This window comes from Arthrobacter sp. NEB 688 (genome assembly GCF_013201035.1).
Classification (GTDB): Bacteria; Actinomycetota; Actinomycetes; order Actinomycetales; family Dermatophilaceae; genus Phycicoccus.
Genome location: NZ_CP053707.1, coordinates 729,168 through 959,853, shown reverse-complemented (window position 1 = coordinate 959,853; position 230,686 = coordinate 729,168). Strand labels below are relative to the sequence as shown.

General features: G+C 73.8%; 199 protein-coding genes, 3 tRNA genes and 3 pseudogenes (2 of these 205 only partly in view). 97 read left to right on the top strand and 108 right to left on the bottom strand.

What is annotated here, in order from left to right; all coding sequences use genetic code 11:
- Positions 1-34, top strand: partial view of a Pr6Pr family membrane protein gene (locus HL663_RS04545; protein WP_173027256.1) — the 3' portion only. Its footprint begins 671 nt before the window's first position; 34 of the gene's 705 nt are visible here — the last part of the coding sequence; the start codon falls outside the window, past its left edge; the stop codon is at positions 32-34.
- Between the two features lie 3 nt (positions 35-37).
- Here HL663_RS04545 and HL663_RS04540 read toward each other — a convergent pair whose 3' ends face one another.
- Positions 38-505 carry an SRPBCC family protein gene (locus HL663_RS04540; protein WP_173027255.1) on the bottom strand — a complete coding sequence of 156 codons (468 nt, stop codon included), beginning with the start codon at positions 503-505 and terminating at the stop codon, positions 38-40.
- A gap of 326 nt (positions 506-831) precedes the next feature.
- Here HL663_RS04540 and HL663_RS04535 point away from each other — a divergent pair, with 326 nt between their 5' ends.
- The 8 genes from HL663_RS04535 to HL663_RS04500 all read left to right on the top strand — a co-directional run bounded on the left by HL663_RS04535 (position 832) and on the right by HL663_RS04500 (position 10,716).
- Positions 832-1,869, top strand: a complete 1,038-nt coding sequence (locus tag HL663_RS04535) for a LacI family DNA-binding transcriptional regulator (protein ID WP_173027254.1) — start codon at positions 832-834, stop codon at positions 1,867-1,869.
- A 43-nt stretch (positions 1,870-1,912) separates the two neighbouring features.
- Positions 1,913-3,187 carry a sugar ABC transporter substrate-binding protein gene (locus HL663_RS04530; RefSeq protein WP_173027253.1) on the top strand — a complete coding sequence of 425 codons (1,275 nt, stop codon included), beginning with the start codon at positions 1,913-1,915 and terminating at the stop codon, positions 3,185-3,187.
- 1 nt (position 3,188) lies between these two features.
- Entirely contained in the window at positions 3,189-4,139 is a 951-nt protein-coding gene (locus tag HL663_RS04525) for a carbohydrate ABC transporter permease (RefSeq protein ID WP_173027252.1), read from the top strand.
- Between the two features lie 4 nt (positions 4,140-4,143).
- Positions 4,144-4,968, top strand: a complete 825-nt coding sequence (locus HL663_RS04520) for a carbohydrate ABC transporter permease (RefSeq protein ID WP_173027251.1) — start codon at positions 4,144-4,146, stop codon at positions 4,966-4,968.
- Positions 4,969-5,016: 48 nt separating this feature from the next.
- A complete protein-coding gene (locus tag HL663_RS04515; protein WP_173027250.1) occupies positions 5,017-6,636 on the top strand; it encodes a glucoamylase family protein in 1,620 nt (539 codons plus the stop codon).
- Positions 6,633-8,522 carry a glycoside hydrolase family 3 protein gene (locus HL663_RS04510; protein WP_173027249.1) on the top strand — a complete coding sequence of 630 codons (1,890 nt, stop codon included), beginning with the start codon at positions 6,633-6,635 and terminating at the stop codon, positions 8,520-8,522. The genes HL663_RS04515 and HL663_RS04510 overlap by 4 nt, the downstream gene beginning before the upstream one ends.
- 144 nt (positions 8,523-8,666) lie before the next feature.
- Positions 8,667-9,845: an aggregation-promoting factor C-terminal-like domain-containing protein gene (locus tag HL663_RS04505; protein ID WP_173027248.1), complete on the top strand. Its 1,179-nt coding sequence runs from the start codon at positions 8,667-8,669 to the stop codon at positions 9,843-9,845.
- A gap of 76 nt (positions 9,846-9,921) precedes the next feature.
- Complete coding sequence (locus tag HL663_RS04500) at positions 9,922-10,716, top strand: class I SAM-dependent methyltransferase (protein WP_173027247.1); 795 nt, start codon at positions 9,922-9,924, stop codon at positions 10,714-10,716.
- Positions 10,717-10,934: 218 nt separating this feature from the next.
- On the opposite strand, the gene HL663_RS04495 is transcribed toward HL663_RS04500, so the two are convergent.
- Positions 10,935-11,780 (bottom strand): aldo/keto reductase, encoded by an 846-nt coding sequence (locus HL663_RS04495; RefSeq protein WP_173027246.1) that lies wholly within the window; start codon positions 11,778-11,780, stop codon positions 10,935-10,937.
- Between the two features lie 105 nt (positions 11,781-11,885).
- Here HL663_RS04495 and HL663_RS04490 point away from each other — a divergent pair, with 105 nt between their 5' ends.
- The 3 genes from HL663_RS04490 (at position 11,886) to HL663_RS04480 (ending at position 15,070) form a co-directional block, all read left to right on the top strand.
- Positions 11,886-13,004, top strand: a complete 1,119-nt coding sequence (locus HL663_RS04490) for an aminotransferase class V-fold PLP-dependent enzyme (protein WP_173027245.1) — start codon at positions 11,886-11,888, stop codon at positions 13,002-13,004.
- A gap of 80 nt (positions 13,005-13,084) precedes the next feature.
- On the top strand, positions 13,085-13,927 hold the full coding sequence (locus tag HL663_RS04485) for an alpha/beta fold hydrolase (RefSeq protein ID WP_173027244.1): 843 nt from the start codon (positions 13,085-13,087) through the stop codon (positions 13,925-13,927).
- 108 nt (positions 13,928-14,035) lie between these two features.
- Entirely contained in the window at positions 14,036-15,070 is a 1,035-nt protein-coding gene (locus HL663_RS04480; protein ID WP_173027243.1) for a YncE family protein, read from the top strand.
- Here HL663_RS04480 and HL663_RS04475 read toward each other — a convergent pair.
- The 3 genes from HL663_RS04475 to HL663_RS04465 all read right to left on the bottom strand — a co-directional run bounded on the left by HL663_RS04475 (position 15,060) and on the right by HL663_RS04465 (position 18,490).
- Positions 15,060-16,040 (bottom strand): GTP pyrophosphokinase, encoded by a 981-nt coding sequence (locus HL663_RS04475; protein WP_286175930.1) that lies wholly within the window; start codon positions 16,038-16,040, stop codon positions 15,060-15,062. The genes HL663_RS04480 and HL663_RS04475 overlap by 11 nt on opposite strands.
- A gap of 405 nt (positions 16,041-16,445) precedes the next feature.
- The gene (gene dnaB / locus HL663_RS04470; RefSeq protein WP_173027241.1) at positions 16,446-17,816 is read right to left on the bottom strand and encodes a replicative DNA helicase; all 1,371 of its coding nucleotides are present in this window, start codon (positions 17,814-17,816) and stop codon (positions 16,446-16,448) included.
- Positions 17,817-18,214: 398 nt separating this feature from the next.
- Complete coding sequence (locus HL663_RS04465) at positions 18,215-18,490, bottom strand: DUF2277 domain-containing protein (RefSeq protein ID WP_173027240.1); 276 nt, start codon at positions 18,488-18,490, stop codon at positions 18,215-18,217.
- Between the two features lie 96 nt (positions 18,491-18,586).
- On the opposite strand from HL663_RS04465, the gene HL663_RS04460 reads away from it, so the two are divergent.
- Positions 18,587-19,813 (top strand): acetyl-CoA hydrolase/transferase family protein, encoded by a 1,227-nt coding sequence (locus tag HL663_RS04460; RefSeq protein WP_173027239.1) that lies wholly within the window; start codon positions 18,587-18,589, stop codon positions 19,811-19,813.
- Positions 19,814-19,900: 87 nt separating this feature from the next.
- Here HL663_RS04460 and HL663_RS04455 read toward each other — a convergent pair whose 3' ends face one another.
- The 3 genes from HL663_RS04455 to HL663_RS04445 form a co-directional block, all read right to left on the bottom strand.
- On the bottom strand, positions 19,901-21,268 hold the full coding sequence (locus tag HL663_RS04455) for an MATE family efflux transporter (RefSeq protein WP_286175928.1): 1,368 nt from the start codon (positions 21,266-21,268) through the stop codon (positions 19,901-19,903).
- Between the two features lie 112 nt (positions 21,269-21,380).
- Complete coding sequence (locus HL663_RS04450; protein WP_173027238.1) at positions 21,381-24,704, bottom strand: S8 family serine peptidase; 3,324 nt, start codon at positions 24,702-24,704, stop codon at positions 21,381-21,383.
- A 161-nt stretch (positions 24,705-24,865) separates the two neighbouring features.
- Positions 24,866-26,398 carry a gamma-glutamyltransferase gene (locus HL663_RS04445; RefSeq protein WP_173027237.1) on the bottom strand — a complete coding sequence of 511 codons (1,533 nt, stop codon included), beginning with the start codon at positions 26,396-26,398 and terminating at the stop codon, positions 24,866-24,868.
- 73 nt (positions 26,399-26,471) lie between these two features.
- Between HL663_RS04445 and HL663_RS04440 the strand changes: the two genes are divergently transcribed.
- The 12 genes from HL663_RS04440 (at position 26,472) to HL663_RS04385 (ending at position 39,848) form a co-directional block, all read left to right on the top strand.
- Complete coding sequence (locus HL663_RS04440) at positions 26,472-27,254, top strand: S-methyl-5'-thioinosine phosphorylase (protein WP_173027236.1); 783 nt, start codon at positions 26,472-26,474, stop codon at positions 27,252-27,254.
- Complete coding sequence (locus HL663_RS04435) at positions 27,251-28,591, top strand: amidohydrolase family protein (RefSeq protein ID WP_173027235.1); 1,341 nt, start codon at positions 27,251-27,253, stop codon at positions 28,589-28,591. The genes HL663_RS04440 and HL663_RS04435 overlap by 4 nt, the downstream gene beginning before the upstream one ends.
- Positions 28,588-29,088 (top strand): cupin domain-containing protein, encoded by a 501-nt coding sequence (locus tag HL663_RS04430; protein ID WP_286175927.1) that lies wholly within the window; start codon positions 28,588-28,590, stop codon positions 29,086-29,088. The genes HL663_RS04435 and HL663_RS04430 overlap by 4 nt, the downstream gene beginning before the upstream one ends.
- Positions 29,085-29,837, top strand: coding sequence for an SDR family NAD(P)-dependent oxidoreductase (locus HL663_RS04425; protein WP_173027234.1), 753 nt, complete (start codon positions 29,085-29,087; stop codon positions 29,835-29,837). The genes HL663_RS04430 and HL663_RS04425 overlap by 4 nt, the downstream gene beginning before the upstream one ends.
- Positions 29,838-29,949: 112 nt before the next feature.
- Complete coding sequence (locus HL663_RS04420) at positions 29,950-31,038, top strand: BMP family ABC transporter substrate-binding protein (protein WP_173027233.1); 1,089 nt, start codon at positions 29,950-29,952, stop codon at positions 31,036-31,038.
- 206 nt (positions 31,039-31,244) lie between these two features.
- Positions 31,245-32,405, top strand: a complete 1,161-nt coding sequence (locus tag HL663_RS04415) for an ABC transporter permease (protein WP_173027232.1) — start codon at positions 31,245-31,247, stop codon at positions 32,403-32,405.
- Positions 32,406-32,407: 2 nt separating this feature from the next.
- Positions 32,408-33,445: an ABC transporter permease gene (locus HL663_RS04410; RefSeq protein WP_173027231.1), complete on the top strand. Its 1,038-nt coding sequence runs from the start codon at positions 32,408-32,410 to the stop codon at positions 33,443-33,445.
- Positions 33,445-35,094 (top strand): ABC transporter ATP-binding protein, encoded by a 1,650-nt coding sequence (locus HL663_RS04405; protein WP_173027230.1) that lies wholly within the window; start codon positions 33,445-33,447, stop codon positions 35,092-35,094. Before HL663_RS04410 ends, HL663_RS04405 begins: the two co-directional genes overlap by 1 nt.
- Before the next feature lie 823 nt (positions 35,095-35,917).
- Positions 35,918-37,072 (top strand): ferredoxin reductase, encoded by a 1,155-nt coding sequence (locus tag HL663_RS04400; RefSeq protein WP_286175926.1) that lies wholly within the window; start codon positions 35,918-35,920, stop codon positions 37,070-37,072.
- Between the two features lie 43 nt (positions 37,073-37,115).
- Positions 37,116-38,411 (top strand): fatty acid desaturase family protein, encoded by a 1,296-nt coding sequence (locus HL663_RS04395; protein ID WP_173027229.1) that lies wholly within the window; start codon positions 37,116-37,118, stop codon positions 38,409-38,411.
- A gap of 171 nt (positions 38,412-38,582) precedes the next feature.
- Positions 38,583-39,068: a CAP domain-containing protein gene (locus HL663_RS04390; protein WP_173027228.1), complete on the top strand. Its 486-nt coding sequence runs from the start codon at positions 38,583-38,585 to the stop codon at positions 39,066-39,068.
- Positions 39,069-39,098: 30 nt separating this feature from the next.
- Positions 39,099-39,848: a sulfite exporter TauE/SafE family protein gene (locus HL663_RS04385; protein ID WP_286175924.1), complete on the top strand. Its 750-nt coding sequence runs from the start codon at positions 39,099-39,101 to the stop codon at positions 39,846-39,848.
- Positions 39,849-39,869: 21 nt separating this feature from the next.
- Here the strand turns inward: HL663_RS04385 and HL663_RS04380 are convergent, their stop codons facing one another.
- The 9 genes from HL663_RS04380 to HL663_RS04340 form a co-directional block, all read right to left on the bottom strand.
- Positions 39,870-41,291 (bottom strand): L,D-transpeptidase family protein, encoded by a 1,422-nt coding sequence (locus tag HL663_RS04380; protein WP_173027227.1) that lies wholly within the window; start codon positions 41,289-41,291, stop codon positions 39,870-39,872.
- A gap of 326 nt (positions 41,292-41,617) precedes the next feature.
- The gene (locus tag HL663_RS04375; protein WP_173027226.1) at positions 41,618-43,123 is read right to left on the bottom strand and encodes a CoA-acylating methylmalonate-semialdehyde dehydrogenase; all 1,506 of its coding nucleotides are present in this window, start codon (positions 43,121-43,123) and stop codon (positions 41,618-41,620) included.
- Between the two features lie 77 nt (positions 43,124-43,200).
- Positions 43,201-44,262 carry a Gfo/Idh/MocA family protein gene (locus HL663_RS04370; RefSeq protein WP_173027225.1) on the bottom strand — a complete coding sequence of 354 codons (1,062 nt, stop codon included), beginning with the start codon at positions 44,260-44,262 and terminating at the stop codon, positions 43,201-43,203.
- On the bottom strand, positions 44,259-46,217 hold the full coding sequence (gene iolD, locus HL663_RS04365) for a 3D-(3,5/4)-trihydroxycyclohexane-1,2-dione acylhydrolase (decyclizing) (protein ID WP_173027224.1): 1,959 nt from the start codon (positions 46,215-46,217) through the stop codon (positions 44,259-44,261). The genes HL663_RS04370 and iolD overlap by 4 nt, the downstream gene beginning before the upstream one ends.
- On the bottom strand, positions 46,214-47,149 hold the full coding sequence (gene iolB, locus HL663_RS04360) for a 5-deoxy-glucuronate isomerase (protein WP_173027223.1): 936 nt from the start codon (positions 47,147-47,149) through the stop codon (positions 46,214-46,216). The genes iolD and iolB overlap by 4 nt, the downstream gene beginning before the upstream one ends.
- A complete protein-coding gene (locus HL663_RS04355) occupies positions 47,146-47,967 on the bottom strand; it encodes a class I fructose-bisphosphate aldolase (protein ID WP_286176043.1) in 822 nt (273 codons plus the stop codon). Before HL663_RS04355 ends, iolB begins: the two co-directional genes overlap by 4 nt.
- A gap of 86 nt (positions 47,968-48,053) precedes the next feature.
- Positions 48,054-49,007: a 5-dehydro-2-deoxygluconokinase gene (gene iolC, locus HL663_RS04350; RefSeq protein WP_173027221.1), complete on the bottom strand. Its 954-nt coding sequence runs from the start codon at positions 49,005-49,007 to the stop codon at positions 48,054-48,056.
- Positions 49,004-49,909, bottom strand: coding sequence for a TIM barrel protein (locus HL663_RS04345; RefSeq protein WP_173027220.1), 906 nt, complete (start codon positions 49,907-49,909; stop codon positions 49,004-49,006). Before HL663_RS04345 ends, iolC begins: the two co-directional genes overlap by 4 nt.
- Positions 49,910-49,920: 11 nt before the next feature.
- Complete coding sequence (locus HL663_RS04340; protein ID WP_173027219.1) at positions 49,921-50,925, bottom strand: Gfo/Idh/MocA family protein; 1,005 nt, start codon at positions 50,923-50,925, stop codon at positions 49,921-49,923.
- A 59-nt stretch (positions 50,926-50,984) separates the two neighbouring features.
- On the opposite strand from HL663_RS04340, the gene HL663_RS04335 reads away from it, so the two are divergent.
- A complete protein-coding gene (locus HL663_RS04335) occupies positions 50,985-51,725 on the top strand; it encodes a GntR family transcriptional regulator (protein WP_173027218.1) in 741 nt (246 codons plus the stop codon).
- 9 nt (positions 51,726-51,734) lie between these two features.
- Here the strand turns inward: HL663_RS04335 and HL663_RS04330 are convergent, their stop codons facing one another.
- Positions 51,735-52,490: an AAA family ATPase gene (locus HL663_RS04330; RefSeq protein WP_286175923.1), complete on the bottom strand. Its 756-nt coding sequence runs from the start codon at positions 52,488-52,490 to the stop codon at positions 51,735-51,737.
- Between the two features lie 158 nt (positions 52,491-52,648).
- Between HL663_RS04330 and lysS the strand changes: the two genes are divergently transcribed.
- The 5 genes from lysS to HL663_RS04305 all read left to right on the top strand — a co-directional run bounded on the left by lysS (position 52,649) and on the right by HL663_RS04305 (position 56,038).
- On the top strand, positions 52,649-54,100 hold the full coding sequence (gene lysS / locus HL663_RS04325; RefSeq protein ID WP_173029993.1) for a lysine--tRNA ligase: 1,452 nt from the start codon (positions 52,649-52,651) through the stop codon (positions 54,098-54,100).
- 5 nt (positions 54,101-54,105) lie between these two features.
- Entirely contained in the window at positions 54,106-54,315 is a 210-nt protein-coding gene (locus tag HL663_RS04320) for a hypothetical protein (RefSeq protein ID WP_173027216.1), read from the top strand.
- 123 nt (positions 54,316-54,438) lie between these two features.
- The gene (locus tag HL663_RS04315; protein ID WP_173027215.1) at positions 54,439-54,777 is read left to right on the top strand and encodes a histone-like nucleoid-structuring protein Lsr2; all 339 of its coding nucleotides are present in this window, start codon (positions 54,439-54,441) and stop codon (positions 54,775-54,777) included.
- Between the two features lie 56 nt (positions 54,778-54,833).
- On the top strand, positions 54,834-55,415 hold the full coding sequence (locus tag HL663_RS04310) for a (2Fe-2S)-binding protein (RefSeq protein WP_173027214.1): 582 nt from the start codon (positions 54,834-54,836) through the stop codon (positions 55,413-55,415).
- Positions 55,416-55,597: 182 nt separating this feature from the next.
- Positions 55,598-56,038 (top strand): hypothetical protein, encoded by a 441-nt coding sequence (locus tag HL663_RS04305; RefSeq protein WP_173027213.1) that lies wholly within the window; start codon positions 55,598-55,600, stop codon positions 56,036-56,038.
- Between the two features lie 88 nt (positions 56,039-56,126).
- Here the strand turns inward: HL663_RS04305 and HL663_RS04300 are convergent, their stop codons facing one another.
- The 3 genes from HL663_RS04300 to ligD (HL663_RS04290) form a co-directional block, all read right to left on the bottom strand.
- Positions 56,127-56,381, bottom strand: a complete 255-nt coding sequence (locus tag HL663_RS04300; RefSeq protein WP_173027212.1) for a hypothetical protein — start codon at positions 56,379-56,381, stop codon at positions 56,127-56,129.
- Positions 56,382-56,534: 153 nt separating this feature from the next.
- On the bottom strand, positions 56,535-57,419 hold the full coding sequence (ligD, locus tag HL663_RS04295) for a non-homologous end-joining DNA ligase (protein ID WP_173027211.1): 885 nt from the start codon (positions 57,417-57,419) through the stop codon (positions 56,535-56,537).
- A complete protein-coding gene (gene ligD / locus HL663_RS04290; protein ID WP_173027210.1) occupies positions 57,412-58,368 on the bottom strand; it encodes a non-homologous end-joining DNA ligase in 957 nt (318 codons plus the stop codon). The genes ligD (HL663_RS04295) and ligD (HL663_RS04290) overlap by 8 nt, the downstream gene beginning before the upstream one ends.
- Before the next feature lie 59 nt (positions 58,369-58,427).
- Between ligD (HL663_RS04290) and HL663_RS04285 the strand changes: the two genes are divergently transcribed.
- The 4 genes from HL663_RS04285 to HL663_RS04270 all read left to right on the top strand — a co-directional run bounded on the left by HL663_RS04285 (position 58,428) and on the right by HL663_RS04270 (position 64,294).
- The gene (locus HL663_RS04285; RefSeq protein ID WP_173027209.1) at positions 58,428-58,982 is read left to right on the top strand and encodes a hypothetical protein; all 555 of its coding nucleotides are present in this window, start codon (positions 58,428-58,430) and stop codon (positions 58,980-58,982) included.
- A 142-nt stretch (positions 58,983-59,124) separates the two neighbouring features.
- Positions 59,125-60,063, top strand: coding sequence for a non-homologous end joining protein Ku (ku, locus tag HL663_RS04280; RefSeq protein WP_173027208.1), 939 nt, complete (start codon positions 59,125-59,127; stop codon positions 60,061-60,063).
- Positions 60,064-60,080: 17 nt separating this feature from the next.
- Positions 60,081-62,186 carry a hypothetical protein gene (locus HL663_RS04275; RefSeq protein ID WP_173027207.1) on the top strand — a complete coding sequence of 702 codons (2,106 nt, stop codon included), beginning with the start codon at positions 60,081-60,083 and terminating at the stop codon, positions 62,184-62,186.
- A 101-nt stretch (positions 62,187-62,287) separates the two neighbouring features.
- Complete coding sequence (locus HL663_RS04270; protein ID WP_173027206.1) at positions 62,288-64,294, top strand: gluzincin family metallopeptidase; 2,007 nt, start codon at positions 62,288-62,290, stop codon at positions 64,292-64,294.
- Positions 64,295-64,315: 21 nt separating this feature from the next.
- On the opposite strand, the gene HL663_RS04265 is transcribed toward HL663_RS04270, so the two are convergent.
- The 3 genes from HL663_RS04265 to HL663_RS04255 all read right to left on the bottom strand — a co-directional run bounded on the left by HL663_RS04265 (position 64,316) and on the right by HL663_RS04255 (position 68,614).
- Entirely contained in the window at positions 64,316-64,864 is a 549-nt protein-coding gene (locus HL663_RS04265) for an amino-acid N-acetyltransferase (protein WP_173027205.1), read from the bottom strand.
- 299 nt (positions 64,865-65,163) lie between these two features.
- Positions 65,164-67,683, bottom strand: coding sequence for an ATP-dependent Clp protease ATP-binding subunit (locus HL663_RS04260; RefSeq protein ID WP_173027204.1), 2,520 nt, complete (start codon positions 67,681-67,683; stop codon positions 65,164-65,166).
- A gap of 313 nt (positions 67,684-67,996) precedes the next feature.
- Positions 67,997-68,614 carry a CGNR zinc finger domain-containing protein gene (locus HL663_RS04255; protein WP_173027203.1) on the bottom strand — a complete coding sequence of 206 codons (618 nt, stop codon included), beginning with the start codon at positions 68,612-68,614 and terminating at the stop codon, positions 67,997-67,999.
- Between the two features lie 71 nt (positions 68,615-68,685).
- Here HL663_RS04255 and HL663_RS04250 point away from each other — a divergent pair, with 71 nt between their 5' ends.
- Positions 68,686-69,258, top strand: a complete 573-nt coding sequence (locus HL663_RS04250) for a hypothetical protein (RefSeq protein WP_173027202.1) — start codon at positions 68,686-68,688, stop codon at positions 69,256-69,258.
- Positions 69,259-69,283: 25 nt separating this feature from the next.
- Here the strand turns inward: HL663_RS04250 and HL663_RS04245 are convergent, their stop codons facing one another.
- Together HL663_RS04245 and HL663_RS04240 are read right to left on the bottom strand one after the other, a co-directional pair.
- Positions 69,284-70,111 (bottom strand): Fpg/Nei family DNA glycosylase, encoded by an 828-nt coding sequence (locus HL663_RS04245; RefSeq protein ID WP_173027201.1) that lies wholly within the window; start codon positions 70,109-70,111, stop codon positions 69,284-69,286.
- A 30-nt stretch (positions 70,112-70,141) separates the two neighbouring features.
- A complete protein-coding gene (locus HL663_RS04240) occupies positions 70,142-70,843 on the bottom strand; it encodes a DUF305 domain-containing protein (RefSeq protein WP_173027200.1) in 702 nt (233 codons plus the stop codon).
- 184 nt (positions 70,844-71,027) lie between these two features.
- Between HL663_RS04240 and HL663_RS04235 the strand changes: the two genes are divergently transcribed.
- Positions 71,028-72,449 (top strand): LVIVD repeat-containing protein, encoded by a 1,422-nt coding sequence (locus HL663_RS04235; RefSeq protein ID WP_173027199.1) that lies wholly within the window; start codon positions 71,028-71,030, stop codon positions 72,447-72,449.
- A gap of 92 nt (positions 72,450-72,541) precedes the next feature.
- Here HL663_RS04235 and HL663_RS04230 read toward each other — a convergent pair whose 3' ends face one another.
- Positions 72,542-73,204 carry a DUF305 domain-containing protein gene (locus HL663_RS04230; RefSeq protein ID WP_173027198.1) on the bottom strand — a complete coding sequence of 221 codons (663 nt, stop codon included), beginning with the start codon at positions 73,202-73,204 and terminating at the stop codon, positions 72,542-72,544.
- A gap of 157 nt (positions 73,205-73,361) precedes the next feature.
- Between HL663_RS04230 and HL663_RS04225 the strand changes: the two genes are divergently transcribed.
- Positions 73,362-74,219: an HAD family acid phosphatase gene (locus HL663_RS04225; protein WP_173027197.1), complete on the top strand. Its 858-nt coding sequence runs from the start codon at positions 73,362-73,364 to the stop codon at positions 74,217-74,219.
- A gap of 101 nt (positions 74,220-74,320) precedes the next feature.
- Here HL663_RS04225 and HL663_RS04220 read toward each other — a convergent pair whose 3' ends face one another.
- From HL663_RS04220 to HL663_RS04180, 9 genes are all read right to left on the bottom strand, one after another.
- Positions 74,321-75,235 carry an HhH-GPD family protein gene (locus HL663_RS04220; RefSeq protein ID WP_286175922.1) on the bottom strand — a complete coding sequence of 305 codons (915 nt, stop codon included), beginning with the start codon at positions 75,233-75,235 and terminating at the stop codon, positions 74,321-74,323.
- 1 nt (position 75,236) lies between these two features.
- Positions 75,237-76,319, bottom strand: coding sequence for a DNA integrity scanning diadenylate cyclase DisA (disA, locus tag HL663_RS04215; protein ID WP_173027196.1), 1,083 nt, complete (start codon positions 76,317-76,319; stop codon positions 75,237-75,239).
- Between the two features lie 158 nt (positions 76,320-76,477).
- Positions 76,478-77,881 (bottom strand): DNA repair protein RadA, encoded by a 1,404-nt coding sequence (gene radA, locus HL663_RS04210; protein ID WP_173027195.1) that lies wholly within the window; start codon positions 77,879-77,881, stop codon positions 76,478-76,480.
- Positions 77,882-78,128: 247 nt separating this feature from the next.
- Positions 78,129-78,575: a 50S ribosomal protein L9 gene (gene rplI, locus HL663_RS04205; protein ID WP_030526146.1), complete on the bottom strand. Its 447-nt coding sequence runs from the start codon at positions 78,573-78,575 to the stop codon at positions 78,129-78,131.
- 21 nt (positions 78,576-78,596) lie between these two features.
- Positions 78,597-78,833, bottom strand: coding sequence for a 30S ribosomal protein S18 (rpsR, locus tag HL663_RS04200; RefSeq protein ID WP_030526145.1), 237 nt, complete (start codon positions 78,831-78,833; stop codon positions 78,597-78,599).
- Positions 78,834-78,943: 110 nt separating this feature from the next.
- Entirely contained in the window at positions 78,944-79,543 is a 600-nt protein-coding gene (locus HL663_RS04195) for a single-stranded DNA-binding protein (RefSeq protein WP_173027194.1), read from the bottom strand.
- A 46-nt stretch (positions 79,544-79,589) separates the two neighbouring features.
- The gene (rpsF, locus tag HL663_RS04190; RefSeq protein ID WP_030526143.1) at positions 79,590-79,877 is read right to left on the bottom strand and encodes a 30S ribosomal protein S6; all 288 of its coding nucleotides are present in this window, start codon (positions 79,875-79,877) and stop codon (positions 79,590-79,592) included.
- A gap of 31 nt (positions 79,878-79,908) precedes the next feature.
- Positions 79,909-81,246, bottom strand: a complete 1,338-nt coding sequence (locus HL663_RS04185) for a glycosyltransferase family protein (protein ID WP_173027193.1) — start codon at positions 81,244-81,246, stop codon at positions 79,909-79,911.
- A gap of 16 nt (positions 81,247-81,262) precedes the next feature.
- The gene (locus HL663_RS04180; RefSeq protein ID WP_173027192.1) at positions 81,263-83,467 is read right to left on the bottom strand and encodes a transglycosylase domain-containing protein; all 2,205 of its coding nucleotides are present in this window, start codon (positions 83,465-83,467) and stop codon (positions 81,263-81,265) included.
- A 274-nt stretch (positions 83,468-83,741) separates the two neighbouring features.
- Here HL663_RS04180 and HL663_RS04175 point away from each other — a divergent pair, with 274 nt between their 5' ends.
- The 3 genes from HL663_RS04175 (at position 83,742) to HL663_RS04165 (ending at position 86,446) form a co-directional block, all read left to right on the top strand.
- Positions 83,742-84,302, top strand: coding sequence for a PadR family transcriptional regulator (locus tag HL663_RS04175; protein WP_173029991.1), 561 nt, complete (start codon positions 83,742-83,744; stop codon positions 84,300-84,302).
- Positions 84,303-84,382: 80 nt separating this feature from the next.
- Complete coding sequence (locus HL663_RS04170) at positions 84,383-85,474, top strand: inositol-3-phosphate synthase (protein WP_173027191.1); 1,092 nt, start codon at positions 84,383-84,385, stop codon at positions 85,472-85,474.
- A 327-nt stretch (positions 85,475-85,801) separates the two neighbouring features.
- The gene (locus HL663_RS04165) at positions 85,802-86,446 is read left to right on the top strand and encodes a helix-turn-helix transcriptional regulator (RefSeq protein WP_173027190.1); all 645 of its coding nucleotides are present in this window, start codon (positions 85,802-85,804) and stop codon (positions 86,444-86,446) included.
- A 120-nt stretch (positions 86,447-86,566) separates the two neighbouring features.
- On the opposite strand, the gene HL663_RS04160 is transcribed toward HL663_RS04165, so the two are convergent.
- The 10 genes from HL663_RS04160 to HL663_RS04115 all read right to left on the bottom strand — a co-directional run bounded on the left by HL663_RS04160 (position 86,567) and on the right by HL663_RS04115 (position 105,318).
- Positions 86,567-89,095: a transglutaminase TgpA family protein gene (locus HL663_RS04160; RefSeq protein ID WP_173027189.1), complete on the bottom strand. Its 2,529-nt coding sequence runs from the start codon at positions 89,093-89,095 to the stop codon at positions 86,567-86,569.
- Positions 89,092-90,687, bottom strand: a complete 1,596-nt coding sequence (locus HL663_RS04155; RefSeq protein WP_173027188.1) for a DUF58 domain-containing protein — start codon at positions 90,685-90,687, stop codon at positions 89,092-89,094. The genes HL663_RS04160 and HL663_RS04155 overlap by 4 nt, the downstream gene beginning before the upstream one ends.
- Entirely contained in the window at positions 90,684-91,655 is a 972-nt protein-coding gene (locus tag HL663_RS04150) for an AAA family ATPase (RefSeq protein WP_173027187.1), read from the bottom strand. The genes HL663_RS04155 and HL663_RS04150 overlap by 4 nt, the downstream gene beginning before the upstream one ends.
- Positions 91,656-91,699: 44 nt before the next feature.
- The gene (locus tag HL663_RS04145) at positions 91,700-98,056 is read right to left on the bottom strand and encodes an Ig-like domain-containing protein (protein WP_173027186.1); all 6,357 of its coding nucleotides are present in this window, start codon (positions 98,054-98,056) and stop codon (positions 91,700-91,702) included.
- A gap of 667 nt (positions 98,057-98,723) precedes the next feature.
- Complete coding sequence (locus HL663_RS04140) at positions 98,724-99,440, bottom strand: FHA domain-containing protein (protein WP_173027185.1); 717 nt, start codon at positions 99,438-99,440, stop codon at positions 98,724-98,726.
- Positions 99,441-99,486: 46 nt separating this feature from the next.
- Positions 99,487-100,944 (bottom strand): serine/threonine-protein kinase, encoded by a 1,458-nt coding sequence (locus HL663_RS04135; RefSeq protein ID WP_173027184.1) that lies wholly within the window; start codon positions 100,942-100,944, stop codon positions 99,487-99,489.
- A complete protein-coding gene (locus HL663_RS04130; RefSeq protein ID WP_173027183.1) occupies positions 100,941-102,428 on the bottom strand; it encodes an FHA domain-containing protein in 1,488 nt (495 codons plus the stop codon). Before HL663_RS04130 ends, HL663_RS04135 begins: the two co-directional genes overlap by 4 nt.
- A gap of 11 nt (positions 102,429-102,439) precedes the next feature.
- A complete protein-coding gene (locus tag HL663_RS04125) occupies positions 102,440-103,246 on the bottom strand; it encodes a PP2C family protein-serine/threonine phosphatase (RefSeq protein ID WP_286175921.1) in 807 nt (268 codons plus the stop codon).
- The gene (locus HL663_RS04120; RefSeq protein ID WP_173027182.1) at positions 103,243-103,743 is read right to left on the bottom strand and encodes a hypothetical protein; all 501 of its coding nucleotides are present in this window, start codon (positions 103,741-103,743) and stop codon (positions 103,243-103,245) included. The genes HL663_RS04125 and HL663_RS04120 overlap by 4 nt, the downstream gene beginning before the upstream one ends.
- A 102-nt stretch (positions 103,744-103,845) precedes the next feature.
- Entirely contained in the window at positions 103,846-105,318 is a 1,473-nt protein-coding gene (locus HL663_RS04115) for a CCA tRNA nucleotidyltransferase (protein WP_216842676.1), read from the bottom strand.
- A 115-nt stretch (positions 105,319-105,433) separates the two neighbouring features.
- On the opposite strand from HL663_RS04115, the gene HL663_RS04110 reads away from it, so the two are divergent.
- The 7 genes from HL663_RS04110 to trxA all read left to right on the top strand — a co-directional run bounded on the left by HL663_RS04110 (position 105,434) and on the right by trxA (position 112,736).
- A complete protein-coding gene (locus tag HL663_RS04110) occupies positions 105,434-105,925 on the top strand; it encodes an NUDIX hydrolase (RefSeq protein ID WP_173027180.1) in 492 nt (163 codons plus the stop codon).
- Positions 105,922-107,580, top strand: coding sequence for a murein biosynthesis integral membrane protein MurJ (gene murJ / locus HL663_RS04105; RefSeq protein WP_216842675.1), 1,659 nt, complete (start codon positions 105,922-105,924; stop codon positions 107,578-107,580). Before HL663_RS04110 ends, murJ begins: the two co-directional genes overlap by 4 nt.
- 75 nt (positions 107,581-107,655) lie before the next feature.
- A complete protein-coding gene (locus tag HL663_RS04100; RefSeq protein ID WP_173027178.1) occupies positions 107,656-109,725 on the top strand; it encodes a protein kinase family protein in 2,070 nt (689 codons plus the stop codon).
- 11 nt (positions 109,726-109,736) lie between these two features.
- On the top strand, positions 109,737-110,327 hold the full coding sequence (sigM, locus tag HL663_RS04095; protein WP_173027177.1) for an RNA polymerase sigma factor SigM: 591 nt from the start codon (positions 109,737-109,739) through the stop codon (positions 110,325-110,327).
- A gap of 85 nt (positions 110,328-110,412) precedes the next feature.
- Positions 110,413-111,252 (top strand): RsmA family anti-sigma factor, encoded by an 840-nt coding sequence (locus HL663_RS04090; protein ID WP_173026453.1) that lies wholly within the window; start codon positions 110,413-110,415, stop codon positions 111,250-111,252.
- A gap of 120 nt (positions 111,253-111,372) precedes the next feature.
- Entirely contained in the window at positions 111,373-112,311 is a 939-nt protein-coding gene (gene trxB, locus HL663_RS04085) for a thioredoxin-disulfide reductase (protein ID WP_173029989.1), read from the top strand.
- 98 nt (positions 112,312-112,409) lie between these two features.
- Positions 112,410-112,736 carry a thioredoxin gene (trxA, locus tag HL663_RS04080; RefSeq protein WP_173027176.1) on the top strand — a complete coding sequence of 109 codons (327 nt, stop codon included), beginning with the start codon at positions 112,410-112,412 and terminating at the stop codon, positions 112,734-112,736.
- A gap of 91 nt (positions 112,737-112,827) precedes the next feature.
- Here trxA and HL663_RS04075 read toward each other — a convergent pair whose 3' ends face one another.
- From HL663_RS04075 to rpmH, 8 genes are all read right to left on the bottom strand, one after another.
- A complete protein-coding gene (locus HL663_RS04075; RefSeq protein ID WP_173027175.1) occupies positions 112,828-113,862 on the bottom strand; it encodes a ParB/RepB/Spo0J family partition protein in 1,035 nt (344 codons plus the stop codon).
- Entirely contained in the window at positions 113,859-114,833 is a 975-nt protein-coding gene (locus HL663_RS04070) for a ParA family protein (RefSeq protein ID WP_286175920.1), read from the bottom strand. Before HL663_RS04070 ends, HL663_RS04075 begins: the two co-directional genes overlap by 4 nt.
- A gap of 2,768 nt (positions 114,834-117,601) precedes the next feature.
- Complete coding sequence (rsmG, locus tag HL663_RS04065; protein WP_173027174.1) at positions 117,602-118,312, bottom strand: 16S rRNA (guanine(527)-N(7))-methyltransferase RsmG; 711 nt, start codon at positions 118,310-118,312, stop codon at positions 117,602-117,604.
- Between the two features lie 12 nt (positions 118,313-118,324).
- Positions 118,325-119,032 carry a Jag family protein gene (locus tag HL663_RS04060; RefSeq protein ID WP_286175919.1) on the bottom strand — a complete coding sequence of 236 codons (708 nt, stop codon included), beginning with the start codon at positions 119,030-119,032 and terminating at the stop codon, positions 118,325-118,327.
- A gap of 77 nt (positions 119,033-119,109) precedes the next feature.
- Positions 119,110-120,072, bottom strand: a complete 963-nt coding sequence (yidC, locus tag HL663_RS04055) for a membrane protein insertase YidC (protein ID WP_173027173.1) — start codon at positions 120,070-120,072, stop codon at positions 119,110-119,112.
- Between the two features lie 57 nt (positions 120,073-120,129).
- A complete protein-coding gene (gene yidD, locus HL663_RS19095; protein WP_286175918.1) occupies positions 120,130-120,450 on the bottom strand; it encodes a membrane protein insertion efficiency factor YidD in 321 nt (106 codons plus the stop codon).
- A complete protein-coding gene (gene rnpA / locus HL663_RS19090) occupies positions 120,447-120,812 on the bottom strand; it encodes a ribonuclease P protein component (RefSeq protein WP_216842674.1) in 366 nt (121 codons plus the stop codon). Before rnpA ends, yidD begins: the two co-directional genes overlap by 4 nt.
- Positions 120,813-120,821: 9 nt before the next feature.
- On the bottom strand, positions 120,822-120,959 hold the full coding sequence (rpmH, locus tag HL663_RS04045; RefSeq protein WP_013885212.1) for a 50S ribosomal protein L34: 138 nt from the start codon (positions 120,957-120,959) through the stop codon (positions 120,822-120,824).
- Between the two features lie 402 nt (positions 120,960-121,361).
- Between rpmH and dnaA the strand changes: the two genes are divergently transcribed.
- The 3 genes from dnaA to gnd all read left to right on the top strand — a co-directional run bounded on the left by dnaA (position 121,362) and on the right by gnd (position 126,022).
- The gene (gene dnaA, locus HL663_RS04040; protein ID WP_173029986.1) at positions 121,362-122,873 is read left to right on the top strand and encodes a chromosomal replication initiator protein DnaA; all 1,512 of its coding nucleotides are present in this window, start codon (positions 121,362-121,364) and stop codon (positions 122,871-122,873) included.
- A gap of 907 nt (positions 122,874-123,780) precedes the next feature.
- Positions 123,781-124,914, top strand: a complete 1,134-nt coding sequence (gene dnaN, locus HL663_RS04035) for a DNA polymerase III subunit beta (protein WP_173027171.1) — start codon at positions 123,781-123,783, stop codon at positions 124,912-124,914.
- Positions 124,915-124,999: 85 nt separating this feature from the next.
- Complete coding sequence (gene gnd / locus HL663_RS04030) at positions 125,000-126,022, top strand: phosphogluconate dehydrogenase (NAD(+)-dependent, decarboxylating) (RefSeq protein WP_173027170.1); 1,023 nt, start codon at positions 125,000-125,002, stop codon at positions 126,020-126,022.
- 34 nt (positions 126,023-126,056) lie between these two features.
- Here the strand turns inward: gnd and HL663_RS04025 are convergent, their stop codons facing one another.
- Entirely contained in the window at positions 126,057-126,668 is a 612-nt protein-coding gene (locus HL663_RS04025; RefSeq protein ID WP_173027169.1) for an Hcp family type VI secretion system effector, read from the bottom strand.
- 129 nt (positions 126,669-126,797) lie between these two features.
- Here HL663_RS04025 and recF point away from each other — a divergent pair, with 129 nt between their 5' ends.
- Positions 126,798-128,249: a DNA replication/repair protein RecF gene (gene recF / locus HL663_RS04020; protein ID WP_216842673.1), complete on the top strand. Its 1,452-nt coding sequence runs from the start codon at positions 126,798-126,800 to the stop codon at positions 128,247-128,249.
- Positions 128,233-128,913, top strand: a complete 681-nt coding sequence (locus HL663_RS04015; RefSeq protein ID WP_353654111.1) for a DciA family protein — start codon at positions 128,233-128,235, stop codon at positions 128,911-128,913. The genes recF and HL663_RS04015 overlap by 17 nt, the downstream gene beginning before the upstream one ends.
- A gap of 164 nt (positions 128,914-129,077) precedes the next feature.
- Here the strand turns inward: HL663_RS04015 and HL663_RS04010 are convergent, their stop codons facing one another.
- Positions 129,078-129,923: a TetR/AcrR family transcriptional regulator gene (locus HL663_RS04010; RefSeq protein ID WP_173027168.1), complete on the bottom strand. Its 846-nt coding sequence runs from the start codon at positions 129,921-129,923 to the stop codon at positions 129,078-129,080.
- A gap of 110 nt (positions 129,924-130,033) precedes the next feature.
- On the opposite strand from HL663_RS04010, the gene HL663_RS04005 reads away from it, so the two are divergent.
- The 10 genes from HL663_RS04005 to HL663_RS03965 all read left to right on the top strand — a co-directional run bounded on the left by HL663_RS04005 (position 130,034) and on the right by HL663_RS03965 (position 140,508).
- On the top strand, positions 130,034-130,501 hold the full coding sequence (locus HL663_RS04005; protein ID WP_173027167.1) for a nitroreductase/quinone reductase family protein: 468 nt from the start codon (positions 130,034-130,036) through the stop codon (positions 130,499-130,501).
- Between the two features lie 30 nt (positions 130,502-130,531).
- Positions 130,532-131,284, top strand: a complete 753-nt coding sequence (locus HL663_RS04000) for an enoyl-CoA hydratase-related protein (protein ID WP_286175916.1) — start codon at positions 130,532-130,534, stop codon at positions 131,282-131,284.
- A 140-nt stretch (positions 131,285-131,424) separates the two neighbouring features.
- The gene (locus HL663_RS03995) at positions 131,425-132,870 is read left to right on the top strand and encodes a protealysin inhibitor emfourin (RefSeq protein WP_173027166.1); all 1,446 of its coding nucleotides are present in this window, start codon (positions 131,425-131,427) and stop codon (positions 132,868-132,870) included.
- A gap of 179 nt (positions 132,871-133,049) precedes the next feature.
- Positions 133,050-134,348 carry an HSP90 family protein gene (locus HL663_RS03990; RefSeq protein ID WP_173027165.1) on the top strand — a complete coding sequence of 433 codons (1,299 nt, stop codon included), beginning with the start codon at positions 133,050-133,052 and terminating at the stop codon, positions 134,346-134,348.
- Positions 134,349-134,598: 250 nt separating this feature from the next.
- Complete coding sequence (gene gyrB / locus HL663_RS03985; RefSeq protein ID WP_502709040.1) at positions 134,599-136,716, top strand: DNA topoisomerase (ATP-hydrolyzing) subunit B; 2,118 nt, start codon at positions 134,599-134,601, stop codon at positions 136,714-136,716.
- A gap of 52 nt (positions 136,717-136,768) precedes the next feature.
- Positions 136,769-139,417, top strand: a complete 2,649-nt coding sequence (gene gyrA / locus HL663_RS03980) for a DNA gyrase subunit A (protein ID WP_173027164.1) — start codon at positions 136,769-136,771, stop codon at positions 139,415-139,417.
- Positions 139,414-139,974: a DUF3566 domain-containing protein gene (locus tag HL663_RS03975; RefSeq protein WP_173027163.1), complete on the top strand. Its 561-nt coding sequence runs from the start codon at positions 139,414-139,416 to the stop codon at positions 139,972-139,974. Before gyrA ends, HL663_RS03975 begins: the two co-directional genes overlap by 4 nt.
- 196 nt (positions 139,975-140,170) lie before the next feature.
- A tRNA-Ile gene (locus HL663_RS03970) sits at positions 140,171-140,247 on the top strand.
- A 31-nt stretch (positions 140,248-140,278) separates the two neighbouring features.
- The gene (locus HL663_RS19085; protein WP_216842672.1) at positions 140,279-140,401 is read left to right on the top strand and encodes a DLW-39 family protein; all 123 of its coding nucleotides are present in this window, start codon (positions 140,279-140,281) and stop codon (positions 140,399-140,401) included.
- A gap of 31 nt (positions 140,402-140,432) precedes the next feature.
- Positions 140,433-140,508, top strand: a tRNA-Ala gene (locus HL663_RS03965).
- Positions 140,509-140,731: 223 nt separating this feature from the next.
- Here the strand turns inward: HL663_RS03965 and HL663_RS03960 are convergent.
- Positions 140,732-141,885 (bottom strand): annotated as a pseudogene (locus tag HL663_RS03960) (IS3 family transposase).
- A gap of 140 nt (positions 141,886-142,025) precedes the next feature.
- On the opposite strand from HL663_RS03960, the pseudogene HL663_RS03955 reads away from it, so the two are divergent.
- Positions 142,026-143,212 (top strand): annotated as a pseudogene (locus tag HL663_RS03955) (IS3 family transposase); the annotation flags it as partial.
- A 157-nt stretch (positions 143,213-143,369) separates the two neighbouring features.
- Here the strand turns inward: HL663_RS03955 and HL663_RS03950 are convergent.
- The 3 genes from HL663_RS03950 to HL663_RS03940 form a co-directional block, all read right to left on the bottom strand.
- Entirely contained in the window at positions 143,370-144,275 is a 906-nt protein-coding gene (locus HL663_RS03950) for a PD-(D/E)XK motif protein (protein ID WP_173027162.1), read from the bottom strand.
- A 161-nt stretch (positions 144,276-144,436) separates the two neighbouring features.
- Positions 144,437-147,124: a Z1 domain-containing protein gene (locus tag HL663_RS03945; protein WP_173027161.1), complete on the bottom strand. Its 2,688-nt coding sequence runs from the start codon at positions 147,122-147,124 to the stop codon at positions 144,437-144,439.
- A gap of 115 nt (positions 147,125-147,239) precedes the next feature.
- On the bottom strand, positions 147,240-149,078 hold the full coding sequence (locus tag HL663_RS03940; protein ID WP_173027160.1) for a DUF262 domain-containing protein: 1,839 nt from the start codon (positions 149,076-149,078) through the stop codon (positions 147,240-147,242).
- Between the two features lie 573 nt (positions 149,079-149,651).
- Between HL663_RS03940 and dcm the strand changes: the two genes are divergently transcribed.
- From dcm to HL663_RS03925, 3 genes are all read left to right on the top strand, one after another.
- Positions 149,652-151,130: a DNA (cytosine-5-)-methyltransferase gene (dcm, locus tag HL663_RS03935; protein WP_286175915.1), complete on the top strand. Its 1,479-nt coding sequence runs from the start codon at positions 149,652-149,654 to the stop codon at positions 151,128-151,130.
- Positions 151,131-151,221: 91 nt separating this feature from the next.
- Positions 151,222-151,605, top strand: a complete 384-nt coding sequence (locus HL663_RS03930) for a very short patch repair endonuclease (protein ID WP_173027159.1) — start codon at positions 151,222-151,224, stop codon at positions 151,603-151,605.
- Between the two features lie 20 nt (positions 151,606-151,625).
- Positions 151,626-152,507: a nuclease-related domain-containing protein gene (locus tag HL663_RS03925; RefSeq protein WP_173027158.1), complete on the top strand. Its 882-nt coding sequence runs from the start codon at positions 151,626-151,628 to the stop codon at positions 152,505-152,507.
- Positions 152,508-152,926: 419 nt separating this feature from the next.
- Here HL663_RS03925 and HL663_RS03920 read toward each other — a convergent pair whose 3' ends face one another.
- Positions 152,927-153,988, bottom strand: coding sequence for a hypothetical protein (locus HL663_RS03920; protein ID WP_173027157.1), 1,062 nt, complete (start codon positions 153,986-153,988; stop codon positions 152,927-152,929).
- Positions 153,989-154,122: 134 nt separating this feature from the next.
- Between HL663_RS03920 and HL663_RS03915 the strand changes: the two genes are divergently transcribed.
- Both HL663_RS03915 and HL663_RS03910 read left to right on the top strand, forming a co-directional pair.
- Positions 154,123-154,641: a peptidylprolyl isomerase gene (locus HL663_RS03915; protein WP_173027156.1), complete on the top strand. Its 519-nt coding sequence runs from the start codon at positions 154,123-154,125 to the stop codon at positions 154,639-154,641.
- Between the two features lie 58 nt (positions 154,642-154,699).
- Positions 154,700-155,578 (top strand): rhomboid family intramembrane serine protease, encoded by an 879-nt coding sequence (locus HL663_RS03910; RefSeq protein WP_353654110.1) that lies wholly within the window; start codon positions 154,700-154,702, stop codon positions 155,576-155,578.
- 337 nt (positions 155,579-155,915) lie between these two features.
- Here the strand turns inward: HL663_RS03910 and HL663_RS03905 are convergent, their stop codons facing one another.
- Positions 155,916-156,170, bottom strand: coding sequence for a cell division protein CrgA (locus HL663_RS03905; RefSeq protein WP_173027155.1), 255 nt, complete (start codon positions 156,168-156,170; stop codon positions 155,916-155,918).
- A gap of 125 nt (positions 156,171-156,295) precedes the next feature.
- On the opposite strand from HL663_RS03905, the gene HL663_RS19325 reads away from it, so the two are divergent.
- The 4 genes from HL663_RS19325 (at position 156,296) to HL663_RS03890 (ending at position 158,595) form a co-directional block, all read left to right on the top strand.
- Positions 156,296-157,024 carry a DUF881 domain-containing protein gene (locus tag HL663_RS19325; protein ID WP_286175914.1) on the top strand — a complete coding sequence of 243 codons (729 nt, stop codon included), beginning with the start codon at positions 156,296-156,298 and terminating at the stop codon, positions 157,022-157,024.
- Positions 157,021-157,698: a class E sortase gene (locus HL663_RS03900; protein WP_286175913.1), complete on the top strand. Its 678-nt coding sequence runs from the start codon at positions 157,021-157,023 to the stop codon at positions 157,696-157,698. Before HL663_RS19325 ends, HL663_RS03900 begins: the two co-directional genes overlap by 4 nt.
- 4 nt (positions 157,699-157,702) lie before the next feature.
- On the top strand, positions 157,703-157,858 hold the full coding sequence (locus HL663_RS03895; RefSeq protein ID WP_173027154.1) for a hypothetical protein: 156 nt from the start codon (positions 157,703-157,705) through the stop codon (positions 157,856-157,858).
- An 80-nt stretch (positions 157,859-157,938) separates the two neighbouring features.
- Entirely contained in the window at positions 157,939-158,595 is a 657-nt protein-coding gene (locus HL663_RS03890) for an aminodeoxychorismate/anthranilate synthase component II (RefSeq protein ID WP_173027153.1), read from the top strand.
- Between the two features lie 349 nt (positions 158,596-158,944).
- On the opposite strand, the gene pknB is transcribed toward HL663_RS03890, so the two are convergent.
- From pknB to HL663_RS03850, 8 genes are all read right to left on the bottom strand, one after another.
- Positions 158,945-160,792: a Stk1 family PASTA domain-containing Ser/Thr kinase gene (pknB, locus tag HL663_RS03885; protein WP_173027152.1), complete on the bottom strand. Its 1,848-nt coding sequence runs from the start codon at positions 160,790-160,792 to the stop codon at positions 158,945-158,947.
- Positions 160,793-160,804: 12 nt separating this feature from the next.
- Complete coding sequence (locus HL663_RS03880) at positions 160,805-162,259, bottom strand: peptidoglycan D,D-transpeptidase FtsI family protein (protein ID WP_173027151.1); 1,455 nt, start codon at positions 162,257-162,259, stop codon at positions 160,805-160,807.
- Complete coding sequence (locus HL663_RS03875; RefSeq protein ID WP_173029979.1) at positions 162,256-163,638, bottom strand: FtsW/RodA/SpoVE family cell cycle protein; 1,383 nt, start codon at positions 163,636-163,638, stop codon at positions 162,256-162,258. Before HL663_RS03875 ends, HL663_RS03880 begins: the two co-directional genes overlap by 4 nt.
- Positions 163,635-165,041 carry a PP2C family protein-serine/threonine phosphatase gene (locus HL663_RS03870; RefSeq protein WP_173027150.1) on the bottom strand — a complete coding sequence of 469 codons (1,407 nt, stop codon included), beginning with the start codon at positions 165,039-165,041 and terminating at the stop codon, positions 163,635-163,637. The genes HL663_RS03875 and HL663_RS03870 overlap by 4 nt, the downstream gene beginning before the upstream one ends.
- Positions 165,042-165,044: 3 nt before the next feature.
- A complete protein-coding gene (locus tag HL663_RS03865; RefSeq protein ID WP_173029978.1) occupies positions 165,045-165,542 on the bottom strand; it encodes an FHA domain-containing protein FhaB/FipA in 498 nt (165 codons plus the stop codon).
- 10 nt (positions 165,543-165,552) lie between these two features.
- Entirely contained in the window at positions 165,553-166,392 is an 840-nt protein-coding gene (locus HL663_RS03860; protein ID WP_173027149.1) for an FHA domain-containing protein, read from the bottom strand.
- A 120-nt stretch (positions 166,393-166,512) separates the two neighbouring features.
- On the bottom strand, positions 166,513-167,676 hold the full coding sequence (locus tag HL663_RS03855; protein ID WP_173027148.1) for a bifunctional glycosyltransferase family 2/GtrA family protein: 1,164 nt from the start codon (positions 167,674-167,676) through the stop codon (positions 166,513-166,515).
- Entirely contained in the window at positions 167,673-169,406 is a 1,734-nt protein-coding gene (locus tag HL663_RS03850) for a hypothetical protein (RefSeq protein ID WP_173027147.1), read from the bottom strand. The genes HL663_RS03855 and HL663_RS03850 overlap by 4 nt, the downstream gene beginning before the upstream one ends.
- A 201-nt stretch (positions 169,407-169,607) precedes the next feature.
- On the opposite strand from HL663_RS03850, the gene HL663_RS03845 reads away from it, so the two are divergent.
- Positions 169,608-170,618, top strand: coding sequence for a pirin family protein (locus tag HL663_RS03845; protein WP_173027146.1), 1,011 nt, complete (start codon positions 169,608-169,610; stop codon positions 170,616-170,618).
- Positions 170,619-170,716: 98 nt separating this feature from the next.
- A tRNA-Leu gene (locus tag HL663_RS03840) sits at positions 170,717-170,799 on the top strand.
- A 137-nt stretch (positions 170,800-170,936) separates the two neighbouring features.
- On the opposite strand, the gene HL663_RS03835 is transcribed toward HL663_RS03840, so the two are convergent.
- Positions 170,937-171,578 (bottom strand): response regulator transcription factor, encoded by a 642-nt coding sequence (locus tag HL663_RS03835; protein ID WP_286175912.1) that lies wholly within the window; start codon positions 171,576-171,578, stop codon positions 170,937-170,939.
- 8 nt (positions 171,579-171,586) lie between these two features.
- Positions 171,587-172,732 (bottom strand): sensor histidine kinase, encoded by a 1,146-nt coding sequence (locus tag HL663_RS03830; RefSeq protein WP_173027144.1) that lies wholly within the window; start codon positions 172,730-172,732, stop codon positions 171,587-171,589.
- A gap of 108 nt (positions 172,733-172,840) precedes the next feature.
- Between HL663_RS03830 and HL663_RS03825 the strand changes: the two genes are divergently transcribed.
- Both HL663_RS03825 and HL663_RS19445 read left to right on the top strand, forming a co-directional pair.
- Positions 172,841-173,551: a class I SAM-dependent methyltransferase gene (locus HL663_RS03825; protein WP_173027143.1), complete on the top strand. Its 711-nt coding sequence runs from the start codon at positions 172,841-172,843 to the stop codon at positions 173,549-173,551.
- Positions 173,449-173,973, top strand: a pseudogene (locus tag HL663_RS19445) (DedA family protein); the annotation flags it as partial. The gene HL663_RS03825 and the pseudogene HL663_RS19445, both read left to right, overlap by 103 nt.
- Positions 173,974-174,165: 192 nt before the next feature.
- Here HL663_RS19445 and HL663_RS19320 read toward each other — a convergent pair.
- From HL663_RS19320 to HL663_RS03805, 4 genes are all read right to left on the bottom strand, one after another.
- Positions 174,166-174,417: a hypothetical protein gene (locus HL663_RS19320; RefSeq protein ID WP_286175911.1), complete on the bottom strand. Its 252-nt coding sequence runs from the start codon at positions 174,415-174,417 to the stop codon at positions 174,166-174,168.
- A gap of 265 nt (positions 174,418-174,682) precedes the next feature.
- Entirely contained in the window at positions 174,683-176,191 is a 1,509-nt protein-coding gene (locus tag HL663_RS03815; protein ID WP_173027141.1) for a SulP family inorganic anion transporter, read from the bottom strand.
- Between the two features lie 108 nt (positions 176,192-176,299).
- The gene (locus HL663_RS03810) at positions 176,300-176,698 is read right to left on the bottom strand and encodes a MerR family transcriptional regulator (protein WP_286175910.1); all 399 of its coding nucleotides are present in this window, start codon (positions 176,696-176,698) and stop codon (positions 176,300-176,302) included.
- A gap of 500 nt (positions 176,699-177,198) precedes the next feature.
- Complete coding sequence (locus HL663_RS03805; RefSeq protein WP_173027140.1) at positions 177,199-177,702, bottom strand: MarR family winged helix-turn-helix transcriptional regulator; 504 nt, start codon at positions 177,700-177,702, stop codon at positions 177,199-177,201.
- A gap of 108 nt (positions 177,703-177,810) precedes the next feature.
- Here HL663_RS03805 and HL663_RS03800 point away from each other — a divergent pair, with 108 nt between their 5' ends.
- Positions 177,811-178,185, top strand: coding sequence for a DoxX family protein (locus HL663_RS03800; RefSeq protein WP_173027139.1), 375 nt, complete (start codon positions 177,811-177,813; stop codon positions 178,183-178,185).
- 30 nt (positions 178,186-178,215) lie between these two features.
- On the opposite strand, the gene HL663_RS03795 is transcribed toward HL663_RS03800, so the two are convergent.
- Positions 178,216-179,409, bottom strand: coding sequence for a sterol desaturase family protein (locus HL663_RS03795; protein ID WP_216842671.1), 1,194 nt, complete (start codon positions 179,407-179,409; stop codon positions 178,216-178,218).
- A 62-nt stretch (positions 179,410-179,471) separates the two neighbouring features.
- Complete coding sequence (locus HL663_RS03790; RefSeq protein WP_173027138.1) at positions 179,472-180,788, bottom strand: DUF4232 domain-containing protein; 1,317 nt, start codon at positions 180,786-180,788, stop codon at positions 179,472-179,474.
- A gap of 128 nt (positions 180,789-180,916) precedes the next feature.
- On the opposite strand from HL663_RS03790, the gene HL663_RS03785 reads away from it, so the two are divergent.
- Positions 180,917-182,080, top strand: coding sequence for a glycerate kinase (locus HL663_RS03785; protein ID WP_173027137.1), 1,164 nt, complete (start codon positions 180,917-180,919; stop codon positions 182,078-182,080).
- Here HL663_RS03785 and HL663_RS03780 read toward each other — a convergent pair.
- Positions 182,055-182,591, bottom strand: coding sequence for a hypothetical protein (locus HL663_RS03780; RefSeq protein ID WP_173027136.1), 537 nt, complete (start codon positions 182,589-182,591; stop codon positions 182,055-182,057). The two genes, HL663_RS03785 and HL663_RS03780, sit on opposite strands and share 26 nt — an antisense overlap.
- 131 nt (positions 182,592-182,722) lie before the next feature.
- Between HL663_RS03780 and HL663_RS03775 the strand changes: the two genes are divergently transcribed.
- A complete protein-coding gene (locus HL663_RS03775) occupies positions 182,723-183,178 on the top strand; it encodes a DoxX family protein (protein WP_173027135.1) in 456 nt (151 codons plus the stop codon).
- A gap of 86 nt (positions 183,179-183,264) precedes the next feature.
- Positions 183,265-184,704: a DNA polymerase IV gene (locus HL663_RS03770; protein WP_173027134.1), complete on the top strand. Its 1,440-nt coding sequence runs from the start codon at positions 183,265-183,267 to the stop codon at positions 184,702-184,704.
- A gap of 433 nt (positions 184,705-185,137) precedes the next feature.
- Here the strand turns inward: HL663_RS03770 and HL663_RS03765 are convergent, their stop codons facing one another.
- Together HL663_RS03765 and HL663_RS03760 are read right to left on the bottom strand one after the other, a co-directional pair.
- Positions 185,138-185,620 carry a hypothetical protein gene (locus HL663_RS03765; RefSeq protein ID WP_173027133.1) on the bottom strand — a complete coding sequence of 161 codons (483 nt, stop codon included), beginning with the start codon at positions 185,618-185,620 and terminating at the stop codon, positions 185,138-185,140.
- Positions 185,617-186,201 carry an RNA polymerase sigma factor gene (locus tag HL663_RS03760; RefSeq protein ID WP_216842670.1) on the bottom strand — a complete coding sequence of 195 codons (585 nt, stop codon included), beginning with the start codon at positions 186,199-186,201 and terminating at the stop codon, positions 185,617-185,619. The genes HL663_RS03765 and HL663_RS03760 overlap by 4 nt, the downstream gene beginning before the upstream one ends.
- 191 nt (positions 186,202-186,392) lie before the next feature.
- Between HL663_RS03760 and HL663_RS03755 the strand changes: the two genes are divergently transcribed.
- The 7 genes from HL663_RS03755 to HL663_RS03725 all read left to right on the top strand — a co-directional run bounded on the left by HL663_RS03755 (position 186,393) and on the right by HL663_RS03725 (position 189,202).
- Positions 186,393-186,935 carry an Asp23/Gls24 family envelope stress response protein gene (locus tag HL663_RS03755; protein ID WP_173027131.1) on the top strand — a complete coding sequence of 181 codons (543 nt, stop codon included), beginning with the start codon at positions 186,393-186,395 and terminating at the stop codon, positions 186,933-186,935.
- Positions 186,932-187,279, top strand: coding sequence for a hypothetical protein (locus HL663_RS03750; RefSeq protein ID WP_216842669.1), 348 nt, complete (start codon positions 186,932-186,934; stop codon positions 187,277-187,279). The genes HL663_RS03755 and HL663_RS03750 overlap by 4 nt, the downstream gene beginning before the upstream one ends.
- Positions 187,279-187,458, top strand: coding sequence for a DUF2273 domain-containing protein (locus tag HL663_RS03745; RefSeq protein ID WP_173027130.1), 180 nt, complete (start codon positions 187,279-187,281; stop codon positions 187,456-187,458). Before HL663_RS03750 ends, HL663_RS03745 begins: the two co-directional genes overlap by 1 nt.
- Positions 187,451-187,801, top strand: coding sequence for an Asp23/Gls24 family envelope stress response protein (locus HL663_RS03740; RefSeq protein WP_173027129.1), 351 nt, complete (start codon positions 187,451-187,453; stop codon positions 187,799-187,801). Before HL663_RS03745 ends, HL663_RS03740 begins: the two co-directional genes overlap by 8 nt.
- Positions 187,798-188,409 carry a DUF6286 domain-containing protein gene (locus HL663_RS03735; protein WP_173027128.1) on the top strand — a complete coding sequence of 204 codons (612 nt, stop codon included), beginning with the start codon at positions 187,798-187,800 and terminating at the stop codon, positions 188,407-188,409. Before HL663_RS03740 ends, HL663_RS03735 begins: the two co-directional genes overlap by 4 nt.
- On the top strand, positions 188,406-188,969 hold the full coding sequence (locus HL663_RS03730; protein WP_173027127.1) for a YbaB/EbfC family nucleoid-associated protein: 564 nt from the start codon (positions 188,406-188,408) through the stop codon (positions 188,967-188,969). Before HL663_RS03735 ends, HL663_RS03730 begins: the two co-directional genes overlap by 4 nt.
- 62 nt (positions 188,970-189,031) lie before the next feature.
- Positions 189,032-189,202 carry a CsbD family protein gene (locus HL663_RS03725; RefSeq protein WP_173027126.1) on the top strand — a complete coding sequence of 57 codons (171 nt, stop codon included), beginning with the start codon at positions 189,032-189,034 and terminating at the stop codon, positions 189,200-189,202.
- Between the two features lie 28 nt (positions 189,203-189,230).
- On the opposite strand, the gene HL663_RS03720 is transcribed toward HL663_RS03725, so the two are convergent.
- Positions 189,231-190,034: an alpha/beta fold hydrolase gene (locus tag HL663_RS03720; RefSeq protein ID WP_173027125.1), complete on the bottom strand. Its 804-nt coding sequence runs from the start codon at positions 190,032-190,034 to the stop codon at positions 189,231-189,233.
- Between the two features lie 50 nt (positions 190,035-190,084).
- On the opposite strand from HL663_RS03720, the gene HL663_RS03715 reads away from it, so the two are divergent.
- Positions 190,085-191,410, top strand: coding sequence for a condensation domain-containing protein (locus tag HL663_RS03715; protein ID WP_173027124.1), 1,326 nt, complete (start codon positions 190,085-190,087; stop codon positions 191,408-191,410).
- Here HL663_RS03715 and HL663_RS03710 read toward each other — a convergent pair.
- Positions 191,407-192,033 carry a GNAT family N-acetyltransferase gene (locus tag HL663_RS03710; protein ID WP_286175907.1) on the bottom strand — a complete coding sequence of 209 codons (627 nt, stop codon included), beginning with the start codon at positions 192,031-192,033 and terminating at the stop codon, positions 191,407-191,409. The two genes, HL663_RS03715 and HL663_RS03710, sit on opposite strands and share 4 nt — an antisense overlap.
- 291 nt (positions 192,034-192,324) lie before the next feature.
- On the opposite strand from HL663_RS03710, the gene HL663_RS03705 reads away from it, so the two are divergent.
- Together HL663_RS03705 and bfr are read left to right on the top strand one after the other, a co-directional pair.
- Positions 192,325-192,576: a (2Fe-2S)-binding protein gene (locus HL663_RS03705; RefSeq protein ID WP_173027123.1), complete on the top strand. Its 252-nt coding sequence runs from the start codon at positions 192,325-192,327 to the stop codon at positions 192,574-192,576.
- Positions 192,563-193,057 carry a bacterioferritin gene (gene bfr / locus HL663_RS03700; RefSeq protein ID WP_173027122.1) on the top strand — a complete coding sequence of 165 codons (495 nt, stop codon included), beginning with the start codon at positions 192,563-192,565 and terminating at the stop codon, positions 193,055-193,057. Before HL663_RS03705 ends, bfr begins: the two co-directional genes overlap by 14 nt.
- Before the next feature lie 98 nt (positions 193,058-193,155).
- Here the strand turns inward: bfr and HL663_RS03695 are convergent, their stop codons facing one another.
- The 4 genes from HL663_RS03695 to egtB all read right to left on the bottom strand — a co-directional run bounded on the left by HL663_RS03695 (position 193,156) and on the right by egtB (position 197,156).
- Positions 193,156-193,947 carry a 2-oxo acid dehydrogenase subunit E2 gene (locus HL663_RS03695; RefSeq protein ID WP_173027121.1) on the bottom strand — a complete coding sequence of 264 codons (792 nt, stop codon included), beginning with the start codon at positions 193,945-193,947 and terminating at the stop codon, positions 193,156-193,158.
- Positions 193,944-194,729: an SDR family NAD(P)-dependent oxidoreductase gene (locus HL663_RS03690; RefSeq protein WP_173027120.1), complete on the bottom strand. Its 786-nt coding sequence runs from the start codon at positions 194,727-194,729 to the stop codon at positions 193,944-193,946. The genes HL663_RS03695 and HL663_RS03690 overlap by 4 nt, the downstream gene beginning before the upstream one ends.
- A gap of 115 nt (positions 194,730-194,844) precedes the next feature.
- On the bottom strand, positions 194,845-195,837 hold the full coding sequence (gene egtD, locus HL663_RS03685) for an L-histidine N(alpha)-methyltransferase (RefSeq protein WP_173027119.1): 993 nt from the start codon (positions 195,835-195,837) through the stop codon (positions 194,845-194,847).
- Positions 195,834-197,156 carry an ergothioneine biosynthesis protein EgtB gene (egtB, locus tag HL663_RS03680; RefSeq protein ID WP_173027118.1) on the bottom strand — a complete coding sequence of 441 codons (1,323 nt, stop codon included), beginning with the start codon at positions 197,154-197,156 and terminating at the stop codon, positions 195,834-195,836. The genes egtD and egtB overlap by 4 nt, the downstream gene beginning before the upstream one ends.
- 211 nt (positions 197,157-197,367) lie before the next feature.
- Between egtB and HL663_RS03675 the strand changes: the two genes are divergently transcribed.
- Both HL663_RS03675 and HL663_RS03670 read left to right on the top strand, forming a co-directional pair.
- Positions 197,368-197,961, top strand: a complete 594-nt coding sequence (locus HL663_RS03675; protein WP_173027117.1) for a hypothetical protein — start codon at positions 197,368-197,370, stop codon at positions 197,959-197,961.
- Complete coding sequence (locus HL663_RS03670) at positions 197,958-199,418, top strand: SagB/ThcOx family dehydrogenase (RefSeq protein WP_173027116.1); 1,461 nt, start codon at positions 197,958-197,960, stop codon at positions 199,416-199,418. The genes HL663_RS03675 and HL663_RS03670 overlap by 4 nt, the downstream gene beginning before the upstream one ends.
- 100 nt (positions 199,419-199,518) lie before the next feature.
- Here the strand turns inward: HL663_RS03670 and HL663_RS03665 are convergent, their stop codons facing one another.
- The 5 genes from HL663_RS03665 to HL663_RS03645 form a co-directional block, all read right to left on the bottom strand.
- Entirely contained in the window at positions 199,519-200,439 is a 921-nt protein-coding gene (locus HL663_RS03665; protein ID WP_216842668.1) for a lantibiotic dehydratase C-terminal domain-containing protein, read from the bottom strand.
- A 5-nt stretch (positions 200,440-200,444) separates the two neighbouring features.
- Positions 200,445-201,956, bottom strand: a complete 1,512-nt coding sequence (locus HL663_RS03660; RefSeq protein ID WP_173027114.1) for a hypothetical protein — start codon at positions 201,954-201,956, stop codon at positions 200,445-200,447.
- A gap of 65 nt (positions 201,957-202,021) precedes the next feature.
- Entirely contained in the window at positions 202,022-205,450 is a 3,429-nt protein-coding gene (locus HL663_RS03655) for a TOMM precursor leader peptide-binding protein (protein WP_173027113.1), read from the bottom strand.
- On the bottom strand, positions 205,447-208,041 hold the full coding sequence (locus HL663_RS03650) for a lantibiotic dehydratase family protein (RefSeq protein WP_173027112.1): 2,595 nt from the start codon (positions 208,039-208,041) through the stop codon (positions 205,447-205,449). Before HL663_RS03650 ends, HL663_RS03655 begins: the two co-directional genes overlap by 4 nt.
- Positions 208,038-209,138, bottom strand: a complete 1,101-nt coding sequence (locus HL663_RS03645; protein ID WP_173027111.1) for a hypothetical protein — start codon at positions 209,136-209,138, stop codon at positions 208,038-208,040. The genes HL663_RS03650 and HL663_RS03645 overlap by 4 nt, the downstream gene beginning before the upstream one ends.
- Before the next feature lie 671 nt (positions 209,139-209,809).
- Between HL663_RS03645 and HL663_RS03640 the strand changes: the two genes are divergently transcribed.
- The 4 genes from HL663_RS03640 to HL663_RS03625 all read left to right on the top strand — a co-directional run bounded on the left by HL663_RS03640 (position 209,810) and on the right by HL663_RS03625 (position 213,161).
- Positions 209,810-209,968 carry a thiazolylpeptide-type bacteriocin gene (locus HL663_RS03640; protein ID WP_084696604.1) on the top strand — a complete coding sequence of 53 codons (159 nt, stop codon included), beginning with the start codon at positions 209,810-209,812 and terminating at the stop codon, positions 209,966-209,968.
- A gap of 356 nt (positions 209,969-210,324) precedes the next feature.
- Entirely contained in the window at positions 210,325-211,074 is a 750-nt protein-coding gene (locus tag HL663_RS03635; protein ID WP_173027110.1) for a helix-turn-helix transcriptional regulator, read from the top strand.
- A gap of 1 nt (position 211,075) precedes the next feature.
- Complete coding sequence (locus tag HL663_RS03630; RefSeq protein ID WP_173027109.1) at positions 211,076-212,251, top strand: FAD-dependent monooxygenase; 1,176 nt, start codon at positions 211,076-211,078, stop codon at positions 212,249-212,251.
- Positions 212,252-212,303: 52 nt separating this feature from the next.
- A complete protein-coding gene (locus HL663_RS03625; protein ID WP_286175906.1) occupies positions 212,304-213,161 on the top strand; it encodes an aminoglycoside phosphotransferase family protein in 858 nt (285 codons plus the stop codon).
- A 3-nt stretch (positions 213,162-213,164) separates the two neighbouring features.
- On the opposite strand, the gene HL663_RS03620 is transcribed toward HL663_RS03625, so the two are convergent.
- The 16 genes from HL663_RS03620 to HL663_RS03545 all read right to left on the bottom strand — a co-directional run.
- Positions 213,165-213,965 (bottom strand): carbohydrate ABC transporter permease, encoded by an 801-nt coding sequence (locus HL663_RS03620; protein WP_173027108.1) that lies wholly within the window; start codon positions 213,963-213,965, stop codon positions 213,165-213,167.
- Positions 213,966-214,024: 59 nt separating this feature from the next.
- The gene (locus HL663_RS03615; RefSeq protein WP_286175905.1) at positions 214,025-214,987 is read right to left on the bottom strand and encodes a carbohydrate ABC transporter permease; all 963 of its coding nucleotides are present in this window, start codon (positions 214,985-214,987) and stop codon (positions 214,025-214,027) included.
- Positions 214,984-216,291, bottom strand: a complete 1,308-nt coding sequence (locus HL663_RS03610) for an ABC transporter substrate-binding protein (protein ID WP_173027107.1) — start codon at positions 216,289-216,291, stop codon at positions 214,984-214,986. Before HL663_RS03610 ends, HL663_RS03615 begins: the two co-directional genes overlap by 4 nt.
- A 285-nt stretch (positions 216,292-216,576) precedes the next feature.
- Positions 216,577-217,017 (bottom strand): DUF6069 family protein, encoded by a 441-nt coding sequence (locus HL663_RS03605; RefSeq protein WP_173027106.1) that lies wholly within the window; start codon positions 217,015-217,017, stop codon positions 216,577-216,579.
- Between the two features lie 54 nt (positions 217,018-217,071).
- Entirely contained in the window at positions 217,072-218,184 is a 1,113-nt protein-coding gene (locus HL663_RS03600; protein WP_173027105.1) for a 3-dehydroquinate synthase II family protein, read from the bottom strand.
- Positions 218,153-219,004, bottom strand: coding sequence for a 2-amino-3,7-dideoxy-D-threo-hept-6-ulosonate synthase (locus HL663_RS03595; RefSeq protein ID WP_216842667.1), 852 nt, complete (start codon positions 219,002-219,004; stop codon positions 218,153-218,155). The genes HL663_RS03600 and HL663_RS03595 overlap by 32 nt, the downstream gene beginning before the upstream one ends.
- Before the next feature lie 2 nt (positions 219,005-219,006).
- Positions 219,007-220,557 carry a class I adenylate-forming enzyme family protein gene (locus tag HL663_RS03590; RefSeq protein WP_173027103.1) on the bottom strand — a complete coding sequence of 517 codons (1,551 nt, stop codon included), beginning with the start codon at positions 220,555-220,557 and terminating at the stop codon, positions 219,007-219,009.
- A gap of 3 nt (positions 220,558-220,560) precedes the next feature.
- Positions 220,561-222,078, bottom strand: a complete 1,518-nt coding sequence (locus tag HL663_RS03585; protein ID WP_173027102.1) for a multicopper oxidase family protein — start codon at positions 222,076-222,078, stop codon at positions 220,561-220,563.
- A gap of 226 nt (positions 222,079-222,304) precedes the next feature.
- Positions 222,305-223,060, bottom strand: coding sequence for an ABC transporter permease (locus HL663_RS03580; RefSeq protein WP_173027101.1), 756 nt, complete (start codon positions 223,058-223,060; stop codon positions 222,305-222,307).
- 53 nt (positions 223,061-223,113) lie between these two features.
- The gene (locus tag HL663_RS03575) at positions 223,114-224,082 is read right to left on the bottom strand and encodes an ABC transporter ATP-binding protein (protein ID WP_286175904.1); all 969 of its coding nucleotides are present in this window, start codon (positions 224,080-224,082) and stop codon (positions 223,114-223,116) included.
- 145 nt (positions 224,083-224,227) lie between these two features.
- Positions 224,228-224,866, bottom strand: coding sequence for a response regulator (locus HL663_RS03570; protein ID WP_286175903.1), 639 nt, complete (start codon positions 224,864-224,866; stop codon positions 224,228-224,230).
- Complete coding sequence (locus HL663_RS03565; protein WP_173027100.1) at positions 224,863-226,023, bottom strand: sensor histidine kinase; 1,161 nt, start codon at positions 226,021-226,023, stop codon at positions 224,863-224,865. Before HL663_RS03565 ends, HL663_RS03570 begins: the two co-directional genes overlap by 4 nt.
- A gap of 55 nt (positions 226,024-226,078) precedes the next feature.
- Complete coding sequence (locus HL663_RS03560) at positions 226,079-226,774, bottom strand: P-loop NTPase family protein (protein ID WP_173027099.1); 696 nt, start codon at positions 226,772-226,774, stop codon at positions 226,079-226,081.
- A gap of 204 nt (positions 226,775-226,978) precedes the next feature.
- Entirely contained in the window at positions 226,979-229,612 is a 2,634-nt protein-coding gene (locus tag HL663_RS03555; protein WP_173027098.1) for a class III lanthionine synthetase LanKC N-terminal domain-containing protein, read from the bottom strand.
- A 167-nt stretch (positions 229,613-229,779) separates the two neighbouring features.
- On the bottom strand, positions 229,780-230,553 hold the full coding sequence (gene map, locus HL663_RS03550) for a type I methionyl aminopeptidase (RefSeq protein ID WP_173027097.1): 774 nt from the start codon (positions 230,551-230,553) through the stop codon (positions 229,780-229,782).
- Positions 230,554-230,666: 113 nt separating this feature from the next.
- Positions 230,667-230,686: the end of a dicarboxylate/amino acid:cation symporter gene (locus HL663_RS03545; protein WP_173027096.1), read on the bottom strand. Its footprint extends 1,342 nt past the window's final position; the window shows 20 of its 1,362 coding nt (coding positions 1,343-1,362); its start codon lies beyond the right edge, outside the window; it ends in the stop codon at positions 230,667-230,669.

Here is a 230,686-nt window from a genome sequence, read left to right as displayed (position 1 = left end):
CCTGCTCACGCGCCCGGGGCGCCGGCGCGCCTGACCCTCAGGACGCCGACGCGGCGGCCGTGCGCAGCCGGGCCAGGCCGCGCTCCATGTCCGGGCCGACGAGGGAGTCCATCGACTTCACGAGCGAGAAGACCCGCATGACCGGCGACAGCTCGCCGCGCATCCGCCACTCCACGCCCGTCCCGCCACCGGGCTGCGGGGTGAGGACGAACTCGACCCGCGAGCGCGACGGGAACGGCTTCTCGAAGGCGAGGTCGACGTCGACCTGCCCGGGGGTGGACCCGACGACCTCCATCGTGCCGCGGCCCGCCTTCCGGTTGCCCTCCCACGCGTAGCGGGCGCCCGGACCCCGCTCGGCACCCGTGTAGGTGCGGCGCATCTGCGGGTCGAGGTCCTCCCACGGGGACCACCGCGGCCAGGCGTGGAAGTCCTCGAGCAGAGCGTGGACGGCCGCCGGGGAGGCGTCGGTCGTGGTCGAGCGGGTGACGACGTACGGGGTGCCCATCCGGCCAGTGTGGCCGTCTCCCGCGCCGCCGTCGAGGCCCGCCCGGGCTCGGCCGTGGCGTGCCTCGATCGACACTCTCGACGATCGATGACCACCCCGTCCCGTGCCGACATCGACGCTGTCGACGACCGGTGACCACCCGTGGGGGCGGGAAATCGACGAGCGGTCGGGCGCGTCGCATCGGTGCAGGTCAGCGGCCTGCGCATCACGCCCGGGGCCCCTTGCCGACACCGTTGTCGGCGCCCCCACGGGTTGCCGGGCGCCGGGACCCCGTGGCACTGTGAGCGCTTACATTCAGTTGTAAGCGCTTACAAGGAGGTGGCGCGGTGAGTCGCAGCACGAGCACGCCGGAGCACGCGGGCACGACGATCTACTCGGTCGCCGAGGCCGCGGGCGTCTCCATCGCCACCGTCTCCCGCGTCATCCAGGGCAGCACGGCCGTCGCCGAGCGCACCCGCGCCAAGGTCCTCGACGCCATCGACCGGCTCGACTACGTGCCGCTCGCCGCCGCGCGCTCGCTCGCCGTGCGCCACCACGAGGCCGTCGGCCTCGTCCTGCCCGAGCTGCACGGCCCCTACTTCTCCGAGCTGCTCATGGGCTTCGAGCAGGCCGCCGCCGAGCTCGAGCTCAGCGTCGTGCTCGCCCTCGTCGAGCCCGACCGTCCCCTCGACGCCCCGCGCTTCACCCGGCTCACGGCCGGGGTCGACGGCGTGGCCGTGCTCGGCGGGATCATCCCCGACGACGTCCTCGAGCGGGCCGCCCGCCAGAAGCCGGTCCTCGTCGTCGCCGGCGGCGCCACGACCGGCTTCGAGCGCCTCGCCGCCGAGAACGTCGCCAGCTCGCACGAGCTGACCACCCACCTGCTCGACCGGCACGGCCGCACCCGTCCGGTCTTCGCGGGCGACCCCGGCGTCGCCCCCGACGTCCGCCAGCGCTTCGAGGGCTACGCCACCGCCCTGCTCGAGCGCGGCCTCGAGGTCCCCGCGCCCCTCGGCGGGGGGCTGCGCGAGAGCGACGGCGCCGCCGCCGCCGAGCGCATCCTCGCCGGCGAGGTCACCGCCGACGCCGTCGTCTGCGCCAACGACGAGGTCGCCCTCGCGCTGACCACCCGTCTCGCCGCGGGCGGCGTCCGGGTCCCCGACGACCTCGCCGTCACCGGCTGGGACGACGTCATGGCCGCGCGCTACGTCCGCCCCGGCCTCACGACCGTCCGCCAGCCGGTCCGCGAGCTCGGCGGGCTCGCCGCCCGGCGCCTCCACGAGCGCATCACCGGCGCCGAGCCGGGCGACCCCGGCCTGCTCGCCACCCGCGTCGTCCTGCGCGGGTCGTGCGGATGCCCCGAACCGTCGCCGACGGTCCCCTGAGCCACACCCTCGCCCCGTCCACCCACAAGGAAGTGAGTTCGACATGAGACGACGCCCGACGACCGCCCTGGTCATCGTCGCCACCGCGGCGCTGGCCGTCAGCGCCTGCGGCCGCAACGAGAGCGGAGCCGGCGCCGCCACGACCGGCACCGACGTCACCTCCGGCCAGGCCACCGGCACCATCACCGTCTGGGCGATGGGCGCCGAGGGCGAGAAGCTGCCGGAGCTCGCCAAGGACTTCGAGGCCCAGAACCCCGGCGCGAAGGTCGACGTCACCGCCATCCCCTGGGACGCGGCGCACGACAAGTTCACGACCGCCATCACCGCGAACAGCACCCCGGACGCCGCGATGGTCGGCACGACGTGGATGGGCGAGTTCGCCGGCCTCGGCGCGCTCGACCCGCTGCCCGGCAACATCGACTCCGCGGGCTTCTTCCCCGGCGCCCAGGAGACGACGAAGGTCGGCGGCACGAGCTACGGCATCCCCTGGTACGTCGAGACCCGCCTCGTCTACTACCGCACCGACCTCGCGAAGAAGGCCGGGTACACCGAGGCCCCCACGACCTGGGAGGGCCTCAAGGAGATGGCGAAGGCCATGCAGGACAAGGCCGGCGCCAAGTGGGGCATCGGCCTCCAGGCCGGCGGAACCGGCTCCTGGCAGACGGTCATGCCGTTCGCCTGGGGCGAGGGCGCCGCGCTCGACGCCGACGGCAGGTACAGCTTCGACACCCCGCAGCTGCTCAAGGCCGTGCAGTACTACCAGTCCTTCTTCACCGACGGCATCTCCGACAAGGCCGCCCCGGCGCAGCCGACGACCGAGCCGGACTTCGTCAGCGGCAAGGTGCCGATGTTCATCTCCGGCCCGTGGATGATGTCCGCGGTCGAGAAGGTCGGCGGCGAGGGGTTCAAGGACAAGTACGCCGTCGCGAAGATCCCCGCGGGCAGCGCCGGCTCCTCGTCGTTCGTCGGCGGCTCGGACTTCGTCGTCTTCAAGAACAGCAAGCAGCGCGACACCGCGTGGAAGTTCGTCCAGTTCCTCGCCGACCCCAAGACCCAGGCCAAGTGGTACGGGATGTCCACCGACCTCCCCTCCGTCCAGTCCGCGTGGGACGACTCGGCCCTCTCGGGCGACGACAAGCTCGCCGTCTTCGGCGACCAGCTGACGACCGCCAAGGCGCCGCCGTCGTTCCCGACGTGGGAGCAGGTCGTCGCGTCCTTCGACTCCGAGCTCGAGAAGGTGACCAAGACCGGCGCCGACCCGGCCGCGGCGCTCAAGACGGTGCAGCAGCAGGCCGACTCCATCGGCACCGGTCAGTGACATGACCACGACGACCGCCCCGCCGGCCCCCGCCGGCGAGTCCACCGCCCCGGGCGGCGGCCGGCGCACCCGCGCCGCCGCCCGGCGCGAGGGGCGGGCCGCGTGGATCCTCGCCCTCCCGTTCAGCCTGCTCTTCCTCGCGTTCACCGCGTGGCCGGTGCTCCAGTCGCTCTTCATGAGCATCACGGACACCCGCTCGCGCGACCTGCGCACCCCGTTCGCCGTCGACGTCACGGGGTTCGAGAACTACGCCAAGGCGCTCTCGGACCCGCTCTTCCTCCAGTCGATGCGCAACACCGCGTACTTCGTCCTCGTCGGGGTGCCGCTGACCCTGACCGTCGCCCTCGCCGCGGCCGTCGCGCTCGACCGCGGCATCCACCGGCTGCGCTCGGTCTTCCGGCTCGGTTTCTACACACCGGTCATCACCTCGATCGTCGCCGTCGCCGTCGTCTGGCGCTTCCTGCTGCAGACCGACGCCGGGCTCGTCAACACCGTGCTCGGCTGGGTCGGCATCGACGGCCCGAACTGGCTCGGCGACCCCACCTGGTCGATGCCCTCGCTCATCCTCATGGCGACCTGGCGCAACTTCGGCACCGGGATGATCATCTTCCTCGCCGGGCTCCAGGCCGTGCCGTGGCACCTGCACGAGGCCGCCGCCATCGACGGCGCGTCGGCGTGGCAGCGCTTCCGGCACATCACGCTGCCGCTGATGCGCCCGACGATCCTCTTCGTCTCGGTGACCACCGGCATCGGCTACCTGCAGTTCTTCGAGGAGCCCTTCGTCATGACCAACGGCGGCCCGCTGAACTCGACGATCTCGATGTCGATGTACACGTACAAGCAGTTCGGGTTCGGCAACTACGGCTACGCGGCGGCGATCAGCTACATCATCTTCGTCCTCGTCGCGGTCGTCACCGCGATCCAGTTCCGCCTCCTGCGAGAGGAGCGCTGACCCGATGCTCACCGCCAAGCGCACCACCTGGTGGCTCTACGGGGTCCTCACCGTGGCCCTCGTGGCCGTCATCGCCCCGTTCGTGTGGATGGTCCTCGGCTCGTTCAAGTCCGAGGGCGAGCTGCGCCAGTCGCCGCCGACCTGGTGGCCGCAGAGCGCGTCGCTCGACAACTACACGCAGCTGTTCAGCCGGCTCGACTTCGGTGGCTACTTCACCAACTCGGTCGTCGTCGCCGTCGTGGTCACGGTCGGCAACCTGCTCTTCTGCTCGATGCTCGGCTACGCCTTGGCGATGCTCGAGTTCCGCGGCAAGAGAGCGCTGTTCGTCCTCGTCATGACGACGCTGATGATCCCGGGCGTCGTCACCTTCGTGCCGCTGTTCGTGCTCGTCGCGAACGCCGGGCTCGTCGACACCCTCCCCGGGCTGTTCCTGCCGTTCCTCGTCAGCCCGTTCGGCGTCTTCCTCATGCGGCAGTTCATCCTCGGGCTGCCCAAGGACCTCATCGACGCCGGGCGCGTCGACGGCGCCGGCGAGCTGCGGATCTTCGCGCGCATCATCCTGCCCCTGTGCGGGCCGGCCCTCGCGACGCTCGGCATCCTCACCTTCCTCGGCAGCTGGAACAACTTCCTCTGGCCGCTCGTCGTGGCGCAGACCGAGGACACCTACACGCTGCCCGTCGCCCTCGCGCTCTACAGCACCGGCCAGAACAGCACCCAGTACGGGCTGCTGCTCGCGGGCGCCACCGTCGTCGTCCTCCCGGTGCTGGTCGTCTTCATGGTCTTCCAGCGCCGGTTCATCGAGGGCATCGCGACCACCGGCATCAAGTGACGCCCGGACCGTCCGGCGTCACCCACCCCACCCCGTCAGGAGATCCCGATGACCCCCCGTCCCGCCTCCGCCCCCGTCCCGGCCTCGCGCCGCCAGCTGCTCGTCGGCGGCGCCGCCGCCCTCGGCGGCCTCGTCGTCAGCGGCGCCGCGGCCCCCAGCGCGGCCGCCGTGTCCCGTTCCGGCGCACCGTCGCTCGTGCACGGCCCCGACCACCACCACGCGTGGGACCCTCACACCGTGCGCCGCTGGGCCTCGGACACCTGGCGCTCCCTCGTCGCGATGACCGACGAGCGCACCGGCCTGCCGGCCGACAACATCCCGGAGTCGCTCGCCGCCGGCGACCGCAGCGGCTACACCTCGCCGACGAACATCGGCGGGTACCTGTGGAGCGCGGTCGTCGCCCGCGAGCTCGGCATCATCACGCCGGGCGAGGCGACCCGGCGCGTGCGGCAGACCCTCTCGACGCTGCTGCGGATGGAGCACCACGAGCCGAGCGGCATGTACTTCAACTGGTACGACGAGACCTCCGGGGCCGTGCTCACGACGTGGCCGGACTCCGGGGACCCGGTGCAGCCGTTCGTCTCCAGCGTCGACAGCGGCTGGCTCGGGGCCGCGCTCATGGTCGTCCGCGAGGCCGTCCCCGGCGCCCGACGCGACGCCGACCGGCTGTTCTCGCGGATGCGCTGGGACGTCTTCTACGACCCGGCCGGCCCGCGCCCCGGCGGCCTCATGCACGGCGGCTTCTACGTCACCGAGCCCGCCGACACCTCGGGTGTCACCAAGGGCAACCACCTCGGCACCGGCGACGACGTCTGGCTGACCAACCACCACTACGACACGGCGGTGTCCGAGACCCGCATCACGAGCTACCTGGGCATCCTCACGGGCCAGGTCCCGGCGAAGCACTGGTTCGCGTCCTGGCGCACCTTTCCGGCCACGTGCGACTGGTCGTGGCACGAGATGCAGCCGGTCGGCGAGACCCGCACCTACCTCGGGCTCGACGTCTACGAGGGCGCCTACACCTACCGCGGGATGCACGTCGTGCCCGGCTGGGGCGGGTCGATGTTCGAGGAGCTCATGCCGGACGTCTTCGTGCCCGAGGCCCGCTGGGCGCCGCGCTCGTGGGGCCGCAACCACCCGCTGCACGTCCGCGCGCAGCGCGAGCACGGCCTGCTCGAGGCGAAGTACGGCTACTGGGGCTTCTCGCCCTCGTCCAACCCGGCCGGCGGCTACCGCGAGTACGGCGTCGACGCGCTCGGCCTCAACCCCGACGGCTACTGCTCCGACCAGGAGAGCACGAACTACGACCCGGGGTTCGGCACCTGTCGCGAGGCGACCAACCCGCACCCGACCTTCGGCGACGGGGTCGTCACGCCGCACGCCGCGTTCCTCGCGATGATGCACGAGCCGCGGGAGGCGTTCGCCAACCTCTCCGGCATCGAGAAGGACCTGCGGGCCTACGGCCGCGGCGGGTTCTTCGACGCGGTCGCGGTGCGCTCGGGCACGATCGCCCGCCGCTACCTCTCGCTCGACCAGGCGATGGTCATGGGCGCGGTCGGCAACGTCCTGTGTCGCGACGTCATCCGGAAGGCGTTCTCCACGAGGGCGGTCGAGAAGCGCCTGCGCCCCGTCATCGGGATCGAGGAGTTCGGGGCGGGTCTCGCATGAGCACCTCCACCGACACCCCCGTCGTCCACCACCCCGCGACCGACGACACCCCGGCCTGGCGCGACCTCAACGGCAACGGCGTCCTCGACCCCTACGAGGACCCGCGCCTCCCGGTCGACGAGCGCGTCGAGGACCTGCTCGGCCGCCTCTCCCTCGAGGAGAAGGCCGGGCTGATGTTCCACACCGTCATCGAGGCCGGCGCGGACGGCGAGGTGCTCGAGGAGCCCGGTGCCATCAGCAAGTCGGCGACGAGCGACGTGGTGCTGCGGAAGCACCTGTCGCACTTCAACGTCCACGAGCTGCGCGACGCGCGGCAGGCGGCCCGGTGGAGCAACGCCCTCCAGCGGCTCGCCGAGCGGACGCCGCACGGCATCCCGGTCACGGTGAGCACCGACCCCCGGCACGCGTTCATCGAGAACGCCGGGGTGTCCTTCGCGGCCGGCTCGTTCTCGCAGTGGCCCGAGCCGCTCGGGCTCGCGGCGCTGCGCGACCCGGCCCTCGTGCGCCGCTTCGCGGACATCGCCCGGCAGGAGTACACCGCCGTCGGCATCCGCCAGGCCCTGCACCCGACGCTGGACCTCGCCACCGAGCCCCGCTGGGCCCGGCAGGCCGGCACCTTCGGGCAGGACCCGCGCCTCGCCGGCGACCTCGGGGTGGCCTACCTCGAGGGCTTCCAGGGCGGTCCGGAGCTCGGGCCCGACACCGTCGCGTGCGTCACCAAGCACTTCCCCGGCGGTGGCCCGCAGAAGGACGGCGAGGACGCGCACTTCCCCTACGGCCGCGAGCAGGTCTACGAGGGAGGGCGGTTCGCCGACCACCTCGACCCGTTCCCCCGCGCGATCGAGGCGGGCACCGCGGCGATCATGCCGTACTACGGGATGCCCGTCGGGCTCGAGATCGATGGAGAGCCGGTCGAGCAGGTCGGCTTCGGCTTCAACCGTCAGGTCGTGACGGGGCTGCTGCGCGAGCGACTCGGTTTCGACGGCGTCGTCCTCACCGACTGGGAGCTCGTCAACGACAACCACGTCGGCGACCAGGTGCTGCCGGCGCGCGCCTGGGGGGTCGAGCACCTCGACCCCGCCGGCCGGATGGAGCTCCTGCTGCACGCCGGCGCCGACCAGTTCGGCGGCGAGGAGTGCGTCGAGGTCCTCCTCGACCTCGTGCGCTCCGGCCGCGTCGCGGAGGCACGGGTCGACGAGTCGGCCCGCCGCCTGCTGCGGGTCAAGTTCCGCCTGGGGCTCTTCGACGACCCGTTCGTCGACGAGGAGGCGGCGGCGGGCCTCCTCGGCAACGAGGAGTTCCGTGCGGCCGGCTTCGAGGCGCAGGCCCGCTCGGTGACGGTGCTCGTCAACGAGCCCGCGCGCGGCGCTGACGGGGACGCCCCGACCCTCCCGCTGCGCCCCGGCGCTCGCGTCTACGCCGAGGGCGTCGGCGCGGACGACCTCGTCGCCGCCGGGCTCGCCGTCGCGGCGTCCCCCGAGGAGGCCGACGTCGCCCTCGTGCGGCTGCAGGCGCCGTTCGAGCCGCGGGACGACCTCTTCCTCGAGGCGTGGTTCCACCAGGGCTCGCTCGACTTCCCGCCCGGCCTCGTCAGCCGGCTCCAGCGCGTCGCGGCGCAGTGCCCGCTCGTCGTCGACGTCTCCCTCGACCGCCCGGCGGTGCTCACCCCGCTGGTCCCCGTCTGCTCCGCGCTGACCGGGACCTACGGCAGCAGCGGCGCCGCGCTCCTCGCCGCCCTGACCGGGAAGATCCCGCCGGTCGGCCGGCTGCCCTTCGACGTCCCCGCGTCGATGGACGCCGTGCGGCGCCACCCCGAGGACGTCCCCGGGTTCGGGGACGACGCCCTCTTCCGGTTCGGCGACGGTCTGTCACTGGGTCCCGCCTGACCGAGCCGGCCCCGGGCCCGCCACCGTGACCCGGGTGGCGGGCCCGCGGCGTGCCGCCGGCGGGGCACCTCGCCTGTCGGCATCCTGAGGACGCCGGGGCCGTGGTGCTTCCGTGGCTGGTGTGGCGGGTGTGACACTGCGGGGATGACTGCCCGCCCGCGTGCCCGCACGATCGCCCGCGCGGCGGTCGTGGCACTGGCCCTCGCGCTGGCCGGCGCACCGGCGGCCCACGGAGACCGCCCCGTCGTGCCCGGCGCCGGCCAGGTGCGCGCGGCGCAGGCGGCCGCCGCGAGCGCCGACCGGGAGGCCGCCCGGCTCGCCGGCCAGCAGGCCGCCCTCGCCCGCGAGCTCACGACCCTCCAGCTCGGGGTCGCGCGCGCGGTCGACACGCAGCGCGCCGCCGAGCAGGACCTCGCGCGGGCCACCGCCCTCGCGCACAAGGCGGCCGACGACCTCGCCCGCGCCCGGGACGAGCAGGTGCAGGCCCACCGCGACGTCGCCGACGCCGCCTTCCGCGCCTGGACGAGCTCGGGCGAGATGAACGCCCTCGAGCTCGCCCTGACCGGCTCGCCCGAGTCGATGGCCGACGCCCAGGTCGTCCTCGACCTCCAGGGCCGCCGCACGAGCGCGGCGCTGTCGCGCGCCGCCGGTGCGGCCGCCGCCGGCACGGCCGAGTCGGCGCACCTCGACGCCGCGCGCGCCGAGCAGGCCGCTGCCACCGCGCGGGCGCAGGAGGCCCGAAAGGCGGCGGAGCGGGCCGAGGCCGCGGCCGCCGCCCGCGCGGCCGACCTCGCGGCCCGCGCGCAGGCCCTCGACGCCCGGGTCGCCGCCCTGCGGGCGCGTGCCGCCCGGCTCGCGACCCAGCGGGCCTCGGGGCTGCGCGCCCTCGCGCGGGCGAGGGCCCGCGCCGAGGCCGAGGCCAGGGCCCGGGCCGAGCGCGAGGCCCGCGCGGCGCGCGACCAGGCCGCGCAGCACGGCGGCTCGACCCCGGTCGTCGGCGGCGGGGGCGGCTCGCCCGCGAGCGCCCAGCGCACCGCCCGCTCGCTGCTCGGGGCGCACGGCTGGGGCGGCGACCAGTTCGGCTGCCTCGTCGACCTGTGGAACGGCGAGTCGGGGTGGAGCTGGAGCGCCACGAACCCCTCGTCGGGCGCGTACGGCATCCCGCAGGCGCTGCCGAGCTGGAAGATGGCGAGCGCCGGGTCGGACTGGCTGACCAACCCGACGACGCAGGTGCGCTGGGGGATGGAGTACATCCAGCGCGCGTACGGCTCGCCGTGCGCGGCCTGGGGTGCGTGGCAGGCGCGCTCGCCGCACTGGTACTGACCACCCCGCGGACACCCCCCGACCGCTCCGCGACCACCCCCTTGCCCGCGCCGGCCCGGCGGCGGACGGTGGGGTGATGGTGCCCTACACGCACGGCCACGCCGAGCCCGTCCTGCGCTCGCACCGCTGGCGCACCGCGCAGAACTCGGCCGCCCACCTGCTGCCGCGGCTGCGCCCGGGCCTGGACCTGCTCGACGTCGGGTCCGGGCCGGGCACGGTGACGGCCGACCTCGCCGCCCTCGTGGCGCCCGGGCGGGTGACGGCGCTCGAGACCGACGACGCCTCCCTGGCGCTGACCGCCGCCGAGCTGGGGCGCCGCGGGGTCGGGGCCGACCTCGTCGTCGGCGACGTCCACGACCTGCCCTTCCCCGACGGCTCGTTCGACGTCGTCCACGCCCACCAGGTCCTCCAGCACGTGGCCGACCCTGTGCAGGCGCTGCGCGAGATGCGCCGCGTCTGCCGGCCCGGCGGGGTCGTCGCGGCCCGGGACGCCGACTACGCCGCCTTCGCCTGGTGGCCCCGACCGGCCGGGCTCGACCGGTGGCTCGCGCTCTACCGGGAGGTCGCCCACGCCAACGGCGGCGAGCCGGACGCCGGTCGGCGGCTGCTCGGCTGGGCGCTGGCGGCGGGGTTCGAGGCACCCGAGGTGACGGCCTCGACGTGGTGCTTCGCCACGCCCGAGGACCGCGCCTGGTGGGGCGGCTCGTGGGCGGACCGCATCACCGGGTCACGGCTGGCCGACCAGCTGCTGCGCGAGCGGCGCTGCACCGAGGGTGAGCTCGAGGCCGTCGCGGCGGACTGGCGCCGCTGGGCCGACGCCCCCGACGGCTGGTTCACCGTCCTGCACGGCGACCTCCTCGCGACCCCCTGACCGCCGCGCCGCACCGCACACCTCGTCCCCCGCGTCACACGGGTATCGGGTGACCCGATACGGGTGCGCTGCACCCGGGAACCGTTCCGGGGTGAAGCGCGGTCGTATCGGGTGACCCGATACGCCTGAGGCGTCCCGGACCTGCCCGCGACCGCGCGAGGGCCCGGCTCCGTGGTGGAGCCGGGCCCTCGCGCGGTCGGTGACCCGTCAGCGAGCGGTCACTCGGGGACGTAGTCGAACTCGTCCGGGTTCGGGCCGGTGCGACCCTGCTCGCCCTGGTCGAGCGCCGAGATGCGCGAGACCTCGTCCGGGGTGAGCGAGAAGCCGAAGATCTCGAAGTTCTCGCGGATGCGCTCCGGCGTCACCGACTTCGGAAAGACGATGTCGCCGCGCTCGACGTGCCAGCGCAGCGTGACCTGCGCCGGGGAGACGCCCTTGGCCTGCGCGATCTCGGTGATGACCGGGTCGCCGAGGACCTTGCCCTGCGCGATCGGGGACCACGCCTCGGTCGCGATGCCGTGCTCGGCGTCGGCGGCGCGGACGGCCTCGTTGGTGAAGTACGGGTGCACCTCGACCTGGTTGACGGCCGGGATCACGCCGGTCTCGTCGACGATGCGCTGCAGGTGCGCGGGCTGGAAGTTCGAGACGCCGACGGACGCGGCGCGCCCGTCCTCGACGAAGGAGGCCATCGTGCGCCACGTCGAGACGTAGTCGCCGTCGTAGAGCGTCGGCAGCGGCCAGTGGATGAGGAAGAGGTCGATCTTCTCGAGGCCGAGCTTCTCGAGGGTCTCGCCGAAGGCGCGCTGCGCATCCTCGGGACGGTGGAAGCCGTTGTTGAGCTTGGAGGTCACGTAGATCTCGTCGCGCGGGATGCCGGAGGTGCGGATGGCCTCGCCGACCCCCGCCTCGTTGCCGTACATCTGCGCGGTGTCGATGTGGCGGTAGCCGATCTCGAGGGCGCGCGTGACGGCCTCTGCGGTGTCCGACGGCTCGATCTGGAACACCCCGAAGCCGAGCTGGGGGATGGTCGTGCCGTCGTTGAGCGTGATGCTGGGAACGGTCATGCAGGGTCCAGCAGACGAACGGCCGTGACTATTCCTGCTGGTCCGGGTGTGGAAGTCGTGGCGCTTTGGCGCGCAGGAGGGGGTCGGCCACGCGAGGATGTGCGCATGGACCGACGGGACGACTACACCTTGGCCCGCGGCCGCACCTTCCTCAACCACGGCTCGTTCGGGGCCACGCCGGCCGCGGTGCTCGACGCCGCGCGGGCGGTCCGGGAGGAGGCCGAGGCCGACTACCCGGACTTCTACCACCACCGCCTCTTCCCCCAGCTGGACGCCGCCCGCCGCGAGGTGTGCGCCCACCTCGGCGTGCCCGCCGACCGCGGGGTGTTCGTCCGCAACGCGACGACGGCCATGCAGACGGTCGTCGACCACCTGGCCCTGCGCACCGGCGACCACGTCCTCGTCACCAGCCGCGAGTACGAGGCGACGGTCGCGCTCATGGGCGTGCTCGCGGCGCGGGGGGTCGACGTCGAGGTCGTCGACGGGCGCCACGAGGGCCTCGTCGAGCGGCTCCTCGAGGCGTGCGGCCCGCGGACGCGCGCCGTCGTCGTCAGCCACGTCACCTCGCCGTGGTCACAGGTCAACGAGGTCGACCGCCTCTCCGCGGAGCTGTCGCCGCGCGGCGTCGCCACCGTCGTCGACGGCGCGCACACGGCCGGCCAGCTGACGATGCCCGTGCGCCGGCCCGGTGTCTACGTCTGCCTGACGCTCCACAAGTGGCTGCACCTGCCCAAGGGCGCCGGCTTCCTCGTCGTGCCCGACGACGCCGCCGCCGACCTGCGCCCCGTCGTCACGAGCTGGTACACGCAGTCGGAGTCGCTGACCGAGCGGTTCGCCTGGGGCGGGACCGACGACGTCGTGGCGCACCTCGTCGCTCCGGTGGCCCTCGCGTACCACCGCGGGCTGCTCGACGACGGGCTGGCCGACCACTGGGAGAAGCTGACCGCCCACGCCGAGACGCTCCTGCTCGGCCTGCACGGCACCACCGTCCTGGCCCCGGCGCCGCGCTCGCCCGCCATGGTCGCCGTCGGGCTGCCGCCGGTCGACCCCGAGGAGGCGCTGCGCCGGATGCACGCCCGCGGCGTCGACCTCTGGTGCGCGGGCACCGACGAGGGGCCCGTGCTCCGACTGTCGGTCGCGCCCTACACGACCCCGGAGGACGTCGACCACGGCGTGGGCGTCCTCGAGGAGGTCCTCGCCGGGATGCCGTGGGCGCCGGCCTGACCCCCGCGCGGGGGTAACCCGGTTGCCCCCGGCCGACCGACGGCGTTGACTCGCCGGATGACGTCATCCGGAGGTCGAGCATGCCGCTGAGCGACCGGTCCATCGCCTACGAGCGCGCCGGCCGGCCCGGCGCCCCGACCGTCGTGCTGCTCCATGCCGGGGTCGCCGACCGCCGGATGTGGGACCCCGTCTGGGAGGACCTCACCGCGTCGCTCGACGCCGTCCGGCTCGACCTGCGCGGTGTCGGCGAGTCCGACACCCCGCCGGACGGGGCGATCGGCCATCGGGACGACGTGGTGGCCCTCCTCGACGAGCTGTCCGTCGCCTCCTGCCACCTCGTCGGCGCGTCCTTCGGGGCCGGGGTCGCGGCGGAGGTGGCCCTCGCGCGGCCCGGGCTCGCGCAGTCGGTCGTGCTGGCGCCGCCGGGCGGCAGCCTCCTCGTGACGATGACCGACGACCTGCGCGCCTTCGTCGAGGGCGAGCGCGCCCTCCTCGGCGCCGACGACCTCGACGGCGCCGTCGCGCTCAACGTCGCGACGTGGCTCGTCGGGCCCGGTCGCCGGGAGGACGAGGTCGCGCCGGCCCTGCGCGACGCCGTCGCACGGATGCAGCGCCGCGCCTTCGAGGTCGAGGGCCTGCTCGGCGACGCGGAGGTCGACGAGCCCGACCCCCCGGCCGCCGAGCGGCTGGCCGAGCTGCGCGTCCCCGTCCTCGTGCTCGTCGGCGACCACGACCTCGCGACCGTCCACGACGCGGCGGACCGGGTGGTGGCGGAGGTCCCGGACGCGGGGCGCGTCGACTGGGCCGACGCCGCCCACCTGCCCTCGATGGAGCACCCCCGGCGCTTCGCCCGGCTGCTGCGCGAGTGGGTGGAGCGCGTCGACGCCGCCGCAGCGTCCGCATCCGGCGCCGACGGGGGCTGACCCCGTCCCGGGGACGCCGGCCGACGCGGCCCGGCGAGGGTGCACGCGACCGCGGCCAGCCGGGTCCCCCGGGCCGACCGCGGGCGCGGCTGGGGCAGACTCGAGCCGGTGAGCCCCTCCCGCGCCGTCGGCCGCCGCCTCGCCCTGACCACGGGCCTCGCCGGTGTCGCGGTCCTCGTCGCCGGCTGCTCGGGCGGGGACGAGCCAAAGCCCACCGCGGACCACCACGCGCGCGGCGGCGCCGGGGCCGAGCCGGCCCTCGCCCCCACCCCGACGGTCGAGCCGGCCGGCCGGGTCGTGCCCGTCGGCTACTCGCCCGAGGGCATCGTCCTCGACCCCGCGAGCGGCCTGCTCGCCGTCGGGGTCCGCAGGCCCGACCGGCTGGTGCTGCTCGACCCCGCCACGCTCGCCGTCCGGCGCACCGTGACCGTCCCGGGCACCGTGCGCCACCTGGGCCTCACCGCCGGGGGCGGGACGGTGCTCGTGGCCAACGAGGCCGCCGACGAGCTCGTCGAGGTCGACACCGCGACCGGCCGCACCCGGACGACCCCGGTCGGTCACGTCCCCCACGACGCCACCGGGGCCGAGGGCGGCGACCTCCTCGTCGGCGACGAGTTCAGCGGGTCAATGAGCGTCGTCCGTGACGGCCGGGTCGTCCACACCTTCGACGACATGCGCCAGCCCGGCGGGGTCGTCGCCGACGGCCGCACGGCGCTGGCCGTCGACGTCGCCGACTGGTCGGTCACGAGCTACGACCTCGACGCGATGACCCGGGTCGCCCGCGTGCCCGCCGGCGAGGGCCCGACGCACGGCATCCTCGCGCGGCCGGGGCTGCTGGCGGTCGCCGACACCCGCGGCGACGCGCTGCTGCTGTTCTCGGTGACCCCGCTGCGCCCCGTCGGGTCGCTGGCGCTCGCCGGGAGCCCGTACGGCCTCGCCGCCGACGAGCGCGGCGGGCTCGTCTGGGTGACGCTGACCGCGCGCAACGAGGTCGTCGGCGTCGACGTCACGGGGTCGAGCCCACGCGAGGTCGCGCGCTACCCCACGGTGCAGCAGCCGAACACCGTGGCCGTGGAGCCCGGCTCGCGGACCCTCTGGGTCGCCAGCCGCACCGACGGCACGGTGCAGCGCATCACGCGGTGAGGCGGGCCGCCCGCGCGGCGAGGGAGTCGTGCCGGTGGGCGTTGCCGTGCAGGGCGAGGTAGCGCTCGCCGAAGCGCGCGAGGAGGTCGTCGTCGAGCCGTCGGACGGCACCCGGCGGGTAGCGGTAGTCCATCGCCGCCGTCACCGCGGCGCTGTCGATGGCGCGCAGGGTCTCGCTCAGCTCGTCGAGCGAGGCGATGCCCAGCTCCAGGAGGAGGCCGGCGATCCACTCGTAGTGGTCGGTGCGCGACCAGCCGGCGCTGGAGTACCGGCCGGCGAGGAAGGTCGCGAGCTCCTGGGGGCTGATCCGGGGGTCGAGCTCGTCGCCGGCGTCGACCCCGCTCGTGCCGAAGCCCGCCTGGAGGCGGTCGCGGATGGTCTGGAACTCTCGGTCGGCCAGCTCGAGCAGGCCGGCGGCGAGGGTGAAGCGGCGGTCGAGGTCGGGCACCTGCTCCGGCGGGACCGTCCCCTTGTAGCGGATGTCGTGCTCGAACTCGGCCCACGCGTGCTGTAGCACGGTCCGCAGCTGGACCGAGGCGCACAGCAGGGGCTCGTACGCGGCGCCCGGCGCGGTCGAGCGCGTGACGAGCAGGTGGCGGCTCGCGTACCCGAAGCGGCCCGCAGCGGCGGTCTCGACGCCGAGGTCGCGGTCGTCGAGGACGGTGAAGTGCTCGGCGAGGAGGTCGGCGACGGCGTCGATGTCGCGCTGGACGTAGGTGATGACGCGCACGCCGACCTGGTCGGTCACGGCGACGAGCGGGTCGGCGGCCGAGTCGTCCACGAGCACGCCGCGCGCCTTGGCCGCGAACGAGGCGACCGACTTCGTGCGCCCGGTGACGCTGAGGTAGTTGATGCCGGCCTCGTCGATCGTCGCGGCGACGTCGGCGACGAACTGCTCGGTCGCGGGCACCAGCTGCGGGCGGGCGGCCGCGTACCCGGCCACGGCGCGGTCGACGTGACGCAGGGACATGCCGCCCACTGTCCCACGCCGAGCGCCCCCACCACCCGACCGACGCCGCCCGCCCGGCACACCCACCCCACTGATTGCGAGTTGCGCCGCCGACCACCCGAGGCTCAGCACCCCACTGATTGCGAGTTGTGCCGCCGACACGCGGCACCGACGGTGCGTCGAGCGGCGGAACTCGCAACAAGAAGTCGGCTCCGCAGCGACCGATTGCCCATCCGCCACCTCTCGACCCCCGGAACCGGCCCCCACAGGTGGCAGATGCGCAAGAAGTCGGCTCGCGAGGCCCCGCGGACTCGACCGAGCCGACCACCCGGCCACCCGGGGCTCAGCACCCCTCTGATTGCGAGTTGTGCCGCCGACACGCGGCATCGACGGCGCGTCGAGCGGCGGAACTCGCAACAAGTCGGGTCAGAAGCCGCCGTCGCGCGCCATGTTGTTGAAGCGGGAGTAGTGACCCTGGAAGGCCAGGACGAGGTCGGCGGTCGGCCCGTTGCGGTGCTTGGCGACGATGACGTCGGCCTCGCCCTCGCGCTCGGGGTCGGAGCGGTCGCGGTGCAGGAGGATGACGAGGTCGGCGTCCTGCTCGATCGAGCCCGACTCACGCAGGTCCGACATCTGCGGGCGCTTGTCGGTGCGCTGCTCGGGGCCACGGTTGAGCTGGCTGACCGCGATGACCGGCACCTCGAGCTCCTTGGCGAGCAGCTTGAGCGCTCGCGAGAACTCCGCCACCTCCTGCTGGCGCGACTCGACCTTCTTGCCGCTCGTCATCAGCTGGAGGTAGTCGATGACGATGAGCTTGAGGTTGTGCTGCTGCTTGAGCCTGCGCGCCTTGGCCCGGATCTCCATGAGCGACATGTTCGGGCTGTCGTCGATGAACAGCGGGGCGTCCGAGATCTTGCCCATGATGCGGGCGAGCTTGGTCCACTGCTCCTGGTTCTTCAGGCCGCGGCGCAGGTCCTGGAGCTGGATGGTCGCCTCGGCCGAGAGGATGCGCATCGTGATCTCGGTGCGGCTCATCTCGAGGGAGAACACCGCCGCGGCCATGCCGTGCTTGATCGCGGCCGCACGGACGATGTCGATGCCGAGCGTGGACTTGCCGACGGCCGGGCGGGCCGCGACGACGATCATCTGGCCGGGGTGCAGGCCGTGGGTCAGCGCGTCGAGCTCGAGGAAGCCGGTCGGGACGCCGATGAGGTCGTCGGTGCGCCCGGAGGCGGCCTCGATCTCCTCCATCGTCTCGTTGAGCAGCTCGCCGAGCGCGTGGTAGTCCTCGCCGCCGCGCTTCTCGGCGACCGAGTAGACCTCGGCCTGGGCGCGGTTGACGATGTCGTCGATGTCGCCCTCGCCCTGCGCGTACCCCATCTGGACGATGCGCGTCCCGGCCTCGACGAGCCGGCGCAGCACCGCCCGCTCGTGGACGATCTCGGCGTAGTAGCCGGCGTTGGCCGCGGTCGGCACCGACTGGATCAGCTGGTGGAGGTAGGCCTGCCCGCCGACGCGGGTCAGGTCGCCGCGCTTGGAGAGCTCGTCGGCGACGGTGATGGCGTCGGCCGGCTCGCCGCGGCCGAAGAGGTCGAGGACCGCGTCGAAGATCGCCTCGTGGGCCGGCCGGTAGAAGTCGTGGCCCTTGACCTCCTCGAGGCAGTCCGCGATCGCGTCCTTGTCGAGGAGCATCGACCCGAGGACGGACTGCTCGGCGTGGAGGTCCTGCGGGGGGACGCGCTCGTCCGGGCGCTCGGTGGGAGCCGAGAAGGCCTCGCTCAGCTCCGCGATGCTCACCCGTGCTCCCCTTTCCGGGACCGACTCCGGCGACCCCGACCGGGCCGCCTCTGCGACGTCCGTCGGCGTGGTCACCACCCCACCAGAAGGCACCGACACCGGGACGTCCGAGTCACCGTAGGACCTGCCCCCACCGACCACCAAGCCGGAGCGGACCCCACCGCCGACCGGCTGGGGACAACCTGTGGACCGGGTGGGGAAAACGCCGGTCGGAGTTGTGCACCGTCGGTGGACAACCCTGTGGACGAGGCTCCCAGCACCCGTCCAGCACCCTGCTGACCTGCACGTTCGCCGTCCACCGGATGTGCACGGCAGAAAGTTTCGGGCGTGTCACGGTCCACAGGAGGGATGAGGCACCTGCATCAGGCGGGTTCGCCCGCCACGCCCCGACCCGGCGCTCAGCCGGTGCGGCCGTAGCGCTCCGCCGACCGGGCGCGGGCCCGCGCGGCCTCGACCTCGCGGTCCTTGGGCGGGGCCTGCGTCACGAGGGCGTCGAGGAGGTGCGCGGTGGCGTGCGCGACCTCGTCGACGGCCCGCGCGAAGGCCTCGGCGTTGGCCTGCGACGGCTTCGTCGACCCGCTGACCTTGCGGACGTACTGGAGCGCGGCGGCGCGCACCTCGTCGGAGGTGGCGGGGGGCTCGAAGTTGTGGAGCTGGCGGATGTTGCGGCACATGCCCTCCACGCTAGGCGGGACACCGCGTGGCCGGAAGGGGTCAGGAGAGCCTCACCTGCCGTGTGCGCGACCGCCGCGGGGGCCATGATGGGAGTCGTGCGGACAGTCACCCTCGACCAGCTCGGCCGCCACCTCGCCGCCCTCCCGGGCGTCCCCCGCGTCGTCGTCTCCGGCAACGTCGCGGTGCCCTGGGAGGCCGTCCGGGTCCTCGACGAGGGCCGGGAGGAGTACGTCCTCCACGCCCTCAACGCGCCGCCGGGCATCCCGGACCGGCCGGGCGTCACCGCCGAGACGTGCTTCGTCGGCGGGGGCATGCGCCGGCACTCGAACCTCTCCTACGTCCCGAGCCGCCTCTCGCTCGTGCCGGTGCTCTACGGCGGGCCGCTCGCGCCGGACGTCGTCATCGTCCACTGCGCCCCGCCGCGCGACGGGATGCTCTCGCTCGGCATCGAGGTCAACGTGCTCCCGGCGGCCATCGACGCCTGCCGCGCCCGCTCCGGCCTCGTAGTGGCCGTCGTCAACGACCGGATGCCCTACACCGGTGGCGACGCGCTGCTCGCGACCGAGTCGGTCGACCTCGCCGTCGAGGTCTCCTCCGCGCTGCCGACGCACCAGCCGCTCGTGCCGGACGACGACAGCCAGCTGATCGGCGAGCGCATCGCCGCCCGCGTCCCCGACGGCGCCACCATCCAGGCGGGCATCGGCGGCATCCCGGACGCGACGATCGGGGCGCTGACCGGGCGCCGCGGCCTGCGGGTCTGGACCGAGATGTTCTCCGACGGCGTCGTCGCCCTCGACCGGGCCGGCGCGCTCGACGCGGAGCACCCGCTGACGACCTCGTTCCTCTTCGGCTCGCAGGACCTCTACGACTGGGTCGACGGCAACCCGCGGGTGCGGATGACCCGGACCGAGACGACGAACGACCCCGGGCTCATCGCCCGGCAGCGCCGGATGACCTCGGTCAACTCCGCGCTCGAGGTCGACCTCTTCGGGCAGGCCAACGCCTCGCGCATCGACGCCCGCATCCACTCCGGCTTCGGCGGGCAGACCGACTTCGTCGTCGGGGCGCTGCACTCGCCGGGCGGGCAGTCGTTCATCGCGCTGCGCTCGTGGCACCCGAAGGCGAACTGCTCCACCGTCGTCCCCCTCCTCGACGAGCCGGTGACGAGCGTGCAGCAGACGGCCGTCGTCACCGAGCAGGGCGCTGCCGAGCTCTTCGGCTACGACCAGCGCGGGCAGTGCCGCCACATCATCCGCGACGCCGCCCACCCCGACGTGCGCGAGGAGCTGTGGGAGGAGGCGCGCGCGCTCGGGCTCGCCTGAGCTGCACCACTCCCCCGCCGCGAACGTGTGTGGACTCGCCGGACTTCCCCGGCGTGTTCACACAGGTTCGCAGGCAGCGGACGAGCGTCAGCGGGCCGCGCCGGTGACCATCCACCGGTCGGTGCGCACGCGCAGCCAGAGCAGCGTGCCGCGCACGGCCATGAACGCCGTGAACGCCAGCCACAGCCAGATGAGCGCGTGCTCCTGCCCGAGGACGCTGCCGCCCTCGAGGAGCCAGTCGCCCGCCGCGCGCACGCCGAGCGCCACCGGGACGTAGGCCGCGAGGGTGCCGACCATGGCGACGGCGAGCCAGCGCCCGTCGCCCGCGCCGATGAGCACGCCGTCGACGACGAAGACGAAGCCCGAGAGCGGCTGCTGGAGCGCGACGACGGTCAGCCCCGCGGCGACGGCCGCCTGGACCGCGGGGTCCGGCGTGAACCAGGCGCCGACCCACGGTCGGACGGCGAGGACGAGCAGCCCGAGCACGACGCCGCCGAGGACGCCCCAGCGCACCATGAGCCGGGTCGCGACCCGGGTGCGCGCGAGGTCGCCCGCCCCGAGGGTGCGCCCGGTGATGGCCTGCGCGGCGATCGCCAGGGCGTCGAGGGCGAAGACGAGGAAGGACCACAGCGTCGCGGTCACCTGGTACGCGGCCAGGGGCACGTCACCGAAGCCGGCGCCGACCCACGTCGTGAGGAGCAGCACCGCGCGCAGGGCCAGCGTGCGGACGAGGAGCGGCACCCCGCCCCGGGCGGCCGCGAGCACCCGGCCGGGGTGCGCCCGCAGCGGCAGCCGCGTCCGGCGCGCCTCGCGGACGAGCACGGCGCCGAGCGCGAGGGCCATCCCCCACTGGGCGATGACGGTGCCCCAGGCAGACCCGGCGATGCCCCAGCCGAGCCCGTGGACGAACCAGACGTTGAGCAGGGCGTTGGCACCGAAGCCGCCGACGGCGACGACGAGCGGGGTGCGGGTGTCCTGCAGGCCGCGCAGCACGCCGGTCGTCGCGAGGACGACGAGCATCGCGGGGAGCCCGACGGCCGACACGGCGAGGTACGTGCTCGCCTCGTCGACGACCCGCGCCGAGGCACCGAAGGCCCCCGACAGGTCCCGCGCGAAGAGCGCGACGAGCAGGGCGGTCGGGACGCCGAGCCCGACCGCGAGCCAGGTGCCGTCGAGCCCGGCCGACACCGCGCCCTCGCGGGAGCCCGCCCCGAGCCGGCGCGCGACGACGCTCGTCGTCCCGTAGGCGAGGAAGACGAACACGTTGGCGGCCGTGAGGAGGACGGCGCTCGCGACCCCGAGCCCGGCCAGGGGCTCGACGCCCAGCCGGCCGACGATCGCGGAGTCGACGAGGAGGAAGAGGGGCTCGGCGACGAGGGCGAGGAACGCGGGGACCGCCAGCCGCAGCACCTCGCGGTGCTGGGACGGGGAGGTGTCCTCAGGCGTCGCGCTCACCCCGGCACTCTCGCACGGGAACCGGGCCGGCGCGCCCGGCGGTCCGCGCGCCCCCCGCACGCGGAAGGGCCCCGCGGGACGTACCCGCGGGGCCCTCCGTGCGACGCGTGCGTCAGCTCTGCGCCGGAGCCGAGACGAGCACCGAGCCCGTCCCGAGAACCGCACCCTCCGGGGAGAGCAGGTTCATCTCACCGAACAGCTGGCGACCGTTGCCGGCCGCGGCGTCGGGCGAGATGGCCCCGTTGACCGTGACCGTGGCCCCACCCGCGAGGGTGACCGAGCCGGACGGCACGTCGAGCGTGCCGAGGGCCGGGCTGAAGAACACGTCGCGGTAGTCGAACTGCGTCGTGCCCGCCGGGACCGCGTAGCCGTCGATCTCGACGGTGTAGGTGCCGGGCGCCGGGTTGGCGATCGAGACCGCCTCCTCCGAGTCACCGTCGGCCGACTGGGCCACCTGGTTGCCGTCGGCGTCGAAGACCGTGAGGTCCAGGTCGGCGCTGAGGTCCGAGGTGTTCCCGATCGCCGCGTCGAGGCGGGTCGCACCCTGGGGCACGACGACCTCGTACGACGCGGTGTCGCCCTCGGCGATGGTCGCGCGCTCGGCGTGGGCCGAGCCGAGCGAACCGCCGCGCGGGGTGACCGTGACCGGACCGAAGTCGTTCTTCACGGTCCAGGAGACCGGGGTCGACTCACCGACGGGGGCGTCGACGGTCTGGGTCTCCGGGTCGACCGTGAGGCCCTGGACGGCCGCGGTCAGCACGAACGGGTTGTCGAGGAACGGCGAGGTGCGCCGCGACTCGACGAGCAGCTCCCACACGCCCGGGATCGGGTTGGCGTAGGCCCGGGACTGCGGCTTGCAGACCGACGGGTCGCTGTAGTTCGTGTAGCAGTTCGGCGTCGAGGTGCTGTCGACCGGGACGCCGTACGGGTTGAACGCGATCCAGCGGACCTGGCTCTTCGTGGCGATGCCCGACAGGTTGACCTGGAACGCCTTGGCGCCCTCGGGGACCGTGACGAACACGCGCTTGAAGAGGTTGCGCTGCACCGAGCCCCGCGTGACCGTCGAGTACGACGGCTTGGCGACGTCCTGCGACGCGACGACGGCGAGCATGATCCGGTGGTCGACGAGCTTGGTCGTCGGGTCGTCGATCTCGAGGATCGCCGAGTGCAGGCCGGTCGTGCGGGCCTTCATCGTCACCGGGATGCGTGCCTCGGTGCCGCGGTTGATCGACACGCTCGACTGCGCCGAGAAGGTGCCGTCGTTGCCGATGATCCGGACGTTGTGCTTGATCGCCTTGCCCGAGCCCGTGGAGCGGGTGACCTTGACCGTGTAGGTCTTGGCCTTGTTGACCGACAGGCCGCCCTTGGTCGCGGGGCAGTCGAGGTACAGACCGGTGCCGCGCTTCGGGGTGACGAGGAAGTCCGCGAGGGCCGTGCAGACCGCGGCCGAGGTGGAGTACTCACCACGGACGGTCGGCTTGGCCTTGAGCAGCGCCCAGGCGCCGGGGACGTCGGCCTGACCGGTGCCCTGGCCGACCGCCTCGAGCGACTTCTGGTAGTCGGCGCTCGTGTACATCGACTCGCGCAGCTGCTTCGGCGTGATCGGCGTCTTGGTCTGGAAGCCGGCCGAGAGCAGGAGCGCGGCGGCGCCGGCGGCCTGCGGGGAGGCCATCGAGGTGCCGTTGAACATCGCGTACCCGACGGGCAGCTCGTAGCCGGCCTCGGCGAGGTCGGGCTGCTTGAGCCACTGCGGCACGGTCGAGATCGCCGAGCCCGGGGCCATGATGTTCGGCTTGAAGCCACCGTCCTCACGCGGACCGCGCGAGGAGTAGTTGTGCAGCGCGAGCTTGCTCGAGACCTCCGAGCCGTAGTTCGCGAGCCAGGTCTCCTTGGAGACCGAGGAGGCGACGCTCACGACGTCGGTCGCGACCGAGGGGTCACCGACCGTGTTGATGCCCGCGCCGGAGTTGCCGGCCGAGATGAACAGCTGGACGCCGTAGACGTCGATGAGCCGGTTGTAGAGCTCGGCCCGCGCGTTCGCGCCGTCGTTGAGGGCCGGGAGGCCACCGATCGACATGTTGACGACGTCGACGCCGCGGTTGGCGACGAGGTCGACCATGCCGTCGGTCAGCGCCGCGTTGGTGCAGCCGCCACCCCAGGTGCAGGCCCGCGAGGAGACGACCTTGGCGCCGGGCGCCTGGCCGTCCATCGCGCCGCCGAAGAGGCTGTGGCCGGCCGCGATGCCCGCGACGTGCGAGCCGTGGGCGTCCTCGACGATGCCGATGTTGACGTAGTCGGCCTTCTGGCCGACGTAGGGACCGCCGTAGGGGCTGAGGTCGACGTCCTCGCGGTACTCGACGACGAACGGCATGCTCTCGACGATGTCCGTGTCGGGGTCGTCGGTGCCGAAGTGGCCCACGTCGTACTTCTCGTTGTACGGGCGCATCAGCTCGTCGTCCGAGAAGACGTTGTCCTGGTTGGCGTCGACCCAGATGTCGTGGGTGTCGGCGTCGTAGAGGATCCCGAACCGGTCGGTGGTGTCGCCGTCGCGGTTGACGTCGCCGCCGGGCTCGCTCGCCGCGGTGATGGACTCCGAGAAGCGGTTGTAGAGGAAGGTCCCGCTCTTGGGGGCCGTCCAGGTCTGCTCGCTCGCCTCGAAGGTCGGGTCGGCCTCGACCTCGGTGAGCATCGGGCGCCAGGTGGCGTCGTCGTCGAAGATCGGGTCGGTGGCCGTCACCCAGTCGACGATCTTGCGCTCGCCGGTGGAGGTCGTGGCCAGGGCCGGGTGGTCGAGGTCGACACCCGAGTCGAGGACACCGATGGTCACCCCGCGGCCGTCCCACTTCGGGTTGGCCTTCTTGAACGTCGTCGAGCCCGTCTCGCGGGTCGGCATGTACGGGTTGGCGTCCGGCGTGGACTTCCCGGGCGCGGCGACCGCCTTGGCGGCGCCGGCCTTGCCCTCGGTCCCCGGGGCGGGGAGCTTGACCGACTCGTCGAGGTCGACGGCGCGGACCTTGGCCAGGGCCGCGACACCGGGAACGGCCTTGGTGGGCACGCTCGCCCGCACGTAGCCGACCTTGTCGTTGGTCATGCCGACGAACCCGCCCTGCGCGCGGATGGAGGCGGCGACCTGCTTGGTCGTGCCCTTGTCGACGGCGAGGATCAGCGTGACCCGCTTGGTGCCGGCCGACTGGGCCTTCTCGAGCAGCTGCACGTCGTGCTGGCCGAGCTTCTTCTCGGTCGTGGACGCCGAGGGCGTCTCCTTGACCTCGGTCTTCTGGAGAGTGGCCTGGGGGGCCTTCTCCCGGAGGGCGCCCGGGTCGCCGGGCCCCTTCGCGACGGCGCCTGCCGCTCCGAACGAGCCCGTGGTCAGGGCCGCGGCGGCCAGGCCGGCGAGCGCGACGCGCCCCGACCTGTGGGTGAGGGGATGTCTCATCGGTGTCCTGTTCTTCCCCGCGACGCACTCTGCCTGCGTCTGAACAACGGTGGCGACAGGCAACCACGGATCCGTCCGCAGGGGAATAGGCGGCGCGGAACCCGTTGCGTTCTTTGCCAACTGCTGACCTTCGGGCCACGAGGCCACCCGAGGGCGTCAGGTCAGGAGGTGCCGAGCACCGCCACCGCGGCCTCGCGCCGCGGGTCGCCCGCGGCGCTGAGGACACCGTCCTCGTGGCGGTAGGCGGCGCCGACGCCACCGAAGTACATCGAGCGTGCGCCGTGGTCGGTGGCGGCCAGCCCGGCCCGGTGGATCGCCGCGCTGATGGCCGGGTCCGACTCGTGCTCGACGACCGGCCGTCCGCCCGCGTCGAAGCGCACGTGGAGGCGCGGCGCCTCGATGGCGGTCGTCAGGTCCGCGCCGTGGAGGCAGCCCTGCCCGAGCACCTGCATGAGCGCGGTCGTGATGCGGTCGGCGCCCGGCGAGCCGACGGCGATGACCCGGCCGTCCGCCGTGCGACCGGTCGTCGGTGCCATGTTCGACGCGAGGCGGGTGCCCGGCGCGAGCGCGTGCAGGCCCAGCCGGTTCAGCTCGGGCTCCCCGAGCGCGTTGTTGAGGAGCATCCCGGTGCCCGGCACCGTGACACCCGCGCCGTAGCCGGCGGACACCGTGACGGCACAGGCGAGCCCGTCGGCGTCGACCGCCGAGACGTGCGCCGTCGAGGCCGACGTCGGCAGGCCGGCGAGGCCGTGCCGGTCGACCGAGGAGAGCAGGGCGTGGCCCGCCGCGTCGAGGTCCGGCGAGACGTCGTGCACCTCGAGCCGGTAGCGCAGTACCGCGAGCTGCACCGCCAGCACGTCGTCCCAGTCGTAGGAGCCACGGCGGGCGAGCTCGCCGAGCATCACCGCGAGCATCGGGCCGCCCACGGAGGGAGGCGGGTTCGCGGCGAGGTCCCAGTCGCCGACCGTGCGGCGCACCGGCTCGCGCTCGAGCACCCGGTAGGCGGCCAGGTCGTCGGCCGTGACGAGCCCGCCGTGCGCGGCCATGTCGGCCACCATCGCCCGGCCGACCTCGCCGGTCGTGAGCACGCGGGCGCCGTCGCGGCCGACGAGCTCGAGGACGTCGGCGAGCAGGCCGTTGGTCGTGACGTCACCGGCCCGCAGCGGGGTGCCGTCCGGGCGGGTCACGACACCGTGGGCCTCGGGGTCCCGGCCGAAGAGACTGCCCGCGACGAAGCCGAGGTAGCGCGCGGCCGCACCGCCCATCGGGTAGCCGTCGCGGCAGGCGGCGGCGGCCGGGGCGACGACGTCGGACCAGCCCGCCCGTCCGAAGCGGGTCACGACGTCCTCGCACGCGGCGGCGGCGCCGGGGGTCGCGACCGACCCGTGACCGGCGAACATCGTCACGCCGCCCCCGTACTCCGTGTACACCTCGCGCACACCGCCGCCGAACGCCTCGTGGGGCAGGCCGCGCCCCGGCATCTCGACGGTGCCGTCGACGAGCACCGGCTCGGCGCCCGGCGCCCAGACCGACACGAAGGCACCGCCGCCGAGCGAGACGATGCCGGGCTCCGTGGCCATCGCGGCGAGCGCCGCGGCGACGGCGACGTCGACGGCGTTGCCGCCCGCGTCGGCCAGGGCCCGGCCCGCCGCGAGCGACACCGGACCGGTCGCCGCCAGCGCCACCTCACCCATGGAGCGGCATCCTGCCACCGGCTCCCCCGCTCGCGTCGCCCCGGTCGGTGACCGGGCGGTAGCGTTCGGGAGCATGAGCCGCCCGCCCCTCGCCGTCGTCGCCGGGACCGGCTTCTACGACCTCGAGGCCCTGGAGCACCGCACCGACGAGACGGTCGACACCCGGTGGGGCCCGGCCCGCGTCACCCGCGGCCGCTGGCACGGCCTGCCGGTGCTCTTCCTCACCCGGCACGGCCCCGGTCACTCGGTGCCGCCGCACCTCGTCAACTACCGCGCGAACATCCGCGCGCTCGCCGACCTCGGCGTTCAGGACGTCGTCGCGGTCAACGTCACCGGCTCGATCGACCCGGCCCTGGCGCCCGGCGACCTCGTCTGCCTCGACGACTTCCTCGACCTGACCAAGCAGCGCCCGCTCACCTTCTTCGACGGCTCCGGCCCCGAGGGCGTGGTCCACGTCGACGTCTCGGCGCCCTACCACCCGGCGCTGCGCCGCGAGCTGCTCGACGCGGCCGCCGCCGTCGGCCGGCCGATGCGCGACGGCGGGGTCTACGCCGCGTTCGAGGGGCCGCGCTTCGAGACCGCCGCGGAGATCCGGCTGGCCCGCCTCGCCGGCGGCGACGTCGCCGGGATGACCGGGGTCCCCGAGGTCACCCTCGCCCGCGAGGCCGGGCTGCGCTACGCCGCGGTCTCGCTCGTCGTCAACCCCGCGACCGGGGTCGGCGACGCCGCCGAGCCCATCACGATGGACGAGATCGACGCCGTGCTGGCCCGCAGCCGCGACGCCGTCCTCGCGGTGCTCGACGAGCTCGTCCGCACCCGCGCCACCACCACCGACCCCGAGGAGGACGCCGGATGAGCCGGCTGGTCATCGACGGCGCCGCGTACGTCGTCACGGTCGACGAGGCCGACACCGTCCTGCGCGACACGACCGTCGTCGTCGAGGACGGCACGATCACCGAGGTGCGGCCCGCGGCCGACGGCCCGGTCGACGGCGACGAGGTCCTCGACGCCCGCGGCCGGCTGCTGCTGCCCGGCCTGGTCAACCTCCACACCCACCTGCCGATGACCCTCCTGCGCGGGCTCGCCGAGGACGTCGACCTCCAGGGATTCCTCACCCGGGTGTGGGCGGCCGAGGGTGCGGTGATGGACCCGCCGACCGTCGAGCTCGGCGCCACCCTCGGGGCGCTCGAGTCGCTGCTCGGCGGCTGCACGACCCAGCTCGACATGTACTTCCACCACGAGGCGGCGCACCGCGGCGCGGTGGCCGCGGGCAGCCGGCACGTCATCGGGCCGGTGTTCATGGCAGGGCCCGGCCCCGACGGCCTCGCGTGGGAGGAGCGCATCGCCCTGATGCGCGCCTGGCCCGAGGCGATGGCGGCGCTCGGCGGCCCGGCGGTGCCCGTCTCGGCGATGCCGCACGCGACGTACACCTGCTCCCCCGAGGACCTGGCCGAGGTCGTCGCGACGCTGCGCGAGGTGCGTGGCGAGGGGCCCGCGCTGCTGACGACCCACGTCTCCGAGAACGCGGCCGAGAACGACGACGTCGCGGCCCGCTACGGCGCGACCCCGACCGAGGTCCTCGACGGCGCCGGCTGGCTCGAGGGCGACCTGCCGCTCGTCGTCGGCCACGGCGTGCACCTCTCCGCCACCGACCGCGAGCGCCTGGCGGCCGCGGGCGCCGCCGTCGCCCACTGCGCCGGCTCGAACCAGAAGCTGGCGAGCGGCGCGCTGCCGTGGGAGACGGTGCGCGCGAGCGGGGTCCGCCTCGGCATCGGCACCGACGGCTGCTCGAGCTCGAACGACCTCGACATGTGGCAGGCGATGCGCCAGGCGGCGCTGCTGGCGCGCCTGACGAGCGGCCGGCCCGACGTCGCGAGCGCCCACGAGGTGCTCCGCGCGGCGACCGTCGAGGGGGCGCGGGCCCTCGGCCTCGGCGACGTCCTCGGCTCGGTCGAGGTCGGCAAGCGGGCCGACCTGGTCCTGCTCGACCTCGAGAAGCCGCACCTGACGCCCGTCCACGACGTCCATGCGCTCCTCGTCTTCGCCGCCGGCCGCGCCGACGTGACCGACGTCGTCGTCGACGGCGAGGTCGTCGTCCGCGACGGGCGCAGCACCCGGGTCGACACCCCGGCGCTGCTCGCCCGCGCCCGCGAGGTGGGCGCCACCGCCCGGGCGGCGGCCGAGGCGTCGTGAGCGCGGTGCCGGGCATCCCCCAGGTCGACCCGCCGGACGAGAGCGCCGAGGAGGTCGTCGAGCGGCTCGGCATGGTCCCGATCCCCGAGGAGGGCGCCTGGTACGTCGCCGGGCCCCGGACCCAGGGCCTCAACGCGATCACCGTGCTGCTCACCAACCGGCCCGACGGCTTCTCGGCGATGCACCGCCTCGCCGTCGACGAGGGCTGGCAGTGGCTCGGCGGTGCGCCCGCCGCCCTCCTGCGGCTGCGCCCGGGCGGCTCCGGCGTCCTCAACTACGTCGGCGGCGAGCACTCGCAGGTCCTCGTGCGCCGGGGCACCTGGATGGGCGCGACGACCCTCGGCTGGTGGACCCTCCTCTCGTGCTGGTGCGCCCCGGCGTTCCGGCCCGAGCACTTCGAGCTCGGCCGGCGCGACGACCTCGTCGCGCAGTACCCCCGCTTCGGCGAGGAGATCCGCACCCTGACCCGCGAGCAGCCGGTCGGACGGATGCGGTGACCGCGCTCGTCACCGGCGCGAGCGGTGGTCTCGGCGCGGCCGTGGCCGTCGCCCTGGCGGCCGCCGGCCACGACGTCGCGGTGCACTACCGGGGTGACGCGGACGGCGCGCAGCGGGTGCTCGACGAGGTCGAGGGCTCGGGCCGGCGGGCGCTGGCCCTGCACGCCGACCTCGACGTCGAGGCCGCCGACGCGCTCGACGCCACCTGCGCCGACCTGCTCGAGCGCTGCGCGGACGGTCTCGGCGTCCCGGACGTCGTCGTCCTCAACGCCTTCCCGCAGCACCACGTCGCCTGGGACGACCTCGACGCCGCCGCCTGGGACGCCTACCACCGCGCCGGCCTGCGTCCCACCGCCGTCCTCCTGCGGCAGGCCGCCGCCCGGATGCCCGACGGCGGGGCGGTCGTCGCCGTCGGCTCGATCGAGGGCCTGCGGGCGATGCCGACGCACACCCCCTACGCCGTCGCCAAGGCCGCGCTGCACCACCTCGTCGGGGCCGCGGCGCACGAGCTGGGGCCGCGCGGGGTGCGCGTCGTCGGCGTCGCCCCGGGCCTCGTCGAGCGCGAGGGCCTCGCCGACGCCTGGCCCGAGGGCGTCGCCCGGTGGGGTGCGGCGTCGGCGCTCGGGCGGCCCGTGACCCCCGCCGAGGTCGCCTCGACGATCGCGTTCCTCGCCTCGGGAGCCGCCTCCGGCATCACCGGCACCACCGTCACCGTCGACGCCGGGTGGTCGGCCGCGCCCGGGTGGTGAGGTCGGGGTCCCTCTGGTAACGACCCCGCAACGAAGCCCGGCGTCGTGCGGCGGGAGGCGTTTCTGGCCGTAGCATCTGCTCGTCTGAACAGCCCTCCCGAGGAGATCCTCCATGAAGTCTTCGCGTTACCTCGTCGCGGTCCCCGCGGCGCTCGCCCTGGCCCTCGCGGGCTGTGGCGGCAGCACCGGCACCTCCGGGTCCGGCAGCTCGGCCTCCGGCTCGGCCGCGGCCGGCGCCCCGACCGACGACTCGAACTGCGCGAGCGCCGACGTGTTCTGCATCGGCCTGGTCACCGACACCGGCAAGGTCGACGACAAGTCGTTCAACCAGTCGGCGCACGAGGGCGCGAAGGCCGCCCAGGCCGAGACCCAGGGCTTCTACAAGTACATCGAGACCCAGGACGCCAAGGACTACGCGGCGAACATGTCGCAGTTCACCAACAAGAAGTACGACGTCGTCGTCACGGTGGGCTTCCTCATGACCGACGCCACGGTTGCCGCGGCCAAGGCCTCCCCCGACACCAAGTTCATCGGTGTCGACCAGGGCTACCCCGAGGGCACGACCGAGAAGAATCTCACCGGGCTCGTCTTCCCCGAGGACCAGGCCGGCTACGGCGCGGGCTACCTCGCGGGCCTCATGACCAAGACCAACAAGCTCGGCCAGGTCCTCGGCCTCGAGATCCCGCCGGTCCAGAAGTACGCCAAGGGCTTCGAGGCGGGCGCCAAGGCCGCCAACCCCTCGGTCTCCGTCACCACCGTGTACCACCCCGCCGGCGACAACGCGTTCAACGACCCGGTATGGGGCGGCGGCGAGGCCCGCAAGATGCTCGCGCAGAACGCGGACATCATCTTCGGCGCCGGCGGCAACACCGGCAACGGCGCCCTCCAGGAGGTCGCGAAGGCCTCCGGTGCGGGTACCGACAAGTTCTGCATCGGTGTCGACACCGACCAGTGGGACACCGTCCCGGCCGCGCAGCCGTGCCTCATCACCTCGGCCGAGAAGCTCATCTCCAAGGGCGTCACCGACACCATCAAGACGGCCAAGGACGGCGAGTTCTCCGGTATCCAGACCCTCGGCCAGGCGGGCCTGTCGTCGTTCCACGACTTCGACGCCACCATCCCCGAGGACGTCAAGACCAAGGTCGCCGACATCGTCAAGCAGATGGAGGCCGGCACGCTGCAGACCGGCGTCACCCTCTGACCGACGCGGTCACCGGTCAGCCCCGCTGACCACCCGCCCGAGGGGGCGGGCATCCCGACCCGGATGCCCGCCCCCTCGGCACGTCCGCCGCCGAGCCCGCCCTCGGCAGAACCTGCCCAGAGCGCGCCGCAGCGTCGGGCACCCCCGCACTTCCGCCCGCCGGGCCCTCGGGCCAGACTGTGGGCACCCCGAGTCATTGGAGACCCATGTCCGACACCCGCACGGCGGAGAGCACCCCGCCGCCGCCCGCCGAGGATCCGCAGCAGCGCGACCGGGGCGGGGCTCTCGCGTTCCTCGTCAGCCACCAGAGCGGCGTCGTCATCGTCGTCGCCCTCGTCATCTCGCTCCTCGTGGGCGCGGCGCTCATCCGCTACCAGGGGGTCGACCCCTTCTACGCGTACACGACGCTGTTCAAGGAGGCGTTCCAGAACGACGCGTACACGCGCACCCTCCAGAAGACGGCGCCGCTCGTCCTCACCGGCCTCGCGGTGGTGCTCCCGCTGCGCGTCGGCCTGTTCAACATCGGCGGCCAGGGGCAGTTCGCCACCGGCGCGATCGCCGGCGCGTGGGTCGCCTACGCCGCGGGCGGCGCGGGCTGGCTCGGCGCACTCCTCGGGATGCTCGCGGGTCTCGCGACCGGCGCCCTCGTCGGCGTCCTCGTCGGTGTCCTCAAGTCCTGGCGCGGGGTGCACGAGGTCATCTCGACCATCATGCTCAACTACATCGTCGCGGGCGTCACCTTCTGGCTCGTCGTCGGCCCGCTCCAGGCCGAGTCCTCGAAGACCAGCGGCATCCCGCAGACCGAGGCGATCCCCGAGTCCAGCCAGCTCGGCGCCGTCGGCGGCGTCCCGATCGGGTTCCTCGTCGCCGTCGTCCTCGCGGTCGCCTGCTGGTGGATGCTCACCCGCACCACCCTGGGCTTCAAGCTCAACACGGTCGGCGCCAACAAGAGCGCCGCCGGCTACGCGGGCATCTCGATCTCGACGATCACCGTCCTCTCGCTCGCGCTCGGCGCGGGCCTGGCCGGTCTCGGCGGCGCGCTCGAGGCCGAGGGCACCCTCTTCCGCTTCGAGCCGGCCATCGTCGGCACGCTCGGCTTCGACGGCATCACCATCGCCCTGCTCGCCCGGGCCAACCCGCTCGCCACGATCCCGGCGGCCTTCCTCGTCGGCATCCTGCGCACCGGCGCCGCCGGCCTGCAGTTCGCGACCCAGACGCCCGACCTCCCGAGCGGGATCACGCCCGAGATCGTCGACGTCCTGCTCGCCGTCATCCTCCTCATGGTGTCGATCCCCGTCCTCGGCAAGTGGCTCTTCCGCAGCCGCGCCGCCAAGGTGAGCGTCGCCTCGACGAGCTGGGGGAGCTGACCATGGCCTGGGTGCAGAAGAACCGCACGACGCTGGCCATCGCCGTCGCCGTCCTCGTCGCCTCGTACGTCTTCTACTACGCGAAGAACGACATCGCGCCGTCGATGTTCGGCGCCGCGTGGGGCTACGCCATCCCGCTCGTGCTCGCCGCCCTCGTCGGCGTCATCGGCGAGCGCTCCGGCGTCGTCAACATCGGCATCGAGGGGCAGATGCTCCTCGCCGCGTTCGCCGGCTTCTTCGGGGCCGCCTACAGCGGCTCGATCATCGTCGGGATCCTCGCGGGCATCGGCACCGGCCTCATCGCCGGCGGGTTCCTCGCGTGGACGACCGTGCGCTGGCGGATGGACCAGATCATCGCCGGCGTCGTGCTCAACATCATCGCCACCGGCATCACGTCCTTCTACCTCAAGTCGGGCCAGACCCTGCCGGGCGTCATCCCCAACGTCGACATCCCGCTCCTCAAGGAGATCCCGCTCATCGGCGAGACCTTCTTCGCCGGCCGCAGCGCCATCGCGCTCGTCGCCATCGTCGCGGTCGTCGTCGTCCACCTCGCGCTGTTCCACACCCGCTGGGGCCTGCGCACCCGCGCCGTCGGCGAGTACCCGTCGGCCGCCGACACCGCCGGCATCAACGTCGAGCGGCTGCGGATCGTCAACGTCACGCTCGCGGGCTCGCTCGCCGGCCTCGCCGGGGTCTACCTGTCGATGGACGCCTCGAGCTCCTTCGAGCGCGGCATCACCGCCGGGCGCGGCTTCCTCGCCCTCGCGATCATGATCATGGGCGCGTGGCGGCCGCTGCGGGCCTTCGTCATGGCCCTGTTCTTCGGCTTCGTCAACGCGATCGCCAGCCAGCTGCAGCAGTCCGGCCTCGGCCAGGGCGAGGGCACGGGGTTCTTCCACGGCATCGTCGGCGCCATCACCGCGCCGCAGATCCTCGGCACCCTCCCCTACGTCGCGACGCTCGTCGTCCTGGCGCTGGCCGCGGGCCGGGTCCGCGGGCCGGCCGCGGCCGGGCAGCCCTACGTCAAGAAGGACCAGTGATGAGCGACCCCACGCCCACCGAGGGCACCCCGCAGCCGGTCGGGCACGACACCTCGACCGAGCACCTGGCCGCCATCGTCACCAACGAGGAGATCCTCGCGCTGCCGCCGGAGCAGTCCGGCTTCGGCGAGGGCAACGTCGGCGAGGTCCTCCTCGACATCGAGGGGCTCTCGAAGTCGTTCGGGTCGGTGCGGGCCAACCGCGACATCAGCCTGCGCGTGCGCCGCGGCGAGATCGTCGCGCTGCTCGGCGAGAACGGCGCCGGCAAGTCGACGCTCGTCAACCAGATCTTCGGCCTCATCACGCCGGACACCGGCACGGTCGCGGTCAAGGGCGACACGACGCCGATCAAGGACCCGAAGGACGCCATCGCGCGCGGCATCGGGATGGTCCACCAGCACTTCCAGCTCGTGCCCGTCATGACGGTCGCCGAGAACATGGTGCTCGGCCACGAGACGACCCGCGGCGGCGGTGTGCTCGACCTCGAGGCGGCCCGCCGGCTCGTGCGCGAGCTCTCGGAGCGGCACGGCCTCGCGGTCGACCCCGACTCCGCGGTCGAGGACCTGCCGGTCGGCACCCAGCAGCGCGTCGAGATCCTCAAGGCGCTCTCGCGCAAGGTCGACCTCCTCATCCTCGACGAGCCGACCGCCGTGCTCACGCCGCAGGAGACCGACGAGCTGCTCGGCGTCATGAAGGAGCTCGCCGACTCCGGCACCTCGATCGTCTTCATCACGCACAAGCTGCGCGAGGTGCTCGCCGTCGCCGACCGCGTCTACGTCCTGCGCCAGGGCCAGGTCGTCGGCGAGGTCGCGACGAAGGAGACCGACGCCCGCGGCCTCGCGACGATGATGGTCGGCCGCGAGGTCGTCCTGTCCATCGACAAGGCGAAGGCCACCCCCGGCGAGACCGTGCTCGAGGTCGAGGACCTCCACGTGCGCGACGACCGCGGGCTGGGCGCCGTCAACGGCTTCAGCCTGACGGTGCGCTCCGGCGAGATCGTCGGCGTCGCCGGCGTCGAGGGCAACGGCCAGCGCGAGCTCGTCGAGGCCCTCGCCGGGATGCGCAAGGTCGTCTCCGGCCGGATGGCGCTCGGCTCGCTCGACCTCACGAAGGCCAACCCGCACCAGACGCACCACGCCGGCATCGGCCACGTGCCCGAGGACCGCGAGAAGCACGGCATCGTGGGGTCGTACTCCATCGCCGACAACCTCGTCCTCAACGAGTTCGACCAGGCGCCCTACGCCAAGGGCGGGGTGCGCCAGTTCGACGCGGTGCGCGAGAACGCCGAGAAGCTGCGCGAGGAGTTCGACATCCGCTCCAGCGGGGTCGGGCAGAGCGCCGGGTCGCTCTCGGGCGGCAACAAGCAGAAGGTCGTCGTCGCGCGCGAGATGTCCTTCGAGCCGAAGCTGCTCATGGCGGCGCAGCCCACCCGCGGCGTGGACGTCGGCTCGATCGAGTTCATCCACCGGCGGATCGTCGAGGCCCGCGACGCCGGGGCCGCGGTGCTCCTCGTCTCGGCCGAGCTCGACGAGATCCTCTCCCTCTCGGACCGGATCGCCGTCGTCCACGGCGGCACGGTCGTCGCCGAGATGGACGCCGCGGACGCGGACCGGACGGAGATCGGCCGCCTCATGGCCGGCGACCACTGACCCGCGACCCCCGTGCACCACGACCCCCGTCGGCCCCGGCCGGCGGGGGTCGCCCCATCCCGGCCGGCGGAGGCAGCCGCATCCGGCCCGGGTCGAGGTGAAACCCGACCGCGAGAGGGTCCCCTTTCACCTCGACCCGCAGCACGCCCCAACGGGTCGAGGTGAAACCCGACCGCGAGAGGGTCCCCTTTCACCTCGACCGGACACATCCCGACTGATTGCTAGTTCCACCGCTCGACGCGCCCTCCAGCAGCGTGTCGAGCGGCCGAACTCGCAACAAGTGCAGATCGGATCCGTCGGTCGAGGTATCCGGCTGCCGTCGGACGGTCCCCGACTACCTCGACCGGGGGGCTCCGCAGCGGGTCGAGGTGAAACTCGACCGCCAGGGGGTCCCGTTTCACCTCGACGCGGGGTGCTTGGCGCCAGAAGATCCGCGCCGTCACGGTGGCGACCCGGACGACGGCGTAGGACGCGGATGCATCCCCGCCACCAGCCGACATCCCCGCCATCACCGTGACGATGCGGATGCTCGCGAAGTCCATCCCGACTGATTGCGAGTTCCACCGCTCGACGCGCCCTCCAGCAGCGTGTCGAGCGGCCGAACTCGCAACAAGTGCAGATCGGATCCGTCGGTCGAGGTATCCGGCTGCCGTCGGACGGTCCCCGACTACCTCGACCGGGGGGCTCCGCAGCGGGTCGAGGTGAAACTCGACCGCCGCAAGGTCCCGTTTCACCTCGAACCCGGCGCCTCGTGGCTGATCGGTTGCTGAGAAGCAAGGCTACGGTGTCGTAACTTACGGATGCGTAGGTTACGCTTGCGTACGTGAGCATCTCCACCGACCGAGCGACCCCCCGCGGGGCCACGCGGCCGCGCCTCGGGGCGCACACCGACGGACCCCTGGGCGGCGTCGTCCGCGGCGCCCGCCGGGTGGCCGAGGCCCTCGCCACGCCGCTCGTCCCCGCCGACTACCTCGACCTCCTCGACCCGATGCGCGCCGGCGCCGACCTGCGCGGCCGCATCGTCGAGGTCCGCCCCGAGACCGACGACGCCGCCACGGTCGTCATCCGGCCCGGCCGCGGCTGGCGCGGGCACGTCCCCGGCCAGTACATCCGGATCGGCGTCGACATCGACGGCGTGCGCCACTGGCGCGCGTACAGCCTGACCCACCGCGCCGACGGCACCGCCGCGGCCGGCATCCCCGCCGGGTGCGTCGCCATCACGACCAAGGCGATCCCCGAGGGCAAGGTCAGCACCCACCTCGTGCGCCACGCCACCCCGGGCACCCTCGTGATGCTCGACCAGGCGACCGGCGACTTCACCCTCCCGACCCCGGCCCCGGCCAAGGTCCTCTTCCTCACCGCCGGCAGCGGCATCACGCCGGTCATGGGGATGCTGCGCAACCACCTCGGCGAGCTCGCCGACGTCGCGCACGTCCACTGCGCGCCGAGCGAGCGCGACGTGATCTTCCACCGCGAGCTCGCCGGGCACCACGCCGCCGGCCGGCTCGCCCTCTCGCTCAACCTCGACGACGTCCACGGCGTCCTCGACCTCGCCCGGCTCGACGGCCTCGTCCCCGACTGGCGCGAGCGCGAGACCTGGCTGTGCGGCCCGACCGCGCTGCTCGACGCCGCCGAGAAGCACTGGGCGGACGCCGGCGTCCCCGAGCGCCTCCACGTCGAGCGCTTCCGCCCGAGCGTCGTCGAGCCCGGCGAGGGCGGCACCGTCACCTTCGCCCGCAGCAGCCGCATCGTCGAGGCCGACGGCGCCACCGCCATCCTCGACGCCGGCGAGGACGCCGGCGTCCTCATGCCGAGCGGCTGCCGGATGGGCATCTGTTTCGGCTGCGTCGTGCCGATGCGCTCCGGCGCCATCCGTGACCTGCGCACCGGCGAGGTCACCGTCCACGAGTCCGACGAGCCGCTGCCGGTCCAGACGTGCGTCAACGCCGTCGCGGGCTCCTGCGAGCTCGACCTCTGACCACCCGACCGCCCTCCCGACCCCTCCACGGAAGGACCCCCTCATGACCCTCGCCCCCGAGCGCACCGCCGGCCACGGCTCCAGCAAGCCGCACGGCATCAACCCGCGCCTGCGCGTCGCCTCCGACACCCCGCGCCCGCAGCGCCCCGCCCTCAAGAAGTCCGGCCGCCCCAACCCGGCCGCGCACCTGAGCCCCGAGCAGATCGAGGGCATCGGCCACGAGCTCGACGCCCTGCGCAAGAACGTCATGGACTCGCGCGGCGAGGCGGACGCCGCCTACATCCGCAAGGTCATCAAGGTCCAGCGCTACCTCGAGATGGGCTCGCGCGCCACGCTGCTGTTCAGCAACGTCAAGGTCAAGGGCTTCCGCCCGGCCTGGTGGATCGGCACGGCCGGCCTCTCGGTCGCGAAGATCCTCGAGAACATGGAGATCGGCCACAACGTCATGCACGGCCAGTGGGACTGGATGCGTGACCCGAAGATCCACTCGATGGCGTGGGAGTGGGACAACGCCTCGCCGGCGAGCCAGTGGAAGCACAGCCACAACGAGATCCACCACACCTTCACGAACGTCCTCGGTCGCGACAACGACCTCGGCTACGGCATCCTGCGGGTCGACGAGGACCAGAAGTGGAGCCTCTTCTCGCTCTTCCAGCCGATCTGGCACGTGGGCAACGCGCTGCTCTTCGAGTACTCCATCGCGGCGTACGACCTCGAGCTCGGCGCCTACCTCGCGAAGAAGCACCGCCTGAGCGACGAGGACAAGGCCGAGTTCCGCAAGAACCGCGACGAGGTCCTCGCGAAGATCCGCCGCCAGGCGACCAAGGACTACCTCGTCCACCCGGCCCTGTCGGCCGCCACCGGCTCGGCGCGCACGACGCTCACCGCCAACGTCGTCGCCAACCTCGTGCGCAACGTCTGGACGAACACCGTCATCATCTGCGGGCACTTCCCGCCCGGCATCTCCACCTTCGAGAAGACCTCGATCGACGGCGAGACCCGTGGTGAGTGGTACCTGCGCCAGATGCTCGGCTCCGGCAACATCTCGGGCACCAAGGCGATGCACGTGATGACCGGCAACCTCAGCCACCAGATCGAGCACCACCTCTTCCCGGACATGCCGAGCAACCGGTACGCCGAGATCGCCCCGCAGATCCGCGACCTCATGGAGCGCCACGAGCTGCCCTACGTCACCGGCAGCCTCTGGAAGCAGGCGGCGTCGGTGTACTGGAAGGTCGTCGAGCTCTCGCTGCCGAACAAGGTCGAGGGCCGTCGTCGCCGCGACATCGTCCGCCTCGAGCTCAAGAAGGCCCAGCGCCGCCGGAAGTCCCGCCGCTGAGCAGGGCACCGCAGCACGGGTGAGGGGTCGGCCGGTCGGCCGACCCCTCACCCGTCCGTCGTGCGGCCGCCCCACCGGCCGTGGCATGGTGGCCGGGCGCCGTCACCCCTGTCCGGCGCGCCCCTCTGTCACCCAGCGCCCTCCCGGCGCGACCACCCCCGAGGTCTCGCGATGCCCCGTTCCCTGCCCGTCCGCCCCCTCCTCGCCGCCGCCCTCGCGGCCCCGCTCGCCGTCGGCGCCGTCGCCACCGCCGCACCGGCCCAGGCCGCGATGCAGCCGCTGGCCCAGGAGGTCATCACCCGCGTCAACGCCGAGCGCGCGAAGGTCGGGTGCTCGCCCCTGCGCGCGAGCGAGGCGCTGCGCAAGGCCGCCCAGGCGCACAGCTACGACATGCGGACGAAGAACTACTTCAGCCACACCTCGAAGGACGGCCGCTCGCCGTGGGACCGCATCCGGGCCACCGGGTACCAGTACGGCTCGGCCGAGAACATCGCCGCCGGCCAGCGCACCGCCAAGGCGGTCGTCGACTCGTGGATGAACAGCAGCGGCCACCGCAAGAACATCCTCAGCTGCTCGAACAAGGCGATCGGCGTCGGCGTCTCGCAGGGCAGCGGCGACTACTACATCTACTGGACGCAGGACTTCGGCAGCCGCTGATGCCGCCCGCCGCCCGGTAGCGTCCGGGCGGTGGACCTGCTCGGTGGTGGCCTCGTCGCGGCCGGCCTCATGGCCCTCGCGGCGCTCGTCATCGGCTACTCCAAGACGGCGCTCGGCGGCCTGGCGGTCGTCTCGGTCGCGATCTTCGCGTCGGTGCTGCCGGCCCGGCAGTCGACGGGCGCCATCCTCGCGGTGCTCGTCGTCGGCGACCTCGTGGCCGTCGCGCACTACCGCCGGGACGCCGACTGGTCGCTCATCCGCCGCCTGCTGCCGGCCGTCCTGCCGGGGCTCGTCCTCGGCTCGCTCTTCCTCGGGGTCGTCGACGACACGACGCTGCGGAGGAGCATCGGCGGCATCCTCCTCGTCCTCGTCCTGCTCCAGCTGTGGGTCAAGCGCCGCAGCGACGGCACGAGCACCGACGTCCACGAGCGCCGCCCGGTGGCCTGGGCGGCGGGGACGGGGGTCGGCTTCGCGACGATGACCGCCAACGCCGCCGGCGCCGTCATGACGCTCTACCTGTCGGCGTCCGGCATCGACAAGCGACGGTTCGTCGGCACGAACGCCTGGTTCTTCCTCATCGTCAACCTCGTCAAGGTGCCGTTCTCGGTCGCGCTGGGGCTGCTGCACCCGGCGGACGCGGGCCGCGCGGCCGTGCTCGCGCCGCTCGTGCTGGCCGGCGGGCTGCTCGGCTACGCGACGGTGCGCCGCATCGGGCAGGGCACGTTCGACGTGGCCGTGCTGGTCGCCTCGGCCGTGGCCGCCGCGGCGCTGCTCGTCTGAGCCGCCGCGGCACACCGCCGGTCAGTAGTGGCTGGTGACCGTGGTGCCGATCGTGGCGAAGTCGTAGACCCACTTCGCGACGGGGACCGGCAGGTTGATGCAGCCGTGCGACGCGGAGTACCCGAAGGTGTCCCGCCAGGGCGCGCCGTGGAGGGCGAAGCCGCGGTGGAAGAACGAGGACCACGGGACGTTCGGGGTCTCGTAGTCGGTGCCGTCGGCGTTGCTGCCGCGCATCGTCATGAGCGGGTTCTTGTAGTACACCTGGAACGTCCCGGTGACGGTCGGCTTCTCGGCGGAGCCGTTGACCATCGAGATCGGGCCGTAGACGACCTTCGCACCGACGTAGGCGGTCATCGTGTGCTTGCCGAGGTTGACGTCGATCCACTTCTCGCCGACCGCGGCCGGGTAGGCGAGGTGCTCGGCGCCGGGGGCGACGGTGCGCTCCTCCCACGTCGCCGGGACGGTCGTGTAGCGCAGGGCGCCGGCGTACCCCTTGTGGCTGTCGAGGGCGGCGACGACCTCGTCGGCGAGGGCGTCGGTGGCCCTGGCCGTGCGGCCGTCGACCGCCTCGGTCATGACCCGGCGGACCGAGCCGTCGGCGTCGAGGTAGCGCAGGCCCGTGACCGGCTCGCGCTTCGCGGCGCCGGCGACGGAGTCGACCCAGGCGGCGACCTTCGCGGCGTCGACCCTCGGGGTGCCGGGAACACCGTCGGTCGTCGGGATGGTCACCCACGACGCCTTGCGCGTCGTCGGTGCGGAGTGCTTCTCGTCCCCGTCGCTGATGCTCACCGAGGTGTGCGCGACCGCGTTCGCGGCGGCGGCGACCTCGCGGGCCTTCGCGGTCGTGACGGCCGGGGTGCGCTCGACGAAGTCGACGTGCGCGGTGACGGGCCGCATCGCCCGGGTCGCGCGCTCGACGACGTCCTGAAAGCTCGCGGGGTCGACGGTGCGGCCGGCGACGGCGGGGACGACGGTGAAGGACTTCTTCGAGGAGGCCAGGCGCACCTGCGCGTCGCGACCCTTCTCGCCGGCGGCGCCGACGAGGCCGGCGACGGTGCGCTGCACGGTGGCGTCGTCGGTCGTGACGACGGCCGCGACGTCGTGGCGCGAGACGAGCGAGCGGGCGTAGGAGGACCACGAGCGGTGGTCGGCGGCGAGCACGGCGTCGACGGTGGCGTCGACGTCGACCCGGTAGCCGAGGTCGGCCGGCGTGGTCGTGCGCGTGGCGTCCCCGGAGTCGACCGTGACGCGCAGGGCCTGCGCCCGCTGCCGCAAGGCCTCGGTCAGCTCGGCGCGGGTCATCCCCGCGACGTCGACGCCGCCGACGCTGCTGCCGGGCAGCGCGCGGTCCTGGTAGTGGGCGGCGTACGCGGTGCCGGCGCCCCCCAGCGCCAGCGGGACCGCCACGGCGGCGGTCAGCAGCAGGGTCCTGCGCGTGCTCATGTGTGGTCCGTCCTCGTCCCCGGAGGCGCGCGCAGAGGCCGCGCACCGCACCTCATGATGGGGCAGGTGGCGCGATCCGGCCACACGACGGCCGGAGGAGGGGCGTCACGAAGTGACAACGATGCGCCCGGCCCCGACGCGGGCTACGCCGCAGTCAGGGACGTGATGACGACACCTACTGCGGTGTAGCCGGGATCGCAGCGCGCCCGGCCCCGCCCCGGCGCGCCTCCACCTCTCGGGGGCACCCCGAGACGCGCACGAGACCCCGGCTCGGAGCCGGGGTCTCGTGGACGAACCGGGGTCTCGGCGCCCCGGGAGCCGCGTCGTCAGGCGTTCTGCGGGAAGCCCAGCTCGATGCCGCCGTGGCTCGGGTCGAGCCAGCGCGAGGTGACGACCTTGCCGCGGGTGAAGAAGTGCACGCCCTCCATGCCGTGGGCGTGGGTGTCGCCGAAGAGGCTGTTCTTCCAGCCGCCGAACGAGTAGTACGCCATCGGCACGGGGATCGGGACGTTGACCCCGACCATCCCGACCTCGACCTCGTTCTGGAAGCGCCGGGCAGCGCCGCCGTCGTTGGTGAAGATCGCGGTGCCGTTGCCGTAGGGGTTGGAGTTGATGAGCTCCAGGCCCTCGTCGTAGGTCTTGACCCGCACGACCGACAGCACCGGGCCGAAGATCTCGTCGGTGTAGACCGACATCTCGGGGGTGACGTTGTCGAAGAGCGTCGGCTTGAGGAAGTACCCCTCGCCGTCGGCGTCGACGTCGCCCTCGCGCCCGTCGATGACGAGCGTCGCGCCCGCCTCGGTGCCGGCGTCGAGGTAGGAGGTGACCTTGTCGCGGTGCTGCGCCGTGACCAGCGGGCCCATGTCGCAGCCGCGGGTGCCGTCACCGGTGACGAGCTTGCCGACCCGGTCCTGGATCTTCTGGACGAGGTCGTCGGCGATGGTGTCGACGGCGAGCAGGGCCGAGATGGCCATGCAGCGCTCGCCGGCCGAGCCGAAGCCCGCGTTGACGGCGGCGTCGGCGGCGAGGTCGAGGTCGGCGTCGGGCAGCACGAGCATGTGGTTCTTCGCGCCGCCGAGGGCCTGGACGCGCTTGCCGTGGGCGGTCCCGGTCTCGTAGACGTACTTCGCGATGGGCGTCGAGCCGACGAAGGAGACGGCCTTGACGTCGGGGTGCGTCAGCAGCGCGTCGACGGCCTCCTTGTCGCCGTGGACGACGTTGAGGACACCGTCGGGCAGGCCGGCCTCCTTCCAGAGGGCGGCGACGGCGTTGACGGCCGACGGGTCCTTCTCGGAGGGCTTGATGACGACGGCGTTGCCGCAGGCGATCGCGACGGGCACGAACCACAGCGGCACCATCGCCGGGAAGTTGAACGGGCTGATGACCGCGACGACGCCCAGGCTCTGGCGGATCGAGTAGACGTCGACCTTGGTCGAGGCGTTCTCGGTGAAGCCGCCCTTCATGAGGTGCGGGATGCCGCAGGCGAACTCGGCGACCTCGAGGCCGCGGGTCACCTCACCGACGGCGTCGGAGAGGACCTTGCCGTGCTCGGCGGTGATGAGCGCCGCGATCTCCTCCTTGCGCTCGTCGAGGAGCTGGCGGAACTTGAAGAGGACCTGGGTGCGCTTGGTGAGCGAGACGTTGCCCCACTCCTCCACCCAGGCCTGCTTGGCGGTGGCGACGACCTCGCCGACGAGGTCGCTCGACGCGAGGTCGAGGACCCCCGTCTGCGCGCCGGTGGCGGGGTTGAAGACCGGGCTGGTGCGCTCGGCCGCGCCCTCCCACGGGCGGCCGGCGACGAGGTGGGTGATGCGGGTGGGGGCAGTGCTCACGGGTATCGGTCCTTGTCCGTGTCAGTGGTGGATTCAGTGTGTCAGGTGCGCGCGCGGATGTGGAGTCCGCGCCCGCGTCACGGAACGGCGACGGGATCAGCAGCCGTGGCGTAGAGCGCCGGCCGGTCGGCCAGCGTGACGGCGACCGGCGCACCGGACGCGAGCGAGGCCATCCCGGCCGTGCTGACGGCGGTCGCGGCGTAGCCGTCCCACGCCGAGGCGCCGACCGCGCCGCTGCCGGAGCGGATGGCGTCGACCCAGGCCTGGACCTCGAGGTCGTAGGCGCGGGCGAAGCGGGTCCGGTAGTCGGCGGGGACGACCCCGCCCCACGCCCCGGAGCCCCCGGCCGTGCTCGTGCCGAGCAGCGCGGTCGAGTGCAGGCCGGCGGTCAGCGAGCCACGCTCGGCCACGGCCTCGAAGCGGACCTCGTAGCCGACCTGGCTGTTGACGAAGACCTCGTTGGTCACGAGGCCGCCGCCGGCCATCCGGAAGAGGGCGACCTGGGGGTCCAGCACGCCCTGGGCCGCGTGCGAGGTCGGGGCGGGCGCGAGGACGGTGACCTCGACGATCTCGTCGTCGAAGAGGAAGCGCGAGGAGTCGACCTCGTGGACGAGGCTGTCGCGCACGATCATCTCGGAGCGGAAGTCGGCGTTGGGGACCGACCGGTTGCGGTGCACGTTGTGCAGGACCAGCAGACGGCCGCGCTCGCCGTCGGCGAGGAGCGAGCGCACCTGGGCGTACTCGGGGTCGAAGCGCCGCATGAACCCGACCGTGACCAGGCGCCGCCCGAGCGCCGCCTCGGCCTCGACGAGCCGCAGCGAGGACGCGTCGTCCATCGTCAGCGGCTTCTCGCAGAGGACGGGCTTCCCGGCCGCGAGGCAGGCGAGCACCTGCTCCTCGTGGACGAAGCCGGGCGAGGCGACGACGACGGCGTCGACGCCGTCGTCGTCGACGAGGTCGAGGGGGTCCTCGTGCGCGACGGCGCCGAGACGGCCGGCGAGCTCGCGAGCGCGCGCGTGGTCGGGGTCGGCGACGGCGGCCAGGCCGGCCCCGGCGACGCGGGCGGCGAGCCGCTCGGCGTGGTCGGTGCCCATGAGGCCGACGCCGAGCACCCCGACGCGGACGGTGGACGGGCTCATCGGGCGGTCTCCTTCGGGAGGGTCGGGGCGAGGTGGTGGCGCTGCGCGGCCTTGGCCTCGCGGTACGCGGTGGAGGCGCCCTGGGTGGACGCGAGGGACGAGACCTGCGCGACGGGGACGTCCCACCACGACTCGCTCGACGGGGAGTGGACACGCGGGTCGGTCTCGACGTGGATGACGACCGGGCCGCCGTCGCGCGGAGCGGCCTTGGCCTCGGCCAGGGCCGCGACGAGCTCGTCACGCGAGTGCACCTCGATGACGTGCGCGCCGAGGCTGCGGGCGTTGGCCGCGAGGTCGACGGGCAGGTGGCCGCCGTCGAGCCGGCCGTCGGCGCCGCGGTACTCGTACGCGGTCCCGAAGCGCTGCGAGCCCAGGCCCTCCGACAGCGACCCGATCGAGTGGAAGCCGTGGTTCTGCACGAGGACGACGACGAGCTTGACCCGCTCCTGGACGGCGACGACGAGCTCGGTGGGCATCATGAGGTAGCCGCCGTCGCCGACCATCGCGACGACGTCGCGGGTGTCGTCGGCGAGCGCCACCCCGAGGGCGCCGGGGATCTCGTAGCCCATGCAGGAGTAGCCGTACTCGACGTGGTACCCCTTGCGGTCGCGCACCCGCCACAGCTTGTGCAGGTCGCCGGGCATCGAGCCGGCCGCGCAGAGGACGACGTCACGCGGGTCGGTCTGCTCGTTGACGACCCCGAGCACCTGGCCCTGGGTGAGCAGCCCCGGCGCGAGCGCGTCGGTGACCTCGGCGGGCGGGTCGTAGGTCGCCTCGACCTGCGCGTCCCAGGCGCGCCAGAGGTCGGCCACCTCGTCGGCGTAGGCGTCGTCGACCCGGTGCCCGGCGACGGCCTCGGTCAGCGCCTCGAGCCCGGAGCGGGCGTCGGCGACGAGCGGGATGCCGCTGTGCTTGCCCGCGTCGAACGCGGCGACGTTGAGGCTGACGAACCGGACACCGGTGCGGCCGAACGCGGTCCGCGAGGCGGTCGTGAAGTCCGACCAGCGGGTGCCGACGCCGATGACGAGGTCGGCCTGGGCGGCGAGCGCGTTGGCGGCGGTCGTGCCGGTCGAGCCGACGGCTCCGGCCAGCTGCGGATGGCCGTGCGGCAGTGCGCCCTTGCCGGCCTGCGTCTCGGCGACCGGCACGCCGGTGGCCTCGGCGAACGCGGCGAGCGCGTCCTCGGCGCCGGAGTAGTGCACACCGCCACCGGCGACGACGAGCGGCCGCTGCGCCGAGCGCAGGGCGTCGGCGACGTCGGCGACCCGGGAGGGCTCGGCCGGCGGCCGGGCGACGTGCCAGACGCGCTCCGCGAAGAGCTCGACGGGCCAGTCGAAGGCCTCGGCCTGCACGTCCTGGGGCAGCGAGATGGTCGCGGCGCCCGTCTCGGCAGGGTCGGTCAGCACGCGGCAGGCGCCGAGCAGAGCGGCCGGGAGCTGCTCGGGCCGGTCGACCTGGTCGTAGAAGCGCGACAGCGGGCGGAAGGCGTCGTTGACGCTCACGTCACCGGCGTAGGGCAGCTCGAGCTCCTGGAGCACCGGCGCCGCGACGCGGGTCGCGAAGGTGCCCGAGGGCAGGAGCAGGACCGGGATGCGGTTGATGGTCGCGAGCGCGGCGCCGGTCAGCATGTTCGTCGAGCCGGGGCCGACCGAGGCGGTGACCGCCCACGTCGAGAGCCGGTCGCGGTGCTTGGCGTAGCCGACGGCCGTGTGGACCATCGCCTGCTCGTTGCGGCCGAGGACGTAGCGCAGGCCCGGCTCCTCGCCGGCCTCCGCCGCACGCAGCTCGTCCTCGAGCAGGGCCTGCCCGACGCCGGCGACGTTGCCGTGGCCGAAGATGCCGAGGCACCCGGCGAAGAGGCGCTGACGCTCGCCGTCGCGCTCGGTCCACTGCTGCGCGAGAAAGCGCACGACCGCCTGGGCGACGGTGAGGCGGACGGTGTCGGGCGCGGTCATTCGGTGCCTCCCAGGGGAAGTCGCGGGTCGAAGGGCTCGTCGGGCCAGGACTCCCGCACCCAGGCGTGGGCGGGGTCGTCGCAGATGCGCCAGGCCCGCTCGGGACCCGGGCCGGCCATGACGTTGAGGTAGTAGAGGTCGGCGTCGGGCGCGGCGATCGCCGGGCCGTGCCAGCCGTGCGGCACGAGGACGACGTCGCCGGTGCGGACCTCGGCGACGACGTCGAGCGGCCGGGCCTCGCTCGACCCGTAGACGCGCAGGTAGCCGACGGGGTCGGTGCCTCGCGGGTCGGTGGAGCGGGTCTCGACGTAGTAGACCTCCTCGAGCTCGGTCTCCTCGCCGGGGCGCTCGACGTCGTGCTTGTGCGGGGGCCAGCTCGACCAGTTGCCGGCGGGTGTGATCACCTCGCAGACGAGGAAGGAGTCGGCGTCGAGGACGTCGGGCAGGCCCATGTTCCGGACCTCGCGGCTCACCCGCCCGGCACCGCGCAGCTCGACGGGGACGTCGGTGGCGGCCAGGTGGCGGAACGGCTTCGGGGCGTCGGCCTTCGTCGCCGGCGCGCCGCAGAGGGCCACGCGGGCCGGCCCGTCGGCCGTGCCGGTGACCCGCAGGCGTGACCCGCGACCGGCGTAGACGACGTCGGTCGGGCCCTCGAAGACCGAGGCGCGGCCGGCGAGCTCGGCGGTGTGCGTCGTGCCGTCGGCCTCGGTCACCTCGACGCGGACGGACCCGACGAGCGGGACGACGAGCGTCTCCTCCTCGCCGGCGTCGTGCTCGACCGTGCCGCCGTCGAGCGTGGCGACGCGCAGCGTGGTGTGCCGCCAGCCCGGGACGGGGCTCGACGAGGACGGGGTGACGGCCACCCCGAACGCGCCGTCGACGGCGCTGCCCAGCGGGCGGACGTACGCCTCGTTGTCGCGGCCGGTGCTCATGGGGTCCCACCGTGGACGAGGTCGGCCGCGACGTCCACCGCAGCGGCGACGTCGCCCTCGCGCGGGTAGAGCAGCGCCCGCCCGACGACGAGGCCGCGGACCGACGGCAGGCCGAGGGCGTGCCCCCAGGCGGCGTAGGTCTCGGCCGGCGCGCCGGCGGGGTCGCCGCCGAGCAGCAGCGTCGGCATCGTCGTGGCGTCCATGACCCGCTCGAGGTCGTCGACGACCGGCAGCTTGAGCCAGGTGTGCGCGCTGCTGGCTCCCAGGCCGGAGGCGACGTGCACGGCGCGCACCATCGAGTCGGCGTCGAGCAGGTTGCGCACGCGGCCGTCCTCGCGCACCGACCAGAACGGCTCGACCATCGCGAGCAGCCCGGCCTCGGCGAGGTCGGTGACCGCCTGCGCGCAGGCCTCGAGGGTGCGCAGCGAGCCGGCGTCCTCGAGGGCGATGCGGGTGAGCATCTTGCCTCCGTCGAGGCCCAGCCGGCGCACGGCCTCGGCGGTGTAGGCGGTGAAGCCGTCGTCGAGCTCCCACGAGGCGCCCTGCAGCCCACCGCGGTTCATCGACCCGATGACGACCTTGTCGTCGAGCGCGCCGAGCAGGAGCAGGTCCTCGAGGATGTCGGGGGTGCCGAGCACGCCGTCGACGCCGGGGCGCTCCAGGGCGGTGACGAGCCGGTCGAGCAGGTCCGAGCGGCTGGCCATCGCCATCGGGTCCGGGCCGACGCCGAGCGCGCCGCGGGCGGGGTGGTCGGCGGCGACGAGGAGCAGGCGACCGTCGGCGGGCAGCAGCGGCCGCAGCCGGCGCTCGTCCCACATCTGCGCGACGCGCTGCGGCTCGCGGGCGCGCACCTCGGTGAGGCGGGCGAGGTCGGCGGGACCGACGCGACGGGTCGTCACGGCGCTCACCGCCCGGCCCCGACGAGCGCGGCCTCGACCTCGTCGCTGGTCGGCATCGCGGTCGAGCACTCCAGCCGCCCGGCGACGAGCGCGCCGGCGACGTTGGCGAAGCGGACGATCCGCCCGAGGTCCCAGCCCTCGAGCAGGCCGTGGACGAGGGCGCCCCCGAAGGCGTCGCCGGCCCCGAGGCCGTTGACGACCTCGACGGGGAAGGGCGCCGCCTCGACGCGCTCGTCGCGGGTGGCGGCGAGCACGCCGCGCGGGCCCTGCTTGACGAGGGCAAGCTCGAGGCCGCGCTCGAGGAGGGCGTCGGCCGCGCGGTGCGGGTCGCTCTCGCCGACGGCGACCTGGCACTCCTCGAGGTTGCCGACGGCCACGGTCACGTGCTCGAGCGCGCGCCCGACCTCGGCGCTCGCCTCGGCGGGGTCGGCCCAGAACATCGGCCGCCAGTCGAGGTCGAGGACGGTGTGGCGGGCCCGGCCGCGCGCGGCCCACGCGGTGTGGTGCGCGCCGCGCGAGGGCTCCTGCGACAGGCCCGTCACCGTGGCCCAGTAGACGCGGGCGTCGCGGATCGCGTCCAGCGGCAGGTCCTCGTCGGTGAGCAGGAGGTCGGGGGCGGTCGGCCAGCGGTAGAACGACAGCGGGAAGTGGTCCGGGGGGTGCACCTCGCAGAAGGTGACCGGCGTCGGCGGCCCGTCGCCCGCGTGGACGGCGATGGCCGAGGGGTCGACCCCGAGCCGCTCGGCCTCGCGGCGGACGTAGCGCCCGAAGGCGTCGTCGGCGACCTTGGTCACGAGCAGCGACGAGTGGCCGTGCCGGGCCGCGGCGACGGCGACGTTGGTCGCGCTGCCGCCGAGGAACTTCCGGAAGGTGTCGACGTCCTCCAGGCCCACCCCGTGCTGGAGCGGGTAGACGTCGACGCCGGTGCGCCCGATGGCGACGAGGTCGGGGGCGGTCACGGGCGGTCCCCGAGCCGGTCGGCCACCTCGACGACGTGCGCGACGGACGCGCGGACGTCGGCCGCGGGGTCGACCCCGGTGGCGTCGGGGTCGCCGGAGAGCACGGTGTCCTGCTCCAGCACGTACCAGCCGTCGTAGCCGGCCCCCTCGAGCGAGCCGATGATGGCGGCCACGTCGACGTCGCCGTCCCCGAGCGGCACGTACATCCCGGCCGCGACGGCGTCGGTGTAGGTCAGCTCGCCGGCGCGCACGCGGTCGGCGAGGTCGAGGCGCACGTCCTTGAGGTGCACGTGCCCGATGCGGCCCGGGTGCTGCGCCGCGACGGCCACGGGGTCGCCGCCGCCGATGAGCAGGTGGCCGGTGTCGAGGCAGAGGGAGATGCGGCTGCCGGCGAGGACCCGCTCGGTCTCGGTGCCGCTCTCGACCATCGTGCCGACGTGCGGGTGCAGCGCGGCGAGGAGACCGCGGGCGGCGGCGGCGTCGCTGATCCGGTCGAGGTTGCCCAGGAGCGTGGCCCACTGGTCGTCGTCGAGGTCGGGACGCTCGTCGTAGCCCTCGGCCCCGGTGGCGGCGGCGATGACGACGACGCCGGCCTGCGCGGCGACGAGGCCGGTCATCGCCTCCTCGACGGCGGGCAGCGGGTCGACCGCGGTGTCGTGGAGGACGACCGGGACGAACTGGCCGACCGCGCGCAGACCGGCGGCGGCGAGCGTCTCGGCCTTGGCCTCGGGGGCGTCGGGCAGGAAGCCGTCGGGGCCGAACTCGGTGGCGGCGAGGCCGACCTCGCGCATCTGGGCGAGGACGAGGTCGGGGGTGAGCTGGTGGCCCCAGCCGGGGACCTCGCAGACGCCCCAGGAGATGGGGGCGCCGGCGATGCGCTGGGCGACGGGTGCGGTGGTCATCGACGGTTCCTTCAGGTGGTGGGGATCTCGGACAGGGCGACGGTGCGGCCCTCGGCGAGGGCGAGCGTGGCGGCCTCGACGACGCGGGAGGCCTCCAGCGCGTCGCGGACGGTGCAGGGGCTCGGCGCCGCGCCGCGCGCGACGTCGAGGAAGGCGGCGAGCTCGGCGCGGTAGGCCGGCTCGAAGCGGTCCATGAAGGCCTCGTGGACCGGGCCGGCGGGGAAGGTCACGCCGTCCTCGAGCGAGCGCAGCGCCAGGCTGTCGTCGAGGCCGACGGCCACCGACCCCTCGGAGCCGACGACCTCGAGCCGCACGTCGTGGCCGTGGCCGGAGTAGCGCGTCGTCGTGAGGACGGCGATGGTGCCGTCGTCGAGGGTGAGCAGCGCGGCGGCCGAGGCGACGTCGCCCGCGGCGGCGAAGAACGGCTCGCCCTTCGTGCCGCCGACGGCCTGGACGGTGAGCACCTCGCGACCCGTGACGAAGCGGACGACGTCGGCGTCGTGCACCGCGCAGTCGCGGAAGATGCCCCCCGAGGTCGGCACGTAGTCGGGGTGCGGGGGGCGACGGTCGGACGTCGTGGCCCGCAGCGTGTGGACGAACCCGAGCTCGCCCGACGCGACGGCCGCGCGGGCCCGCCGGTAGCCGGTGTCGAAGCGCCGCTGGAAGCCGACGTGCACCGGGGTGTCGGCGGCCTCGACGAGGCGCACGAGCTCGAGGGTGCCGTCGAGCGTCGCGGCCAGCGGCTTCTCGACGAAGACGGGGACGCCCGCCTCGACCCCGGCGCGCACGAGCGGCGCGTGCCCGGGGGTGGAGGTCGCGACGACGAGGGCGTCGAGGCCGGAGCCGACGAGGTCCTCGATGGGGACGGCCTCGGCGGTGGGGAGCGAGGCCGCGACCTCCGACGCCCGGGCGGCGTCCGCGTCGGCGACGACGAGCGCCTCGACCCCGTCGAGCGCAGCCAGCGTGCGGGCGTGGAACGCCCCGATCCGTCCGGCCCCTGCGAGTCCGACCCTCATCCGACCTCCTTTGTCAGGACATACTGACACGGACGGGCGCCGCCTGTACAGTCCCTCCCATGGCGGCGCGACAGGTGACGGTGCGGATCGACCGCACCTCCCCCGTGCCCCTGTGGCACCAGCTGGCCGAGCAGCTCGGCGGGGCGGTGCGCGAGGGGGTCCTCGCCCCCGGCGACGCCGTCGAGAACGAGCTCGACCTCGCGAGCCGCCTCGGCCTCTCGCGCCCCACCGTCCGCCGGGCGATGCAGGACCTCGTCGACCGCGGTCTGCTCGTGCGCCGTCGCGGCATCGGCACCACCGTCGCCCCGACCCGCGTGCACCGCCGCGCCGAGCTGTCGAGCCTCCACGACGACCTCCTGCGCACCGGCCGCACGCCCGGCACGACCGTCCTCTCGCTCGCGATGACGCGGGACGAGGCCGCCGCCACCGCCTTCGAGCTGCCCCCCGACACCCCGCTGCTCGGCATCGTCCGGCTGCGCACCGTCGACGGCCGGCCGCTCGCCGTGCTCCACAACTGGCTGCCGCCGGGGCTGTCCGACCTCACGGCCGAGGAGCTCGAGGCCACCGGCCTCTACGCGGCGCTGCGCACCCGCGGCGCCGTGCCGGTCGTCGCACGGCAGTCGGTCGGCGCCCGGATGCCCACCCCCGAGGAGCGCCGGCGCCTGGCCCTCAAGGGCACCAAGCCCGTCCTGACGATGGCCCGCACGGCCTTCGGGTCCCACGGAGAGCCGGTCGAGCACGCCAACCACTGCTACGACGCCGACGGCTACACGCTCGAGATGACGCTCGACGAGCGCTGACCCCCCGGGTCAGTCGTCGAGGTCGTCGACGACGTGCCGCAGGTAGCGGCGCGGGGCGTCGAGGAAGCCGCGGTGGTGGGCGACGACGTCGAGCTCGTCCCAGGTGCTCTCGCGCACGCCGTGCTCGCCGAGCTCGAGCAGGAGCGCGCCGGGGATGGCCGCGAGCACCGGCGAGTGCGTCGCGACGACGACCTGCGTGCGCGGCCGCCGAGCCATCTCGGTCAGCTCGGCGACGAGGTGCAGCTGCGCCGAGAACGACAGCCCGGCCTCCGGCTCGTCGAGCACGAAGAGCCCCTCGCCGCGGAAGCGCCGCGTGCCGAGCAGCGCGACGAAGGACTCGCCGTGCGACATCGCGTGGAAGGCGGGGTCGGTCGGGCCGGGGTTGGTGTCGAGCCAGGTGAACAGCCCGTGCATCGTCTCGGCCCGCACGAAGTAGCCCCAGCGCGGCGCCCCGGGGTCGCGGACGACGCGCAGCCACTCGTGCAGCGGCGACTCGCTCGCGTGGGTGCGGTGGGTCGCGCCGGTCGAGCCGCCCTCGGCGTTCATCCCGGCCGCCATCGCGAGACCCTCGACGAGCGTCGACTTGCCGGAGCCGTTCTCGCCGACGAGTACCGTGCAGCGCGCGAGGTCGAGACCGTGCGCGAGGACGTGCTCGACCGCCGGCACGGTGCGCGGCCAGACGTCCGCGGGCGGCAGCTCGACCGGGTCGGCGTGCTCGAGCCGGCGCGCGGGCAGCCCCTCCTTCCAGCTCCCGTGCGGCGTCACGCGGCCGACGCTACCGACGCGCGCCGACATCCGACCCGGGTCACCGGCACGGTCGCTGGGCGGGCAGGGGGCGAGCGCGAACCGACGGGTCCGTAGGCTTGTCCTCCGTGACCGAGAACCCGACCCCCGCCCTTCCCGAGGCCGAGCTGCCCGAGCAGATGCGGGTCCGGCGCGAGAAGCGCGACCGGCTGCTCGCCGAGGGCGGCCAGGCCTACCCCGTCGCCGTCCCGCGCACGCACTCGCTCGCCGAGGTCCGCGAGCAGTGGGCCCACCTCGGGACCGGCGAGGAGACCCAGGACGTCGTCGCCGTCGCCGGCCGCGTCGTCTTCGTCCGCACGACCGGCAAGCTCGCCTTCGCGACGCTCCAGGAGGGCGTCGGCACCCGCCTCCAGGTGATGCTCAGCCTCGCCGAGGTGGGGCAGGACGCGCTCGACGCCTTCAAGCGCGACGCCGACCTCGGCGACCACGTGTGGGTCGAGGGGCGCGTCATCTCCAGCCGGCGCGGCGAGCTGTCGGTGATGGCCACCCGCTGGGGCGTCGCGAGCAAGGCGCTGCGCCCCCTGCCGACCCTGCACAAGGAGCTCTCCGAGGAGTCGCGCGTCCGCCAGCGCTACGCCGACCTCGTCGTGCGCCAGGAGGCCCGCGACATGGTGCGCACCAAGGCCGCCGCGCTGCGCGCCATCCGCTCGGTGCTCGACGGCCAGGGCTACCTCGAGGTCGAGACGCCGGTGCTCCAGCTCATCCACGGCGGGGCGGCCGCGCGGCCCTTCCGCACGCACCTCAACGCGTTCGACCAGGAGATGGTCCTGCGCATCGCGCTCGAGCTGAACCTCAAGAAGGCCGTCGTCGGCGGCGTCGACCGGGTCTACGAGATGGGCCGGATCTTCCGCAACGAGGGTGTCGACGCGACGCACTCCCCCGAGTTCACGATGCTCGAGGCCTACCAGGCGTGGGGCGACCAGCGCTCCATCGCCGCCCTCATGCGCGACCTGTACCTCGGCGTCGCCGACGCCCTCGGCTCGCGGCAGGTGCAGACCCCCGCCGGTACGGTCGACCTCGACGGCGAGTGGCGTTGGCTGCCCGTCTACGAGGGCGTGAGCGAGGCCGTCGGCGAGGAGGTCACGCAGGAGACGTCCAAGGAGACGCTGCTCGCGCACGCCGAGCGCCACGGCGTCGAGGTCGACCCGTCGCTCGAGAAGGACAAGGTCTTCCTCGAGCTGCTCGGCGAGCTCGTCGAGCCCGGCCTGCTGCAGCCGACCTTCCTGTGCGACTACCCCGCCATCGCGCAGCCCCTGGCCCGGCCGCACCGCGACACCCCCGGGCTCATCGAGGCCTGGGACCTCATCATCGGCGGCGTCGAGCGCGGCACCGGGTTCTCCGAGCTCGTCGACCCCGTCGTCCAGCGCGACGTCCTCACGGCGCAGTCGCTGCGCGCCGCCGGCGGCGACCCCGAGGCGATGCAGCTCGACGAGGACTTCCTGCGCGCGCTCGAGTACGGCGCCCCGCCGATGGGCGGCCTGGGCCTTGGAGTCGACCGGCTCATCATGCTGTTCACCGGCGCGAACATCCGCGAGACCATCCTCTTTCCGCACCTGAAGCCGGAGGCCTGATTCCGATGGGTTCGATCGTCCCCTATCTCGTCGCGATCATCCCCACGATCGTCGCGGCGGCCTTTTTCTACGTCATCGTCAAGCGCATCATGGAAGCCGACCGCAACGAGCGGCTCGCCCAGAGCAAGTTCGAGGCGGAGCAGGACCGCGAGCACGCCCGCGAGGCGGCCGCTGGGCACGAGAAGGCGCCGGGAAACGACGAAAAGGCCGTCTGAGGAATTCCCCGGACTTTCTTTTCCTTTACCTGCGCTTTACCCTGTGGGTGAGACGTCGCACCCCTTTGTGCGGCATGCTCGGACCACCCCTGCAATTCACGTCTTCTTGAAAGGCTCCACACCATGGCCAAAAAGGTCCAGGTCCTCCTCGTCGACGACGTCGACAAGGAGTCCCCTGCCGACGAGACGGTCACCTTCGCCCTCGACGGCGTCAGCTACGAGATCGACCTGACCAGCGAGAACGCGAGCAAGCTGCGCGACGCGCTGGCCGTCTGGATCGGTCACGCCGAGCGCACCGGCGGGCGCCGCAGCGCCTCCCGCGGCGCCGCGAAGAGCAGCGGCGGCGCCAAGCGCGACGTCTCCGCGATCCGCGAGTGGGCCCGCAGCAACGGCTACGACGTCAGCGAGCGCGGCCGCATCTCGAGCGAGGTCCAGGAGGCCTACGACAAGGCGAACTCCTGAGCCACGGCTCGCCCGTCGCAGCGGCGGCACCCGACCCGGGTGCCGCCGCTGCGCGCATGTCCGCCCGCCACGCCTGGCTGCGCTTCACCGACGGCGGGCCAGCGCTGCCCCACGACGTCGGCACCGACGTCGACCCGTGGCGCGAGGGCGTGCGCCGGATGCACGCGCGCTGGTACGACGGGGTCGCGCCGCCCTCGGTCGCGGCGGTGTTCGTCCTCCAGTGGCTGCTCCAGGTGCCGGCGCACACGGCCGCCCACGCCGCGGCGGCCGTCCCCGCCCGGGCCGTGCTCCCGGGGCTGACCTTCTCGCTCGGGCCGGCCCTCGTCCCCGACGTCGTGCGGATGACCGGCCTCGTCCCGGACGCACGCGACCTCCCCGCCCGGCTGGACGCCGCCGAGGCCGACTACCGCGCGGTCGTGGCCCCGGTCGCCGAGGGGTACCGCAGCCCGGTGCGCCTGGGCCCGCACGTGCGCGCCGCCCTCGTCGACGACATGTGGGCGGCGGCGCGACGTGAGGCGGAGTCCGCGGCCGGGATGCTCCGACCGGGCGGCGTGCCCCGCGCCTCGTGCTGCCTCATCTACGCCCTGCCCGGATGCGTCGAGTGCGCCGGCTGCCCCCGCCTGCGCCGCACCCCCTGACCCGGACTGTCCCGACTGATTGCGAGTTCCGCCGCCGGACACGCCGTCGGGACGCCCGTCGAGCGGCTCAACTCGCAATCAGTGGGGTGTGTCCCTCCCCCGGTCGGCCGGACGAACCCTTCTCGCGCGGGTGAGTACCGGTGCTCACGCCGGCCGGGGGCGGCCGCCGCCATGCTCGCGCCATGACCAGCGCTCTCGCCGCCCTGCCGCGCACCGCAGCCCTCGCCGTCATCGCCTGGGCGGCCCTCACCCTCGTCGAGCGGGTCTCCGGCCCCACGGTCGGGGCGAACATCGGGGCGGGCCTCGCCGCGATGCTCGCCGTCGCCCTCGCGTCGCTGCTCTGGGGAGCCGTCGACGGCCTGCGCTCCGGCGCCGCCGGCCCGGTCCTCCTGCGCTGGGGCGTGGTCGCCGTCCTCGCCGTGCCGGTCTTCACGGCCGCGAGCCAGCTCGGGGCGCCGACCGCGTTCGACTGGGGCCTGTGGGCCACCGAGACCGTGTTCGGCGGGTGGTTCTGGGGCGTCCTCGTCGCCGCGCCGGCCCTGACCGGCGCTGCGGTCGGCGCAGCCCTCTCCGGCCGCCGCACACCGACCACGACCACGACCCCGCGCCACCGCCCCGCCTGACCCGACTCCCCGACTGGTTGCGAGTTCGGCGGCTCGACGCGCCCTCCCACGGGGTGTCGAGCGGCAGAACTCGCAATCAGTCGAGAACTCAGGGCAGGCGGACCCAGCGGGTGCCGTCCCAGCGCCACGTGGCGGCCGGGGAGCTGGTCCCGGTCGGCAGCGCGGCCGGGTCGGCAGCGCGGGCCAGCACCACCGGCCGGTCGTCGTGGACGCCGGCCGCCCGGGCGGCGGCCGCGGGAAGGGCGGCCGTGCCGACGAGGGCCACCGCGGTCGCCGAGGTCAGGGCGCCGACGAGGCGCAGGCCGGTGGAGCGGGACGGTGCGGAGCGGGTCGAGGAGGTCATGACCCCAGCCTCCGACCACCGCGGATGACCCCGCTGTGCGCCTCCTGTGGACCTCCCCTGACCCCAGGAACCCGACGTTTGCCCATCCGCCACCTCGACAGGACCGATCCGGGCCCCTCGAGGTGGCGGATTAGCAATCAGTGGGCGAAGGGGTCAGGGGAGGTCGGCCAGGAGGTCGCCCTCGCGCTCGACCCGCTCGAGCACCTCGTCGAACATCAGCTGGGCCAGCGTGCCGTCCTCCTCGGCGCCGGCCTCGACCTCGTCCCACGTGCGCGGGGCCGCGACCTGCGGCAGCTCGCGACCGCGCAGCGAGTACGGGCTGATGGTCGTCTTCGCCGCGACGTTCTGGCTCCAGTCGAGGAACACCTTGCCGGGACGCAGCGACTTGGTCATCTTCCACAGGACCAGCTCGGGGTGCTTCTTCGTCATCTCCTGCGCGAGCTGCTGCGCGAGGTCGCGCACCTGGTCCGACGAGAGGTCCCCGCCGAGCCGCGCGTAGAGCTGCATCCCCTTGCTGCCGGACGTCACCGGGTGCAGCTCGAGCCCGAGCCGCTCCAGCCGCTCACGCACGAGCAGCGCGACCCGGGCGCACTCGCGCAGGCCGGCGGGCTTGCCGGGGTCGAGGTCGATGACGAGCCGGTCGGGGTGCTCCGGGGCGCCGTCGTCGTCGACCGTCCACTGCGGCACGTGCAGCTCGAGGGAGTTGAGGTTGACCAGGTAGGTGAGCTCGGCCATCCCCGGCACGAGCGGGTAGCGGACGTCGTCGACCTGCACGCCGGGCAGCCACGAGGGCGCCCCGGACGGCATGTTCTTCTCGAAGAACATCTGGTCCTCGACCCCGTGCGGCCAGCGCACGCGGGTCACCGGGCGGCGCGCGAGGTGCGGCAGGAGCACCCCGGCGACGCGCGCGTAGTAGTCGAGCACCTCGCCCTTGGTCGTCTCGGTGGCGGGGTACATCACCTTGTCGAGGCTGGTCAGCTTGAGGCGCCGCCCGTCGACCTCGACGCGCGTCACCTGCGGGACGTAGCGCTCAGCCACCCTCCTCGACCTCCTGCAGCTCCTCGGGCGTCAGGTCGTGCCGCACCCCGAGGAAGGTCGGCTGCCGCAGCCGGTGGTCGGCGGTGATCATCAGCGTCCTCACCTCGACGACGACGGCCGGATGCACCCACGTCGTGCCGGAGGCGTCGATGCGCGGCACCTCGTCGACGAACGGCGGGGCGTCGACCTCGTGCCGGCGCAGCCGACGCAGCAGCGCCTCGCCGGCCGACCCCGCGAGCCCGGACCCGACCCGCCCCGCGTACCGCCAGCCGCCCTCGCCGTCCGGCAGCCCGACGAGCACCGCCCCGAGCCGGTCGGCGGACGACGCGCCCGACCCCACCTCGGGCCGCCAGCCGCCGACGAGCACCGAGTACGTGCGCCGGTGCGCGACCTTGCGCCAGTCCGGCGAGCGCCGACCCGGCAGGTAGCGGGCGTCGCGCCGCTTGCTGACGACGCCCTCCAGGCCCCGCTCGTCGGTGACCCGCAGCAGCACCGCGCCGTCGTCATGGACCTCCGGCACCCGCCAGGCGCGCCCGTCGAGCTCGAGCTCCTCGAGCAGCCGCCGCCGCGCCGACCACGGCTGGCCGGTGAGGTCCTGCCCGAAGAGGCGCAGCAGGTCGAACACCATGAGCGTGACCGGCCGCGTGCGCGCCAGCCGCTCGGCCTGCGCCCGCTTCGTCACGTGCATCCGCTCGGTCAGGGCGTGGAAGCTGGGCAGCCCCTCGTCGAGGGCCACGACCTCGCCGTCGAGCAGCAGGTCGTCGTAGGTGCCGGCGAGCGCGTCGAGCTCGGGGAAGGCCGCCGTCACGTCGCGCTCGGTCCGCGAGGTCACGGTCACCGCGCCGCCGCGCACGTCGACGAGGACGCGCATCCCGTCCCACTTGACCTCGTGCACCCACGCGTCGCCGCGCGGCGGGGCCTGCGCGGCGGTCGCGAGCATCGGACGCATGGGGCCATCCTGCCGCCCTCCGCCCCCGGGGCACCCCGGGCACGGGCTAGCGTCGCCGGATGGAGGCCGCGGGCACCGGACCCGTCGTGCTCGTCGAGGGCGAGAGCGACGCCGTCGTCGTGCGCACGCTGCTCGCGCGCCGCGGCGCCCCGGCCACCGTCGTCCCGATGGGCGGGGTCACCAACCTCGCCCGCCACCTCGACGACCTCGGCGGCCCCGGGCCGGGCGTCCTCGCCCTCGTCGACGCCCCGGAGCTGCGCTTCGCGGTCGGTGCGCTGCGGCGGCACGGCGTCACCGCCCGGGACGCCGAGGAGCTCGCGTGGCACGGCGTCTTCGTCTGCGACCGCGACCTCGAGGACGTCCTGATGCGTGCCCTCGGCGCCGACGCCGTCCGCGAGGCGCTCGCCTCGATGGCCGAGCTCGGCGCGTTCGAGTCGATGGCCCGGATGCCGCACTGGCGCGGCCGCCCGGTGCTCGAGCAGCTGCACCGGTTCGCGGGCTCGGGGTCGGGGCGCAAGGCCCGGCTGGCGGGCCGGCTGGCCGAGCTCCTCGACCCCGCGGCGCTGCCCGACCCCCTCGGCCCGCTCGTCGACGCGGTCGCGGCCCACCGCTGACCGCCGCCTCCCGCCCCGCCCGCCGCCTCCCGGCCTCCCACCCCACCCGTCCCGGGGTCTCCCCGCCCGCCGCCGACCGCCCTACGCTGGGTCGAGGTCCCGGGGGACCCCCGGGGCGAGCGACGAGAGGACGGGACCGACGATGCGCGCGATCTGGAAGGGCGCGGTCTCCTTCGGGCTGGTCAACGTGCCGGTGCGGCTCTACTCGGCGACCGAGAACCACGACGTGCAGTTCCGGCAGGTCCACCGCGAGGACGGCGGGCGCATCCGCTACCGCCGCTTCTGCTCGATCGACGGCGAGGAGGTGAGCTACGACGACATCGCCAAGGGCTACGAGACCGAGGACGGCGACATGGTCGTGCTCACCGACGACGACTTCGCCGACCTCCCCTCGCGCTCGAGCAAGGAGATCGGGGTGACGAAGTTCGTCCCCGCCGACCAGATCGACCCGATGTGGCTCGACAAGAGCTACTACCTCGAGCCCGACAAGTCCGCCACGAAGCCCTACGTCCTCCTGCGCGACGCGCTCGAGAGCGAACAGCGGGTCGCCATCGTCACCGTCTCGATCCGCACCCGGATGACGATGGCGATGCTCCGGGTCCGCGACGGGGTCATCGTCATGCAGACGATGCTCTGGCCCGACGAGGTCCGAGCGGCCGACTTCGCCGCCGTCGACGAGCAGCACGCCACGAGCCAGGAGATGGACATGGCGAAGATGCTCATCGACCAGCTGGCGGGCGACTACGACCCCGGCGAGTACGAGGACGACTACGCGCTCGCGGTCAAGGAGCTCGTCCGGGCCAAGGTCGAGGGCGGGGAGGTGCGGGCCACGGCCCCCGAGGAGGAGGAGTCCGGCGAGGTCGTCGACCTGCTCGCCGCCCTGTCGCGCTCGGTCGAGCGGGCCAAGGCCTCCCGCGGGGAGGCGCCGTCGGCCCCGACCCCGAAGAGCGCGACGAAGAAGACGACCGCGAAGAAGAGCGCCACGACGTCGAGCGCGAAGAAGGCCGCCACGAAGAAGGCCGCGCCCGCGAAGAAGACCGCCAAGAAGGCGGAGAAGAAGTCGGAGAAGAAGGCCAGCTGAGCGAGGACCGGAGGGCGGTGGCCGTGCCACCCGCCGACGAGCGAGCACGGCGCGAGGCGCGCCGTGCTCGCCCGGCGACGACGGAGACACCGGGGACGGGCACGCTGCGCCGCGCCGTGGCCGGCTCGCTCGCGACCGCCCTCGTGGCGCTCGCGCTGGTCGTCACGACGCCGACCGGCGCCGCCGTGGCGGCCGAGGAGGGGCTCGCCGTCTCGGCGGTCAGCCGCTACCGACTCGACGCCGGCGCCGACGTCGTGCGCGCGACGATGACCCTCGACCTGCGCAACACGAGCCGCGACACCGCGGCCGACGGCGGGGTGTACGCCTACTTCTTCGACGCCTACTCGGTCCCCGTGCCGGCCGGCGCGACGAACGTCCGCGCGACGAGCGGGGGTCGGGACCTGGCGGTCTCCACCGCCGGCACCGACGACCCGAGCACCCAGACGGTGCGCATCGCCTTCCCGGACCTGCGCTACGACAGGACACGGCGCATCGTCCTCGGCTTCGACGTGCCCGGGGCGCCGCCGCGCTCGCAGAACAGCACGCGGGTGGGGCCCGGGTACGCCACCTTCGTCGCGTACGGCCCCGGCGACGAGGGGCACAACCGGGTCGAGGTCGTCGCCCCGTCGGCGATGTCGTTCTCCAGCACCGTCGACGACTTCGACACCGCGCGCTCCGGCGGCACGAGCACGTACACCGCGACCGAGAACACGTTCGACGGCGGCCTCTGGGCCGCGGTCTCGCTGCGCGACGCCGCGCAGGTCACGGAGCGCACCGTCGAGGTCGGCGACCTCTCGCTCACCCTGTCGGCCTTCCCCGACGACGAGCAGTGGTCGACCTTCGTCGCCGACCGCGTCGAGAAGGGCCTGCCGGTGCTCGAGCGGCTCGTCGACGACCCGTGGCCCGGGGGGCTGCAGCGCATCCGCGAGGACGCCTCGCCGTCGCTGCGCGGCTACGACGGCTGGTTCGACCCGACCGGCGACGAGATCGTCGTCGGCGAGCAGCTCGACGACGACCTGATCTTCCACGAGCTGACCCACGCCTGGGTCTCCGGCGACACCCTCGAGCAGCGCTGGCTCTACGAGGGGCTGGCCCAGGCCGTCGCCGAGCGCGCCGTCGAGCGGACCGGCGGCACCCCGCGGCAGCACGACGACGTCAGCCGCTCGGACCGCGACGCCCGGCCGCTCAACGGCTGGACGGGCGACGCCGGCAGCCGGTCCGCCGACGTCGACGCGTACGCCTACCCCGCGTCGTACCACGTGATGCACACGCTGCTCGCGGACACCTCGGACGCGCGGTTCGCCGCGGCCGTCGGGGCCGCCGTGCGCGGCGAGCGCGCCTACGACCCCCCGGGCCTGGTCACCCCGAGCGGCGGGCGCACGTCGTGGCAGGACTGGCTGGACCTCGTCGAGGACCGCGCCGGGGCGAAGAACGCCGCCTCGGTGATGTCGACGTGGGTGCTGACCAAGGAGCAGCGCGCCCTCCTGGCCCCCCGCGAGCGCGAGCGCACGGCCTACCGCGCCCTCGACCGCGCCGACGGTGACTGGGTGCCGCCGGAGGGGCTGCGCGACGCGATGACCGTCTGGGACTTCGAGCGGGCCCGTGACGTGCGCGCAGCCGTCGCCCCGCTCGGTGCCTCGGTGACGGCCGTCCAGCGCGCCGCCTCCCGCACCGGCCTCGCCGTGCCCGCCGGGGTCCGCGACTCCTACGAGCAGGCCGCCCTCGACGACGACTACCGCGACCTGGCCACCTCGCTGCCGGCGACGGCACGGGCCATCGAGGACGTCGGCGCCGCGCGGGACACCGCCGCCCGCGAGCGCAACGCCCTCGCCGCCACCGGCGCGCGCCTGCTCGGGGTGCAGGAGCGCGCCGACCGCGCCCGGGCCGCCCTGGCCGACGGGTCGGTCGACCGCGCCTCCGCCCTCGCCCGAGAGAGCACCGAGCGGGCCGGCTGGGCGCTGCCGCTCGGGGTCGGCCTCCTGCTGCTCGCCCTCGTCGTGCTCGTCGGCGTCGCCGCGGTCGTCGTCGCCGCGGTGCGGCACCGCCCGGCCGCCGCTCGCCACGCCGGTGCCGGGCCCGACCGCACCCCGGACCACGCGATGGACCCCTCCCCGGGCGGCTGACCGGCCCGGATGCCCCCGAAAGCCGTGCGTCGGCGCACCGGTCGGACCTAGCATCGTGCCGCGCGCCCGGGAGCAGGGCGCATCGTCACCCGGGGGAACGCATGACGTCCGCACCACTGCACGGCCTGCGCGTCGCCACCGTCGCCGCCCTCCTCGTGGCCGGCCTCGTCGGCTCGGCCGGCGCGGCCGGGGCCGACGGCGGGGTGACGGTCGCCGGGGACACGACCTACACCGTGACCGACCGTGCGGCGAGCGCCCGGATGGTCGTCGACCTCACGAACGTCACGCCGAACCGCGACACCGGCGGCGGGAGCTACGTCTACTACTTCTTCAACCGCATCTCGGTGCCCGTCCCGTCCGGGGCGACGAACCTGCGGGCGACGAGCCGCGGCGCCACGCTGGGGACCTCGAGGTCCTCGACGAAGGACCCCGGCACCGACCTCGTCGAGATCTCCTTCCCCGACCTCCTCTACCGTCGGCAGCGGACCCTCGAGCTCACCTTCGACGTGCGCGGCGCGGCCCACCGCTCGAAGGACCCGACCCGCGTCGGGCGCGGCTACGCCTCGTTCGTCGTCTCGGGGCCGGGCGACCCCGGCTCGGCGCGGCTGACCGTGCGCACCCCCACGGGCTACGACTTCTCGAGCACGAGCGACGACTTCTCGTCCGGGACCTCCGGCGGTCGCGCCACCCACACCCTGTCGGACGTGACCGACGGCGGCCCGGGCCTCTGGGCGGTCGTCTCCCTGCGCGACCCGGACGCGGCCACCGAGCGCGACATCCGCGTCGGCGACCTGCCCCTCACGCTCTCGTCCTTCCCGGACGACGCGCGCTGGACCGCGTTCGCCGAGCGCACCGTGACGCGTGGCATCCCGATGCTCGAGCGGCTCACCGGCACCCGGTGGCCCGGCGGCCTCAAGACCGTCCGGGAGGACTCCTCGCCGCTCGTCCAGGGCTACGACGGCTGGTTCGACCTGGCCGAGGACGAGATCGTCGTCGGCGAGCAGCTCGACCCGGACCTCGTCTTCCACGAGCTGTCGCACGCCTGGTTCCAGGACGAGCGGTTCGTCGAGCGCTGGCTCTCCGAGGGCCTCGCCCAGATCACGGCCGAGCGGGCGGTCCGGGCCACGAAGGGCACGGTGCGGCCCCACCGGAAGGTCTCGCGGTCCGCGAAGGACGCCGTCGCGCTCCAGTCGTGGGAGGACCTCGGCGGGCGCAGCGAGCCCGTCGACGCCTACGCCTACCCGGCCTCCTACCGGGTGATGAAGGACCTCCTCGGGGACCTGCCGGACGAGGAGTTCGCCGCGCTCGTCGCCGCCGGCATCCGGGGCGAGCGCGCCTACGACCCGCGCGGGGTCCTCACCGGCAGCGCCGGCCGGACGACGACCACCGACTGGCTCGACCTCCTCGAGATCCGCGGCGGCATCGAGGACGCCCCGGACGTCTTCGAGCACTGGGTGCTCACGACGGCCCAGCGCCGCCAGCTGCCGGCCCGGCGGGCCGCGCTCGCCGCCTACGAGACCCTCGACGCCGCCGACGGCGACTGGCTGCCGCCGGAGGGCCTGCGCACCGCGATGTCGACCTGGGACTTCGAGCGGGCCGCGGGCGTCCGGGCCGAGGTCGCGCCGCTCGGGCGCGCCGCGCGGACCGTGCAGGACGCCGCCCGACGGGCCGGGCTGCCCGTGCCGGAGTCGGTGCGCGACCGGTACCAGGGCGCCTTCGAGGAGGCGCACTACCGGGCCGTCGCCGCCCGCCTGCCGGAGACCGCCCGGACCCTCGACGCCGTGGGCGCCGCCCGGCGCGTGGTGCGGGCCGAGCGCGACCCCTTCAGCGCGCTCGGCGCGCTCGTGCTGGCGGTCGACGCCACCGAGCGGGGCGCGGAGCACCGGCTCGCCGCCGGCGAGCTGCCGCGGGCGCGGGCGCTCGCCGACGAGGTCACCGGCCGGTCCGGGTGGCTGCTGCCCCTGGGTCTCGGCCTGCCCGTGCTGGCCCTGCTCCTGCTCGTGGGGACGGCGCTCGGCGTGCGCGCCCTCGTGCGGCGGCGCTCCGCCCGACGCCCGGCTCCCGTCGCCGCGGACGGGCCGGAGCTCCTCGAGCCGGCGGCGGGCTGAGGGCGCGAGGGCGCGCCGGGCTCAGAGGACTCGGAGCATCCGGGTGTTGCCGAGCGTGTTCGGCTTGACCCGCTCGAGGTCGAGGAACTCCGCGACGCCCTCGTCGTAGGAGCGCAGCAGCTCGGCGTAGACGGCCGGCTCGACCGCCTGCCCCTCGATCGGCTCGAACCCGTGCCGGGCGAAGAAGTCGGTCTCGAAGGTCAGGCAGAACAGCCGCGAGAGCCCGAGCTCGTGCGCCCGCTCGACGAGCCGGGTGAGCAGGGCGCTGCCCACCCCCGACCCGAGGGTCGAGGCGTCGACGGCGAGGGTGCGCACCTCGCCGAGGTCCTCCCAGAGCACGTGCAGCGCGCCGCAGCCGACCACCCTTGGCGCCGAGCCGTCGGCGCCGTCGGTCTCGGCGACGACGAAGTCCGCGACCGACTCGTAGTAGGCGACGGCCTCCTTCTGCAACAGCACCCGCTGCTCGGCCAGCGGGGCGACGAGGGCGCGGATGGCGCGGACGTCGGCGGTCCGGGCGGGCCGGACGTGCACCCCGGGGCGGGGGGCGGCGGGCGCGTCGGAGGGGGCCATCCCGGCAGCGTAGCCGCGCCGGCGCAGGCCCCGGCGGAGGCGTCCGGACAGGGGTGCGGCCCGCCACCGCAGGGGTGGTGGCGGGCCGCTGCAAGGAGCCCCGGAGGCCCTTGCGTGTCCAAGTCTGGGGGATTGCTCCATCCCGTGGGGTAAAGACAGGGTAAGGATTTCGCGGCCGAGGCCCCGTTTTCGACGGAATCCGTGGCCCGCAGTGCGTCAGGGGACCGCGCGACAGGGGGCCGGGACACACCGAGGGCGCCCGACCATGTGGTCGGACGCCCTCGGTGGACGGGGTCGGCTCAGCCCTCGACGGCCTCGGCCGCGACGACCGGCAGCTCGATGCCCCGGGTGTGCGGCATGCCCTGGAAGGTGAACGTGTCGTCCTTGGTCTCGCCGGTCGCGTCGACCGCGACGATCTCGCCGGACTTCAGCTCGTTGAAGAGGATCTTCTCCGAGAGGATGTCCTCGATCTCGCGCTGGATCGTGCGACGCAGCGGACGCGCACCGAGCACCGGGTCGTAGCCCTTGGTGGCGAGGAGGTTCTTCGCCGCCGGGGTGAGCTCGATGCCCATGTCCTTGTCCTTGAGCCGCTTGTCCAGCTTGGCGATCTCGAGGTCGACGATCTGGACGATCTCGGCCTGCGACAGCTGGGGGAAGACGATGGTGTCGTCGACGCGGTTGAGGAACTCGGGACGGAAGTGCTGCTTGAGCTCGTCCTGGACCTTGGCCTTCATCCGGTCGTAGTCCGAGCGGGTGTCGGGACCGGCGGAGAAGCCGAGCGTGCCCTTGGAGATGTCCCGGGTGCCGAGGTTGGTCGTCATGATGATGACCGTGTTCTTGAAGTCGACCATCCGACCCTGGGAGTCGGTGAGGCGGCCGTCCTCGAGCACCTGCAGGAGGCTGTTGAAGATCTCCGGGTGGGCCTTCTCGACCTCGTCGAAGAGGACGACGGAGAACGGCTTGCGGCGCACCTTCTCGGTGAGCTGGCCACCCTCCTCGTACCCGACGTAGCCGGGGGGCGAGCCGAAGAGGCGCGAGACGGTGTGCTTCTCGCTGTACTCCGACATGTCGAGCTGGATGAGGCTGTCCTCGTCGCCGAAGAGGAACTCCGCGAGCGTCTTGGCCAGCTCCGTCTTTCCCACACCGGTCGGGCCGGCGAAGATGAACGAGCCTCCGGGGCGACGCGGGTCCTTGAGGCCGGCCCGCGTACGGCGGATGGCCTGCGAGAGCGACTTGATGGCCTCGTCCATGCCGACGACGCGCTTGTGCAGCTCGTCCTCCATGTGGAGCAGGCGGCTGGACTCCTCCTCGGTCAGCTTGAAGACCGGGATGCCCGTCGAGGCGGCGAGGACCTCGGCGATGAGCTCCTCGTCGACCTCGGCGATGACGTCCATGTCGCCGGACTTCCACTCGGCCTCGCGCTTGGCCTTCTCGTTGCGCAGGTTCTTCTCGTCGTCGCGCAGGCGCGCGGCCTTCTCGAAGTCCTGGCCGTCGATGGCCGACTCCTTCTCGCGCACGACGCCGGCGATCTTCTCGTCGAACTCGCGCAGGTCCGGCGGCGCCGTCATCCGGCGGATGCGCAAGCGCGCGCCCGCCTCGTCGATGAGGTCGATCGCCTTGTCCGGGAGGAAGCGGTCGTTGACGTACCGGTCGGCCATGTTCGCCGCCGCGACGAGCGCGCCGTCGGTGATGGACACGCGGTGGTGCGCCTCGTACCGGTCGCGCAGGCCCTTGAGGATCTCGATGGCGTGCGCGAGGGTCGGCTCGGCGACCTGGATCGGCTGGAAGCGGCGCTCGAGCGCGGCGTCCTTCTCGATGTGCTTGCGGTACTCGTCGAGCGTCGTCGCGCCGATGACCTGCAGCTCGCCGCGGGCCAGCATCGGCTTGAGGATGGAGGCCGCGTCGATGGCGCCCTCGGCCGCCCCGGCACCGACGAGGGTGTGGATCTCGTCGATGAACAGGACGATGTCGCCGCGGGTGCGGATCTCCTTGAGGACCTTCTTCAAGCGCTCCTCGAAGTCACCGCGGTAGCGGCTGCCGGCGACGAGCGCGCCGAGGTCGAGCGTGTAGAGCTGCTTGTCCTTGAGCGTCTCGGGCACCTCGCCCTTGACGATGTCCTGCGCGAGGCCCTCGACGACCGCGGTCTTGCCGACGCCGGGCTCACCGATGAGCACCGGGTTGTTCTTGGTGCGGCGGGAGAGCACCTGCATGACCCGCTCGATCTCCTTCTCGCGCCCGATGACCGGGTCGAGCTTGCCCTCGCGAGCGGCCTGCGTGAGGTTGCGGCCGAACTGGTCGAGGACGAGGGAGCCCGCGGGGGTGCCCTCGGCGGGACCGCCCTGGGTGCCGCCGGCGCCCTGGGCCGCGCCCTCCTTGCCACCCTGGTAGCCCGAGATGAGCTGGATGACCTGCTGGCGCACGCGCGAGAGGTCGGCGCCGAGCTTGACGAGCACCTGGGCCGCGACGCCCTCGCCCTCACGGATGAGGCCGAGGAGGATGTGCTCGGTGCCGATGTAGTTGTGGCCGAGCTGCAGCGCCTCGCGCAGGCTCAGCTCGAGGACCTTCTTGGCGCGCGGCGTGAACGGGATGTGACCGGTCGGGGCCTGCTGCCCCTGGCCGATGATCTCCTGCACCTGCTCGCGAACCGCCTCGAGGCTGATGCCGAGGCTCTCCAGGGCCTTGCTCGCGACACCCTCACCCTCGTGGATGAGGCCGAGGAGGATGTGCTCGGTCCCGATGTAGTTGTGGTTGAGACCGCGCGCCTCCTCCTGGGCGAGCACGACGACGCGCCGGGCGCGGTCGGTGAACCGTTCGAACATGGTGCTTCTCCTGACGTCGAGTCCCCTCGATGCTAGTCGCGCTGCCTCTCGGTGGCGTCCCCGTTCCTCGAGAGCGGGGCTTGCGCGTCTACGGGGTGGACAACGCCCCGGGCGGGCGACCCTGTTCCGCGTTCGCCCACGGCGTAGCGCCCGCACCCCCGCCCCCCTGCCGACCCCACCGTCCCCACGCGTATCGGGTCACCCGATACGGCCGCGCTGCACCCCGGAACCGTTGCCGGGTGAAGCGCAGGGATATCGGGTCACCCGATACGCGTGGGACTCGCGAGGGGGGACGGCGGGGTCGGGGTCGTCGTCAGGGGCGGGTGCGGGTGCGGGCGGCGTGCGCGCGGACCTTGGCCCGGTTGCCGCACCACTGCATCGAGCACCACCGACGCCGACCGGAGGTGTCGAGGAACACCCAGCCGCAGCCGAGCCCCGGGCAGGAGCGCACGCGCGCCACCTCGGGCCGGGTCACGAGGTCGGCGGCCGCCCAGGCGAAGGCGTCGGAGGGCCGGTCGAGGTCGTCCGGCGAGATGCCCTGGACGTGCCAGCGCGCCGGGTGGCCGGGCACGAGCTGCACCCCGGTGGCGGCGGACCGGGTGGCGACGGTCAGGGCGGCGACCGCCTCGCCGTCGCTGGGGTCGAGGGCCGCGCCCCGGATGACGGCCCGCACGGTGCAGGCCCGCTCGAGCGCCGCGGCCGCCGCCTCGGGCTGGCGGTGGGCCGCCCGGCGCAGCCGCTGGACGTCGCCCGCCGGAAGGAGGTCCAGCTCGCCGGCGAGCACGGCCAGGTGGTCGTACGTCGCGAGGTAGTCGCTCGCGTGGCTGCCGTCCCACCCGGAGAAGGTGTTGACGAGCTCGAGCGCCGGGTGGCCCGCCACGGGTCGGGGCAGCACGAGCCCGTCGACCTCGACCCAGTGCTGCTCCGCCACCCGCAGAGCGTATCCGTGGGCTACCGTCGTACCTAACCGTTCAAAGCATCCAAATGGTTAGGGGAGCCACCATGACGCGCAGCACCACCTCCACCGCCCTCCGTCGCACCGCCTCCACCCTCGGGACGGCCGCCCTGCTCGGCGCCGGTCTCGCCGCCGCCCCCGCCGCGAGCGCCCACCCCGGACCCGGCCACCACCACGGGTCGCCGTGGACCCCGTACCGCACCGAGGAGGTCGTCGTCCCCGCCGCGCGCTCGACCTGCGGCTTCGACACCCGCATCACCCCGCTGCGCGACGAGGAGGAGTACCGGACGACCTCCACCTGGCCCGACGGCACGCCCCGCACCCAGCTCTTCCGCGGCGCCCTCGTCGAGCGGTACACCAACCTCACGACCGGGGCCTCGGTCGTGCGCGACCTCAGCGCCACCGCCGTCTTCGCCTACCGCCCCGACGGCTCCCCCGCGTCGCTGACCTCGCTCCACGGCGCGTTCGGCACGACGATGCCGCCCGGCAGCCACCCGGACACCGGGCTCTACGTCCTCGGCGGCCGCGGGACCCGCGTCGTCTTCGAGGCCGACGGCACCCGGACCTTCACCCTCGGCCGGCACGGCACCGCGCAGGACGTCTGCGACGCCCTCGACTGACCGCGCGGGAGGGCGCAGGACGGCCTCAGCGCCGGCGCTGGCAGCGGCCGCACCAGAAGAGGTTGCGCCCCGCGACGACCTGGGTCCGGATGCGCGATCCGCAGCGCGGGCACTCCTCGCCGGTGCGCCGGTAGACCTCCGAGGTGCGCTCGGTCAGGTGCGGCCGCTCGCCGCGCCCCAGCGCCGCCTCGACCTCGAGCACCTGCTCCTCGACCGTGACGATCCGCCCGGTCGCGACCCCGAGCGGCATGAGGCGCACGAGGTCCTCCCACACGAGCCGCCACGACGCGGGCCTCATCGCCCGGCCCTCGGTGAACGGCGAGAGGCGGTGGCGCCAGAGGACCTCGGAGCGGTAGACGTTGCCGACCCCCGCGAGCACGGCCTGGTCCATGAGCAGCTCGGCGACGCTGCGGCCGGAGCGCTGGATGCGTCGCCAGGCACGGTCGGGGTCGGCGTCGGGCCGCAGCGGGTCGGGCCCGAGGCGGTCGAGGACGGCCGCGACCTCGTCGGGCGTGACGACCGCGCAGAGGTTCGGGCCGCGCAGGTCGGCGAGGTGCTCGGGCGTCGCGAGGCGCATCCGCACGGCACCGACCGGGGCGACCTCGGCGCTCCAGTCACGCCCGTCGACCCGGAGGGTGCCGATCAGCCCGAGGTGGACGTGCACCCAGCGCTCACCCTCGAACTCGAGGAAGAGGTGCTTGCCCCGCGAGGTGGCCGCGAGCAGCTCGCGCCCCGACACCTGCGCGGCCCCCTCCTCGAAGCGCCCCTGCGGGCTCGTGACGACCGGGTGGGTACCCGCGAAGGCCGCGTGGAGGTCGCGGGCGAGCGCGAACAGCGTGTGTCCCTCGGGCATGGGGCCATCCTGCCCCGCCGGGCCGACACCTCAGCGCAGTCGCGCGAGCATCCCCGTCATCTGGTCGACCTGCTTGGCCTGCGTGACGTTGATGTCGGCCGCCAGCTCCTCGACGCGCGGGTCGCCGGCCGAGCGCGCGTGCTGCCCGACCATCTCGAGCGCGCCCTCGTGGTGGCGGACCATCAGCTGCAGGAAGAGCCGGTCGGCCTCGACCCCCCGGGCGGCGCCGAGCGCGGCGAGGTCGGCCTCGGAGGCCATCCCGGGCATCCCCCGGTGCGCCGAGTGGTCCTGGATGCGGGGGTTCGCGGCCTGCGGCGGGACGTCCTGCCCGCGCTGGCGCAGCCACGAGGCCATCGCGTCGATCTCGGGCTTCTGCTCGTCGCGGATGCGCGAGGCGATGCTCGCGACCTGCCGGTCGGTCAGGGCTGCCGTCGCGGTCTCGACGAGGACGATGGCCTGCGCGTGGTGGACGACCATGTCCTGCATGAACCGGGTGTCGGCCGGGGTCGCGCTCGTCGTGACGACGGGCGTCGCGGCCGGCCCGGTCAGCGTCGTGTTCGGCTCCCCGGGCCTCCCCGGCTGGAGCACCGGCACCTCGCCGGGGGACGCGGTGACCGCGGGGGTCGCGTCGCCGCCGCTGCAGCCGGCGAGCAGCGTCGCGGCGAGGAGGACGGGGGCGGCCGCGGCGCGCACCGCCGCCCGGCGCGCACGGGAGGGGTGTCGGCTCGGCATCGCGCCACTGTAGGCGGGGACGACGGACGTGACCAGTTGGCGGCGCACACCCGTCGACCTGTCATTTTTTGACCCGGACTTTGCCCACTACCCGCCGGTACCCCGTCATCGTGGGCCGTTCCACACCGCCAGGGGCGCGCACGGAGGGAACGTGTCGGGCACCCCACGACGAGGAGGACACCGCATGGGAGCACTACGACGCCTCGGCGTCATCGCCGCAGGAGGGGTGCTGGCCCTCACCGGGGGCGTCGGCGCCGCCGCCGCGGGCGACGGGGTCGGGCTGGGAGGCCTGGACCTGCAGCCCGAGCAGATCGGGCACTCGAAGAACATCGAGCACCTGGCCAACGTCCCGCACACCGGTCCGTTCACCGGGCAGTTCGGCACCGACATGGCCTTCCAGGGAGACCGGGCCTACGTCGGCAACTACCAGGGCTTCATCATCTACGACATCTCGAACCCGAAGAGGCCGCGCACGCTCGCCCAGGTCAACTGCCCGGGCTCGCAGAACGACGTCTCGGTCTCGGGCGACCTGCTCTACCTCTCGACCGACAGCTCGCGTAGCGACTCCTCGTGCAGCTCGGTCGCGCAGTCGGCGACCGTCAAGTCCTCGTGGGAGGGCATCAAGGTCTTCGACGTCAGCAACCCCCGCGCCCCGAAGTACGTCGCGGCCGTCGAGACCGCGTGCGGCTCGCACACCAACACCCTCGTGCCCGGCAAGGACGCCGACTACGTCTACGTCTCGAGCTACTCGCCCCGCGCGGAGTACCCCGACTGCCAGCCGCCGCACGACGCGATCTCCATCGTCAAGGTCCCGAAGAAGAAGCCGGCGACGGCCGCGGTCATCGCCGCCCCGAACCTCTTCCCCGACGGCGGCAACCCCGGCGGCACCAACCCCGCCGGCAACTCGTACTCGGCGACGACCGGCTGCCACGACATCACGGCGTACCCCGCGAAGAAGATCGCGGCCGGGGCGTGCATGGGCGACGGCATCATCATGGACATCAGGAACCCGGAGAAGCCGAAGGTCATCGAGCGGGTCACCGACACCGAGAACTTCGCGTTCTGGCACTCGGCGACGTTCAACCAGGCCGGCACCAAGGTCGTCTTCACCGACGAGCTCGGCGGCGGCGGCGCGGCGACCTGCAACGACGAGGTCGGCCCGACCCGCGGCGCGAACGCGATCTACTCGCTCTCGAAGAAGAACGAGCTGACGTTCGCCTCGTACTACAAGATCCCGCGCAACCAGTACGACTCCGAGAACTGCGTCGCGCACAACGGCTCGATCGTCCCGGTCAACGGCCGCGACGTCATGGTCCAGTCCTGGTACCAGGGTGGGGTCTCGCTGTGGGACTTCACCGACGCCGAGCACCCGCGTGAGCTCGGCTGGTTCGAGCGCGGCCCGCTGTCGCCGGAGAACACCGGTGGCACCTGGTCGGCGTACTACTACAACGGGTACGTCTACAGCTCCGACATCCAGAAGGGCTTCGACGTCCTCGAGCTCAAGGACAAGAACCTCAAGCAGGCCGCCAAGGTCCGCCTGAAGGAGCTCAACCCGCAGTCGCAGCCGGTCTACACCGGCAAGGGCGGCGGTCACCACCACCACTGAGGCCCACCAGGCCACGACGACGGCCCGTCCCCACCCGGGGGCGGGCCGTCCGTCGTGCCGGGGGCTCCGCGGACGGACCCACGGGGTGGCCGTCAGTCGGTCAGGGTGACGAAGAGGTCCTCGATGCGCTGCAGCTGCTCCTCGCGCGTCGTGGCGATGCCGTCGAGGATGGTCTCGAGCTCGGGGTCGGCCGAGGGCTCGCGGCCCTCGAGGAGCGCGAGCGCCTTCTCGTGGTGGGTCATGAGCAGGCCGAGCAGCAGGCGGTCCGCGTCCGAGCCGCGCGCGAGGGCGAGCTGCTCGACCTGGGTGCCCGAGACGAGGGCCGCCGCAGTCTCCGGGCCGTCGTGGGCGACCTCCCGCGGGTCCTCGGCCTCCGCCGGCACGTCCTCGCCACGGGCCTCCAGCCACCCGGCGGTCTGCTCGAGCTCGGGCAGCCGCTCGGCGCGGACCTCCCGGACGAACGCGGCGACGGCGGGGCTGTCGACCTCGCGGACGGTGTCGACGAGGACGACCGCCTGCGCCTGCTGCGCGAGGAGGGAGCGGGCGAGCGCGGCGTCCTGCGGGCTCCCGGTGGTCGGCTCGGCGCCGGCACCCTCCCCCGAGCCGCCGGGCACGGCCGCGGCCTCCGGAGCGGGGGCGAGCAGGGCTCCCGACGGCGCGTCCCCGCCGCCGGCGGAGCAGCCGCCGACGAGGCAGGCGGCCGCGACGAGGCTCGTCACGAGGCGCCCGGGGCGGGTCGTGGGGGCGGGGAGCACCCGGACACCCTACGCACGCTCCCCGGACGCCGCCCCCGGGAGGGTGGGGTCTGAGAGGCCGCTGAGCCCCGCTCGGCGCTGCGCCGTCACGCGCGCCCCGTCGGCCCGGGTGCGGGTCTAGCGTCCCGGCGTCCGGTCACCACCGAGAGGACCTCCCATGCCGAACCGTTCGCTCTCCCGCCGCGGCCTCGCCGCCACGGCGCTCGTCTGCTCCGCCCTCGTCGGGGGCGGTGTCGCGTACGCCGCCACGACCCCCGAGCCCGCCATCAAGACCTTCACCCCGCGCTCCGCCGACCAGGTGACGAACATCGACGTCCTGCGCCAGCAGATCCGCAACTACTACGGCGACCCGCTGGGCACCGGGACCTTCGGGGAGGGGTCGAACTACGTCCGCGAGGCCACCTCGGTCGCCCGGGACGCCGGCCGCTGGCTCTCGGCGCGGGGCCACGAGCGCGGCGAGGACCGCCACCACCCGCGGGGCCGCAAGGCCATCGTCCTCGACGTCGACGACACGACGCTCACGACCTGGAACTACGAGGTCGCGAGCAACTGGGCGTACAACCCGACGACGAACGGCGAGTACGTCACCGGCCAGCGCTTCCCGGCGACCCCGGGCATGGTCGACCTCGTGACGAAGGCCGCGCGCGACGGGTACGCCGTCTTCTTCCTCACCGGGCGCCCCTCCTCGCAGGAGGCCGCGACCCTCGGCAACCTCACCTCCGACGGCGTCGGCGTCGACGCCGGCTACCCCGCCCCGACGACGCTGGTCGACGGCGAGGACGGCCTGTTCACCAAGCCCGACGTCTCGGCCTACCCCGACTACCTCCAGCAGGCCTGCGCCGGCGACCCCGGCGGCAAGTGCACGACCATCCACTACAAGTCCGCCACCCGCGCGCACATCGAGTCGCTCGGGTACGACATCGTCGCCAACCTCGGCGACCAGTACAGCGACCTCAAGGGCGGCCACGCCGACCGCACCTTCAAGGTCCCGAACCCGAACTACTACCTGCCCTGAGGCGTCGGCGGCCGGGGGTGTGAGGGCCCCCGGCCGCCGGTCGGCCCCGGTCCCGTCCGGGATGCTGCCCGCCGTGCGCTCGTGCGCTCGTCCCTCGGGCGTCAGGCCGGGAGGCGGTAGCCGTCCGGGCCGTGCGGCTCGACGAGACCGTCCTCGACGAGCGAGCCGAGGCAGCGGTCGACCTGCCCGAGCGCACCCGGGTCGGTCCGGGCCAGGCGCTCGAGCACGGCCGCCTCGAGGACGTCACGGGGGACGGCGTCGGCGCTCTCGCGCAGCACCTGGACGAGGGCCCCGCGCACCTGCCGGTCGGTGCCCTCCCACGCCTGGCCACGCCGGGCCGGGCCGTCGTCCGGCGGGCTGCCGGCCGCGACCCAGGCGCAGACGTCCTCGAGCGGGCACCGGCCGCACTCCGGGCCGCGGGCCCGGCAGACGAGCGCCCCGAGCTCCATCACCCCGACGTTCCACCGGGCCGCGGTCGCCGCGTCGTCCGGCACGAGGGATGCCGCGAGCCGCTGCTCGGCCGCGGTGAGCGAGGGCGAGGCGAGCGCCCGGCCCTCGACGGCGCGGGCCAGGACCCGGCGCACGTTGGTGTCGACGACGACCGAGCGCCGCCCGAACCCGAAGGCCGCCACCGCCGCCGCCGTGTACGCCCCGACGCCCGGCAGCGCCCGCAGCGACTCCTCGTCGGCGGGCAGCTCGCCGCCGTGCCGCTCGACGACGGCCACCGCGGCGTCGCGCAGCCGCAGGGCGCGCCGGGGGTAGCCGAGACGTCCCCACGCCCGCACGACGTCGCCGGGGCTCGCGGCGGCGAGCGCGGCCGGGGTCGGCCAGCGCTCCATCCACTCGCGCCAGACCGGCTCGACGCGCGCGACGGGCGTCTGCTGCGCCATCACCTCGGAGACGTGGACGCCCCACGGGGTGGTCGACGCCTCGCGCCACGCGAGCGGGCGGGCGTGCTCGTCGAACCAGGCGAGCACGCGGCGGTGGAGGACCTCGCGGTCCGGCGCCGGGGCCACGTCAGACGTAGCGCTCGAGGATGCTCGTCTCGGCGAGGCGCGAGAGGCCCTCGCGGACCAGGCGCGCCCGACCCTCGCCGACGCCGTCGACGTCCATGAGGTCGTCGATGTTCGCCGCGAGGAGCTTCTGCAGCGAGCCGAAGTGCAGGACGAGACGGTCGACGATCGCGCCCGGCAGGCGCGGCACCTTCGACAGGAGCCGGTGGCCGAGCGGGCTGACCGAGGAGTCGAGCGCGTCGCCGACGACGGTGAAGCCCATCGCCTTGGCGCCGCCGGAGGGGTCGAGGAGCTCGGTGGAGTCGATCGCCGTGAGGTTGGCGACCGCCTCCTCGAGCGTGAACCCCGCCTTGGCCTCGTGGAGGTAGTCGCGGATGACGAGCCCGAGGTCGTCCGACAGGCCCCCGGTCAGCTCCTCGAGCTGGAGGCTGAGGAGGCGGCCGTCGGTGCCGAGCTGGACGACGTACTCGGCGATCTCGTCCTTGATCCGCCGGACCATCTCGAGGCGCTGGAGGACGTTGGCGACGTCGCGGACCGTCACGAGGTCCTCGATCTCGAGCGCCGACAGGGTCCCGGTGACCTCGTCGAGGCGCGACTTGTAGCGCTCGAGGGTCTGCAGGGCCTGGTTGGCGCGCGACAGGATGGCGCTGGAGTCCTCGAGGACGATGCGCCGACCGGCGATGTAGAGCTGGACGATGCGCATCGACTGGCTGACCGAGACCACGGGGAAGCCGGTCTGCTTGGCGACGCGCTCGGCGGTGCGGTGGCGCGTGCCGGACTCGCTCGTCTCGATGCCGGCGTCGGGCAGCAGCTGGGTCGCGGCGTGGAGGATGCGGGTGACGTCGCGGTCGACGACGACGGCGCCGTCCATCTTCGCCAGCTCGCGCAGGCGGGTCGCCGAGAACTCGATGTCGAGGGGGAAGCCGCCGGTCGCGATCTGCTCGACGACCCGGTCGTGGCCGAGGACGATGAGCGCGCCGGTGCGACCGCGCAGGATGCGCTCGAGGCCGTCGCGCAGCTCGGTGCCGGGCGCGACGGCGCCGAGGGTGACGCGCAGCAGCTCGTCGTCGGTCGGTGACCCGGCCATCCGTGCTCCTCCTGCTGCGTGCGTGCTGGTGTCGGCGTGCGCCTGCGTCGTGCTCGGGGCCCACGGGGCGGGGTCCCGCTGGATCCTATCCGCCGGGTGGTCACGGCGCGGTCTCGATCTGCGGGAGCTCGCAGCGCCCGTCCGGGGTGCGCCCGCGCTCAGCGCACCGGGACGTCGTGCAGCGCCCGCCCGACGGCCTCGGCGACCGTCCCGACCTCGAGCACCGACAGCCCCTCGGGCACCGGCCCCGCCCCGAGCACGCCGCTCGGGACGACCGCTCGGGTGAACCCCAGCCGGGCGGCCTCGGCCAGCCGACGGTGGGCGCCGGTGACCGGGCGGACCTCGCCGGCCAGCCCGACCTCGCCGAACGCGACGGTGCCGGGCGGCAGCGGGCGGTCGGTGATGGCCCCGGCGAGCGCGAGGGTGATGGCGAGGTCGGCGGCGGGCTCGGTGAGCCGCACCCCGCCGACGGTCGAGAGGTAGGCGTCGCTGCCGCCGATCGGGGCCTGGGCCCGCTTGTCGAGGACGGCGAGCACCATGTTGACGCGGGCGGTGTCGAGGCCGCTCGTCGCGCGGCGCGGGGTGGCCAGCGCCGACTGCGTGACGAGGGCCTGCACCTCGGTGACGAGGGGCCGGCGCCCCTCGAGCGTCACGGTGACGCAGGTGCCGGGGACGGCCGCCGTGCGCCCGGAGAGGAAGAGCCCGCTCGGGTCGGCGAGGCCGACGATGCCGACGTCGGAGAGGTCGAAGCAGCCGACCTCGTCGGTCGGGCCGTAGCGGTTCTTGACCGCCCGGACCAGCCGCAGCCGTGAGTGCCGGTCGCCCTCGAACTGCACGACGACGTCGACGAGGTGCTCGAGGACGCGCGGGCCGGCGATCGAGCCGTCCTTGGTCACGTGCCCGACGAGCAGCACCGCGATGCCCCGCGCCTTGGCCGCCTGGATGAGGGAGGCCGCGACCTCGCGCACCTGCGCGACGTTGCCGGCCGACCCCTCGACCTCCCCGCTGGAGATCGTCTGCACCGAGTCGACGACGAGCAGCTCGGGCTGCACCTGCTCGACCTGGCCGAGGACGGTCGCGAGGTCGGTCTCGCTCGCGAGGTAGAGCGTGCGGGCCATCGCCTCGATGCGCTCGGCGCGGGCGCGCACCTGCGCGGCCGACTCCTCGCCGCTGACGTAGAGGACCGTCCGGTCGCCGTGCTCGCCCGAGCGGGCGGCGCGCCCCGCGACGTCGAGCAGGAGCGTGGACTTGCCGATCCCGGGCTCCCCCGCGACGAGCACGACGGCGCCGGGGACGAGGCCGCCGCCGAGCACGCGGTCGAACTCGGGCACGCCGGTCGGGCGGGCGACGGCATGGCTGACGTCGACCTCGCCGATGGGGGTCGCGGGGCGCGCGACGGTGCTCGCGGCGGTCGTGCGCACGGTCACGGCGCCGACCTCGGCGACGCTCCCCCACGCCTGGCACTCCCCGCAGCGGCCGACCCACTTGGCCGTCTGCCAGCCGCACTCGGAGCAGCGGAAGGCGCCGGCGCCCTTCGCGCGTCGTGTGCTCGTCCCGGCCATGCCGCACAACCTACGGCCCACCCCCGACACCACCCCCGCACCCCTCCGGCGGCCCCCCGGTCCCACACCCGCCCGACTCGTCCGCGTCCGGAAGGCCGGCCCGTCCCGCCGCTTCTCCGGGCGACCTGCGCGGGTCCGGGTGCGGTCGCACGCGCAGCAGCGCAGATCGCGCGGAGAAGAGCGGGGGATGCACGAGGGCCCCGGACCGATCCGGTCCGGGGCCCTGCGTGCTCGCGAGGTGTCGGCGTCAGCCGGCGACGACCTCGAGGGAGACGGTCGCCTGGACCTCCGGGTGGAGGCGGACGAGCGCCGTGTGCGTGCCGGTCGTCTTGATCGGGGTCGGGACCTCGATGCGGCGACGGTCGAGCGACGGCCCGCCGGCGGCCTGGACGGCCTCGGCGATGTCGGCGGTGGAGACGGCGCCGAAGAGGCGGCCCCCGGTGCCGGCGTGCGCGGTGACGGTGACGGCGTTGGCCTCGAGGTTGCCCTTGATGGACTTCGCCTCCTCGAGGGACTTCACCTCGCGGGTCGCACGACCCTTGGCGATGGAGTCGACCTGCTTCTGACCGCCCTTGGTCCACGCGGTCGCGAGACCACGCTTGAAGAGGAAGTTGCGGGCGTACCCGTCCTTGACGTCGACGACGTCACCGGCGGTACCGAGGCCGGTGACCTCGTGGGTGAGGATGACCTTCATGTGTCTGGCTCCTTCGGCGGGTCAGCGGGACGAGCTCGAGTACGGCAGGAGCGCCATCTCGCGCGCGTTCTTCACCGCGTTGGCGATGAGGCGCTGCTCCTGGACGGAGACGCCGGTCACGCGCCGCGCGCGGATCTTGCCGCGGTCGGAGATGAACTTGCGCAGGAGCGCGACGTCCTTGTAGTCGATGTTCTCGACCTTCGCCGCCTTGAGCGGGTTGGCCTTCTTCTTCGGCTTGCGAATGGCGGGCTTGGCCATCGTGGTGCTCTCCTTCTGCCGGCCGGAACCGGCGGATGAGCCCCGGTCACCCGGGGATGGTGTCTGTCTGTGTCGTGTCGACCGTCAGCGGGCGTGGTGCCCGGAGTCGGTCAGAAGGGAGGCTCGTCGTAGCTCGGCGCCTGGCCCCAGCCGCCGCCCTGCTGACCACCCTGCTGGGGCTGCTGCTGCTGCTGCGGGGCCTGCTGGCCACCGCCCCAGCCGCCGCCCTGCTGGCCGCCGCCACCCTGCTGGGGAGCGGAGCCACCGGTGGCCCACGGGTCGTTCTGCTGGCCGCCGAAGCCGCCGCCGCCCTGCTGGCCGCCGAAGCCGCCGCCGCCCGAGCCGCGCTCGGCCTTGGTGACCTTGGCGGAGGCGTATCGGAGCGAGGGGCCGACCTCGTCGACCTCGAGCTCCATGACGGTGCGCTTCTCGCCCTCCTTGGTGTCGTACGAGCGCGACTTCAGCCGGCCCGTCACGACGACGCGCGTGCCGCGGTGGAGCGACTCGGCCACGTTCTCGGCCGCGTCACGCCAGATCGAGCAGCGCATGAAGAGGGTCTCGCCGTCCTTCCACTCGTTCGACTGACGGTCGAACGCGCGGGGGGTGGACGCGACGGTGAAGTTGGCGACCGCGGCACCCGAGGGGGTGAAGCGGAGCTCGGGGTCGGCGGTGAGGTTGCCGATGATCGTGATGACGGTGTCGCCTGCCATGACGGGCGTCCCTTCGGGGGTTGGTCGTGGTCCGGGGACGAGGTGCTCAGGCGCCGGGGCGCAGGAGCTTCGTCCGCATGACCGTCTCGTTGAGGCCGAGCTGACGGTCCAGCTCCTTGGCCGTCGCCGGCTCGGACGTGAAGTTGACGACGGCGTAGATGCCCTCGGCCTTCTTCTTGATCTCGTAGGCCAGGCGGCGCCGGCCCCAGACGTCGACGGTGTCGATCGAGCCACCATCGGTGGTGACGACCTTGAGGAGCTTCTCCAGCGACGGCTGGATGGTCCGGTCGTCGAGCTCCGGGTCGAGGATGACCATGAGTTCGTACTGACGCATGTGCTAACCCGCCTCCTTCGGTCTCAGGCGGTCACGGTCTTTCCGTGACAGGAGGGTATGCGGTGTCGCCCACAGCCCCCCGTGGTTCGTCCACAGGGTGCCCGGCGGGCAACCGCTCCAGCCTACCGGGCCGGGGCCCGGCGTCCCAATCCGCGCGGGGAGGGCCGGCCGGGCCGACGCCCCAGGCGGCGCGGGCCCACACGACCCAACCCAGGCGGCCGAGCGCGACGAGCCGCAGGGCGAGGGCGGTGGCGTACCAGCCGGCGGGCAGGCCGAGGCCCGGGTCGGCGGCCGCGGCCGTCCACGCGAAGAGGGCGACGGCGTGCGCGACCTCGGCGCCGGCCCAGAGGAGCTGGTCGCGCCACGGCACCCCGGCGAGCGCGAGGAAGGGCAGCAGCCACAGCCCGGCGGAGGCCGGCAGCGCGGGCGCGGTGACGAGGGCGACGACGAGCGCGAGCACGACGACGTCGGCGACCGGCGGGCGCGCCCGGTGCCGCAGGAGGAGCACCGCGAGGACGGCCGCGAGCAGCATCCCGAGGAGGGCGAGCCCGGCGACGACCGGGCCGGCGAGCGGCCGGTCGACCAGCGAGGGGACGAACCAGGACGAGCCCGCGCCCGCCCCGCCGGCCCACCAGGCGGCCACGGGCCGCCCGAGCAGCCCCGGCTCCAGCGCCGCGGCCGGCCCGACCACGAGCAGCACGGCCACCCCCGCCGCCGCGAGCAGGCGCCGCCGCGCCGCCGGCCGCCGGTCGACGAGCACCATCCCGAGGAGCGGCACGAGGGCGAGCGGCCCGCCGAGGACCGCCACCCCGGCGAGCGCCCCGGCCGCGACCTCCCGCTCCCGGCTCCACAGCCAGACGGCGAGGACCGAGCACGTGACGGGCACGAGGTCGACGGAGGTGAGCACCGCGAGGGCGAGCACCGGCGAGAGCGCGAGCGGCAGGGGGTCGGCGAGGGGGTGGCGGCGCGCCGTCCCGACGAGGACGACGAGCGCGGCGAGCAGCAGCGCGGCGGCCACCGTCCACAGGACGAGCACCCAGCGCTGCTGCGCCAGCCCGACCCCCGGCGCGGCCGCCTCGAGGAAGCCGGTCGCGAGCCGGCGCAGCAGCGGCAGGTCGGCCTCCCCCGTCCCCGCGAGCAGCGGCGAGGCGCACTGCCGCCAGACCGGCGTGCGGCCCTCCCACCCCGTCGCCGCGCAGGCCGCCTGGCGCAGGGCGGCCACCCCGACGGGCAGCGCGAGCAGCGCGACGACCGGCGCGAGCGCCGCGACACCCCCCGCGGCCGCGGGCGCACGTGCGCCGCGCCGCCCCCCGAGCGCCGTCAGGAGACGGGCGGGGAGCGGCGCGGCGGGGTGGCGGTCACGGGCCACGGACGCGAGCCGGGGCTCAGCCCGTGGGTGGCGACGCGTTCGGCGACGGGCTGCCCGAGGGCCGGCCCGGCAGCGACGGCAGGGTCGCGCTCGGTTCCGGTGTCTGCGTCGGCCGGTCGCTCGGCGACGGCGGGGCGCTCGAGCTCGGCGGGGCGGAGCTCGACGGCGGGGCCGAGCTCTGCGTCGGCTGCGGCGCCTGCGTCGTGGGCGGCGGCGGCGGCAGCACGTCCTTGTTGATGTTCGCCGGCTGCGGGAACTCGCGCACGTCGCTGCCCTCGAGGGCGGCCTTCATGTACTCGGTCCAGATCCGGGTCGGGAAGGTGCCGCCGGTGATGTTGCCGGCGTTCGGCAGGTTCTCCATCTGGAGCTCCTTGCCGGTCTTGTCGTCCGAGCGGTAGAGCCCGACCGCGGTGGCCAGCTGCGGGACGTAGCCGTCGAACCAGGCCGAGCGGAAGCTCTCGGAGGTGCCGGTCTTGCCGGCGGCCGGGCGGCCGAGGTTCTCGCCGACGTAGCGGGCGGTGCCGCCGTTGACCGGCTCCTGCATCGCCGTGATGACGTCGGCCATGAGGTCCTCGTCGAAGACGCGCTTGGTCTTCGGCTTGGCCTTGACGACCGGCTGCTTCTCGTCGGGGAAGCGGATCTCCTTGACGATGTACGGCTCGGCACGCACGCCCTGCGCCGCGATCGTCGCATAGGCGTTGGCCATGTCGAGGACGGTGACGTAGTCGGTGCCGAGCACGTCGGCGACGTTCGCCTCGAGCTTCGAGCGCACCCCGGCGTCCTGCGCGGCCGCCATCGTGTTCTTGGGGCCCACCTCGATGTTGAGCGCCGCGTAGACGGTGTTGACCGAGTGGCCGGTCGCCGTGAGCAGGTCGATGTTGCCGAACTGCTCGTTGCCGAAGTTCTTGACGCGGCCGCGGCGGGTCTCGGAGTCGGACGACGCCGGGTCGGCGAACTCCTCGAAGTACTGCGGGCTGTAGCCGGGGAAGGTCGAGCGGATGCTCGCCTTCTTCTCCTGCAGCGCGGCGATGAGGGTGAAGATCTTGAAGGTCGAGCCGGCCTGCATCTTCGCCTGCGTCGCGTTGTTGAGCGGCCGGTCGGCGAAGTCCTCGCCGCCGTAGAGCGCGACGATCGCGCCGTTGCCCGGGCGGACCGAGACCAGGCCCTCGTGGACGTCCTCGACGTCCGGGCGCTGGTCGCGCACGGCCGTCACGGCGGCGTACTGCTTGGCGCGCTCGACGGTCGAGACGACCTTGAGGCCACCGCGCTGGATGTCGGTGTCGCTCAGCTTGTACTTGCTCGTCAGCTCCTTCTTCACGAGGTCGACGACGTAGCCGTTCGTGCCGCCGAGCTGCTTGGGCTTGTACGGCTGGATGCGGTCGAGCACCTCGTCGACGTCGGCCTGGTCGCGGTCCTCCTGCGAGAGCCACTTCTTGGCGACCATCGCGTCGAGGATGTAGGCGGAGCGCTCCTGCGCGTTGGCCTTCTGCTCGTCACCGAGCGTCGGGTCGTAGAAGGACGGCCCGCGGATGACCGACGCGAGGACCGCGGCCTCGGCCGGCGTGAGGTTCTTCGCGCTCTTCTTGAAGTACGCCTGCGAGGCGGTCTCGATGCCGTAGGCGCCGCGGCCGTAGTAGATCGTGTTGAGGTAGTTGGTGAGGATCTCGTCCTTGGACTGCTGCTTGTCGATCTTCAGGGAGATGAGGATCTCCTTGGCCTTGCGGGTCAGCGTGCGGTCCTGGGTGAGGAAGTAGTTCTTGACGTACTGCTGGGTGATCGTCGAGCCACCCTGCGTCGCCTGCCCGCCCTTGACCGCGACCCAGACGGCGCGCGCGATGCCGGTCGGGCTGATGCCGCTGTTCTGGTAGAAGTCCCGGTCCTCGGCCGCGAGGATCGCGTGCTGCATGTTCTCGGAGATGTCCGCGAGCGGCACCGACTGCCGGTTGCCACCCTCGTCGGACAGCCGCGCGAGCACGGTCTTGCCGTCGGAGTAGTAGACGGTGCTGGCCTCGGCGGTCACCATCTCGTTCGGCTGCGGGATGTCGGTCATCGCGTAGGCGACGAAGAACCCGGCGAGCCCGAGGACGAACGCCCCGAGGCCCGCCCAGACGACACGACGCAGCCAGCGACGGGTGCGCGAGGTCTTCGGGGCGGCGGCGCCGGGGCGGGCGGCCGCCCGCCGCGGGGCGTCGGGGCGGGGGCGTGGCTGTCGTTGGCTCATGGGCTTCCGGGGCAGGGAACGGGGGGCAGTGAACGACGCGGCTCGCGCCGCGTCCACCCGCCAGTATGACCACGCAGGCTGGGAAAACCCCAACAACGGACGAGCCGGCCCCCGGCCCCGCGGCCGGCGCCCCCTGCGCCCCCTGCGCCCCTGTCCGGCGTGCCACGCCGCCGCACGGGATGTATCGCTCCGATATATCTGTGTTACGTTCGAGGTGACAAGGTCCGAGTTTGTCAGGTCGGACCGCCGAGAGCGAGAGGAGGCGCAGGCCGTGGTGTCCCGCCGTGCGCAGCTGCTCGAGCTCGCCGTCCTCGGCCTCCTCCACGAGGGCCCGACGCACGGCTACGACCTGCGCCGCCGGCTCAACACCGCGCTCGGCCCCTTCCGCGCCCTCTCCTACGGGACGCTCTACCCGGCGCTCAAGACGCTGCTGGGCCGCGGGCTCATCGCCGAGGCCAGCGAGGGCCCCCGCCCGGGCAAGCGCCCGCGGGTCGTCTACGAGCTGACCGCCGCCGGCAAGGAGCACTTCGCCGAGCTCGTCGCCCGCACCGACGCCTCGTCCTGGGAGGACGACGGCTTCGACGTCCGCTTCGCCTTCTTCGCCCGCACCGAGCGCGAGGTGCGCCTGCGCATCCTCGAGGGCCGGCGCACCCGCCTCGAGGAGGACCTCGAGCGGGTCCGCGAGCGCTCCGCCCGCCACCGCGAGCGCCTCGACTCCTACACCGCGGCCCTCCAGCGGCACGGCGAGGAGACGACCGAGCGCGAGGTGCGCTGGCTCGGCGAGCTCATCGACGCCGAACGGCGCCACCCCACCGACCCCGGCCCCCAGCCGTAGGCGGCCACCGGGGCCCGCGGTCCGTCCGCGCCCGGTGCCGTTGCTCCACCCCCTCCACCCACGACCCCCCAGGAGAAGCCATGGGTTCCATCCGCGTCGCCATCGTCGGCGTCGGCAACTGCGCGTCCTCGCTCGTGCAGGGCGTGCACTACTACCGGGACGCCGACCCGACCGCCACCGTCCCCGGCCTCATGCACGTCCGCTTCGGCGAGTACCACGTGAGCGACGTCGAGTTCGTCGCCGCGTTCGACGTCGACGACAAGAAGGTCGGCAAGGACCTGTCGGAGGCGATCAACTCCTCGGAGAACAACACGATCGCCATCGCCGAGGTGCCGACGACGGGCGTCACCGTCCAGCGCGGCCACACCCTCGACGGCCTCGGCAAGTACTACCGCCAGACGATCGACGAGTCCGGTGCCGAGCCGGTCGACGTCGTCGCCATGCTGCGCGACGCGCAGGTCGACGTGCTCGTCTCCTACCTCCCGGTGGGCTCGGAGCAGGCCGACAAGTTCTACGCCCAGTGCGCCATCGACGCGGGCGTCGCCTTCGTCAACGCGCTGCCGGTCTTCATCGCCTCCGACCCCGAGTGGGCCGCGAAGTTCGAGGCCGCCGGCGTGCCGGTCATCGGCGACGACATCAAGTCGCAGGTCGGCGCCACCATCACCCACCGCGTCATGGCGAAGCTCTTCGAGGACCGCGGCGTCCAGCTGGACCGCACCTACCAGCTCAACGTCGGCGGCAACATGGACTTCAAGAACATGCTCGAGCGCGAGCGCCTGGAGTCCAAGAAGATCTCCAAGACGCAGGCCGTCACGAGCAACCTCACGGGGTCGCTCGCCGGCAAGACCGAGGACCGCAACGTCCACATCGGGCCGTCGGACTACGTCGCGTGGCTCGACGACCGCAAGTGGGCCTACGTCCGCCTCGAGGGTCGCGCGTTCGGCGACGTCCCGCTCAACCTCGAGTACAAGCTCGAGGTCTGGGACTCCCCGAACTCGGCCGGCATCATCATCGACGCCATCCGCGCGGCGAAGATCGCCAAGGACCGCGGCATCGGCGGCGCCCTGCTCTCGGCGTCGAGCTACCTCATGAAGTCCCCGCCGGAGCAGCGCCCCGACGAGGTCGGCCGCGCCCGCCTCGAGGCGTTCATCGCGGGTGACGAGGAGCGCTGAGGCGCCCCCTCCCCCGGCCCATCGCGGGCTACACCGCAGTAACGGTCGCTGCAGCGACGGTTACTGCGGTGTAGCCGGCCACCGGGCCTGGGCACCCACGACGGGGCGGTCTCCCTCACGGGCGGCCGCCCCGTCGGCGTGCTGCCTCCGGAGCCCGTCACCCGGGTCGCTCGGTGGAGGACCGGATACCGGGACCCGCCACGGGGTGTCGGACGGTCGTCGTATAGTTCCCGGTCGGGGAGCACGGTCGAGGGGAAGACCGTGGTCAGGGGTGCTGTGGGGGACCGCGTGGAGCGTTTTCGGCTGGGGATCGTCGACCATCGACCGGTGGTGGTCGCGGGGCTGCGGCACACCCTGCCGACGCTGCTCCCGCAGGCCGAGATCGGGCCGGTCGAGCCGACCGTCTTCCGGCTCCTGGAGCAGCGGCAGCCCGTCGACGTCATCCTCCTCGACGTCGAGCTCCCCGACGCCACGGACACCGCCGCCGACGTCACCTTCCTCACGCAGCGGGGGGTCGCGGTGCTCCTGTTCAGCGAGTACCGGGCGCCGCACCTCGTGGCCAAGGCGCTCGAGGCCGGGGCCTGCGGCGTGGTCTCGAAGTGCGCCGACCTCCCGGTGCTCGCCGCGGCCCTCGTCGAGGTCGCCGCGGGCCGCACGTCGACGTCCCCGGACTGGGCGCGGCTGCTCGAGGACGACGACACCTGGCGCGTCCCGGACCTCACGCCCCGCGAGACCGAGGTGGTGCGCCACTACGCCGCGGGCCTCAAGCTCGGGTCGGTGGCCCGCCGCCTCAACGTCTCCGAGGACACCACCCGCACCTACCTCCTGCGAGCCCGCGCCAAGTACGACACGGTCGGTCGCCCCGCCCCGACCAAGACCGACCTCTACATCCGGGCGGTCGAGGACGGCATCCTCCCCGTGCCGGGCACCCTCGCCCACCCCGGCCGACGCCGGGAGTTCAAGGCCTCCTGACCGTCGTCGGGCCGGACCGCCGAGGTCGCCCGACGTCTTCCCGCACCTGCTCCACCGCGAACGTGGGTGGAGACCGTCGGGATGCCGACGTCCTTCACCCACGTTCGCGGGTGCGCCCGCTCAGGCCGGGGTCGGGTCCTGGCCGCCGCGCCGCCGGGGCAGGCTCGGCAGGCGCAGCCGGCGCCACCACCGGGGGCGCGGGGCGGTGCGCTCGCGCTGCACCCAGAGGGGGCGCGGGTCGGCGTCGGAGCGCAGCCGCGCCCAGCGGCTCAGCCCCGAGCGCATCGTCGTGCGGGCCGCCTCGGCCTGCGCGTGCAGGGCCGTCGTCGCCTCCGGGTCGCCCTCGCCGGGGCCGAAGACGACGGCGTCGACCGACGCCGCGACGGCGCTGACCGGCACGAGGTCGTCGGCGACGGCGTACGCGGCGGGCTCGCCCGGGGCCGACTCGGGCGCCGAGCGCAGGGCGACCGCGGCGTCGATGTCGTGCGCCTGCTCGCGGCGGGTCACGCCACGGGGCACCGGCACCCCGAGCGAGCGCGACTCGGCGACGAGGTCGCGCCAGACCCAGGCCGCCCGGCCGGGCACGGGCCCGAGCGAGGCGTGCCGGCGGCGGCGCCGGGCCTTGAGCAGGCGCAGCACCCCGACGTAGAGGGCGGCCAGCAGCAGCAGTGCCACGACAGCGGCCAGGATCTGCAGCCAGAGCGGCCAGGCGGTGACGTCGAAGGGGTTCTTCTTGCGCTTGGTGACGTCGGTGGCGTTCTGCGCCTGGTCCGGGCCCTGGAGCACCGAGGGCGGGCTGACGCCGGCGGGCGGCGGCACCTGGGCGCCGACCTTCTGCTCCTCGGTCTTCAGCTGCTGCTCGCTCGGCGTCTTGTCGCGGCTCGGCACGAAGGACTGGTAGCCCATCGGGAACCACGTGCCGTCGTCGAGCTGGACCTCGACCCAGGCGTGGACGTCCTTGCCGCGGACCTCGCCGCCGGCCTGCGGGATGCCGCCCATGACGACGCGGCTGGGGATGCCGAGCCGCTGGCCGACGAGCGCGAGCGTCGCCGCGTACTGCTCGTCGTTGCCGGCGAGCTTGCTCGAGCCCGCGAACCGGGTGAGCCGCGAGACGGCGTGCCCGGGCAGGTAGACCTTCTCGAAGCTGTTCGGGGTGCCACCGTCGGTGTACGTGCCCTCGGTGCGCATCGCGGTCGCGAAGGCGCGCAGCTTCGACCACGGGCCGCCGTCGGCCCGGCTGGTCAGCGCGTCGATCTTGGCGTCGAGGAAGTCGGTGTCGACGGCCGTCGAGGCGCCGGTGCGGACGTCGAGGTCCTCCGGCAGGGTCGTCGCCGGCGCCGGGGGCACGAGGGCGGACATCCGGTAGGTGTCGCCGCCGAGGAGGCCGGCCTGCACGACGGCGGTGTCGGTGGCCGTGTTGAGCCAGAGGGCGTCGGCGAGGTCGCGGGCGCGCGGGCCGGAGAACTCGATGCGGGTCGGGTCGCCGACGGTCGGCAGCCAGACGCCGGAGTAGCCGCCGTCGGGGACGGTGACGTCGACGTCGACCTCGCGCCCGTCGGCGCCGGACGGCGCGATGCGCGAGCCGACCTGCTGGAACGGGGTGCCGTCGGCGGTGCGGTCGGCGGCGCCCCACACGAGCCCGTCGTAGCGGTCGAGCGTGGCGAAGCGGACGGGCGTGCCGGCCGGCAGGCCGCTGACCCGCAGGACGACCTCGTCGTAGAGCTTCGCGTCGTTCGGCTCGGTGTACTGCCGGTAGCCGGGCAGCGGGCTCGCGAACTGCGAGACGTCGAAGGGCGGCACGAGCCGCTCGCGCACGACCTCGCGGGTCGCGGCGGCGGAGGTGCCGGGCAGGAGCGGCCCGGCGAAGGTCCCCGCGACGAGCGCGACGACCGCGAGGACGCCGGCCGTCGCGAACCGGACGCCGCGGCCGGCGCCGTTCTGCACCGGCGGGCGGGTGCGGTGGGCGCGGACGACGAGCCAGGCGACGAGGACGGCGGCGAAGCCGACCCCCTGTACGAGCAGGGCCGCGGGCTGCGTCGTCCCGAGGGCGATCGAGGCCGCGAGCAGCGCCAGTGGCGCCACCGCGGTGAGCGGCACGTTGGCCCAGCGGCGGGCGAACCCGAGCGTCGTCGCGCCGCCGAGGAGGCCGGCGAGCCACGGCAGCGCGAGCACCGGACCGCGGGCGTCGACCGGCGGCAGGAGCGTCAGCCACTTCTTCCAGCCGGTGACCGCCCAGGTCGCGAGGTCGACGAACGTCTGCCCGGTCGGGACGAACCCGGCGACGAGGTTGTCGCGCACGGCGAGCGGACCGCCGAGGAGGAAGTACACGGCGACGAGCACCGCGAAGGTGGTCAGCGCCATCCAGCGCAACGTGCCGGCGACGTGCCCGACGAGCAGGCCGAGCACGAGGCCGGACCACGCCGCGACGACCCACTCGACGCCGAGGAAGCCGGTGCGCATCCCGAGCAGGGCGATGCTGCCGAGCACGAGCGCGAAGACGAGGTCGACGAGCGCGTCACGGCCGGGGACCAGGCGCCGCCACACCGAGGGCGCGTCGGCGTCGCGGCGGCGGGGAGCCCGCTTCCGGCCACCGCGCAGGGCGGTCGCGAGGCTGGGCTGCGCCGGGCCGGCGGGCTGCTGGTCGGTCATGCGAGGGCTCCGGAGAAGAGGACGCGGCGGACGTCGGTCAGCTCGCGCACGTGGAGGATGACGATCGAGCCGAGGCGCCGCACGCCGACCGGCACGTCGGGGTCGACGACGAGGGCGACCTTGACGACCTCCGGCTCGAACTGGGCGAGGGTGCGCTGCACCTGGATGAAGGGCCGCTCGACCCCCGTGACGAGCACGGCGATGCTCGCGTCGGGGGCGAGCGCGGCGGCCTGGCCGACCGAGCCGTAGAGGTCGAGCAGGCCGACCTCGGCCCGGGCGAGCGCGTCGAGGGTCAGGGGCGCCGTCGTGCGCGACGCGGTCTCGCCGTGGCAGACGACGGTCGTGTCCTGCTCGTCGAGGATGGAGCGCAGCGCGAGCGACGCCGCGCACGAGATGGCGAGCTCGACGTCGTCCTCGTCGTTCGCGTAGACCTCGGGCGTGGTGTCGACGACGATCGCGAGGTGGCTGCGGCGGGTGTCGAGGAACTGCCGCACGAGCAGCCGGCCGTGCTTGGCCGACGAGCGCCAGTGGACGTAGCGGCGGTCGTCGCCGGCCTGGTACTCGCGCAGCGCGTGGAAGGCGAGGTCGGACATCGACAGGTCCGGGGTGACCTCGCCCTCGAGGTCGCGCAGGAGCCCGGCGCCGAGGTTGTCGAGCGAGATGGTGCGCGGGTGGACGTAGAGCTCGGAGCGCTCGGTCCACTGCACGGTGCGCCGGACCAGCCCGAACGGGTCGCCGTGCACGGTCGTCGCCGGGCCGACGGGGACGACGCCGCGCCGGGAGGTCGGGACGACGAAGAGCTCCTCGTGGGTACGGCCCGGGGCCAGCGCCGGCAGCGTGAAGCGCGCGGCGGTGCGCCCGACGGGCAGCTCGACGAGCAGCGGGAGCATCCCCCGCTTCGGGGTGTTGGTGACGGCGATGCGGCCGGTCGCGGGGTCACCGACGGTGACGCGGGCGGGCTCGACGTCGGCGCGGATGCGGACCTTGGCCCGGTCGAGCGCGAGGAGGACGCAGGCGAGCACGAGGACGAGGCACGCGGCCGCGACCATCCCGAGCTCGGCCCATGCGAAGCGCGCCGTCATCCACCAGGCGAGGAGGCCGACGGCCAGCACCGTCCAGCCGAGCGGCGAGACCCAGCGCAGCACCTCGACGACGGGGTGCCAGACCCGGCGGGTCTGGTCGGCGATCGGCTTGATGCGCTCGCCGGTCAGCACGAGGATGCGGGCGCCGGTGTCGGTCAGGGCACTCGGCACCTGGACGCGGGGCAGCGTGACGGTGCGCGTGCTGCCGTCGGCCCGGGTCTGCGCGCGGCTGGTCGGCCGGGCGGATGCGCGCGAGCGGCCGGCGCCGTCGCGACCGGGTCCGGTGGTGCGCAGGCGCGGCAGCGTGAGGCGCCGACCGGTGCGCGGCCGCTTCGAGCCCCCGCCCGGGCGGCGGGCGGAGCGGGCCGGGCGCGAGGTCGCGCCGTCGGCCGCGTCGTCCACCGGGCGCGCGGCACCGCCCCCGGCACCTCGCGGCGCGGAGGGAGGGGTGAGGTCGGAGCGACGGACCGTCGACTCGGCGTCCTCGGGCCGCCCGGTGGGGTCGCTCATGCCGGCACACGCTCCGTGGGCGGGGCCACCTCGGCGAGGATCTGGTCGATGACCTGTTCGACGGTGATGCCGGCGAACTGCGCCTCGGCGGTCACGAGCAGGCGGTGGTTGAGCACCGGCTGCGCGAGGAGCTTGACGTCGTCGGGGACGACGTGGTCGCGGCCCTGGCTGATCGCCCACGTCTTGGCGCAGCGCACGAACGCGAGGCAGCCGCGGACCGACAGGCCCAGGCGGATGCTCACGTGGCGGCGGGTCTCCTCGGCCAGGCGCGAGACGTACTCGAGGATCGCGTCGTCGACGTGGACGCCGTCGGCGAGCTCGGCCATGTCGCTGACGACCTGGGCGGTGACGACCGGCTCGAGCGCGCGGGTGCGGTCGCGGGTCGCGGCGTCGCGCAGGACCCGGACCGTCGCGTCGTGGTCGGGGTAGCCGAGCGTCGTCTTCATGAGGAAGCGGTCGAGCTGGGCCTCGGGCAGGCGGTAGGTGCCGGCCTGCTCGATGGGGTTCTGGGTCGCGATGACCATGAAGGGCTCACCGACCGAGTGCCGCGTCTTGTCGACCGTCACGTGGCCCTCCTCCATCACCTCGAGGAGCGCGGACTGGGTCTTCGGCGAGGCGCGGTTGATCTCGTCGGCGAGGACGATCGTCGCGAAGATCGGGCCCTCGTGGAACTCGAAGACCTTGCTGTTCGGGTCGTAGATCGTCACGCCGGTGACGTCGCTCGGCAGCAGGTCGGGCGTGAACTGGATGCGCGAGTTCGTCCCCTTGACCGTGCCGGCCATCGCCCGGGCCAGCTGGGTCTTGCCCGTGCCGGGGAAGTCCTCGAGGAGCAGGTGGCCCTCGGAGAGCATGCAGGTCAGCGCCAGGCGGATGACGTGCTCCTTGCCGAGCACCGCCTTGTCGACGTTGGCGACCATGGCGGCGAAGGTCTGCGAGAACCAGGCGGCCTGGTCGGTCGTGACGGTCATGCGGTGGGTGTCCTTCCGTGGAGGGGGCGAGGGGGGTGCGGGGGTCACCAGCCGACGTCGGCCGACTGGTGGCAGGTGCCACCGCGGCAGAGCCGGACGTGGAGGGGGCCCTCGCCGTTGGCGATGACGATGCCGGTGCTGCGCCAGTTGGACGTGTTGCCGGTCTCGCCGGTCGTGCCGGTGCCGTCGCCGCTGGGGAAGAACTGGACGCTCGAGGTGAACAGCTCCTGGCCGTCGTTCCGGATGACGCTGACGGTCCAGCCGCCCCCGCCGGCGGGGAAGTTGCGGACGTCGAACGCCACGCGCGGGCAGTTGCCGCTCGTGCAGCTGCCGACCGCGTTCGGCGGGCGGTAGGGCGGGCCCTTGTGGACGTTGAAGACCTCGGGGTCCGGCGGCGGCGGGTTCGGCACGGTGACCTGGCGCGAGACCGGCGCCGACCATCCGGCGTCCGAGTGCGCCTCGACGGTCAGGGTGTAGGTGCCCGGGCCCTTGCTGATCGAGTGCGAGGTCTTGCCGCCGCCGAAGGTGCCGGTGTCGGCGCCCGAGAGGCGGACCTGGTCGACCGGGCGGCCGTTCGTCGGCAGGTTCCAGGTCCAGGTCGCACCGGTGGTGCCGTCGTTGGATCCGTTGAGGCCGGAGGGCGAGAGCGTGGGGCCGTACGGGGTCGCGTTGGTCCCGGCGGGGTTCGAGGAGGCGCCGGCCGAGTTCTCGGTGCGGACGGTCACGGCGTAGGCCTGGGTCGGGCTGGTGTCGAGCGGGCCGATGTCGAAGCTGACCTGCGACCCGGGCGCGCACCCGCACTGGTGGGTGCCGGAGGCGCCGTTGGCCGACCAGCGGATGACCGAGAAGGACGCCGCGCGCGGCTGGCCGACGGTGACGGTGACCCGGATCTTCTGGTCGGCGGCGGGCGTCGCCGCGCTGACCGACGGGTCGGACGGGACGCCGTTGGAGGTGAACGACGACGAGTTGGTCTTCGGGCCCTCGAGGTCGGCGCCGTTGGTCAGCGTCACGGTGTAGCGGTACTCGCGCCCGTCGTAGGGCACGACGACGGTCGTGCTGCGGCGGTCCGGGGCGAGCCGCTCGACCGCGGTCCAGCCGCCGCCCGCGACCTGCTGGTAGAGCGTGTAGCCGGTGGTCGGCGGGCCGTTGGGCGTGCCCTGCTCCCACGAGATGGTCAGGGTCGCCGAGTCCGCCGCGGGGCCGGGGCCGCTCGCCGCGATCTTCGGGGCGGGCAGCGCCGGCGGCGTGCCGGCGGACTGCATCGTCACGGCCGGGCCGAACTGCCCGGCGCCGAGCTCGTTCCACGCCTGGACCTGCACGTCCTGCTCGGCCATGTTGTCCAGGCCGGTGACGGTGGCCTGCCGGGTGCCGGCGGCGACGTCCTGGGTCTTGGTCTGGCCGGTCGAGGAGATGAGCCGGACGACGTACTTGCGCAGGGCGCTGCCCTCGTTGACCGGCTGGTCCCAGGCGATGGTCAGCGTGCCGTCGCCGCGGCTGACCATCCGGACGCCGGTGACGGCCTCGGGCAGCCGGTCGGGACGGACTGCGGCGCTGGGGGCCGACGGGTCGCCCTCGCCGATGCCGTTCACGGCGGCGACCGTGAAGGTGTAGTCCTGCCCGTTGGTCAGCCCGGGGATGGTGCAGGGCGAGGCCGAGCAGGTCTGCTCGCCCGACGAGCCGCCGCTCCAGCGGACGACGTAGCCCGTGACGACCGAGCCGCCGTCGTACGTCGGCGGCAGCCAGCGCACGCGGGCCTGGCCGCCGGCGTCGCGGTCGGCGACGGCCTGCACCTGGCGCGGCGGGTCGGGGCGCCCGAGCAGCGTCACGGTGACCCGGCCGGAGGTCTCGCGGCGCGGGCCGTCGGTGACGACGAGGCCGATCGACGCGGTCGGCGACGGGCGCTCGCCCGCGGTGAGGGTGAGCGAGCAGCCGGAGAACGAGGTCGTGATGCCCGAGCCGGACTCGACGGTGGCCCGGACGATGGCGCAGGTCGGGTCGGAGAGCGGGGAGTCGAGGTAGCCGGAGACGTCGACGGTGCGCGACTGCCCCTCCTCGAGCCCGGAGACCGAGATCGGGCGCAGCCGCGCGGGGCCCTGGGCGTCGGCGCCGACGACCTTGACGGTGAGCGACGACGGCTGGGCCATCCCGCGCGAGGAGATCTCGAGGGTGCCCGTGGAGGTCTGGGCGTCGGTGTCGGCGTGGAGGGTGAGGCGGCGGTTGCCCTGGCCGTCGGCGCGCAGGTCGGCGTCCGCGGGGGTCTTCCAACGGGTCTCGAACTGGACGTCGTCGAAGGTCATCCCGACGGGCAGCCACGCGTGGCAGACGGTGGGGATGTCGACGGTGCGGTCCAGCCCGCCGGCGGTGACGGTGACCGCGCCGTCGGGGCAGCGCAGCAGCGGCACCAGGGGCCCGACCTGCACCGGGACCGAGACGTAGGCGGTGCCGAAGTCGGTCTGCCCGACCGCGCTCTGGTCGGTGACCTCCAGCATCACCGCCGCCGGGCCGACGTACCCGTTGGAGGAGGTCAGCTGCAGCGTGCGGTTGTCGACGAGCGTGACCGAGAGGTTCTCCGCCGGGGAGGCCGAGACCGTCGAGGCCGTCGTCACCGACACCACCCGCCCGCGCGGGGAGCGCACGTGGTCGGCCAGGTTGACGGTCTTGGAGGAGTCGGGGTCCATCTTGACCAGGGACCCGGCGACGACGAACGGCTGCCCGTTGGCGCCGGTCGGGACGTGGATCAGCGCCATCGCCCGCTCGCCGTCCTCGTCGACCACGACGTAGGGCACCGAGTAGGCGTGGTCGAGGATCTTCACCGACACGCGCCCGTCGGCGGTGACCTGCGCGTCCGGTGAGAGGACCTCGGCGATCTTCAGCGTCGCGGGGTCGGAGTCGACGTCGGTGTCGTTGGCCAGGGCGTCGACCACGCTCGAGGTCTCGCCCGGCCTCGGCGCCGCCACGTCGTCGTTGGCCACTGGGGGGTTCTTGTATCCGACGACGGGGCGCACGAGCACGGTGGCGCGCGAGGGGTCGAAGAGGCCGTCGCTGATGCCGTAGACGAGCTGGTGCAGGGCCGAGGTGTCGTCGGGGACCTTGGTGCGGACGGTGTCGTCGCCGTCGACCGTCCACTTCCTCAGCTCGCCGGCGGGGTTGAGGCCCTCGGTCTGCACGTCGACGACGTCACCGCGGGCGATGAGGTCGTTGACCAGGGGCTTGACCGTGACGGTCTTGCCGGGGGCGGCGAAGACCTCGTCCGGCACCGCGACCGGCGGCTGGGGGTCGCCCGGCTGGACGACGCCGACCCTGACGAACGCGCGGCTGGTCGCCCCGAACCGGTCGCGCACCTCGTAGGTGATGACCTCGGTCCCGGCGGCCAGCGGGAACGCCTCGTAGCGGATGGTCGTGGGGCCGGTGCCCACGACGCGGCCGAGGCGCAGGTCGACGGGCCCGCCGTCGGTGCCGACGACCCCGGTGACCGACACCGAGTCCCCGTCGGGGTCGACGCCGAAGGTCGGGATGGTCATCGTCAGCGGGTCGCCGGCCGTCACGGTCGCCGTGAAGCTGCGGGCGACGGGAGCCTGGTTGACCTGCTGCTTCGTGGGGAGCGGGTTGACCTGCACGCGGACGCGCGCGGTCTGGGCGCGCTCCTTGCTGCCCTCGGCGTAGGCCGCGTACTCGATCGTCACGAACTTCGCGGCCCGCAGGCCGGTGGCCTCGGGGACGTAGCGGACGACGTTGCCGGAGGCGAAGGCGCGCTGGGCGTCGCCCTTGCTCACGACCTTGACCGAGCCCGGGTCGAGGCGCAGCGGGATGCCGTCGGCCATCGTGTCGTTGTCGAGCACCGGGATGCTCACCGTGTCGCCCTCGCGCACCGTCGCCTTGTCGTCCTCGACGAGCGGGAGGGAGTCGGCGAGCGGACCCTGCTGGAGGACCTCGACCTGGCCGGACGTGCGCTGCGTCCCGTCGCTCACGGTGTAGCGGATGGTGCCGCGGCGGCCCTCGGTACCGGCGGGCGCGGGGTCGCGCGCCTCGAGCCGGACCCACCGGCCCTGGTAGATCGAGGGCTGGAGCCATCCGGAGTCGTCGGTCGTCTCGACCGCCGCGGTGACGAGGACGTCGCCGCGGGGCGAGTAGTCGTTGGCGAGGACGTCGACCATCGCGGGGGCCTGGTCGTGCAGGGTCGCGTTGTCCGGCACCGAGACCGGCGGGGCGCCCTCGGGGGGTGCGGTGAGGTCGACTCTGATGCGGCCCGGGGCGGCGCCCGCGCCCGTGACGGCCGAGTAGCTCAGCTCGAAGGTGCCGGCGGCGTTGCCGGTGACCGTGACGGTGCCGGTCGCGAGGTCGGTGTCGACCTGCAGCGGCCCGACGGGGCGCACCTCGGAGCGCAGCCGCAACGAGGCGTCAGGCTCCCCCGGGTCGGCGCCGGCGATGTCGTTGCCCAGCGGCTCGACCTGCAGCGGCTTGCCGACGACACCGCGCACGGCATCCGGCTGCGTGCGCGGCGCGACGAACTTGCTGTCCCCGCTGGTCGAGAGCACGCGCGCGTTGACGGTGCCCTTGGTCGAGCCGCCGCGACCGTCGCTGACGACGTAGCCGATCGGCTGGCGGCCCTCCTCGCCCGGGGCGGTGACGGTGACGCGCCCGCCGCCGTCGACGACCGCGCCCTCGACGTCGGCCCGGGCGGCGAGGGTGTCGTTCTCGGGGTCGCGCCAGTCGGCGAGCACGGGCACCGACAGGCGCTTGCCGGCGATGACCGGGTAGGGACGCTGGGCGATCTCGGCGCCCCCACGGCGCAGCGCCGGCGGCCCGTTGACCTCGTCGCCGACGACCCGGACCCGGACCGTGCCGGCCGTCTTGGAGGTCGCCTTGCCGTTGTTGACCTTGTAGGAGAACTCGAGCACCTGGTTCTCGGTCCCGGCCGGGACGGAGAGGTCGATGGCCTGGCCGTCCGAGGAGACCGTGGCGCTCGCGCCCCGCAGCGTCGGCGCCGTGACGTCGCGCTGGTCGATCGCGAGGACCGAGCCGGCGACGTCGGTGTCGTTGTCGAGGACGTGGAGCTTGCTCGTGCGCCCCGGGCGGACCTTCTCGGCGTCGTCGACCGCCTTGGGCGGCTGCTGGGCCGTGGCCTCGTCGACGAGGTTCTCGTCCTTCTTCTGGTTCTTGTCGTCCTGGCGGGTCGGCGGGGTCAGGGCGTCCCAGTTGTCGATCTTCGTCGGCTTGTCCTGCAGGTCCCAGACACCGCCGTCGTCGAGCTCGTTGAGGACGACGAGGTCGCGGTTGACCCGGAAGGCGACGCCCTCGCGGATCGGGTCCTCGGAGCCGGTCGGCAGCGTGGCGGTCGGCTCGTCGCCGGTGCGCCCGCAGTTCGCGCCGTAGAAGACCTGCGTCTGCTCGGCCCACGCCGCGTGGACGCAGCCGCCGAGGACGACCGGCCGGGTGACGAGCGTGGCGCCGGGGGTGCGGTTGACGCGCTCACCGATGACGACGCCTCCGGGCGAGAGGCCGCCGTCGAGCGGCACCTGGACGGCGCGCTGTGCGGACTCGACGACGACCGTGTCGGCATCCGGCCCGGGCACCTGGAGGGCCGCGAGGCGCGAGCCGTCGGTCGTCACCTGCGCGTCGACGCCCTCGGGCTTCTCGGCGGTGAAGACGCGGTCGGTCTCGGGGTCGTAGGCGACCCACGCCGCGCCGACCGCGGTGATGTCGGGGTGCGGGCTGCGCAGCGCAGAGCGGGTGCTCGTCGGCTTCGCGAAGCCCGTGGGGGTCGGGCGGATGCTCGTGACGGTGCCGTCCGCGCCGGACACCGCGTGGACGACGCCGTCGAGGCCGACGGCCACGGCCGCGCCCCTGCCGACGGTGGCGACGGGCTTGGCGCCCACCGCGACCCCGGGCAGGTCGGTCGTGCCGGTGCGGGGGTCGACGCGCTGGGCGTAGAGCTTGCCGCTCGCGGGGTCGAGGAGGGCGAGCGTGCCGCCGCGCAGGTCGACCGGCTGGGGGGTGAAGCGGCCGTCCTGCTCGTCGACGGCGGGGACGGTGGCCGCGGGGTCGCCGGCGGTCGAGGTGGGGGGGTCCAGGGGGAAGAGCTCGCCGCTGGCCGTCGAGAGGCCGAAGACCGCGGCGCCGTCCTGGAGGATGTCGAGCCCGCCCCCGGTGCCGGTGTCGGTCGCGACCCCGGTGTCCAGCTGGCCGATCGGGATGTTGGCCTTGGCGAACTTCGCCTGCTGCGCCGAGCTGACCCAGACCCCGGCGTCGTTGAGGTCGGCCTCGTGGACGGTCGTGCCGTCGCTGGCGACCGCGGCGTACCCGAGGCCCCCGGCGACGAGCGCGACGACGACGGCGCCCGCGGTGCGCCGGCGCGCGCGACCCCGCGCGTCACGGACCCGCGCGGCACCCACCCGTGTCACGTGCGGCTCCTCGTCGTGTGGTGGTCTGCTCCCCAGGAGCGGTTCCCCGTCCACCACCCCGGCCGGTCCAGAGTAACCAGAGAACGTGGGGCATTTCGGCCGGTCCGGCGGGGAGCACTCCCCGTTCCGGCGGGAGGTCGCCGGCCCGTCGCTGCCGCCCGATACCCCCACGGGTGCACGGCGGCTCGCGACGGCGCAGGTCAGGCCGCGTCCCGCCGTCCGCCGCCGCGTCGAGGTGGGGGCTACGCCGCAGTCAGGGTCGTCCTGACAGCAGTGACTGCGGTGTAGCCCGCGCCTGATCCCGCACGTGCGGGGTTATCGCTGTCCCGGGCCAACTCCGACCACGAAGAGCCCGCACGTGGCGGGTTATCGCTGTCCCCACCCGATCCCGACCGCGAAGAGCCCGCACGTGCCGGGTTATCGCTGTCCCCACCCGAACCCGACCGCGAAAAGCCCGCACGTGCCGGGTTATCGCTGTCCCCGCCGATCCCGACCGCGAAGAGCCCGCACGTGCCGGGTTATCGCTGTCCCCACCCGAACCCGACCGCGAAAAGCCCGCACGTGCGGGGGTGGCCTGCGAGACAGGGGTTCGTCCGCGAGACCCCGGCTCGGAGGTCCTGTCCCGTCCGCATCTCGGGGTGACCCCGAGAAGTGGAGGCCGGTGGGGTCAGGGGGTCGGGGCGCTGCCGGGCTCGGGGAGGAGGCGCAGGTCGATCTCGGTGACCATCCGGGTCGAGAGGGCGTGCTCGACGAGCCGGGCCTTGCGGTTGCTCGCGAGCTTGCCCGGGCCGCCGTGCAGCCCACGTGTCCCGGCGTCGGCCAGCTTCTGGCAGACGTTGTCGAGCTTGCGGTTGAACTTCGTCGTCGTCCAACCCAGGCGCGCGGCGGCATCGGCGGACGAGGGGATCTGTCCCCCACCGGCGTACGTCGTGCGCAGGAAGCTCTCGCAGAGCGCGACGACGAGCAGCTTCTGGTCCGGGGTCATCGACACCCGGCCGACCGTCGTCTGGGCGCCGGAGTCCTCGGGCTCGGACTCGGCGGCGGTCTCGACCGACACGAACGGGGTGTCGTCGACGAGCACGTCGAAGTCGTAGGTCGTCGGACCGGCGGTGAACCAGACCGTGAACGCCTCGAGCGCCAGCGGGATGCGCGCTCCCGGGCTGAGCCACGCCTGGAAGAGGCCCTTCTTGTCGGCGACCGTCGCGGTGAGCGTCGACCCGACGTTGGTCAGCCACCACAGCCCGTGCTCGTGGTGCACCTGGAGGAAGACGCGGTGCAGGTACGGGTTGTCGTCGACCTCGACGTCGGCGACACGGCCGATCGTCATCGGCCGGTCCTCCGGCGCGACGAACAGCTCGCCGCAGTACTCGACGGTCACCCCCATCGGGTCGTCCTCTCTCGCAGGGAAGTCGGCACCGACAGGGTAGGCGTCACGGCGCGGTCTCGCAGCGCACGGGCGACAGCGGCGAGGTGACCCCCGAGCTGCGCGACACCTGGACCTGGGCGCACACGGTCTCCCCCGAGGCCGCCTTCGCGGTGTAGCGGGCGCCGTCCTTGACGGTGAGGATCTCGGCGTCGGCGACGGCACCCTCGGTGTCGGCCAACCGGATCCGGTAGAAGTCGCCCTTCTCGGCGCCGACGTAGTTCCAGGAGAACGTGACTCCGCTGCTCGTGCCGCGGGCGTCGATGGCGGGCTGCTCCGGGTAGTCGACCGCACGGCTGGGGGCGGCGGTGCGGGTCAGCGTCCCGGCGGCGGTCGGGGTCGGCGGGGCCTCGTCGTCGCCGCGGCCGAGCGCCCACACGACGACCCCGACGGTGACCGCCACGAGCACCGCGAGCACACCGAGCACGACGCCGCCGCTGACGGTGGCCGGGGCGTCCTCGTCCTCGTCGTCATCGACCCGGGCGCGCTCGGGCGCGGGCGCCGCGGCGGACGGCACGGACATCGCGCGGATGCTCGTGCGGTCCTGGTCCTCGCCGCCGCGGGCGACCGGGGACTCGGCGACCGTCGTGTTGCCCTGCTCGTCGAGCACGACGACCGCGGTCGGTGCGAGGCGCTGCTCGCGCTCGACGGCCTGCAGCCCGCGGGCGAGCTCGATCGCGCTCTGCGGGCGGCCGTCCGGGCTCTTGGCCATCGCGTGCGACAGCAGGCGCTCGAGCGAGATGGGGACGTCGGCGCGGCCCGTCGCCGGCACCGGCGTCGCCCGGATGCGCGGCATCAGCGCGTAGGCCGAGTTGTCGCCGCCCGGCTGCTCGAACGGCGAGCGCCCCACGAGCAGGTGCCAGAGGGTCGCGGCGAGCGAGTAGACGTCGCTGCGGGCGTCGCCGTTCGACATCCCGTAGAGGACCTCGGGCGCCGACCACGGCACCGAGACGCCCACGTCCTCGTCGACGTCCTCGGCGTGCCCGCCCCGACCGGCGATGCCGAAGTCGGTGAGGCCCGGCTGCCCGTACTGGCTGACCAGCACGTTGGCCGGCTTGATGTCGCGGTGGATGATGCCCGCGCGGTGCGCGGTCTCGACGGCGCTGGCCAGCTGGACGCCGGTGCGCAGCACCTCCTCCACCGTCAGCCGCTCCGCCCTGGCCCGCTGCGCGAGGTTGGGCGGCGGGTAGTACTTCATGACGAGGTAGGCGCCGCCGTCGGCGGTCTGCTCGGACCGGAAGACCTGGACGATGTAGGGGTGGTCGGCGAGCTGGGCCATCGTGTTCGCCTCGTCGACGAACTGCCGCCGGATGCCCGCCGTCAGGCCCTGGCGCTTGAGCACCTTGACCGCGACGTTCATCCGCGGCGACTGCTGCTCGTAGAGGTAGACGTCGGCGTAGCCGCCCGAGCCGAGCGGGCGCACGAAGGTCAGGCCCGGGATGTCCGGGGCGTCGGCTGGGGTCATCCCTCGACCTCGTAGGTGAGCGAGACCTCGTCGGCGAGGGTGATGACGGCGCCCGGCTCGATGCCCTGGTCCTCGGTGGGGCGCAGGCGGACCGGCTCCTCGCCGGGCAGGGCGACGGTCGTGCCGTTGGTCGACCCGAGGTCGCGGACGAGGACGTGCCAGCCCTCGAGGACGACCTCGGCGTGGTTGCGGCTGATGTCGCGGTCGACGCTGCCGACCCGGACGAGGTGGGGGCGCTGCGCGGCCGGGAGCTCCTCGTTGACCCGCGGGGCCCGACCGAGCAGCACGCCGCGGTCGAGCGGGACCGAGCCGCCGGTGGAGATGCGCAGGACGCCGAGGGTCGGGCGCGGGATGGGCGTCGGCTGCTGCGGGGGGATCTCGCGCTGGCAGGTGCGGCACCGGCCGGCGTGGGGCGGCGAGTGGTGGCCGGCCGGGCAGAGGACGGCGAGCACGACCGGGCGGTCGAGGTCGTCGTCGTGCCGGGGCAGGGCGGCGCGCGCCGTCGTCACCTCGGGGGCGGCGTCGGGCACGGGGGTGGCCACGGGAGCGGGGACGGGCTCGGGCTCTGGCTCGGGTGCCACGGTGTGCTCGACCGGCGGGGGCGGCGGCGCGGCGACGGGCGGCGGGGCGACCGGGGACGGCACGGGCGGGGCGGCGGCCACGTCGGCGGCCTCGGCCGGTGCACCGCCGGTGCGCCGCCACGGCACGGAGTCGATGATCGTGCGGTCCGGCGGCGGGGAGGCGGGCACGCGCTCGACCGGGGCCTGCCCGGCCGAGTCCTCCGGCGGCGGCAGCGTCAGGTCGGCCGGAGGGACGACCGGCTCGGGCTCGGGCTCGGGCTCGGGCTCGGGCTCGGGCTCGGGCTCGGGCTCGGGCTCGGGCACAGCGTGTGCACCAATCGACACATTCGACGATTCCTGCACGCTCGCGGCCGGCGACTGCGGTTCGAGGTCCGCCGGCTCCGGCTCGGCGCGTGCATCAATCGACACATTCGACGATTCGTGCACACCTGCGCCCTCCGGCTCGAGCGTCACCAGTGCCTCCGGCTCGACGACCGGCTCCGGCACGACGGCGGCGGCCGCCGCGGCGCCGGCGCGCAGCCGGGCGGGGCGGCGCCATCCGCGCGCCACCTCGGGCTCGGGGAGGGTTGCCGAGAGCACGACGTCGGCCGCGGCGACCTCGAGCACGACCTCACGCCACGGCGCCCGCTCGTCGGCCCCGACGACCGTGCCGTCCGGCAGCGTCGCGGTGGCCGCACCGCGCAGCAGCACCCGGACGCCGTCGCCGTGCGTGGTGGCCAGCGCGAAGGCGGGCATGACGAGCAGCCCGCGCGAGCAGAGCAGGTCGAGCAGCTGGAGCATCCCCTCGGACGCCGCGTTCTCGAGGGCGTCGCGGTGGCGGTCGGCCACCTCGACGACGGCGACGACCTTTTGCCCCCGGACCTCGAGGAAGCCGTCCGGCACCGAGGTTCGCACGTCGGTCACGGTCGCTCCTGTCAGGGTCGGTGCAGGCCGGCGCGCGGAGCGGTGTCCGCGTCGTCGTCGTCCTCTCCGGCGTCGACGGCCACGACCACGACGGAGACGTTGTCGCGTCCCCCGGCCCGCACGGCGGCACCGACGAGCTCGTCGGCTGCTGTCTGGGGGTCAGCGTACTGGCGCGCCAGCACCATGATGTCCCGGTCGTCGAGCTCGTTGCTCAACCCGTCGCTGCAGATGACGAACCGCTCCCCGGGCGTCGGCGCGAGCACCCAGGTGTCGACCCGCGGGCCCGGGTCGGTGCCGAGCGAGCGGGTGATGACGTTGCGCAGCGGGTGCGTCGCGACCTCGGAGGGGTCGAGCAGCCCGGCGTCGACGAGCTCGCGGACCTCGGAGTGGTCACGCGTCACCTGGTGCATCCGGTGGTCGGCGAGCCGGTAGACCCGGGAGTCGCCGACGTTGAAGACGACCCAGTGCTCGCGCCCGCCGGTGTCGACGACGACGACCCCGGCGGCCGTCGTGCCCATCCCGCGCTTGGCGGGGTCGGCGTTCACCGTCTCGAGGATGCGCCGGTTCGCCTCGCGCAGGGCCGCGGAGACGTCGTCGGGGCTGGTCGGCGGGTGCTCCTCGAGCTCGCCGAGCGTCTCGACGACGATGCGGGAGGCGACCTCGCCGGCGGCGTGACCGCCCATCCCGTCGGCGACGGCGAAGACCCGGCTGGCGGCGATGACGCTGTCCTCGTTGTGCTCGCGGACGCGGCCGACGTCGGTGGCCCGGCCGGAGCGCACGAGCATCGAGCTGCCCCGCAGGACCCGCCCGGCCCTCATGCGCCGGCCCCGTCGCCGGAGCCGGAATCGGAACCCGCGACGGTGACGGTCTCGAGGACCTGCTGGAGGGCGTCGTAGTCGGCGTCGAGCCCCTCGCCCGCGACCCGGCCGCGCACGTGGACGGCCGTCACGGCCTCCTCGCCCGCCGCGAGCACCGCGACGAGGTGCACCTCGACGACGTCACCGCCGGAGCCGTCGCGCGAGACGTTGTGGGCGCTCCACTCGCGGCCCCCGACCTCGACGACGAAGGCCTCCTCGACCTCGCCGGAGGACCCGGCGGCCTCGGCCGCGAGCGCCGCCACGAGGACCTCGGCGCTCGTGCCCGCCGCCTCGACCCGGTGCCGCACCTCGACGACGACCTCGCCCCCGGCGCTGCCCGGGCCGGCGACGCGCAGCAGCGCGTCCCCGGCGGGCGCGGCGACCCAGCTGTCGGGGACCTCGAGCCGCAGCGCGGGCGGCGCCGGTGAGCTCGGGCCGGGGTGCGCGACGACGGGCATGGACGGATCCCCCTCCGGGATGACGAGTGGTCGACAGAGCCTAGACCGAGGGGCCGACCCCGACGATGGGGAGCGCTCCCCGGTGCGCCGCGGCGCGAGGGGTCAGCCCTGCGCGCCGGACTCCGGCTGCTGCGCCCACCACGCGAGCAGCCGCTCGCGCGCCACCTCGGGCCCGAGCGGACCCTCGTCGAGGCGCAGCGCGAGGAGGAACTGGTAGGCGCGACCGAGCACCGGGCCCGGCCGGATGCCGAGCGCCTGCGCGATGGCGTGCCCGTCGAGCTCGGGCCGGACGGCCTTGAGCTCCTCCTCCTGGGTCAGCACCTCGATGCGTTCCTCGAGCTCGTCGTACGCCCGGGAGAGCCGGCGCGCCTTCTTGAGGTTGCGCGTCGTGCAGTCGGCGCGGGTGAGGCGGTGCAGCCGGGGCAGGAGGTCGCCGGAGTCGGTGACGTAGCGGCGCACCGCCGAGTCGGTCCAGGCGCCGTCGCCGTAGCCGTGGAAGCGCAGGTGCAGCTCGACGAGCCGGGCGACGGCCTTGGTCGTCTCCTTGTCGAAGCGCAGCGCCTTCATCCGCTTGGCGCTCATCTTCGCGCCGACGACCTCGTGGTGGTGGAACGAGACGCCGCCCCCGTCCTCGAAGCGCCGCGTCGCGGGCTTGCCGATGTCGTGCAGGAGCGCGGCCAGGCGCAGGACGAGGTCGGGCCCGGGCACCGACTCGGGCGGCCCGTCGGCCGGGCCCTCGAGGTCGATGGCCTGCTCGAGGACGGTCATCGAGTGCTCGTAGACGTCCTTGTGCCGGTGGTGCTCGTCGACCTCGAGCTGCAGCGCCGGCAGCTCGGGCAGGACCATCGCCGCGATGCCGCTCTGGACGAGCAGCTCCAGGCCGGCCCGGGGGTGGGCGCCGAGGAGCAGCTTGACGAGCTCGTCGCGCACCCGCTCGGCCGAGACGATGTCGATGGAGGCGGCCATCTCGCGCAGGGCGGTCAGCACCTCGGGCGCCGGGACGAACCCCAGCTGCGAGACGAACCGGGCGGCCCGCATCATCCGCAGCGGGTCGTCGCCGAACGAGACCTGCGGGGTCGTGGGAGTCCGCAGCAGCCGGGCCTGCAGGTCCTCGAGGCCGCCGTGCGGGTCGACGAAGGCGAGGTCGGGCAGCCGCAGGGCCATCGCGTTGCAGGCGAAGTCGCGGCGCACGAGGTCGTCCTCGAGGGTGTCGCCGAAGGCCACGACCGGCTTGCGGGTCACGCCGTCGTAGGCGTCGGCCCGGTAGGTCGTCACCTCGACGACCACGTCGCCGCGCCGGGCGCCGATCGTCCCGAAGGCGCGCCCCATGTCCCAGGTCGCGCTGCCCCAGGCCGCGAGGATCGCCTCGGTGTCGTCCGGGCGGGCCGAGGTCGTGAGGTCGAGGTCGTTCGAGGTCCGGCCGAGGAAGGCGTCGCGGACCGGCCCGCCGACGAGGGCGAGGTCGTGCCCGGCCGCGGCGAAGCGCTGCCCGAGGTCGGTGAGCACGGGCAGCGAGGGGGCGAGGTGGGCGACGGCCTCGCGGAGCAGCGCGGCCGGGGGCTGACGGTCGGACACGAGGGCCAAGCCTAGGCGGGCGCGCGGTCCACCCCGTCCGGAGGACCCTCGGCGGGCACCCGACCGGCGCCCCGACGACCCGGCCGCGCGTGGCCCCAGTGGTTACAGTGACCAGATGAGCCACGCAGCAGCAGACCCCGCCGGGTCACCGCCGCGCCGGCTCCCGGCGGTCGAGGAGCGCAGCGCCGGCGGCGTCGTCGTCGACGTCCACGAGGGCCGCGCCCGGATCGCCGTCATCGCGCGCCGCAACCGCGCCGGACGCGTCGAGTGGTGCCTGCCGAAGGGCCACATCGAGGGCGAGGAGACCCTGCCCGAGACCGCCGTGCGCGAGGTCGAGGAGGAGACCGGCATCGAGGGCCGCGTGCTCATCGAGCTCGGCACCATCGACTACTGGTTCGCGGCCGGCGACCGGCGCATCCACAAGTACGTGCACCACTACCTCCTCGAGGCGACCGGCGGGCACCTGACGATCGAGAAGGACCCCGACCACGAGGCCATCGACGTCGCGTGGCTCGCCCTCGAGGACGCCCACCGGCACCTGACCTTCCCCAACGAGCGGCGGATCGCCCGGCTCGCGTGGCAGCGCCTCGCCGGGGACGCCGGGTGAGCACGACGAACGCGCCGGCCCCCAGCGTGGGCCGCTCGGGTGCCGTCATGGCCGCGGGGACCCTCGCGAGCCGCGTGGCGGGGATGCTCCGCGCCCTCCTGCTCACCTCGGTCATCGGCGGCACGGGCCTGGCGGCCGAGGCGTTCACGGTCGCGAACACGCTGCCGAACAGCCTTTACCTGCTGCTGGCCGGCGGGACGCTCAACGCGGTCCTCGTGCCGCAGATCATCCGCGCGCGCACCCGGCCGGACGCCGGCGAGGACTTCGTCAACCGGCTCATCACCGCCGCCATCGCCCTGTTCGTCGTCGCGACCGTCGTCCTCACGGTGGCCTCGCCGCTCCTCGTTCGCCTGTACTTCCGCACGAGCGACGCGCAGGCCCTCCAGCTCGGCACGGTCTTCGCGTTCGTCTGCGTCCCGCAGATCCTCTTCTACGGGCTCTACACGATCTTCGGCCAGGTGCTCAACGCCAACGGCCGCTTCGCCGCCTTCACCTGGGCGCCGCTCGTGGCCAACGTCGTCGCCATCGGCGGGCTCGGCTGGTTCGTGCTCGCCGGCCTGCCGGTGCGCGCCGAGCCGGGCGCCTGGACCCCGGAGATGATCGCCATCCTCGCGGGGACCTCGACGCTGTCGATCGTCCTGCAGGCCGCGGCCCTCGTGCCGCCGCTGCGCCGGATGGGCTTCCGCTACCGCCCGCGCTGGGGCTTCAAGGGCCACGGCTTCGAGGGCGTCTCGGACGTCGCCAAGTGGAGCTTCGCCTCGATCGTCGTCGTCCAGGTCGGCTTCTGGGTCACGACGCAGGTCCTCACCGACGCCGCCGACAAGGGCAAGGAGCTCGGCCTGCCGGCCGCCGGCATCGCCGCCTTCAGTCCCGCGCAGCTGCTCATGATGCTGCCGCACGGCATCGTCACCGTCTCGCTCGTCACGGCCCTCTACACGCAGCTGTCCGAGGCGGCCAGCCGCGGCGACCACGAGACGGTCATGCGCCACCACGAGCAGGGCCTGCGGATGCCCGCGCCGCTGCTGCTGCCCGTCGTCGCGCTCGTCCTCGCGACGGTGCCGGTCGTCACGGCCACCCTGTTCTTCCGCAACCCGCTGTCCGACACGCAGGCCATCGCGGCGGTGCTCGTCGGCCTCTTCGGCGGGATCCTGCCGCTCGGCTGGGTCTACCTCAACGACCGCGTCTTCTACGCGCAGCAGCAGACCTTCTGGTCCTTCCGGACGCAGTGCGTCGTCACCGGCATCTCGATGGCCATCGCCTGGTTCGCCTCGACCCTGCCCCCGCAGCGCACCGCGACCGTCCTCGCCTTCGGGCAGACCACCGCCTACGTCGTCGGCGCCGTCGTCGGCTGGCTCGTGCTGCGCCGCCAGCACGGGCGGGTCGGCCTGCGCGGCGCCGCGCGCGTGTACGTCCGCGTCGGCGTGCCCGCGGTCGTCACCGCCGCCCTGCTCGGGGTGGCCATCCACCTGCTCTTCCCCGACTTCGGCATCGAGCGCGGGCTGCACACCTTCCTCCTCGGGGCGCTGGTCCTCGGTGTCGCCGGTGTCGTCGAGCTCGCCGTCACGTGGGGCGTCGCGCACGCCCTCGGCGTCGAGGAGGTCGGGCGCCTGCTCGACCCGGTCGCCCGGCGGCTGCGGGGTCTGCGTCGACGCTGACCCGACCCCCTACGATGGACGGACCCGCCGCACGCCGTGGCGGAGCGCCGTGACCGACGACCGAAGGAGCCCGCGGTGAAGGGTGTGGGACCCGGCACCGTGCTCGGGGGCAGGTACACGGCGCACCGGAGGGTGGCGCAGGACCGCGGCACCGAGCGCTGGATCGCCGACGACACCACCCTCGGCCGTCGCGTGTCCGTGCTCGTCGTCGCCGCCGACGACCACCGCACGGCCGCCTTCCTCGACGCCGCGCGCCGCGCCGGCTCGGTCACCCACCCCGTCCTCCTGCGGGTCCTCGACGTCGGCCGGGACGACGACGTCGCCTGGCTCGTCGAGGAGGAGATCCCCGACGCCCGCACCCTGGCCGACCTGGTCGCCGCCGGCGGGGTCCCCGGCGACGAGGTCCGCCGCATCACCGGCGAGGTCGCCGCCGCGCTCGAGTCCGCCCGCGGCCGGGGCATGCACCACCTCGACCTCACCCCTGACGACGTCCTGCGCACCGCCGACGGCGAGGTGCGCCTGCGCGGCCTCGAGGTCGCCGCCGTGCGCGCCGGCGAGGACGGCCTCGAGCCGGAGGAGGCCGCCCGCCGCGACGCCGTCGGTGTCGTGGCCCTCGCCTACGCCGGGCTCACCGGCCTCTGGCCCCTCGGGGCGGGCGCCGCCGGCCTCGGTGCCGCGCCCCGCGTCCCCGGAGGCGTCGCCTCGCCCTCCGAGATCGCCGCCGGCGTGCCGCGCGACCTCGACGCCATCTGCCGGCTCACCCTCACCGACGACCAGGGCCCGACCTCGCCCGGCGACTACGCGAGCCAGGTCGCCCCGTGGCCCTCGCGCCAGGTCGTCGGACGGCCGGTCCAGCCCCTGTTCACGCCCGAGCCCGAGGTGGACGAGGCCGACGAGGCGGATGCCGAGGCCGGGGGCACGTCCGAGGTCGAGGCGTCGCCGCAGCCCGCCTCCGACGACGCGCACCGCGACGACGACGCCACCGCGACGCTGCCGGTCCTGCCCGCCGCCGCCGGGGCGGGAGCCGTGGCCGCCGCCGCGGGGGCGCACCACGACGGGGCTCGGGACGACGAGGCATCGGACGACGAGGCACCGACCGCCGAGCAGCCGGCCGTCTCCAGCAGCGTCGACGAGGCCGACGACCCCGAGACCACCGACGACGCCGTGGACGCGGACGTCGACGACGACAGCGACGCCACCCGCGTCATCGAGCGCCCCGTCCCCCCGGCGTGGGTCTCCGACGAGGCCCCGGCCGCCGGGGCGGCGCCCACCGCCGCGAGCGCGGACGGGCGCGTGGACACCGACGACGCCGACGAGACCGGGCGGGCGTCCTCCGGCGCCGCGGTCACCGCCGCGATGACCTCCGTCGGCACGAGCGTGTCCTCGTTCGCCCGCCGAGCCGTCGACAAGGTCACCGAGCTCTCGCCCGACACCCGGCGCGACCCCGACGCCGACGACGACGAGGACGTGCTCTCCCCGCTCGTCCCCGCCGAGCCCCTGACCCGCGACCAGTCCAAGCTGGCGATCGGCATCATCATCACCTTCCTCGTCGTGGCGGTCGTCATCGGCATCAACGGGGTGCGGCAGATCGGGTCCAACACCGACCTGGGCCTCGACGGGTCCTCGACGTCCGGCCCGAGCGCCTCGGCCTCGCGCAGCCCGTCGGCGAGCTCGACCGTGGGCGAGGACACCGACGACGACACCGGCCGCCCCGAGCCGCTCGCCATCCTCAAGGTGCAGGCGCTCGACCCCGCGGGCGACGGCTCCGAGAACGACAGCCTGACCCCGAAGACCTACGACGGCGACCGGTCCACCGGCTGGAACTCCGAGAACTACCGCACCGACGACTTCGGCGGCCTCAAGAAGGGCCTCGGCCTGGTCGTCGACCTCGGGCCGAACAAGAAGCCGCAGAACGTCGAGCTCGACATCCCGCAGAACGTCGACCTCGAGGTGTGGGTCGGCCCGGACGCCTCGCTCGACGGGGCGACGAAGATCGGCGAGAAGACGGACGCCAAGGGGACCCTCGAGTTCCCCGTCCCCGAGAAGGTGAGCGGGCAGTACATCATCGTCTGGTACACCGGCCTCCACGTGGACGCCGACGGCAAGCGTCGGGCCTGGCTCGACGAGGTCGTCGTCACCGGGTGACGGGTCCCGACGTGACCGCGCCGGACCTGGCCGACCTCGACGACGCCACCCTCCTGGCGCGGCACGTCGCGGGGGACGGCGGGGTCGCGTTCGGTGAGCTCTTCCGCCGCCATCGCGACCGGATGTTCGCCGTCGCGATGCGCACGACGGGCCAGCGCGAGCTGGCGGCCGACGCGGTGCAGGAGGCGTTCATCTCGGCCTTCCGCCGGGCCGACGCCTACCGCGGGGACGCCGCCGTCACCACGTGGCTGCACCGGATCGTCGTCAACGCCTGCCTGGACCGGCTGCGGCGCGAGAAGGTGGCGGTCCGTCGGGCCGGCGACCTCGGCGAGCTCGACCTGCCCGACCGCCACGACCGCCACGCCTCCACCGAGACCGCCCTCGTCGTGCGCGAGGCCCTCGCCCGCCTGCCCGAGGGCCAGCGCACGGCGCTCGTCCTCGTCGACATGCACGGGATGCCCGTCGCCGAGGCCGCCGTCGTGCTCGGGGTCGCCGAGGGCACGGTCAAGTCCCGCTGCTTCCGCGGCCGCGAGGCCCTGGCCGCGATGCTGCGCCCCGCCGAGGGAAGCTCCGACGCGACGGAACCGCAGGGGGCCACGTGACGTCACACCCCTGGCTCGCACCCTGCGCGCCCACCCCCAGACGTCCCACCCGCTGCGTCCAGCGCGCCGCCGACCGGAGGAGCTCGTGACCCACCCCCACGACGAGACCGCCCCCGTCGAGCACGACCCGACGGGGATGCGGGCCCTCCTCGGCTCCCTCCCCGACCCCGAGCCGATGCCCGGCGACCTCGTGGCCCGCATCGAGGCCGCCCTCGCCGCCGAGGCCCGCGCCCTGCTCACCGACGGGTCCACCCGCGACGACACCCCGGCGGTGCGCCGTCCCGGCGCCCCCGACGACGTCGTGGTGCCCCTGCGCCGGCGCTCGCGCTGGCACCTCGTGGCCGTCGCGGCCTCGGCGGTCGCCGTGCTCGGGCTCGGCGGGGTCGTGCTGCAGTCGATCGCCCCGGGTGGGGTCACCGCCAGCCTCGGTCTCGCCGGCGGCTCCTCCGACAGCGGCGCCGCGAGCGACGCCGCCGACCCGCAGGCCGCCCCCGAGACCGCGCTCACCCTCCTCGCCGAGGACGACGCGCTCGGCGTCGTCGTCCTCGAGAGCGGCCGCGGGTACTCGACCGCCGGGCTCTCGGCGCAGGTCCTGCGCGGCCTGCCCTGGGACCGCACCGGGCGCGACGCCTCGGGCGACGCCACCGCGTCCCCGTCCGGCAGGGCCGACGTCGCCCCCGAGGGGGGCAGCCTCGCCGGCGGGCTCGGCGGGCTCTCCACCGCCGCCGGGGCCCGGGCCTGCGCCGAGGGGCTCGACGTCCCCGACGCCGACACCGTCGTCGTCGACATCGCCACCGTCGACGGCCGCCCGGCGGCCGTGCTCGTCGCGACCGCCGAGTCCGGCCGCCGCACCGCCTGGGCGGTCGGCCGCGACTGCACCCGCACCGACGCCCACGTGGTCTCCGGGCCCGTCCTCGTCGACTGACGACCCGGACCCGCTGCCCGAGCGGCGGGGCGTGGCCGTCCGGGGAACAGCGCGGCCCTAGGATCGGTTCAACGAACTGCACCGCATGTTGCGGTGTCCACCCGCCAGCACCACAAGGGGATGTGTCCCGTGACCTCCGACGTCCGCAACGTCATCATCATCGGCTCCGGCCCGGCCGGCTGGACCGCCGCCGTGTACGCCGCGCGCGCCAACCTCCAGCCCCTGGTCATCGAGGGCTCGGTCACGGCCGGCGGCGCCCTGATGAACACGACCGAGGTCGAGAACTTCCCCGGCTTCCGTGACGGCATCATGGGCCCGGACCTCATGGAGAACATGCGGGCGCAGGCCGAGCGCTTCGGGGCCGAGATCATCACCGACGACGTCGAGCAGGTCGAGCTCGACGGTGACGTCAAGCTCGTCCGCGACGGCATGGGCAACGAGTACCGCGCGAAGGCCGTCATCCTCGCGATGGGCTCGGCCTACCGCGAGCTCGGGCTGCCCGACGAGAAGCGCCTCTCCGGCCACGGCGTCTCGTGGTGCGCCACGTGCGACGGGTTCTTCTTCCGCGACCAGGACATCGTCGTCGTCGGCGGTGGCGACTCCGCGATGGAGGAGGCGACCTTCCTCACGAAGTTCGCCCGGTCCGTCACGGTCGTCGTGCGCCGCGACGAGCTGCGCGCCAGCCGGATCATGGCCGAGCGCGCCACGGCGAACGAGAAGATCCACTTCGCCTGGAACAGCGCCGTCGACGCCATCCACGGCGAGTCCAAGGTCTCCGGGGTCACGTTGCGCGACACCGTGACCGGCGAGACCCGCGAGCTCGCCGCCACCGGGCTCTTCGTCGCGATCGGGCACGACCCGCGCAACGAGCTCGTCAAGGGCCTGGTCGACCTCGACGCCGAGGGCTACGTCCTCACCGAGGGCCGCACCTCCAAGACCAACGTCCCGGGCGTCTTCGCCTGCGGCGACCTCGTCGACCACACCTACCGCCAGGCCATCACCGCCGCCGGCTCCGGCTGCGCCGCAGCCCTCGACGCCGAGCGTTTCCTGGCCCACTGAGCGACCTCGGGCTGTCGGACCCTCCCGGCATCGTCGAGCCATCGCCCACCCCCGTCCCCACTGACCGACCCCACCCGCACCACCCGGAAGGAACTCCCATGGGAGCCGTGAGCACCACCACCGACGCCACCTTCGAGGCCGACGTCCTCAAGAGCGACAAACCCGTCCTCGTCGACTTCTGGGCCGAGTGGTGCGGACCGTGCCGTGCCGTCGCCCCGGTCCTCGAGGAGATCGCGCGCGACCACGGCGACAAGGTCGCGGTCGTCAAGCTCAACACCGACGAGAACCCGGGCATCACCGGCCAGCTCGGCATCACGAGCATCCCGACGATGCACGTCTACCAGGGCGGCGAGATCGTCAAGACGATCATCGGGGCCCGCCCGAAGCCGGTGCTCCTGCGCGAGCTCGAGCAGTTCCTCGGCTGACGTCGACCCTCACGAGAACGGCCCCGGACCATCTGGTCCGGGGCCGTTCTCGTGTTGCTGATGCGTTGTCGCAGAACCTGATTCGCGTGCGTCAGGCCGGGATCTCGCCGCGCAGGCGCATGACCTCGAGGATGCGGTTGAGGTCGTCGACGGACGCGAACTCCACCGTCAGGCGGCCCTTCTTGGCGCCCAGCGCGATGCGCACCCGGGTGTCGAGACGGTCCGAGAGGTCGGCCGCGAGGTCGTCGAGCTGCGGGCGCCGGCCGCCGGCGCGGGGGGCGCTGCGGCGGGTGGGGGCCTCACCCTCACCCAGCGCGACGAGCTCCTCGACCGTCCGGACCGAGAGTCCCTCGGCGACGATCCGCTGCGCGAGGCGCTCCATCGCCGCCGCGTCCGGCAGGCCGAGCAGCGCGCGGGCGTGACCGGCGCTGAGGACACCCGCCGCGACCCGACGGGCGACGAGGGGGGGCAGGCGCAGGAGGCGGAGCGTGTTGCTGATCTGGGGACGGGAGCGCCCGATCCGGGTGGCGAGCTCCTCCTGGGTGCAGCCGAAGTCGTCGAGGAGCTGCTGGTAGGCGGCCGCCTCCTCGAGCGCGTTGAGCTGGCTGCGGTGGAGGTTCTCCAGGAGGGCGTCCCGCAGGAGGTCGTCCTCCTCGGTGCTGCGCACGATGGCGGGGACGACGTCCTTGCCGGCCTCACGGGAGGCGCGCCAGCGTCGCTCACCCATGATGAGCTCGAAGCGCACCTCGTCGTCCGGGCCGGCGTCGGGGACGGGCCGCACGACGACGGGCTGGAGGACCCCGATCTCCTGGATCGAGTGCACGAGCTCGGCCAGCTCGTCCTCGTCGAAGACGGTCCGGGGCTGGCGCGGGTTGGGGCGGATCGCGTCGAGCGGGATCTCCGCGAACCGGGCACCGGGGACCGGGGCCAGGCCGTCGACCGACGCGTCGGCCGCCGGCTCCTGCGCGGGGGTCGACGGGGTGGTGTCGGCCGGCGCGGGGCGCTCGGGCGTCACCCCCTCGGCGTCGCGGTCCCTGAAGAACACGTCGACGGGGCGGTCGGTCGCCGGCTGGGCGGGGATGAGAGCGCCCAGGCCGCGACCGAGGGCGCGCCGCTTCTCACTCATGCGGATTCCTCCGTCGTCGGGTCGGCCGCGCCGCGCTCGGCGAGCTCGACGGCCGCCTCGAGGTAGGACAGCGCACCGCTGCTGTTGGGGTCGTACGTGATGACGGTCTGGCCGTGGCTCGGCGCCTCGCTGATGCGGACCGACCGGGGCACGGTGGCCCGCAGGGTCTGGGCGCCGAAGTGGGCCCGGACCTCGTCCGCCACCTGCGCCGAGAGCCGGGTCCGTCCGTCGTACATGGTCAGGAGGATCGTCGACACGTGCAGGTCGGGGTTGAGGTGGTTGCGGATCAGCTCGATGTTCTTGAGGAGCTGGCTCAGGCCCTCGAGCGCGTAGTACTCGCACTGGATCGGGATGAACACCTCGTTCGCCGCGACGAACGCGTTGACCGTGAGCAGGCCGAGGCTCGGCGGGCAGTCGATGAGCACATAGTCGAGGCGGTCCCCCGCCGCCGCGCGCTCCTCCACGTACGCGGAGACCGCCTTCTGCAGCCGGGTCTCGCGGGCGACGAGCGAGACGAGCTCGATCTCGGCGCCGGCGAGGTCGATCGTCGCCGGCGCGCACGTGAGGCCCTCGATGTCCGGGCAGCGCTGGACGACGCCACTGATCGGGGAGCCGTCGACGAGGACGTCGTAGATGCTCGGCACCTCGGCGTGGTGGTCGATGCCGAGCGCCGTGCTCGCGTTGCCCTGCGGGTCGAGGTCGATGACGAGGACGGTCGAGCCGGCCTGGGCCAGCGCGGCGGCGATGTTGACCGTGGTCGTCGTCTTGCCGACGCCACCCTTCTGGTTCGCCACGGTGAGCACGCGGGTCTGGGCCGGACGTGGCACGGGACGCCCGCTGAGGGTCACCCGCTTGCGCTCGTCCTCGGCAACGGCCTGGGCGAGCGGCGTGTTGCCGTCGGCTCCCGGGATGGATGCGGCGATGGCGGCTCGCTCCTCGTGGTCGGGTGTGGCGGACTCCGCATCGACCACCGGCTCTGCCGGCGGAACGGGGTTCGTGGGACTGGGCGCCTGCTCCTCCGGCGGCGACACCGTTTCACGTGAAACGGTGGGCCACCCGACGCCGACGGCCGAGACGACGTCCCCGAGGGGAAAGCCGAGACCATCGACGACGCGGGATGCGTCCGTGGGGTGGAGCACTGAGCTCACCGGTACCTCCTGCGACATGTTCAGCCCCCATCCAACCTCACTGTGGCTCGACACGCCAAAGCGGCGGAGACCTGTGGACAACGCGGTGGATGACGGTCCACCTCCCAGCGCACGACACCCGCTCGTAGGCGCGAAAACCGCGCCACTGCACGGGTTCACCCGATCACCACCGCTCGGGGGCGCGGGATCCACCGCGGTGGAAAACCTGTGGATCACCCATCGCGCCGGCGATGAGCTGGCTTGTCACCGGACCCCTTCTCACGGCGGTGGTCGACGTCCGCGTGCGCCGTGGTGGACCTCGGCTGCTCGGGTCGAGCCGTCCTCGTCGACGACCATCGGAACCGGTCCTCCGCCTCCTCGTGTGTCCTCGCGTGGTGTTTCACGTGAAACACCGGGCCACACCAGTCGCCGCGACGTCCACGTTGCGTGGTGCGGTCATCAGCATCGAGCCTGGGTGCGCACACGAGCGCAGCCGTCCGGACTCGACGGCACCAAGCATGAGCCGCGTGCTCTTGATGCGGTCGTCGACACCCACCTGCCTGCGAAGGCATCGGCCGACTCCGCGGTCAGACATGGGCACCATCCAGGTCGAGGTGGCGGAGCACCGCAACGTCCGATCGTGTGTCGCCGTCGCTGGCTCCACCGAACATCGACAGAGGGTCTGGTCGGTCGCCCGCGACGGGGTTCTGTGAAATCAGATGCACTCGGGTCGGCTCGGTCGAGTCGGTCGGTCGCTGTGTCTTGCACCCCGCCGCGATTCAGGACATCAGCGTGCCTGAGCACCACGGCACGGCGAGGAGCCGACCGCGTGCAATGGCGATCACTCGAGTGGCTCAGCACCCGTCGGCCGGCGCACCGGCCCCTCACCGTGCGACACCGGGTGCCTCCCCACCCGACGGGTGAGTGTGAAGGGTGCTGCGCGCCGTCTCGGCTGGCCGACCGTCCACACGACTGTCTCGCCCCGTACCGATTCAGCGAGCTGGTGCGCTGCGCGTGAGGCGTCGCCGGTGCGCTTCACGTGAAACGCAGTGCCGGGTCACCAAGCGTCGGTGGCCCGCGTCGCTGCGCACTCCAGTGACAACTGGGCAGTCCTGGGGCGCTGGCGTCTGCGGTCGATAGCAGCCTGGCCCGCACGGCTTGTCGTGTTGCACGTGAAACACGGCGCCAAAGGCACGTGTGCTCATGGTCCGCCCTTCTTCTCAAGGAGGTGACGACAGGTGACTCAGCATCCGCAACCGATCCCATCTAGTGCAGTCATCAAGTGCACCCGGTCCCCGGGCCCAAACCCAAGGGACGTTCCACGTGAAACACAGTCCCTCATCGACATGGCGGAACATTCGGTACTTCAGGTCGGCGCGAGGATGACTGAGCACGCCGCATTGCCGCTGCTCCACCATGGGCGGTCGTCACCGGGCTTTCGAACTGAGAAAGGCGTTTCACGTGAAACGTCGCATTCGGCGGGGCAACTCTGTGAAGACTGGGTCATCGGCCTTCAGCACCGCAGCGGTGGTCTTCCGCATTTGGTCGCCGTGACGCCTAGCGTCAACGCGCCAGCCTTCAACCCCTTAGCCAAGCCGATTCCCACTGCGCCCCCCGATGCATCCGACGACACCCACCGTCGTCGAGTCCCGTCCGAGGACGGAATCGCGCGCGTCACTGCTGTCCGCGTGGCGCCTCCGCGCAGAGCAGGCCCCCGCTGCCGCGCGAGATGCACCCTAGGCACGCCTTGAGGTCAGGACTTTCCTCTGGCCCTCTAGTCGCAAGACGAAGGGTTGTCGAGCCTGCGCGAGTGCTTCGTCGTCGAACCGTCACCACATCTACGTCCTCACCGCCGTTGACGTCGTCCACCGCGGGTGTTTCACGTGAAACGCCATGGTGTCGGCGCCGGCGGACGACCGTCTCCGACGGTCTGCCGGAAGTCACTGCGCGACGCGTGAATATAGCTGCCCCGGACCGCAGAGCCATGCGGGGCTCGTGGGGCTTCATCAGCCATCTCGCTCGGGCGGCCCGCAACCAACCCACCTGGGCGTCGACCTGGTGCCCGTCGGTCGTCCATGCGTGCCGAGCTCGGGGTGGCACCCACCGGTTCTGCGCGAGACCTAAGCAGGCCCTTCCCGAGGGACTCCCCACGACGGTCCTCCACGCACCTGCCCGTCGCTCAGCTGGCGTTTCACGTGAAACACGACGGTCAGCCGCACACGAGAACACCACCGGTCCTCGGCCATCAGCCCTCGCCCTGATGGCTTGACTGCGACTGTGGTGCGGAGGCTGGCGCGCCCCTCACCCGCCGCATCCATCAGGCCCGTGAGGAGACCCGCACTCATCGTGAGTGCGTGGTGGCCGGAGGACCCAGTCCGGGTCGCCGGAGCCGTCCGTCGACGGCGTCCCCGGGCCCCGTCGAGCGGGATCGGTGTGACGATCGCTAGCCGTTTCACGTGAAACGCAGGCTGCGGGTCAGATTCGTCGGTGGCCGACCAGGGCCGACGCGTCGCCGTGCGACATGCCACTCCAGCACCAGCCGGTCGACGACCGCACGGCTGGGCCGTGGCCGCCGCGTTCACAGCACCCATGCCGCGCGACGGCGCCTGCGCTCAGGAGGAGCGGAGGGCCTTCGCACGCCGGCGCGCGCCTGCCGACGCCTTCGGCGCCGGGCGGGGGGCGAACTGCAGGTCCACCGTCAGCACGACCTCGTCCAGCACCGCGCCACCGTGCTCAGTCACCACCGCCGAGGTCAGACCCAGGCGGTTCAGCGCACGCCGGTCCTCCTCGAGCTCCTGCGCAGCGCTGCGCCCCTTCATCGCGACGAGGGTCCCGCCGTCCTCGAGCAGCGGCAGGCACCAGCGCGCGAGCTTGTCGAGCCGCGCGACGGCGCGAGCGGTCACCCACGGAGCGGAGACGGTCCCGACGAGCTCCTCGGCCCGCCCGCGGTGCACGGTGACGTTGCCCAGCCCCAGCTCCTCGACGACGCCCGACAGCCACGTCGTGCGGCGGAGCATCGGCTCGACGAGGTGCACCTCGAGGTCCGGACGGGCGATCGCCAGCGCGACACCGGGCAGCCCCGCCCCCGACCCGACGTCGACCAGGGAGGCGTCCCGCGGAAAGGCGTCCTCGACGACCGCGCAGTTGAGCACGTGCCGTTCCCACAGCCGCGGCACCTCACGGGGCCCGATGAGGCCGTGGCTCACCCCCGTGTCCGCGAGGATGGCGGCGAACTGCTCCGCGAGCGCCAGACGGTCACCGAACACCGCGGCCGCACCCGAAGGTGCGGCCGGTGGCGTGAGAGGACGCTCGTCCTGCTCCATCGTCGTGTCCCGTCAGGACGCCGTGATGACGACGTAGCGGCGGGGCTCGCTGCCCTCGGACTCGCTGTGGAGGCCGGCGCTGAGCACCTCGTCGTGGACGACCTTGCGCTCGAAGGCCGACATCGGCTCGAGCGAGGCGGACTCGCCCGAGGTCCGCACGGTCGCGATGGCGTCCTTGGCGATCCGGACGAGCTCCTCGCGCCGGCCGGCACGGTGCCCGGCGACGTCGAGCATCAGCCGGCTGCGCTCGCCGGTCTCGGACTGCACCGCGAGGCGGGTCAGCTCCTGGAGGGCCTCGAGCACCTGCCCGTCCTGGCCCACGAGGCGGCGCGGCACGCGGCCCTCCTCGCTGTCGACGATGGCCACCGCGGCGCGGTCACCGTCGATGTCGACGTCGAGGTCACCGTCGAGGTCGCAGATGTCGAGCAGCGTCTCGAGGAAGTCGGCCGCCACCTCGCCCTCGCGCTCGAGCTGCTGACGGCGGGGCGCGCGGCGCTGGCCGCTGCCGGCGCCCTCGGAACCCTCTGCATCGGCCGCCGTCTCGCCGTCCTTGGCCTCGTCGAGCCGGTCAGCCGACTCCTCGTGCACACCCCCGGGGGTGTCCGTCGTGGCCGCGCCGGGCGTCACCGCGCCGGCGGTCTCGTCGGCGCCCAGGTCGGCCGCGAGCGGCGTCGCCTCGTCGGCGGTGCGGGTGGTGTCCTCGGTCGTGTTCTCGCTCATGTGTGTGCCCTCCGTGTGGGACGTCGTACCGGTGTCGTGGGGGCGTCGGCGGCACCCGGGGGTGCCCGACGCGGTGCTTACTTCTTGCCCTTGGACCGCTTCTTGGACTTCGGCTGGACCCGCTGGCCGATGACGGTCTGGTCCTCGGCCTCGGCCTCCGCGCTGACGACCGGGGCGCCGGGGACCGGCTTGCCCTTGCGGGCGAGGCGCTCGTGGTACGCGCGCTCCGCGGCCGAGCCGGGGGCCGGCATCCGGCGGATCACGTAGAACTGCTGGGTCATCGACCACACGTTGGTGGTGAACCAGTAGATGAGGACACCGATCGGGAAGTTGATGCCGGAGACGGCGAAGATGACCGGGAAGATGTAGAGCAGCATCTTCTGCTGCTTCGCGAACGGGCTGTCGAGCGCCGACTGCGGCATGTTCTTCGTCATCAGCTGGCGCTGGGTGAGGAAGGTCGTCGCCGACATGAGGATGATGAGGACGACGGTGACGATCTGCGTCGACAGGTTGTTCGCGTTGATGAACGTGTCGGACAGCTGGGCGCCGAAGATCGAGGCCTTCTCGGCCTGGGCGGCGACGTCCTTGGTGATCGGGCCGATGCTCGCCGCGCTACCGGTGCCGGCGGCGAGCTCGTCGAGGCCGTTGAGCACCCGGAAGAGGCCGAAGAAGAACGGCGACTGGACGAGAATCGGGAGGCACGAGCTGAAGGGGTTGGTCCCCTCCTTCTTGTACAGCTCCATCGTCTCCTGGGTCATCGCCTGGCGGGACTCGGGGTCGGACTTGCCCTTGTACTTCTTCTGGATCTTCTGCAGCTCCGGCTGGATGAGCTGCATCTTGCGCGATGCCTTGATCTGCTTGACGAAAAGCGGGATCATCGCGGCGCGCATGACGAGCACGAGCCCGACGATGGACAGCGCCCAGGTCCACCCGGAGGCCGCCGGCAGCCCGATCGACGTCAGGGCCTCGTGGAAGCCGTACATGATCCAGGCCACGAGCCACTCGATCGGGGCCAGGATGCTGTTGAACAGGTCGCCCATGATGTCCTTCGCTGAGCCGGCCTCAGCCGGCGTGTGGGGTCACGGTCGTGACGGGGGTCAGGGGTGCGACGGGCTCGCCGGGCCCGTGCTCGGTCGGTACGGCTTGGGTCCGGTCGTGCCCGCCACCGGTCGCCCGGTCAGCGGGTCGCGGTCGGGCACGTGGTCGACGCCCCCGGGGGTCCACGGGTGGCAGCGGCCGATCCGGCGCACCGCCATCCACGAGCCGCGCAGCGGCCCGAACCGCTCGAGGGCGGTCACCGCGTACTGCGAGCAGGACGGGTAGTACCGGCAGGTCGGCGGGCGCAGCGGGCTGATGAACCGCTGGTAGCCGCGAATCATCCACAGCAGGGGCGTGGCGAGGAGGCGTCCGACGCTCACGACGCACCTCCGACCCGACCGACCACCTTGCCGACCAACGTGTCGAGCGACCCTCCCAGTTCCGCGAAGGACGCCGACGCGGCAGCGGGGTTGGCCCGGACGACGAGGTCGACCCCGGCGGGGACCCCCGCGAGCCGGCCGGCGACGAGCGCACGCAGCCGGCGCTTGGTCCGGTTGCGCACGACAGCGTTGCCGACGGCCCTCGACACGACGAAACCGACCCGCGGCGGGCATCCCGCGCGCGCGTCGGTCCGGGTGGCGTGAACCACGATCAACCTCGAGCCGGCCCGGGTCGTCCCCCGGCCGCGGACCGCCGACGCGAAGTCCGCCCGCTCACGCAGACGGTTCGGCGCCGGCAGCACCGGTCGGCCTCAGGCCGAGAGCTCGGAGCGACCCTTGCGACGCCGGGCGGCGAGGATGGCGCGACCCGCACGGGTGCGCATCCGCAGACGGAAGCCGTGCGTCTTGGCGCGACGGCGGTTGTTCGGCTGGAAGGTCCGCTTGCTCACGATGTATCTCTTTCGCGGTGTCGGGCCGGACGGCCCGGGGGCTGGGAAGACGGCCTGGTCGGCCGCAGTCGGAGACCCACGACGTGCTCGGGAGCAACGGGTTCGCGGGCATGCGAAAACGGCCGGAACAGGCCCCCCCAAGGTACCCGAGGCGCCGCTCACCGACCAAACCCGCGGCCGGGTACCGCCGGACCCGGGCCACCCTCTACCATCGCACGGAGCATCGGGCGGGCGCGGGACGACACACGAGGAGCACGGCTCCACGCGGTGGGTACCGCCCCATGATGTCCCCACAGGCTGTGGACAATCGTGTGGACGACCATCCCTCCCTCGCAGCGTCGACCGGCGCCGCGACCACGACCAGGGCATCGGAAGGACGGGAACCACGTGCCGGACGCGACGATGACCCAGGTGTGGCAGGCCACGCTGGAGGCACTCGACGAGGACGGGATCCCGGTCCAGCAGCGGGCCTTCCTCTCCCTGGCCCGGCTCGTCGGGCTGCTCGACGACACCGCCCTCATCGCCGTCCCCAACGACTTCACCAAGGACATCGTCGAGACCCGGCTGCGCGAGCGGGTGACCCAGAGCCTCGGTGAGCGGCTGGGCCGCGACGTCCGCCTCGCGGTGACCGTCGACCCGACCCTCGGTGACGTCGGCGAGCCGACCTCGAACGGCGTCGGCGACGACGGCCACGAGCGCCGGGCCGCCGACCGTCGCCAGCAGATCGACGACCTCGAGCTCGACGACGACGGCGACGGCACCGACCACTCCGCCGGCCTGGCGACCGCGAACGCCGGCCACGGCGGCTCCGGCCCCGGCCTCGTCGAGGTCCCCGGGATGCGCCGGCCGCGGCCCGGGGCCCAGGTGCCCGAGCAGATCGAGCTGACCCGGCTGAACCCCAAGTACACGTTCGACACCTTCGTCATCGGCGCGAGCAACCGGTTCGCGCACGCGGCAGCTGTCGCGGTCGCCGAGGCGCCGGCCAAGGCGTACAACCCGCTCTTCGTCTACGGCGACTCGGGGCTGGGCAAGACCCACCTGCTGCACGCCATCGGGCACTACGCCCGCAACCTGTTCCCGCACGTCAAGGTGCGGTACGTGAACTCCGAGGAGTTCACCAACGACTTCATCAACAGCATCCGCGACGACAAGGCGGCCAACTTCCAGCGCCGCTACCGCGATGTCGACGTCCTGCTCATCGACGACATCCAGTTCCTCCAGGGCAAGGTGCAGACGCAGGAGGAGTTCTTCCACACATTCAACACGCTGCACAACGCCGGCAAGCAGGTCGTCATCACGAGCGACGTGCCGCCGAAGCTGCTCACCGGTTTCGAGGCGCGGATGCGCAGCCGGTTCGAGATGGGCCTCCTCACCGACGTCCAGCCGCCCGACCTCGAGACGCGCATCGCCATCCTGCGCAAGAAGGCCATCCAGGAGCGCCTCTCGGTGCCCGAGGACGTCCACGAGTTCATCGCCTCGCGCATCTCGACGAACATCCGCGAGCTCGAGGGCGCCCTCATCCGCGTCACGGCGTTCGCGAGCCTGAACCGCCAGCCGGTCGACATGAGCCTGGCCGAGATCGTCCTGCGCGACCTCATCCCGGACGACTCCACGAGCCAGGTGACGCCGGCGACGATCATCGCCCAGACGGCCGCCTACTTCGGGCTGACCATCGAGGACCTCCAGGGGCAGTCGCGCTCGCGCGTGCTCGTGACGGCCCGGCAGATCGCGATGTACCTGTGCCGCGAGCTGACCGAGATGTCGCTGCCGAAGATCGGCCAGCAGTTCGGCGGGCGCGACCACACGACGGTCATGCACGCCGAGAAGAAGATCCGCCAGCTGATGGCCGAGCGGCGCGCCATCTACAACCAGGTCACCGAGCTGACCAACCGGATCAAGCAGCAGTCCCGCTGACCGACCGGACCGACCAGCACCGCCGCTGATCCGTGGCGCAGGGCTCTTCCGCGCCCGCACGCCTCCGGACCCACCCCGGGCATCCCCGCACGTGCGGGGTTATCGCTGTCCCGCCACCCCCGCGACCACGGAAACCCCGCACGTGCCGGGTCGTCGCTGCCCGGCCGCCACCCCGACCCGGACCCGTCGGCGACGCCGGCGGACCTTCTGGGGCGTCCCCACGCTCCCCACCGGGTCCACAGCTCGTCCCCCGGTCGTCCTCAGGGTTCTCCACAGGTTGTGCACAACCGGTGTACAACCTTCGTCGAAGCACCACCCGCCGCCGGGCCCCGGCGCGACGCGGCACGCGTCGTTCACCCGCCGTTCCCGGGGCGGCCCGCTCCGTCATCCACCGCTGGGTACAAGCCTGTGGACAACTCCGTGCCCTCCCCGCACGGACGCCCCTCCGAGGACGACTTGTCCACAGGGCCTGTGGACGACTGTGGACGACGCCCCATCCTCCGTGGACGACGAGCACCGCGCCGGTGGACGCCCTGTGCACGGCGTTTCGTCGTCAACACGACGGTTGAGCTTCTCCACGTCCGGTCCACGATCCGTCCACACACCGGCTCGCCGCGATGACCTGCGCCGACACCCCGTCGTCCACAGGATCCACACCACCGACCACGACGACGAGTTCCCTCTCTCCCCTGATCCGCCCCGAGCACCTGCTGGGGATGCGACCTCCCGGAAACGAGCCTCACGGACCCCGACCGAGGGCTCGTGGAGCGGATGGTGCGCCCCACGGACGTGCACTAGTGTCAGCAACCCCGCCCGCGTGGGGACGCCGTCCGCGCGTCCCGCTCCGGGTGGTGGTTCTCGAAGCACGACAGGGGCGGCTGGTCCGCGCCGGACAAGGGTGGTAGCCGTGAAGTTCCGCGTCGAGCGTGACGTCCTCGCCGAGGCGGTCACCTGGGTGGCCCGTGGCCTGCCCGCGCGCCCGCCCGTGCCGGTGCTGGCCGGCATCCTCCTCGAGGCCTCCGACGACGGCACCCTGACCCTCTCGGCGTTCGACTACGAGGTCTCGGCCCGGGTCACCGTCGCGGCGGAGGTCTCCGAGGCCGGCACGGTGCTCGTCCTCGGCCGCCTCCTCGCCGACATCTCGCGCAACCTCCCGGACCGCCCGATCGACGTCGTCGCCGAGGGCAGCAAGGTCCAGGTCACGTGCGGCGCGTCCCGCTTCAGCCTGCTGATGATGCCCGCCGACGACTACCCGACGCTGCCGAGCTCCCCCGAGCCCACCGGCACGGTCGATGGCCACCTCTTCACCCAGGCCGTCGCCCAGGTGTCGGTCGCCGCCGACCGCGGTGACACGCTGCCGATCCTCACCGGCGTCCGCGTCGAGGTCGAGGGCGACAAGATGACGCTGCTCGCCACCGACCGCTACCGCCTCGCGATGCGCGAGCTGACCTGGAACCCGAGCGCCACCGACGCCAGCCACGTCGTGCTCGTCCCGGCCCGCACCCTCAGCGAGACCGCCCGCAGCCTCGGCGCCGCGGGGTCCATCGACGTCGCGCTCGGTGCGACCGCCGGCGGTGACGGGCTCGCGGGCTTCGAGGCCGGCCGGCGCCGCACGACGACGCGCCTCCTCGACGGCGAGTACCCCAAGGTCTCCTCGATCTTCCCGACGACCTCCGAGACCGACGCGGTCGTGCGCACCGCCGAGCTCGTCGAGGCCGTCAAGCGCGTGGCGCTCGTCGCCGAGCGCAACACCCCTGTGCGGCTGCGCTTCTCGGGTGACCAGGTCGCCATCGAGGCCGGCACCGGCGACGACGCGCAGGCGTCCGAGGCGGTCGAGTGCGGCCTGACCGGCCCGGACATCGAGATCGCCTTCAACCCCCAGTACCTCCTCGACGGCCTCGGCGTCGTCGGCACCGACTGGTCGCGGATCTCGTTCACCCAGGCCTCCCGCCCGGCCGTGCTCAGCGGCCAGGAGAGCGCCGACGGCGACGCGGACACCTCCTACCGCTACGTCCTCATGCCGGTGCGCTTCGCGTCCTGACCCCCAGCCGGTCCCCCCGGCCCCGCGGCGTGCGGCGTAGCCTTCGGGTCGGACACCTGCGACACCTCGACGAAGGAGCACCCGGATGCAGCTCGGACTGGTCGGCCTCGGCAAGATGGGCGGCAACATGCGCGAGCGTCTGCGCCGCGCCGGTCACGAGGTCGTGGGCTACGACCGCAACCGTCAGGTCTCGGACTCCCGCTCGCTCGCCGACATGGTCGGCCAGCTCCAGGGCCGGCGCGTCGTCTGGGTGATGGTGCCCCACGGCGCCCCCACGACCGAGACGATCGAGAAGCTCGCCGAGCTGCTCGACAAGGGCGACCTCGTCATCGACGGCGGCAACAGCAAGTTCACCGACGACGCCGTCCACGAGAAGCTGCTCAAGGCCAAGGGCATCGGCTACCTCGACTGCGGCGTCTCCGGCGGCATCTGGGGCCTCGAGAACGGCTACGGCCTGATGGTCGGCGGCACCGCGGCCAACGTGAAGAAGGCGATGCCGATCTTCGACGCGCTGCGCCCCGAGGGTCCGCGCGACGAGGGCTTCGTCCACGCCGGCAAGGTCGGCGCCGGGCACTACACGAAGATGGTCCACAACGGCATCGAGTACGGCCTCATGCAGGCCTACGCCGAGGGCTACGAGCTGCTCGAGAAGAAGGACATCGTCGAGAACGTCCCCGGCGCCTTCAAGGCCTGGAGCCGCGGCACGGTCGTGCGCTCCTGGCTGCTCGACCTCATGGTCGAGGCGCTCGAGAAGAACCCGACGCTCGAGGACGTCTCGGACTACACCGTCGACTCCGGCGAGGGCCGCTGGACGGTCGAGGAGGCCATCGAGCTCGGGGTGCCGATGCCGGTCATCTCGGCCTCGCTCTTCGCCCGCTTCGCCTCGCGCCAGCACACCTCCCCCTCGATGCAGGCCGTCGCAGCGCTGCGCGGCCAGTTCGGCGGGCACCAGGTGATGACCGTCGCCGAGGGCGAGGCCCTGCGCGGCGGCGAGGACACCAAGACCACGCCGGCCAAGCGCGCCGCCGCCGTCAAGAAGGCCGCGACGAAGGGCACTGCCCGCACGGCCGCCGCGAAGAAGTCGGCGGCCAAGCGCACCGACGCCTGACCCGCGCCACGACCCGACGAGGCGGGCCGGGGGCTCAGGCCACCCGGCCCGTCCGCAGGTCCCACGTGACGGACACCGGCGTGCCGAGCGTGCCGTCCGCGTTCTGCGGCGTCCAGGTCTCGGTGACCCCGTTCATCGCGAACGCCACGACCTCGACCGGCAGGCCGCTGCCCGACATCACCTCGTAGCCGGTCACCACGACGTCGGTGAAGGTGAGCGACATCGCCTCGACGGGGTTCTCGCCGGTGCGCACGACGTGGACGACCGCGCGCCGCAGCACCCGTCCGGACGCGAGGTACCGCAGGAACACCGGTGACGCGGACGAGGCGGTCGTGGCGACGCGCACGTCCCCGGCCACCGGCCTGCCCGCCGAGGAACCGCTGCCCGAGGTGGTGCGCTTGGCCTTGACGCCCCAGTCGAGGGCGAGCAGCTCGACCGACCCGCGGAAGCGCTCGTTCGTCGAGTCGCCCGTGATGCCGTCGAGGACGAGGTAGAGGTCGGCGCCACCGGAGCCCAGCCGCTCCGGAGGGACCACCAGCCCGGTGGGGAGGGCGGCCTGGGCGGGGGCGGCCGCGAGCCCGAGCGTGCCGAGCCCGAGCGCCCCGACGAGGGTGCGGCGGCTGGTGCCGAGCGAGGGATGGGACATCCGGACCTCCTGGGTACGGGCACCGGGGCGTCCGGCGCGCTCACCGGGAGGAGGCCGACGGGCGGGCGGTGATACCTCGGGTCCCGTGGGCGGCACCGGCCCGCAGGCGGCGCGCACTAGTCTCGGGGAGTGTTCGTCCGGCACCTGTCCCTCGGGGACTTCCGCAGCTACGAGCGGGCCGAGCTCCCGCTCGGGCCGGGCGTGACGACCCTCGTCGGGCTCAACGGGCAGGGCAAGACCAACCTCGTCGAGGCCGTGGGCTACCTCGCCTCGCTCTCGAGCCACCGGGTCGCGACGGATGCGCCCCTCGTCCGCTTCGGGGCGGAGCGCGCCGTGGTGCGCGGCGCCGTCGTCCGCGACGGCCGCGAGACGATGCTCGAGCTCGAGATCACGCCGGGGCGGGCCAACCGGGCGCGGCTCAACCGCTCACCGGTGCGGCCGCGTGAGGTGCTGGGCACGCTGCGCACGGTGCTCTTCGCGCCGGAGGACCTCGCCCTGGTCAAGGGCGACCCCGGTGAGCGCCGGCGCTTCCTCGACGACCTCCTCGTCGCCCGCCAGCCGCGCTGGGCCGGCGTGCGCCAGGAGTACGACCGCATCGTCAAGCAGCGCTCGGCCCTGCTGAAGTCCGCGCAGCCGTACCTCTCCCGGCGGGCACGTGGCCGCAGGCCGCGGCCCGGCGCCGAGGCCCTCGACCCGGCGTCGGAGACCGCGACCGCGCTGCACACCCTGTCGGTGTGGGACCAGCAGCTGGCCGGCGTCGGCTCGCAGCTGCTCTACGCCCGGCTGCGCCTGCTGCGCGACCTCGGGCCCTACCTGACCAAGGCCTACGACGAGGTGAGCAACGGCCAGTCGGACGCCCGGGTCGCCTACCGCTCGTCGCTGCGCGAGGTGACGGCGGTGCGCATCGCGGCCGGTGAGGTGCCCGAGGTCGCCGAGCTGCACGAGGAGGTGCTGGCCAGCCTCGCCGAGGTGCGCGACCAGGAGGTCGAGCGCGGGGTCTGCCTCGTCGGCCCGCACCGCGACGACGTGCTCCTCACCCTCGGGGAGCTGCCGGCCAAGGGGTACGCGAGCCACGGCGAGTCGTGGTCGTTCGCGCTCGGGCTGCGGCTCGCGGCCTTCCAGCTGCTGCGCACCGACCTCGGCGACGACCCGGTGCTCGTCCTCGACGACGTCTTCGCCGAGCTCGACTCCGGCCGGCGTGAGCGGCTGGCCGCGATGGTCGCCGACGCCGAGCAGGTGCTCGTGACGGCCGCGGTGCCCGCCGACGTGCCGGCGTCGCTCGCCGGCGCGACCCGCCGGGTCACGCTCGGAACGGTCGAGACGGACGCCGAGGAGGTGGCCGATGACGACGCCGCCGCGGTCGAGAACGAGCCCGAGGAGCGACCCGACACCGCCGCGGGCGTGGAGCGACGCGACACCCACGAGCTCGTGGAGCGATCCGACACCGCCGCGGGCGTGGAGCGACGCGGCACCGCCGCGGGCGTGGAGCGCCGCGAGGGCGACGAGCCGGACGTGCCGATCCGGCCGGACGGGCCGGAGGACCCGGTGACGGAGGCGGGCGACGGTGCCGACCCCACCTGACCCTCGCGTATCGGGTCACCCGATACCGCCGCGCTCCACCCCGGAACCGTTCCCCGGGGAGGCGCAGGCTTCCCCCGCAGAGCCGGCCGATGCGCCGCCGCTGCTGCCCGTCGAGGACGCCGACGAGGCCGGGGACGCCGCGAGCCCCGGGTTCGCCGCGGACGGTGCGCCCGAGGTCGAGGCGGGCCTGGCCGCCGCCGAGGCCCTCTCGCGTGCCCGCGCCGCCGCCCGGGCCAAGGGCCTGCGCCCCGGCCTCAAGCCGCGCCGCCGGGCCAAGGACATCCCGGGCGGCAAGAAGCGCTCCGGGCGCGACCCCCAGATGCTCTCGGACCAGATCGACCGCTTCGTCACCGACCGCGGCTGGGGCGCCGACGTGGCGGTCGGCTCGGTCATCGGCCGCTGGCCGAGCATCGTCGGGCCCGACATCTCGGCCCACTGCCAGCCGACGGACTTCGTCGACGGCGTGCTGACCGTCCGGGCGGACTCGACGGCCTGGGCCACCCAGCTGCGGCTGCTCGAGAACACGCTGATGACGCGGTTGACCGCCGAGGTCGGCGAGGGGACGGTGACCGAGCTGCGCGTCGTCGGCCCGAGCGCGCCGACCTGGTCGCGTGGCCGGCACCGCGTGCAGGACGGCCGCGGCCCCCGCGACACCTACGGCTGACCGGCCCGCCCCCACCACCCCACTTGTTGCGAGTTCCGCCGCCGGACGCGCCGTCCGAGGGCGTGTCGAGCGGCGGAACTCGCAATCAGTCGGGATGGATCGGGCCCGGGGAGCCGGGGTCGTCGGGCTCGCCGGTCGGATGGCGGGGGCGGGGGCGGCGTCGGTCAGGCGGGGGTGCGCAGGAGGGCCAGGGTGAGGCGCAGCTGGTGCTGGAGGAGCGCGGCCGGGTCGGTCAGGGTGTCCCGGCCGTACTGGCCGAACACCTCGAGGCTCGTCGCGCCGAGGAGCACGGACCACAGGAGCAGGGCGCGGCCCATGACGTCGGGCCCGCCCGGCAGCCCGGTCTCGTCTCCGAGGCGGCGCAGGTCGCCGACCAGCCCGGTCTCGTCACCGAGGCGGCGCAGGTCGTCGACCAGCCCCGTCCCGGCCACCGACGGGATGGTGCCGGTGCCGCGGTCGTCCGACAACGTGGCGTCCGGCACGGTGCCGGGCTCGCTCTGCGACGGGGCCTCCGACCCGGCGTCGGTCCTGGGGACGGGCACGGCGCCGGTCGGCGGGACGTCGCCGGCCGCGACGCCCTCGGCGAGCAGCCGCAGGACGAGCAGCGTGACGCGGGTGCCGGGCTCGACCGTGCGCTCGGGCGGGGCCTCGTACCCGGGGACCGGGCTGCCGTAGAGCAGGGCGTAGCGCGCCGGCTCGCCGACCGCCCACGCCCGGAACGCCGTCCCGGCCACCACGACGCGCTCGTCCCACGGCCGGTCGGCGGCCGCGGCGACGGCGGCGTCCACGGTGTCGGCGAGCTCGGTGTAGGCGTCGACGACGAGCAGGGTGAGCAGCTCGTCGCGGTGGGCCACGTACCGGTAGACGGCGGAGGAGACCATCCCGAGCTCGCGGGTGACGGCCCGCAGCGAGAGACCGGCCGCACCCTCGGACGCCAGGTGGCGCCGGCCGACCTCGACGATGCGGGCCTCCGTCTCGCGGCGGCGGTCGGCGCGGGAGGTGGGGGGCACGCGCCCATCCAACCACAGAACGAGAGCAGTGCTCTTGACACGGCGCACGACCAGCCTCACACTCGCAGTCAACGAGAGCACCGCTCTCACTTCACGAGGAGACGACGACCATGGCCGCGACGACACCCCCCACCGACCGGTACGTCCGTCCGAACGACCGGAGCGACGCCGCGTTCAACGCGGTCGTGCGCTGGCTGACCGCCCGCGGCGTCAGCCTCCTCGGCTCGCGCGTCCTCACCGTCCGGGGCCGGCGCTCCGGCCTGCCGCGCAGCACCCCGGTCAACCTCATGCCGCTCGGCGACGAGCGCTACCTCGTCGCCCCGCGCGGGGTCACCGAGTGGGTGCGCAACGCCCGGGTGCACCCCGACGCCGAGCTGCGGCTCGGGCGGCGCGTCGAGCACGTCCGCCTCGTCGAGGTGCCGGTCGAGGAGCGCCCCGCCGTGCTGCGCGTCTACCTGCGCCGCTGGGGCTGGGAGGTCGGTCGGTTCGTCGAGGGACTCGGCAAGGACTCGACCGACGCCGAGCTCGCTGCCGCCGCCCCGGGCTTCCCCGTCTTCCGCGTGACGACCGCCCCCTGACCGCCACCGCCCGGCGGCTAGGGTCACCCCGTGGATGCCGACGTCGCCCCCCTGGTCCGCCGTGACGACGAGGACCGGGTCGCGGTCCTCACCCTCGACTCGCCGGCCAACCGCAACGCCCTCTCGCGCCGCCTGCTCGCGGACCTGCGCGACCGGCTCGCCGAGGTCGCGCAGGACGAGTCGGTCCACGCCGTCCTCCTGCGCTCCAGCCACCGGGTGTTCTGCGCCGGGGCGGACCTCAAGGAGGCCGCCACCGTCGACATGACCGAGCAGGCGCGCAGCATCGTGGAGGTCCAGCGGCGCATCGCGGCCCTGCCCGTGCCCGTCGTCGCCCGCGTCGACGGCCCGGTCCGCGCCGGCGGCATCGGGCTCGTGGCCTCCGCCGACGTCGTCGTCTGCCGCGACGACGTGGGCTTCGCCCTCACCGAGGTGCGCCTCGGCCTGGCGGCGGCGACCATCTCGATCCCGTTGCGGCACCGGCTGAGCGCGCGGTCGGGGGCCGACTGGTTCCTCACCGGTCGGGTCTTCACGGCGGCCGAGGCCCGCGACCACGGCCTCGTCACCCACGTCGCCGACGAGGCGGGGATGGACGCCACCGTCGGCGCGGTCCTCGACGACCTTCGCGCCGGCGCCCGCCAGGGCCTGACCGCCGCCAAGCAGATCCTCAACGCCGACCTCCTGGCCGCCTTCGAGCGCGACGGCGAGGCGATGGCCCGGATGTCCGGCGAGCTCTTCCACTCCCCCCTCGCGCAGGAGCGGATGGCCGCCGCGCTGCGGCGCTGACCGCCCGGCGCGGCCGGCGCCCCGCTGGGCGCCCGCTCGTTCCCGCCTGAGGAACGACGGTGGTCGCGGTCCGGCGCAGTGGCGACCCTCGTGGTGGGCGCCGGGTCGCGGCTGTCGGTGGCCGGGTCCATCGTGGGGTGATGACGCACTCGCCCGCCCGCTGCTCGATCGTCCCGCCCTACCTGCTCGCCGCGCTCGCGGCGTCGGGTGACGACCACGTGGCCCGGCGCGCCGACGCGACGCTGCGCACCGACACCGAGCTGCGGCGCGGCCGTCGGACCGCCGAGGCCCGTCCCGGCGGCACGACGCTGCCCGGCGGGGCGGCGGGGACGGCAGCCGGGCCGCAGCGCACGGTCCACGACGCGCAGCAGGGCACGACGCTGCCTGGGGTGAGGGTGCGCGGCGAGGGCGAGCCGGCCACCGCCGACGTCGCCGTCACCGAGGCCTACGACGGGCTCGGCGCCACCTGGCAGCTGTGGCAGGACGCCTACGGGCGCAACTCCCTCGACGGCAAGGGTCTGCCGCTCGTCGCGACCGTCCACTACGGGCGCGACTACGACAACGCCTTCTGGGACGGCACCCAGATGGTCTTCGGCGACGGGGACGGCGAAATCTTCCTCGGGTTCACCCGCAGCCTCGACGTCATCGGCCACGAGCTCGCCCACGGGGTCACGCAGTACACGGCCGGCCTCACCTACCAGGGGCAGTCCGGCGCGCTCAACGAGTCGGTCTCCGACGTCTTCGGGGTGCTCGTCAAGCAGCACTCCCTCGGGCAGGACGCGGCGTCCGCCGACTGGCTCATCGGGGCCGACCTCCTCGCTCCGGGGGTCAAGGGGGTCGCACTGCGCTCGATGGCCGCCCCCGGCACCGCCTACGACGACCCGCGCCTGGGCAAGGACCCGCAGCCGGCGCACCTGCGCGACTACGTCGAGACGACCGAGGACAACGGCGGCGTCCACATCAACTCCGGCATCCCCAACAAGGCCTTCCACGACCTCGCGGTCGCGCTCGGCGGCAACGCCTGGGAGGTCGCCGGGCAGGTCTGGTTCGACACGATCGTCGGCGAGATCCGCGCCGACTGCGACTTCGCCACCTTCGCCGGGCTGACCCTCGCCGCCGCCACGGCCCGCCACGGCGAGGGCTCGCGCGAGGCCGAGGCCGTCCGGGCCGCGTGGACCGGGGTCGGTGTCGAGGTCGGCACCCCCGCGGGCTCGCCCGGCGCCCCCACCCCCGGGTCCCCCGCACCGGGCACGCCCGCCCCGGGGAACCCGGACGCCCCGTCGGCGCCCGCCCCCGGCACCGAGCTCGAGGTGCGCCGCACCGGCGGGTTCGCCGGGCGGACCCGCACCAGGACGGTCGCGCTCGGTGACCTCCCGGAGCCCGACGGCCAGGCCTGGCACGAGCTCATCGCCACCGACCGGCTGCGCGCGCTCGCCGCCGGCGTCGAGCGCGACTACCCCGACGCCTACTGCTACGGCGTGCGCTGCGCGGCGCCGGACCTCGACGTCACGGTGCCCGAGCCGGCCCTCACCGACGACGTGCGCGACCTCTTCGAGCGCACCCTGCGCCCCGGCGCGGACGGCTGACCCGCAGGTCACCGGCGTAGCGACGGCGGGTCGTTCGTTCGGCCGGACTCCCGGGACGACGGGGGGAGCCCGTCCGTGAGCGCGCCCGGAGCGCCCCGCAGGAGGGGCACCGTGGAGGGACTCTCGCCCCCACGGTGACCGCCATCCCCTGGTCGCCGTCCATCGGAACGGACTCCGACGTGAACGACCAGCCCTCCGGCCACGACCCCGGCCGCACCCCCCGCGACGCCGGTCCCCCGCGACCCGGGGCCGGTCGCGGCCCCGTCCGCGACCTCCTCGCGAGCGCGCTCGTCGGCATCGAGGCGCGGCGACGCGTCGACCCGGCGCACGTCGGCCGGGTGCGCGTCACGTCGGCCACCGGCGGCGGCCCGCTCGTCGTCCACGACGACGGGGTCGGCTTCACCCCGCAGGAGGTGCGCTGGCTGAGCGCCACGCCCCCGCCGGTCGAGCACGGGACGGTCCGCGAGGGCCTGCGCCGGTACGAGACCTCCCTCCTGTCCGCCTTCGCGGTCGCCGACGTCGTCGAGCTCGTGACCCGTTCCGCCCTCGTCCCGATGGCCCCGACGATGCGCTGGGTCGGCCTGCCCGACGGCACCGTGCTCGTCACCCTCGCCGACGAGCCCCTCGAGCGGCCGGGCACCGAGATCCGCCTGCACCCGCGCCGCTCCACGCGCTCCTGGTGCACCCCCGAGACCGTGCTCGAGCAGGTGCTCGACGTCATCGACCAGCTCCCCGTGGCCGTCGAGGTCGACGGCGTGCTCGTCTCGGGCGGCGCGACCCTCTGGGAGCGCCCGGCCCACGAGCAGCTCGAGTGGTGCCGCCAGCGGCTGGGCGTCGCCCCGCTCGCCGTCCTCCCGCTGCGCGCGTCGGTCTCCGGCCTGCGCGCCGTCGCGGCCGTCCTGCCCGCGACGGAGACCGAGGCGCCCGTGGCCCACCGCCGCTACGTCGACGGGATGCTCGCCGACGAGGGTCCGTCCGCGCTCGTGCCGGAGTGGATGTCCTTCTGCGTCGTCGTCGTCGACGACCGACGCGACGCCCTGACCGACCCGGCGCACGACGACCCCGAGGTCGCCGAGCGCATCGGCCGGGCGCTGCTCGCCCAGCTCATCCTGCTGCGCGCCACCGACCCCGCCACGCAGGCGGGCATCCTCGAGGCCCACGGGCCGGCCCTGGCCCGTCGGGCGCTGGAGTCCCGTGACCTCCTCGACCTCGTGCGCTCGACCGTCCCGCTGCCGACGACCCTCGGCCCCCGCACCCTCGACGAGCTGGCCGGCCACGGCAGCGTCCTGTTCACGGACGACCCCCAGGTCCTCTCCGCGGTGCACGGGGCGGCCGTCCGGGACGGTGTGGTCGTCGTCGACGCCACCCGCGAGCACGTCGCGACGCTGCTCGACGGGCTGGCCGCCGCCGACGCCTCGGCGCCGGCCGTGGTCCGCATCCGGGCGACCGTCGTCGACGTCTTCGGCGCCGCGTCCTGACCCGCTCGGGCGCGAGCCCGAGGAAGGCCGCTCAGCGCCGCTGGGAGCCCGCTCCGCGTGTGGGGAGTCGTGGACACCCGTGATGATCGGCGAGAACCGGCGCCACGGGCCTCCCAGCGGGTGCTCTGTCGTCCGCGAGCGGTAGGATGGGGCTCGACAGCGCGCCCGTGGGTGACCAGCCCGGGGGCGCGCGCCATGAGCCCCGGCCGGACGTGCACGTCCACCGGTGGCCACCCGACGAAGGAGCCCCGTGGCCGACCAGCCCGACACCCCCGACGTGCCCGCCGAGGACCTCGTGGTCCCGCCGCAGGAGGAGCAGGGGGCACCGGCCGCCGGCCCCGCCTACGACGCCTCCGCGATCACCGTGCTCGAGGGGCTCGAGGCCGTCCGCAAGCGCCCGGGCATGTACATCGGCTCCACCGGCGAGCGCGGCCTGCACCACCTCGTCTGGGAGATCGTCGACAACGCGGTCGACGAGGCCCTCGCCGGCTACGCCGACACCATCGACGTCATCCTCATGGAGGACGGCGCCGTCCGGGTCAAGGACAACGGCCGCGGCATCCCCACCGACATGCACCCGACCGAGGGCGTCAGCGCCGTCGAGCTCGTGCTCACCCAGCTGCACGCCGGCGGCAAGTTCGGCGGCGGCGGCTACAAGGTCTCCGGCGGCCTGCACGGCGTCGGCTCCTCGGTCGTCAACGCCCTCTCGACCCGCCTCGACGTCTGCGTGCGCCAGAAGGGCCGTGCGCACCGGATGTCCTTCGACCACGGCGTCCCGGTCGGCCCCCTCGAGACGATGGAGGAGACCGACCGCACCGGCACCACCATCACCTTCTGGGCGAGCCCCGAGATCTTCGAGACGACCGAGTACGACTGGGAGACCATCCGCTCGCGCTTCCAGCAGTACGCGTTCCTCAACAAGGGCCTGACGATCAACCTCGTCGACGAGCGGGTCACCGAGGCCGCGGGCCAGGGCGAGCCCGACCTCGACGGCGTCGACGCCGACATCACGGTCGTCGAGGACAGCGAGGACGCCGGCGCGGACGGCAAGGCCCGCACGACCACCGCGCGCTCGGTGTCCTACCGCTACGACAACGGCCTCGTCGACTACGTCGACCACCTCGTCTCCTCCAAGCGCAGCGACCCGGTGCACGCCGACGTCATCTCGATCGAGGTCGAGGACGAGGCGCGCAGCCTCTCCCTCGAGCTCGCGATGCAGTGGACGACCGCGTACTCCGAGTCGGTCCACACCTACGCGAACACGATCAACACCCACGAGGGCGGCACCCACGAGGAGGGCTTCCGCGCGGCGCTGACCAAGCTGGTCAACGACTTCGCGCGCAAGCAGAACCAGCTCAAGGAGAAGGACGACAACCTCACCGGCGACGACGTCCGCGAGGGCCTGACCGCCGTCATCAGCGTCAAGCTCGGCGAGCCGCAGTTCGAGGGCCAGACCAAGACCAAGCTCGGCAACTCCGAGGTCAAGGGCTTCGTCCAGCGCGCGATGACCGACGAGTTCGGCGCGTGGCTCGACAGCCACCCGAACGAGGGCCGCGAGATCGTCCGCAAGGCGATCCAGGCGGCGACCGCCCGGATGGCGGCCCGCAAGGCCCGCGAGGCCACCCGCAAGCGGGTGCTCGAGTCCGGCGGCCTGCCGGGCAAGCTGCGCGACTGCCAGGCCAAGGACCCCGCGATCTCCGAGGTCTTCATCGTCGAGGGCGACTCCGCCGGCGGCTCGGCCGTGCGCGGGCGCAACCCGCACACCCAGGCGATCCTCCCGATCCGCGGCAAGATCCTCAACGTCGAGCGCGCGCGCCTCGACAAGGCCCTCGCCAACCAGGAGGTCCAGGCCCTCATCTCGGCGTTCGGCACCGGCATCGGCGAGGACTTCGACATCGAGAAGGCCAGGTACCACAAGATCGTCCTCATGGCCGACGCCGACGTCGACGGCATGCACATCCGCACGCTCCTGCTCACGCTGCTCTTCCGGTTCATGAAGCCGCTCATCGAGGCCGGCTACGTCTACCTCGCGCAGCCGCCGCTGTTCCGCATCAAGTGGAGCAACGCCCCGCACGAGTTCGCCTTCACCGACCGGGAGCGCGACGCCCTCCTCGTCGAGGGCCAGAGCAAGGGCCGGCGCGTCCCCAAGGACAACCCGATCCAGCGCTACAAGGGTCTCGGCGAGATGGACTACCAGGAGCTGTGGGAGACCACGATGGACCCCGACCACCGGGTCCTGCTCCAGGTGACGCTCGACGACGCGGCCGCGGCCGACGAGATCTTCTCGGTGCTCATGGGCGAGGACGTCGAGAGCCGGCGCTCGTTCATCCAGCGCAACGCGCGCGACGTGCGCTTCTTGGACATCTGACGCGCCGCGTCCCCACCGACCTCTTCTGACGACCCGCTAGGCAAGGACCTCCATGACCGACCAGCCCGTCGAGACCGACCGCACGGAGCCGATCGACCTCAACACCGAGATGCAGCGCTCGTACATCGAGTACGCGATGTCGGTCATCGTCTCCCGCGCGCTGCCCGACGTCCGCGACGGCCTCAAGCCGGTGCACCGCCGCGTCCTCTACGCGATGTACGACGGCGGCTACCGCCCCGACCGCGGTTTCAACAAGTGCAGCCGCGTCGTCGGCGACGTCATGGGCCAGTACCACCCGCACGGTGACAGCGCGATCTACGACGCCCTCGTCCGGCTCGTGCAGGACTGGTCGCTGCGCTACCCGCTCGTCCAGGGCCAGGGCAACTTCGGCTCGCCCGGTGACGACCCGGCCGCCGCGCCGCGGTACACCGAGTGCCGGATGGCGCCGCTGTCGATGGAGATGGTCCGCGACATCGACCAGGAGACGGTCGACTTCAAGCCGAACTACGACGGCAAGACGCTCGAGCCCGAGGTCCTGCCCTCACGCTTCCCGAACCTGCTGGCCAACGGCAGCGCCGGCATCGCGGTCGGGATGGCGACGCAGATCCCGCCGCACAACCTGCGCGAGGTCGCGGCGGCCGCCGAGTGGATGCTCCGCCACCCCGACGCCTCCCGCGAGGAGGCGCTCGACGCGGTCATGAAGGCCATTCCGGGCCCGGACTTCCCGACCGGCGCGCTCATCATGGGCCACCGGGGCATCGACGACGCCTACCGCACGGGCCGCGGCTCGATCATCATGCGGGCGGTCGTCGAGGTCGAGGAGATCCACAACCGGCAGTGCCTCGTCGTCACCGAGCTGCCCTACCAGGTCAACCCGGACAGCCTCGCGCAGAAGATCGCCGAGCACGTCAAGGACGGCCGGCTCGCGGGCATCGCCGACATCCGCGACGAGACCTCGGGCCGCACCGGCCAGCGCCTCGTCATCGTGCTCAAGCGCGACGCGGTCGCCAAGGTCGTGCTCAACAACCTCTACAAGCACACCCAGCTGCAGACGACGTTCGGCGCGAACATGCTCGCCCTCGTCGACGGCGTGCCGCGCACGCTGCCGATCGACGCGTTCATCCGCTACTGGTGCGAGCACCAGGTCGACGTCATCCAGCGGCGCACGGCCTACCGGCTGCGCAAGGCCGAGGAGGAGATCCACATCCTCCGCGGCTACCTCAAGGCGCTCGACATGCTCGACGAGGTCATCGCGCTCATCCGCCGCAGCCCGACCGTCGAGGAGGCCCGCAACGGCCTCATCGCGCTCCTCGAGATCGACGAGATCCAGGCGCGGGCGATCCTCGACCTGCAGCTGCGCCGCCTCGCGGCCCTCGAGCGGCAGAAGATCATCGACGACCACGACAAGCTGCAGGAGCAGATCGAGGACTTCAAGGACATCCTCGCGACGCCCGGCCGCCAGCGCGACATCATCTCCGACGAGCTCGGCGCCATCGTCGAGAAGTTCGGCGACGAGCGCCGCACGACGATCATGCCGACCGACGGCGACATGTCGATGGAGGACCTCATCCCCGAGGAGGACGTGGTCGTCACCATCACGCGCGGCGGCTATGCCAAGCGCACCCGGGTCGACGCGTACCGCTCGCAGCGGCGCGGCGGCAAGGGCGTGCGCGGGGCGGCCCTGCGCGGCGAGGACATGGTCGACCACTTCTTCACGACGACCTCGCACCACTGGCTGCTCTTCTTCACCAACCTCGGCCGGGTCTACCGCGCCAAGGCGTACGAGCTGCCGGACGCCGGCCGTGACGGCAAGGGCCAGCACGTCGCGAACCTCATGGCCTTCCAGCCGGGCGAGCAGATCGCCCAGGTGCTGGCCATCCGCTCCTACGAGGACGCGCCGTACCTGCTCCTCGCGACGCGGGCCGGCTTGGTCAAGAAGACCCGCCTCTCGGAGTACGACAGCCCCCGGGCCGGCGGCCTCATCGCCGTCAACCTGCGCGACGGCGACGAGCTCGTCGGGGTCGGGCTGGTCCAGGCCGAGGACGACCTGATGCTCGTCTCGCGCAAGGGGCAGTCGGTGCGCTTCCACGCCGACGACGCCACGCTGCGCCCGATGGGTCGCGCCACCTCGGGCGTCACGGGCATGAAGTTCCGTGACGGCGACGAGCTGCTCTCGATGTCGGTCGTCGCCGAGGGCGAGGACCCGGACGTCTTCGTCGTCTTCGAGTCCGGTCTGGCCAAGCGCTCCAAGGCGTCGGAGTGGAACGTCAAGGGGCGCGCCATCCTCGGGGTCGCCGTCGCGAAGCTGTCCGACAAGGGCGGCGACCTCGTCGGGGCGCTGACCGTCGACGACGGCGACGAGGTGCTCGTCGTCTTCGAGAAGGGCAACATCGTCCGCTCGCGCGTCGACGAGGTGCGCCTGACCGGCCGCAACACGATGGGCGTGCAGTTCGCCAAGCCGGGCCGCAACGACGCGATCGTCGCGGTGACCCGCAACCCCGAGAAGGAGGTCGAGGAGGCCGTCGAGGCGGCCGAGGAGGCCTCTGCCGAGGTCCAGGGCGGCGAGGGTGACGAGGTGGTCACGACTGTCTCGACCCCGGGTGGCGAGATCGCGGGTGCGGTCGACGATGCCGTACCGTCGGACGCGACGTCGACCGACGACTCGTCGGACGACGACGCAGACCGAGGAGGCCGTGAGTGAGCACCGCAGACAGCGCCGGACGCCCCGCGCGTCCGTCGGGTGCCCAGCGCCCGGCCCGTCAGGATGCCGCCACCGTGCAGCGTGAGGCCACCCGCCCGGTCGCGACCGGCCGCGAGGCCGCGCCGGCCGGTGCCACCGGATCCGCGGCTGCTGCCGCCGGCGCGGCGACCAAGGCCGCTCCCCGGCCGGCGTCCTCGCGTCGCGTCAAGCTGACCGTCTCGCGCATCGACCCGTGGTCGGCGATGAAGATGTCGTTCCTGCTGTCGGTGGCCCTCGGGATCGCCCTCGTCGTCGCGACGGTCGTCCTCTGGACGGTCCTCGACGCGATGGGTGTCTTCGACAAGGTCAACGGGGTGATCGGCCAGATCATCCAGGACGGTGGCACGAAGTTCGACATCCTCGACTTCGTCGGCTTCACCCGCGTCACGTCGCTCTCGATCGTCATCGCGGTCGTCGACGTCATCCTCATCACCGCGATCGCCACGCTCGGGGCGTTCCTCTACAACCTCTCCTCCGCCCTCGTCGGCGGCGTGCACCTCACCCTCACCGACGACTGAGGCCGCGGTGGTCGGCCGGCCTGCCGCCCCTCTCGGACCGCCCACGAACGTGTGTGAAGACCGTCGTCATGACGACGGTCTTCACACACGTTCTGCGCTCCCCGGGCCGCGTCCGACCCCCGTTTTGGGGAGCGGGCACGGCATCGGGTAATCTCGTGCACCGCGCCTCCTGAGAGGTGCGACGCCGGTCGGTGACGGGCCTATAGCTCAGACGGTTAGAGCGCTTCCCTGATAAGGAAGAGGCCACAGGTTCAAGTCCTGTTAGGCCCACCACCCGACCTCCCCGGCTCCCAGGTGGTGTTCCGTGAAGAAGTTCCTCGTCCTCCTCGCCTCCGCGGCAGGGGCGTTCGCGCTCAACAAGCAGATCAAGGGCAAGCAGGCCGAGAACCGGCTCTGGGCCGAGGCGACGGACACCCCGCAGGGCTGACGCCCACCCCGCCGCCCGCGCGCGGCACCCGGGGGCCATGGCGCAATTGGTAGCGCACCTGCTTTGCAAGCAGGGGGTTAGGGGTTCGAGTCCCCTTGGCTCCACCACATCTCAGAGGCCCTTGCTGCTCGGCGGTGAGGGTCTCTAACGCGTTCGTACCCAGAGAAGTACTTCAGAGAGCGACGCCCGCACGTCGATGCGGCTGCAGTCGCCAACCCGCCTACGGTGTCGGTGGCGATTGAGGAGCCCCACTCACACCACCCCGGCTGTGGGGGCACGCGCCGCAGGTGACCTGCCCTACACCTTGGTTTCCACAGTCGGTGGTGAGTCTTAGGCGGGTTGGGGTGTCTTCTCGGAGAGTAGTTCGTGCTCGATCGGGGTGCGGTAGCCGAGCGAGGAGTGCCGGCGTTGGCGGTTGTAGAAGATCTCGATGTAGTCGAAGATCGCGTTGGAGAGTTCGAGGCGGGTCTTCCACTTCTTGCGGTTGAGCAGCTCGGTCTGCATCGAGGACCAGAACGACTCCATCATCGCGTTGTCCAGGCCGTCGCCGACGCTGCCGAAGGAGGGCATGAGCCCCGTGGAGCGGATGGCTTCGCCGAAGGCCCACGACGTGAACTGGACTCCGTGATCGGCGTGGACGATGCCGCCGGGTTCGGGGCGTCGGTTGCGGATGGCCATGTCGAGGGCGTTGATGACCAGCGTGGTGTCCTGGCGGGAGTCGATGGACCAGCCGATGATCCGCCGGCTGAAGGCGTCCAGGACCGCGGCGCAGTAGACCTTGCCTTCACGCGTGGGGTGTTCGGTGATGTCCGTGACCCACAGCTCGTTCGGCCGCAGCCGGTGGAACTTGCGGTTGACCAGATCGTCCGAGGTGACCACTCCTCGAAGCCGTTTGACCCGTGCCGGGCCCGGTAGCCCGCAGATCCCAGCCTGGGTCATCAGGACCGAGACCAGGCGCGAGCTGACGTGGACGTCCATCGCCATGGTCAGCTCGGCGTGCACCCGCCGGTAGCCGTAGGTGCCCCGGGAGGCGATGTGGATCTCGCGAATCAAGCCGGTGAGCCATTGACGGCGCAGCGCGGTCTTCGACAAGGCGCGACGCTTGTACCGGTAGTAGCCCTGCCGAGAGACGCCCAGGACGGTGCAGCTGTTGTCGATGGGGATCCCGGCGTCGGCCAGTCGGTCGATCACCGGGTGAACCCTTTTGGGTGGGGCTTGTCCTCCGCCAAGAACTTCGAGGCCTGGCGCAGGATGGCCAGCTCGGCCTCGAGCTCTCGGATCCGCTTCCGGGCGGCACGCAGGTCGGCGGACTCGCTCGTGGGGACGCCCGTGATCTCGCCGCGGTCGATGCGGTCCTGCTTGAGCCACTCGTGCAGGCAGCCGGCGCTGATGCCGAGCTCATAGGCGGTCTGCTTGATCTGTTTCCCGGACCGGACCAGCGCGATCGCGCGAGCCCGGAACTCGGGTGGGTAGGGACGAGGCACTGTCGGAGCCTTTCAGCAAGGCCCTCGACTCGCCACCACATCTGGAAACCAACCTGAGGGGCAGGTCATCTGGAAACCAACCTGAGGGGCAGGTCAACCGATCTGTGGCGTTGTGAAGCGCTGCTGGAAGGATGTGCACCGTGCCCAAGCCCTATCCCCAGGAGTTCCGCGACGACGTCGTGCGAGTGGCTGGTCAGCGTGAGGATGGCGTCACGTTGAAGCAGGTCGCGAAGGACTTCGGGATCTCGGAGTCGTGTCTGACGAACTGGATGACCCAGGCCGACCGCGACGCCGGGATCAAGCCCGGCGCCGATCGGGAGGAGCTGGCCGAGCTGCGTGAGCTCAAGCGGCGCAACCGGCTGCTGGAGCAGGAGGTCGAGGTCCTACGCAGGGCGGCGGCGTATCTCTCGCAGGCGCACCTGCCGGGAAAATGATGTACCCGCTCGTCCGCGAGCTGGCCGCCGACGGGATCCCCGTGACGGTGACGTGTCGGGTGCTGAAGATCGCGCGGGCGCCGTACTACCGGTGGCTCGAGGCACCCGTCACCGACGCCGACCTGGTTGCGGCCTACCGCGCGAACGCCCTGTTCGACGCTCACCACGACGATCCGGAGTTCGGGTACCGCTACCTGCACGACGAAGCGGGTGATGCCGGCGAGGTCATGTCGGCACGGACCGCGTGGCGGCTGTGCTCGCAGCAAGGCTGGTGGTCGGCCTTCGGCAAGCCCAAGCGGGGCGCTTCCAAGCGGCCTGGCCCGCCGGTCCACGACGACCGCTGCGCCGTGACCGACAAGCACGGCGTGACCCGCCACGTGTTCGCCGCCGACGCCCCGAACCAGCTGTGGCTGACCGACATCACCGAGCACCGCACCGGCGAAGGGAAGCTCTACCTGTGCGCGGTCAAGGACGCCTACTCCAACCGCATCGTCGGCTACTCGATCGACTCGCGGATGACGTCCCACCTCGCGGTCGCCGCCCTGGCCAACGCCGCCGCGCGACGCGCTGACGTCGCCGGCTGCGTTGTCCACTCCGACAGGGGGTCCCAGTTCCGAGCACAGAAGTACGTCCACGCCCTGCATCGCCACGAGATGGTCGGATCGATGGGTCGGGTCGGTGCCTGCGGCGACAACGCTGCCATGGAGTCCTTCTTCTCCCTGCTGCAGAAGAACGTCCTGAACCGCCGCCCCTGGGCCACCCGCCAAGAGCTGCGCATCGCGATCGTCACCTGGATCGAACGCACCTACCACCGCCGCCGCAGGCAGGACTCCCTCGGTCGATTGACCCCCATCGAGTACGAGACCATCATGACCACACCGGCCACTCAGGCCGCCTGCCCCAACCTGTCACCTATCGGTGAAGCAGTCCCGTCCCGCCATCTTCGATCCGTCGGGTATGCCTCGAAAGGTGTTGTAGTTGAGGGACTTCCGCGCTGCGCCGTGCACTCCCCTCATATGCGAAGGCGCCCGACAACGCAGTGGCCCCGCCCTAGTTGCTGATGGCCAGCACGTGTGCCGCTGCCTCGGCGAGGCCGGTGGTGGGGTTCAGTGAGCCGTTCACCTGCAGGGGCAGACGGATTCGGTAGCTCACGGACTCCGGGACCAAGTCCATGCCTGCCAGGACATCGCTGCGTGGGAGGCGGATCCGGGAGTCGGTCATGTCGTACAGCCGCACGAACGACGTCGAAAACGGCCGTCTGAACTCAGGCGCGATCTCCGGAGAGTCATGGTCGTATCCACGTCCGGCGGATCCCGCATAGCCACTGATCCGGCCGAGGAACTCCGCTCGGTCTCCGGCACTGAGAGTGCTGATCAAGTTCGACACGATCTTGTGCAGTGTGAACCCCATCGGCTGATCGGTGGGTAGCCAGACCAACCCGACACTCAGCAGGAAGAGACCAATTTCCTGCACTCCCCCCACGGAATTTCCGAGCTCGACCTGGTGGGGCCCCTGAATGTGATGTTCCGATGCGGCCTTCGTGGTGGTCTTGATTTCCACACCTATCGAGCCGAGCTGGAGGTCCCTACTCGACCGCCGGTGTCCGGCCCACGACTGCATCAGTATCTGCGGTGCGGCTTCGGGATCGGCGCGAGTCAGGGCATCTAAGAAGAGCAGCTCACCGCACAGACCCAGGAGTGCATCAGCGTCAACCGACGCACCGGTGAGTGCGAGGTCGATGATCTCCTCGCTCCGACTGAAGGCACCCGGCACGTTGTCATCGACGTTGTTCAGCTGAAGTTCCGCGCAGATGAACGCGGCCACGCGATCGAAGTGTGGCTCGTTCGGCAACAGCAGCCGATTGGCGCTCAGGCCCTCGCCATCAACCGTGGCCCACTCGTGGTGCTCAAGATGCTTCGCGACGCCCGGCCGTGAGGCTTGGAGGGGTTCACCCACCAGGAACACTTCTATGGCCCCACTTGAGGACCGCGCGAACCCGAGGGCGCGGCTGGCAGAAGTCCATTCCACATCCCGGGAATCCGCAACTGATGCGGGAACGCTTCCCGCAACTCGCTCCCGGAGTTCCTCGTAGATCGCGTCTCTTGAGTGCCCGTTAGTCACGTTAGGTCCTCTGTGGCGACGGCGGAGACTTGGTCTGGGCCGCCGAGGGGTAAGCACAGTCCGACTGCCAACGAGAACGACTCATTCTTGTGAGCGATCGGGTGGAAGAGCACGAGCCCAGGCTCGCCTGGGGGACGTGCCGAGCCCCAGGATCCCCGTACCGGCACGGGTTCGCCTCGGGCGAAGTAGTCGATGTATTCGTCGCCGGGATACCGCTCAGACGCCTCAACGTCCGATACATGCGTGCCTGCCGACCCCCGAGAGCCCCAGGTGGCGCGGAGGGCACCGGTGGCGGTGACCTCCCGCCCCATTGTCCTCACTGGGTGGCCAAGGTTCGCCAGTGGGCCGTTGGCGACGTGCGGGCCCCGCCCAAAGCGGAGCGCGACCCGGAAGTGGGGTCGAGCGGTCGCCCTCTGCTGGAGATCCACAAGGCCCCAGGGACCGAATGGCGGGTCTGTCGTCACGAGCCCTGGGGCGCGCCTGGACAGCGCGGCCGACCAGGCGCGCAGGTACGCGGCTATCGCGTATGGGGAATTGCTGCCTAGGTCGATCCCATCGGACACAAACGGGGCCCGGTACAGCGGGTACTCGGAGTCTTGCGCGGTCAGCCCTAGGTGGTTGCCGAGAGACTGCCAGCGCTTTGAGTCGCGTCCGGAGGTTCCGGGCCCGTGGTCTCGGTAGGTGAGGCAGTCTAGGAGCTCCGCGGTCCCAAGGAGATCTAGGTCCTCGCGCAGGATGAGCCCAAGGTCGCGCCCATTCTTCGCCGACACCACGTCGTACCCCCGCCCTAGAAGGTCAGCGACGAGCTCAGCGTTGTCGGAGTCGCACTCGGGAGAGTTCATGTGCCGAATGAATGGGGTCGCTTCCGGCCAGATGGCCACAGGGGTGACATTGGCGATCTTGCCGGTTGCGGCGAAGTTGTAGCCCTGCAGAACACTCACGGCTGTGGAGGGCCCCCCTGGCTGGTTCATGGCGGCCATGATGTCTCTCCGCAATGCCTCGTCGGCCTCGTGGTAGGCACTGAACAGCTCTAGCTGCCCGGGCGTCAGGAAGACTCTGCAGAGCTCGATGAAACTGCCTCGATAGCCGAACCAACGTTGCATCTGCATCTGGGTGTCCGCGAGCGGCGTATCGCTGTGTCGGGTGAACAGCGTGGTTGTAAGACCTTCGAGCGTGAGCCCCCGGGCCATCACGTTTCCAGAGACGAAGATCGTCGAGTGGTTGGGAGGCGGTCCCCAAGTATGCCCGACCCGGCTCAGCTCGAATTCCGGTCTGTCGTCTGCGGTCTCGTCGCTGTTGATGACCGCCAACTGGGTGCCGGGCACCACCTCTTCGAGGAGGAGCCGGCGGATCTCGTCCCAGTCTTCGGTTCCCGGAACACGGGCCTTCTCCGGGAGAGAAAGGGCCGTGTAACAGCGGTGTGCAGCGTCTGCGAAGTCCCGGATCCAGCTCTGCCATTTCTCAGGCTCATCGTCGATCTGAGTCTGAATGCCCTTCACTGACAGCTCGCGTTCCCCCGCATCGATACGGGCGCGCGCTTGCCGGCGGTCCGATCCGTCCGACCACGCGAGAACCTGTGCGGCGACATCGAAATGGTCGTCCTTGGCCGAAGACGGGTGGATCAGCATCGACCCTGGTGCCGCGAAGGAGGACAGTGCTTCAGCCTTGGTGCCAAATCGAACCCCTCGTGCGGAGTGGGGACCTATTCGCTCAGGGGCGCGCCAGAGGCGCACGGCGGAGCCGACGAGGAAGGCCCGTATCGCGTTGACAAACACCTCGTCGGGCGGGTCCTCTGTGCGGCACAGGGGCACCGAACTGAGGGACCTATAGAACATGTCGCCCCCCGTGTACCAGGACTTGAGCCCGGCCGCGTCGGTGTAAGACGGTGACCGCGGCTCTACTTCTCCGCGTTGCGCCGGGGTGCGCAGGCTGATCGCGAAGTCACGTGGCGCCAGAGGGTTCGAGGCGTCTTGAAGGAAGTTGGCTTGGGGGGTGGCGGTATAGGCGATGTACGTGGCGTAGAGGTTGGCCTGGCTGGTTTCGCCGGGGGCAATACGTGCCTCCCAAAGGTCTGCGATCCGTCGGGGAACCTGTTTGGTGTCCGCCAGGGACACTCCGGTTCGGGCCTCGGTCACCGCGTCCAGGATGGATGAGTCGTCTGCCTCATCGTCGATCACGAGAATGTGGAAAGCGTCCCCCCGTTGTGCGGCTGCGGGAAAGACGGACTTGTGGAGGGTCGCGGCCATGCGCTCCAGGTGGAACACGTTCTTCATGACCACCGCGACGATAGGCAGGCGCCCGGACACTGCCTTTCGGCCGAGCGGACCGGTCAGGGCGTAGAGGGTGGCGAGGTCCGGAGCCTGCTGTCCACGGTTCAGGACAGCTCGGTTAGGCACGAACACCCGTCTGGACCACGGTTGATCGAGAGTATCGAGTTGGGCCACTAAGCGCTCGAACGTCTGCTGCCAGAGTGCCGTTCGCGTGCCGGCGAGAACAACGACGGCGTCGACCTTGGCGTCGAGAGCCTTCGCGATCACGGCGAGCATCGACGCGGTCTTTCCAGACTGAACTGCTCCCATAACCACACCGCTGCGCTCGCGTGAAGCTGGCCACGAGCCACTGCCAGGCGAGCCCACTCCGAACACGCCCTCGTCGATGATGAACTGCGCATCGTCGTCGATCACCTTGAGGCTCGTGGGTGAGATCCCCTGAGCCGTAAGTTGTTTGGAGTAGCTGGACCACCAATCGACTGGGCCCTCACCGATCGGCGTAACCAGATGTGTGACGCCGAATGGTGAACTACTGGTGCTCATCTGCCGTAGGTGCGAGGCCCGTGAGCGCTTGGAGGCCTGAAGACCCGAAGCGACTGGCAACGCTGCCATCGGCCTCATCCGGGGCGACCCCGAGAATGTCGAGCAGCTCGGTCACAACCCCGGCGATGAACTTCCACTGCTCTCGTGTCTGAGTCTTGGCGGGGCGTCTCCAGTCCGCAGACCGTTCGCTTATGGCTTCGAGAGACTCCTCAAGACGCTGTTCGAACTTCTCGTCCAGCACGACTGCGGCGGCGCTAAAGGCGATGAGCGTGGCCACCAACTGCAACTCCTGCCATTTCGACTTTTCTTGTGCGTTCTTGAACTTCGGTGACCAGATGTCGTCAGGGATCACCGCGTGAGCATCGAGCGCGCGGTCCAATAAGCGCATAGTGTCTCGGACGCGGTCCGAATTGCGCAGCGGATCCGCCGTGTTGTCGTCGATCCGTTTTAAGAGGGCGTTGACCTGAGCCGCGGTGGAACGGCTGGGTGCCTTGCCGTCGTTGAAGAGCAGGGCGGCGGCCACCCAGGAAAGGAGTTTAGTGCGCTTGTATCCGGCCTTTGCGAAGCCGTAACTGTCCAGAACCTCGGGCGTCGACGCAAGTTCCTCCCAGACCTCGGAGAGGAAGGGTGCGACCGCATCGACCTCCTCGGAGTCCCCGGCGGTCACGAGCAAGGCGCGCATAAAGTCCAGGTTGTGATAAAGGGCGTTGCGGATCTCTTCCGCGTTGAGGTGCTTGCCTTGCTTGTTGTAGAGGCTGAACACTTCGTGAATCTGGTCGCTCGTAACGGTCTCGTAGACGATGACGGGGACGCGATACTTGGAGTTGGGTTTCTCAAAAAGAGAACTCACGGGACGGGGCTCGCCCACGACGTCAATCGTCTGGTCGCGGATCTCGCAGAAGTAGCGTCCTTTGAGATTCTCGAGACCGGACAACGGCTTGACGTCGCCCGTCCTCAGCGGGAAGGGGAAGTAGTAGTCCCGAGCTACTCCTTCTGTCAGCGTCTGAGACTCGTTCGCACGCCACAGCTTCTTGAACTGGGGGTAGTCAGTCTGGAAGATCTGGACGAGACCAGGATGACCCCATAGCGCTTCCTTCTCTCGCACCAGATCGAGGGCTCGAGGATGGCGGCCGACGAAGCGAAGGATCGAGGTCAAGCGCTGCTTACCGTCAACCGTCTCATACATGACCCGTTGGTTCAGGGTGCGTTGCAGGAGGATCACCGAAGGCAGCGGGATGCCTCGAAGAATGGACTCGATGAGCTGCTGGGCGGTTGTGGTTGGCCAGACGTCCGCACGCTGGTAGGACGGGCTGAGGCTCAGTTCCCCGTCCGTCGCATAGCCGACGAACTCTGAGACTGGCCATGTGCTCGCCTCAGCCTTGATCGGCCCGCTGCCCTCGTTCTCTTGCTCTTCGTCGACTTCACCCCAGCCAGCGAGCCATGACTGCGTCGCGCTTGCTCTGGTGGCTCCGCCCTCGGCCTCGGACTCGAGGACCTCTTCGAACTGCTTGCGGAACTGCGATGCGAGATCGAGTCTCCCCGCCAATTTTGGCAGAACAAGTGATTCGTCGGCGGTCTCAGGCTCGCCTAGGCCTGTCGCGAGACTTCTCAAGAACGCCTCAGGGGAAGTTTCGTCCAGATTGTTTTCGAGTCGAAGCCATCCCTGAATCTGGACTAGGCACTGGCGCCACGTGCCGGTTGCGAACGACACCGCTTCGGGCTCGATCTCCGTCGTCGGCTCAAACTCTGTGGGCGTCAGGCCGGGTCGGGACAGCCTCGCGATCCCCTCTGAAATGTTTTGCCTGGTGTCGCTGAGTTCATCCACTGCTTGCTCGTCTCCTGCACTCGTGCTGTAGGTCCTAGAGGAAGGTCGTTCGCCCGACGAGGTGGAGCCTGCGCCGCGAAGGTCCGACGACTGATCGGCTAGCAGGCGCCCGGCGCCCTCCAGCAGCCGATTGAGTCCGACGAGGGTGATGGTGTCTCCTCGTGAGTAGCACTCTTCGTCCCACGTCGCGCCAACTGAATCAGCTACCCGTCGGCCGCACTCGACCTTTCCTGGTGTCGTTCTGAGATCCAAGCCGACGGCGCGGCCTAGCGCCTCGAGTGCCGAGCGCTTCTCCTTGCTCCCAGGTCCGATGGGCTCGGGTGCCACCCCACCGAGGACATACATCCTCGCCACGGCCTCTGCTTTCGATGCTGCACTCGAGTAGCCCACGTCAGCGCATCCCCCTGGTCACCGCATCGACCCTACTGATCCGTGGCCTTCCGACCAGTAGTGACGCGCAGCATTGGCGAATTGATCCCAACGTCAGTGGCCGCAGCTAAGCTTCGGATGGACCGGGCAAGGGCCTCGGCGACCCCGATTGCGCTGTGGTCGGTGAGCTGGCAAGCTTTGAGAGTGGGAGACGACATGAGCTTGGCTGGATCGCAACCGTTCCGCTACATCGATCTGTTTGCCGGGATCGGCGGCTTTGCCGCGGCACTCCAGGCGTTCGGCGGAGAGTGCGTGTACTCGATCGAGAAGGACCCGGCGGCTGCCGGGGTGTACGAGCGCAACTGGGGGCACTCACCTCTGGGAGACCTCACCGATCACGCGAACGACACCGTCATGGTCGTTCCTGAGCACGACGTCTTGGTGGCCGGCTTCCCGTGTCAGCCGTTCTCCAAGTCGGGCGCACAGCGTGGCATGGAGGAGACGCGAGGCACGCTCTACTGGAACATCCTGAAGGTGATCCAGGCGCACCATCCGACGATCGTGGTCCTCGAGAACGTCAAGAACTTGGCGGGCCGGCGACACGAGCACGAGTGGAAGGTCATAATCGACACGCTTCGCGAGGCGGGCTACAGGGTGTCGGACAAAGCGGTGGTGCTCTCTCCTCATCGCCTTCCGCTCGAGCTGGGAGGGCGTCCGCAGGTCCGTGAGCGCGTGTTCATCACGGCCACGTATGACCCCGAGGGCCTCTTGAGCCATGAGGATGTCGAGACGCCGCTCGCCTACATGAAGCTGCGAGGGCGCGGTGACGACTGGAGTGTCGCGGCAGACCTTCCCCTTGTGGAGGGAGAAGTCCCTGGGACGTCGTTGACAAGGGACGAGATGCAGTGGATCGATGCGTGGGATGACTTCGTCACGATGATGTGGCCGGTAGTGCGTTCGCAGGCCTTGCCCAGTGGCAGGCTTCCCGCGCTGCCCGGATTCCCTCTCTGGTACGACCGGTGGATCGATATCGAAGCACTGACCTCATGGGCTGCGGGCGCTGCGAGGATGCCCTACCGGCGTCAACTGGAGCTCCCGGACCAGTGGGAAGACGTCCCAGCCTGGAAGCAGACTTTCTTGGTCAAGAACGCGCAGTTCTACTCGCAGCACAAGGACAAGCTAGACGCGTGGGCCCATGAGCACGGCGTCGCGTCGTTTCCTGCGTCCCGGCGCAAGCTCGAGTGGCAGGCGCAGCAGACAGAGTCGCTGTGGGAGTGCGTTCTTCAGCTGCGACCGTCCGGGATCCGAGCGAAGCGTGCAACCCACCTGCCGGCGCTCGTCGCAATCACTCAGACGTCCATCCTTGGTCAGCAGCGCCGCCGCCTCTCGACCGGCGAGGCGGCGTTGTTGCAGGGGCTTCCTGAGACATTCGACTTCGGTCCACAGTCGCCGGCTGAGACGTACAAGCAACTCGGCAACGGTGTGAATGTCGGAGTCGTCTGGAACGTCCTGCGTGCCCACGCACAGCGTGATCGCGAGATCTTGATGAGCACCGACGAGGGACGAGCGCTCTATCGGAACCTCGTGGAGGAGGCTGACGGCGGGCCAGACGAGCGGGTGAAGGAGGCTTTGGCTGCAGGGCAAGCCCGCTACTGCCGCTCTCAGATGGCCGTTGCCGTCTGAGAGCGTCGCCGCCATAGGCCGCGGCGAGCCGCCGGTGCCGCAGCACGTCCCGGCTCATCCGGGTGCGTCCTCGGCGGTTGTGTCGCGGCGCATGAGCACAGCGAAGCGGAGAGACACAGCACCTGAGGTGGCCCTTCGGCGTGAGCTGCACGCGCGCGGCCTCCGTTATCGGACAAACGTTCCGGTACCACAGCAAAGACGACGGACGATCGACGTCGCGTTCACGCGAGCCAAGGTAGCGGTATTCGTCGACGGATGTTTCTGGCACGGCTGTCCAGAGCACGGCACCCGACCACGCGCCAACAGCGAGTGGTGGGCGAAGAAGCTGACCGCGAATCAGGCCCGTGACCGCGACACTGATCGACTGCTCGTCGACCTCGGATGGCACGTCATCCGCGTCTGGGAGCACGAAGCGCCTCAGGCCGCTGCCGATCGCATCATCCGGGACGTCCACGACCGTTCTCCGCGGAGGTGAGAAGAATCGACGACAGGCGGATGCGTTTGCGGTACGCGGGGGTGTGCCGGGTCTGCGACGTCCAGCTGGCGGCGAAGGCCGAGGCGATCTACGAGCGTGCGACCAAGACCGTTCGCTGCCTCGAGCACGAAGGGTCACTCGACTCGCCGGATGAGTCCGAGGCGTCGGTCATCCGAGTGCTCGAGGTCGTCAACGATGCGCCGGAGTCGCGACCTGAGGTCGTCGTCCTCGACGAGCCTGTGACGCCCGAGGTCGTCGACAGCGGAGTCGCTGGTGCATCCGCCCGCCGAGAGTTCGAGCGGCGGAAGGCCAAGCGCGAGGAGGGCATCCGCACGAGACACCCCAAACTCGGCGGCCTCATCCTCGCGGTGACCGACGACCCGCAGTCGACGCGGGCGTGGGACACCGGGGCCATTGGCGAGGAGCTTCTCGGCAAGGGGCTCGACGGCCAGGCCGGCGACACCGTCCGGTTGTTGCACGACCGCCGCATCCCCTGCACGCGCGCCAACATCGACCACATCGCCGTGACGGCGCACGGTGTGGTCGTCATCGACGCCAAGCGCTACAAGGGCCGGCCGTCCCTGCGGGTGGAGGGCGGCATCCTGCGACCCCGGGTCGAGAAGCTGATGATCGGCTCACGGGACTGCAGCAAGCTCGTCGACGGCGTGCTCAAGCAGGTCGCGCTGGTGCGAGACATCGTCGGGGAGGGCGTGCCGGTCGAAGGCGCTCTCTGCTTCCTCGACGCAGACTGGCCACTGTTCGGCGGTGACTTCACGACCCGCGGCGTGCAGGTCCTCTGGCCGAAGAAGCTCTACAAGCACCTGCAGCAGGCTGGTCCGCTGGATGCGGTCGCGATCGACGCGCTCCACCGTCGCCTGGCCGCTGCGCTGCCCCCGAGCTGACCGACGTCAAGCACCGGCGAAATCGTGATGGGACCGCGGAAACGGCCCTGACCATCGGCTTTGCCGACAGGCCCGCGCAGAACGTTCGACAGTAGTCCCATCGGGCCATTCCCTGTCATCTCCGGCAGGTCTACATTCGGGCTCGTCGACTCCAGGCAGGGCCTCGAAGGGGTTGCGAGCCGACACGGCCGACGTCCCGGGACGGTGACGCGACGGGTGCGACGGCACCTTGGTCGCGACCCCCTCCATCGCCCCGGGGCGTCCCGGCCGGACAACTCCATCCACGAACGCAGCCGCGCACGATCCAGGGCGTGCGCCACCCGGACCCGACGGCCGACAGGGGGTCGCCCGGTCCGGACACGACGGCGCCGGCCGCACCCCCGGGGGGATGCGGCCGGCGCCGGTCCGTCTGTCGTGGGTCAGCTCTTGTCGTTCGAGCCGCCGTCGACGTTCGGGGTGGAGAGGTCGGAGCCCTCGGACGTGCCGCTCGTCGACGGGATGGTCGAGTCGCCCGACGTGGCGTCCTCCCACGTGGCGGCAGCCTCGTCGGCCTTGTCCGACGCAGCGTCCTTGGCGTCCTCGGCCTTGGAGGCGGCGGCGTCCTTGAGCTCGCCGGCCTTCTCGAGGCCCTTGTCCTTGAGCTCGCTCGCGCGGTCGGAGGCGGCGCCGGCGGTCTCGGCCAGCTTCTCGCGGACCTCGCCCGCCTTCTCCTTGGCGGTCTCGACGGCGTCGGACGCCTTCGTGGAGGCCGAGGACGGCGGCGTGTACGAGCCGGCGCTCGCCCACGGGTCGGGGCGCTCGGAGCTCTTGCGGTACGCCATGACGGCAGCGCCGGCGGCGACCGCACCGAGGAGGAGCACCCAGCGGCCCTTGCCGCGGCTCTTCTTCGCGCGGGCGTCGCCCTTGAGGACGGCGTAGGCGTCAGGGGCGCGCTCGGCGGCCTCGGCGGCCTGCTCGCGCGCGGTCGCGGCGCCGGCGGCGATCGCCGTGAGGGCCGCCATCACCTTCGGGAGGACGTCGTCGGAGAAGGTCTCCTTGGCGTGCTCGGCGCTCTTCTTCGCGTGCTCGACGCGCGGGGCCAGCGCCTCGAGCGCCTCCTCGGCCTTCTGGCGCGTGGTCTCGGCGGCGTCCTGGGCGCGGTCGCGGCCCTCGCGCACCTTCGGCGCGACGGAGGCGGCGTAGTCGCGCGCGGTGTCGGCGTAGTCGTGCGCCTGCTTGTTCGCGTCGTGGGCCGCCCCGCGGGCCGACTCGTACTGCGCGAGGGCCTCCTTGCGAGCCTTCTTGCCCTGCTTGCGCAGGTGCTTCGCCTCGGACTTGCTGCTCTTGCGGAGGTCCTTGATCTCGGACTTCGTCTTCTTGCGCAGGTCGTGGGCGGTGTCGGTGGCGCGCTCGGCGGCGTCGCGCGTGGCCGCGCTCACGCGGTCGGCGGCATCCGTCACGGCATCCACGGCCTGGTCGGTCCTGCTCTTGCTGCGGAACACGCGTCCTCCTCGGTATGGGACATCTCTTCCGTCCATCCTGCCCTGTTTGCGCTGCTCGGGGCGCATCAGGACAACGAGTGATGCCGTGAGCCGCCCCACCCGGGAGCGTCGGCGCCGCGTGAGAGGATCGGAGCATGAAGGCAACGCTGCACACCAACCACGGCCCGATCGTCGTCGAGCTCTTCTCCAACGAGGCGCCGAAGACGGTCAAGAACTTCACCGGCCTCGCCACGGGCGAGCAGGAGTACAAGGACGACGCGGGGCGCACCAACCCCACCCCGTTCTACGACGGCCTCGTCTTCCACCGCATCATCCCCGGCTTCATGATCCAGGGCGGCTGCCCGCTCGGCCAGGGCATGGGCGGCCCGGGCTACGCGTTCGACGACGAGATCCACCCCGACAAGCAGTTCGACCGCCCCTACCTCCTCGCGATGGCCAACGCCGGCAAGCGGATGGGCAAGGGCACCAACGGCTCGCAGTTCTTCATCACCGTCGCGCCGACCACGTGGCTCAACGGCAAGCACACGATCTTCGGTGAGGTCGCCGACGGCGCCAGCCGCGAGGTCGTCGACAAGATCGCCGCCGTCCGCACCGGCGCCCAGGACCGCCCGGTCGACGACGTCGTCATCGAGCGCGTCGAGATCGAGCAGTAAGCACCACGCACCACCACCCCGGGAGACCGACGTGTCCGAACCACCGCCGATCCCCCCGGTGACTCCCGTCCCGGAGGCCGCGGGCCAGGTCCCGACCTGCCCGCGGCACCCGGACCGGGAGTCCTACGTGCGCTGCCAGCGCTGCGGACGGCCCACCTGCCCCGAGTGCCAGCGCCCCGCCGCGGTCGGCATCCACTGCGTCGACTGCGTGCGCGAGGCCTCGAAGACCGTGCGCCAGGGTCGGACGACCTTCGGCGGCAGCCTCACCGACGGCCGCCCCCAGGTCACCCTCTGGATCATCGGCATCTGCGTCGCGGTCTACCTGCTGCAGACCGTGCAGCCCTCGATCACGCGCGACATCGCGTTCGCGCCGGTCGTCGGCGACACCCAGCCGTGGCGCTTCCTCACCTCCGGCTTCGCCCACGGCGGCCTGACCCACGTCGCGTTCAACATGTACGCGCTCTACGTCATGGGCCAGTACCTCGAGCCGATGCTGGGCCGCGCCCGGTACATCGCCCTCTACCTGCTGAGCGCCTTCGGCGGCTCGGTCGGCATCCTGCTGCTGGCCTCGAAGCCGGCGGGCGGCGTCGTGACGCTCGCCGACGAGTCGTGGTTCACCGCCGCGGTCGGGGCCTCGGGAGCGGTCTTCGGCCTGTTCGGCGCGTTCCTCGTGCTGCAGCGCAGCCTCGGTCGCTCCGCGGCCGGGATGTACGTCGTCATCGGCATCAACGCCGTCATCGGCTTCGTCATCCCGAACATCGCCTGGCAGGCGCACCTCGGCGGTTTGGTCACCGGCGCGCTCGCCGCGGCGGCCATCGGCTACCTCGGCCGCTCCAAGGACCCGCTCAAGCCGGCCGACCGGCGCATCCACTGGGTGGCGCTCGGCGCGATCTTCGTCGTCCTCGTCCTGCTGTCGGTGGCCAAGTACGCCCTCTGACCCGACCCCGAGCTGCACCGGCGACGCCCCGACCCCACGGTCGGGGCGTCGCCGTCGTCCACCGGTCATCCACAGGCGTCCACAGCGTGTCCACGCGTTGTTCGCACACTTGTCCACAGGCTGTCCCCATGTGGATTACACCTGTGTCATTCATCCCCAATGGGGACAACCCCTGTGGACAACTGGGGACGAACCCCCGAATCCTGGGGACGGGATGTGGACGGACGGTGGACGACGGGCCCTCCGGGGCCGGGATGCACAGGACCCCGGGGCTCCACCACGCGCGGCGTGGGGTGCCCCGGGGTCCCGGGAGTGGTGCCTGTGGACGAGGCGGGCGTCAGCGCCAGCGGGTCGTCATGAGGAACCCGGAGAGCATCAGGCCGAAGCCGACGCCGAGGTTCCACCGGCCGAGGGCCGGGACGGGCAGCTGGTTGGCGCCCGAGATGTAGAAGGTGACGACCCACAGCAGGCCCAGCACCATGAGCGTGAGCATCACGGGGACGAACCAGCGCGCGTTGGGGCCCTGCTGGGCGGTCGTCGCCGTCCGCTGCGGGGTGTAGGCGGGCTTCTTGCGACCCTTGGACTCGGGCACGGGAACTCCTCCGGTTCGTTCAGACTCGTGCCCTAGCGTAGAGGTCACGTCAGCGAGAGAGGGGAGGCAGGGTGCCGGGCACGCACGCCGGTCGGCCCGACCGACCCTCGCGGCACGCCGGCCGGGTGGACCGTCCCTCGCCGTGGCCCTGGCTCGTCCCGGTCGCCGCGCTCGTCGCCGGGGCCCTCTTCGCGAGCAGCGTCCGGGCCTCCGACGGCGAGGAGCTGCGCACCGGCTACACCCGCCTGCCCGACCTCATCCGCGAGCAGACGCGCGTCAACACCGACCGCGCCGAGAAGGTCGACGCGCTGCGCGCCGAGGTCGAGGACGCGACGGCCGCCCTGGCCCCCGGCGACCTCACGACCCAGCGCCTCGAGCGCCAGGCCGCCGAGGTCGCGACCGCCGCCGGGCGCACCGAGGTCCGCGGGCCGGCCGTGCGCGTCACCCTCACCGACGCCCCGCTGCCCGGCGGCGAGGTGCCCCAGGGCGGCGACCCGGACGACTACGTCATCCACCAGCAGGACATCGAGGCGGTCGTCAACGCCCTGTGGGCCGGCGGCGCCGAGGCGATCATGGTCCAGGACCAGCGGATCATCTCCACGAGCGCCGTCCGCTGCGTCGGCAACACCCTCATCCTCCAGGGCCGCGTCTACTCCCCGCCGTACACGGTGACGGCGATCGGCAGCCCCGACGCGATGAAGGCCCGGCTGCAGGACGACCGCGCCGTCGACCTCATCCGGCAGTACGCCATCGCCTTCGGGCTCGGCTACGACGTCGAGGACGCCGGCGCCCAGACCCTGCCCGCGTACGCCGGCAGCATCACCCCGACCGTCGCCGAGGTGGCCGGGTCGTGATCCGTCGCGCCGTCGGGTGGGTCGGCGAGCTGCTCATCACGGCGGGCGTGCTCGTGCTGCTCTTCGTCGCGTGGCAGCTGTGGTGGACCGACGTCACGAGCAACCGCGACCAGGAGCAGATCGTGCGCTCGCTCGAACGGTCGTTTGCGGCCGGCGCGGACGGCGGGGCGGCGCTGCACGACGCCTTCCCGCAGCTGGGGCCGGACGACGCCTTCGCCGTCATCCGCGTGCCGCGGTTCGGCGAGGACTTCGCACGGCCGGTCATCCAGGGCGTCGGGCGGCCGGTGCTGGCGCTCGGGGTCGGGCACTACGAGGGCTCGGCGGACCCCGGGGCGGTCGGCAACTTCGCCGTCGCCGGGCACCGCACGACGTACGGCCGGCCCTTCCACGAGATCGACACCCTGCGCGACGGCGACCGGGTCATCGTCGAGACCGCGCCCACGGTGTACGTCTACGAGATCACCGCGCGCGAGATCGTGCGGCCGTGGCAGACCGAGGTCATCGCGCCGGTGCCGGACGAGCCCGGCGCCAAGCCCACGGAGCGGATGATCACGATGACCTCCTGCCACCCGAAGTACAGCGCGACCGAGCGGTTCGTCACGCACGGGACACTCGTGAAGAGCGTGCCGCGGGCGCAGTGGCGGCTCGCCGACTGGTCGACGGTGGAGGGGTAGCCGGATGTACGCAGCCCTGTGGCGATCGTTGCCCGGCCCCGCGTGGGTCCGGGCCCTGGTGTGCGTCGTGCTCGTGGTGGCCGTCGTGGCCGTGCTCTTCGAGTGGGGGTTCCCGGCGCTCGCCGAGGTCCTGCCGTTCAACGCCAACACGGTGGGCTGACGGGCGGGCCGATGGCCGGTGCGGTGGCGGTGCGGCGGACCGGGCTGGGTCGGCGCGCCGGGCCGGGGCACCATAGGGGGATGACCCGCGTCCTCGTCGTCGACAACTACGACAGCTTCGTCTTCACGATCGTCGGCTACCTCGAGCAGCTCGGCGCCGAGTGCGAGGTCGTCCGCAACGACGCCGTGCGGCCCGCGGACGCCGCGGACTTCGACGGCGTCCTCGTCTCACCGGGTCCGGGCACGCCCGAGGAGGCCGGCGTCTCGATGGCGATGATCGAGGCCTGCGCCGAGCGCGCGCAGCCGATGCTAGGGGTGTGCCTCGGGCACCAGGCGCTGGGTGTCGTCATGGGCGCGACGGTCGGGCGCGCGCCGGAGCTGCTGCACGGCAAGACCTCGAGCGTGCTGCACGACGGGTCCGGGGTGCTGGCCGGCGTGCCGCAGCCCTTCACCGCGACGCGCTACCACTCGCTGACCATCGACCCCGCGACGATGCCGGAGACGCTCGTGCCGAACGGGCACACGGAGTCGGGCATCGTCATGGCCGTCCGGCACGCGACCCTGCCGCTGCACGGGGTGCAGTTCCACCCCGAGTCCGTGCTCACCGAGGGTGGGCACCTCATGCTGGCGAACTGGCTGCGCATCGCGGGGATGGACGACGCGGTCGAGCGGTCCGTGGGGCTCTCGCCGCTCGTGCACGACGCGGCCGGGGTCGCGCGGATGGTCGCCGCAGGCTGACCGCACCGCGGGAGGTTTCCCTCCCGGTGTGGGAGGGATCGCTCCCGGGGTGCAAGGAATACCTCCCGAGGGGCGAGGACCTGGGCGGGGTCGGGGTGACCTCGCGGTGCCGGGGTGGTGTCGTCGTGCCGGGGTGTCGTGGCGCACCGGCCGGCCGAGATCGCACCGGCAGGGCGAGGTCGGGTCGCCTGGACGAGGTCGGGTCGGCGGGGCGGGGTCGGGGTGACCTCGCGGTGCCGGGGTGGTGTCGTCGTGCCGGGGTGTCGTGGCGCACCGGCTGGGCGAGGTCGGGTCGGCTGGGCGAGGTCGGGTCGGCGGGGCGGCGTCGGGGTGACCCCGCCCGGCGGGGTCAGCTCGGGGAGGGGCTGGGTGACGGGCTCTCGGACGGCGACTCGGAGGGCGTCGGGGTCGGCGTGGGGGTCGGGGTGGGGGTCGGCGCCGCCTTCTGGGCGACGACGATCTTGACCGTCGAGCCGATGTCGACCGCCTGCTTGCCGTTGGGGTCCTGGTCGATGACGTCGCCCTCGGCGGCCTGGTCGGTCTGCTTGTAGGACGTCTCGACCTGGAGGTTGGCGTCGGCCAGCGCGCTCTGTGCCTCGTTCTGGCTCATCCCGACGACGTTGGGGACGTCGACCTTGCCGGTCCCGACGGTCACGGCGATCCGGGTGCCGGGCTTGACGGCCACCTGTGACCCCGGGTCGGAGGAGATGACGACGTTCTCCTCGGTGTTGGGGTCGTTGACCTCGTCGACCGTGCCGAGCGTCAGCCCGAGGTCGCTGAGGATCCCGCGCGCCTCGTCGAGCGAGCGGCCGGCGAGGTCCGGCACCTCCACGGTGTCGGGACCCCCCGAGACCGTGATGCGCACCGTCGAGCCCTGGTCGGCCCGCGAGCCGCCGTCGGGGGTCTGCGAGATGACGTTGCCCTCGTCGACGGTGTCGGAGGCGGCGACCATCGACTGGACCCGGAAGCCGGCGCCGGTCAGCGTGGCCGTCGCGGCGTCCTGAGGCGCATCGACGACCGACGGCACTTGGACCTGCACGGGCGCGTCCGGGCCGCCGAGGTAGCGCACGAGCCCGAAGACGAGCAGCCCGAGCGCCGCGATGACGGCGACGACGAGCAGGATGGCGGCCGCGGGGTTGCGCTTCGGCCGCTCCTCCTCCATCACCTCGCGGCGGGTCAGCGGCTCCTGCGACGCGGTCGACCCGGCGAACGGGGCGTCCCACGCGGCGGTGCGGTCGGTGACCGGCGAGCTCGGGGCGGGCAGGGCCTCGGTGAGCCCGGCCGCGGCCGCGCCGGCCAGCGCGGCGGCGGACGAGCGCGCGGCGATGCTCACCGGCCGCCCGAGCCGGACGGCCTGCAGGTCGGCGCGGAACTCGTCGGCGTCCTGGTAGCGGGTCTCGCGCGGCTTCTCGAGCGCGTGGAGCACGACGGCGTCGAGCTCGGGCGAGACGTCGTCGGCGAAGCGCGACGGCGGCACCGGCGGCTCGCCGACGTGCTGGTAGGCGATGGCGACCGGGCTGTCGCCCTGGAACGGGGGCCGGCCGGTGACGAGCTCGAAGAGCATGCAGCCGGCGGAGTACAGGTCGGAGCGGGCGTCGACGGACTGCCCCTGGGCCTGCTCCGGCGAGAGGTACTGCGCGGTGCCGATGACGGCCTGGGTGGCGGTGACCGTGGCGTTGGCGTCGGCCATCGCGCGGGCGATGCCGAAGTCCATCACCTTGACCGAGCCGTCCTCGGCGAGCATGACGTTGGCCGGCTTGATGTCGCGGTGGACGATGCCCTGCCGGTGGCTGTAGGCCAGCGCGTCGAGCACGCCCTCGGTCACGCGGACGGCCTCGGTCTCGTCGAGCCGGCCGTGGGCGGTCAGCTCCTCGCGCAGCGTCCGGCCGCCGACGTACTCCATGACGATGTAGGGGATGTTGACCTGCGCGCCACCGGACTCGGTGTGCAGGTGGTCCTCGCCGTGGTCGTAGACCGCGACGATCGAGGCGTGGTTGAGGGCGGCCGCCGACTGCGCCTCGCGGCGGAAGCGGGTGATGAACGTGGCGTCGCGCGCGAGGTCGCTGCGGAGCATCTTGATGGCGACGGTGCGGCCGAGCCGCGTGTCGAACCCGCGGTGGACCTCCGCCATGCCGCCGCGACCGAGGAGCTCACCGACCTCGTACCGGCCGCCGAGCAGCTTCGGGACGTCAACCATGTCGTGCACTCCTCATCGGCTCAGCCGTGCTTCCATCATCGCCTTCGCGATGGGTGCGGCGACCGCCCCACCGCCGGTCTCGCTGTTGGCCGTCCCGCCGTCCTCGACGACGACCGCGACGGCGATCTTCGGGTCGTCCGCCGGGGCGAACGAGATGAACCAGGCGTGCGCGCGCCGGCCCGTGCCGTGCTCCGCGGTGCCGGTCTTGCCCGCGACCTTGACGCCGGGGATCTGCGCCCGGACGCCGGAGCCCTGGTCGACGACGCCGACCATCATGTCGGTGAGCGTCGCGGCGACCTCGGGGGTCACGGCCTCCGACAGCTCGGTCGGGTCGGCGGACTCGATGACCGAGAGGTCCGAGCCGATGACCGACTGCACGAGGTAGGGCTGCATGACGACGCCCTTGTTCGCGACGCCGGCCGCGACCATCGCCATCTGCATCGGGGTGACGCGCACGTCGTACTGCCCGATCGAGGACTGCGCGAGCTGCGGCTCGTTGAGCTCGGCCGGGACGGTGCTCGGCGTCACCCGCATCGGGATGGTCGGGGCGTCGCCGAAGCCGAACTTCGCGGCCTGCTCGCGCAGCGCATCGGCGCCGATCTGCATCCCGGCCTCGCCGAAGGCGGGGTTGCACGAGACGACGAGCGCCTGCTTGAGCGTGATCCGGCCGGTCGGGCTGCACGGCTGGTTGTCATGGTTCGGCAGGTCGGTGTCGGTGAGCGGCAGGTCGAGCGAGGCGCCACCGGGCAGCTCGGAGTCGGCCGTGTACTGGCCGCTCGAGAGCGCTGCGGCCGCCGTGACGACCTTGAAGACCGAGCCCGGCGGGTAGAGGTCGCCGGCGATGGCGCGGTCGACGAGCGGGCTGCCCTCCTTCTTGAGGAGGGCCTGGTAGTTGGCGTCGACCTTGCCGAGGTCGTGGCCGGCGAGCGCGTTCGGGTCGAACGAGGGGTGGCTGACGAGCGCGAGGATGGCGCCGGTCTTCGGGTCGATGGCCACCGCCGCGCCGCGGGCGTCCCCGATGCCGTCGGAGGCCGCCTTCTGCACGGCGGCGTCGAGCGTCGTCTCGACCGTGGCGCCCTGGGGCCGGCGACCGGTGAAGAGGTCGGAGATCTGCCGGTAGAACAGCTTGTCGCTCGAGCCCGACAGCAGCTCGTTCTCGGACTGCTCGAGCCCGCCGACCGCGCCGTAGAACGAGTAGAAGCCGGTGACGTGCGCGAAGAGGTCGGCGTCCTCGTACTGCCGCTGGAACTTGAACTCGTCGTCCGTCGGCACCGACCTCGCGATGGGCGTCTGCCCGACGAGGATCTCGCCGCGCTCGCGCGCGTAGGTCGCGAGCAGCGTGCGGCGGTTGTCGGGGCGGCCGTTGAGGTCGGCGGCGAAGACGTACTGGATGAGCGTCGTCGAGACGAGCAGGGCCGCGAAGAGGCCGGCGACGAGGAAGGAGAGGCGGCGCACGGGGGCGTTCACGACAGCCTCACCACCTCGGTGCGGGCCTCGCCGACCGCGCTCGTCGCGGAGTCGTCGGGCAGCGGGCGGCGGGCGTGGTCGGAGATGCGCAGGAGGATGGCGAGCAACGTCCAGTTGGCGAGCAGCGAGGAGCCGCCCGAGGAGAGGAAGGGGGCGGTGAGGCCGGTCAGCGGGATGACCCGGGTGACGCCGCCGACGACGACGAAGCACTGCAGGGCCAGCGAGAACGACAGGCCGGCGGCGAGCAGCTTGCCGAAGCCGTCGCGGGTGCCGAGCGAGGTGCGCAGCCCGCGCTCGACGAGCAGCGCGTAGAGCACGAGGATCGCGAACAGCCCGACGAGCCCGAGCTCCTCGCCGAAGCTCGGGATGATGAAGTCCGACTCCGCGAGGTAGGTGAGGTCCGGGCGACCGCGACCGAGCCCGGTGCCGACCATCCCGCCGGCGGCCATCCCCATGAGGCCCTTGGCGAGCTGGTCGGAGGTCTGCAGGGCCTCCGGGCTGAAGGTGTGCAGCCACAGCAGGACGCGGACCTGGACGTGCGCGAACGCGAGGTAGGCGACGTACGCGCCGGCCCCGAAGAGCCCGAGGCCGATGGCGATCCAGGACACCCGCTCGGTCGCGACGTAGAGCATCGCGACGAAGAGGCCGAAGAAGAGCAGCGACGAGCCGAGGTCGCGCTCGAACACGAGGACGCTGAGGCTGGCCAGCCACGCGATGAGGATGGGCCCGAGGTCGCGGGCGCGGGGCAGCGTGAGGCCGAGGATCTTGCGCCCGGCCACCGACAGCGCGTCACGCGTCTGCACGAGGTAGCCGGCGAAGAAGACCGCGAGCGAGATCTTCGCGATCTCGCCGGGCTGGAACGAGAACGGCCCCAGCCGGATCCAGATGCGCGAGCCGAACTCGGAGGTGCCGATGACCGGCAGCAGCGGCAGCAGGAGCAGCGAGAAGCCGACGACCCCGGCGACGTAGGTGTACCGGCGCAGGATGCGGTGGTCGCGCAGCGCGACGAGCACCCCGGCGGCGATGGCGACGGCCAGGGCGCTCCACATCAGCTGGCGCAGGGCCACCCCGTCGGCGATGTCGCGGCCGCGGGCGATGTCGACGCGGTGGATCATCACGAGGCCGAGGCCGTTGAGGAGGGTGACGATCGGCAGGAGCAGCGGGTCGGCGTACCTCGCCCGCCAGCGCAGGACGACGTGGAACGCGAGCGAGACCCCGAGGTAGCCCAGGCCGAGGGCGGCCAGGCCGGGCGGCACCGTGCCGGTCGTCGCGAGACCGAGGTTGACGTAGGCGAGCCCGACGATGCCGACCGCGCCGAGCACGAGGACGAGCTCGGTGGTGCGGCCGGAGCGCGGCGCCACGGACGAGACGGTGCTCATGCGGGCGGCGGCAGGGTCGGGGTGGACGACGGCAGGCCGCTGGACGACGCCGACGGCGAGGCGGACGGCGACGGGGAGGCCGAGGACGACGCCGACCCGCTCGGGCTCGGGCTGGGGCTCGGCGGCGTCCATCCCGGCTCGACGGTGCGGCACTCGTCGCCCTGGCTGCGGGCGTAGCGGCACGCCTCGGCCTGCAGGCGCAGCTCGGCGACGCGGACGTCGGCGTCGGCCCGGCTGCTCGCCTCGATGCCGGCCTCGATGTTCTGCTGGTAGGAGTCGGGCAGCTCGTCGACGGGGATGGTCGTCGCGTACTCCGGGGCGTGCAGCGAGATCGGGCCGAGGTCCTGGTCGACGCCGCGGAAGACGGTGACGACGCCGTCCTGCTCGCCGAGGTAGTACTGCTGCTGGCTCCAGGCGTACGCCGCGTACGACCCGCCGGCGAGGACGACGAGCGTGACGACGAGGGCGGCGACGACCCGCAGGACGATGCCGCGGCGGGTGCGCGGGCCCTCCTCGGCGAGGGTGACCCCCTCGTCGTCGGCGTCGTCGGCGCCGGTCGCGGACTTGGTGAGGGCGGCGGCCTTCTCGGCCGGGGTGACCGGCACGGGGCGGGTGGCGCGCCGGCGCTCGGCGGCGGCCCCGACGACCTGCGGCTGCGTGGGCGGGGCGTCGACCTTCGCGATGTCGACGAGGTCGCCGACGATGACCGTCACGTTGTCGGGGGCGCCGGCCCGCAGGGCGAGGGCGACGAGCCGCTCGGCGCACTCGCCGGGCTCGCGGGCCTCGCGCAGGACCTCGTCGATGGTGTCGCGCGCGACGTAGTCGGTCAGGCCGTCGGAGGCGATGAGGTAGCGGTCGCCGGCGCGCCCCTGGCGCACGACGAGGTCGGGCTCGTCGTCGTCGTTGCCGGTGAGCACCCGCGTCACGAGCGAGCGCTGCGGGTGGGTCTTGGCCTCGTCGGCGGTGATCCGGCCCTCGTCGACGAGGTTCTGGACGAACGAGTGGTCCTTGGTCACCTGCGTGACCTCGCCGTCGCGCAGCATGAAGGCGCGCGAGTCGCCGATGTGCGCCAGCGCGATCCGGTCGCCGGTGCGCAGCATCGCGATGAGCGTCGTGCCCATCCCGTCCAGGCGCGGGTCGTCGTCGACGGCGCCGCCGATCTCGCGGTTGGCCTCGTGGATGCGGTCGAGCAGCGCCTGGCTGGCGTCGCGCCCGGACAGCGACTCGCCGTCGAGGGCGACGAGGGCCGCGACGACGGTCGAGCTCGCGACGTCGCCGCCGGCGTGCCCGCCCATCCCGTCGGCCATCGCGAGGAGGTGGGGTCCGGCGTAGCCCGAGTCCTCGTTGTTGGACCGCACCATGCCGACGTCGGAGCGTGCCGCGTAGTGGAAGGCGAACGGCATCGGCTACCTCTGCAGCTCGAGCGTCGTCTGGCCGATCCGCAGGACGCTGCCGGCGGCGACCTCGCGCGTCTCGGTGAGCCGGGTCGCGCCGAGGTAGGTGCCGTTGGTCGAGCGGAGGTCCTCGACCATCCAGCGGCCGTCGTCGCCCTCGAAGATGCGGGCGTGCCGGCCGGAGGCGTAGTCGTCGTCGAGGACGAGCGCGCACTCGGGGCTGCGGCCGATGAGGGTGCCCGAGGCGCGCAGCGGCAGCGTCGTGCCGGACAGCGGGCCGGCGGTGACGACGAGCCGGGTCGGGCCCTTGGACGCCTTCGGCGGCTTGGGGGTGCGCTCGCGGCGGGCGCGGCGCGGCACCGGGGTGCTCTTGGCCGGCGTCGTGCCGGCCCGCTTGCGCACGCGGGTGCCGTAGAGGTCGCCGCGCAGGACGCCGACGACCGCGAAGACGAACGCCCAGAGGGCGACCAGCAGCCCGAGCCGAAGCACGGTGAGGGTGAGCTCGCTCAGCATCGTGGGGTCACCGCCGCCCGGCGCGGAAGGTGACGGAGGTGCGGCCGACGGTGACGCGGTCGCCGTCGGCGAGGTGCGTGCTCGTGATGCGCTCGCCGTTGACGAACGTGCCGTTGGTCGAGCCGAGGTCGCGGATCGTCGTGACGAAGTGCGGCCCGTCGGTCGTGACGCGCAGCTCGCTGTGCCGGCGCGAGATGCCCGGGTCGTCGAGGATGATGTCGGCGCTGTCGTCGCGGCCGAGGATCGTCATCGCGCCCATGAGCGGGTAGCGCTCGCCGTCGACGTCGAGCCACGGCCGGTCGGCGGGGTTGACGCGGCGGGGGCGGGCCGGGGGTGCCTGCTGCTGGTTCGGTCGGGTCGGCAGGTCCTCGTCGGCGTCGTGGGCGGCGGCCGCCGCGGCCGCGGCCTGCGCCGGACCGGGCGAGGGGCGCGGGGCGGCAGGACGCGGTTGCTGGCCGGTCAGGCCGGTGGCCCGGGGGCGCGAGGCCTTGCTCGGGCGCAGCCGGAAGACGCCCGTCTCGAGGTCGTCGTGCTCCTCGAAGACGATGTCGAAGGGCCCGGCCGGCTGGTAGTGCTGCCCCTCGCAGTGCTCCTCGGCGGCGGCGACGAGGTCGTCCTCGACGCTCTTGAGGTCGGGCTGCAGCCGGTCGAAGTCGCTCGGGCTCAACTCGATGACGAAGACGTTGGGGACGATGGCGCGCCCCGACGAGGTGACGGCACGGTCGTCCATCGCGCGGCGCATGTTGCTCGCGATCTCGACGGGATGCACGGCGGAGCGCAGGTGCTTGGCGAAGGTGCCCTGGACGGCACGTTCGATGCCCGCCTCGAGGCGGTCGAGCAGTCCCACGGCGCACCTCCTCGTCGGTCTCGGGCCGGCAGACGTCCGTCCAGCCTATCCGCCGGGGCTGGACGAGCCCTGAACGCGTGCGGCCGGTCGCGGTGGCGGGTCGTGCGGGCCGGGGTGGGCTCAGGTCGGGTCGGCGTGCCGGCTCGGGGTGAAGACCCAGCGCTTCTGCAGCAGGTAGCTGAGGAAGAACAGCAGCGTGTCGACGACGATCTTGGCGCGCACGACGTGGCCGTCCCACAGCGTGCCGAGCCCGCTCGTGAGGAGCGCGGAGAGCAGGAAGACGCCCACGGCGAGGACGACGTAGCGCGGCAACGAGTGCCCGACGGGGCGCCGGATCTCGAAGACCGCCTGCCGGTTGAGACCGTAGTTGACCAGCGAGGACACCAGCCGCGCGACGAGCGCGGCGCCCCCGACCGCCCCGAGGGCCGCGCGGCCGTCGTAGAAGGCGTCGATGACGAGCGTGAACACGGCGACGTCGACGAGCGCGCCGAGCAGCGAGGCGCCGACGAACTTGACGAACTGCCGGATGATGCCGCGGTAGATCATCACCGAGTCGCGCACCGGCCGGAAGTGCGACTGGCTGTTCTCGTGGTCGTGGTAGACCGTCTCGATCGGGACCTGGAAGAGCCGCACGTGGTAGGTCAGCAGGTGGCTCAGGGCATTCATCTCGTACTCGAAGCGGGCGCCGCGCACCTCGAGCAGGGTGTCGAGCAGGCCGTGCGAGAAGCCCCGCAGCCCGGTCTGGGTGTCGGGGATGTCCTGCCCGTAGAGGAGGCGGACGACGCCGGTCGTCAGCCGGTTGCCGAGGCGGCTGCGGGTCGGCAGGTCCGGGAGGGTGAAGTCGCGCACGCCGAGCACGGCGACGTCGCTGTCGCGCTCGACGAGGTGGCCGGCCAGCGAGATCGCGACCTTGAGGACGTCCTCGGCGAGGTGCTGGCCGTCGGCGTCCGCGGTCACGACGCCGCGCACGTCCTCGCGGGCCTGGCAGTGCGCGAAGAGGGTCTTGAGGGCGGTGCCCTTGCCGAGGTTCTCCGGGTGGCGCAGGACGACGACGCCGGGCAGCTCCTCGACCTCGTCGAAGAGCGAGCCGAACTCGGTCCCGGACCCGTCGTCGACGACGACGACCTCGTGCAGCCCGACCGCCTGGACGGCGCGGACGGTCTCGAGCAGCGCCTCGCTCGGGTGGAACGAGGGGATGCCGACGACGATGCCGGCCAGCGGGTTGGGCGGCGTGGCCGGTGTCCCGGAGGGCTCGGCGTCGCGGGGGGTGGCGGGCAGCGTCATCGGGTCACCATCACGGGAGGGGGGTGCGGGAGGGGCGAGCCGAGCTCGGCGAGCATCTCGGCGGCGCGGTCGTTGCGGGAGAGGAGGACGACGTGGCGGCAGGTGGTCAGGAGGTTCTTCGAGGTCTCGGGGGTGATCCGGCGGACGTCGACGTCGGGGGTGAGCAGGAGGTAGCGGACCATGAAGCGCCGGTAGCTCGCGTCGGTCTCCTCCTGGACGAGGCACACGCTGCCGTTCACCGGGATGCTCGCGCCCGCGACGGCCTCGTCCGCGTCGTGCCGCAGCGCGCTGACGAGGTTGCCCCGGGGCAGGTTCTCGGGCTGGCCGAGCGGCCCGACGAAGACGGTGAGCAGGCCCAGCACGACGAGCGTCCCGGCGAGCCGGGCCGGCAGGTGGCGCAGCGGGTCGACGAGCGCGAGGAGCGCGGCGACGACGAGGACGAGCAGGACGAGGATGCCGGTGCCCGAGTACCGGTTGAAGCCGGCCAGGTGCAGCGCCTCGCTCGTCTTCATCGACAGCAGGTAGGTGGCGAGGACGCCGGCGAGGTAGGCGGCGGTGCCGAGGGCCGTGGCGAGGAGCGCGGCGAGGGTGCCCCGGCCGCCGACGAGCCGGCGGCGCCACAGGAGCAGGAGCACGACCACCCCGGCCACGAGGGTGACGCGCAGCGCCACGTCGGCGCGCAGGGCGTCGAGGACGAGGCGGGTGATCTGCTCGCGGACCGCCGGGGTCTTCTCGGCGCCGACCTCCTCGAGGCGGCTCGCGTCGAGGCTGTGCGGCGAGCTGGCGCCGTCCGGGAAGGTGGCGGCGACGTGCCACGTCCACGCGCCGTAGACGAGCCAGGGCAGCCCCAGCGTCACGAGCATCCGCCAGGTGATCGGCCAGTGCGGGCGCCGGCGCGGCCGCGGGGCGTGGGCGACGGTGAGGACCACGGCCAGCAGCTGCACGGCGACGACGAAGAACAGCCCGCTCGCCTTGACGACCCCGAGGAAGGACAGGACGACCGCCAGCGGGAGGAGCGCGACGCGCATCCGGCGCCGGTGGCGCACGGCGAGGAGGACCGCCGCGCCGCCGAGGGCCGCGACGAGGCCGTCGACGAGCAGGGTCGTCGCCTGGTTGGTCGTGGAGAGCACCGCGAGGTAGAGCACCGGGACGACGAGCAGCCCGAGCCAGCGGTGGCGGCGCGCGAAGGCCGCGACGCTCGTCAGCGCGGCGACGACGAGGGTCGCCTGGCCGAGCATCGACTGCCACTCCAGCCCGCCGAGCAGGCGCGTGGTGGCGTAGGCGACGCTCGCGCTGCCCAGCGGGTAGCTCGTGAAGGTGATGACCGGCTGCGCGGGGGTGGGAAACGCGTCCTGCTCGAGCATCACCCGCACGACGAGCGCCCAGTGGCTGAAGTTGTCGTAGTGCGCGAACTCGAGGCCGCGCAGGTAGAGGACCAGCCCGCCGACGAGCGCGACGGTCCCGAGGGTCACCGGGTGCCGGGCGGTGCGCCACGAGGTCCGCAGGTGGCGGACGAGCTCGTGGAGCAGGGCGAGCAGGCCGAGGCCGACGACCGTCCAGGCGGCGGGCTCGAGCCGGCCCAGCAGCCCGCCGAGGAAGACGACGAGGCCGGCGCCGCAGAGCACGACGACCGGCACCGTGGCGGGGTCGAGGGTGGTGCGCCGCCGGGTCCACAGGAGGAGGCCGAGCAGCGCCGCGACGAGCGCGACGGCATGCAGGACCTGCGGCAAGGGACGTGCTCCTCGGGGGTCGTCGTCGTGGTCGGTGGCGGGCGGGGGCCCGGGCATCCTCGGCGACCGGACCGCGGGGCCGGTGCCGTCGCGGCGGTCCGTGGGGCGTCCCGACGCCCCCGGTGGCCGTCGACCAGCGTAGGGCGTTCGCGGAGGTCAGCGGGACTTCGGGCGTGTCGGTCCTCGCCGTACCGTGGGGGGATGACGCCCCAGGTGCAGGTGCTCGGACCACGCGAGGTGCCGCTCGGGGGGCCGCGCGCGATGACCGTGCGGCGGACCCTCCCGGCCCGGGAGCGCTCCTTCGTCGGGGCCTGGTGCTTCGCCGACCACTACGGGCCCGACGACGTCTCGGTCAGCGGCGGGATGGACGTCGCGCCCCACCCGCACTGCGGGCTGGCGACCGTCTCGTGGCTGTTCTCCGGCGAGGTCGAGCACCGCGACTCGCTCGGCACGGTGGCGGTCGTGCGCCCTGGCGAGGTCAACCTCATGACCGCCGGCCGGGGCATCTCGCACTCGGAGGTCTCGACGCCGGCGACGCGCGTGCTCCACGGGGCGCAGCTCTGGGTCGTGCTGCCGTCGGCCGCGGCGTCGGTCGAGCCCCGCTTCGAGCACCACGTGCCCGAGGCGGTGCATCCCGCGCCGGGGGTCGAGGCGCGGGTGTTCGTCGGCGCGCTGTGGGGGTCGCGCTCGCCGGTGCGGGTCGAGACGGCGCTGCTCGGGGTGGAGGTCGTGCTCGAGGCGGGGGCGTCGGTCGCGCTGCCCGTGCCGGACGGGTTCGAGGTGGGCGTGCTCGTCGACCGGGGGTCGGTGGTGTTCGCCGGGGCGCCGGTCGCCGCCACGGAGCTCGGGGTCGTGGAGGCCGGGTCGTCCGGTGACGGGTCCGACGGGGTGAAGGACGGGCGCTCGCTCGTGCTCGCGGCCGGCGACGACGGGGCGCGGGTGCTCGTGCTGGCCGGCGAGCCCTTCGGCGAGGAGGTCGTCATGTGGTGGAACTTCGTCGGGCGCTCGCACGACGAGGTCGCCGCCGCCCGCGAGGCGTGGGAGGCCGGGGCCGACGGGTCGGTCGGCCGCTTCGGACGGGTCGAGGGCTACGAGGGCGACGTCGCCCGCATCCCGGCGCCCGCGCTGCCCGGCGTGCGGCTGCGCTCGCGGGGAAACCGGCGCCCGCCCGAGGCCGCTGCAGCCTCGGCGGAGGCCCCGCCGATGTCCTGACCCGTGCGCCGTGGCGGGCGTCGGCGGGTGTCGTGGGGGGCCACTTTGGTCGATCGGGCATCCATCGGGCACACTAAGACGGCTCATCCGAGCACCACGCGCAAGTGGCGGAACGGCAGACGCGCTGTCTTCAGGTGGCAGTGTCCTTACGGGCGTGGGGGTTCAAATCCCCCCTTGCGCACAGCACGAGCTCGACCCCGACCAGGTTCTGGTCGGGGTCGTCCTCGTTCCGGGGGTCCCCACGCCCTTGCGAACGTGTGTGAGCGCCCCGCGGGGGGACCGACGGTCTTCACACACGTTCGCGGGACGGTGCCGGGGTCAGGGGCTGCCCAGGCCGGCGTCGCGGGCCACCAGCGCGGCCTGGACCCGGTTGGTCACGTGGAGCGCCTCGAGGATCCGGCTGACGTGCGCCTTGACCGTCGCCTCGCGCATCCCGAGCTCGTCGGCGACCTCGGCGTTCGTCGCGCCGCGACCCACGAGAGCGAGGACCTGCGTCTCGCGCGGCGTCAGGCGTCGCACGCGCGTCTGCGCCTCGAGGGCGGCCGGTCCGCCACCGGTGTGGAAGCGGTCGATGACGGTCCGGGCGGCCGAGGGATGGAGGATGGCCGACCCCGACGCCACGACGTGCACGGCTCGGAGGATCTCGCGCGGCTCGGTGTCCTTGAGCAGGAAGCCGTCCGCGCCGGCGGCCAGCGCCCGGTAGACGTACTCGTCGACGTCGAAGGTCGTGAGGACGACGACTCGCGGGGGCCGCGGCAGGGCGCGCAGCCGGGCGGTCGCCGCGATGCCGTTCATCACCGGCATCCGCACGTCGACGAGGGCGACGTCGACGCGTTGCGCCGCTGCGGCGTCGAGGGCCTGACGCCCGTCAGCCGCCTCGGCGACGACCTCAAGGTCCGGGTCGGTCCCGAGGAGGTCGACGAGCCCCATCCGCACGAGGGCGTCGTCGTCGACGACCATGACGCGGATCATCGGACCACCGCGCCGGTCCCGGGGGCGCTCCGGTGCTCGGGGGTCGGCAGGTGGAGGCCGAGGACCCACTCGCCGTGGCGGGCACCGACGTCGAGCGTCCCCCCGACGGCGTGGACGCGCTCGCGCAGGCCGACGATGCCGAAGCCGGGATCGGCTGCGGGAGAGGCCGACCCGCTGCGGAGGGGGCTGCGCACGGTGGCCGTCGTCAGGGGCGGTCCGTAGGTCACCTCGACCGCGCTGGTCGCCCCGCCCGCGTGCTTGCGGACGTTCGTCAGCCCCTCGCGGACGACGCGGTGGACGGCGAGCCGGTGCGCGGCCGGGACGAGCGCCGCCTCCCCGGTGACCACGAGCCGGACTTCCTGACCGGCCGCACGGGCAGCCGCGACGAGCTCGTCGAGGTCGCCGGTGGTCGGCGGCTCGACCTCGGTCGGGTCCGGCTCGCGCAGGACGGTGAGCACCGAGCGCAGGTCGTCGAGCGCCTCCGTGGACGCGGTGCGCAGCAGGGCCGCCCGTTCGGCGACCTTGGGCGGCAACGAGTTCGAGGTCGCCTCCAGCACACCGGTGTGCAGCGCGATGAGGCTCAGCCGGTGGGCGAGCACGTCGTGCATCTCGGCGGCGATGCGCGCGCGCTCGGACGCCCGCGCCTGCTCCTCGCGCAGGCCCCGCTCGACGTCGCGCTGGGTGACCTGCTGCTCGAGGGCGGTGATGAGCCGGCGGCGGCTGCCCGACCACAGGCCGACGACGATGCCGAGGACGAGGACGAGGGGCGAGCCGAACTGCTGCGGCACCCAGAGCGTGGCCGGACCACCGACGACGGCGCTCAGGGCGAGGGCCGCGACGCCGAGCCCCACGGCCCAGGCGACGCGACGGCGGCCGGCGAGGTCGACGACGGCGATGACGAGGAGGAAGAGGAAGGGCCATCCGAACCATCCGGCAGCCGCGGCGGCCACCGCCGGCGGGGCCCACCACGGGACGCGGGGCACCAGCAGCGCCGCGCTCGTCGCGACGGCGGCCGCCGACCCGGCGGTGGCGAAGCTCCCCCCGGCGACGGCGGCGGTGTTGAGCGCGGCCGTCCACCCGGCGGCGAGGACGAGCCCGCCGCGCACGAGCGCGGTGGGGAGGCGTCGACGCGGGGGCTGCACCTGACGAGCGTAGGCGTGCCGCCGCACCCCCGTGATCCGACTTTCGTCGGGGGTGCGCGTCGCCGAAGGAGGGGTCCGCCCGGGCGCCGGCGTTCCTAGCGTCGAGGCATGACCCCGTCCTCTGGCCCGACCACCACGCCGCGTCCCCTCGGCGAGCTGCGCCTGTTCCTGCGCGAGGCGCTGCGCGACCCCGCCGCCACCGGCGCCGTCGCCCCCAGCGGGGCCGCGCTCGTCGACGCCCTGAGCCGACCGGCCCTGGCGGCGCGTCGTCCGGTGCGCGTGCTCGAGGTCGGCGCAGGCAGCGGGCGGGTGACCGGGGCTCTGTGCCGCGGGCTGCCGGCCGGGAGCCACCTCGACGTCGTGGAGGCCAACCCGCGCTTCGCCGCGCACCTCGGCCGGCTCGTGGCCGCAGCCGGGGGGGACGTCGAGGTCCGGGTGGTCTGCGGACGGGTCCAGGACCTGCGCCACGACGCGTCCTACGACCACGTCGTCTCGGCCCTGCCGTTCACCAACTTCGAGCCCGCGGACGTCGAGCACATCCTCGGCCTCTACTCGGCGTGGCTGCGGCCGTCCGGGCGGCTCGCGTACTTCGCCTACCGGGGGACCGGGATGCTGCGCCGCGTGACGTCGTCGCCGCAGGAGGTGCGGCGTCACCGGGAAGTTGCCCGGGTACTCGCAGCGCACCATCGTGGTCGCCAGACCTCGTCGACCACGGTGTGGCGCAACCTTCCTCCGGCGCGCGTGCACCACGTCGAGGAGCCCGTCGCGCGTCCCGGGGCTGGCTGTGTGCCGGGCGCCGCGTCGCGGAGCGCGTCGTGACCGACCGCCTGCTGGAGCTCGTCCGCGACCTCCCACCCGTCGCCGTCCACCTCGTCGTGGTGCTCGTCGTCGGGGGCGAGTCGGCGCTGCTCGTGGGGACCGTCCTGCCCTCGCTGTCCGTGGTGCTCGCCGCTGGTGCGCTCGCGGCCGCCGGCGTCCTGCACGTCGGGGTCCTGCTGCCGAGCCTCGTGCTCGCCGTGGTCGTCGGTGACCAGCTCGGTCTCGCGACCGGCCGGGTCCTCGGCCCCCGGCTGCGGACGTCGCGCCTCGGCCGCCGGGTCGGGCCGGCGGTGTGGGACCGCGCGGAGGGCGTCCTCGCCGCGCACGGCGCGCTCGCCGTCCTCGTCGCCCGCTTCGTGCCGGTGGCCCGGACCCTCGTCCCGCACCTGGCCGGGGCGGCCGGGGTGTCCCGGGCCCGGGTGGCGGCGGCCAGCGCGGTCGCCGGGTCGCTCTGGGCCGGCGCCGAGGTCGCGGCGGGGTACGTCGCCGGACGGGCGGCCGGAGGATGGCGGCCGCAGCTGCCGTGGTGGGTCGTGGCCCTGGTCGTCGTCGGGGTGGTGGTCGTCGCGGCCGTCCTGCTCGGGACGTCGCGGAGGTCCGGGACCCCGACGCCGTCAGGAGGTGCCGGCCGCGCCCGGGGCGCGCAGGCCACCGACCACCCAGGCGACGAGCATGTCGACCGAGGCCGGGGCCAGCGGGCCCGCGGCCGGTGCGAGGCCACCGGTGGCGACCGCGCCCACGGCGCCGAGCACCGCCGCGTGGCGCAGGTTCAGCTCGTCCCGGCGCAGATGGGGCAGCGCCGCCGCGAGCCGGTCGACGAGGTGGGTGAGGTCACGCTGGATCGCCTCCTTGACCGGGAAAGCCACAGGAGGACTGGGGCAGCCGGGCCCGGGCGCGATGCGGGACGAAGCATGGACGCACCTGACCAGCAGACGGATTCGGGGAGATCTCCCACGGAAGCGTGTGGTGATCCGTCCTTGCGCACAGCACGAGCTCGACCCCGACCGGGTTCTGGTCGGGGTCGTCCTCGTTCCGGGGGACTGCACCCCTTTCGCGAACGTGTGTGAGCGCCCCGCGGGGTGACCGACGTTCTTCACACACGTTCGCAGGAAGGGGCGGGGCGGGGACGGGTCAGTGGCCGGCGGTGAGCTTCCCGCTGAGGCGCTCGTGCCGGGCGGCGCTCACGGCGTCGAGGCCGCGGAAGGTGACCTCGGTGCCGCGCGCGGCGTACTTCGTCTCGATGGCGTCGAGGGTGGCGACGGTCGAGGCGTCCCAGACGTGGGCGCGGCTGAGGTCGACGACGACGTGGCGGGGGGCGTCGGCGTAGTCGAACTGGCCGACGAGGTCGTTGCTCGAGGCGAAGAAGAGCTCGCCCTCGACGGCGTAGACGCGCGTGTCGGCGTCCGGCTGCTCGACCTCGACGACCCGGACGAGGTGCGCGACCCGGCGGGCGAAGAGCGCCATCGCCACGAGCACCCCGACGACGACGCCGATGGCCAGGTTGTGCGTGGCGACGACGACCGCGACGGTGACGACCATGACGGCGGTCTCGCTGCGCGGCATCCGGCGCAGCGTCGAGGGCCGGATGCTGTGCCAGTCCATCGTGCCGACGGAGACCATGACCATGACGGCGACGAGCGCGGCCATCGGGATGATGCCGACGAGGTCGCCGAGCCCCACGACGAGGACGAGCAGGAAGGTGCCGGCGAGGAAGGTCGAGATCCGCGTGCGGGCGCCGGACGCCTTGACGTTGATCATCGTCTGGCCGATCATCGCGCAGCCGCCCATGCCCCCGAAGAAGCCGGTGATGACGTTGGCGACGCCCTGGCCCCACGACTCGCGGGTCTTGTCCGAACGGGTGTCGGTGACGTCGTCGACGAGGGTCGCGGTCATCAGCGACTCCATGAGCCCGACGAGCGCCATCCCGAGCGCGTACGGTCCGATGATGCGCAGCGTCTCGAGGGTGAGCGGGACGTCGGGCAGGACGAGCGAGGGCAGGCTGTCGGGCAGGCGGCCCTCGTCGCCGACGGTGGGGACGGCGATGGCGAAGCCGACCGTGACGACGGTCAGCCCGACGATGGCGACGAGCGGGGCGGGGACGGCGGTCGTCAGCCGCGGCAGCGCGACCATGACGACGAGCCCGGCGGCCACGAGCGGGTAGACCGCCCACGGCACCCCGAGCAGGTGCGGCACCTGCGACAGGAAGATGAGGATGGCCAGCGCGTTGACGAAGCCGACCATCACCGAGCGCGGCACGAACCGCATGAGCCGGGCGACGCCGAGCAGCCCGAGGACGACCTGGATGACGCCGCCGAGCACGACGGTCGCGAGCAGGTAGTCCATCCCGTGCTCGCGCACGACGGGGGCGATGACGAGCGCGACCGCGCCGGTGGCGGCGGAGATCATCGCCGGGCGGCCGCCGAGGAAGGCGATCGAGACGGCCATCGTGAACGAGGCGAAGAGGCCGACCCGCGGGTCGACGCCGGCGATGATCGAGAACGCGATGGCCTCGGGGATGAGGGCCAGGGCGACGACGAGGCCGGCGAGCACCTCGGTGCGCAGGCGGCGGGGTGAGCGCAGGGCGGCGCGGACGGAGGTGACGTCGCCGGCGGGGCGCGGCGGGGCGAGGGTGTCGGACACGGTGGATGGCCTTCGGCGGTCGGCCCGCGGGGCGGCGGGCGGGGATCCCGGGCGTCGTCGACCGGGTGTGGTCGGGGGCCGGCGCGGCCGGCGGGGATGGGGCTGGGGTCAGGCGAGGGGGTGCTGCAGCTCGCGGGCGAACCGCTCGGCGCTGTCGACGCGGCGGCGCAGGTCGGCGAGCTTGTCGTCGGCGAGGGCCTGGTAGGCGGCGAGCTGCTCGACGACGCCGGCGCGGGTGCGCTCGGAGAGGCGGGGCGAGGCGAGGCGCTCGCGGAGCGCGATGATGTCGGCCATCTCCTCGAGCGAGAAGCCGAGCGGCTTCATCTGCATGATGAGCAGGAGCCGGCGCACGGCGGGCTCGCCGTAGAGGCGGAAGCCGCCGGGGCTGCGGCGGGACTCGGGCAGCAGCCCGACCTCCTCGTAGTGCCGGATCGTCCTGAGGCTCAGCCCGGTGCGCTCGGCGACGTCGCCGATCTGCAGGTCGGGGGTGGGCTCGGTGGGCGGCACGGGAGGACTTCCGGTCGGGGGCGGGACCGGGCAAACCCTACCCTCACGTCAGGGTAGGGATGAAATCGCGCGCTGTCCCCCGCCACCGCGCGAACGTGTGTGAACACGCCGGTGAACCCCGGCGAGCTCACACACGTTCGCGGAAGAGCGGGAGGAAGGGGGGCGTGAGGGGGTGGGACGCGCGAGGACCCGCCGGGTGCACCGGCGGGTCCTCGGGGTGCGCTGTCGTCAGCGCGGGTGGCCGCGCCCGTGGTGGGCGCTACGGGTGACGCGGGCGTCAGCGCGGGTGGCGGCGCTTGGACACCTTGCGCTTGGCGAGCGGCACGCCGACCTTGGCGAGCGCCTGCCAGGCGACCCAGCCGAGGGCGGTGTACGCGGACTTCTTGCTGCTGGCCATGAGGGCCTCCTCGTGGTCGGGATGGGGACCGGTGCGGTCCCTGTTCACCTGCTGAGTCGCGAGGGGCCGGCCGATCCGCACGCCGCGGGTGACGTGACGCCGGTCACTCCGGGTCGGGGTGGGTGGGCTGCGGGAGCATCGGGCCGCCCGGGTCCACGGCCGTGAGGATCCGCCGCGACGCCTCGCCGAGCACGCTGAGCTGGCGGGCGGTCAGGGGGTCGAGGACGAGCCGGCGCACCTCCTCGACGTGCAGCGGCGCGGCCCGGCGCACGACCTCGAGGCCGGCATCGGTGAGCACCCCGTACGTCGAGCGGCCGTCGTCGGGGTCGGTCTCGCGCCGGGCCCAGCCGCGCTCCTCGAAGCGCCGGACGGTGTTGGACAGGCGCGAGAGCGAGCTGCCGCTGAAGCGGGCGACGTCCTTGAGGTGCATCCGCCGGCCGGGGGCCATCGACAGGCCCGAGAGCACGAGGTACTCGAAGTAGCCGAGCCCGGCGACGGCCTGCATCCGGCTCTCGAGGGCGCTCGGCAGGCGCATCGTCATCTGCGACAGGAGCACCCAGGCGCGCTGCTCGTCGGCGTCCAGCCAGCGGGGTGCGTCGTCGACCATGCGCGGCACGTTACTTCATCCCGCAAGTGTTTGACGGGCCGAGGGGGAATGCCCCATGCTGGTCGTTAGTTCAAGCATGAACTGAAAGCCATCACTGGAGGAACCACCGTGAACATCGTGCTCTGGGTCGTCGCCGTCGTGCTCGCCCTCGCCTTCCTCGCCGCCGGCGCCATGAAGCTCACCCGCCCGAAGGCGGCGCTCGCCGAGTCCGGCCTCGCCTGGGTCGAGGACTTCTCGCCCGGCGCGGTCAAGGGCATCGGCGCCGTCGAGGTGCTCGGCGCGCTCGGCCTCGTCCTGCCCGCCGTCACCGGCATCGCGCCGGTGCTCGTCCCGCTCGCGGCCACCGGCCTGGCGCTGACCATGCTCGGTGCCGCGGTCGTCCACGGCCGGCGCGGGGAGACGCAGATGATCGGCATCAACGTCGTGCTGCTGCTCCTGGCCGCGTTCGTCGCGTGGGGCCGGTTCGGCGCGTACGCCTTCTGAGCGACGGGTCGCCCTGCCCCCGACCGCGGCTCAGGCGGCCACGGGGGCGGGCGGCGCCGGCTCCATCGCCGGGTCGCCCGCGGCGGCCAGGGCGCGGTGCCGGTCGTAGGCCCAGCCGGGCCCGCGCAGCAGGAAGGACCAGCGGTCGCGCCAGGTCTGCGACCCCGCGACGTCGTGCGCGATGTCGCGCCACTCGTGGGTGGCGATGACGACCGGGTCGTAGGTCCCGATGTTCTTCGTCAGCCCGTAGACGACCGGCTCGTCCTCCTCCTCGAACGTGCCGAACAGCTTGTCCCACACGATGAGGATGCTGCCGTGGTTGCGGTCGAGGTAGCGCGAGTTGGAGCCGTGGTGCACCCGGTGGTGCGACGGGGTGTTGAGGACCTTCTCGAGCCACCCGATCGAGCGGACCGCCTCGGTGTGGATCCAGAACTGGTAGATGAGGTTGAGCGCGCGGGCGTTCTCGATCACGCTCGGCCGCACCCCGGCGAGCGCGAGCAGGCCGTACGGCACGCTCATCGTCACGCCCTCGGCGACCGGCTGCCGCAGCGCGGTCGAGAGGTTGTAGCGCTCGCTGCTGTGGTGGACGACGTGCATCGCCCAGAGCCAGCGGCTCTCGTGGTTGAAGCGGTGGTTCCAGTAGTAGATGGCGTCCCAGCCGAGCAGCGCCACCGCGTTGGCCAGCAGCCCGGTGCCGAGGTCGCGGCGGTTCGTGGCGAACAGCCGGGTGCCGCTGGTCTGCGCCGACCAGGTCGTCGCGACCGTCAGCGCGGTGGCCGCGACGGCGGCGACGGCCGTCCCGCCGGTGACGCGGCGCAGCACGGGGACGGCGTCGGGGCCTGCGTCGGACGCGTCGCCGGTGCGGCGCACCTGCCGGGCCTCCTCGGGGATGCTCCCCGCCGCCGGCAGGCCGCCCTCGGCCCGGTGCCGACGCACGACGTCGAGCACGGTCGTGGCGGCGCTCGCGGCGACGGCCGTGCCCATCAGCCACCGGGCGCCCCGGCCCTTCCCGGGGGTCACCGGGTCGAGGAGGCGCTGCGCGACGAAGGGCGCGAGCAGGCTGCCGACGCCCATCGTCAGGCTGGCCACGGTGTCGGCGAGCTCGTAGTCGCCGGCGCGCGTCGTCCCGGCCGGTGCGGGGTGGCGCTTCTGCCACCAGTACTCGGCCGCCATCGCCCCGACGAACGCGGGGATGGCGAGGACGGTGAGGTCGGGCCGCTTCACCCGGTCACCGTACCGACCGGTAACCGCGTTGTCAGGAGGAGCGGACGAGGGTTTAGCCACGCTCAGGACGTGCGCCCGACCGCCACCCACCGGTCGGCGACGAGCACCTGCCCCGGCCGGTCCGGTCCGGCGGCCACGGTCGTGACCGGCGTCGACTCCCCCGGCGCCAGCAGCACCGGCGGGCCGTCGACGGCGTCCGGTACGCCAGCGGGGAGCGCGACCACGCTCGGGACGAGCAGGCACGGCGTGACGCCGGTCGTCCGGACCTCCACCGAGGGCGGGGCGGGCGACCCGGAGAACGGCTCGGCGCGCTCGCTCGTCACCGCGAGCTCGTCGGGACCGCAGGACGTGGCGAGGTCCGGCCGCACGGGGTCGTCGCCGGCCTCGACGCCGTAGCCGGGCCGCTGCCACCGGGAGACGGTGACGCCGGCGCCGGGGGCCGGGGTCATCACGACGGGCCCGCCCGGCGAGCCGTGCCGGACGACGAGCGGCAGGTCACCCGCGGGGCCCGTGAGGGAGACCCGCTGGACGACGCCGCGGTCGACCGCCTCGCTCGGCCGCCACGTGAGGAGGGCGCGCGTCGACGCGCGTGGGGCGAGGACCACGGTGCCGTCCGCGGCGGGCGGGCGGACGGGCACCTCGGGGTCGTCCCCGGTGAGGGAGAGGCCGGTCACCGGCGCGAGGCGGCAGGGCAGGACGCCGGTGTTGACGACGCGCAGCGGCACGGCGTCGACGCCCGTGAGGCGCTGCGGGGGACCGAGAGCGAGGTCGAGGTCCTCGGCGGCGCAGGGGTCGGCCTCGCCCGGGGCCGTGGCTCGCAGGACCGCGGCCGGGCTGCCCCGCCGCGGTGGGGTGCCGACGACGAGGTCCGCGTCGTCGCGGGCCTCGAGGTCCAGGTGCGGGGCGGCCGCGTCGTCGACCGGCGGGCTCGGCTCGTCCTCGACGCCGCCGGGGCACCCGACCGGCTCGGCGGCGAACGCCGCGCGTGAGCGGTCGAGCGACAGGCGGGCGCAGACGACGTGCCAGACACCGCCGTCGTCGACGAACGGACCGCCGCCCACGGTGCGGTGCCACACGACGACCGCGACCGGTGCGTCGGCGGAGTGGCGGGCGGCGCCGTAGGTCGCGTACTCGACCTGGCCCACACCGCTGTCGGTGCGCTCCGGGTCGACGACGGTGGGCCGCGCGTCCCGGACGAGGGCCTCGACGGCGCGAGCGTCGCGGACCTCGAGGCCGGCCAGCGCCCGGTCGAGCCCGTGCGTCAGGGAGTCGAGCGCGACACCGTCCACCGGGTCCGTCCCGAGCGCCGCGCACCCCCCGGCCGTCGACAGCGCGACGACGGCGCCGACCGTCGTCGCGACTCTCCCCCACGGCGTCATGTGCCCATCGTGCCGGGCGTCCCGCCCGGGCCGCGTGGCGAGCGGGTGCGGGGGATGTGGAGATCTGCTGGAGCCGACCGTCGGTGACGGCGGTGGCCGGACGTGTCCCCCTGCGGCAGGGTGGGGGCGTGACCTCGCCGTCCCAGCCCTCCGGCCCGGTCGTCGTCGTGGCGCCGGACTCGTTCAAGGGCGCGCTCGCGGCGGCCGAGGTGGCGGCGGCCGTCGCGAGCGGATGGCGGACGGCGCTGCCGGACAGCGAGATCCGCGAGGTGCCGATGGCCGACGGCGGCGAGGGCACGGCCCGGACGATGGTCGCGGCCACCGGCGGTCGGTGGATCGAGGTCGAGGCGCCGGACCCGCTCGGCCGCCCGGTCGCGGCGGGCTACGGCGTGCTGGGGCCGGACGGCTCCGGGCGGGTGCGGGTGGCGCTCGACGTCGCGACCGCGTCGGGGCTCGAGCGCCTCACGCGCCGCGAGCTCGACCCGTGGCGGGCCTCGAGCGCGGGCACGGGGGTGCTCCTGCGGCACGCGCTCGACGCGGGCGCCGACGAGGTCGTGCTCGGGCTCGGCGGCAGCGCGACGACCGACGGGGGCGCCGGGATGCTCGCCGCGCTCGGGGTCGCGCTCCTCGACGCGGAGGGCGCGCCCGTCCCGGCGACGCCCCATGGGCTGCGGGACGTGGCCTCCGTCGACGTCACGGGTCTGCACCCCCGGCTGCGCGAGGTGCGCCTCGACGTCGCGTGCGACGTGACCAACCCGCTCACCGGGCCGGCCGGCGCCGCAGCGGTCTTCGGCCCGCAGAAGGGCGCGCGCCCGGCCGACGTCGAGGCCCTCGACGCGGTCCTGGCCCGGTTCGCCGCGCTCGTCGGGGGCGACCCGGAGCAGCCGGGGGCGGGCGCGGCCGGGGGCATCGGTTACGCGGTGCAGGCCGTCCTCGGGGGCCGGCTGACGTCCGGGGTCGACCTGGTGGCGGACGCGGTGGGTCTCGAGAGCGCCTGTGCCGGAGCCCGGCTGGTCATCACCGGGGAGGGCCGGCTCGACGGGCAGACGGCATCGGGCAAGGTGCCGGTGGGCGTCGCCCGGGTGGCCGCGCGCGCCGGGGTGCCGACGGTCGCGCTCGTCGGGGCACTCGGGCCGGGCCACGAGCGCGTGCTCGACGACCTCGTGGCGGTCTGGCCCGTGGGCGACGGGCCGCGACCCCTCGACCGGGCGCTCTCGACCACCGCGGCCGACCTCGAGCGCACCGCCCGGATGCTCGCGGCGTCCCTCAGCGCGTGGGGTGTTCGCGGCTGACGCCCGTGTGCGGCCGCGGGGGCCGGGGTCGCAGGGCGGCGTGCAGGGCCACTCCGAGGAGCGTCAGGACGACCGCCAGCCCCGCGGCGCCGAGGGGCGCGGCCACGACCGTCACGGCGAACAGCGGGATCGCCGCCACGGCGAGCACGCCGACGGTGACGAGCACGGTGCGGTGCACGAGCCAGAAGGTCCCACGGTCGCGGTCGAGGACCGGCCGACCCGTGCCGAGCGCTCCCCCGAGGACGAGCGCCGCGCCGACGACCGCGAGCAGGATCGGCGGCCCGAGCGCGGCCCAGGCCTCCTGCTGGTGCTGCCCGAGGTCCCCGCGGGTGCAGGCGGCCGCCGCCAGGCACGACGGCTCGGCGAGGAAGAACCCCCAGAACGGCGCGGCCGCACACCCCACGACCACCATCCACAGCAGCCCGCCGACGAGCACGAGCCATCCGACGACGGTCGTGTCGCGCGGGCGCGCCTGCGCCCGGTCCCCCACCTCGTCATCCCCCGGTGCCATGCCCCCATCCTGACCGCCGGGCCGGCCGGGGCGTGGGGCGAGCCGGCGGAGGTCGTGTGGAGGTCGTGTGGAGACCGACCCCACCGGCACCGTCGCCCCCGCGCGGGCCGCCGACCTCCCACACTGGGGGGATGACGCACCACGACGACGAGACCCCCACCCGGCGCGAGGCGACCGGCCGCACGCTGCGCGCGATCGGCAAGATCGCGCTCGGCGCCGCGCTCGTGGGGGCCGGCACCGCGCACCTCACGAGCAAGCGCGAGGAGTTCCAGGCCCAGGTGCCCGAGTGGATGCCGCTCGACCCGGACGACGTCGTCGTGTGGTCGGGCTACGCCGAGATCGCGCTCGGCGCCGCGACCCTCCTCACGTGGCGGCAGCCGTCGCGCGCCACGATGGGCCGCGTCGGTGCGCTGTTCTTCCTCGCCGTCTTCCCGGGCAACGTCGCGCAGTGGCTCGAGCGCAAGGACGGCTTCGGGCTGGACACCGACGAGAAGCGCCTGGCCCGCCTCGCCTTCCAGCCGGCGCTCATGGCCTGGGCCCTGTACGCCGGCGACTCCCGCCGCCAGAAGCGCCTCGCCCGCGACTGACCCCGACCGACCGGCGCCGGGCCGGGCGCCCCGGTGGCCCGGTGGCCCGGCCGGTCGGCGTCGGTGGGCGGAGGCAGACTGGGGGCGTGCGCGCGCGTCCGGTGATCCTCCACCTGGACCTCGACGCGTTCTTCACGGCCGTCGAGCAGCTGCACAAGCCCTCGCTGCGCGGCAAGCCCGTGGTCGTCGGCGGGGTCCGCGGGCGTGGTGTCGTCTCGACGGCGTCCTACGAGGCGCGCGTCTTCGGCCTCCGCTCGGCGATGCCGACCGCCGAGGCGCGCCGCCGCTGCCCGAACGCCGCCTTCCTCAGCCCGCGCTTCGAGGCCTACCGCGACGCCTCGCACGCCGTGATGGATCTCGTCCGCGAGCTGACGCCCCTCGTCGAGCAGGTCTCCATCGACGAGGCCTACCTCGACCTCACGCCCGAGCACCCGCAGGCCGACGTCGCCCTCGTCGGCGAGCTCGTCGAGGGGCTGCGCGCCCGCATCCACGCCCGCACGGGGCTGACCGCGTCGGTGGGCGCCGGCACGAGCAAGCTCGTCGCCAAGATCCACTCCGACCTCGCCAAGCCCGACGGCCAGATCGTCGTCCCGCCCGGCGAGGAGGCCGAGCGCCTCGCCCCGATGGCCGTGCGCGCCATCCCGGGGGTCGGCCCGGCGACCGCGGCGCGGCTGACGGCGCACGGCATCGCGACGGTGGGGCGGCTCGCGGCGCTCGAGCTCGACGAGGTCGTCGCGCTGCTCGGCAAGGCGCACGGCACGCAGCTGCACGCGTTCGCCCGGGGTGAGGACGACCGCGAGGTGGTGACCGAGCGCGCGGCCAAGTCGGTCTCGGCCGAGTCGACGTTCGAGACCGACGTCACCGACCGGGTCCGCCTCGCCGAGCACGTCCGCCGGCTGACCGACCGGGTCGGGGAGCGGCTGCGCGCCGACGGGCTCTCGGGGCGCACCGTCGTCCTCAAGGCGCGGCGCCACGACTTCAGCACCCTCACCCGCTCGACGACCCTCGACCAGCCGACCGACGCGGACTCGGTCGTGGCCCGGCAGGCGCTGCGGCTGCTCGACGGCCTCGACGTCGCCGACGGCCTGCGCCTGCTCGGGGTCGGCGTCTCGGGCCTGTCGCTCTACACGCAGCCGGACCTGCTCGACGGCCTGCTCGACGACCGCCCCACGCCTGTCCGCACGAGCACCGTCGAGGACGACGACGAGTTCGTCCGGCCGGATGCCGGGGGCGGTGCGCTGCCCGTCGACGAGCCGCCGGTGGCCAGGGGCGAGGTGGACACCGAGGGGCCGGCGGTCCGCTCGCCGTGGCGTCCCGGCCAGGACGTCGAGCACGCCGAGCACGGCCGGGGGTGGGTGCAGGGCAGCGGGGTCGGCCGCGTCACCGTCCGGTTCGAGGGGCCCAACACCGAGGTCGGCCGCATCCGCACCTTCGCCGAGGACGACCGCGCCCTCACGCCGGCCGACCCGCCGGTCTGGCAGCCCGCCGAGCCCGCCGACGACGCTGCCGACACGACCGGTCCCTGACGACCGCAAGCGTGCACCGATCGTCGAAAGCGTCAGTTTGTGCACGCCGGCGGTCGGGTGGGTGTGTGCATCAATCGTCGACGGTGTCGATGTCTGCACGCCGTCGGTCGTGGTGCGGGTGGTGGCGTCCGACGTGGGGTGATCACCCCACATCCGGCGCCAGGAGCGGCGCCACGGTCGGAGCCTCGCCCGGCTCCGGGAGCTCCGGTGTGTGCATCGATCGTCGACAGCGTCAGATGCTGCACGCCTGCGGTCGGGTGGGTGTGCATCAATGGTCGAAAGCGTCGATTTCTGCACGCCGTCGGTCGGGCGGGCGGGCGTGCATCTTTCGTCGAATGTGTCGAATCCTGCACGCCGGCGGTCGGGCGGGCGGGCGTGCATCTTTCGTCGAATGTGTCGAATCCTGCACGCCGGCGGTCGTGCCGGGAGTCGGTCAGACGATGACGTCGTCGATGGTGACCTCGACCGGGACACCGTCTGACGCCAGCGCGTCCGCCCCGAGCGTCTCGACGACCGCGCGCGCGACGGTCGTGCGGACGGCGCTCGCGGCATCCGCGAGGATCGCGCCGTACGTGGCGGTGACGTGCACGGCCACCGAGGTGCAGCGGTCGTCCTCGAGGCCGACGCGGATCTGCGTGGGGGTCACGCCGACGAGAGCCGACACCGCCTCGCGCAGGACCCCGACGAGCACCCACTCGCGCACGACGAGCACGTCGTCGTCCCCGGCGGGCGAGGGGAAGGTCGCGTGGACCGGCCGCGAGCGGCGGGTCGTGGCGCGCACGGTGGAGCGCACGCGCGCCGAGACGTCGATGAACGACTCCGGGTCCTCGGACGCGAGCAGGCGCGCGGACCGGGCGAGGAAGGCCTCCTCGTCCGTCGTCAGCGGCCGCTCCGCCGCCGGGTCCGTGCCCGTCATGCCCGCCACTCTTTCATCCCCTCCGCGAGCGCGCGTCGTGCGCGGAACAGCTGGCCCCGGACCGTGTCCGGGGTGGTGTGCAGCACCTCGGCGACCTCGGCCTGGCTCAGGCCCTCGACCTCGACGAGGACCCAGACCGAGCGCTGGCGCTCCGGGAGGGCCCGCAGCGCGGCCTCGAGCGCGTCGCGCAGCTCGAGGTCCGAGGCGGCCTGCACCGGGTCGGCGTCGTCGGGCCGGTCGAGGACCTCGTCGGTCACGGGGACGGCCTTGCGGCGCCGGCGCGAGCTCTGCACCTTGTGCACGAGGATGCCGAACAGCCAGGTCCGCAGGGCCGAGCGGCCGTCGAAGCGGTCGAGCGACTGCCACGCCGCGACGAGCGCGTCCTGCACGAGGTCCTCGGCCTCGCCGCGGTCCGGCGTGGCGCGCAGCGCGTAGCGGGTGAGGGCCGGGCCGTGCCGGGCGACGATGGTCTCGAAGGCCCGCCGGTCGCCGAGCGCGGCGGCGCGGGCCAGCGCGAGGTCCTCGTCGCGGGAGGTGCCGGGGGGCGACGAGGTCGCCGCACCCTGCAGGGTCGCGGTCACGCGGCTCGGTACCTCCGTCTCGGGCGGCCCCATCGGCCGTCTCACCTGCGACAACGCTGCTCTATGACACAAGGGTTACCCGCTCGGAGCGGATGTGACACGGCTCACACCGACGTCCGCGTGCGGATCCGTGCCCCCACCGCGACTGAGGGTGTGAACGACAACGGACCACCTCACCAGGAGCTGACGTCATGACCGACACCACCGCCACCCCCCAGTCCGGCAGCACCCCCGCCGGCTCGTTCTCGACCAAGGACCTCGCGCACGACGCGAAGGACACCGCCAAGGACCTGGCGAAGGACGCCAAGGACACCGCGAAGGACCTCACGACGAGCGACAAGGGCTCCGTCGAGACCTCGCACGGCCGCACCGTCATCGCCGACACCGTCGTCCTCAAGATCGCCGGCATCGCCACCCGTGAGGTCTCCGGCGTGGCCGACCTCGGCCGCGGCGCCGCCCGCGCCGTCGGCGCCATCCGTGAGCGCATCTCGGGTGTGGGCGTCGACAACACCCAGGGCGTGAGCGTCGAGGTCGGCGAGAAGCAGGCCGCCGTCGACGTCGACATCGTCGCCGAGTACGGCGTCGCGATCTCCGACCTCGCCGAGGCCATCCGCACCAACGTCATCTCGGCGGTCGAGCGGATGACCGGCCTCCAGGTCACCGAGGTCAACATCACCGTCCACGACGTGGCGCTCGACGACGACGCCGACGAGACCTCCGAGCGGGTCCAGTGACCGAGCGCGACGAGCTCGTCGACGGCATCGCGACCGCGGTGCGCGCCGTCCCCGGCGTGGTCGACCTCCACGCGGGTGCGCTCGGCGAGGCCGTGACGCTCCTGCCGGGGCGCCGCGTCGCCGGGCTGCGCATCGCCGACGACCACGTCGAGGTGCACCTCGCCGTCGAGCACGAGTCCGCCATCCGCACGGTCGCCGACGACGTCCGCAAGGCCGTCGCCGCCGTCCGCCCCGGCCCGGTGACCGTCGTCGTCGAGGACGTCGTCCAGGACGCCCCCGACGACCCGCCCACCACCCCGGCCCCCGAGAACACCCACGACCCCCTCCCCGAACGGAGCTCCTGATGAACACTCCCGTCATCGGCCTCATCGCCGGTCTCCTCCTCGCCCTCGCGGCGACCACCGGAGGCTTCGGCGGCTTCCTCCTCGCGATCGTCCTCGGCGGCGCCGGCTTCCTGCTCGGTGCGCAGCGCGACGGCTCGGTCGACCTCGGGGCCCTCGTCCCGAACCGGAACCGTGGCTGACGGGCTCGCCCCGGCCGCCACGCGTGGACGCACCGTCATCGACGACCGGGTCTACGAGCGGACGGCACGGGCCGCGACCCTCGCCGCGCGTGACGTGGTCGAGCACCGCGGCGCCGGTGCGCTCGTCGGGCGCTCGCTCCCCCGCGTGGAGGTCCGGCGCAGCGACGACCACGTGCGCGTCCGCCTCGACGTCGCCCTCGCGTGGCCCACGCCGCTCGACACCGCGACCGCGGCCGTCCGTGACGCCGTCGCCGACACGCTGACCCGCGTGACCGGCTCCACCGTGGACGCGGTCGACGTGACCGTCACCCACCTCGAACCCCAGGACAGGAGGCACCGATGAGCACCACCGAGACCCTGCCGGTCTCCCGGACGGAGCCGGCCCGGACCTCCCGCGACGCGCAGGTCACGACGCCTGCCGTCGACGCCCCGGCCGGGGCGCCCCCGGCCACCGCGACCGGAGTCGTCATCTCGCTCGTCCTCGTGGCGCTCGGTGTGGTCGCCGTCCGTGACGCGCTCGTCGCGCTCGGCTGGGTCCCCGGCCCGTCGTGGCTCGAGCCCGCCGCGAGCTGGCTCGCCGACGGCGTCGGCAAGGACGTCTGGGTGCTCGTGGTCGCCGTGCTCGTGGCCCTCGTCGGTCTCTGGCTCGTGCTGCGGGCCTTCGGCCGCCGGCCGCGCACCGCGGTCTCCCTCGGGGACGGGACGAACGCGTGGCTCGAGCCGCGCGACGTCGCCCGCGTCGCCGACATCGCGGCCTCGGACGTCGACGGCGTCGTCACCGTCCGCTCCCGCGCCGCCAAGCGCTCCGTCAAGCTGCGCGTGACCGTCGTCGACACCGCCCGTGACGGCGCGAAGGGCGCCGTCCAGGACGCCGTCCGCGACGCCCTCGAGGGCCTGGACCCCACCCCGCGCGTGTCCGTCAAGGTCTCGACCCTGGGAGGCAAGCGATGACCCGCTCCGCGATGCGGCTCGACCGCACCCTGACCTTCGTCGTCGGCCTGCTGCTCCTCGCGGGCGGCGTGGCCCTGGGCCTGTGGTGGGCGGGCGTGCTCGCCCCCTCGGCCGACACCCTGGCCGTCCCGGCCGCCGGCTCCTGGGCCGCCGCGTCCTGGTGGACCTGGCTCGTCGCCGTCGTCGGCGTCGTCCTCGTCCTCGCGGGCCTGTCCTGGCTCTCGGCGCACCTCAAGCGCGTCGGCATCCGGGCCATCTCGCTCCCGGGCAGCGGTGAGGACGGGCGCCTGCGCCTGCGCCTCGGCGCCCTCGCCGACGTCGTCGCCGCCTCGGCGGAGACCCGGCTGGCCACCGAGTCGGCCTCCGGATCCGTGGGTTCCGGCACCGACGCCGGGCTCGTCGAGGTCACCGTCACCGCCCGCCACGACGCCTCGCTCACCGAGCTGCGCCGTGACCTCGCGGCCGTCGACGCCGAGGTGGCCACCGCCACCGGTGGCGCCGTGCCGGTCCGCTACCTCGTGAAGGTGCACCGTCCGCCGCGGAACGCCGCCACGACCTGACCCGTCCGGGTCACCCCGCACCACCCCGACCGAACCATCACCACCAGAGAGAGGAAACCATCATGGGTATCGCTGACAAGGCCAAGAACGCCGCGCAGGACCTCACCGGCAAGGCCAAGGAGGTCATCGGCGAGGCGACGAACAACGAGCGTCTCGAGGCCGAGGGCAAGGCCGACCAGGCCGAGGCCAAGACCAAGAAGGCCGGCGAGAACATCAAGGACACGCTCTCCTGATCCTCGCCGCACCACGCCGGAGGGCCCGTCACCGCAGGGGGTGACGGGCCCTTCGCGCGTGCGAGGCCACGTGGTCGGCGACGAGCCCGGGCCACGCCATGATCCCGTAGGGCGTGCGGGCGACGACGAGCCGGCTGTCGTCGACGAGCTCGTGCAGGAGGGCCGCGGTGCTCAGGGGATGGCCCGGGTCGTCGCTCCACGCGAGGACGAGGGTGGGGACGTCGATGGCGGTCAGCGCCTCGGCCGGCGGCAGGTCGGTGGAGGCCGCACCGCGCAGGACGCTCGGCAGCAGGTGCTCCGATACGGCGGGCTCGGTCAGGGGCGCGTCGGCCATCGCGGGGGGCGGACCGGTCGTGGCCGCGCGGGCGACGAACGCGGCCAGGCCCTCGCGCTCGACGAGCTCGGCGCTCGCGAGGTAGGCCGCGGACTGCGCGCGGCGGGTCGTCCAGGCCGTCGGCGGCACGGCGAGCGTGAGGCTGGCGAAGCGGCCGGGGTCGCGGACGGCCGCGTGCAGCAGCGTCGCCGCGCCCATCGACGGGCCGAGGCCGTGCACCGTCTCGCCGGGGGCGACGTGGTCGAGGAGCGCCAGGAGGTCCTCGGCCAGGTGGTGCCAGGCGTAGGACGCGGGGTGCCGGTCGCCCGTGGAGCGCCCGTGGCCGCGCGCGTCGTAGCGCAGCACCCGGTGGTGGCGCAGGGCGCGGGCGAGGTCGAGCCCCATCCGCTCGTCGCGCTCGCGGCAGGAGGTCAGGCCGTGCAGCTGCACGACGAGGGGGCCGTCGTCACCGGCGACGTCGTGGTCGAGCGTCGCGCCGTCGAGCTCGAACGTGGGCACCGCGCCTCCAGGGCCGTCCGTCGTCGGGGATGCGCCTAGAGTACGGCGGCATGCGCCTGACCAACGTCGCGCAGATGGCCCTCCCCGACGGGCGCGTCCGCAGCCTCGGCGTGGTCGTGCCGCCCTCGCGCGGACGGGCGCTGCCCGTCTCGTTCGACCAGGGGCGCCACGTCGGCGAGGGTGACCGGCCCGGCTCGTGGATGGCGGTGGCGGTCCGGCTGCCGGGGGCTGTCGACCCGGACGCCCTCGGGGAGGCGTGGTGGGCCGTCGTCAGGCGGCACGGCACGCTGCGGACGGTGTTCTCGCGCAACGACTCCGGCGAGGTCGGGCTGCACGAGGTCGAGGTGCTGCCGGGGTCGTGGGTCGAGCACGCGCCGGACGGCCGACCGGCACGGGAGGTGCTGCGTGAGGTCCTCGACGCGACCTGCCGCTCGTACGCGGCTCCGGCGCACCGCATCTGCCTGGTCGAGCCGGACGACGGGACGCGCCCGGTGCTCGTCGTCGCGGCCGAGCACGCGCACGTCGACATGTGGAGCCTCGTCGTCCTCGTCCGCGACCTGCTCACCTGCCTCGACGACGTCGTCGCGGGTCGCCCGGTCGGCGCCGGGCTGCCGGACGCGCCGGCCTTCGCCGAGCACACGGCGGCGCTCGCGGACCGCCCGCCCGCCCCCGGGGAGGTCCGCCGCCGGTGGGCCGACGTCCTCGAGGCCGAGGGCGGGGTCATGCCGCTGTTCCCGCTGCCGCTCGGCGACGTCTCACGGCCGCTGCCCGAGGTCGTCGAGGTCCGTGACGTGCTCGATGCCGACGGGGTCGACCGGCTGACCGCGCGGGCCCGGGCCGACGGCGTCCGCATCGTCGCGATGGCCACCTCGGCGCTCACCCGGGCCTCGCGCGAGCTGGCCGGGAGGCCGCTGCGGGCGGTCTTCCCGGTGCACAGCCGCTACGAGGAGCGGTGGCACGACGCCTGCGGCTGGTTCATCACCAACGCGGTGCTCGAGTCGTTCGACCCCGAGCCGGCCGCCTGCGCCACCGCCGTGCGCGAGGCGCTGTCGCTCGGGTCCTGGCCGCTCGCCCCGATCCTCGCGCCGTGGGGCGGGATGCCGCAGGCGCCGGGGATGTTCGCCGTCTCGTGGCTCGACACCCGCCGGCTGCCGGTCGAGCTCGACCCCGCGCTGGAGCTGCAGTACGTCTCGGCGCGCATCCGCACCGACGGGGTGATGGTCTGGTTCGTCGTCAACGGCTCCGGGCTGCACCTGCGCTGCCGGTACCCGGACACGCCGCAGGCCCGCGAGAACGTCACCCGCTGGCTGGACGCCGTCGAGGCCGGGCTGCGGTCCGACGTCGCCGGTGCGGCCGGCCCGAGTGCCCAGCCCTAAGGGCGCGGCAGGTCGACGCCGAGAAGGGTGACGCCCTCGTCGCCGCCGAGGGGCCGCAGGCCGAGCCGGCGGTAGAACGCGATCGCGCCGGGGTTGCGCGGGTCGACGCCGAGGTGCAGCCCGGGGACGCCGGCGCCCGCCAGCTCGTCGAGGACGGCCTCGACGAGCCGGCGCCCCCATCCGCCGCCCTGGAGGCGCGGCAGGAGGTCGACGTGCAGGTGGGCCGGGTGCGTGGCGAGCAGCGCGGGGTCGGTGCGCGGGCCGGTGTGGATGCGCTCGACGACGGCCGCGTCCGCCGGGGTCGCGCCGCTGCCGCGCGGGTGGCGCTCGCGCAGCGCCGGCCACCAGCGCGCGTCCAGCCAGTCCTCGAAGGCGGCGGTGTCGGCGGCCGCGACGCAGTACCCGGCGACCCCGAGGCGGTCCTCGACGACGAGCGCGAGGCATCCCGGGCCGTGGAGGTAGGGCTGCGCCCAGACCTCGCCGAGCACGTCGGGGTCGGCGTGCAGGGCGGCGGCGTCGCGGCCGGCCGCGCCGGTCCGCAGGCAGACCCGGCGCAGGTCGGCGGCGTCGTCCGGGGTCGCGCGACGCATCCGCGGGACGTCGGGGCGGGTCGGCGGCGGCACGCATCCACCGTAGGCCGCCCTCCGCCGGAAGGCGCTCGCCCCTCCTCGACCCCGGTGCGGGCTACACCGCAGTCAGTGCTGCCACAACGACACTGACTGCGGTGTAGCCGAGACCGTGGTCGCGCCAGGGGTGACGGTGGCCACGGGGCGCCGCCGACGGCCTGCTGCGGCGGGACGATGGGAGCGGGCCGGGTCCGCCCACCCAGCGGACGCTTAGGTAAGCCTCACCTTCATGTGGTTAGGTATACCTGACCACGGGAGCCCGTGGGCCGGGAACCAGGAGGAGCAGCGGTGATCATCTGCCAGTGCCGCGTGGTCAGCGACACGGCGGTGCACGCCGCCGTCGAGGCCGGCGCCACGACGCTCGCCGAGGTCTGCCGCACGACGGGCGCGGGGACGGACTGCGGGGGCTGCGTCTTCACCGTCAAGGCCCTCGTCTGCGAGCATGACGTCCTCACGGCCCGCACGATGGACGACCTGCACCACCTGACCGTCGGCCGGGCCGCCATCCCCGACCAGGAGGACCTCCGTGCAGCCAGTTGACCGCCGGGTCGTCGACCTCTTCAACGAGGCGCTGACCTTCGAGCTCACCGTCACGAACACCTACTTCCTCCACGCGCGGATGCTCGACAACTGGGGGTTCACCAAGCTCGGCAAGGTCTTCTACGACCTGTCCATCGACGAGATGAAGGACGCCGACGCCCTCATCAACCGGATCCTCTTCTTCGAGGGGCACCCGAACGTCCAGAAGCTCGGGGCCATCCGCGTCGGCGAGACCGCCGAGGAGATGCTGCGCCTCGCGCACGCCTCCGAGCTCGAGGCCATCGCGCAGTTCAACGCGGCGGCCAAGGAGTGCCACGCCCTCGGCGACCACGGCTCGGCGTCGATCTTCGAGGAGATGGTGCGCGACGAGGAGCGGCACGCCGACTTCTTCGAGTCGCAGCTCGAGGCGATCGAGCGGATCAGCATCCAGCAGTACCTCGCCCAGCACATGCAGGCGGGCACCGGGCCCACGCCCGAGTGACCTGACCCCGTCCGCTTCCCTCCCACTGGTTGCGAGTTCCGCCGCTGGACCCGCGCCGGACCGGCGCGTCGACCGGCAGAACTCGCAAGAAGTCGGGGTCAGGCGGGGGTGTCCATCCGTTCGGGATGGGTGAGCAGGTCGACGACGGTCGACTGCAGGCGGCCGGCGTGCGCGCCGTCGACGATGCGGTGGTCGGCCGTCGCGACGAGCACGGCGACCGGACGGACCTCGACCTGCCCGTCGACGGCGACCGGGCGCTCGCGGACGGCCCCGACCGACAGGTAGACCGGCGTGCGGGCGAACGGGGCCGGCGCGAGGTAGGCCTCGTCGAGCCCCAGCGGCCCGACGTTGGAGACGAAGCCGGTGCCGAGGGGTCGCCCGGGCTGGCCGAACGCCGGCAGGCCGAGGCCGCCGACGAGCAGGCTCGCCGTCGCCATGACGGGCCGCATGACGAACCACGGGGCGATGCGCACGAGCCCGTTGGTGCGGCGGTGGTGGCGGTCGCGCCGGGCCCGGACCGCGCCCACGGCCTCGTGGACGCGGGTCGCGACCTCGACCGGGGTCAGCCGGTCGGCGTGCTCGACGCGCACCGGCGCGAGGTCGACCCCCTCCTCGATGTCGACGGCGAAAGCGATGGTGCAGTCCTCGATGGGGTGCAGGCGCCCGAGCACGACGCGCGCCCGGGCCTCGGGGACCTCGCGCAGCCCGCGGGCCAGGGCCGCGCCGACGAGGTGGGTCAGCGTGACGCGCACGCCGGTGGTCTCGCGCAGGTGCTCGAGGTGCGCGAGGGCCGCGCTGACGTCGAGCTCGGTGCGGGCCTGGATGCGTCCCTCGGCCGGCGGGCGCCACGTGGCGACGGCGATCTTGCGGCGGGTCGACCGGATGCTCATCCGCGGATCCCGGTGAGCGCGAGCCGGACCGCGAGGCCCGGAGCCGCAGCGAGGGCCGCGAAGGGCGCCGCGCGCCGGGGCAGCCGGACGTGCGGCCGACCGGCATCGACGGCGTCGAGCAGGGCCTCGGCGGTCGCGGCCGGGTCGAGGTCGCGCAGGACCCGCAGCCGACGGGCCCGGGCGAAGGCCGCCTCGGCCGGTGCGTGCCGGCGGGCGCGGTCCATCATCGAGGAGTCGACCGGCCCGAGCTCGGCGACGGTGGTGCCGATGCCCGAGCCACGCAGCTCCAGGCGCAGGCCGGCCGCAGCCCGGGTCAGCCCGGCCTTCGTGGCGCCGTAGGGGCCGAGCCCGGGGAAGGTCGCGACCCCGGCGAGGGAGGACACCCACACGAGGTGGCCTCGGCGGCGGGCGCGCATCCCCGGGAGGGCCAGGCGGGTCAGCTCGAGCGGGGCGCGGAGGTTGAGCGCGACGGCGTCCGCCAGGGCGGAGGCGTCGAGGTCGTCGAGGCGCCCGACGAGCTCGACCGCGGCGTTGTGGACGAGGACGTCGGGCGGGCCGTGGGCGGAGGCGCTGGCGGCGAGCAGCTCGGCCGGGCCGCCGGGCGTGGCCAGGTCGGCGACGACGGGGTGGGCGCCCGTCCGCGCGGCGAGGGCGTCGAGTGCGTCCCGGCCGCGGGCGGTGACGGTGACCCGGGCGCCGCGCGCGGCGAGGCCCTCGGCCAGGCGGGTGCCGATCGTCCCGGTGGCCCCGGTGAGCAGGACGTGGGCCCCGTGGAGTCGCATCTGCCCAGTCTCCGTGACGTCGTGGGGGCGGGCGACAGCGCGCCCGACCGGTCGTGGTCGGTGTGGAACGTGCGGCCCCGCGGGCACCCGACGGCGCCCGCGGGGGGGCGGGCCGTCAGTCGCGCCGCGCGAGAGTCAGGGCGAAGTCGCCGGCGTCGTCGGTCCACGTGCGCTCGACGGTGAACCCGGCCTCGCCGAGCTCGGCGGCGATGCCCTCGCGGCGGAACTTCGTGGAGATCTCGACGCAGATCTCCTCGCCGGTGGCGAGCTCGACGACGAGGTCGGCGCCCGGCACGGTGACCGTCTGCGGCTCCTCCGCGCGCAGCCGCATGTCGATCCGCTCCATCCGCGGGTCCCAGAACGGGACGTAGCTGAAGGCCCCGGGGTCGAAGTCGGCCCCGAGCTCGCGGTTGACGACGAGCAGGCAGTTGCGGATGAACCGCTCGGTGACGCCCGCGGCGTCGTCGTAGGCGGCGACGAGCCGGTCGGCACCCTTGACGAGGTCGGTCCCGAGCAGCAGCCACTCGCCGCTGTCGAGGGAGTCGGCGAGGGCGCCGAGGAAGGCGGCCCGCTCCTCGAGGTAGAAGTTGCCGATCGTGCTGCCGAGGAAGGCGACCATCCGGCGGTCGCCGCGCGGCAGCTGGCCGAGGTGGAGGGTGAAGTCGCCGACGACGGCCTCGACGGCCATCCCCGGGTAGCGGACGCTGAGCATGGACGCGGCGTCGCGCAGCGTGCCGTCGGAGACGTCGACCGGCACGAAGCGCGCGAGCGGGCCGTGCGGGCGCTCCGGGGAGCGGAAGGCGTCGAGGAGCGTGCGGGTCTTGTCGCTCGTGCCGCTGCCGAGCTCGACGAGGGTGGAGGCGTCGCAGGCCTGCGCGATCTCAGCGGCGTGCGCGGTGAGGATGGCCCGCTCGGCTTCGGTCGGGTAGTACTCGGGCAGGCGGGTGATCTCGTCGAAGAGGTCGGCGCCGACCGGGTCGTAGAGCCATTTCGGGGGCAGCCGCCGCGGCCGGCCGCCGAGCCCGCGGCGCACGTCGTCGACGAGCGACCCGGAGGCCCAGTCGGGGTCGAGCAGCACCCGGACGCGGGGCTCGACGACGCCGCTCACGCGTCGGCTCCGGTCGCCGGACGGGTCTGGGGCGCCCCGCCGTCGGCGAGGCGGACGCCGGAGAGCGCCCACCGCGAGCCGTGCGGGAAGAAGTTGCGGTAGGTGAGCCGGGCGTGGGCCGGCGGGGTGAGCGCGCAGCCGCCGCGCAGGACCATCTGGTTGGACATGAACTTCCCGTTGTACTCGCCGATGGCGCCCGCCGGGGGGTGGAAGCCGGGGTAGGGGTGGTACGCGGACGAGGTCCACTCCCAGCAGTCTCCGTACACCTGGCGCAGCCGGTGCTCGCCGTCCCGCTCGGGGGCCGCGGTCGGGTGGAAGTGGCGCAGGTCGGCGAGGTTGCCGCCGGAGTGCGCGGCGTCCGCCTGGCCGTCGACGACGACGGCGTGCTCCCACTCCGCCTCGCTCGGCAGCCGCTTGCCGGCCCACGCCGCGAAGGCGTCGGCCTCGTAGAAGCTGACGTGGCTGACCGGCAGGGCGGGGTTGACCGGCCAGGTGCCGTGGAGGGTGTGCTCGAGCCAGACGCCGTCGTGCTCGGTCCAGTACAGCGGGGCGCGCCAGCCCTCGGCCCGCACCCGGCCGAGGCCGTCCGAGAGCCACAGCTCGGGCCGCTCGTAGCCGCCGTCGGCCATGAACTCGAGCCACTCGCCGTTGGTCACGAGGCGGTCGGCGAGCCGGTAGGGCTCGAGCCACTGCCGGTGCCGGGGCAGCTCGTTGTCGAAGGAGAAGCCCTCGCCCTCGTGGCCGATCTCGACGAGGCCGCCCTCGACGTCGACCCAGCCGAGCGCGTCGGGCTCACCGAGGTCGGGGCGCGTGCCGCCGTAGACGGGCTCGAGCGGGTTGCGGGAGAGGACGTGCTTGATGTCCATGAGGAGCAGCTCCTGGTGCTGCTGCTCGTGGTGGAAGCCGAGCTCGATGGTCGGCGCGAGCTTCTCGAGACTGCCCTCGTCGAGGCGCTGGACGAGGTCGCGCACGCGCGCGTCGACGTTGCCGCGGTAGACCCCGACGTCGTGGGCGCCGGGGCGCGTGACGATGCCGCGGTCGGCCCGGGAGAAGCGCGGGCCGAGGCTCTCGTAGTAGCTGTTGAAGAGGAACCAGTAGCGGTCCTGGAAGGGCGCGAAGTCCTGCTCGTGCTCGCTGAGCAGGAAGGTCTCGAAGAACCACGTGACGTGCGCGCGGTGCCACTTCGTGGGCGACACGTCCGGCATCGACTGGACGGTCTGGTCCTCCGGGGAGAGAGGAGCCGCGAGGGTCTCGGTGTGCGAGCGGACCTCGTCGTAGCGGGTGGTCAGGGTGCTGGCGTCCCACGTCGAGGTGGACATGGCGGCGCTCCTCTCGGTCGGGCCGGTCGGGCGTGACGTCCATCCTTACCCACCGCACCGACAGCGGACACCCCCGGCACGCACCGGTCATCGGGGCGACCGTCGCCGTCCACCCGGATGACAGGTGTCATCCCCGACCGGTGGCGGCTGCCACTGCCCCCCGGACGGTCCCGCGGCGAGGCTGGACCGACCACCGAGAGAGGACCGTCCGATGACGACGACCCACCACCCGTCGGCCGCCCGGGTGCCGACCGACCGGCCGCACCGCGGCATCCAGCACCTCCTGCACCCGCAGGTGCTCGGCGTCATCATCGGTGGCTCGGGCGCGAGCGCGTTCGTGCACGTCAACAAGGACCTCCTGCCCGGCGCGTGGCCGACGGTGGCTCTGCTCGCCTGGGCCGGGGCGCTGCTGGTGTGCGCCTGGGCGGTGCTGCTGCGCCCGCGGCGGCTGCGCGACGTCGGCCCCCCGCGGCCCGGCGCCGGGCTCGTCTACAGCGCCTCCGTCGTCGGGATGCTCGCCGGCTTCGCCGTCGGGCGGCTCGTCCTCGACGCGGTCGACCGGCCGGAGCTGATGCCCGCCGTCGTCGTCGTCGCGGTCGGCCTGCACTTCGTGCCGTTCGCCCGGGCCTTCGAGGCGCCGGTCTTCGGAACCCTCGGCTGGTCGCTCGCCGCGATCGGCGTCGTCGGGCTGCTGCTCGGGCTCGTCGCCGGGGCGGTGCCCGTGGCGGCCGCCGCGGTCGTCACCGGCGTCGTCATGCTCCTGCTCATGGCGCTCGACGCCGTCCGTCCCGGCGTCGCGTCGTGACCCCGGACACCGGTCTCCTCGAGGCCCCGACGACCGTGCTCACCGCCTGGCCCGGCCTGCGGGACGGCGTGAGCGCCCGGGTCGAGGGCACCGACCTCGTCCTCACCGGCGAGGGACGCACGACGCGGCTGCGCGGCATCCCCGACGCCCTGCGCCGCCACCTCGCCGAGGGCCGCCCGGACGCGAGCGAGGCGGTCCGCGAGGCCACCGAGCGCCTGCTGGCGCGGATGGGGCACCTGACGACGACCCGGCTGCGCCGCGACGCCCACGAGGTGATGCGCCACGAGTCGACGACCCGCTCGACGGCCTACGAGCCCGCGGTCCTCACGGACACCGACGTCCTGCGCCTCGACCGGTTCGCGCTGCTGCGCACGCGGGGCGACGTCCTCGTCCTCGAGTGCCCGCGCGCCACCCACCGCTTCGTCCTCACCTCCGACCTCGCCCGCGCCCTCGCCGGCGACCTCGGCACCCCCCGCCGGGTCCGGGACCTCGTGACGGGCACGGCCTGCGAGGACGCGGCCGCCGAGGTCCTCGGTCACTGGGTGGGTGCCGGCCTCGTCGAGCGGGCCCGCCCGGACGGCGGCTTCGCGACGGACACCGACCCGGCCCTCGTCCAGTGGGACTTCCACGACCTCCTGATGCACAGCCGCAGCCGCTCCGGCCGCCACGACGAGCCGCTCGGCGCCCTCAGCCCGCACCGCGGCCGCATCGACCCGCTGCCGGCGGTCGTCCCCCCGCGCGCTGACGCCCTCGCGGTCGTCGACCTGCCGCGCCCGGCGGCCTGGACCGGCGGGCTGAGCCTCGCCGAGGCGGTCGAGCGGCGGCGGTCCATCCGCGACTACGCCCACGCGCCGGTGACGCTCGAGGAGCTCGGCGCCTTCCTCCACCGCTCCTTCCGCGACCGGGCGCGCTTCGACCCGCCGGCGGACGCCGGGCAGGAGTCGAAGGTGTCGCGGCCCTACCCGAGCGGCGGCGGCCTCTACGAGCACGAGCTCTACCTCACCGTGCGGCGGTGCGAGGGGCTGGCGCCGGGGATCTACCACTACGACGCCCTCGGGCACCGCCTCGAGCTCGTCACCGACGACCCGGGGTCGGGGGCCGCGATGCTCGCCGTCGCCGCCGCCGCGACGGGCCATCCCGCGAGCCCGGACGTGCTCGTGACGCTCACCGCGCGCTTCCAGCGGATGTCGTGGCGCTACCGGTCCATCGCCTACGCCAACGTCCTGCGCACGACGGGGGCGATCTACCAGACGATGTACCTCGTCGCGACCGATCTCGACCTCGCCCCGTGCGCGCTCGGCAACGGTGACGCCGACCTGGCCGCCCGCGTGCTCGGGCTGGACTACCTGCGCGAGTCGTCGGTCGGGGACTTCGTCCTCGGGCGCCGCGACCCGCGCGACGTCGTCGAGGGCGCGCCGATGGCCGGCTGGACCGTCCTCGACGAGCCGACCGCCTGAACGTCTCCCCGGACGGGCGTCGGAGGGGCGCGACCGTCGGGGGTGCCCGCCCGGGGGCCGGTGCGGAGCCGCGCGCCGGCCGGACGTTGGGGCGGGGGGGTCAGGCCGGGACCAGGGAGGACGGGACCGGGAGGCCGAGGTCCGGGACGCTGCCGGCGGGCGCCGGGAAGGTCGCCGCGAGCACGGCGTAGGTGCGCAGCTCGTCGAGGATGGTCAGCCCGAGCCGGTTGTGCGTCATGTGGACGTGGGACGAGACGACCGTGCCGGGCAGGGGAACCCCGGCCGTGGTCAGCGTGCCGACGAGGCCCGCGACGTCGTCGTGCCAGCCCCGCGCCCACCCGGGCAGCTCGGCGAAGGCCGCCGGGGACGGGGCCGCACCCACCGCGGCGACGCGGGCGACGAGCGAGGGCTCGTACCCGTAGGAGGCCGCCCAGGCGGCCCACGAGCGCCGGCCGATCTCGTGGAACACGGCGCGGGCGACGTCCGGCCCGACCGAGCGTGCGGCGGCCTCGGTGAGCCGCAGCGCCGCCTGCCGCCGGGCCCCGAGGTCGGGGAGGCGGGGCAGCAGCCGGACGACGAGCTCGCTCGAGCGCGCGAACAGCTCCTCGGAGGCGTCCATCACCGCCGCGCCGCCGTACCGCTCGAGCTCCGGCTCGTAGTCCGCGCCGTGGACGCCCGGCGGGCGCAGGGCCCCGACGCGGCGGTTCTCGCCGGTCTCGCCGCGGGCCTGCCGCCCCGCCTCGGCCGCGTAGGCCGCGGCCTCGACGGGCGGCTCGTCGTGGCGGGGTGCCCCGTGGTGCGTCAGCAGCTCCTCGAGGCGGGCCGTCAGGCGCGCGGCCGCGGCGTCGTCGAGGTCGCGCACCCGCAGGCGGACGTGGGGGCCGCCCTGCCAGTACCGGACGAAGAACCACGGGCGGCCGGTCTCGGCCGCCGCGGGGGCGACGACGTGCTCGACGACGCGGTCGAGCGCGCTCACCGCCCCGGTCGCGAGGTGGAGGTGGCGGGAGGTCCAGCGGGTCACGGTCATCAGCTCCTGAGGTCGATCTGCAGCCCGCCGTGCGGGGCGTGGTGGGACACGACGACGGCGATGCCGGGCATCTCGTCGGGATCGAGGGCGAGCGCGTCGGCGACGTCGCGCTCGTCGAGGGCCCGGACCGGCCGGGCCACGAGGTGGCGGGCGGCGGCGCCGAGCCCGAGCCCGTGGACGCGCCAGCCGGTCGCGACGTGGGTCGCCGTCCAGGCGCCCGGTCCGGCGCACCCCACCGATGCGCGCGGGCGCGTGGTGACGACGAGGACGAGGGGGGCGCGGGCGATGTCGTTGCGGGAGAGCTCGTCCGAGCCGTAGAGGTAGGACCCGGCGAGCCGCTGCACGGCGTCGTCCGGGACGTCCGTCCGGTGGTGGAAGCAGCCGTCGAGCACCTCGTGCACGCCCGGCTCCAGCCCGGGCACGTCGCGCACGACCGCGTGGAGGCGCAGGCCGTCGACCGCGTCGTCGACCGGGGACGGCGCGAGGGGCCACCGGACGAGCGCCTGCGCGTCGTCGAGGGACACGGGGGCGTCGGCGACGCGGAACCCGTAGAGGCCGCGGGGCATCCGGCCGGCGCTGCGGCGCCAGAGCACGTCGGCCCAGGTGCCCGTGCCGTCGTCGTGGTCGGCCGGCAGGCCGGGGGCGACGGCGACCGGCGGACGCTCGAGGGTGTGCGACCGGTAGACGCGGGCGAGGTCGGCGGCGGCGTCGTCGAGGTGTCGCCCGGCAGCCGGGACGGACGGGTCGGTCGCGGCGGACAGGTCGGTCGCGGCGGATCGTCCCGACCGTGGCACCCCGTCGGGCCGTCGGGTGGTGGCCGCCGTGGGGGTCAGGACCCACGGCGGCGACCAGCGCCCGGGCTCGCGCCACAGCCGCGCGGGTGCGCCTGTCTCCCAACCCGGTCGGGGCGCGTGCAGCGTGAGGGGCAGGGAGTCCAGCCGCGAGAGCGCCGCGAGGTGCCGCACGAGGATGCCGGTCTCGAGGGCGACGAGGCTGCCGCGGAACCACCCGTAGCCCGACGGCACGGCGTCCCACCGGCCGGTCAGGGCGACGGCCCCGGCCGCGTGCTCCGGGTCGGCGGCGACCCCGGTGGCCAGCACGGCGCGCCGGTCCGGGTCGAGGACGTGCCACTCCCCGTCGACGACGACGGACGCGACGACCGGGAAGAGGCAGCGCGGTGAGGCGTAGGCACGGTGGTCGTTGTAGGGGTCGTCCGGGTCGCGCCGGACGGCCGCGACGGCCCGAGCGGCGAGCCGGAGGAGGGCGTCCGGCCCGGCCGCCGGCGTGCTCCGGGCATCCCCGGTCGGGCTGTCCCCGAACGTGGTCCGCCGTGCGTCGTCCCACAGCCCGCGCGGCCACGGCTGCGTGGTCGGCGCTCCCGCCACGAGGGACGAGAGCGGCTCGGGGGGCGGCGGCGACGCGTCGCCCGCCTCGCCGCGCAGGACCCAGGGCGCCGGCTGCGGACGGTCGACCCCGAGCGCGTGGTCGTACCAGAGGGTCTCGCGGTCCACCGCGCCCTGGCGCGCGGACCCCGACAGCCACCCGGGTCCGCACGCCAGGGGCGGCGCCGCGACGCTCACGGGAACGGGTGCGGGTCGAAGGGGTGCGGCCCGGGCTCGCCGCCCGCGAGCGCGGCCTCGAGCCGGGGGATGCCGAGGAGGCGCTGGTGCGCCTGCCCGAACACCATCGGGACGGTGCCCGGCACGACGGTCTTGACGACGTGCAGCCCCTGGTCGCGGTGCTCGCGCGTCGACTGGTCGACGACGACGACCTCGTCGAGGCCCGCGGCCCCGAACCGGTCCGCGACGAGCCCGAGCGTCGTGAGGATGCTGCCGTCGGCCGGCGTGAGGGCCGCCGGCCACCCGGGGAAGGCCTCGGCCAGCGAGACGTCCGGGCCGCCGAGGACGGTCGTCACCCGGTCGAGCACCTCCGGCGCCGAGGACCAGCGGACGTGGTCCTCGAGCTCGCGCACCCGCCAGGAGTCCTCGACGAGCGCGAGGGCGTCGGCGTGGTCCCAGTCGAGCGGCATCGTCGCGAGCTGCGCGACCTCGCGCAGGCCCGAGCGGGCCGCCGACACGGGGTCGGCCCCGGAGCCGGCGCTCGTGAACGACGCGGGGAAGCACCCGTCCCGCGAGACCGCCAGCACCCAGACGACGGGCAGGTCGACGTCCTGCGTGGCCCGCAGGAAGTGCACGTCGAGACCGCGCGACTCGACGAGCGCCACGAGCGCGTCGACCACCGGGTCGGCCAGCTCGCTCGCCGGGATGCGCGGCAGCGGGGCCGCGCGGTGCCACGAGAGGAGGAAGGCGTCGCGCTCGGCGACCTCGAAGAGCGCGTGCACCGTCGCCTCGGCCAGGCTCGACCCGAGGGCGCACCCGCTCGAGGACTCGAGGAACAGGCGCCGACGCTGCTCGGGGCTCGCCGCTCGCGAGCGGCGCAGGTCGCGCTTGAAGGCGTGGTCGTACTGGTAGAAGCCGATCTCGGCCGGGACGAGCCGGGGCCGCCCCGTCGCGAGGTCGACGCCCCAGGCCCAGTCGAGGGGCACGTCCGGGCCGTACGCCTCGACCTTCGAGGAGGGGTGGGCCAGCTGCTCCGCGGAGTAGCGCCCCAGCCGCAGCGGGTCCACGGCGTCGGCGGCGACCTCGCGGTAGGTGCGGTCCTCGACGATCGGTGCCTCGTAGGGGAACCCGGCGAGCCGCTCGTACGCCTCGAGCACCGCGACCGACCGGGTCTGGTCGAAGGACAGGGCGCGGCCGTGGCCCATCACCGGACCGCCGGCGAGCACGGCCATGCTCATCGCGTAGGGGACGGCCTCCTCGCGCAGGATGCCGCGCACCGGGCCGTACCGGTCGTCGACGGCGGCCGCGAGCCGGTCGGCCCGCAGCAGCGGGGTGCCCGCGGCGACGCGGGTCGGGTCACCGGCGTCGACCGGCTCGTCGACGAGGGCCAGCCCGGCCGGCGGTGCCGACCCCGTCGTCGGACCGCACCAGGGGCAGGTCGGGTGGCGGAGCACGTCGTGCCGGGTCACCCCGTCGGTCGAGACGACGACGACCTCGCCCTCGCGCAGCGGGCGCGTGGTCCGCAGCGTCGTGGCGGCGAGCTCCAGGAGGCTGGCCGGGGCCGGTCCGCTGGGGGTCGTCGCGACCCGCAGGTCGGTGCCGAGGACGTGGTCGAGCACGGTGCGTCGGCGGGTCTCGGCGCACGCGGGGCAGCCGGCCGTCGAGGTCGGCGACCAGACCGGCCCGGCGACGACGGCGTCGGCCGTCGTCTGGAGCGGGACGAGGGCGGTGCCCCCGGCGCGGGCCGTGTGGAGCGCGCGCTCGAGGGCGTCGTGGTCCCAGCCGGCGGTGGCGACGACCGCCGCACCGGTCCGGGACCCCAGCTGCGCCGCGATGGCGTCGACGGTGCCGGTCCGGGCGGCGCCGCGGGGGGCGTCGGGCTCCTCGACGATGCGCACCTGGCCGGCGTGCAGCGGGGCCGGGCCCAGGTGCGGGTCGGCCGGGTGGGCGCGCCCGACGAGCCGGAAGCCGCGGACGGCCAGCCAGCGGCCGAGGTCGTCGGCCAGCGTCGCCACGGCGGCGGCCGACGCGGTCCGCAGCGCCGCGGTGCCGGGGGCGCCGAGCAGCATCGAGCCCTCGGCCGGCAGGGTGTGGACGGCGACGGCCCGCGAGAGCGCGTCGAGGGCGGCCGCCTGCGCGTCGGGTCCCCAGGCCGTCGTCGCGCGGCCGTCGGCCAGCGCGCACCGGGCGAGCACCCAGCCCAGGCCGGGCAGGCCGTGGACGGTGAGGCGCGGTGCCGCGCCGACCGTCGTCAGGGCGTCGACGAGCCGGACGCCGCGGGGGTCGTCGACCTCCAGCGGGTCGCCGCCGGCGGCGCGGGCCGCGAGCAGGCGCAGGGCGCCGTCGAGCAGCCAGCGCCGTCCCGTCGTGCCGGCCGCGCCACCGCCGCTGACCCGTCGGGCCACCGAGAGGGTCGCCGCGGCGGCGGCGTGCTGCTGGTCGACGCCCTCCGCGACGACGACGCCGCGGTCGGCCGTGCGCAGGCGGCGCAGCGCGACGGGCATCTGCGGCAGGGCGTCCTCGTCGTCGGGGTCGACGAGCCCGAGCCAGGGGTCGGTCAGCCGCGCGAGCCATCCGGCGAGGTCGGCGTCGGCACCCTCGTCGTCGACCGTGCCGAGGGTCGCCTCGGCGCCGTCGTGGGGGGTCTCGGGCGGCAGGTCGAGCGCCCGCACGCCAAGGGTGTCACCGGAGACGACGTAGGCGTCGGGGCCGGCGACCGAGGCGAGGTCCTGGAGCAGCAGGTGCACGGCGGACGACACGGCGACGGCGGTCGCGGCGGCCTCGTCGACGACCGGTCCCTCGCGGTCGAGCGTCCGGTCGACGAGGGTCCGCCAGCGCGTCCAGCCGCGCAGGTCGTGGACGAGCGGCCCCACGAGAGAGGCCCGCTCGCCCACGACGACGGGCAGGACCCGGCTCGCGCGCGGCGGCACGTCCCCGACACGGTCGCGCGGGAGGACGGTGACCGCCACGTCGTGCTCGCGGCCGGAGTCCTCGACGTCGCCGTCGATGCCGAGCCCGCGCAGCGCGCTGCCCGCGACGGCCAGGGCGTCGTCCGGGCCGACGAGGAGGATGCGGGCCGAGAGGATCTCCTCGAACGCCGCGTACGGCTGGGCCGAGCGGCACTCGAGGTAGGCGAGGAGCTCGGCGTGGCGCTCGCGGTCGGCGCCCACCGGGGCGTCGGGGACGAGGTGGTCCAGCCGCAGCACCATGTCGTGCGCCTCGAGCTGCCCGAGGAGGTGCTGCACCGCCGGCCGCGCCTTCTCGGTGCCGATGGCCCCGACGAGGTCGTCCTCGTCGGCGCCCTCACCGAGCAGCGGGAGGCAGCGCGCCATGAGGTCGGCGAAGCCGGACCACCCGGAGAGCGCGAACTCCCCCGTGCCGGAGCTGACGTAGACGCCGTCGGGCAGTGGTGCGTGGTGCAGGTCGGGGCGGGCCTTGAGTCTCATCGTTCTCCTCCGTGGCTGAACCGGCCCCCCGCGGGGCGGGAGACCTCGAGCACCCACTCGGCGGCGTGGGTGCCGTCGACCACCCCGGGGGCGGCCTCCTCGAGGTAGAGGGCGGGGGCGTCCTCGCCGCCGCGCCGCTCGAGCATCCGGGGCAGCACCCGCACGCAGAGGGCGCTGCCGAGGTCGACGTACTGGGGCTTGCTGCGGAACCGGACCGCCTGGGCGTCCGGGCTGCCGACCGAGGCGGGGCCGGTGTCGGCCGGGACGGACTTGACGACCACCTCGCGCGGGACGCCGTGGGTGGCGCACCAGCGGGCGACGGCGAGGACGCGGTCGGCCTCGTCCGGCTCGGCGAGCGCGGCGGTCAGGTCCTCGCCCGGGTACCAGCGGGCCCGGCTGACGACGACGTCGCCGACGAGCACGCGGGGCACGCGACGGGTGGTCGTGCGGTCACGACCGTCGCGCTCGGCCCAGGCGTCGGGCAGACCGTTGTAGAGGCGGCCGGCGATGACGAGCCCGGACGCCACCGACAGCGGCGGGGGGTACAGGCCGGGATGACCGCCGCCGACAGGCAGGACCTTGAGCCGGCGCCCGCCGTCCAGGACCTCGAGACGGTCGCTCGCCGCGTCGTGGCGCAGCTCGAGGCGCTGCCAGTCGTGCGGCTCGAGCACGTCGTCGAGGACGGGCGGGTGGACGTTGACGTTCATCCCGTGGTGGCTGCGGTCCTCGACGAGGGTGCTGCCCGGCTCGGCGTAGCGCGCCTCGAGGCCGGCGCGCAGCCGCTCGAGGGTGTCGCCGCCGAGGGCGCGGTCGGGTCCGAGGAAGCGGGAGAAGAGCATCCCGTGGCCGGGCAGCCCGTCGTTGACGACGAGGCGCCCGCCGAGGGACTGCACGAGGACCCCGTAGCCGAGCGGGCGCTCGCGCAGCCGCTCGGGCATCCCGGCGAGGAGCCGGTCGACGTCGGCGTGCGTGAGGACGACCTCGTCGAGGCCGCGGGCCAGGGCGTCGTCGACCGCCGCACCGACGGCGTCCTCGACCCCACGGCGCACCGCGTAGAGGCGGGCGAGGGTGGAGTCGGCGCCGCCGATGGTGTCGAGCACCGACGGGTCGTCGGCGGCCTCGGCGTAGACGCGGGTCATCCGCCCGGCGGCCTCGGTGACGGCGGCGACGAGGGCCGGGGCGTCGTCGACGAGGCGCACCGTGGCGCCGGCGCCGTGGCGGGCGACGAACGCCTCGCCGAGCGCGACGGCGACGTCGGCCAGCCAGTCGAAGGTGGCGAGGAGGTCGACGGCCGGGCCGAGGTCGTCGAGCGCGGGCCGCCAGTGGGCGTCGTCCACGGGTGCGAGCTCGACGAACCGGTCCTCGGTCACCCCGATGCGCGCGGGTCGGCCGGCGGCCCGGCTCAGGTCGCCGAGGGTGGAGTCGAGGCGGTCGAGGACGGCACGGCGCTCGTGGGCCGGGGCCTCCCCCAGCGCGGCGAGGTCGGCGGCGACGCCCGGCAGGTGGCGGGCCAGCAGGCCCGAGCCGCGCGGGGTGAGGTCGGCGAGGTCGTCGTCGGTGCTCGGGGCGAGGGTGCAGACGAGGCCGCGCTCGGCCGCCGTCCGGACGAACTGCTCCAGGCGCTCGCGCAGGTGCTCGTCCGCGTGGGTGGTGCCGACCGTGTCGACGAGGTGGTCGACGACGACCGACAGGGGCGCCGGCCCCGTCGCGACCCCCTCGACGAGCTGGCGCAGCGGCGATGCCAGCGGCACCCCGACGCGCTGCCAGCCCTCGGCGGTGGGCCGCAGGACGTAGAGGCGCTCGCCGTCGGTCGCCCCGGTCGGCGGGATGCCGATGTACGGGTCCGGGCCGAGGACGCCGTCACGCTCGAGCGCGCCGCCGACGACGTGGTCGAGCATGACGCGGTCGAGGGAGCAGACGCTGCGCTCACCGAGGACGACCGGGCGGTCGGGGTGCGCGCCGCCCGGCTCGGAGTGGGTCAGCCCGACGGCGGTGAGGCGCGAGAGAGGGCTCGTGCGGACGGCGGCGCGCATCACGTACTGGACGAGCCCGCGCTCGGACTTGAGCACCCGGCTGGCGGCCCGCCCGGTGGGGGCGACGGCGTCGACGTAGCGCCCGGCCTGCTTGGCGACCTCCGGGGCCACGAGCTCGAGGGAGGCACGCAGGTCGGGGTCGGTCAGCTGGCGGGCCAGCTCGCGGCGCTCGCGGGCGAGGGCGTCGTCGTGGTCGGCGCGCAGGGCGGCGAGGGCGGTGTCGCGCCGCGCGGTGGCGGCCAGCCAGGCGTCGACCTCGGCCGGGTGCTCGCCCGCGGGGAGCTGCTTGCCGCGGCGCAGGGCCCGGCTCGTCGCGAGGAGGGCCTTGCGGGCGTCCGGGTCGGTGGCCTCGCCGACGAGGACGTGGAGCGCGGCGCCGGCGGCGTCCGCAGCCCGCGCGACCTCCTGCTCGGCGGCCAGCACGGCGGCGACCGCGTCGGTCAGGTGGGCGTCCGCGAGGCGGGCCCGGGTGAAGGGGTTGACCCGGTGGAACCAGACGGGCCCGGCGTCGACGGGCGACGCGGTGCTCGGGGCGGGGCGGGCGGCGAGGTCGGTCATCGGGTCTCCTCCTGGTGCGTGCCGGCGGTGGCCAGCCGGTCGGTCCACGTCTGGCCGAGCACGTCGTCGACGGCCTCGGCGACGGCGAAGCATCCCCACGCGCGGTGCAGCGGCGCGACGCCGAGCAGCGGGAGCTGCCCGTAGACGCAGTTGACGAGCACGCGGTAGGCCGCGAACCACTCGCCGGCGCCGTCGGTCGCGCCCGAGCCGTAGACCGTGCGGTGGAAGTCGGTGTCCGGGTGGTCGTCCCCGGTCGCGGGGCGTGCGGTCGCCGTCGGGGCGGCGGCCGCGTCGACCATGGCGTTGGTCAGCTCGCCGCGGCGCACCGACTCGTCGAGGACACCCCGGGTGTAGGCGAGGGCGGTGCGCCAGGCGGTGACGTCGCCGCCGCCGTCCCCGGCGAGCAGGGTCTCGACGCGGGCGGTGACGGCGGGGCGCTGCGCCGCGTAGCGCGCGACGAACTCGGGCCGCAGGTCGCCGCGGGGCGACCAGGCCGCGAGCAGCGCCTCGGCGTGGGAGCGCAGCGAGAAGGTGCCGAAGCCGGGGCCCATCACGTGGGCGTCGGCGATGACGGTGAGGACGTCGACGAGGGTCGCGGGCAGGCGGTCCGCGTCGTCCGCCACGGTGCGGACGCTCCGGGCGACGGCCGGGGCGAGCACCGCGTCGGCGAGCGAGCGCAGGGGCGCGGTCGGGCCGGTCGGAGTCGCCGCGGTCTCGTCGAGGAGGAGGGTCGCGCCGTGCTCGCGGAGCGGGAGGTAGGGAGGCGGGACGTGCTCGAGGCGGCCGCGGACGCGGGCCCGGTCGAGGTACTCCGCCGGGTCGAGCGGCGTGGTCGGGGCCGGGCCGGCGTCGACGGTCCGGGCGAGGGCCGCCCAGGTCCCGGCGGGGGCGGCGGGGCCGAGGGCGACGACGTCGGCGTGCGGGCCGCCGACCCAGCCGCGGCGCATCCGCACGAGCTGCCGGCCACCCCGGCGCGCCTCCTCCCACACGGGGAGCACGCAGTCACGGACCCACGTCGGGGTGACCTCGCCGTGGGTGTGGACGCGCAGGCCCACCACCTCCCGGCGGGGGGTGACGGGGGTCGTCGTGGCGGTCATCGGGTGCTCCGTTCGGTCGTGCGCTGGTTCGTGCTGCCTCTGTGGTCTCACGGGCGAGGGGGTCGCCGGGAGGGTCGGCGGGCCAGGTGGTGACAGCCGTCATCCGCGCCGTGACCGCCTCGGCGCCCCGGGGGGCTCTCCCTCCCCCGCGCGCCCGCGCGAGGGCGCACGCGACACGGGTGCCAGGGAAGCGACGAGCTCGCTCGCCCGGCCCGACGTCGCCTCGCCGCCCTGTCATGGCACCCCGGCACGGCGAGCCCACCCCGGCACTGCGAGGTCACCCTGCGCTCGCCTCGCCGGCCCGACGTCGCCTCGCCGGCCTGGTCCCGTCCTGCCGCCCCGATGTCGCCCTGCCGCAACGTCATGGCACCCCGGCACGGCGAGACGTCCCCGGCTCGCCGACCTCGGCCCTGAGCCGCGCGAGATCTCGCAGAAACGTTGTACCGCAATATTTTTGGAAGACTTGCCGGTCGAAGGGTGAGCACCGATGCGGCCCCGGGGCGGCGTGACGTGGGTCATCCCGCGGGTGACGAGGGCCCCGTGCTGGTTGCAGTCCCCTTCTGCCGCAGGCGTTCCCCGTCATACCTTCGTTGTGGCGCAAGTGAGCCGCTGGAAATCCGGTGGTAAGCGCCGGATTTCCGGATCACCACACCATTCGAAGGAGACACATCATGAGCAAGGACACCCAGGACATCACGTTCGACAGCTTCGACGTCCAGGACGTCGAGGTCCTCGAGGCCGCCGACGGCACCGCCCTCCCCGAGATGGGCGCGTCGAGCGGCTCGATCGGCACCTCGTCCTCCTCGAGCTCGACCTGCTCCGCCTGCTGAACACCGTTCACGCGCAGCACGACCACAGGACCCACCCGGTGCACCGGGTGGGTCCTGTCGTGCTGCCCGGGCGCGGATGCCGGCCCGTCCTGCTCGCCCGAGCGGGGACCGGGGGGGGATGACCGGCGCCGGCGGCCGGGGTGTCGCGAGGCGGCGCGCGCGGTGACCGCAGTCATCGGGCAGTCGTGGTCGTGCACACTGCCGCCCGCGCGCCGGTCGGGGAAGAGTCGGGGCATGCCGGAGGAACGACCGACCACCGGCCCCGACCATCCCGAGGAGACGGCCATGGAGGACACCACGACCGCTCGCCAGACCATCCCGGCGAGCGCAGCACGAGGCACCGGAGGCATGCGCTCATGACCATCACGACCCACCGGGTGCCGACCGCCCCGACGCTCAAGCCCACCGCCACCCTGGCGCCCGAGCACCCCTACCCCACACCGGGACCCGAGGCCGTGCGCGCCGGGTCGACCGCCCCCGCCACCGGCGGGCAGAAGCCGCAGGCCGTCCTGCGCCTCGTCGTCGGCCACCCGTGCCGCCTCACCGGCGAGGTCCTGGCCCAGAGCCTCGGTGGTTCCGGGGACTTCGCGGCCATCAAGCTCGTCCACGGCCTGGAGCAGGTCAGCGACGTGGTCGCCCAGTGGCGGCCGCACGTCGTCCTGCTGGCCGGCGTGGCCGGCCAGCCGCAGCTCGAGATGGCGAAGGAGATCGCCGCCACCCACCGCTGCGGGGTCGTGGTCGTCGCGACCGAGCCCTCCCGCGCCGCCGTCGACACGGCGCTGCGCCAGGGCAACATCAGCCTCCTGAGCCACCAGGCCGGCCTCGCGCACCTGCTCCACGCGGTCCGCGGCACGGCGATGGGCTGCCCGACCATCGACACCTCGTTCGCCCCCACCGGCGACGACGCCGCCGGCTGCACCCTGACCCCGCGGGAGCGCGACGTGCTCCTCCTGACGACCGAGGGTCTGCCGGTCAAGGAGATCGCCACCCGGCTCTTCCTCACCGGCGGGACCGTCCGCAACATCAGCTCCTCCGCCATCCGCAAGCTCGGCGCCCGCAACCGCTACGAGGCCGCCCGGCAGGCACACGACAAGGGGTGGCTCTGAGATGACCACGCGCGCACCGCACCCCGTCGTCGTCGGTGGGGGGATGGCCGGCCTCATGCTGGCGGCCACCCTCGGCGGGCTCGGCCACCGCAGCACCGTCCTCGAGCGGGCGTCGTCGCTCGACGAGATCGGCGCCGGGGTCCAGCTCTCCCCGCGCTCGGTCAACCTGCTGCGGCAGACCGGCGTCCTCAACGAGGTGCTCGAGCGCGCGGTCGCGGTGTCCTACCGCGAGGTGCGGTCCTGGCGCGGCGAGGTCATCAGCCGCACCGAGCTCGGCGACACCTGCGAGGACCGCTACGGCGCGCCCTACCTCGCGGTGCACCGGGCCGACCTCCAGCACGCGCTGCTCACGGCCGTCCCGGACGACACCCTCCGGCTCGGGGCGTGCGTGACGGCGGTCGGGACCGGGGCCGAGGGGGCCCGGGTGACGCTCGACGACGACACCGTCGAGGAGGGGTCCCTCGTCGTCGGGGCGGACGGCATCCGCTCGACGGTCCGCGGGGTCTTCGCCCCGGACGCGCCCGTCGCGAGCGGACTCGCGGCCTACCGGGCCCTGGTCCCCACGATGCTCTGCCCGCCCGAGGCCGCGCAGCCCGTCGTGCGCATCTGGGTGGGCGCCGGCTCGCACGCCGTCGTCTACCCGATCCGCGGTGGCGAGATGCTCAACATCGTGGCCGTCGTGCCCTCCAGCCGTGGAGGGGAGGACTGGACCGCCCCGGCACCGGTCGACGAGCTGCTCGCCGCCTATCTCGGCTGGGACGACCTCCTGGCCGGGATCGTCGCCCGCGTCGGTGCCACGAGCGCCTGGGCGCTGCACGACCGCGAGCCGCTGCACCGCCTCGCCGACGGGCGGGTCGTCCTCATCGGGGACGCCGCGCACCCGATGCTCCCCTTCGCCGCGCAGGGCGTGAACCAGGGTCTCGAGGACGCCTGGGTGCTCGGCCGCTGCCTCGGGGCGCCGGGGTCCGCCGGGGTCGTCGACCGCCTCGCCGGCTACAGCCGGCTGCGGGCGCCGCGCGCCGCCCAGGCCCAGGTCGCCTCCCGTCACCTCGCGGCGACCCTCCACGTGCCCGACGGGCCGTGGCGCGACGTCCGTGACGCCCAGCTCGTGGCCGGCGCCTCGCTGTCGGCGCAGGACGAGCTGCTCGCCCCGCTCGGCTGGCTCCCGCCGAGCTGACACGAGCGGAAACGGCTGGCGCCGAACGGGTCCGCCGCACAGACTGGCCCGCGTGGAGATCACCGAGGCGCTGGTGCGCCGGCTCGTGGACGCCCAGCTGCCGCCGTGGGCCGGGCTCCCCGTGCGGGCGGTCCCCCGGCAGGGCCACGACAACCGCACCTTCCGGCTCGGGGACGACCTCGCGGTCCGACTGCCGTCGCACGAGCGCTACGTCGCGGGCATCGCCAAGGAGGACGCCGTCCTGCCGCACCTCGCGGCGCACCTACCGGTCGCGGTGCCGGTGCCCGTCGCGACCGGCCGTCCCGGGGAGGGCTTCCCGTTCCCGTGGTCGGTGCGCCGGTGGCTCGAGGGCGAGACCCCCGACCACGTCGACGCCCTGGACCGGATGCTCCTCGCCGCCGACCTCGGCACGGTCCTGCGCCGGCTGCGGGAGGTGCCGGCCGCCGCAGGCCCCCCGGCCGGAGAGCACTCGTTCCACCGCGGCGGCGACCTGCGGGTCTACGCCCACGAGGTCGAGGACGTGCTGGCGGAGCGACCAGGGGATGTCGACCCGGCGACCTGCCGGGCGGTGTGGCAGCGGGCGACGGGCTCGACCTGGTCGGCCGACCCCGTGTGGGTGCACGGTGACGTCGCGGTCGGCAACCTCCTCGTGCACGACGGGCGGCTGTCGGCGCTCATCGACTTCGGCACCTGCGCGGTCGGGGACCCCGCGTGCGACCTCGTCGTCGCGTGGACGCTCTTCGACGCCACGGAACGACGGGTCTTCCGCGAGGCGGTCGACCTCCCCGACGACGTCTGGGAGCGCGCCCGCGGCTGGGCGCTGTGGAAGGCGCTGGTCACCGACCCGGACGGTCCCCATCACCTCGTCCAGCAGCGCGCCCTGCGCGAGCTGCTCGACGAGGTCGCCTGAGCGTCAGCGGATGCCGGTGCGGGCGAACCCCTCGACGAAGTAGCGCTGGGCCACGAGGAAGAGCGCGACCATCGGCGCGACCGTGATGATGGCGAAGGCCATCGTGCCGCCGTAGTCGGACCCGAGCTGCCCCTGCAGGTAGAGCAGGCCGATGGGCAGCGTGTAGAGGGCGTTGTCCTGCAGGGCGACCAGCGGCCAGGCGAGGTCGTTCCACGACGAGAGCAGCGTCATGAAGAAGAGCACCGCGAGCAGCGGGCGGCTGAGCGGCAGGACGATCGACCGGAAGATGCGCAGGTGCCCGGCGCCGTCGACGCGGGCGGCGTCGATGAGCTCGCGCGGGATGGCCAGGACGAACTGGCGCGCGAGGAAGGCGCCGAACCCGCTGGCCGCCGTCGGCAGGATCACGGCCCAGTAGCTGCCGAACAGCCCCATCGACGTGACGACCCGGAACAGCGGCACCATGATCACCTGCAGCGGGATCATCACCGTGGCGACAGTGAGCAGGAACAGCGCGGTCGAGCCCGGGAAGCGCAGCTGCGCGAACGCGTACCCGGCCAGCATGCTCACGGTCACCGAGAGCAGCGACACGGTGAGCGAGATGGCGACCGAGTTGCCGACCCAGGCGGCGACGGGGAAGGCGTCGAGGACGCGCCGGAAGTTATCGAGCGTCAGCTCCCGCGGGACGAGGCGAAGGGTGCCGCCGAGCAGCTCCGAGCGGGAGGTGAGCGCGACGACGACCATCCAGTAGAGGGGGAAGAGCGTGACGAGCGAGACGACGACGGCCGCGGCCAGGCGCGCCGGCATCCAACGGTCACGGCGACGGCGACGTGCGGCCCGGCCGGGAGCAGGGGCGGGGGCGGCGCTCATCCGACCAGGTCCCGGGTCCGGCTCGTGCGCCAGCGCAGCGCGGTGAAGACGAGGCTGACGACGAGGAGGAAGACGCCGATGGTCGCGGCGTACCCCTGGTCGCGGGTGACGAAGCCGTTGTCGTACGCGTAGGTGACGAGCACGGTCGTCGCGTTGCGCGGACCCCCGCCGGTGAGGACGAAGACGATGTCGAACACCTGGAACGAGTAGATGACGTTCATGATGACGAGGAAGAAGGACGACGGCCCGAGCATCGGCACGATGACGTACCGGAAGCGCTGCCACGGGCCGGCGCCGTCGAGGGTGGCCGCCTCGATCATCTCGCGCCCCACGCCCTGGAGCCCGGCGAGGTAGATGAGCATGTTGAAACCGGTTCTCCACCAGAGCGTCACGAGCACGACCGTGACGAACGCCGCGGTGCCGCCGGACTGCCAGTCGACCCCGGGCAGGCCGAGGGCGCGCAGGACGGCGTTGGCGAAGCCGCTGTTCTGGTCGAAGACGAGGACGCCGATGAGCGCGGTCGCCACGCCGCTGACCGCCATCGGGAGGATGAGCACCGACCGGAACAGACCGCGCGCCGGGAGCACCGAGTTGAGGAGCACGGCCGCCCCGAGCCCGAGCGCCATCGACCCCGGCGTCACGACGAGGGTGAACAGGACGGTGTTGAGCGTCGCCCGCCAGAAGACCGGGTCGGTGAACAGCCGCGCGTAGTTGTCGAGGCCGACCCAGACACCGTCGCCGAACCCGTTGGTGCGCTGGAGGCTGAGGGCCGCGGCGCCGGCGAGCGGCACGAAGACGAACGTCGCGAGGAGCGCCAGCCCCGGCGCGAGGAAGCCGTAGGCGGCCAGCGCCTCGGTCACGGCGCCGCGCCGGGGCCCCCGCCGGCCCCGGCGTGGTGGCTCGGGGGTGCTGACGCCGGGGGGCGTGGCGGCCGCGGTGGCGGCGGGGACGGCGCTCACCGCGCGACGGCGGCGCCGATGCCGTCGGCGAGGTTGCGCACGGTGGTCGCGGCGTCCTGGTCGCCGACGAACGCCTCCTCGAGCTGGTCCTTGAGGACGGTGATGATCGCCGACATCGAGGGCGAGGCGACCTGGCCGGAGTCCTGCGGCAGCACCGCACCGGCCTGGGCGACGAAGACGGGCGAGAGCTCGGGGCGGACCGTGAACTCGATGCCCTCCTGCACGAGGTCGGCGCGCGTGGGCAGGAGCGAGGCGCCGGCGCAGAAGTCGGCCATCGGCTGCTTCTGGGTCACGTGGTCCAGGAACTTCGCCACGAGCGCGGGGTCCTCGACGCCCTTCGTCGCGACGAGCGCATTGCCGCCGAAGTCACCCGCGGACCGGGCGTCGCGCGGCGGGAAGGTGACGCCCCACTCGAAGTCGACCGTGCTCGTGGCGTCCGGGACGAGGAAGGCGCCGCCGAAGTTCATCGCCGTCGTGCCGGAGTACCAGAGGTCCGCGGCGTAGGTCGACGACTTCACCGAGCTGTTCTGCGGCACCAGGTTCTGGCGGAAGAAGCCCTGCGTGAACTCCACCGCGGCCCGGCCGGCGTCGGAGTCGATGGCGGCCGCCGTCAGGTCGTCGGTGAGGAAGCGGCCGTCGGCCTCGAAGAGCCAGCTGAGCCAGCGCGTGACGCCGTTGCCCTGCCAGTTGTAGGCGAAGGGCCACTTGTCGTCGGGCAGGTTCTCGCGCAGCCGCTTCGCGACGGCCTCGAACTCCTGCCAGGTCCACGCGTCCTCGAGGCGGGTCGGCACCTCGGTGACGCCGGCCGACTCCAGCAGGGCCTTGTTGTAGAGGATGACCGAGGTGTCGGTGTGGTGCGGGACGCCGTACGGCTTGCCACCGTTCTGCACCGCGGCCCACGCCTGCGGGGTGAAGCGGTCCGCGAAGCCGCTCTCGAGGTGGCTGCTCAGGTCGAGCAGCTGCCCGCGGCCGGCGTAGCTGCCGAACGTGTAGTACGGGACGCGGAAGACGTCCGGCGCCTTGCCGGCCTGCAGCTGGGCGTCGATCGTCGTGAACATCTGCTCGTACGGCACCGCGTTGAGCGTGACCTTCACCCCGCTGTTGGCCTGCTCGAAGGAGGCGATGGCCGACCGCAGCCCGGCGAGCTCGGAGTCGGTGCCCCAGGTCGTGAACGTGACGGTGCCCGGGGCCGCGGACGCACCGGCGTCGCGACCGGAGGTGGAGAAGCCGCCGCACGCGCCGAGGGCGAGGGGTGCCGAGGCGGCACCGGCGGCGGTGAGGAGCTGGCGACGGGTCAGGGGCATGCGGGACTCCGGGGGCGGTGCGGGCGGTGGACGCCTGCGGCACGCTTCTCGACCACGGACCCGGGCGACGCTAGCCCTCGATCCCGACCCCTCGACCGGCCGAGGATGATCCGCGCCACCGCTGTCGAAGGTGCGTGGTGCGCCGCCGCCCGGTCCCGCAGGGTCGCGCACCGACCCGCACCGACCCGCCCCGCCGCGCACCGACCCGCACCGACCCGTGCGCCCGACCGCGCGCGGAGGGCCCACCGGCCGTGTGCCGGTGGGCCCTCCGCGGGTGGCGCGGGGTCAGTCGCGGGCGCGCCGGACGCTGACGAACCAGGCCACGCCGGTGATGACGTGCATCGCGGCGAGGACGAGGCGGCCACCGAGGTCGCCGCCCATCGAGAGCGGCATGACGACGGTGCCGACGCCGATGAGCAGGCCGACCCAGGGCAGGGCCCGGACGCTGCCCGGCGACACCCGGGCGAACAGGACGAGCGCGACGCCGCCGACGACGACCGGGACGAGCGTCATCGTGACGACCGCGAACGGCGCGACGGTGACGGGGGCGGCGCCGGGAGGGGTGAGCACGGTCTCGACGCCGGCGACCCGGGCGAGCGTGTGGACCAGGACGTTGGCGACGAGGGCGACGACGGCCGCGCGGACCGTGGCGGTCACGAGGGTCGAGACGCCGGGGCGGGCGACCGGTGCGGCCAGGGGCGCGTCGGCGATGGTGTGTGCGGACATGGTGGCTTCCTTTCGTGGTGTGCCGGAACGGGGCACGGGGTGGTTGACCTCGGGTCACTGCTCGCGGCAGAACTCCCGGATCGGGTACCCGACGTGCCGGTCGGCGGTCGGGAGGTGTCCGAGGACGATGTGTCCCGGACGCAGCTCGGTGCTGTTGAGGACCTCCGCGCCCGGGCCGAGCACGCGTACGTGCCAGTCGTGCTGGAGGATGAGGTTGACCGCACGCCCGTCGGAGCTCTCGGCGTCGATGCTGATGAGCGGGCGGCTCTCGATCTTGACGCGGCCGACCGTCACGAGGCGGGTGCTGCCGTCGGTGCGGACGGCGGTGACGCGGTCCCCGGCGCGCAGCTCCGAGAGGTAGCGGGTGCGGCCGTTCTCGCCGAGCGTGTAGGAGTGGATGGCGCCGGCGTTGACCCGGAAGGGGCGCGTCGGCATGTACGGCAGGGGATGGGTCTCGCTGACGCAGAGGACCTGCCCCTTGGACGTCGAGCCGACGAGGATGCCCTCGTCGAGCCCGAGGTAGGAGCACGTGTCGATGCAGGCGCGCTCCCCCAGGCCGACGTGCGTCGTGCGCACGACCCGCAGCTCGTCGAGCTTGACCGGGTCGGACCCGCCGAGCGCGGCCGCCCGCAGCGCGGTGGCCTCCCCCACGGCGCGGGCCCGCAGCGCGACGCCGTCCGACCCGTGCTCGAGGACGGTGTAGATGATCTGCGCCTCCTCGAGGTCGCCGGCCATCGTGACGACCGACCCGTCGCAGGCGTCGGCCGCCGCGAGGACGATCTCGAGCGGGATCTTCGTGGGGTCGCGGAACCGGATGACCGTCAGGTCCTCCGTGCTCGCGGCGACGCAGGCGTCCTCGAGCGTCGGGGCGTCCGCGACGTCGACGTAGACGCCGAAGCGCACGTCCGGGTGCGCCGCCCGCAGGGCCCGGCGCTCGGCCGGGGTCATCGGGGCCACGACGACGTCGGCGACGCCGAGGTCGGTGCCGGGGGCGACGGGCTCCTCCGAGAGGAGCACGCGGTCGATGGAGGGCGGCAGGTCCGCGAGCTCCGAGGGGTGCGCCGCGACGAGGCCGTCGATGCCCTGGTGCAGGGCCTCCTCGACGATCGCGTCCCGGGACGTCGCCTCGCGCAGGTCAAGCCAGCACAGCCTGGTCGTCGTCGACATGGGTCATTCCTTCCTGGTGGGTGTGCGGGCTCGCGACGAGTCCCGGTCTCTGGTGGATCAGGGCCGCCACGGTGGCGGTCGTGCGGCGGGGGTCCGCGGCGCGGAAGAGCGCCCGGCCCATGGCGAGCCCGCCGACGCCCCCGGCGAGGGCGCGGCGCACGTCGGCGACGAGCTCGCGCTCGGTGGCCCGCGGGGGGCCGCCGGCGAGGAGGAGCGGCACCGGGCAGCTCTCGACGAGGTCGCGGGTCGTCGCGACGTCGCGGGGGGCGGCGGTCTTCACGAGGTCCGCGCCGAGGTCGGCGGCGACGGTGACGGCCCGCAGGAGCAGCTCGGGGTCGGTGGGGTCGAGGACGGCCGGGCCGCGCGGGTAGACCATGACGAGCAGCGGCAGGTTCCAGCGGTCGCAGGCGGCGGCGACGTCGGCGAGGTCGGCCAGCTGCCGTGCCTCCGTGGCCGACCCGAGGTTGACGTGGACGCTCACCGCGTCCGCGCCGAGCCGGAGGGCCTCCTCGACGGAGGTGAGCATCACCTTGTCGTCGGGGTCGGCGGCCGAGGCGGTGCTGCCGTTGAGGTGCACGACGAGCGAGACGGCGGCGAGGTGCTCGGGCGCGACGTGCCGGACGGCCCCCTTGTGCAGGACGACGGCGTCCGAGCCCCCGGCGGCGAGGGCGGCGACGAGGTCGTCGAGGCGGCGGCCGGGGCTCGTCACCGGCCCGCAGGCGAGGGTGTGGTCGAGCGGCGTCACGAGGAGCCCGTGGGGGCCGTGGCGGTAGAGGCGGCGCAGGCGCGTGGCGCGCGGGCCGGTCGTGGTGGTCGGCACGGTCATCCCCCCAGGAGCTCTCGGACGAGGCGGCGGTCGGGCTTGCCCGACCGGGTCAGCGGCACCCCGCGCCAGACGACGACGCGGGTCGGTGCGTGGGCGGCGCTCAGCCGCCGGGTCACGTGGGCGACGAGCTCGGCCTCGTCGACGTCGCGGCCGGCCGTGGGCACGACGACCGCGTGGACGGACTCGCGCCGCTCGGCGTCGCGCAGCCCGTGGACGACGGCCTCGGACACGGCCGGGTGCTCGCGCAGCGCCGACTCGATGGCGGCGGGGTGGATCTTCAGCCCGCCGAGCTTGATGACGCCGCCGAGCCGCCCGACGAGCCGGAGCCGGCCGTGGGCCTCGAGGGCGCCGAGGTCGCCGGTGCCGACCCAGCCGTCGGGCGCCATCCGGTCGGTGTCGTCCTCGGCCCAGTAGCCGTCGGCCGTCGTCTCGGAGCGGACCCAGACCGCGCCGGCGTGGCCGAGCGGCAGCGGGTCGCCGGAGTCGGGGTCGCGGACCTCGACCTGCACCCACGGGAAGGGCCGGCCGACCGTGCCGCGCAGCAGCGGCTCGTCGTGGTCCTCGGGGGTGAGCACGCTGATGCCGCCGGTCTCGGTCGTCCCGTAGACCTGGGCGACGGCGTCGCCGAACACGGCGCGGGCGGCGGCCACGCGGTGCGGCGCGGCCGGGGTGCCGCTGTAGACGACCCGGCGCAGCCCGCCCAGCCGCGCCGTCGCGGTGCGGGGGTGGTCGAGCAGCGCACAGAGGTGCGGCACGGCGAGGTAGAGGTCGGTGACGCCCGCCTCGACCGCGTCGAGCACCGCCTCGGCGTCGAAGCCGCGGTGCAGGACGACCGAGCCGCCGCGCAGGAGGACGGCGTCGAGCATCGGGGCGGTCGTGTGCGTGACCGGGGTGACCGACAGCAGGCGCGTCGGCACCGGCCCGAGGTCGTCGGCCAGCCGCGCGACGAGGCGCTCGCGGGCCGCGTGCCCCTGGCGCACGAGGCGGGGGGCACCGGTCGTGCCGCTCGTGACGTCGACGACGGTGCACTCCCCCGGGTCGTTCTCCCACGGGGCGGCCGCCGGCACGGGGCCCGCGTCGTCGGTGGTCGGGACGACGAGGAGGCCGGGGCGCCGGGCCCGCAGCTGCGTGGACCGCCCGGCCGACGCGGCGTCGGTGACGACGACGTCCGCGCCGGTGCGGTCGAGGACGTCGAGCTGGGCCTCCACGGCGAACTCCTCCTCGTCGCTGCGCGGGTTCATCGAGCGCAGGTGGACGACGGTGGCGCCGACGAGCCGGGCGGCGTGCCGTGCGACGACGACGTCGGGGTCGTTGGGCCCGCTGAGCAGCGCGACCACCCGGCCGGCGCCCACGCCGTGCGCGGCGAGGACCGCAGCGGTGGCCCGGACCCGGGTGACGACCTTGCGGCCGGTCAGCGAGCGGTCGGGCGTCAGCAGGGCCGGCGCGGTGGAGTGCTCGAGCCGGGCGAGGAGCGCGGCGGTGCTGCTGGCGGCGGCCGGCGCCGGAGGGACGGCCGCGGCCGGGCGGAGGAGGGCCTCGGTGGTCATCGCTCACACCACCTTGAGCTGGGCCATCATGCCCATCGCGCCGTGGTCGAGCATGTGGCAGTGGTAGGGGTAGACGCCGCGGTACCGGTCGAAGGTCAGCCGCACGCGGATGCTCTCGCCGGGGAAGATCTGCACGGTGTCCTTGAGCCCGAGCTCGTTCGGGGCGGCCGGGCCGGTGCTGCGGTCGACGACCCGCATGTGCGCCAGGTGGCAGTGGAAGTTGTGCGGGATCGTCGGGTTCGCGTTCGTCACCGTCCACTCCTCCGTCGTGCCGAAGCGGACGGTGGTGTCGACGCGGCTCATGTCGAAGCTGCGGCCGTTGATCGACCCGTACATCGGGCTGACGCCCGGCTCGCTGCTCTCGAGGGTGAAGGCCCGCTTGACCGTCGCGGCCGGGACCGCCGGCAGGGTCGTCAGCCGGTCGGGCACGACGCTGTCGTCGGGGGCGTTCGCGCCGACGCGGAAGCGCATCACCTGGCCGACGTCCTCCATCGGGCCGGGGCCGATGTAGTTGACGACGTCGACCTCGGTGCCGGTCGCCCACTGCGAGAAGTCGACGACGAGGTCGGCGCGCTCGCCGGGCGAGACGACGACGACCGGTGCGGTGACCGGTGCCTCGAGCAGGCTCGCGTCGCTGCCGATCTGCGTCATCGGCGTGCCGTCGGACAAGCCGAGGACGAAGAAGCGCATCGCCGAGGAGTTGATGACGCGGAAGCGGTACTTCCGGCGCTTGACGTCCATCCGCGGCCAGGGCGTGCCGTTGACGAGGACGGTCGAGCGGTGCTCGGTGTCGTCCATCGTGAAGACGAGGCCGCCGTCGGAGCCGAAGTCGCCGTCGCGCAGGACGAGCGGCACCTCGAACTCGCCGGAGGGCAGCCCGAGCGCGTCCTCCTCGGGGCTCGACAGGAGGTACGGGCTCGACATGCCCCGGTAGACGTTCTCGGCGTCGGTGTGGTGGGTGTGGTCGTGCAGCCAGAGGGCAGCGGCCGGCTGGTCGTTCTCGTAGACGTAGCTGAAGACGCCGCCGGGCCGGACCGGGCGCGACATCTGGCCGTCGAAGACGTCGCGGTTGACGCCCCCGTGGAGGTGCACCGACACCGGGACCGTCGTCTCGTTGCGCTGGATGACGACCGTGCGGCGGCCGGAGCGGGCGCGGATGACCGGCGGCACCCAGCTGCCGAAGTAGCCGTACACCGGCACGCGGTGACCGGGGAAGACCTCGGCGGTCACCTCGCGGATGCTGCTGAGGTAGACGTCCTGGCCACCGCTCGTCGTCACCGGCTTCGCGGTGCGCAGGAGGGGCAGCGGCAGGGTGAACTTCTCGAGCGCCGGGCGGCTGCCGGCGTCGGCGGGGCGGACGGTGCGCATGCCCGCCCCGGTGTGGGCCCCGTGGCCGCCCCGGCCGAGGGCGAGCCCCTGCGGCAGCTCGGCGGTGCCGGCCCGGGCGACGAGCTGCTGCCCGGCGACGGCGGACAGGGTGCCGGCTCCTGCGAGCCGGATGGCGCTGCGGCGGTTGATCATGACCTCTCCCCGGGGTCGGCGGATGTGTGCTGCGTCCATCGAATGCGCTGCGCGACAGCGGGAGAAGGCCTGGCGTCCGGATGCCGGCCCGCCATCACCCGGGCGGTGACATCGGTCACCGCGCGCAGGGCCGGGACGCTGACACGCGTCAACACCCGGCGGGTCGGAGACGAGGTCACGACCGGCCGGGTGTTCGACGGTGGGGTGCTGCGGTGTGGGCCGCGGGTCAGGCGTCCTCACGACGGAAGGCGAGGACGCCGGCGGTCAGCCCGAGGACGAGGAGCGTGCCGGTGACGGCCAGGCCGGTCCCGACGGCGGGCACGGCGAGGTCGCCGGAGAAGGCGCTGCGGACGGCGTCGACGACGTAGCGGACCGGCATGACGTCGCTGACGGTGCGCAGCCAGCCCGGCCCGAGCGTCATCGGCAGGAGGATGCCCGAGAGCAGGAGCACGGGCATCGTCACGACGTTGACGAGCGGCGCCATGATCTCCTCGCTGCGGGTGCGCAGGGCGATGGCGTTGGACAGCGCCGACCCGGCGGCCCCGAGGAGCAGCGCGAGCCCGACCCCGGCGAGGGCGCCCGACAGGGGGGCGTCCATCCCGAAGGCGTAGCCGGCCCCGACGAGCACGAGGCACTGGATGCCGAGCTGGAGGACGTCGCGCCCGAGCCGGCCGAGCAGCAGCGCGCCGCGGCTCGCGGGCGAGACGCGCTCGGCCTCGAGGACGCCCTCGCGCCACTCGGCGAGCAGCCCGAAGCCGACGTACAGGGCGCCGAACAGGCCCATCTGCACGACGAGCCCGGGGACGAAGAACGTGTAGGCGTTCTCGACCCCGATCTGGGCGGCGATCGGGCCCAGGAGGGGGGCGAAGAGGACGAGGTAGAGGATCGGCTGCGCCACCCCGAGCAGGACCCACGCGGGGTTGCGGAGGTTGAGGCGCACCTGCCGGCGGAAGACGACGGTCGCGTCGCGGAGGAGCTGCATCGGGTTCTCCTGGGCTCTGGTTCGGGTGGTGACGGGATCGGGGCCGGGTGCGGTCAGGCCGCGGCGTCGCGGAGCGAGCGCCCGGTGAGGGTGAGGAAGACGTCGTCGAGCGTCGGCCGGCGGACGTCGAGGCCGGCGACGGCCAGGCCGTGCCGGTCCAGCTCGCGCACGACGACGGCGAGGCCGCCGGACCCCGCGTGCAGCGGCCCGGTGAGGACGCCGTCGTCGGTCGGGGCGAAGGGGTCGCCGAGCACCGCGCGCAGGCAGAGGGCCGCCCGGCCGGCCTCGGTGGGGTCGGCGAGCCGCACGGTGAGGACGTCGCCGTCGAGGTCGGCCTTGAGGGCGTCGGAGGTGCCGTCGGCGACAACGCTGCCGTGGTCGACGACGACGAGCCGGTCGCTCAGGGCGTCGGCCTCGTCGAGGTAGTGGGTCGTCACGAGGACGGTCGTGCCGTGGGTCTCGCGCAGGTCGCGGATGTGGTCCCAGAGGTTGGCGCGCGACTGCGGGTCCAGGCCGGTCGTCGGCTCGTCGAGGACGACGAGCTCGGGCCGGTGGACCAGGGCCGTCGCGATCTCGAGGCGGCGGCGCTGGCCGCCGGAGAGGGAGCCGGTGGGCCGCTCCCAGAGGTCGCCGAGGTCGAGCCGGTCGAAGAGGTCGTGGGCCCGCTCGCGGGAGGTGCGTCGGGTCAGGCCGTAGAGCATCCCCCGGTCGGTGGCCTCGTCGCCGCAGCGGGCGCGGCGCGAGGTCGAGCCCCCCTGGGCGACGTACCCCAGCCGCCGGCGGACCTCGCGGGGGGCGGTCCGCACGTCGTGGCCGCAGACCTCGACGGTGCCGGAGGTCGGGCGCAGGAGCGTCGAGAGGATGCGCAGCGTCGTCGTCTTGCCGGCGCCGTTGGGCCCGAGCAGGCCGACGATCTCGCCGCGCTCGACGTCGAGGTCGATGCCCTGCACGGCGTCGACCGTGCGGCGGCGGCTGCCCCGACCGGTGTCGAACGACATCCGCAGGTCTCGGGTACGGATCACGGGGCTCCCCTTCGGCGGTCCGGGGGCCGGGTGCCCCGCGGGTCACCCCATCAACGCAGGCGGGCCGCGGCGGGCCAAGGGGCCGGGGGCCGGGCGGTGACGCGCTGCACCCGGCGGATGACCGATGTCAGCCACCCCGGAGGGGTCAGAGCCAGCCGCGGCGCTCGGCCTTGGCGAACGCCTCCGCGCGCGACTGCGCGTCCAGCTTGACCATCGCGTTGCTCAGGTAGTTGCGCACGGTCCCGCGCGAGAGGAACAGCCCACCGGCGATGTCCTCGGTGCTGCGGCCCTGCCCGACGAGCCGGAGGATGTCGATCTCGCGGTCGGTGAGGGGGCACGGGCCGCTGCGCAGCGCCTCGGCGGCGAGCTCGGGGTCGATGGCCGTCCCGCCCGCGGCGACGGTGCGGATGGCCTCGACGAGCCGGCTGCCGGTCGTCGACTTGAGGATGTAGCCGTTGGCGCCGGCGGCCAGGGCCTTGTGCATGTGGCCCGGGCCCTCGAGGGCGGTGAGCAGCAGCACCTTGCAGTCGGTGACCTGCGCGGCGGCCTCGATGCCGGTGGCGCCGGGCATGTCGACGTCGAGGACGGCGACGTCCGGGCGCAGCCGCTGGACGGCGGCCGCCACCTCGTCGCCGCGGCTGACCCGGCCGACGACCTCGAAGGAGGGCTCGGTGCCCAGCAGGGCCTCGAAGGCCTCGGCGACGAGGTCGACGTCCTCGGCGATGAGGATGCGCAGCCGGTCGGGGTCGACGACGGCGTCCGCGGAGGTGGAGGTGTCGGTCACGATCGGGCTCCCAGGGGTGTCGGCCGGTCGGCCGCGAGGTCGGAGGGGTCGGTGGGGTGGGCGGCGGGCATCCGGCAGATGGCGCGGAAGCGCCCGCCGGGCAGGTGCCCCGCCTCGAGCGAGCCGCCGAGGGCGCTCGCGCGCTCGGCGAGGTCCGCGAGGCCGGTGCCCCGGGCGCGCCCGGTGTCGGAGGCGCCGTCGTTGACGATGACGAGCACGCTGGCCGTCGCCTCCTCGCGCAGGCCGATCTCGACCCACGTGGGTCGGGAGTGCTTGAGGAGGTTGGTGACCGACTCGCGCAGCACCCGCGAGCCGAGGGTGTCGACGAGATCGCCGACGGTGCCGTCCGCGTCGACGTCGGTCGTGCAGCGGATGCCGAGGCGCTCGAAGATGTCCTGCGCGGACGCGAGCTCGTCCTCGAAGCCGACGACGGTCTCGCCGCGGGTCAGGCCGCGCAGCTGCGACTGCCCCTCGGTGACCATCCGGGCGACCTCCTCGAGCTGCTCGCCGCAGCGCTGCGGGTCGCGCTCGAGCAGGCGGATGGCGGTCTGGATGCGCAGGCCGACGGCGACGAGGCTGCGGCCGAGGATGTCGTGCAGGTCGCGCGAGATGCGGTGGCGCTCCTCGTCGACGCGCAGCCGGGCCACGGTCTCGCGGGCCCGGGCGAGCTCGCCGACGGTGACCGCGAGGCGGGTCAGCACGTAGAGCAGCAGCCCGATGGCGGCGGCGACGAGCGTGAGGAAGCCGGCGATGAACGGGTTGACGTCCTGGGTGAGCATGAAGCCCGCGATGAGCAGGACGTACCCCAGCCAGGTGGCGGCCAGGCGCCGCCCCTCGAGCAGGAGCATCGCGGTCCCGAGCACGAGCGAGGCGTTGAGCCACACCCCGGCGACGAACGACGCGGTCGCGGTGAGGACGACGAGCCACGGCATCCACGGCGGCACCGGGCGGTCGCGGACGGTCCGCAGCTGGACGACCGTGAAGAGCGCGGCCGCGACGAGGCCGGAGACGACCGCCGCGACGCGCTCGAGCGGCATCCGGGCGTCGTTGACCTGCGTGAGCATGGACAAGGTGCCCTGCACGACGATGACGATGACGACCGCCCACGACGCGACGAGGGCGATCCGGGCATCACTGCCCTGGTTCTTCACTGGCATCCCCGTGCAACTCCTGCCCTCCCGGCGACGCCAGCACCGTAACAGCCGCCCCGCCTCACGGCGCGCCGAGGAACGGGCCGAGCTCGACGACCGCGTCGACGAGCGGGTGCACCGCGGCCGGGAGGCGGTCGAGGTCCTCGACGAGCAGGACGGTGCGTCCGTCGACGTCGACGAGGTCGCGGACGGCGTCGAGGACGCGCCCCAGGTCGTCGGCGTCCAGCCGCGCGGCGGGGTGCTCGAGCGCGACGACGTCGGGCCCGTCGGCCAGGGCCAGGGCGACCCCGAGGAGCGTGCGCTCGGCGGGGTCGAGGCCCGCGACCGGCTGCTGCAGCACCGGGGTCAGCCCGAGCCGGGCGGCCGCCCGGGCGGCGCCGCGGCCGGCGCCCGCCAGGAGGTCGGCCGCGGTGGTGTCGGGCGCGGGGCCCGCGGGGTCCGGGTCGTGGGTGACGGCCAGCTGCCAGGACGTCGTGGCGACGTCGCGGCGGGAGGGGCCGTCGCCGGTCTCGACGGTCCCTCCCGACCGGGCGAGCTGCCCGGTGAGGCAGAGGACGACGGTGCGGCCGGCGCGGGCGGGGGTGAGGACCGTGACGGTCCCCGCCTCGACCTCGAACCGGGCACCGTGCAGGGTCGCCGCGGCCCGCTCGGGGGCTCCGGCGACGGCGAGGTCGCTCACCACGAGGGCGACGACCCGGGTGGCGGGGAGCTCCGGGCGGACCCGCTGACCCGTGCGGACGGGGGTCGACGTGTCCATGTTCGTGCTCAGCAGTAGACGATGGAGATGGTGCTGAACTGCCAGTCGGCGACGACACCCGTGGAGGTCTCGTCCTCGGTGGCCAGGGTCTGCATCTCGGTGACGCTCATGGTGTGTGGTCCTCTCCCAGTGGTGTGTCGGTGGGCTCTCCCTCCGACTGGCTCTACTCTTCCCGGATCGCCGGGAGCGCTGTAGTACCCGCCGTCAGTGGCTCGTCGTGACGGGTGTCATCCCCGGCGTGACCCGCGTGACGGACCGGTGGACCTCGGGCAGCCCCAGCACGTGCGTGACCGCCCGCGCGGTCCGGTCGACGTGCTCGTCGCCGACGAGAATGGCTCCGGCAGAACCGGATCCGAGGTCGGCCGAGCACCGGATGTTCTGGTCGCCGAGCAGCAGGTCCGCGTCCCCCGCGAGGGGGTGCTCGCGCCGCGAGGTGCCGGCGACGGGCACCGTGTACCAGCCGAGCCGCTCGCGGTGCAGCGTGACGGCCGGGTGGGCCGGGGCGACGACGGCGAGGGTGGCGAGCAGGCCGGCGCGGCCGTGGAGCAGGCCCGCCCCGGCGACCGAGCGCAGCTCGAGGGCGCGCACGACACCGGTGACGGCCTCGTCCGGCGTGACGGCGGCGGGGTCCGGTGCCGTGTCCGACACCGGGAGGCCTGCGTCGGGGCGCCCGCCGAGCGCGGCCGCCAGCAGCCCGAGGGCGGCCGAGCCCGTGCCCAGGTAGGGCATGACGCGGGTCCCGTCGCTCGCGAGCCACGCCCCCGCCCGCACGTGGACGGCCGCGCACTCGCGGCGCATCGCCCGGTGGGCCGCGGCCCGCAGCCGGGTCGTGACCCCGCCGCCGGCGTGGCCGTCGACGAGCTCGGCGACGCGCAGCAGGGCCAGGCCGACGCCGGCCCAGCCGTCGAGGAGCCCGGCCCGGACCCCGGGCGGGGGGACGTCGGCCTCGACGCGTTCGAGGGTGTCGGCGACGAGACCGAGGGCCGAGGCGACGAGCGCCGGCTCGTCGAGCAGGCCGGCCAGCTCGGCGTGGGCGAGGGCCCGGCCGGCGCTGCCCCGCGACCACCAGGGGCTCGCGCTCTCGCGGTCCGCCCACCGGTCGACGAGGGTCCGGGCGGCGTCGCGCTCGCCGATCCGGGCCAGGCAGAGGGCGATGCCCTCGGCGCCGTCGGCGAGCCCCGGGGCCAGCCACGGGGCGTCGAGGGAGCGCTGCACGAGCCATCCGCGCCAGGCGTCCGGGACGGGACGGCCGGTGGCCGCCAGCGTGGCGAGGACGCCCCCGGCGCCGTGGAGCAGGCCGAGCCCGCCCCCCGGGACGGAGAAGCCCGCCACGTCCGACGGCAGGAGCCGGTCGGGCCGGGCGGGGTCGGCGGCGACGTGGAGCCCGGCGACGAGGCGCTCGGGGCAGGGCGGCGTCGGCCGGCAGGGAGCGACGGGGACGGGCGGGACCCCGGGGTCGGCCACGGCCCCTCCTCCGTGGCCGACCCCGTCCGGTCCCGCGAGGTCGGCCTCGCCGACCCCGCTCAGCTCCGCCGCGAGCTCGGGGCGGCGGGCGGTCAGGGCGTACTGGGGGTTGACGAGCAGCGCGCCCATCCGCGCGAGGGCCGCGAGGTCGGCCGCGGGGGTCACGTCGTCCCCGGTGCTCGAGAGGGCGGTGGCGACGCCCTTGGCGACCGCGACGCCGTCGACGGCGGAGGACTCGAGGTCGACGAGGACGACCCGCCCGTCCCGCTCGATGACGTTGCCCGGGTGGACGTCACGGTGGGTGACGCCGTGCGCGTGGAGCACCGCCAGGGCCTCCCCGGTCCGGGTGACGACGGCGTCGACCCAGGTCCGGTAGGTGGCGGCGTCGGCGCCCGGCACCGCCGCGGGGTGGCCGGTCGCCATCCCGGAGGTGACGGTCGGGCCGGCGACGTGCTCCATGACGAGGAACTCGCTGTCACCGGCGACGTGGTGCGCGACGACCTCGGGCACCACGCCGGTGCCGGCGAGCCGCTCGAGCGCGCGCCGCTCGTGGCGCAGGCGGGTGACGGCGTCGCTGCCGGCGAGGTCGAAGCCGGTGTGGCGGCGGGCCTCCTTGAGGACGACCCGGCGGCCGTCCTCCCAGGTGGCGCTGTAGACGCCGCCGGCGTTCGAGCGGTGGACGACGCGCACGTCGGTGACCGGCAGGAGCGCCCCGCGGTCCCGTGCGGAGGCGGCGTCCCGCAGGGCCGCGACGAGCGCCGGCACGACGGCCGCCCCGCGGCAGCCGCTGTGCGGCGAGCGGTCGTCGGCAGCCGACCCGGTGCCGGTGTCGCCCACGCGCCCGATGCCCCAGCGCCCCTGCGCGTCGAGGTGCCGGACGCCGCGGAAGGCCCCGAAGCGCACCGAGACGGGGGCGCCGTCGACCGGGACGTCGCTGAGCACGCGGGCGCCGGGCTCGCCGGCGAGCAGCACCGTGAGGCGCGCGACGATGCGGGCCAGCGAGGTCTCGTCGACGGGGTAGACCGTGACGACCTTGCCCGCGCCGGCCGGCTCCGCGTACTTCGCCTGGGTCGCCGCGACGAGGCGGCGCGTGCGCAGGTGCTTGCACGTGAGGTCCTCGGCCAGCGCCTCGGCGACGACGAGCGGGACGACGTGCTCGGCGCGGGAGGGCACGCACGACACGTGCACCTTCCAGCCGGAGTCCGGCAGGAGGCAGGGCGTGCGGTAGACCCGCCACGGCCCCTGGTCGCTCACCTCGACGCGCTCCGGGACGACGGCCGGCCCGAGGACGTCGGCGGCGTCGGGCGACACCTGCCACACGTCGTCGTAGAAGTCGGGGTCGGCGTCGGCGTGGGCGAGGTGGCGTGGGTCCATCCGGGCTCCTGCGGCTCAGGGCGGAGGAACGCCGGCGGCTCCCCCAGGCCGTCGATCCTGTCGGCGACGCGCACGGACCGTCAGTGACAGGTGTCACCCGTCGGGATGACTCGTGTCATCTCCGGGGCCGTGGCGCCCGCCGTCCCGGCGCCGGGGAGGACCGTGGCTCAGGCCGCCGGCGGGAGGGTGAGGACGTCGACGCCGTCCTCGGTGACGACGACCGTGTGCTCGCTGTGCGCGGTGCGGCAGCCGGTGACGCTGCGCAGGGTCCAGCCGTCGGCGTCGGTGACGAGCCGGTCGGTGTCGGCCATGACCCACGGCTCGATGGCGAGCATCAGCCCGGGGCGCAGCGTGTAGCCGCGGCCCGGCCGGCCGCTGTTGGCGACGTGCGGGTCCTGGTGCATCGTCGAGCCGATGCCGTGCCCGCCGAACTGGGTGTTGACGGAGTGGCCGGCGCCCTCGAGCACCGACCCGATGGCGTGCGAGATGTCCCCGAGCCTCGCGCCCGGGCCGGCGACGGAGATCGCGGCGGCCAGCGCGCGCTCGGTGACGGCGATGAGCGCCTCGTCCTCCGGCGCCGGGGTGCCGACGACGAAGCTGACGGCCGCGTCGGCCGCGACCCCGCCGAGCACGACGGCGAGGTCGAGGGTCAGCAGGTCGCCGTCGGCGAGGGCACGGTCGTGCGGGAGGCCGTGGAGGACGGCGTCGTTGACCGAGGTGCAGATGTAGTGGCCGAAGGGCCCGCGACCGAACGAGGGCTCGTAGTCGACGTAGCAGGAGGTCGCCCCGGCGCCCTCGATCATCGCCTTCGTCCAGGCGTCGATCTCGAGGAGGTTGGTGCCGACGGTCGCCCGCTCGCGCATCGTCGCCAGGATCTCGCCGACGAGCGCGCCGGTGGCCCGTGCCCGCTCGACCTGGCGGGCGTCGAGGATCTCGATCATCGCGGGGTGCGCCTTTCCGTGGGGTGGGGTCCAGTCTCACAGGCCCGGACGCCGCGGTCGCCCGCACGCCCCGAGGGGGGTGCGGGCGACCGAGGGATGGGGGTGCGGGTGCGTCAGGCGGCGACGAGGGCCG

Excerpts from the sequence above, each read along its gene's own strand:
- HL663_RS04540 (WP_173027255.1), bottom strand. The coding sequence starts at position 505 with ATGGGCACCCCGTACGTCGTCACCCGCTCGACCACGACCGACGCCTCC.
- HL663_RS04530 (WP_173027253.1), top strand. The coding sequence starts at position 1,913 with ATGAGACGACGCCCGACGACCGCCCTGGTCATCGTCGCCACCGCGGCG.
- HL663_RS04525 (WP_173027252.1), top strand. The coding sequence starts at position 3,189 with ATGACCACGACGACCGCCCCGCCGGCCCCCGCCGGCGAGTCCACCGCC.
- HL663_RS04520 (WP_173027251.1), top strand. The coding sequence starts at position 4,144 with ATGCTCACCGCCAAGCGCACCACCTGGTGGCTCTACGGGGTCCTCACC.
- HL663_RS04515 (WP_173027250.1), top strand. The coding sequence starts at position 5,017 with ATGACCCCCCGTCCCGCCTCCGCCCCCGTCCCGGCCTCGCGCCGCCAG.
- HL663_RS04510 (WP_173027249.1), top strand. The coding sequence starts at position 6,633 with ATGAGCACCTCCACCGACACCCCCGTCGTCCACCACCCCGCGACCGAC.
- HL663_RS04505 (WP_173027248.1), top strand. The coding sequence starts at position 8,667 with ATGACTGCCCGCCCGCGTGCCCGCACGATCGCCCGCGCGGCGGTCGTG.
- HL663_RS04500 (WP_173027247.1), top strand. The coding sequence starts at position 9,922 with ATGGTGCCCTACACGCACGGCCACGCCGAGCCCGTCCTGCGCTCGCAC.
- HL663_RS04495 (WP_173027246.1), bottom strand. The coding sequence starts at position 11,780 with ATGACCGTTCCCAGCATCACGCTCAACGACGGCACGACCATCCCCCAG.
- HL663_RS04490 (WP_173027245.1), top strand. The coding sequence starts at position 11,886 with ATGGACCGACGGGACGACTACACCTTGGCCCGCGGCCGCACCTTCCTC.
- HL663_RS04485 (WP_173027244.1), top strand. The coding sequence starts at position 13,085 with ATGCCGCTGAGCGACCGGTCCATCGCCTACGAGCGCGCCGGCCGGCCC.
- HL663_RS04475 (WP_286175930.1), bottom strand. The coding sequence starts at position 16,040 with ATGTCCCTGCGTCACGTCGACCGCGCCGTGGCCGGGTACGCGGCCGCC.
- HL663_RS04465 (WP_173027240.1), bottom strand. The coding sequence starts at position 18,490 with ATGTGCCGCAACATCCGCCAGCTCCACAACTTCGAGCCCCCCGCCACC.
- HL663_RS04450 (WP_173027238.1), bottom strand. The coding sequence starts at position 24,704 with ATGAGACATCCCCTCACCCACAGGTCGGGGCGCGTCGCGCTCGCCGGC.
- HL663_RS04445 (WP_173027237.1), bottom strand. The coding sequence starts at position 26,398 with ATGGGTGAGGTGGCGCTGGCGGCGACCGGTCCGGTGTCGCTCGCGGCG.
- HL663_RS04440 (WP_173027236.1), top strand. The coding sequence starts at position 26,472 with ATGAGCCGCCCGCCCCTCGCCGTCGTCGCCGGGACCGGCTTCTACGAC.
- HL663_RS04435 (WP_173027235.1), top strand. The coding sequence starts at position 27,251 with ATGAGCCGGCTGGTCATCGACGGCGCCGCGTACGTCGTCACGGTCGAC.
- HL663_RS04420 (WP_173027233.1), top strand. The coding sequence starts at position 29,950 with ATGAAGTCTTCGCGTTACCTCGTCGCGGTCCCCGCGGCGCTCGCCCTG.
- HL663_RS04415 (WP_173027232.1), top strand. The coding sequence starts at position 31,245 with ATGTCCGACACCCGCACGGCGGAGAGCACCCCGCCGCCGCCCGCCGAG.
- HL663_RS04410 (WP_173027231.1), top strand. The coding sequence starts at position 32,408 with ATGGCCTGGGTGCAGAAGAACCGCACGACGCTGGCCATCGCCGTCGCC.
- HL663_RS04405 (WP_173027230.1), top strand. The coding sequence starts at position 33,445 with ATGAGCGACCCCACGCCCACCGAGGGCACCCCGCAGCCGGTCGGGCAC.
- HL663_RS04395 (WP_173027229.1), top strand. The coding sequence starts at position 37,116 with ATGACCCTCGCCCCCGAGCGCACCGCCGGCCACGGCTCCAGCAAGCCG.
- HL663_RS04390 (WP_173027228.1), top strand. The coding sequence starts at position 38,583 with ATGCCCCGTTCCCTGCCCGTCCGCCCCCTCCTCGCCGCCGCCCTCGCG.
- HL663_RS04380 (WP_173027227.1), bottom strand. The coding sequence starts at position 41,291 with ATGAGCACGCGCAGGACCCTGCTGCTGACCGCCGCCGTGGCGGTCCCG.
- HL663_RS04370 (WP_173027225.1), bottom strand. The coding sequence starts at position 44,262 with ATGAGCCCGTCCACCGTCCGCGTCGGGGTGCTCGGCGTCGGCCTCATG.
- iolD (WP_173027224.1), bottom strand. The coding sequence starts at position 46,217 with ATGACCGCGCCCGACACCGTCCGCCTCACCGTCGCCCAGGCGGTCGTG.
- iolB (WP_173027223.1), bottom strand. The coding sequence starts at position 47,149 with ATGAGCACCGGCCGCGACAACGAGGCGTACGTCCGCCCGCTGGGCAGC.
- HL663_RS04355 (WP_286176043.1), bottom strand. The coding sequence starts at position 47,967 with ATGTGGGACGAGCGCCGGCTGCGGCCGCTGCTGCCCGCCGACGGTCGC.
- HL663_RS04345 (WP_173027220.1), bottom strand. The coding sequence starts at position 49,909 with ATGACCACCGCACCCGTCGCCCAGCGCATCGCCGGCGCCCCCATCTCC.
- HL663_RS04340 (WP_173027219.1), bottom strand. The coding sequence starts at position 50,925 with ATGAGGGTCGGACTCGCAGGGGCCGGACGGATCGGGGCGTTCCACGCC.
- HL663_RS04335 (WP_173027218.1), top strand. The coding sequence starts at position 50,985 with ATGGCGGCGCGACAGGTGACGGTGCGGATCGACCGCACCTCCCCCGTG.
- lysS (WP_173029993.1), top strand. The coding sequence starts at position 52,649 with ATGCGGGTCCGGCGCGAGAAGCGCGACCGGCTGCTCGCCGAGGGCGGC.
- HL663_RS04320 (WP_173027216.1), top strand. The coding sequence starts at position 54,106 with ATGGGTTCGATCGTCCCCTATCTCGTCGCGATCATCCCCACGATCGTC.
- HL663_RS04315 (WP_173027215.1), top strand. The coding sequence starts at position 54,439 with ATGGCCAAAAAGGTCCAGGTCCTCCTCGTCGACGACGTCGACAAGGAG.
- HL663_RS04310 (WP_173027214.1), top strand. The coding sequence starts at position 54,834 with ATGTCCGCCCGCCACGCCTGGCTGCGCTTCACCGACGGCGGGCCAGCG.
- HL663_RS04305 (WP_173027213.1), top strand. The coding sequence starts at position 55,598 with ATGACCAGCGCTCTCGCCGCCCTGCCGCGCACCGCAGCCCTCGCCGTC.
- HL663_RS04300 (WP_173027212.1), bottom strand. The coding sequence starts at position 56,381 with ATGACCTCCTCGACCCGCTCCGCACCGTCCCGCTCCACCGGCCTGCGC.
- ligD (WP_173027210.1), bottom strand. The coding sequence starts at position 58,368 with ATGCGTCCGATGCTCGCGACCGCCGCGCAGGCCCCGCCGCGCGGCGAC.
- HL663_RS04285 (WP_173027209.1), top strand. The coding sequence starts at position 58,428 with ATGGAGGCCGCGGGCACCGGACCCGTCGTGCTCGTCGAGGGCGAGAGC.
- ku (WP_173027208.1), top strand. The coding sequence starts at position 59,125 with ATGCGCGCGATCTGGAAGGGCGCGGTCTCCTTCGGGCTGGTCAACGTG.
- HL663_RS04270 (WP_173027206.1), top strand. The coding sequence starts at position 62,288 with ATGACGTCCGCACCACTGCACGGCCTGCGCGTCGCCACCGTCGCCGCC.
- HL663_RS04265 (WP_173027205.1), bottom strand. The coding sequence starts at position 64,864 with ATGGCCCCCTCCGACGCGCCCGCCGCCCCCCGCCCCGGGGTGCACGTC.
- HL663_RS04260 (WP_173027204.1), bottom strand. The coding sequence starts at position 67,683 with ATGTTCGAACGGTTCACCGACCGCGCCCGGCGCGTCGTCGTGCTCGCC.
- HL663_RS04250 (WP_173027202.1), top strand. The coding sequence starts at position 68,686 with ATGACGCGCAGCACCACCTCCACCGCCCTCCGTCGCACCGCCTCCACC.
- HL663_RS04245 (WP_173027201.1), bottom strand. The coding sequence starts at position 70,111 with ATGCCCGAGGGACACACGCTGTTCGCGCTCGCCCGCGACCTCCACGCG.
- HL663_RS04240 (WP_173027200.1), bottom strand. The coding sequence starts at position 70,843 with ATGCCGAGCCGACACCCCTCCCGTGCGCGCCGGGCGGCGGTGCGCGCC.
- HL663_RS04235 (WP_173027199.1), top strand. The coding sequence starts at position 71,028 with ATGGGAGCACTACGACGCCTCGGCGTCATCGCCGCAGGAGGGGTGCTG.
- HL663_RS04225 (WP_173027197.1), top strand. The coding sequence starts at position 73,362 with ATGCCGAACCGTTCGCTCTCCCGCCGCGGCCTCGCCGCCACGGCGCTC.
- disA (WP_173027196.1), bottom strand. The coding sequence starts at position 76,319 with ATGGCCGGGTCACCGACCGACGACGAGCTGCTGCGCGTCACCCTCGGC.
- radA (WP_173027195.1), bottom strand. The coding sequence starts at position 77,881 with ATGGCCGGGACGAGCACACGACGCGCGAAGGGCGCCGGCGCCTTCCGC.
- rplI (WP_030526146.1), bottom strand. The coding sequence starts at position 78,575 with ATGAAGGTCATCCTCACCCACGAGGTCACCGGCCTCGGTACCGCCGGT.
- rpsR (WP_030526145.1), bottom strand. The coding sequence starts at position 78,833 with ATGGCCAAGCCCGCCATTCGCAAGCCGAAGAAGAAGGCCAACCCGCTC.
- HL663_RS04195 (WP_173027194.1), bottom strand. The coding sequence starts at position 79,543 with ATGGCAGGCGACACCGTCATCACGATCATCGGCAACCTCACCGCCGAC.
- rpsF (WP_030526143.1), bottom strand. The coding sequence starts at position 79,877 with ATGCGTCAGTACGAACTCATGGTCATCCTCGACCCGGAGCTCGACGAC.
- HL663_RS04180 (WP_173027192.1), bottom strand. The coding sequence starts at position 83,467 with ATGAGCCAACGACAGCCACGCCCCCGCCCCGACGCCCCGCGGCGGGCG.
- HL663_RS04170 (WP_173027191.1), top strand. The coding sequence starts at position 84,383 with ATGGGTTCCATCCGCGTCGCCATCGTCGGCGTCGGCAACTGCGCGTCC.
- HL663_RS04160 (WP_173027189.1), bottom strand. The coding sequence starts at position 89,095 with ATGACCGACCAGCAGCCCGCCGGCCCGGCGCAGCCCAGCCTCGCGACC.
- HL663_RS04155 (WP_173027188.1), bottom strand. The coding sequence starts at position 90,687 with ATGAGCGACCCCACCGGGCGGCCCGAGGACGCCGAGTCGACGGTCCGT.
- HL663_RS04150 (WP_173027187.1), bottom strand. The coding sequence starts at position 91,655 with ATGACCGTCACGACCGACCAGGCCGCCTGGTTCTCGCAGACCTTCGCC.
- HL663_RS04140 (WP_173027185.1), bottom strand. The coding sequence starts at position 99,440 with ATGGGGGTGACCGTCGAGTACTGCGGCGAGCTGTTCGTCGCGCCGGAG.
- HL663_RS04135 (WP_173027184.1), bottom strand. The coding sequence starts at position 100,944 with ATGACCCCAGCCGACGCCCCGGACATCCCGGGCCTGACCTTCGTGCGC.
- HL663_RS04125 (WP_286175921.1), bottom strand. The coding sequence starts at position 103,246 with ATGAGGGCCGGGCGGGTCCTGCGGGGCAGCTCGATGCTCGTGCGCTCC.
- HL663_RS04120 (WP_173027182.1), bottom strand. The coding sequence starts at position 103,743 with ATGCCCGTCGTCGCGCACCCCGGCCCGAGCTCACCGGCGCCGCCCGCG.
- HL663_RS04110 (WP_173027180.1), top strand. The coding sequence starts at position 105,434 with ATGAGCCACGCAGCAGCAGACCCCGCCGGGTCACCGCCGCGCCGGCTC.
- trxB (WP_173029989.1), top strand. The coding sequence starts at position 111,373 with ATGTGTCCCGTGACCTCCGACGTCCGCAACGTCATCATCATCGGCTCC.
- trxA (WP_173027176.1), top strand. The coding sequence starts at position 112,410 with ATGGGAGCCGTGAGCACCACCACCGACGCCACCTTCGAGGCCGACGTC.
- HL663_RS04075 (WP_173027175.1), bottom strand. The coding sequence starts at position 113,862 with ATGAGTGAGAAGCGGCGCGCCCTCGGTCGCGGCCTGGGCGCTCTCATC.
- rsmG (WP_173027174.1), bottom strand. The coding sequence starts at position 118,312 with ATGGAGCAGGACGAGCGTCCTCTCACGCCACCGGCCGCACCTTCGGGT.
- HL663_RS04060 (WP_286175919.1), bottom strand. The coding sequence starts at position 119,032 with ATGAGCGAGAACACGACCGAGGACACCACCCGCACCGCCGACGAGGCG.
- yidC (WP_173027173.1), bottom strand. The coding sequence starts at position 120,072 with ATGGGCGACCTGTTCAACAGCATCCTGGCCCCGATCGAGTGGCTCGTG.
- dnaA (WP_173029986.1), top strand. The coding sequence starts at position 121,362 with ATGACCCAGGTGTGGCAGGCCACGCTGGAGGCACTCGACGAGGACGGG.
- gnd (WP_173027170.1), top strand. The coding sequence starts at position 125,000 with ATGCAGCTCGGACTGGTCGGCCTCGGCAAGATGGGCGGCAACATGCGC.
- HL663_RS04025 (WP_173027169.1), bottom strand. The coding sequence starts at position 126,668 with ATGTCCCATCCCTCGCTCGGCACCAGCCGCCGCACCCTCGTCGGGGCG.
- HL663_RS04005 (WP_173027167.1), top strand. The coding sequence starts at position 130,034 with ATGGCCGCGACGACACCCCCCACCGACCGGTACGTCCGTCCGAACGAC.
- HL663_RS03995 (WP_173027166.1), top strand. The coding sequence starts at position 131,425 with ATGACGCACTCGCCCGCCCGCTGCTCGATCGTCCCGCCCTACCTGCTC.
- gyrA (WP_173027164.1), top strand. The coding sequence starts at position 136,769 with ATGACCGACCAGCCCGTCGAGACCGACCGCACGGAGCCGATCGACCTC.
- HL663_RS03930 (WP_173027159.1), top strand. The coding sequence starts at position 151,222 with ATGAGCACAGCGAAGCGGAGAGACACAGCACCTGAGGTGGCCCTTCGG.
- HL663_RS03925 (WP_173027158.1), top strand. The coding sequence starts at position 151,626 with ATGCGTTTGCGGTACGCGGGGGTGTGCCGGGTCTGCGACGTCCAGCTG.
- HL663_RS03915 (WP_173027156.1), top strand. The coding sequence starts at position 154,123 with ATGAAGGCAACGCTGCACACCAACCACGGCCCGATCGTCGTCGAGCTC.
- HL663_RS03895 (WP_173027154.1), top strand. The coding sequence starts at position 157,703 with ATGTACGCAGCCCTGTGGCGATCGTTGCCCGGCCCCGCGTGGGTCCGG.
- HL663_RS03890 (WP_173027153.1), top strand. The coding sequence starts at position 157,939 with ATGACCCGCGTCCTCGTCGTCGACAACTACGACAGCTTCGTCTTCACG.
- pknB (WP_173027152.1), bottom strand. The coding sequence starts at position 160,792 with ATGGTTGACGTCCCGAAGCTGCTCGGCGGCCGGTACGAGGTCGGTGAG.
- HL663_RS03875 (WP_173029979.1), bottom strand. The coding sequence starts at position 163,638 with ATGAGCACCGTCTCGTCCGTGGCGCCGCGCTCCGGCCGCACCACCGAG.
- HL663_RS03870 (WP_173027150.1), bottom strand. The coding sequence starts at position 165,041 with ATGCCGTTCGCCTTCCACTACGCGGCACGCTCCGACGTCGGCATGGTG.
- HL663_RS03855 (WP_173027148.1), bottom strand. The coding sequence starts at position 167,676 with ATGACGCTGCCCGCCACCCCCCGCGACGCCGAGCCCTCCGGGACACCG.
- HL663_RS03845 (WP_173027146.1), top strand. The coding sequence starts at position 169,608 with ATGACGCCCCAGGTGCAGGTGCTCGGACCACGCGAGGTGCCGCTCGGG.
- HL663_RS03835 (WP_286175912.1), bottom strand. The coding sequence starts at position 171,578 with ATGGTCGTCGACGACGACGCCCTCGTGCGGATGGGGCTCGTCGACCTC.
- HL663_RS03825 (WP_173027143.1), top strand. The coding sequence starts at position 172,841 with ATGACCCCGTCCTCTGGCCCGACCACCACGCCGCGTCCCCTCGGCGAG.
- HL663_RS03805 (WP_173027140.1), bottom strand. The coding sequence starts at position 177,702 with ATGGTCGACGACGCACCCCGCTGGCTGGACGCCGACGAGCAGCGCGCC.
- HL663_RS03790 (WP_173027138.1), bottom strand. The coding sequence starts at position 180,788 with ATGACGCCGTGGGGGAGAGTCGCGACGACGGTCGGCGCCGTCGTCGCG.
- HL663_RS03780 (WP_173027136.1), bottom strand. The coding sequence starts at position 182,591 with ATGGCACCGGGGGATGACGAGGTGGGGGACCGGGCGCAGGCGCGCCCG.
- HL663_RS03775 (WP_173027135.1), top strand. The coding sequence starts at position 182,723 with ATGACGCACCACGACGACGAGACCCCCACCCGGCGCGAGGCGACCGGC.
- HL663_RS03765 (WP_173027133.1), bottom strand. The coding sequence starts at position 185,620 with ATGACGGGCACGGACCCGGCGGCGGAGCGGCCGCTGACGACGGACGAG.
- HL663_RS03755 (WP_173027131.1), top strand. The coding sequence starts at position 186,393 with ATGACCGACACCACCGCCACCCCCCAGTCCGGCAGCACCCCCGCCGGC.
- HL663_RS03745 (WP_173027130.1), top strand. The coding sequence starts at position 187,279 with ATGAACACTCCCGTCATCGGCCTCATCGCCGGTCTCCTCCTCGCCCTC.
- HL663_RS03735 (WP_173027128.1), top strand. The coding sequence starts at position 187,798 with ATGAGCACCACCGAGACCCTGCCGGTCTCCCGGACGGAGCCGGCCCGG.
- HL663_RS03730 (WP_173027127.1), top strand. The coding sequence starts at position 188,406 with ATGACCCGCTCCGCGATGCGGCTCGACCGCACCCTGACCTTCGTCGTC.
- HL663_RS03725 (WP_173027126.1), top strand. The coding sequence starts at position 189,032 with ATGGGTATCGCTGACAAGGCCAAGAACGCCGCGCAGGACCTCACCGGC.
- HL663_RS03715 (WP_173027124.1), top strand. The coding sequence starts at position 190,085 with ATGCGCCTGACCAACGTCGCGCAGATGGCCCTCCCCGACGGGCGCGTC.
- HL663_RS03695 (WP_173027121.1), bottom strand. The coding sequence starts at position 193,947 with ATGAGCATCCGGTCGACCCGCCGCAAGATCGCCGTCGCCACGTGGCGC.
- HL663_RS03690 (WP_173027120.1), bottom strand. The coding sequence starts at position 194,729 with ATGCGACTCCACGGGGCCCACGTCCTGCTCACCGGGGCCACCGGGACG.
- egtB (WP_173027118.1), bottom strand. The coding sequence starts at position 197,156 with ATGTCCACCTCGACGTGGGACGCCAGCACCCTGACCACCCGCTACGAC.
- HL663_RS03675 (WP_173027117.1), top strand. The coding sequence starts at position 197,368 with ATGACGACGACCCACCACCCGTCGGCCGCCCGGGTGCCGACCGACCGG.
- HL663_RS03655 (WP_173027113.1), bottom strand. The coding sequence starts at position 205,450 with ATGAGACTCAAGGCCCGCCCCGACCTGCACCACGCACCACTGCCCGAC.
- HL663_RS03650 (WP_173027112.1), bottom strand. The coding sequence starts at position 208,041 with ATGACCGACCTCGCCGCCCGCCCCGCCCCGAGCACCGCGTCGCCCGTC.
- HL663_RS03645 (WP_173027111.1), bottom strand. The coding sequence starts at position 209,138 with ATGACCGCCACGACGACCCCCGTCACCCCCCGCCGGGAGGTGGTGGGC.
- HL663_RS03640 (WP_084696604.1), top strand. The coding sequence starts at position 209,810 with ATGAGCAAGGACACCCAGGACATCACGTTCGACAGCTTCGACGTCCAG.
- HL663_RS03635 (WP_173027110.1), top strand. The coding sequence starts at position 210,325 with ATGACCATCACGACCCACCGGGTGCCGACCGCCCCGACGCTCAAGCCC.
- HL663_RS03630 (WP_173027109.1), top strand. The coding sequence starts at position 211,076 with ATGACCACGCGCGCACCGCACCCCGTCGTCGTCGGTGGGGGGATGGCC.
- HL663_RS03620 (WP_173027108.1), bottom strand. The coding sequence starts at position 213,965 with ATGCCGGCGCGCCTGGCCGCGGCCGTCGTCGTCTCGCTCGTCACGCTC.
- HL663_RS03610 (WP_173027107.1), bottom strand. The coding sequence starts at position 216,291 with ATGCCCCTGACCCGTCGCCAGCTCCTCACCGCCGCCGGTGCCGCCTCG.
- HL663_RS03605 (WP_173027106.1), bottom strand. The coding sequence starts at position 217,017 with ATGTCCGCACACACCATCGCCGACGCGCCCCTGGCCGCACCGGTCGCC.
- HL663_RS03600 (WP_173027105.1), bottom strand. The coding sequence starts at position 218,184 with ATGTCGACGACGACCAGGCTGTGCTGGCTTGACCTGCGCGAGGCGACG.
- HL663_RS03590 (WP_173027103.1), bottom strand. The coding sequence starts at position 220,557 with ATGACCACCGAGGCCCTCCTCCGCCCGGCCGCGGCCGTCCCTCCGGCG.
- HL663_RS03585 (WP_173027102.1), bottom strand. The coding sequence starts at position 222,078 with ATGATCAACCGCCGCAGCGCCATCCGGCTCGCAGGAGCCGGCACCCTG.
- HL663_RS03580 (WP_173027101.1), bottom strand. The coding sequence starts at position 223,060 with ATGCAGCTCCTCCGCGACGCGACCGTCGTCTTCCGCCGGCAGGTGCGC.
- HL663_RS03565 (WP_173027100.1), bottom strand. The coding sequence starts at position 226,023 with ATGCCAGTGAAGAACCAGGGCAGTGATGCCCGGATCGCCCTCGTCGCG.
- HL663_RS03560 (WP_173027099.1), bottom strand. The coding sequence starts at position 226,774 with ATGGACACGTCGACCCCCGTCCGCACGGGTCAGCGGGTCCGCCCGGAG.
- HL663_RS03555 (WP_173027098.1), bottom strand. The coding sequence starts at position 229,612 with ATGGACCCACGCCACCTCGCCCACGCCGACGCCGACCCCGACTTCTAC.
- map (WP_173027097.1), bottom strand. The coding sequence starts at position 230,553 with ATGATCGAGATCCTCGACGCCCGCCAGGTCGAGCGGGCACGGGCCACC.